Genomic DNA, 230686 nt, shown 5'->3' on the forward strand with positions numbered 1-230686 from the left:
TTGTTAGCGGCATTTTTTATATAGCACATATCAACATGATAGACCCAAATAGAAACAGTAGCGATATCGCTAGTTTGTCTGTTTTATCCATTATTCAGCCCCTCTTACTGTTATATCTGCCGTGCTATCAACACTGACTAAAGAAACGCTGTAGCCTTTGTTTTCAAGTAAGGTAAGTAAACTATCTTGTCCTGCAAGGTGGCCAACTCCAACAAGTACAAACTCATTTTTGTCGTTGTTAAACATGGCTTCTACTTTTGGTAACCAATCATTATTTCTATCTGTAATGAGTTGTTTATAGCTATTCGGATCATTTTTCTGCATACCTTCAAGTGCTACTTTATTCAGTGTGTCTGTATCACCTTTGCGCCAGGCAGCTAAAAGTCCTTTAAACATATCGCCATAGTTGTGAAGCCCGGCTAAGTTACGTTTAATGAAATCGTTTTCGTTGCCTTGACCCATTGTTTTATAAAGCTCTAACTGAAATTCCATTGTTTCTAAGTAATTTTTTGTTTTGTTATCTTCAGTCGCTTTTTTAGTAAAATAAGCATCAACCCCTTCACCCATTAAGTTTTGCTTTTGAAGCTCCATCGACATTAAAACAATACTCACCATAGCAGGACGAAAACCATCTAACTTAGCTAGGTTAGCGCCAAACTCGCTAAGCTTATTTTCAAGTAAAGCCTTAATCTCGGGTTCTAGCTTTTGACTCAACGTTTCGTTATTTGTATACGATAGCGCACCTAGCATTTGCATTTGTGCATTGGTGTCGGCTGGGTCAGGTAACGGTGCTTCTAAAATAATTGTATCTGCTTGTTCATAAGCATGGTTAAACTCAGCGGGCAGTGGCATTTCAGCTTTAGGTAGTATGTGAACTGTACCGCCAATAAATAGTGAGTCATTGCCATTACTTACTTTCCATACAGAACTTTGAGCCTGTGCTGTATTTGCTAGAAGACTGCAACTAAGTAATACGCTGGCAGATACTAATTTTTTTGTGAACTTTTTCATGATAATTCCTTAATATAATTTTTAATTTTATTGTTTTTATTTCGATAACACATTGCTGAAATATGCAGTGATTGACGATGTTACCTTTGAAAGATTTTTATCAATTTGCGAGTTGATTTTGCTCATTGAAGAGTCAAGCTCAGCTGATATTTTTTCATCCAGTGAAGAAAGTAACGTTTGTGTATCAACATTATTTTTTAAAGACTCAGAAGCGTCTATTTTGTTTGTTTTTTGTAGTTTTTGATTCGCAGGGTTAATTGCCTTTATGCTTTCACCAATCATGCATTTCTCAAAATTATTTTGAACGGTGTCTTGTTTAGTGTCAGCTGCAATAACTGAAGTAGTATTAAAAGCAGTTGCTAGTAGTAAAGCCGGTAGTACTTTTTTCATTGTGCTGTCCATAATTAAACCTTTTATATTTTTAACTGCAGCCAATTTAGAATCACAAATGATTTTTTACTAAGCTGCTTGTTGATGACGGTTTAAAGAATATCGCTGAATTTATTAAGAGTCGCTTATCTAGTTATGAGCAATTAATAGATAAGGTTTTAAAGATAAATAATTGTTTTAATTTAGTATGTTAGCTTTAAACCTTATAATGCTAATATAAGGTTTAAAATGCTTTTCTATAAAATAAAATGCAGATGTGATACGGTTTATAAAAATAAAAATACGTAAAGACTATGAATTATCAAATCGGACCTTGGCAATTTATTAGTAATCGCTGTGTGATTACTTCAAACCATTTAGAAAGGGAATTAGATCCACTTTTAGTAAAGTTATTACTTCACTTTGTAGATAAGCCTCATCAAATCGTTTCCCGCCAAGAGCTTATTGAGAGTGTGTGGCAACAGAGCTTTGTTGATGATAATGCGATTAACCGTGCAATCTCAGAGTTAAGAAAGCAGCTTGCCCACCCAATTGAAAAAGCACCGCTTTTAAAAACGCATTACCGTAAAGGGTATAGCCTAACAGTAATACCTGAGCGTTTAACGCAAGCAAACGTTTCTAAAGAGCCTACAAACATTTTGCCTAACTCAACGGGTATTACTGCCAAAAATGAAGAGCTAGCTACTGCAACTATTTCGCAACCGGTTCAAAGAAAGAATAGTAAAAAGTTTTTGATTTATTCTTTATTCGTCATTATTTGCCTCTGCTTTTTAATATGGTTTGGGTTGTTTTTTATTAATGCACCTTCTAGTGAAAAGATTAAACAGATCACGGTTAATAAGGTAGCAAGCACGTGGAATATAGGCAGTGAGGTTCACCCTGAGATGTCTTCAGATAAACAATATTTAGCTTATACAAATGTTGAACCCGAAAATGACGTAATGCATGCATTTGTAAAGCGATTATCTGATCAAAGGGAAGTTGAAATTACCTATCCTGGCTTTCAAGTATCTATTTTATCGTGGCAGTTAAATCAGCACTTTGTGTTGTTACAAGCGACCAACTTAAAGCAGCAAAAGTGTGAAATGGTACTCGTCGATTTAAGCCAGTTTCCTGTTATAGGAGAGGCTACCTTAATTAAAAAGTGTGACCTTAGATACACAGGTTATGCGCAAGTAGACGAAAGTGGTGAGCATATTTATTACACCGAATATAAAAATGAGCATGAGGGTTCAGGTTTATATAAATATGATTTAGAACTTAAAAAAGAATTCATAGTGATCCCACCACCAGGCGTCATGTATGGCGTAATCATGCCTCGTTTATCTCATTCTGGTAGTAAAATAGCATATGTACTTAGTCAAAAGGGTAAGCCTTTTTCTGTATTTAGCTACAACTTTGAGACCCATGAAACCAAGCGGTTATTTAAAGCAAAGAAAAGCATAATTAGCTTCGCGTTTGACTGGCTTGCAGACGATAAAGGCGTGATTGTTTTTGAAGGCTCTGAACTTTCAACCATTGTGTTTGATGAAAATAATATTATTAAACGCACACTAACGGTTACCCCAGCAATTTCACCTTATTATATTGCAGTTCAATCTGCTAATAGCCTTTTTTACTCAGCAAATAAAACACAAGCATTTTCGTTAATTAAAGCGACCAATCTTTTTAGCGATGTTCCTCAGTATGAAGCACTCTACAGAAGTGATGAAGACGACTACCACATTGTAGAAGTCATTAATGAGAAAGGGCCAGCGCATATTTTTGTATCCGAGCGCTCTGGCAGCAGTCAGTTGTGGTTATCTCAAAATGGACTTATAAAGCAACTTAGTAACTTTACTTATGAAGGGAAATCTACCTTTGCTATTGGCGGACTAAGAGTATCGAGTAAGCAAGATCGTGTTTTATTAAGAGTTAATAGCGATATTGCATTTTTTGACGTTATGTCGAACAAGCTCTATACCATAGCTGAGTTTAAAGGGCGAAAAATACTAAACTATGTATGGTCTAAAGATAATGAAAGTATAATTTATTTAGAGCGAAGTGGTTCAGAGAATCTATTTGCTCAGTTTAATTTATTAACGCGAGACACAACTATATTAGAGGATATTAAAGCCAACAAATTAATTTCAGGCGCTGACGGTACTAATTATGCGATTACTAACAATCAGTTAATTAAATTATCAAATAAACAGAGTTGGGAATTGCCTAAAGACGCGCGACAAGCACAAGTTTTTGCCATTAATGGTAATTACCTTTACTACTCTGATGCTATTTCAAGAGTTGCTAGGCTTAATTTAGAAGATAAAACAGTAAAAGATGTGCACGTGGATTTTAAACCCATCGCATTTTTTATTAGTAATAACAATCAGATTTTATTTACAGAATCAAAATATAAAGACATGCAAATAATACAGATAAGCTGGAACGACTAGAGAAAAGGAATTTACATGAGCTTTAAAGTTAAGCACTATGCTGCAAAAACGATTAAGACGAGCTATGCAATGGAGTGGGAAATGCTACTCACTGAATTAGTTATTGGCTTATTGTGCAGCGTATTTGCTTATCTGGGTTCTAAGGCGAGTGTGTTACTCATTTTTGTTGCTAATTTATTTATTGCAGTGTGTTGTTTTTCTTTAATAACATTTTCGATTATTATACCAATTCGCTTAATTAAGTGATCTATTTTGAGGATGGAAAAACGTGTTGATAGCTAGGCAAAAAATTCGCTATTTAGTTGTTCTCGGCAATTGCTCCTGCATTGCTCTACCTTCTGCATCCATGCAGTCGTAAATGAGAATTTTTTAACACAGGTAGCGACACGTTTAGCCCCGCAAAATGATTAAGTATTATTGCGGATTGGTATTATGTTGATAAAAGAAAAATTAGAGCCAAAAAATAGCGAGAAGTGAATCTTCTCGCCATTTTTAATTAAGTGTAATCTCTAGGGTTAAATAACTTTAGTGCCGATTGATTTGTAACAACCGAACCTCTATTTATTTAATAGAGGTTTTAAGTAATGCCCAGTATGTGAACGCTCACATTCGGCTACTTCTTCTGGTGTACCGGCAATGAGTATTTCACCACCGCCAGCACCGCCTTCAGGTCCTAAATCGATAACCCAATCTGCTGTTTTAATTACATCAAGGTTGTGCTCAATAACAACAATTGTATTGCCGTGATCGCGCAAGCGATGAAGCACAACAAGCAGCTGTTCAATATCAGCAAAGTGTAAGCCTGTTGTTGGCTCATCTAATATGTAGAGCGTTTTACCTGTATCACGCTTTGATAGCTCGCGCGCTAGTTTTACACGTTGCGCCTCACCACCTGAAAGAGTAGTAGCGGCTTGACCTAAACGAACATACGACAAACCAACGTCCATAAGCGTTTTAAGCTTACGAGCAATAGCCGGTATTTTATCAAAGTAATCATGAGCGTCTTCAACAGTCATCTCAAGCACTTGGTGTATGTTTTTACCTTTGTATTGTACTTCGAGGGTTTCGCGGTTATAGCGTTTACTCTTACATACATCACACGGTACATACACATCAGGTAAAAAGTGCATTTCAACTTTAATTAAGCCGTCACCTTGGCAAGCTTCACAGCGTCCGCCTTTAACGTTAAAGCTAAAGCGACCTACTTTGTAGCCACGTGAGCGCGCTTCTTGTGTACCTGCAAATAACTCACGAATGCCGGTAAATATACCTGTGTAGGTTGCTGGATTTGAACGCGGAGTACGACCAATCGGGCTTTGATCAATATCGATCACTTTATCAAAATGATCTAAACCACTAATTGATTTATATGGTGCCGCTTCGGCAGTTGTTGCGCCATTTAACTCTGTATGAGCAAGTTTAAACAAAGTGTCGTTTATTAGCGTTGATTTACCCGAGCCCGATACACCTGTCACACAAGTCATTAAACCAAATGGGATTTTTAGATCTACATTTTTAAGATTATTACCCGTTGCGCCAAATAGCTCTAGCCACTTGTCGTTCGTTGGATGACGTTCTTTTGGTATTTCTATTCTACGTACGCCTGATAAAAACTGGCCCGTAACAGACTCTTTGCTTGCTAAAATATCGTCGCGTGTTCCTTGAGCAATAATATGCCCACCATGAACACCCGCGCCTGGGCCAATATCAATAATATGGTCAGCGGCACGAATAGCATCTTCATCGTGCTCTACCACAATAACGGTGTTACCTAAGTCGCGTAAATGTACCAATGTTTGTAATAAACGGTCGTTATCGCGCTGATGTAATCCAATAGATGGCTCATCTAGTACGTACATTACACCTACAAGACCGGCACCAATTTGACTGGCTAAGCGGATACGCTGAGCCTCACCACCTGATAGTGTGTCGGCGCTACGTTCAAGTGATAAGTAATTTAGGCCAACGTTAATCAAAAATGATAAACGGTCGCGAATTTCTTTTAGTATTTTTTCAGCTATTTGGCCTTTTTGTCCGGTTAGCGTTAACCCTTCAAAAAACTCCATAGCTTCACCAATACTCATGCACGTGATTGCAGGTAAGTTGGTTTGCCCAATAAATACATTTCGAGATTCTTCGCGTAAACGCGAGCCATTACAGCTAGGACATGCTTGGCTTGTTTGGTATTTAGCAAGCTCTTCGCGTACTGAGTTTGACTCGGTCTCGCGGTAGCGGCGATTCATGTTGTTTAAAACGCCTTCAAACTCGTGATTACGCGTAATTAAATCGCCACGGTCGTTACGGTAATTAAACGCAATTTTAGTGCTACCAGAGCCATCTAAAATAATTTTTTTCGAGTCGCTGTCTAAATCTTGATAAGGCACATCTAAATCAAAACTATAATGCTCAGCAACGGCTTGTAGCATTTGATAGTAATAAAAGCTGCGTTTATCCCAGCCTTTAATTGCACCGCCAGCAAGACTTAACTCTGGGTTATGCACTACGCGATTAGGATCAAAATATTGACGTATACCTAAACCATCACAGGTTTGGCACGCACCAGCAGGGTTATTAAACGAAAACAAACGCGGTTCTAGCTCAGTCATTGCATAGCCACAAGTAGGGCAGGCAAAGTTTGCTGAGAATAGAATTTCTTCAGCGCTGCTATCATCCATGTATGCTACATGTGCAACGCCATTAGACATTTCAAGCGCAGTTTCAAACGATTCTGCTAAGCGTTGTTGTAAGCCATCTTTTACTTTAAATCTGTCTACAACAACTTCTATTGTATGTTTTTTATGAAGCTCAAGTGTTGGTGGATCAGACAAGTCACATACTTCACCGTCTATACGGGCGCGAATATAACCTTGGCTTGATAGCTGCTCTAATAACTTAACATGCTCACCTTTACGCTCTTTTACTATTGGCGCAAGCAGCATTAACTTACTCCCTTCAGGCAGTGCCAAAACAGTATCTACCATTTGACTAACGGTTTGCGCAGCAAGTGGTAAATCATGTGTAGGGCATCGTGGTTCGCCAACGCGGGCAAACATAAGTCGTAAATAATCGTAAATTTCGGTAATAGTACCCACAGTGGATCGTGGGTTATGAGACGTTGATTTTTGCTCAATAGAAATTGCAGGAGAGAGGCCTTCGATGTGATCTACATCAGGCTTTTCCATAAGCGATAAAAATTGTCTTGCATACGCAGAAAGTGATTCAACATACCGGCGTTGTCCTTCTGCATAAAGTGTATCAAATGCAAGTGATGACTTCCCCGAACCAGATAGACCAGTAATAACTATTAATTTATCACGTGGGATGGTTAGGCTGATGTCTTTTAAATTATGCGTACGGGCGCCTCGGACTTCAATGTTTTCCATGCTATCTCGTTTATTACCAAAATTATTTACTCAGTATCGCATAATACGAAGCAATATTAATCCTTGATCAATGAAAAATCCTTACTTATAGGCGATTAATTATTGCCAAGCTTATGGTAGAATCCCAACCTCAATTTTTCATAGAGTAAGATCACGCAGATAATGACCGCATCTTCACTTAATTCACGAGAAAAACGCGCCGCAGTATCGCTGGCGAGTGTGTTTGCATTTAGAATGCTCGGCTTGTTTATGCTGATGCCTGTATTGGCTATTTATGGACAATCGCTTGAAGGTTTTTCGCCTATTTGGATTGGTTTTGCCATTGGTGCGTATGGTTTAACGCAAGCCGTATTACAAATACCTATGGGTCGATTATCCGATAAGATTGGTCGTAAAAAGGTTATTGTTGGTGGCTTAGTCGTATTTGCTATTGGCTCTGTAGTTGCTGCATTAGCTGACTCTATTCAAATGGTTACCGTAGGCCGCGCTCTACAAGGTATGGGCGCAATAGCCAGTGCACTACTCGCGTTTGCTTCTGATTTAAGCCGTGATGAGCAACGACCAAAGGTAATGGCCGTTATTGGTATGAGCATAGGAATGAGCTTTGCCTTTGCTATGCTACTTGGGCCAATTGTCGCAGCTTCGTGGGGTATTGCGGGTGTATTTTGGTTGACTGCTATTTTAGCTGTTTTTGGTATATTTATAGTGACTATGCTAGTGCCAAATGCGGTAAATAAAGCGCCCAAAGGCGATACATTAGCAAGCTTTAGCGACATTAAAAAACTAATTAAGCACCCTCAGTTAGCACGATTAAATGCAGGTGTATTGCTATTACACTTAACGCTAACCACAATATTTGTCGTACTGCCGAGTCAATTAATTAAAGATGGCTTAGTTGCCGACCATCACTGGTATTTATATATTCCAGTGCTATTTTTAGCATTTTTATTAATGGTACCAATAATGATTGTGGCCATTAAAAAAGAGAAAGAAAAACAAGCATTTATTGGCTCAGTAGCCTTGTTAACTATTAGTATGCTAGCAATGTCGGTATGGGTTAATAGTGTAGTAGGCATTGCTGTGTGTATGCTGCTTTATTTTGTGGCGTTTAACTTTTTAGAAGCCACTATGCCTGCGCTTGTATCGCGAATAGCACCTGCAAGCCAAAAAGGTTCAGCAATGGGTGGCTACTCATCTAGTCAGTTTTTAGGCGCCTTTTTAGGCGGTATGTTAGGTGGTTATGTAGCACAAACTACAACGACGCAAGCTGTGTTTGCGGCAGCGGCACTTGTTGGGTTAATATGGCTTATTATTGCGTGGAAAATGCAAGTCCCACCCAAAAGTAAAGTTATTAGTTTAATGACCAAATTAGATTCTGAAGAGCATGCTCAAACACTTGCTTCTCAGTTAGTTGCTTTACCAGGCGTAATAGAAGCAACTGTGGTTCGCGATGAAAGTCGCAGCTATTTAAAGATTAATGATAAAGAATTTGACCTAGACCAAGCACGTAAAGTAGCTGGTTTAATCTAACATTTATAGGAGATGGTTCCATGGCACGCGGTGTGAACAAAGTAATTTTGGTTGGTAATTTAGGGCAAGATCCTGAAGTTCGTTATATGCCTAACGGCAATGGTGTAGCAAATATTACCTTAGCAACTTCGGATAGCTATAAAGATAAAAACACTGGCCAAATGGTTGATAAAACTGAGTGGCATCGTGTTGTGTTCTTTGGCAAATTAGCTGAAATTGTTGGTGAATATTGTCGTAAAGGTTCACAAATTTATGTTGAAGGTAAGCTTCAAACACGTAAGTGGACCGATCAACAAGGCCAAGAAAAATACACTACAGAAATAGTTGTAGATGGCTTTACTGGTCAAATGCAAATGTTAGGCGCACGTGGTGGCGATCAGCAAAGTGGTGGTTACCAAGGTAATCAGCCGCAAGGTGGTCAACAAGGTGGTGGTTACCAAGGTAATCAGCCGCAAGGTGGTCAACAAAGCGGTGGTTACGGTCAAAATAACCAAGGCCAAGCCGCACAGCAAAGTGGCTATAATCCGCAGCAACAAGCTGCACCAGCAGCACAACCAAAACCGGCTCCAGCACCACAGCAGCAAAGTAATCAATATCAGCCGCAAGGTGGTTATGCACCACAGCAAAAAAGTGCACCACAACAGCAAGGTGGTTTCGCTCCTAAACCACAAAGTGCTCCGCAAGGTGGCGCATCAAACCCAATGGAACCAACCATTGATTTTGACGACGATATCCCGTTCTAGTTTTCCAACTTTTACAGTGTAAAGATTTATTATAGAAAAGCCCCGTATGAACGGGGCTTTTTTATACGAGTTGTGTAGTGAGGGCAACCCAGAACTATCAATGAATATCGTCATTAAGCAATAAAATGAAATAGTATTAGTAAACATGTTAAATTATGGTGGTATTTACATTTTATTTAATTGATAAATATATCGTTAACACTTACCATTAAAGGACTTTCACCTTGATTACACAATGAGAAACATGAAAACTAATATCTTATTTTTATTTCTTGTTTTTCAATTTGTGAGTCCAATTTCAAACGCTCAACCTTCTTCAAATGTTACTCATGTTTTATTTATAAATTCAACAAACCAAGATATGCCTTGGCACAAAAGTGTTGATTCTGGACTGCGTAAAAAACTTATAGGACGTTCTTTTAGTTATGAACTCTTCGTTGAAAATATGGATGTAAACCGATTCGATGAAGCAAATCAAAAACAGTTAATGAAGGACTACCTCAAACAAAAATATAAAAATAAGCACATCGATATCATTGTTACTCAGTCTCCTTCTGCAGCAGTACTTTTATCGCAATTAGATGACTTTTTTATAAATGCTCCAAGAATATATTTGGAACCAGGCGCTCAATTCAGTTTGCCTAAAAATACTAACGGAGCAGTGATCCAAGCTAAATTAGATTACGCGCAAGCAACAGCAAGCGCTGTTAATATAATGAAGCCTAAAAAATTAATCGTTATATTAGATACAAAAAACGATATTGGGATGAGCTTTTATCGAGGGCTCTTTTCGGTTATTAACCGTGACTTTTCGTATTTAGACGTAGAGAAGTGGTTTGATCTTTCAATGCCAGAGCTACTCACTAGAGTAAAAAATGCGCCAGATGATTCAATTATATTGTTTACACCCATTTTCAGGTATTACGATAATAAATCCCTTAGCCCTTATCAGCTAGTAGAGCGATTAGCTAAAGCAAGTTCAGCGCCCATTTTTAGTTATTGGGAGGTACTATTAGGCTCAGGTGTTGTTGGTGGGTATGTGTTGTCGGGTGAAAAAATAGGTGAACGTATTGCCGATTCGATAATTTTATACAATGAAAATAAAAGCTTAAGTGCAATCAGTGGTGAAGGGCTAAGTGTTTACGCTTACGACTGGCGTCAATTAAACAAGTTCGATATAGCTCCACAAAGCTTGACGGAAAAGTCGATTATATCTTATTACGAGCCAACCTATTTTGAGCAAAATAAAACATTAATTTACAGCGCTACTGCGATTATTTTTATTCTTAGCAGCTTTTTAGTTTTCGTATTGTTTTTAAATCAACGCCGCATTCAACTTTTAAAAGAGCTTGATGAAGAAAAGCAAAGATTAGAGTCTCGCGTTGAACAGCGTACTGAAGAACTGTTGCAAGCCAAAGAAGAGGCCGAAAAGCTGACATCTGCTAAGTCTGAATTTTTAGCAAATATGAGTCATGAAATCAGAACTCCTATGAGTGGGATTATTGGCTTAACCAACATTTTGCTCGAAAAAGGTTTGCCTGGAGAATATGAGCATTATTTAAATAAAATTAAATATTCTTCAGATCAACTTCTTGTAGTTATTAACGATATTTTAGACTTTTCAAAAATTGAGTCTGGAAATATTAACCTTGAGGAATTTCCTTTTTCTGTAAATTCGGTTGTTGACTACATCAAAGCAACTTTTGATGAGCTAGCTCAACGCAAAGGGATCACATTTGATATTGTCATTGGTAAAGAGGTTAAACTCGATTTAATAGGTGATGTAGTTCGAATAAACCAAGTACTGCTAAATTTATGCTCTAACGCAATTAAATTTACTACACACGGCTTTGTATCGGTATTAATAGAATCAAAAAGATCGTTAGCTGATCCTAAGAGCGTTTGTTTGTATTTCATTGTTAAGGATTCCGGTATTGGGATTGCTGAGCAAAGCCTTGCCGATTTATTTGAATCTTTTACTCAAGCTGACAGCTCTACAACCAGGAAGTTTGGCGGTACAGGTTTAGGTTTAACTATAAGTAAGCGTTTATGCCAATCGATGGGTGGGGATATAACGGTAAAAAGTACTCAAGGTGTAGGTAGTGAATTTATAGCTTCGATTAAGGTGAAATTGAATAACCAAGCATTGATTGATAATACTCCCGACCTAACTTTTACTGATTCGTTCGAGGTATTAATTGTAGATGATAATGAAGATGATCTTAAGGTAATTGAAAATCAGCTAACGGCTATGGGGCTAGTATGTACGGCCTGTCAATCTGCTAAACAAGCTATTGATATTATTGAACACAATAAAGAGAAATTTAAAGTTGTTATTGTCGACTGGGCAATGCCATCAATGAGTAGCGAAACTTTTTTAATACGCATTTTCAATATTAACCCTCAACTTTATAACAACACGATTGTGCTTATAATGAGTGACGAAAGTTTACTTAATAATGCAGCCAAAAAAGTAAGTATAAAAACTATTTTGCAGAAACCTGTATACACGAGTGTTTTGTATGAGGCGATTGAAAGTAAAGTAGTAGCCCCTCTTAATGAGGTGCCTAAAGTAAATACTGTGAGTGAACAGTCGCTGGCAGGTATAAAAATATTGGTTGCGGAAGATAACTCGATCAACAGACTAATCGTTACAAACATACTAGAGAAGGCTGATGCTCAAATTTACTTGGTTGACAATGGATTAGAATGTATTCAAGCCGTGAAATCACAATCGTACGATATTATTTTGATGGATATTCATATGCCTATTATGGATGGGGTTGAGGCGAGTAAAATTATTCGTAGCGATAGTGACAAAGCAATCGCAAATATTCCAATAATTGCTTTAACAGCTAATGTTATGAAAGATGATATTACACGATACTTATCCATTGGCATGAACGCCCATGTTGCAAAGCCTATTAAAGCGCAAAATCTACGTGAAACTATAATCCACTGTTTAAATAAATAGCTGAGCCATTAAAGTGATTTAATAATTATATATATCAAATGCCTGTCGTAATATCTCCCGTTGCTTGAGCCTGTTTTGAATAACTTAAAATAGAATTTGACTCAAAGGTTTAATAGGTAGTTTAACTAGTTATAATCACGGCAATTAAGCGGATCTCAAAAATATAAAATCTAAGCAATGCAAAAATAACAAAGCCATGGAATCCTCCATGGCTTTGCAACGTTACTTTTATAGTGCAGCAACAACTTCGACTAACGTGTCTTTGGCATCTCCAAAGAGCATTTGTGTATTATCTTTAAAAAACAATGGATTTTGTACCCCAGCATAACCGGTTGCCATACTGCGCTTTAAGACAATTGACGCTTTACCATGCCAGCATTCAAGTACTGGCATGCCGGCGATAGGGCTATTTGGTTCATCAAGTGCTGACGGGTTTACAATATCGTTTGCACCAATCACAAGTGAAACATCAACTTGTGGAAAATCGTCGTTTACTTCATCCATTTCAAAAACAATGTCGTAAGGAACTTTAGCTTCAGCTAATAATACATTCATTTGTCCAGGCATTCGCCCTGCAACAGGGTGTATTGCAAAGCGCACGTTAATGTCTTTTTCACGTAATTTACTTGTGAGTTCAGAGACTATTTGCTGCGCTTTTGCAACGGCCATTCCGTATCCAGGAATAATCATTACTTCTTTTGCGCTCATGAGCAGCTCTGCTGTTTCGGTTGCACTGATTGTTAGTACTTCACCTTGTTCTTGATCCCCTGCAGGTAAAGCTTTTACATTGCTACTACCGAATCCACCGGCAATGACGGATAAAAAATTTCGGTTCATAGCTTTGCACATTATATAGCTCAAAATAGCTCCGCTTGAACCAACTAATGCACCAATTACAATGAGTAAATCGTTATTTAGCATAAAGCCTGTCGCGGCAGCGGCCCAGCCTGAATAACTATTAAGCATAGATATAACAACCGGCATATCGGCACCGCCAATTGCCATCACCATATGAATACCAAAAACTAAAGCAAGAGCTATCATAATAACCAGTGGCAACATGCCATTACCAACAGCAGACTGCACAACGAATTGCTGTCCAAGCCACGCTACAGCAACTAATAAAACAAGATTAAATATATGTCGCCCTGGTAGTGTTAAAGGCTTACTGCCTATTCGACCAGATAATTTACCAAAAGCGGTAATTGAACCTGAAAGTGTAATAGCACCAATTAAAACACCTACATAGGTTTCAATATCGTGAATGGTTAAGTCAATTCCTGTAAAATGACTAGAAGCATCCGCAAAGTTAGCATACCCAACCATTATAGCCGCGAGCCCGACTAGACTGTGTAAAATAGCAATCAGTTCTGGAATTGCAGTCATTTGCACTCGTTTTGCTACAAGTAAACCAATACTGCCACCCACTAATAATGCAATCATCAACTCAATATAGTTATTGGTAACAACACCTAAAACAGTCGCCAAAAGTGCTATCACCATGCCTGAAATACCATACCAATTACCTTTACGGGCAGTTTCTTGATTGGATAGGCCATTTAAAGCCAAAATAAAAAGAACCATCGCAGCAATGTACGCCACGGTTACAATACCAGTACTAATCATGACAACCTCACTTACGGAACATTTTGAGCATGCGATGTGTTACAGCAAAGCCGCCAACAATATTAATACTCGCAATTAACACGGTAAAAACAGCAAACCATTTAATAGTGTCGTCAGTTGAGCTTATTTGAATTAAAGCACCGATAACAATAATGCTTGAAATGGCATTGGTTACACTCATTAAAGGCGTATGTAGTGCAGGCGATACACTCCAAATAACCATATAACCTACAAAGCAGGCTAAGACAAAAACGGTAAAATGAGACATAAAATCAGCGGGTGCAACGCCACCAAGCCCAAGCAATGCTAATGCACCGATAGCGGCGCCAATTATATGCCCAAATACCGATTTCTTTTTCTCAACAATAGTGGGTTTAGGTTTAGGTTTAGGTGTAGCCGCAACCTTTTTAGCGGTTGCAGATAGTGTGGGCGCTGGTGGCGGCCAAGTTGTTTTTCCTTCAGTACATATAGTCGCACCTAAAACAACGTCGTTTGTCATATCAACAAAGAGTTTGCCGTCTTTTTCTGGGGTCATTTCGGCTAACAGGTTGTATAAGTTATTACTGTATAATTGGCTCGATTGTGCAGCAAGGCGACTTGGTAAATCGGTGTAACCAATAATCGATACACCATGGCATACGGCGACCTTACCCGGGACTGTTAATTCACAGTTTCCACCTTGTTCGGCTGCAAGATCGACTATTACGCTGCCGCTCTTCATTGATGCAACCATCTCGCTGGTGATCAATTTAGGCGCTGGTTTTCCGGGTATGAGTGCGGTAGTAACAATTATATCAACGTCTTTAGCTTGCGCTGCAAACAATGCCATTTCGGCTTCGATAAATTCATCGCTCATTACTTTAGCGTAACCACCTTCGCCTGAGCCGTCTTCATCTTTAAAGTCGAGCATTAAAAACTCAGCGTCCATGCTTTCAATTTGCTCTTTTACTTCAGCACGCGTATCAAATGAGCGAACAATTGCGCCCATACTTTTTGCAGCCCCAATAGCGGCTAAACCAGCAACACCGGCACCAATTACAAGTACCTTGGCGGGAGCAACTCTTCCTGCCGCTGTAATTTGTCCGGTAAAAAACCGGCCAAAATGTTGAGCTGCTTCTACAATTGCACGATAGCCTGATATGTTGGCCATTGAGCTGCGGGCATCCATTTTTTGTGCCCGAGAAATACGAGGAATGCTATCTATTGCAATGGCGGTGATACCACGCTGAGTTAAATCTTTTAGCATCTCTGGGTTTTGTGCCGGCCATAAAAAACAGATTAATGTTTGTCCGCTTTTTAGTAATGTATTTTCATCACCTTCAGGTGCTTGTACTTTTAGTACAATATCAGACTGTGCCCATACATCTTGTGCTGAGTTAACTATTTTACAACCAGCTTCACCATACGCATCATCGGCGTAATTAGCCGCCATTCCTGCACCAGTTTCAATGACAACATCAAAACCAAGCTTTGTTAATTTACTTACTACATCAGGGGTCGTCGCGACTCGTCGCTCGCCAGTGTGGATTTCTTTTGGAACACCAATTTTCATTGTCGAACCTCGATTTAAATGCCATGAAGAGGAATTAATATGTATCTAGGCGTTATGGAATTAGCGATACGATGAAATATGTTATTTACTAACATGAATCCACCGTATTTATTACTGTTTAAAGTGTAAAATCAATAACTACACGAGATGGTACTTTGCCATGTTCGAGTCTTTCAAATATTTCATTAATAGCGCTTAAAGGCTGTAATTCAATATCCGCCTTAACTTTGCCTTGTGCCGCAAAAGCGAGCGCTTCGGCCATATCTTTGCGGTTCCCAACAAATGATCCTTTAATAGTGATGCAATTTGCTACTACATCAAATAATGGCGTCGGAAACTCACCAGGCGGTAAGCCAACTAAAACACATGTACCGTGTTTACGGGTCATATTAACCCCTTGCTCAAATGCTGGTAGGGAAGGAGCCGTAATAAGTACGCCATGGGCGCCACCTTGCGTTATTTCTTTGACGGTGTCTGCTGCATTATCTGTTTTAGCATTTACGACTGCATCGGCGCCAAGTAAGGTTGCGTGTTCAAGCTTACCGTCATCAATATCTATCGCACACACTTTAAGACCCATCGTCTTGGCATATTGAATCGCTAAATGACCAAGTCCACCACAACCTGAAATTGCTACCCACTCACCTGGTTTAGCATCGGTTTCTTTAATACCTTTGTAAGTTGTAATACCAGCACAAATTATAGGGGCCGCTTGTACTGCTGATAAGCCATCAGGAATAAGTGCAACGTAATTAGGATCGGCAATAATATACTCGGCAAAACCACCATCTTTAGTGTAGCCACCAAACTCAGCATCAGGACATACTGGTTCATAAGCACTTAAGCAAAATTCACAGTGTCCACAAGCTGAATATAGCCACGGAACACCGACTCTATCGCCTACTTTTACGCTTGTAACACCTTCGCCAATTTTGGTAACTAGCCCAATGCCTTCATGGCCAGGAGTAAATGGTGGAGTTGGTTTTAATGGCCAATCACCGTTTGCTGCATGTAAATCTGTGTGGCATACACCGCAGGCTTCTGTTTTAACTAATATTTGCCCTGCATTAGGTGATGGAATATCTAAATCGCGTAGAACTAAAGGTTTGCCAAATTGCTCAACAACGGCTGCTTTCATTTTGTTATTCATAATCGTTCCTATTAATATTTAAGGGGTTTTTATTAAACTGCGCTATTTAAAATGGCGCATCAATGTCAACAACGTCGATTAGTTTGTGGTTAACAAACTCTTTAATACCCAAGCCAATTAGTTCACGACCATAACCAGAACGGCGAACACCACCAAATGGTAAGTCGGCTTTTACCATCGTTGGATGGTTTACAAACACCATGCCGGTAGATATTTTTTTAGCAACTTCTAAGCCATGATCAGGGTTTGACGTAAATACAGAGCCACCTAAGCCAAATGGAGAGTCGTTCGCAATTCTAATTGCGTCATCTTCATTTTTTGCACGAAATAACATAGACACAGGACCAAAGAATTCCCAGTTGCGAGCCGGATTATCTTCGCTAATATTCGTTAAAATAGTGGGTTGTACAAAGGCGCCTTGACTAGGTACTTTAGGACCCACTTCAGTGGCTGTTGCACCAAGCTTGATCGCTTCGTTAATTTTAACTTTTAGTTCATCAGCTGCACCTTGTGATGACAATGGCGCCAAAGTTGTAGTGGGATCAAGCGGATCACCTGCTTGCAACTTAGCAACACCAGCAGTATAAAGTTCAACAAACTCATCATAAACTTCATCTTCGATGATCATTCGTTTAGACGATACACATACTTGCCCACCGTTCCAGTGACGACCAAATACTGCCCAATTAACCGTTTTTTCCATTTCAGCGTCAGCAAGTACAACAAATGCATCTGCACCACCAAGCTCTAATGTAGACTTTTTAAGTGCTTTACCAGCGGTAGAAGCAACGATTGCACCAGCGCTTTCAGAACCGGTAAGTGCAACACCACGAACTAATGGATGAGAAATGATCATTTCTGTTTGGGAATGTGCGGCGTATAGGTTTTTAAAAGCGCCTTTTGGCAGACCAGCTTCGAGCATAAGTGCTTCAAATGCTGCTGCACATTGTGGAACAATACCCGCATGTTTTAGTAGCATAGTGTTACCCGCTGACAATTGCGGCGCAATAATACGAGCAACTTGATAATACGGAAAATTCCATGGCTCAATGGCAAGCAATACACCAAGTGGTTCATGGATAATAATTGCCTCGCCCTCAGCTGGATCTGCAACGGGTAATTTTTCTGATGCGAGAAGTCTCTCAGCATTATTCGCGTAGTACTCTAAAATAGCTGCGGATAATTCAACTTCAGCCTTTGCTTCTGATGTTATTTTACCCATTTCTAAAGTTAATAAGTTGGCGTAACTAACTACATCTTTACGTAATAAGTCAGCCGCTTTTTGCATTATTTTAGCGCGAGAAGAGAAAGGTGTTTTTTTCCATGATTGAAATGCAGAATCGGCATTTTCTATTGCTTGAGTAATTTCAGCATCAGTAGCATCAGGAAAAGTTTTTATAACCTCACCTGTATATGGATTTGTTGTTGCATAGCTCATGATAATATCCTCAGTTAAATTAAATAAGACTCTTATTTTAAAATTAATAACGCTTAGAAGCTGCGTGTATAATTATGGTAAAACAAGTACTAAAGTGAGGCTATTCGTGGTGTTACGTAAATACATGTGGGAATCCACATCTTGAAAGTATAACTGTTTGATTTATTTATTTTTAATCACTCAGTTAATCCTTGACGCGGATGGGAGTGATAACGGATTATAAAATAATGCAGTGCGTAGTGGGTAAACGCATTAGTTATTAATCAACGAGGCGATAGTTTAAATTCATCATGAATTACAGTGATAAAAAATCGAAAGTATTTTCCTCATCCCAATTAGCTATTTTATTGTACGCAATAATGGTAGGAATACTGGTTACGTGTTTAATGATTTTTATAGTATTTCATATAGATTCCCAAGAGCGAATCCATATTGAACGAGTAACGCAAAATACTGCCCAAGGTATTAAAACACTGCTTAAAGATGATTTGGAAGGGCGAATAACATCACTGTCAGAGTTATCTAAGTTGTCTTCTATATCAAGCGATATGCCACAAGGTGATTGGGAAGTAATCAGTAAAACATTGTACGATTCGCAACATGGCTATCAAGCCATAGGTTGGATTGATAGATCATTACATGTGCGAAGAATAATACCAAAGCAAGGTAATGAGATCGCCATCGATTTTAATTTGGCATTAAATCTGCCTGCATTGTTAGCCGCAATAAAAGCACAAAATACAGAACAAGCAGTCGTCACAACACCTTTGCAATCTATTTATGGTGGAGAGGGTATCGGAATATATATTCCTGTTTTTAACACCAATAAAAAACTAGAGGGTTTTATTGCAAGTGCGTTGATTTTTGAACCTTACATTAAGGCAGTTGTACCTGCATTTTTACTTAAGGAATATCATTTTACGCTGTTTATTGATGGGCAAAAAGTATATTCAGATCAAACAAATTCATTTCCTGTTACAAGCATTTGGGATAAAAAAGCATCCTATGATTTACAAGGTCATAAGTGGGAGATAAGCATATCGCCCAGTGATGAGTTTTTGTATATTGCTCACTATAAAATCATGAGAATTTTAATTTCACTTGGTATTTTTATTGCTTTTTTAATTGTGTTGGCTGCTTATACTTATTTATTTGCACGCAGTAAAATAAAAGACGGGCGTTATAAGATTGAATATTTATTAAAAAATCTTCCCGGCATGGCATATCAGTCTTTTAATACTATGAGCTGGCCTATGATACTGGTTAGTGATGGGTGCGAAAGTTTAACTGGTTATTCTCGAGCTGAGTTTAAAAAAAATAGAATGCTGTGGAGGGAAATAATACATTCAGATGATTATGAGCGGGTACAGGCGTCACTTACAGAGGCTGTCAAAGAAAAACGCTCCTTTGAACTTGAATATAGAATTAATACCAAAAATAGTGGGATCAAATTAGTGTGGGAAAAAGGAGGACCGGTTAGTTCTATTTTTAATGGTGAAGTTATTATTGAAGGATTTATTAATGATATTACCTCTATTAAGCAGGCTGAAGCTGACCTAATTAGTAGTTATGCTTTCTCTGATGCGGTAGTAAATTCAGTTGTTGAAGCCGTTATTACCATTGATCAATACGGGCTTATACAAAGTTTTAATTTTGCTGCGCAAGCTATGTTTGGTTATGCCTCAGATGAAGTAAAAGATAAAAACGTAACAATATTAATGCCTACATCATTTAGTAAACACCATGACCAGCATTTAGCTCAATATTTAAAAACGAAGCAGACGCATATTATTGGTGTGGGTCGTGAGCTTGTAGCTAAGCATAAAGATGGCACAACATTTCCAATTCACTTATCTGTAAGTGAAATACAGAATCATGAAAGTACAATGTTTGTAGGTTTGATTCGAGATATTACCAAGCAACGTGCGTCAGAAGACCAAGCCCGGCTTCATACTGAACAATTAGCGCATACCGAAAGGGTCAATGCATTGGGTGAAATGGCAGCAGGAATTGCACATGAAATAAATCAACCTCTGACGGCTATTTCTCTTTTCTCTCAGACGGCAAAAAACTTTTATGAGAAAGGGAGGTTTGACAAACTCCCCTTAATATTTGAAAAACTAAGTTTACACTCTCGTCGAGCGGGAGCCGTTATTGAGCGTATGCAGTTAATGACCAAAAAAGGGCAACGATCAAAAGAAGTCATTGATTGTATATTTTTAATAAAAGAAGTAACAAACCTAGCAGAATCAGAAGCGCGACTTCGCAATATTACTGTCAGAATAATTACATGTGATGAACAAATTGATGTGTTTGTTGATCGGGTGCAAATAGAGCAGGTTATTCTTAATTTATTACGCAATGGTATGGAAGCTATGCAGTTAAATGCTTATAAAAATGATTCAAAAATAGAGCTCGAAATAAAATTGAATGAAGATAAATATGTTGAGATATCAGTGGCTGATACCGGTGTAGGGTTACCTGAAGAAATTAGAGAGAAGTTATTTAAACCATTTTCATCAACCAAAGAAAATGGCACAGGCATCGGTCTATCTATATCTAAAAGCATTGTTGAAGAACATGGTGGGCATATTCACTTTTATGACAATAAGCCAACAGGAGCTATTTTTATGTTTACTTTGCCAACACATAATAGAGGAGTCGTTTATGAGCGATAAGCAAAGCGTTTTTATAATTGATGACGATGAAGGTATTCGTGAAGGGCTTGAAATACTACTAGACTCTATTGATATTGACGCTCAGAGCTTTAGTTCAGGCGCTGCGTTTTTGGATGTATATAATGAAACCATGGCTGGTTGCTTAGTATTGGATATACGTATGCCTAAAATGAGTGGTTTAGAGCTACAACAAAAACTTAAAGATTTAAATTGCTCATTACCAATAATATTTATTACCGGGCATGGTGATATCCCGATGGCTGTAGAAGCGATGCGTTTAGGAGCAATTGATTTTATTAGAAAACCATTTAATGAACAGCACTTGATTGACCGTATTAATGAGGCATTGGTACTTGATGAAAAACAACATGAAAAATCACTCGATAAGCATAAAAATAAGATTAATGTTGAATCGTTGTCGAGTCGAGAACGTGAAGTGTTTGAACGAGTGACTGATGGGGCAATGAATAAAGTAATCGCGTGCGATCTTAGTATTAGTGAACGCACCGTTGAAGTTCATCGCTCTCATGTAATGGAAAAATTAGGTGCTAAAACACTCGCTCAATTAGTGCGAAGTAAAATTATGTATGAGCAATTAAATTAATTATCAGTCCATCTATTTAATAATACTGAAATGACACAGACTTTTAAACAGCCCCCATGTGGGCCTTTATTTAATATCTAACTAATTTAAACTATTATGTCTCGTTTATCAGAGTGTTTTTTGTTTAGCGCTATTAATAAATGTTTAAACTTGCTTTACGACCTTGTACTTCTATAGATATTGAACAACACTTTAGTTAATAATTTAACGAGTGGCAGGCTATGCAAAAGAGTAAACTCTGGCTTTTAAAGTACTTCAAAGGTATCTCTTTTGTCTTATTTTTGATGATACTTATTAGTTTTAATTTTATTTTAAATGATGCATTACATCAAAAAGTTCATGCTTCTGGCCAGCAGTTCGTTAAACAAGTTTACGAGCTGAATTTATCTCCTTCTATAAACAATGAAGTGTTGGCCGCATTGGCTAAAAGTGAAGGTTTTGTGTTGGAAGTGCCAAAACCAGCAGAGCATTTTAGGCATTTAGTGAATATAGAGCGCGAAGTTTTTTCTTACAAAACATTAAGTTTGAGCCTCTATCACTATCCTGCTTGGGTAACACAAAGTTACTTATTTATATTACTAAACTTGATCATATTAGGCGCCGCTGGCTGGTCTTATCGTTGGTGGGGCTTATTGAATGTAAGCCGTAGAATTACGCCCAAAAATACAATGATACAACCTACTAAAATTATTAAACAAAAACAAAATAAAATACGATTAATTAAACAAGTAAAAAAATGCGAATTAAGTTCTTTATATGGGGTTAATAGAGCATCACATAGCTTATTTTTACTCATTGAATGTGACTTTGATAAGAAAACCGATAAAGAAGCTATTTTTAAAGTGTTAATCACTAGAAAATTGACTGAATTTAAAGATGTGTCGGTAAAAATATTAAATTCCAGTTACTTGGCCGTCACCTTGCCACATATTCCTACTCCCGAGTTAGACAGCTACGTTGAAAAGCTTCATCAAAGCGTGTTTTTACTATGCCAAAATTATCAAAAAAGTATGACTCATAAAAACATTAAAATAGGTGCGTGCGACTATCGATTAGGCGCAGATAAAATTGCGGTTTATCAGTTAGCAAAATCAGCACTTATGCTATCGCAAAACAGCTCAGTCCAGCACTCTCACCGCTTAGCGTTAAATTACTGTCAAGAAAAACCACTTTCTAGTAAGCAAGTTATCGAAAATATTAAAAAGAATAAATTTATATTATTCTTCCAGCCTTTATTTGAGCTCTCTAGCGGGGAAATTTTAGAACATGAAGCTCTTATCAGGGTTAGGCATAGCCAACTTGGTTTACTAGCTGCTCGTTATTTTATTAATCAGGTTTATAGTAATCAAGACGCTTTAATATTAGATAAAGCAGTAATAACACAAGTTAAAAAGCTAATGCTGAGTGAATCTTCGGCCTTAACAGTTAGTGTAAATCTACACCCTAAAAATTGGTTTAATAATGTATTTTGGGAATGGTTACCTAGTCAAATAGCAGAGCTTAAATTAAGTACTAAATTACAATTTGAAATAAGTGAGACCGAATTTTTTACTCATAGAGAATCGATAACTAATGCACTTAATGTAATTAAAAAAAGCAGTTCACAAGTTGTGATTGATAATGTAAAAAGTAGTGAGAAAGTAGCTGTATTAGCTAATTATAACCAAGTATGCGGGCTTAAATTATCATACGAACTAATTCATTTATTAAATGAAAAAACTCAAAATCAAAGGCAAATAAAAAAGATAGTCGAAGCCGCTAACCTCTTAAATTTACCTGTGTATGCCGTTGGTGTAGAAACTCAAAAAGAGTTGTTTACGCTTGCCAAATTGGGAGTGGTGGGAGCTCAAGGGTTTTACTTTTCAGAGCCACTTCAAGAGTTTACGCAAGCGGTATTTAATTAAATTAACCCTCTATATTTAAGTCCATTCAAGCCCTGAAGCCCGCCAGTATGAACCGCAATAATTTTACTCCCAGATGGGAAATAATCTTGCTCAATAAGTTGCCACAATGCATACATCATTTTTCCGCTGTAAATAGGTTCAAGTGGCAGATTATAGATGCGGCTCATATCTTGGCAAAACTGCCATAGCTCAGGTGAAAACTTACCATAGCCACCACCATGAAACTCTGTGAGTAACTGCCAGTTGTTTTGATTATTAGCTTTAGCGCTCAGCTTTTTTATTTCTTCATTTAAATAATTAGCTTGTTTTAATACTGCTACACCAATCACTTGTGTTGTCGAAGCACTGCCTTCTATTAATCCAGCAAGCGTGCCACCACTACCGGTAGGGCACACTAAGTAGTTATGCTCAGGTAAGCTTTGTACTAACTCTTTACATCCTAATAAGGCGTGCTCGTTTGTACCACCTTCAGGAATAATATAAGCATTTGGAAAGCGCTCTTGCAGAGCATTAAGGTAATCGGTGTCGTGGCGTTTTCGATACTCTATACGATTAACTACATGTAGGTTCATACCACAATGTTTTGCAAATTGGATTGTTGGGTTGTTGTTATCCAGTTCAGGTCCGCGAATAATCGCGCGAGTTTTTATATTAAATTCTTTTCCGGCAGCTGCGCAGGCGTGAATATGATTTGAGAACGCGCCACCAAAAGTCAGAAGTTCTGTTTTATTTATCTTTTGCATATGCGCTAAATTGTATTTTAATTTACGCCATTTGTTACCACTTATTAGCGGGTGGAGCAAATCGTCACGCTTTACACCTAAATAAATATTTCTCTTTTTTAGAAACGTTGTATCTATTTGTTGAATATGGTTATTTTCGTTTATTTTGAATGATTGATGCATTTTTATTAGTTTTCAACTTGGCAAAGTAATTAAAGTGTACGACACTTGGTTAATACACAATTAACAATAGTAGCTATATGAAAGAAAAGCTGTTTTCTTGGTTAAATCGTAGTTTAGATCCTAATACAGCTATTGGTGTTGCAACGTATGCAGATACTGTTAACGCAGTATGTTTAAAAAAACAACGCGACCAATGGATGGTTCACAGTTCTCACAGTGTAAATGTGTCTGAGCAAACCGATTATACCGCTGCAATTGTTGCTTGTACAAATGAGGTTTCTACTGATATTTGTGCAGTTAATTTAGTCATACCGCACTACTTTTATCAAATAGTGCAAATGGATAAACCAAACCTTAGTGATGAAGAAATCATTCAGTCACTCCCTTGGACTACAAAAGACTTAGTTGATATAGCTTCTGAAAATATTGTGGCTGATTTTATCGATTATCCAATAACATTACCGATGCAAAGCAGCAAAATGAATGTGTTTATTACGAATAAGCTGCAACTACTTCCGTTTATAGACAGTTTTGAACAAACTAAACCTGTTTTGCGTGCAATGACCTCTGAAGAAATGGTTTTAGTTACCTTGTTTGGCTCATACAAAGAGGCGCATATGCTGATTGTGCAACATGCTAATCATGAACCTCGAATCTTAATTATTCGTGATGGGCAATTAGTATTAGCTAGGCGATTAAATGGTTTTTTAGGTATTTCAGATAAGGATCAAAATCAAGAATTGGTAGAAGCGTTAGGATTAGAAATTCAGCGTTCTATGGACTTTTTTGAAAGCCAGCTCAAGCAACCACCAATTCGCAGCATTCAGTTACAGTGCGATGATTTATCTTCATTAACTCTTAGAGCCGGGCTTGCAGAGTTTTTACAAGTAAAAGTTGTAGATTTTGAGCCTAACTTAGAATTAGCGCAGCAATTAGAGCCAAATTTTTATTATGCGCTTGGGGCAGCCTATCAATTAACAGATCCTGAGTCTGTGCTATGAAAACCCGGATTAACTTTTATCAAAAAACCTTACGCGTACGGCGAGACCCAGTCCCTTTGTCTGGAATGATTACGTTGTGGTTAGGTGCGCTATTAATTATTGCAATCACGTGGGCTTTTTACAGTTATAAAACATATTCTAGTGAGCTTGATTTAGAACAAAATAGGCAATACCTCAAACAAGGAAAAGCTCAGTTAGAAGTTGTAAAACAGCAGTTAGCAGAGAAACAAAATAAAACACTCTTTATTAATGAGCTAAAAACACTTCAGCAAGAGGTTTTGCACAAGCAGCAAATATTTAGCTATTTAGAGCAAAGTTCAGATCAGTCTGCAACCGACTACGCACAGGTAATGCACGATTTAGCGAAGTATCATGAACCTAATATTTGGCTGACCCACATTAAGTTTGTAGGGCAGAGTGTGACGCTTCAAGGTCAAACATCGCAATCAAAATTCTTACCAATTTGGTTTGATAATTTAAAACAGTCGCCATTTTTTATTGATAAAGAGTTTTCAGTTTTAGAGTTATCTACGCAAGCAGGTGTGAGTGAATTTAATGTAGCGACAGACCTTAGTGATGAGGGCGATAAACCATGAGCCAAACAACAAGTAGCCCGAATAATAAAAATAAAGGTTGGCCATTATGGGTCAAATACCAAGCTCAGTTTGCATCGCTGCAAAAACGTGAGAAGTATTCCACCTTATTTGTTGGTTTGTTTATAGTGATTTACCTCGGTCTCTGGTTCGTTATTTTTCCACAGCAAGATGAAGTTGCCAACATACGTTCAAAGCACAATACAACGCTGCAAGAGTTACAGCAGATAAATGCGCAACTCTCCATGTTAAACCAAGCACTAAACTACGACTACACTAAGGTTTTACGCGGTCAAATTGCACAAACCAGAGATGAATTAGCCGAAATAAATAATCAACTTAATAGTTTTAGCCAAGGCTTTGTAGCTGCTAAAAATGTACCTGCCGTTTTAAAAGATTTGCTCGTAGATAGTAGCGACGTAAAAGTGAGTAGCTTTAATGTAAAACCAGCACGGGCTATCGATGTAGAAAAACTAGGTGAACATGATACGCAAACATTATTTTTTGAGCATCAGATGGTAGTTACTTTGCAAGGTAGCTACTTTAGCTTACAAAAATATTTAGCCGCATTAAAAAATAATCAAGATAAGTTATTAATACAAGAGTTTAGTTATCAGGTACTAGAGTACCCTCAGGCTGAATTAACTTTACAAATTGCTACAGTGAGCGCTAATGAAAAATTTATCGCGTTATAGTATTTGTACTTTGGCTTTTTACATTATTGCGCCGAGTGCGCTTGCGCAACTTCGCGATCCGACTCAGCCAAATATGTTTGTGAGTAACAATAGTCCAGTTAAGCAAAGTACAGAACTTAAATTGCAATCTATTATTAAAAACAGTACAGCATTTAAGGCCATTATTTCAGGCCATATTTATCGAGTTGGTGATGCTGTAGATGATTTTCGGGTGCTAAGCATTAACTCAAAACAGGTTGTGTTAGCAAATGATGATAAACAAATAAAATTAGAATTATATGACTATGAAATTAAAAAATAATTTATCTCATCCGTGGCTTGTTCTTCTATTGTTACCTACATTTTTAACTGCGTGCCATAGCTTTAAACCAGGTAAAGAGGTTAAAAATCATATAGAGCAAGAGTTATCTGAAAGACCTACAGAGCCTAAAGTAATTGTGCCTTTACAAATGCCAAGCGAACTTACACAAAGCTTATTGTCATCTATAAATAATGAGCAAACTATAAGTGATGATTTATCTATAAAGCGTTTTGATGTCGCAGCAAATGATGTCGAAATAGGCGCTTTTTTTGCAGGCTTAACAGACGATACCCCTTTTAGTGTTGCTGTGCATCCTGAGGTAAATGGCACAATTAATTTAAATCTTAAAAGCGTTACGTTTAATGAAGTCATTAATGTTATTAAGCGTATGTATCCTTTAGATATTGTTAATGAAGGACGAATTGTACAAGTACTACCAGCCAAAATGCGCACAGAAACAATACCTGTAAATTATTTAATGATGCAACGCCATGGTCAGTCTACAGTGAGTGTTGTTGCTGGTGGGGTTAGTCAATTTGCACAAAGTGGTAGTGGTTCGAGTGGTTCAAGTTCAGGTAATAGTAACCAGCAAAATAGTGAATTTGGCGGCGATAATCAAAGCTTAGATTTGAATGGTTCTCGAATCCAAACAATTAATAAAAACGATTTTTGGAAGGAATTAGAAGTTGCCCTTAAGTCTTTAATTGGCGCAAGCGATGGGCGCTATGTTGTTGCAAGCCCACAAGCTAGTTTGGTAACCGTAAATGCATTACCAAGCGAAATTAGTCAGCTAAAAGAGTTTTTACGTCAAAGCCAAGAAAACCTACAACGCCAAGTTATTCTAGAAGCAAAAATAATAGAAGTAACCTTAAAAGATGAGTACCAACAAGGGGTCAACTGGGAGCGCATAGCCAGTGGTTTAGAAGGCGGTATTTCGTTTGCTACAACAGCGGGTTCTACAATTAGTAATAGCATTTCGGCTGCCATTGGCGGAGCGTCATCGCTGACAATTCAAAAAGGTGACTTTAACGGGGTTATTAATTTGCTAGAAACCCAAGGTGATGTGCAAATGTTATCTAACCCTCGCGTTACGGCTACAAACAACCAAAAAGCAGTTATAAAAGTAGGGCAAGACGAATACTTTGTTACTAATGTATCAAGTACGACGGTAACTGGTACTGCTACAACTACCTCGCCTGAGATTGATTTAACACCGTTCTTTTCTGGTATTGCCCTTGATGTAACGCCGCAAATTGACAAGTACGGCTCAGTCATCTTGCATGTTCACCCTTCAGTAACTGAAACAGAAGAGCAGCTAAAAGTAATTACTTTAGACGATCAACGTTTTGAGTTACCTCTAGCGCAAAGCAACATTCGAGAGTCAGATACCGTTATTCGCGCTCAAAGTGGCGAAATAGTGGTTATTGGTGGTTTGATGCAAACGTCAACACAGGATGAAGAATCAAAAACACCCGTGCTGGGTGATATCCCCATATTTGGCAACTTATTCAAAAGTATTCGTAAACGCCAAGAGAAAAAAGAACTAATTATTTTAATCAAACCAACCGTTGTTATGCCCGATACTTGGAAAAAACAACAAGGTGAAAGCCGTCAGCTTTTAAAAACATGGTATGAAAACTAACTATGTATTTAAGCTTTTTTAATTTAAGTGAAATGCCTTTCACGCTAACCCCTAACACACAATTTTTTTGTGCACTTGAACCGCACCACGAAGCGATGCAAGTGCTAACAACAGCCATTGAGATGGGTGAAGGGTTTATTAAAGTCACCGGTGAAGTTGGGACAGGTAAAACGTTGCTTTGTAGAAAGTTATTAAACCAACTTGAGCCAGATTACATTGTGGCTTATTTACCTAACTCTTATTTAAGCCCAGAAGAGCTTAGATGGGCGATTGCAGTTGAGCTGGGCATGGATGTAGATAAAGCATTGGACCAACAAGCACTAGGGCAGCTTATAAATCATCACTTACTCGACTTACAAGAAGATAATGAGCGCGTAGTGCTTTTGATAGATGAGGCGCAATGCTTGAGTTGGGAGACTCTAGAGGCGCTGAGGTTATTTACAAACTTAGAAACAGAAAGCGAAAAGTTGATTCAAGTTGTGTTATTTGGGCAACCTGAACTTGATGAAAAACTGGCAAACAATAAAGTAAGGCAGTTACGCCAACGTATTAGTTTTTCGTATAAATTACGGGCGATGACTGGCGCTGAGGTTGTTTATTATATTAATCATCGCTTACAAGTTGCAGGATTTAATAGGCCTCCTTTATTTAATAATAGTATGGGGCTTAAGATTGCCAGAGCAAGCCGTGGAATTCCTAGGTTAGTTAATATTTTATGCCACAAAGCACTATTACAAGCTTATGGGGAAGGGTTAAATACAATAACAAATCGCCATATTCAGCTTGCCATAAAAGATACCGAAGACTGCGCAAAATATCGAACCGGTCAATATTGGAGCTACAGCGCGTTAATGTTTAGTGTTTTAGCTATTGCTGCCATATGGGTATGGAGGCAGTGGTTATGAGCGTTATAAATAATATGCTTAAAAATATTGAGCAACGTGAAGCTAAACAAGTGAATATTCAAGAAGGTATAAGCGTAAAGCCAATATATGATGTAAAAAACATTGTATTTAAAGCCGCAATTTTACTTATTATGCTAAGTGTCATTTTTTTAGCATACCTGTATTTACCGACCGCCGACAAAAAAGAAACTCAACGTGAGTCTGTGCTACCACAGCAAAAAATGGTCGCGGTTTTGAGCTCTAATTTATCTGATTCTCAAGATGAAAAAAGCACTGTAGAGCCTTTAGTTGAGCAAGAAGTTGTGAAGAAGGCTGTGCAAGTTGAGCAAATAAAACAGGAAGTGAATGATTTAGCTGAATCCAAGTTGAGTGAAGCAACATCACTGGTTTCTCAACCAACGGCTGAGCCGGTTGTAATTGCCGAGGTTAAACAAAGCCCTGCACTAGCTAAAGATAATATGTTAGTGGCTAGCAAAGTTATTGTCAGTAAGCCAAAAACTACTTCAGTGACTAAAACTAAGCCACAAAATACTATGATCAAAAGCGCAGCAGAAACTAAGTCACCACAGGCTTTATTGGTCGAGCAATTAGCAGCAGCTAAACAGGCAATACAGTTTGGCTTATACAACGAAGCTATTAGTGATTTAAACATTATTTTAGCGCAATCGCCTTTACATGTTGAGGCCCGAAACTTACTGGCTGCAACTTACTTTAAACAACAAGATATAAATTCTGCACAGCAGGTTTTGCAATCAGGTATTCGCCAAAACCCTAACGTACTTGAATGGCGTGTAATGCTAAGCAAAATACTCATTATGCAACAACAGTATGAAGGAGTATTACTGCTTTTAAGTGATGAATTTGAATCCCAGGCGAATCTTGATTTTTGGGTGCTGCAAGGTACTGCTGCGCAAAGTGCGAGTAAGCACCATAAAGCACTTGAAAGCTTTAAACATCTTACACAGCTCCAGCCTAGTCAAGCCAAGTGGTGGCTTGCACTTGCAACCTCAAAAGATGCACTAGGAGAGTACCTCGATGCTAAACAGCTTTATAAAGTAGCTCTAGATTTAGGTGGGTTAAATACCGCTATGACCCAGCATGCATTACAGCGTTTAGTTGCACTAAAGGAGGCCGTATGAGACCTAGTTTAAAAATGCGCTTAGGCGATTTACTTGTCCACGAACACATGATCACCGAAGCGCAACTAAGTGAAGCATTAAATGTTCAAGCTGCAACGGGCCGTAAATTAGGTTCGACACTTATTACACTTGAGTTTATTAGTGAGCCACAATTATTACGCTTTTTAGCGCAGCAATTACAGGTACCTTTTTTAGATATATCACAGCGAAAAATATCACACGATGTATCTAAGCTTTTATCTGAGGTATATGCGCGTCGTTACAGAGCACTAGTAATTGAAGACAATGGTGACTCTGTTTTGGTCGGGATGAGCGACCCTGCTGATTTAAGGGGGCTTGATCAACTTGCGACTATGCTTGCTCCTAAACGAATAGATTTAGCTGTTGTACAAGAAAGCCAAATAATGGCTGCGTTTGATAACGTATATCGTCGCACAGATGAAATTACCAACTTTGCAGCACAACTCCATGAAGAATACCAAGACGTAGAAGAGTTTGATTTAAACTCTTTAGGTGATGAGACATCCGATGCAACCGTTGTAAAGTTACTGCAATCAATATTTGAGGATGCTGTGCAAGTTCGCGCATCTGATATTCACATTGAGCCAGATGAAGGTTTGCTTCGCATTCGTCAACGTGTAGATGGAATATTACAAGAGCACACTCTTAACCAAGTAAAAATAGCATCGGCACTAGTGCTACGTTTAAAGCTTATGTCGGGATTAGATATATCTGAAAAACGCCTCCCTCAAGATGGCCGGTTTAATATAAAAGTGCGCAGCCATAGTATTGATGTGCGCCTATCTACCATGCCGGTTCAGCATGGTGAATCAGTTGTAATGCGTTTGCTTGATCAATCTGCAGGATTATTATCGTTAGATGAAACAGGTATGCCGGCACACATATTAAAACGTGTGCGCAGCATTATAAAGCGTCCACATGGCATGGTTTTAGTTACTGGGCCAACAGGCTCGGGTAAAACAACCACACTTTATGGTGCATTAAGTGAGTTAAACCAACAAGAAAGTAAAATTATTACAGTAGAGGATCCCGTTGAGTATCGTATTGGCCGTATTAACCAGGTACAAATAAATAATAAAATAGGGCTAAGTTTTGCCAGTATTTTACGGACCGCTCTAAGGCAAGATCCTGACATCATAATGGTTGGCGAAATGCGTGACCAAGAAACCGTAGATATTGGATTAAGGGCCGCTTTAACAGGCCACCTAGTACTATCAACGTTACATACCAATGATGCAATTACCAGCGCTATGCGCTTAATCGACATGGGTGCACCAGCTTACTTAGTGGCAAGCTCACTGCGAGCGATTATTGCTCAGCGATTAGTAAGGCGAGTATGTAATGACTGTAGAGTACCGTACTTGCCAGATCGCCAAGAAATAAGTTGGTTAAAATATTTAGGCGAAGAGATTACAGATGCTCAATTTTCTAAAGGGCAAGGTTGCACAGCATGTAATCACACTGGTTATAAAGGACGTGTAGGTATTTTTGAGTTGCTCGAAATGGATGATGCAATGATGGATGCATTGCGCGCTAACGACACACAAGGTTTTGCGAAAGCCGCTAAAAATAGCGCAAACTTTTCGCCACTCTCAGCAATGGCATTAAATTACGCTAAGAAAGGTATTACCTCTTTAGATGAAGTATTTAAAGTGGCTGAATATATCCCTGAAATAGTAGGGGATATTGATGCAACTATATAGCTATAAAGCGAAAGACAGCAAAGGTGTTTTGGTAAAAGGCCAATTAGAAGCGAGTAACCAAGCTGGCGTAGCTGATAGTTTAATGAAGCGTCAATTTATACCAATATCAATTTCTTTAGTTGAAACAAAAAATAATATTAAAATTTTTGATAATTTATTTGTCGAAAAAATAACGCTAGACGACATGATTATGTTTTCTAGACAAATGTATTCGCTACTAAAAGCGGGTATTCCAATTATACGAGCAATGATTGGATTGGCAGATACAACACAAAATAAAGAATTTAAAAATGTATTGATGGAAGTTACCAGGCAACTTGAGCAAGGCCGCGACTTATCCAGTGCAATGGCAATTCATAACGAGGTATTTAGCCGCTTAACCGTGTCAATGGTAATGGTTGGTGAAGGTTCTGGCCGGTTAGAAGATGCATTTTATCAACTCGCTATTTATTTTGAAAAAGAACAGGAAACTCGCAAACGAATAAAAGCAGCTATGCGCTACCCTACTTTTGTTATTTTGGCTCTTGTAGCAGCTATGGTTATTTTAAATATTTTTGTAATTCCTACCTTTGCGAGTATGTTTGCCAAATTCGATGCCGAATTGCCGTTAATGACTCAAATATTAATTGGTACTAGCAGCTTTTTTGTTAATTACTGGTGGTTATTGTTGGTAATGGGTATTGGAGCGGTATTTGCGTGGAAGCGTTATTTAAATACAGAACCAGGACGTTTTAAGTGGGATCAATATAAATTAAAAATTCCATTTATTGGAGATATTTTAAAACGCACATTGCTTGCGCGCTACAGCCAAAGTCTAGCTATGGTATTGCGCTCTGGCGTACCTATGACCACGGGGTTATCACTAACAGCGCATGCCGTAGATAATAGCTATATGGAAAAAGCGATTATTACTATGCGCCAAGATATAGAAAAAGGCGATAGCTTACTTAGAGCCTCAAAAAGTTCTGAGCTGTTTTCTCAGCTTGTATTACAGATGGTCGCCGTAGGTGAAGAAACAGGTCGGGTTGATGAGTTACTTCAAGAAGCAGCTGATTATTATGAGCGTGAAGTTGATTATGACTTACGAAGCTTAACTGCAAAAATAGAACCTATTTTAACTGTGTTTGTTGCCATTATGGTGCTGATTTTAGCATTGGGTATTTTTATGCCTATGTGGAACATGATGTCGGCAATTAAAGGGAATTAAGGTGAACACAACCACAGCTTACTCAAAAGGTTTCTCATTATTTGAGTTAGTTATTGTTGTTATTTTACTGGCAGTAATTTTGAGCTTTGCTATACCTCAATATATAGGTATTAAAAATCAAGCGCATAATGCAAGCGTAGATGCTATTGCGGGTAGTTTTTCATCGGCTGTTGGCATGGTTAGAGGTCAATGGGAGTTAGAAGGGAGACCAAATAGTAAGTCACATATAACATTTGTTAATTATGGAGGAGTGATAGTTGCTGTTGATGGATCGCTAGGTACACCAACGAGTGACGAAACAGAAAAAAAAGATACTCGTGCAGAGTCTATAAATGCTCATAAATGCCGCCAAGTATTAAATGTAATTTTACAAGATGCACCAAGCAGTACCTCAAGTAGTGAAATATCGATAATAAAAAGTGTAAGTTTTTTAGTTAGGTACAATGCAGAAAGTACGCAATGCGTCTACTATTTAACTCATACCATTGATATCAAAAGTATACCTACTAATACGGGTGAAATATCAGGTTTAACAGGTTTTTCATACTTTGCTAAAACAGGCAAAGTAAAAATATTTAAAAACTAAGTAATTAAAAAGAGGCTTATTTATGAAAACGCAATCGTTAAAAAGTTTACCAATGAATAAACAAGCAGGTTTTACACTTGTTGAATTGATCATCGTAATTGTTATTTTAGGCATTTTAGCCGTTACTGCAGCACCTCGTTTTTTAAACTTACAAGGTGATGCAAATGCTTCAACACTCGAAGGCTTACAAGGGTCTATTCGCAGTGGTATGAATATTGTAAATGGCAAATCTATTATTGCTAGTGATCACAAAAAGGCAACGGCTGAAGTTACTGTAGATACAGGGGATGCAGTCGATACAGTTTATGGTTACCCAGCAGCAACAGAAGAAGCCTTTGAAGCATTTTTAGATGTCAACTTTGCAGATGGAACACCAAATGCAATTGATTCAGCTGATTTCAATTTATTTGTAAACGATACAACAGTAACTATTTTTCCAAATAGTTACACTGTGGATGCAACTACTGTTGATGATTGTCGCATTGAATACACACAAGCTACTGCGACGACAGGCCCTGTAGTTGTAACTCCTCCAGTAATAACACTAGTTACTACGGGCTGTTAATTACATAAATGATAAGCAGTAGTAAGCAACGATTGCGTGGCTTCACACTCATTGAGTTAATTATTACTCTAGTGATATTGGGAATACTGTCGGTAACGGCAGTTCCCAAATTTCTGGGCAGCTCAACAGAAGATGCATACTCATATCGAGACCGTACTTTAAATGCACTTAGAACAGTGCAGTTACGTGCAATGCAAAATACAGCGACAACAAGTTGCCATACTCTTTATATAACCTCCACACTTATTGCTCCCCCCACACCTGATACATGTATCGGTGGCGCTGATACCAACAACACCGATCATTTAGTGGTACAAATAAACACGCAAAGAAGTGATATAACATTTAGCGCTTTAGATAGTAACGCGAATATATTTACCCAAATTAGTTTTGATCCTTTAGGTAAATCAAATCAAACCTGTACTTCGCAGTGTCGAATAGATGTTGGATTAGCTGGCGTATGCATAAGTGGTGAAGGGCTTATCTATGCGTGCCCTTAAAGTAAAAGGTTTTACTTTAATTGAGCTTATTATTGGCATAGTGATGTTTGCTATTGCATTAAGCATTATTACCGCGCTCATTGGCCCACAAGCCAAAAAAAGTGCAGAGCCAATTATTGCTTTAAGAGCCTCTGAATTTGGTCAATCATTAATGAACGAAATTCAAAGTAAATCGTTTGATGAGCACAGCGATAGAAGCGCACCTTTTAGACGTTGCGGCGAAACAACCTTAGGTGCAGAGCCTTGTACCGCAGAGGGTGATTTAGGCGTCGATAACTTAGGGGCTGGCCTAGAGACCCGAACCAGTTATAACGATGTAGATGACTACATTGCACTTTCTAACCAACCTATTACAAATAGCTTAGGTGAGGTGTTAAGCCAATACAGTGACTTTAACTTAGTTGTTACTGTTGAGTACGATAGCGACTTTAACGAATTGACCATCAACGATGGCACAACCTTTAAGCGTATTACTATTGAAGTAACATCACCCTTAGGCGAAGTTTACGGATTTAGTGCATATAAAGGGAATTACTAATGCAAAGAGCTAAATACCAAAATGCATTTACCCTTATAGAACTATTACTTGTCATGGTTATTATTGGTATTTTAGCCGTAAGTGCATTTTCATTTATTGGTGCTGGGGTCAGTATTTACTCACAAGGGGTTGAGCGCCAAGAAGCAGTAGCTCAGGCCCGCTTTTTAATAACGCGACTTAGTAAAGAGCTTCGCCACGCTACGCCAAATTCATTAAGGCTTTCTTGCGATAATAATACTAGCGGGGCCTGTAGTGCTCAGCAGTGTTTAGAATTTACGCCGTTTTTATCGGCCACTCACTATACAAATTACCTACCTACCGTAGCGCCTTTTAATGTTAGCGCTGTTGATTTTGAACTTAATAACTTAACGCAGCCGCAAGCTGGAGATTGGGCAACTATTTACCCATTAAGCAGTGCTGATATATACGATGAAAAAAATAATAAGCGCTTGCAAGTATCAGCATTTAATAGTTCAGCGAGTGAAATTGATGAGTGGCAATTTAGTAAAGCATTTGCCCAAGAGTCGCCGAGTAAACGCCTTTATTTACTCTCTCAACCTATAAGTTTTTGCGTTGAAGGGCAGTATTTATATAGATATACCAATTACGGTTTTACTATTAATCAATCAGATGCTGTGAGCTTACAAATAAGCAGTGGTGTTAAACGTGATTTATTAGGTATTTACATTGCTAACAATTTAGCGAGCGATTTATTTTTTACTCTTGATGCGCTCTCCCTACAAAGAAACGCTGTGCTTAATGTGAATGCGCAAATGCAATTTAACGATACTGAAGTAATGAACTTTAACCATGAGGTACATATTCCTAATGTACCTTAAAAAAAATCCTCACGGAAAAGCCTTACCCAGTAAACAAAAAGGGAACTTAATAATTGTTTCTTTGGTAATTATTGTTGCTTTATTAGCACTAGGATTAGCATTAGTTAAAGTGCTTTCTGGTGCATCTCAACAAAATACAATTGAGTATTATGGGGCTCGCGCTTTTATGGCAGCACAAAGCGGCCTAGAAAGTGGTTTAACGCAACTATTTCCAATAAATAGCTCAGTTCAAAGCTGTACATCAGTTACTACTGATTTAACCTTCCAAACTGCATATTTAGCTAACTGTAAAGTAGTGGTGAGTTGCGATGAATATATAGACTTACCTGATAGCAGTACAACAAACGGGCTTGTGAATATATATTACTTACAAAGCAGTGCAACGTGCGCCGCAATTGATTGCCCTGCAGGGAGTAGCTGCAGAAAAGATTATTGGCAAACACAAAGAACGCTCAGTGTGGAGGCTAAAACTTTACCATGATGAAAAACGCATTGGTCATTATATTTTTTAGCTGCGTGTTACTTTGTAATTACGCAAATGCAGTGCCTCCAAAAATCGAGGGCCGTTATATAGAACTGCAAGATACATATACATCGCCTGTTTGGACAAAAGTTAATTTTCAACAGCAATATATAACGCCTCCTGCTGTTTTTATGCTCTCAACAAACCAAGGCGGAAACCCTGCAATAATAAGAATACGTAATATAACCACAACTAGCTTTGAGGCCTTACCGCTTGAACCTTCAGGAGAGGATGGTGGACATATTAGTATGGGGGCGCACTATTTAGCTGTTGAGTATGGTGTGCATCAATTTCCAGACGGCACAATTATGGAAGTAAGTAATACTGATCTATTGCTCGAATTACAGTATGGCTCTAAGTCTGGCTTTGCTCCACTGACACCTAAAGGCTATAAGTCTTTAACATTTGCTGAACCGTTTACTCAAAGGCCAAACTTTTTCCATTCGTTACAAACACTCAATAGCATAGACAGCAATCCACCTTCTGAGGCATTAATTCCGTTTTTAACAGTTGCAGTAGAAAGTAATTCTCTATCTGCCAGCGGCGTTAATATTGCTTTAGAAGCATCTGAAACAGCACTTGGGCTTATAAAAACCGAAACTGTTGCTTATATGGCCGTAGAGCCAGGAAGTAACCGCACATTTTCTGACGATAATGGCGTTGAGGTATCGTGGGAAACTTTTTTCACAGGCTTTGAAATTGACGGCTGGAGCGATGGCTGTAATTACTTTAGTTTTACTAATAATTTTAGTGTGGCCCCTTTGGTGGTTGCAAGTAAAAACTCACGCCAAGAAGATGATGGCGGGTGGCTACGCAGCTGTAACCTGCGAACTGACAGGTTAGGACTTGTAGTTGACGAAGATCGTGATGGCGATAACGAGCGCCGTCACGTAAACGAGGAAGCATCAATACTCGCCATGACTAGTACCTTTGTATTTAATGGTGATATTTTAGATTGTGATACGTTATTCCCGGGCGCTATTTCTACTTATAACAATGGTGAAGTGCAGCTGGTGCAGGGAGTAGAAATAACCGATGGTAATGCGCAGTTTGTCACCACCACAAGTTTAATTTCTACAGCGCTGACGAGCCCTCCTTTGTGTAATGGTCAGGCGTGTGTTGCTGGTGGTTATAACTCTTTAGAACCGAATCAAGCGGCGCAGGTGCCAACGGTTACAAATGATGGTAGCTCAACAGGGCCCGTACCTACTTCTTTAGCTGGCGACTATTATTACGATGAGTTGCAGTTAAGTATGCTGGAAACAGAGTACAGAGTAACAGCGCCTACACGTATTTTTTTAAAAGACACAACCTCACTTCTATCAACTTCATTTTTGAATATAGGTAAAACAAATATAGTAGTAGAAACTGGCGCGTACTTGGCTATTTATGTGGATGGTGCGGTTGCTATTGCAGCTGATGCAAATATTGCGGGCTATATTGTTGCAACTGGTGAGGTAAGAATCGCTCAAAATGTAACGTATCAGGGATCAATTACATCGGCTACTCAAATTATTACCGAAGGGAGCTCAACGTTTGACGCTCTACCAGTACCCGAAAGTATCCCTGGTTTTTGTGGTATTTATACACCAGAAACACTGGATCATTATCGTTTAACAATAAGCGATAACAAAGGTCTAACGTGTGAAGCTAAAGAAATGACACTAACAGCCTGCGCTAATGATGCCTGCGATTTATTATTTGCTGAGCCGTCTAGTTTAAACCTTTCTCCAGATAATAGTGGTCAGCAAAGTTGGGTTACAGGGGAGAATATTAATTTTACAGGCTCAACAACTGTTGAGTTTGCTAAACGTACAACTGGTAGCGTTACATTTGGATATAACACTGCTGATCCTTCTGCACCTCTTCGTTGTTATATCGGTGGTAATAATGTTGGTTTGAGTGGCTGTAAAGTTACGTTTTCTGATGCTGGATTTATTTTTAATAATGATACAGATGGAAATACTACAATTCCTACTCAGTTATCAGCAAAGCCTTCAAATACTGGATTTAATGCAAAAGCGCTATCTATTCAAGCGGTAAAAACAAATACCACTACGGGCGTATGCGAAGCTGCATTTCCCGCTGGTGGCGATGTAAGCTTAGATTTATCGTATACATGCAGTACTGGTGCAAGTTGCTCCGATACGGTTTCACTTAGTAATAATAATAATACCTTTGCGGTAGAGCAAGCCTCTAAATCATTCATACTTAACTTTGATAGTGAGTCTAAAGCCCCGATTGTTATAAATTACCCCGATGCAGGAAAGTTGAGTTTAAATGTAAATACCAATTTAATTTTAGACCCACTAACTAATTTATCAGTAAATTTAACGGGTAGTTCAAATGAATATGTCGTAAAACCATTTGGATTAGCCATGGAGGTAGCAAGTGATGGTTATGCAGCAGATGCTAATGGGAGCTTATTTAGATTAACGGGCGAAGCATTCGATTTAAAAATGAATGCGGTGCAGTGGCAAACAGGGCAAGACACCAACAACGATGGTTTCCCAGACAACTACAGCAATATTACAAATAACAACATAGCTAAGCATTTCATTACAGAGCAACCGCTTGTAGAGGCATCGCTTAAAGCGCCTACGCCAGGTATTCAAGGTACGCTTGAAGCGATGAGTACTGTTGCGTTTAGTGATATAGGTAGTTTGAGTGAATCTATATCGCAATATAATTACGACCAAGTTGGCATAATTGATTTAACAGCAGGCCTTCAAGATGCCGATTATTTTGGTGCGGGAGATGTAAAAGGTGAGCTATATAACGTTGGTCGTTTTGCACCTTCGCAGTTTCAGGTAGTGGGGGTTCAAGCCGCCGCGCAATGCACGCAATACGGCAGTAATTTAACTTATCTTGATCAACCTTTTGAACTTGGCTTTACAGTACAAGCACAAAATCAAAATGGTGAGCTAATGGCTAATTATAAAGAGGGCTTTGATAAGTCCAGTGTAGACGTTAATGCCGAAAATAATGAAGTAGGTAACTATGTACCTGCAACTAATTTTACTAGCCGCTTAGTAAACCTAGGAAATAACAACTGGGGAGATATAAGCGACGGCCAATGGCAAATGAGCCAACTCAACACGACACTTAAAAGATTAGGTGTAGGGCAAGTAGACGGACCGTTCGCTATGGTGAGCTTAATGGCAACGCTTTCTGACATAGAAGGGGCAACACTTATTGATGCAAATGATAAACCTAATACACAAACAGCATGCTCGGGTGGTTGTAATAGCGTACGACTAAATGCATTACCAATAGAGTTTAGATTTGGACGCTTAGTCCTTGGCAATAACGCAGGCTCCGATCTCGACCCTTTACTTATTCCTATGCAGGCTCAGTATTACAACGGCAGTGGATTTGTAAATAACACTGAAGATAACTGTAGTGTATTTGATCATACCCAAATCACTCAAATATCACCTAGCAGCCCACAATTAACCTATAAATATGGGACTGGTGTATCTGGCCAGCTAGAGGCGGGAGTGTATCCGGCAGATAACGGTATTTATGCACAGCCAAATGGTTTGGGTGAATTTACCTTAGAATATAATACTTATGATTGGTTAAAGTGGGATTGGCAGGGCGATGGAACACAGCTTGATCCTCGTACTATTTTACAATTTGGACGCTTTAGAGGAAATGATCGGGTTATTTACTGGCGTGAAACACGCGAATAGTTGTAAACTAATATAATAATTGAACAAAGCTTGTGTTTTGTGCTGCAAGTACATAGCATAAGGCTTTAATTATAAAAAATAATAACGACCAAATAATTGCCGCTTTTTGGGACTGGAATATATGCGAATTACTCCTTTATCTCTGTTAATTTCAGCTAGTTTGTTAGCTAGTTTGTTAGCTAGTAGTGCATTTGCACAAGACACAGCTACAGTGACTGGAATTGACTCAGAGATTAGTGTTAAACAGACAGAATACGATAACTCGACAAGAATACTTGAAAAACATCTTAAAGAAGAAAGTCAGTTACAAAATCAATTAGAGCTACTTCGTTCTCGTTCTACAGAGCTAGATAAAGAAAAAAACCAAGCGCTCGATGCGATGAACGAAATGTACCGTCGTTTAATTGACGATCCCACTATTAATATTAGTGCGGCTCAATCACGCTATCAAAAAGCGGTGATTGATCATAAGCAAAATAAAGATGACATTTCTATGCAGTTGGCGGCAATTGCATCCCACCGTAAAGATATAGAACAAATTCGTGTTGCTAAGCATACGCTTTTAAATACATTAGAAAGTTTAAAAGAGCAGTTAACGACAGCCCGCGTAGAGCGTTTACGTAACGAGTTTACACGTGAAGGTACGCTTGAGGTTAACCACACTATTAACTGTAAGCGAACAGAAACGCTAGCAGCATGTGAGCAACGCGGTCAGCAAATGGGTCTACAAAAAGCAACTAAACGCTTTGTTGATCAAATTTTTGCAAATCTAACAGAAGAGCGAATTGTTGAGCCAAAACGTAATTTGGCGGGCGCTCAAGTACAAATATTAAGTAGCCATGTAGTTAACAGTGCATTTAGCGGCCAAGGTAATTACAACGTTAACTTAAGTGTAACTATGCGCGGCGAAGTTAATAGCAGCCGTTTATGTAGCTTATTAAGCATAGATAACCGCTATTGTTCTGAGTACGGCACGCCACTTACGGCTGCTTATCAACCAGCGTATAACAATACATTTACTGATAGTCAGTTGACATTCAGTAATAGCGCGGATAATAGCAACACAGTGTCGGTTTCTCGTTTAAATGAGCAGCCAGTGCGTGATTATTCAGTTAAACCTGCATCGGTGAAAAAAGATTACCCTTCTATCCTTAATAAGAAGAAGGATCAATCGGTAGAGCTAACATTACGATCAAACGTATACGACGATGAAGTGTTTATCGATGGTGTAAGCTTTGGCTCAACACGCTTGATTACACGTTTACCGCCGGGCATTCATAACATTGAAATACGTAAACTTGGTTATAAACCTTATCAAGCACGTGTTGATTTGAATAAAGCGCAAACAATTAATGCAAATTTAGTAAAAAAGCCTAAGTCGATTGCTGCACCGACCTATACTCGAGAGCAACCAGAAGTAACAACACGCCAGGTTAGTGAAAACGTTAATGTATTAAATGCAAACGTTGAAACGCCGGTTGTCGTTATTCCTGCAGGCAAATTTAAAATGGGCGATATTAACGGCAATGGTTTAGCTAATGAACGTCCAGTAATTGAAAAAGTAATAGCAAATTCTTTCGCTATGCAAAGTAAAGAAGTAACCGTGGGTGCCTACGAAAAGTTTGTAGCAAATACAGGTTATAAAACTCAAGCGGAAAAAAATAAAGGGTGTGCGTATTATTTAAATGGCGAACCAGTATGGGAAGCAAATTTAAATTGGCGTAATCCTGGTTTTGAGCAAGGCAGTGACTTTCCTGCTGTATGTTTAACTTATAACGATGCAAAAGCTTATGCTGAGTGGTTATCTGGTCAAACAGGACAGCAATTTCGTTTACCTAACGAAGTTGAGTGGGAATACGCAGCACGTGCAGGAACTGAAACAGAATACCCTTGGGGTAACGAAATTGGTAAAAACCTAGCTAACTGTGGTTGGTGTGGTAGTGAATGGTCAAACAGACGTGCATCACCAGTAGGTTCTTTTTCTCCAAATGCATTTGGATTATACGATACCGTAGGCAATGTATGGGAATGGACCGATAAAGAATCAGGTGAGTCTGATGTAGCAGTAAGAGGCGGAGCGTGGAACTTTGCACCAAGCCTTGCTCGTGCATCTACGCGTTTAATTTTAGCGCCTGATTTTAGATCTAACTACATTGGTTTTCGCTTAGTTCGCGAAAGATAAAACTCAATTAAGGAAGCTTTGCTTCCTTTTTTCACAAATTCACAAAGGCGCTGCGCTTTATATTGCTCATATAGTTGAGCATGTTAAAGTGAGGCAGCTAATATAAGAACGTATTTCAAAGGTCATCCAGCCTCATGTTTAAAAAACTCCGTGGTATTTTTTCTAACGATCTATCGATCGACTTGGGTACAGCCAATACCCTAATTTATGTAAAAGACGAAGGCATTGTATTAAATGAACCTTCTGTTGTTGCTATCCGCCAAGAGCGTGCTGGTGGACCTAAAAGTGTTGCATCTGTAGGTACAGAAGCAAAGCTTATGTTAGGTCGTACACCGGGTAATATAAAAGCGATTCGTCCAATGAAAGACGGTGTTATAGCTGACTTTTTTGTAACAGAAAAAATGTTACAACACTTCATTAAACAAGTGCATAACAATAACTTTATGCGTCCAAGTCCGCGTGTACTAATTTGTGTACCGTGTGGTGCTACTCAAGTAGAAAAACGTGCAATACGTGAATCTGCAATGGGTGCAGGTGCTCGTGAAGTTTACTTAATTGAAGAACCAATGGCAGCAGCTATTGGCGCAGGCTTACCAGTATCAGAAGCAACAGGTTCTATGGTTGTTGATATTGGTGGTGGTACAACTGAAGTTGCTATTATTTCACTTAACGGCGTTGTTTACTCATCATCTGTTCGTATTGGTGGTGATAAGTTTGACGAAGCTATCATTAATTATGTACGCCGTAACTTTGGTAGCTTAATTGGTGAAGCGACAGCTGAAAATATTAAGCATCAAATTGGCTCTGCGTTTAAAACTGATGAGCCAATCGAAATTGAAGTGCGCGGTCGTAACCTTGCAGAAGGTGTTCCGCGTTCATTCACACTTAACTCACACGAAATCCTAGAAGCTCTACAAGAGCCATTAATGGGTATTGTGAGTGCAGTAATGGTTGCGCTTGAGCAATCACCACCAGAGCTGGCATCAGATATTTCTGCGCACGGTATGGTACTTACTGGCGGTGGCGCATTGTTAAAAGATTTAGACCGTTTATTAATGGAAGAAACGGGTATTCCGGTTGTTGTTGCTGATGATCCACTTACATGTGTTGCACGTGGTGGTGGTAAAGCACTTGAAATGATCGATGTTCATGGTGGTGACGTTTTTAGTTACGACTAATGAAATTAATGTTTGGACGCACAGTCTCTTTGCAACTGCGACTTTTTGTCGCAGTGCTTTTGAGTATCGTACTCATTGTTGGAGACAGATATACGCAAGGTGGTACCGTTGTTCGTACCAGCCTCAATACCTTAGTTAGCCCACTAATTTATGTTGCCAATTTACCCTACGAATTATTTAGCTTAAGTGCTAAAAGCCTGCATACGCGGGAGCAACTTCTTACTGAAAACGAAGCGCTGAAAAAAAAGCAAATGCTACAAAGCGAGCAACTTCAGCAGTATCAATTTCTAGCCAGAGAAAACCAAAAACTACGCGCCTTATTAGGCTCATCTGCAAAGCAATCAAATCGTAAAATTATTGCTCAAGTACTTTCTGTGCATTCAAACCCGTATAGTCATCAAGTTGTTATAAATCGAGGTACCACCGATGGACTTAGTGAAAGCCAAGCCGTCATTGATGAGATGGGTGTAGTAGGGCAGCTCACAAAGGTTGGTTCAACAACTTCACGCGTATTACTCATGACCGACACTACACATGCCACACCTGTGCGTATACTGCGTAACGATGTACGAACGGTTGTTGAGGGCATAGGTAAAATTAACGTAGTTAAGCTCTCTCACGTTCCGCACAGCTTAGATGTGCGAATTGGCGATGTACTTGTTACATCAGGATTAGGTGGCACATTCCCAGAGGGATACCCGGTGGCTGTAGTAACCGAAATAAACCGTGATGAAGGCCGCCCGTTTGCACAAGTTTTTGCAGAACCTATTGCGCAATTAGATCGCATTCGTTTGCTGGTTATTTTATGGCGTAATCAACAGGAGCAAATCAGCGATGATTAACCGTTATTCATTGTTAATTGCGCTAAGCATCTTTTTTGCTTTAATAATGGCATTAATGCCGCTCCCTTTTTCGTTTGAACCATTTAGACCTGACTGGGTTTTACTTGTACTTATGTATTGGTCGTTGGCAGTACCGCATCGTTTAAATATTGGTACTGCTTGGGTTGTTGGTTTATTAATAGATTTAGCATCTGGTTCACCGCTAGGTGTGAACTCGCTTACATTTTCAATATGTATATTTGTAACCGCGAGCAACTTTCAAAAAATTCGTAACTTTTCGCTTTGGCAACAGAGCTTATTAATTGGTTTGTTTTTAACGCTGTATCATTTAATGCAGTTTTGGCTAAATCACTTTTTGTTAGGGGTTTACTTTAATCCACAGTATTTATGGCCAGTAGCAACCGGAATGGTTAGTTGGTTTTGGGTGTTTTTACTACTTCGTAAATATCGCAGACATTTTAGGATCAGGTAATGACTACCGCAGTATATTTGGCATCAGCCTCTCCCCGTCGTAAAGAGCTATTAAGCCAATTAGGTGTCGAATTTACACAATTTAGTGTTGATGCAGATGAAAGCCCACTTCCAAACGAGCAACCTAGAGCACTTGTTGAGCGTTTAGCTCGCTTGAAAGCCCAAAGCGGTGTAGAGCTTGGATATACCGATCGCCCTGTACTTGGTAGTGATACCGTGGTTGTTATCGATAATGAATCACTGGGTAAACCTCGTGATAAAAACGATTTTATACACACATTAAAACGTTTATCAGGTAACACACATCAAGTACTTACCGCAGTTGCATTTGCGACGCAAAATGATGTGCTTAGCTGTGTTGTAAGCACAGATGTCACCTTTAAAACTTTAACTGATGAAGAAATAAATACCTACTGGGATTCTAATGAGCCACAAGATAAAGCCGGTGGCTACGGTATCCAAGGTTTAGGTGGTCGCTTTGTAACTCACATTGCGGGTAGCTATTTTTCTGTTGTAGGCTTACCTTTATATGAAACCGAACAATTATTAAAAACATTCTTAAGAAGGTAACATGAGTACAGAATTACTGATCAATGTCACACCGAGCGAAAGCCGTGTTGCCCTAATAGAAAACGGTGTACTGCAAGAAATACAGCTAGAGCGAATTGGTAATCTAGGTATTGTAGGCAATATTTACCTAGGAAAAATAAGCCGTGTACTTCCGGGTATGCAGGCTGCTTTTGTTGATATCGGCCTTGAAAAAGCGGCATTTTTGCATGCATCCGATATTGTAAATAGTGCCTCTATTGTTGAAGGCGTAGACGACGTACCAATAAAAAAAGTACAAGATATTAGAGAGTTAGTTCGTCAAGGCCAATACATTATGGTGCAAGTGGTAAAAGATCCGCTAGGCACTAAAGGCGCAAGACTCACCACTGATATAACTATTCCTTCTCGCTATTTAGTGTTTATGCCAGATGCGACCCATGTAGGGGTTAGTCAGCGTATTGAAACTGAAGAAGAGCGCTCACGCCTTAAAAAAATAGTCGCAGAATATGGCGACGAAAATGGCAGCTTTATTGTACGTACAGCAGCCGAAGGCGCTAGCGAAGCAGAATTACGACACGATGCCGGTTTTTTAAGAAAACTGTGGGAAAAAATTACAGCTCGTCGCAAAAAAACCAGTAAAGCCAGCATCCTTCACGAAGATTTAACGCTTGCCTTTAGAACCCTACGTGATTACGTGGGCGAAGATATGGAACGCATTCGCGTTGACTCTAAACTTACTCATGAAGAGCTAAAGTTATTTACTGAAGAGTTTGTTCCACAACTGTCTCAAGTACTCGAATACTATCCAGGTGAGCGACCTATATTTGATTTGTTTGACGTTGAAAACGAAATTCAAAAAGCACTACATCGTAAAGTTACGCTAAAATCCGGTGGTTATATAATTATTGATCAAACAGAAGCGATGACGACTGTTGATGTTAATACTGGTGCATTTGTAGGACATCGTAATTTAGAAGAAACGATTTTTAATACCAACGTAGAAGCAACCTCTGCAATTGCTCGCCAGCTTAGGCTGCGTAATTTAGGCGGTATTATCATTATCGACTTTATCGATATGGTAAGTGAGGATCATAAGCGCCGAGTATTACATTCACTTGAATCAGCACTTGCAAAAGATCGCACTAAAACAAATATCAATGGGCTTTCAGCACTTGGGCTTGTTGAAATGACGCGTAAACGTACACGCGAAAGCTTAGAGCATATTTTATGTGATGTATGTCCTGCGTGTTCTGGTCGTGGTTCGCAAAAAACAGTTGAAACGGTTTGCTACGAAATACTACGTGAAATAGTGCGTGTTAACCGAGCATACGCTGCCGATAAGTTTATGGTGTACGCAGCGCCTGCTGTAAGTGAAGCCTTACTAAACGACGAGTACCATAACCTTGCCGAGCTTGAACTATTTATTGGTAAGCAAGTCAATATTCAAACAGAGAGCTTATACAGCCAAGAACAGTTTGATGTGGTAATGATGTAATGAAAGCTAAAGCGGTCTGTTTTTTTTGTTTTAGGAAGTTATGGCAGACTTGCGCCATAATTTTGGTATTACTGGCCGTTATTGTTTCAATTTTAAAATATACCCTCCCGTATGCAAACGAATACAAAGGTAATATAGAAAGCTATTTACACGAAAAGTTTGAAATAAGCTTATCTATTGGCGAAATATCAGCAAGTTGGCAGGGCAGTGGTCCTGCATTAGTACTAGAGAATTTATCGTTTAAAGATAACGAAACTGCACCAATATCACTCACCATTGCTAAAACCAGCTTAGAGCTAAACTTATGGGAAAGCTTAAAAGCACTGCAACTTAGATCTAATTATTTTGTTATTAATGGTTTTCATACCAGTGTAAATATCACCAACTTATTTAAAACCGGTGACAACGACGAAGTCTCTTTTGAGCAAAAAGAGCTAATTGAAGAACTGTTTTTGGGTAAAACGGGTCATTTTGCAATAGAAAATTCCAGTATTAACTTTGTTCTAGAAGACGGTAAAGAGCGTAAGTTACTCCTCAAAAATATTGTTTGGCAAAATGAAGATGAGCAGCATCTTGGTAGTGGGAGCTTAGCATTGCCGGGTATTTCGGTCGGTGATTTTGATGCGCGAATAGCACTTACTGGCGATACCCTAGAGCAAGTTGCGGGCGACATTTATGTGCAGGCTAATAAGGTCGATGTATCTAACTGGTTAGCGCAATATATAAATACGCAAAAGCAACAACTGCATAGCGATATTAATTTACAAGCGTGGCTAAAACTAGATAAAGGTTTTGTAAGCGATATAAAAATGCAGTGGCTACCAAGCTTTGTGCGTTGGCAGCGAGAAGAGCAAAGCCAACAAGTTAGCTTGAGTGAAGGTGGATTCCATCTATATCCCGAGCAAAATAGCTGGCACTTAAAAAGCACCGGTTTAACATTTAATAGTAACGATAAAGCATGGCCAAGTTTAGAGTTTGAAGCTCAACTAGGGGCGAAAAATGAAGTGTGGCTCCATCAAGTTGATTTTGAATTACTTAGTAACCTAGCAGGGCTAAGTAATTTTGATGCACTTGAACCATTTTTAGAGCGCCAACCTAGCGGGCAAATAGATCACGCTTATTTAAATTTTTCTAATGCGCAGCAATGGCAATTATGGTTTGAGGCTGACAATATTGGTTGGCAAGAATTAAGGTCGGTACCTGCAGCACAAGGACTTAGAGTAAATGGTTTACTTAATCAAAGTAGTGGTCGAATAAATTTATTTGGCGAAAATGGCACATTAGTTACAGGCGAAAGCTTTAGTAACGACATAAATTATAATCAGCTAAATGTAGAGCTAGATTTAGCTAAGCGAGATGATGGCTGGCATATAAGTAGTGACAATATATGGTTTGATAATAATGAAGTTACTCTTGCTGCAGAATTACAAATTAGTCTAACAGATGATCCTCGATTAGATCTTTACGCTGAAGCGTTCGCCCCAGATGCCAACATTGCAGGTCATTACTTCCCATTAAAAGCTATGAGCCCTGAGCTCGTTAGCTATTTAAATGGTGCAATTAAAGGCGGAGAAGTATCTAAAGCACAAGTCTTATTTGCAGGACCTTTATCTGGTTTTCCATTCACCGATGGCAGCGGTCAGTTTAATGTATTAGCGCAAATAGACAACGCAACCTATGAGTTTGATCCTGATTGGCCTTTGGTCACTAATGCCAATGTACAGCTTCGTTTTGAAAATGAGCGTATGGATATATATAGCCAGCAAGGTAAGTTGGTTAATTTAGATATTGGTAATAGTGTACAGGTAAGCATTGCAGATTTAATGCATGCTGATGAACTTATTGTGCAAATTGATAAAAAAGCACAAATGGAAAAGTTACATGACTTTTTTGCAGCGACACCTATTACCAAACCTCTTGCTGAAATTTTTAAAGTTGTGCAGGGCAAAGGCGAAGCCGATGCCAGTATTGAGCTTTTAGTAGGCTCAAAGTTTAAAGGCGGAGCCAGTGTTAGCGGCAAGGTTAATTTAAATGACTTGCCAGTATTTATAGCAACGCCAGGGATTGAGCTTAAAAACTTAACTGGCGAGCTTAATTTTAAAAACGACAATATCACACTTAAAAATGCGACTGCGAAGTGGCTGGGCATGCCGCTAACTATTGATTACAGCAGTAAAAGTGATGCAAAAAATTACCAAGCAAACATAGATATAAACGCCAAAATTGATGCCGATACACTAATAGATAGTGGACAAGGCATATTGAAAAATTATTTAAGCGGGCAAAGTGATGTTGATATTGGCTTAGTACTTAATTTTGAAGAACAAGGTTTTAATTACCGCGCCCAAGTTACTTCGGAGCTACTTGGTCTAACAAGTAATCTACCTGCACCTTATAATAAAAATAGTGAACAAGTGTGGGCGCTTGATGCAGTAGTACAAGGTGATGATATTTCTAATCTCATTACCGCAAACGCTAATCAACAGTTTTACTTTAATGCTATTTTAGAAAATGGAAAATCACAGTTTAGTAATGTCCATTTTGTGCTCGGAAAACAAGATTTAGGATTAAACCAAAAAGACTTAAGCGTAAATATAAATCTAGAACAGAGTGAATTAGTGCCTTGGTTTGATCTGATTGATCAAATAATTAAAGCTGGTAAAGCAAACCCAGATCAAGAATCAAAAGGGATTATGCCACCGCTTAATGAGGTGGTCGCAAATATAGGTATGCTTGATGCGAGTAACATCATTTTTAATGATTTTGAAATGCGTTTAGCACCATCAAAAGACGATTTATACCTAAAGCTAAATGCTAAAGAACTTAGAGCTGGGGTTTTTATCCCTACATCACAGCCTAGCCAGCCCATACGAATTAATGCCGATTACTTAAGGCTTAATTTTGCACCGCACAATGAGCAAGTACTTGAAATAACAGATGTACTTCCTGAGAAAGACTTGAGCTGGCTTACTAAAATACCTGCCATTGAGTTTGAATGTAGTGATTGCAAAATTGACCGCTACCAACTTGATAAAGTGAGTGCGTCATTATTAGGTGATGGAGAGCGTTTATCAATATCAGAACTTGTAGTCGATAAAGGCGATCATGTACTGCGCACTAAAGGGCAGTGGCAAAATGGATTAACAACGCTAAGTGGCGAGCTTAAAAGTGATGACATAGGCGCACTGTTTGGTGAGTTTGATATAACCTCCGCGATTAAAGACTCAAAAGCCGATCTAAATTATGATCTTACTTGGCAAGCAGCACCTTATGATTTTGATGTGAAAAGTTTAAGTGGCGAGATAGCTTGGGATTTAGGAGAAGGTCACTTAACTGAAGTTAGCGATGGCGGGGCACGCGTATTTTCGTTACTGAGCCTTGATTCATTAGTACGCAAGCTGAAACTTGATTTTAGAGATGTATTTTCAAAGGGCTTTTTTTATAACAGCATGCAAGGCACTATGCAGTTAGAAAATGGTATTGCTTACACTAAAGATACCAAAATGGACGGCGTACCCGCCGATTTAACCATTAAAGGTTATGCAAATTTAAACACGCTTGATATAGATTATGATCTTGCTGTAGCGCCGCAGGTAACCTCGAGTATTCCGGTTATAGTTGCATGGATGGTAAACCCAGTAACAGGGCTTGCTGCCTTAGCAATTGATAAAGTTATTCATTCTGCGCGCGTCATCTCAGAGATCAACTTTAAAGTAACGGGTAAAATGAACGATCCCATTGTTCAAGAACTCGACAGAAAAAGTCGTGAAGTTACGCTTCCTCAAGCTGCGCAAAATCAGCCACAAGCATCAGTCGATTTAAAACTTAAAGATGCACAAGCAATAGTAACGCAATGAATAAAACTGAAATACTAAGCACTCCCACAATAGTTGCCCTGCAAATGTGTTCAGGGCTAAACCCTGATGACAACATAGCAAGCTTAAAGCGTGCACTTAAAACACTTCCAGCAACAAGACCATTACTTGTTTGTTTGCCTGAGGCTTTTTTAGTGTTTAGTAAAAGTGGTAACGATACGTTACGTGTTGCTAAGCAAGTTGAGCGATACAAACTACAACTTAGTGAATTGTGCCAACACCATAATATTTGGTTAAATGCAGGGACAATGCCTGAGCCATTTAACGAACATAAATATTATGCAGCATCGCACTTATATAATAATCAAGGCGAGCTGGTTGCAACGTATAACAAAATACATTTATTTGATGTAAACGTAGATGATCAAACAGGTAGCTATCGAGAGTCAGATTTTACCCAAGCAGGTAGCGATGTGGTTGTTGTTGATTCTCCCTTTGGTAAAATAGGCTTAACAGTATGTTATGATCTGCGCTTTAGTGGCTTATTCAATGAACTAGTACGCCAAGGCGCCGATATTATTTTAGTACCAAGTGCATTTACAGTCGTCACAGGACAAGCGCATTGGCAGCCATTATTAGCAGCTCGCGCAATAGAAACGCAATGTTATGTAGTTGCAGCAGCTCAGTATGGTACACATGAAAATGGCCGACAAACATATGGCCACAGTATTATTATTTCACCTTGGGGAAGTATCCTGAGTGAATTGCCAACAGGCACCGGTTTTATAAGCTGCAACGCAGATTTAGACCAGTTACAAAAAATTAGACGAGATATGCCCGTGCAGTCTCATCAACGATTTAGAGAGCATTTATTATGAATTCGGTTGAACAGCATTTACTACAAGACAGCCAGTTAAATAGAGAAGAGCTCGAAAAAACGCTCGCTTACATACATCAGCATAAAGTGGATTACGCCGATTTATATTTTCAATCAAGCCACCACGAATCTTGGGTGCTTGAAGACGGCTTAGTTAAAGAAGGCTCTTATAACGTTGAACGTGGCGTTGGGGTACGTGCTGTAAGCGGCGAAAAAACAGGTTTTTCTTACTCTGATGCAATAAATCTTGAAGCACTTAATAAAGCGGCTACAGCGGCTCGTAGCATCGCAGATGCTGGCGAAGATAGAGCGATTAAAGTATTTAGTGATGTTAAAGCTAAAGAGCAGTTTGCACCGCATCAGCCAATTTCGAGTATGAGCGATACCGACAAGGTGAGTTTATTACGCGAACTTGAAAACTATATTCGTGAACTAGCACCCGATGCAGAGCAAGTAATTAGTTCAATGTCGGCGGTATACGAAGAAGTATTAATCGCAGCAAGTGACGGTACGTTTGCCACCGATATTCGCCCGCTTATTCGTTTAAACTGCTCAGTGCTGCTTGAAAAAAATGGTCGCCGTGAACGCGGTGGCGCAGGTGGTGGTGCACGTTTAGATTATGGTTACTTTAAAGAACTTGTTGATGGTAAACCACGTTGGATGGAATTTGCTGAAGAAGCTGTACGCCAAGCTAAAGTAAATCTTGAAGCTATTGATGCACCTGCAGGCACGATGGAAGTTGTACTTGGTAATGGTTGGCCTGGCGTGCTTTTACACGAAGCAGTAGGGCATGGACTTGAAGGCGACTTTAACCGCAAAGGCGCGTCTGCGTTTAGTGGTAAAGTGGGCCAAAAAGTAGCATCTGAGCTGTGTACTGTTGTTGATGATGGCACCATGGTCGATCGCCGTGGGTCACTTAATGTGGATGATGAAGGCACACCAGCCGCTTACAACGTACTCATCGAAAACGGTATTTTAAAAGGCTATATGCAAGATAAGCTAAACGCGCGTTTAATGGGTGTAAGCCCTACCGGTAACGCACGCCGTGAGTCGTATGCACATTTACCAATGCCTCGCATGACTAACACATACATGTTAGGCGGAGAGAGCAGCCAAGCCGATATTATCAGCTCAGTTAAAAAAGGGGTATTCGCGCCTAACTTTGGCGGCGGACAAGTTGATATAACCTCAGGTAAGTTTGTATTTAGCGCATCAGAAGCGTATTTAATCGAAAATGGTAAAATTACCCAACCAATTAAAGGCGCAACGCTTATTGGTAATGGCCCAGAAGTAATGCAGCAAATATCGATGGTTGGTAACGACTTAGCACTTGATAAAGGTGTTGGTGTTTGTGGTAAAGATGGTCAAAGCGTACCCGTAGGCGTAGGCCAACCAAGCTTAAAAATAGATCAGTTAACAGTGGGCGGTACAGCATAAACAATATGAGCGCGAAGTAAGTTCGCGCTTTTTGTTTTAATGAAGGCGGGGTTTATGCCCCTCCTTCATCCTCTTTATTTTTTTCAGCCTCTTTATACCATAATGCAAAAAAGCACTCTGTTAATTTATGCTCTATCTCAAGCGCTTTTTCTGTAGGACAAAACAAGGTAAAGCTTGCTTTAAATTCACCTAAATCAGTTGTACCAAAGTGAATTACTGGCTCCGGGCCAGATATTTTTGCATCAAGTTTGCGCTCAATCATCGAATTATAACGGCTTGCTACTTCTTGAAACTCTTCGCAATACAGCTTAGCTTGCTCAGTTAATGTGTCGTGAATAGGGTACGGATTAAAGCTCTCTCTTCGGACAATAATAAAATGATGTGTAACAAAGCGTTTTACAAAGTTTAAGTTTTTAATAGAGCTGGTAATCAGCTTATTATTAGGTATGTATATGGTTTTTCTAGAAAATTGATAAGTATGTATATCAATTTCATGCATGGTTGTTTTTATCCAATCCGTTTCAGCTACTTCACCAAAATAATCACCAACTTGTATCCAATCACCGACTCTAAACGGGCGGGTTGTTACGAGGTAAAAAAAGCCTATTACACACTGAATAAACTCACGCGTTGCAAGCACAATCGCCACAGCAAAAGCAGCAATAGAAAGTGCAAAGTTTTGAATTTCGGTAGACCACACAAACAGCAGCGATATCATCATTACAAAATTAATAAAATGCTTAATATTGTGTGCGATGTAACGAATATCTTTTTCTTTTTTTTCTGCGCGATTTTTAGCCAGCTTATCAACAAGTACTTTTAGTACAAATGCAATTGTGATCATTACAATTGAAAGAAGAAACGGATGCAGCAATATATCTTTAGTCATAATATCCAATTAAACGCGAGTTGATAAAAACAGGCTCAGTATATTGATTTATTAAACCAATTAGCAAATTTAGTGCAAAAAAAGTAACCAATAAAAATGGAGAAACGTTATTGAGTTACTTCATCAGTGCAATGTTTGTGATCTTTAGCCATTCTTTTTCGGCATATGAGTACAAGCTCAATGGCTGAAATAAAGATTAGAGTATAGCCAAGCGTTTCTATACCCTCTTCAACAATGTTTTTTACTGCACGTACGTAGTCATCGCCCATTACTGAATGCCAAAATGCGCCTTTGCCCATCATTCGCGAAAATGCGAGTAAAGTAACCATGCCTGATAAGCAAATTCCATAACTAGGAGTGAGGCTATAGGCTTTTAAAGAGTTAAAAATACTTCCTCTCTTTGTTATTAAATAAACAAACACACCAGCTAAAATTGAATAGACGATACTTTGCCAAGCGCCATCAAAAAAGTATAAGTCGAGGTAGGTATCAAACTCTCTTACAAACATCATTGCCGATAACGCAGCAAGTAATACTGCCGGTATTTTGAGTTGAAAGTTAATTCGTGAAGCATAGAAAAACAAAATACAGCTTAAAAAAGTTAAAACATCTTGCATATGTTCAGTAAGAGTTTCTTCACTGTAAAGTGCATACTGTTTTAATTCAAACCCTTCAAGTTGAATTAAATGAGCAACGCCCGCTAGACACAGTAAGTAAATAAATGACCGTAGTAAAAACATAAAAAACCATGAGAAACTATAAATGCGCGAGATTCTAATTGTAAAAATGCCTTAAAGCCAAAACAAAATTTAAACTTTTAATATTTTTATCGGTCTAATATTTTTACTGTTAAAATAATAGCTTAGATATTTATTTAATGTTGAATGGATGTTTTTAATGTGACGTTTTAAGTGGTTTGTTGTGCAAAATATAACAAGCATTAAAAAGCCCTTACTATTTACTTAGCAAGGGCTTTTTATAATTGAGAACTTAGAGTTTAGCGCCTAGCGCATCGTTACAAATTCTTCCGAGCCTGTAGGGTGAATCGCAACAACGGCATCAAAATCAGCTTTAGTAGCGCCCATTTTCATGGCAACGGCAAAACCTTGAATCATTTCATCAACCGCAAAACCAATACCATGTAGGCCAACTACTTTTTCGTCAGGGCCGGCACATACAAGTTTCATTTTACAAGGCTGGCGATGTTTAGTTACCGCTGTGTACATAGCCGTAAAACCAGATTGGTAAATTTTAACGTTTTCTTCGCCGTACTGAGAAATAGCTTCTTGCTCAGTTAAACCAATAGTACCAATAGGTGGATGACTAAATACAACAGTAGGAACTAAGCTGTAATCCATTTTTAAATCATCTGGTAGTTCTTTATTAAATAAACGCTCAGATAAAGTACGGCCTGCTTTTACTGCTACCGGTGTAAGTTCAATACCATTTTCGATGATATCGCCAACCGCGTATACATTTTTAGCTGTGGTATTTTGATACTCATCAACTTTTACAAAACCATCGCTGTTAACTTCTACGCCGGCAGCAGCTACATTAATTGCATCTGTTGTTGGCTGGCGGCCAATGGCCCAAATTACTTGGTCAACGTTATGAGTTTTGCCATTATCTAAATGTAGCGTTACAGAGCCATCATCTTCTTTAACTAATTTATGAGGTACAGATTCTGTATGAAGAGTAGGGCCTTCAGCAGCCATTACTTCAACAAGCGTATCTACAATATATGGGTCAAAACTACGAAGTGGGGCATGCTTACGTACAAATAAATGTGTCTCAGTACCTAAACCATGTAATACACCAGCAAGCTCAACGGCTATGTAGCCTGCGCCTATTACTGCAACGCGTTTAGGTTGCTCTTTTAGTTCAAAAAAGCCATTTGAATCGATACCGTGTTCAGCACCTTCAATATGCGGAATGCTTGGGCGGCCGCCTACTGCAATTAATATATGGTCGGCTGTGTAGTGCTCGCCGTTTACTTCAACTGTTTTATTATCTACAAATTTAGCAAAGCCTTTAATTACAGTAACGCCATTGCTAGCAAGGCCACTGTCATAACCTTTATGAATTCGGCCTATGTAGGCTTCACGGCTTTCTACTAGTTTGCTCCAATCAAAGCCTTTTACTTCAACATTAAAGCCGTAATCTGGGGCATATAAATTAATTGCTTCAGCAACCTGAGCACCGTGCCACATTACTTTTTTAGGTACGCAGCCTACGTTTACACACGTGCCGCCCATGTGTTTTGCTTCTATAAGTGCTACTTTAGCGCCACGCATTGCCGCTCTATTTGCAGAGGCAATACCACCACTGCCACCACCGATTGCAATATAATCAAAGTGTTGTGTCATTTTATGTCCTTAGGCGTTGAGTTTTATGCGCATTAGCATAACATTAAGTTTTAAAAATAAAGAGTGTTTAGGTGACCTATGTTTAGTAAAAAAACATTCGAATTTCTTGCTCAGCTTGATCAAAACAATAATAGAGACTGGTTTAACGACCATAAATCACAGTATGAGGAATACGTAAGAGAGCCTGCTTTAGATTTCATTAGGCAAATGCAAGCGCCACTTACTGAGGTTTCTAGCCATTTTGTCGCATCAGATAAAAAAGTGGGCGGTAGTTTAATGAGAATCCATAAGGATGCGCGTTTTAGTAAAGATAAAACCCCATATAAAATTAATGTAGGGATTCAGTTTCGCCATTTTATGGGAAAAAACGTACACGCCCCGGGTTTTTATTTTCACTTAGCAAATGACGAATGTTTTATAGGTGCTGGTATTTGGCGACCAGAATCAAAGGCGCTTAACGCAATTAGAACCTGCATAGATGAAAACCCAAATAGCTATAAAAAAGCAATTTATGATGAGCAATTTAAATCTATATTTGAAATGTCAGGAGAATCGCTAAAACGCCCGCCAAGAGGTTTTGAAAAAGAGCATCCCTTAATAGATGAGCTCAAGCGAAAAGACTTTATAGCCATTAGCTCGCTTACTCAAAAACAAGTATGTAGCAATAATTTAGTTGATACGGTGTTAGAACGTTATAAAGTGGCCGACTCATTAATGGGTTATTTGTGTTTTGCTCTGGAGCAACCATATTAAAATTAAACAACTTAAAAGCGGCTGAGTTGTTTTTTTACTTTTAGACCCAATTTAAAACGTAATGCATTAACGCAAAGAGAGTATTTATGAGCAACCCATTAATTGGCCTTGAAGGCTTACCACCATTTTCAAAAATAAAGCCTGAGTACGTAGTACCAGCACTAAAAGACGGTATCGAGCTTTGTCGTAAAGCCATTGATGACGTGTTAGCTAAAGGCTCGTATACGTGGGATGACTTAGTATTACCCCTTGAAGAAGCTGACGATAAATTATCGCGCATGTTCTCCCCTGTATCGCATTTAAATTCAGTAATGAATAACGACGAATTACGTGAAGCTTACGAGCAGTGCTTACCGTTAATATCTGAATATTCAACATTTGTAGGTCAGCACCAAGGTTTATACAACGCGTATAATACGCTTTATAACAGTGACGAATTTAAAACGCTGACTACAGCACAACAAAAAACAATTACTAATGCGCTACGCGATTTTAAATTATCGGGTATTGCTCTGGCGGCAGAGCAGCAAAAACGCTACGGCGAAATTAGCGCGCGTTTATCAGAACTTGCCTCAAAATTTGGCAACAACGTAATGGATGCCACACTTGCTTGGCACAAACATATTACTGATGAGAGCGACTTAGCTGGCTTGCCAGAATCTGCTTTAGCACTTGCAGCTGATACCGCAAAAAGTAAAGAATTAGATGGCTGGTTATTTACACTCGATTTCCCGTCGTATTTACCAATAATGGCTTACGCAGATAACCGCGAATTACGCAAAGAAACTTACACCGCGTTTTCTACGCGCGCATCAGATCAAGGCCCTAACGCCGGTGAGTTTGATAACTCTGATATTATGAGCGAGGAGCTTGCGCTTCGCCATGAACTTGCACAGTTACTAGGGTTTAACAGCTACGCTGAAAAGTCACTCGCGACTAAAATGGCCGAAACACCAGAACAAGTATTCTCATTTTTAGAAGACCTAGCAGCTAAATCAAAACCACAAGCAGAGCAAGAAGTGGCCGAGCTAAAAGCCTATGCTGAGCAAAAACACGGTATTTCTGAATTAGAAGCATGGGATTTTGGTTACTACAGCGAAAAGCTTAAGCAAGAAAAGTATGCAATTTCAGACGAAGTACTACGTCCTTACTTCCCAGCAAATAAAGTGCTTAGCGGCTTATTCGAAACCGTTAATCGCTTATTTGGCATTAGCGTAAAAGAAGTTACTGACTTTGATACTTATCACAAAGATGTACGCTTTTTTGAAATTGTAGATAGTAGCAATACTCTACGCGGACGTTTTTATCTCGATTTATATGCACGCGACCACAAACGTGGCGGCGCGTGGATGGATGACTGTATGGGTCGTAAAGTACGCGCTAACGGCGAACTACAAACTCCAGTGGCTTATTTAGTGTGTAACTTTAATAAGGCGGTTGGCGATAAACCTGCGCTGTTTACTCATGACGAAGTAACTACTTTATTTCATGAGTTTGGTCATGGTATTCACCACATGCTTACACAAGTTGATGCCGCGCCAGTGGCTGGCATTAATGGTGTAGCGTGGGATGCGGTAGAGCTTCCTAGTCAGTTTTTAGAAAATTGGTGTTATGACGAAGAGGCCCTGAGCTTTATTTCAGGTCATTATGAAACGGGTGAGCCGTTACCTAAAGAGCTACTTGATAAATTACTAGCGGCTAAAAACTATAACTCAGGCGTACAAATGCTACGTCAAATTGAGTTTTCGTTATTCGATTTTAAAATCCATAACGATTACAAAGTGGGTGAGCAATGCCAAATTCAAGCAGTACTAAACGATGTACGTAGCCGCACATCAATCGTTAAACCGCCTGAGTTTAACCGTTTTCAAAATGGTTTTAGCCATATTTTTGCCGGTGGTTATAGTGCAGGTTACTACTCGTATAAGTGGGCTGAAGTACTTTCTGCTGATGCATTTTCTAAATTTGAAGAAGAAGGTATTTTTAACGCTGAAACAGGGCAAGCCTTCATGCAAAATATTTTAGAAAAAGGCGGTAGCGAAGAGCCAATGGAATTATTTAAAAAGTTCCGTGGTCGTGAGCCAAATGTCGACGCGTTACTACGCCATAGCGGTATTGCTGTTTAAAAATTAATATTTAGCACAAACCAAATTAAAGCGCCTATATGGCGCTTTTTTATTATTTTAAAATTATTATCTAATAATTTTTAGTAATTTCATCCTACCGTACTATGCTTTTAGCACACCTAATAAAATGGACTAAGGCATGGCAAAGTTGGTATTGGCAATTGATGACGACAAGTATGTTCATCATATAATTGAAGAGTCTTTAGCAGGGTTTTGTAAAATAATTCATGCAAAAGATGGCGATGAAGGATTAAGGCTAACCAATAAATACAACCCAGATATTATTTTACTCGATATTGAAATGCCAGGTATGTCAGGTTATGACGTATGTAAAACTATAAAGCAGAGTCAAAATACTCAGGATATTCCCGTTATGTTTCTCTCATCTAAAATAGAGCTAAGCGATCGGGTAAAAGGTTATAGCGTCGGCGCATCTGATTACATTACAAAACCTTTTAATGCAGAAGAGTTAATAGCGCGAATAAAGGTACTTTACGAATATAGGCAAAAATGCGCAAAACTAAAATTGGATATAGTAAAAGCGAATAAAACAGCTGAAATGGCAATGACAGAGTCAGGTGATATGGGGCGTATAATGCGCTACGTTGGACAAAGTTATCACGCTAATAATTTTCAATCGTTGAGTGAATACTTTTTGACCTTTTTTGCTCCTTTAAATTTAGATGTTGTGGTTGTGTTTTGGTATCAAGGAAAAGGTATTTTTTACAGCCAGCAAAGTGGTGTTTGCCCGTTAGAGCAAGAGCTGCTTGAGCAACATCGAAATGCTCAACGATTTGTTGATATTAGTAGCAGCACTATCATTAATTATCCCAAAGTGTCCCTTTTGATAAAAAATATGCCAGTTGATAACGATGCTTTGTATGGGCGCTACAAAGATCTGTTCCCGCATATATTAGAAGTAACCAACGAGAAGGTTGTTACCATGGAAAGAAGCGAAAGCAGTTATGAGCAGGCAGCTCAAATAAGTACAGCCCTTCAAGATATTGTTAAGCAGTTAACTACTCAAAATGTAGAGCAAAACAAAAGTACTAAAGAGTTTATAGAGCAGCTACATGAACTTGACTGCGCTATTAAGCTACAACAAACACAAGCAAATCCTGCGGATCTCACTTTATATATATCTCAATTGGATCAAACAATGCAGTTATTTGTATCGGCTAATAGTGATTTAGCCTTTATCAAATATCAGCTTAAACAAGTTGCCGAAAGCCGCAATGAACTTATATCCAATTTACGTACTAAAGCGGAAGCCGCAAAGGTCAATACGAATCATCATAGTGATATAGAGCTATTTTAGTGCTTTAAAGTAAAGCGGTTGATATACTACAGACGTATTTTATCGTCGGAGTTTATTGTGGTTATTCAGTGTGCTTTTAAAGAGTTACGCCCTTATTTAAATGAATTAGAAACACGCTTTGGTTTAGCCCAATGGGCGCAAAATTGCAGTGGCTTTAGCTTACATTACGATGATAAAGGGTTAAGTCTATTTAAAACAGACGAGCCTAAACTAGGTGCAATTAACGTTGATTTTGTTACCGGTGCTGCCGCCCATAGGCGTAAGTTTGGCGGTGGTAAAGGGCAAGCAATTGCCAAAGCGGTGGGTTTAAATAAAGGCGCAACGCCTGTTGTACTTGATGCTACCGCTGGTTTAGGGCGAGATGGTTTTGTACTTGCCTCGCTAGGGTGCAAAGTTATATTACATGAACGTCACCCGGTTGTAGCTGCACTTTTATACGATGGTTTAAAGCGAGCCTATAGCGATATTGAAATTGGTTTGTGGATGAAAGAAAACATGAGCCTAATATTTGGCTCAAGCCATACTTTGCTCTCTCAATGCGAAAGCATGCCTGATGTTGTTTATTTAGATCCCATGTTCCCGCATCGCGAAAAATCAGCATTAGTTAAAAAAGAAATGCGCGTATTCCAAGAGCTTGTTGGTGCAGACAACGACGCTGACGACCTACTTAATTTTGCCTATCCACTTGCCAGTAAGCGTGTCGTTGTAAAGCGCCCCGATTACGCGCCATTCTTAAACGAAAAAACCCCAAGTATGCAGATCAAAACCAAAAAGAACCGTTTTGATGTCTATGTAAAGGCGGCAATGATTTAAGCATCAAAACAAATCGGCGTTATATCCCTAGAACTTATGTCGCTGAAACCATACTTTGACATAATACAAGCATACTTTGACATAATACAAGCATACTGTGACATAATTAAACCATACTTTGACATAAAACTTACTTAAGAAAATGCAGGGGAAATAAATTTATTTACTATCATGGACTTATATTTTTATTTAAGCATAGTGTGACATAACCATTTTTTATTTGTATATTATGTATACGATGATAATAAAAATACTGGTTTAGCGCATGTATATACGTAACTTAAGAAAACCTTCCCCTAATAAGAATGTATTCAAATTTGCTAGCACTAAAGTTGGCAATGTAATTATGTGTGAAAGTACATTAGAGTTTAATGCTTGTTTTCATAATGAATATAACGATTTAATCGAAAGCTATGGTAGTCAACCAGAGGGTTTTAAGTATGAGTTCATGGGTAAAAGCTTGCCTTATACCCCTGACACGGTAGTCGTATACAAAGATAAATGTGTAAAATATCATGAGTATAAGTATGAAACAGAAACAGCTGAGCCTTTATTTAGAGAAAGGTTCTCTGCAAAAAGAGCCGCTTGTCTAAAAATGGGCGTTCAGTTGATTTTAGTAACTGAAAACCAGATTACAAAAGGACTTGCTTTGAATAACTTTAAGCTATTGCATCGATACTCGGGTGTTTACGGTATTAAAAATATTCAGAGTGAAATGCTTAATTTTATTAATAAATCAGGAGCAATAAACTTAGTTGATGTAAAATCTCAATTTAATTTGTCAATTGGTGAAGCACGGTCTTTTTTATATGCATTGCTTCATAAAGGTTTGTTGAAAGCAGATTTAGAGGATGATGATCTAAGTAATAACCCAACATTATGGGTTACACCATGACAGATTTTTTCGATGAATTTAATGAATCGTTAGCGCCACTCAAACCGCAAACACCTACACGATATGTCAAATTAGATGACGCTAACTTAATCAAGCGTGATTTGGATACCTTTTCAAATACTTTAAAAAACGAAGCGCTACAAAGGTATAAACTAATTATCTCTATAGATAAAAAGCTGTCAGCTGGGTGGACCCAGCGAAATTTAGATCCTATTTTAGATGAGATTTTTAAAGAAGATGAGCAAGCTCGGCCAAATTGGCGGACTGTTGCTCGTTGGCGTAAAAAATACATCGAAAGTAATGGTGACCTAGCTTCTCTTGTGGTTAAGAACCATAAAATGGGTAACCGAAACAAACGCATAGAAGGCGATGAGAGTTTTTTTGATAAAGCATTAGAGCGTTTTTTAGATGCTAAAAGGCCTACCATAGCAACTGCCTACCAGTACTATAAAGACCTTATTGTTATTGAAAATGAGAGTATTGTTGAAGGTAAGATTCCAATTATATCTTACACAGCTTTTAATAAAAGAATCAAAGCAATACCCCCATATGCTGTCGCTGTGGCAAGACATGGTAAATTTAAAGCAGATCAATGGTTTGCTTACTGTGCTGCTCATGTACCCCCTACAAGAATATTAGAGCGTGTAGAGATTGATCATACCCCACTTGATTTAATTCTACTTGATGATGAGTTACTTATCCCTATAGGAAGGCCTTACCTAACATTACTTATTGATGTATTTAGTGGTTGCGTTCTTGGTTTTCATCTTAGTTATAAATCTCCTTCGTATGTATCTGCGGCTAAGGCTATTGCTCATGCGATTAAGCCAAAGTCACTTGATGCTCTGAATATACAACTACAAAATGATTGGCCTTGCTTTGGTAAATTTGAAAATTTAGTAGTAGATAATGGTGCTGAGTTTTGGTCAAAAAACTTAGAGCATGCTTGTCAGTCTGCAGGAATAAATATTCAATATAACCCCGTACGCAAGCCCTGGCTCAAACCATTTATAGAGCGTTTTTTTGGTGTGATGAACCAATATTTCTTGCCGGAAGTTCCAGGTAAAACATTTTCAAATATATTAGAAAAAGAAGAATACAAACCTGAGAAAGATGCAATTATGCGTTTCTCAACTTTTGTTGAAGAATTTCACCGCTGGATTGTAGACGTATACCACCAAGATAGTAACTCACGTGAAACTCGTATCCCAATTAAGCGATGGCAACAAGGATTTGATGTTTATCCTCCTTTAACTATGAATGAAGAGGATGAGGCGCGTTTTACTATGCTAATGCGCATCTCAGACTCAAGAACGTTAACTAGAAATGGTATAAAATATCAAGAGCTAATGTATGACTCGACTGCTTTAGCTGATTATCGAAAACATTATCCCCAAACAAAAGAAACTTTAAAAAAACTGATTAAAGTCGACCCTGATGATATTTCAAAAATTTATGTTTACTTAGAAGAACTGGAAAGCTACCTAGAAGTACCGTGTACAGACCCTACCGGTTATACGGATGGGTTAAGTATTTATGAGCATAAAACAATAAAAAAAGTTAACAGAGAAACCATTAGGGAATCTAAAAATAGTTTGGGTTTGGCTAAAGCTCGCATGGCTATACATGAGCGAGTAAAACAAGAGCAAGAGGTTTTTATTGCATCAAAAACTAAAGCTAAGATAACGGCCGTTAAAAAGCAGGCTCAAATAGCTGATGTAAGTAATACAGGAAAGGGTACCATTAAGGTCTCTGAAGAAAGTGCAGCTCCTGTGCACAAAAATATTAGTAACGATGCTTTCGATGATTGGGATGATGACTTAGAGGCATTTGAATGAATGCCTTAACAGAAATACAGATAGAACAGTTACGTAACTTTAGCGATTGCATCGTTATGCACCCACAAATTAAAGCAATTTTTAATGACTTTGATGAATTAAGATTAAACCGTAAATTCCAATCAGATCAGCAAGGTATGCTTTTAATTGGTGATACAGGAGTTGGAAAAAGCCACACTATTAATCACTACAAAAAAAGAGTTCTAGCTACTCAGAATTATAGTCGAAACACTATGCCAGTCCTAATAAGTCGTATATCTAGAGGTAAAGGCTTAGATGCAACTTTAATCCAAATGCTGGCAGATCTGGAGCTATTCGGAAGTAGCCAAATGAAAAAGCGAGGCTACAAAACAGAGCTTACTAAAAAGCTTGTAGAAAGCTTAATTAAAGCTCAGGTTGAATTACTCATCATTAACGAGTTTCAGGAGTTAATAGAGTTTAAAAGTGTACAAGAACGACAACAAATCGCAAATGGGTTAAAGTTTATTAGTGAAGAAGCCAAAGTGCCAATAGTACTGGTTGGTATGCCTTGGGCTGCAAAAATAGCTGAAGAACCACAATGGGCTTCTCGCTTAGTTAGAAAAAGAAAACTTGAATACTTTAGCTTAAAGAACGACAGCAAGTACTTTCGTCAATATTTAATGGGCCTAGTGAAGCAAATGCCATTTGATGAGCCACCTAAGCTTGAAAGTAAACATACTACAATGGCGCTATTTGCTGCATGCCGAGGGGAAAATAGAGCACTTAAACATCTACTGATGGAGGCTTTAAAATTAGCACTAAGTTGTAACGAATATCTTGAAAATAAACATTTTATTGCAGTTTATGAAAAATTTGATTTTTTTAATGACAAAGATTCACTAAAGCTAAAAAACCCATTTAAACAAGATATTAAAGATATTATTATTTATGAAGTAACGAAGAATTCATCTTATAACCCAAATGCATTGGACCCTGAGGATATGCTCACAGGTCGGAAGTTTGCAATAGTAAAATAAGTAGGCCTTAATTGTGAAGAGTAATAAAGATATTCCTAATCAAATCGTATGATCAAAACTTTTAGAGCTTATTCTTTCATTGAGTAAGCGTTTTTACTTTTAATAGTTCGAATAATTTATCAAATAAAAGTATCATCAAATAATCTAATGTTTAGCAAATAGATATCGTTATTTTGAATGTTAAAGTGTATATAAGCAGTGCAGGTGTTTATGAAGAAAGACCAGTTTTATTTGCTTGCTCTCGTCCATGTTAGACGTCAAAGCTGGTTTAATGAGCAAGTAAAGACTGGTATGAAGACCTCAAATACTGTTCAGTCAAAATCAGCTCGGACGAAAAATATTCGAGGTAGGAGTTGTATCAGCCATCAAAACGATACATATTGAAGCTTCAATAGATCAAGCTTAACTTATCATTCGAGTTAAACTCTAGTGTAGAGAATAAACATTTGACTATAAAATGGTATAGTTCGTCTGAATAACAAAATATATTTGTGATACATCATAGCTAAGTTGTTGTTAAACTAAAAAATAAGCAGGGAGCATTATGGCGGTTATAAACCCCACAGTTATAGACTCACTTAAAATAGAAAATTTTATTTATCATGTAATTCGGCATGATTTAGAAGAGCCTTCTTTTAATGACGAAGTTGCTTTAGAGCCTGAACAAAAAGAGTTTTTTGAAAAGCAAATTAAAAGAGCTTGTGAGGGAACGCAATTTTTATTCTCAAATCCAGAATATAATAATTGTTGTATCGACTGTGTTGATATTTTGAATGATATTACATCGTTAGTTCCAAAGTCACGAATGCTAGCTCAGCGATTTTTTACGTCTCACAATCTAACAATGAGTGACGGGATTTTCATTGTTGCAGTCGTTTCTGTTCTAATTGGGGATGAACGCTATAAGTTACTATCTTTCCTAAAGATAGATTTCACAACCGTTTACCAGCAAAAGCGAAATAATATCGATGGCAGGCAAGTCGTGTCTCTAACAAGAATTCTTGATTCTTTGGCTGATACGCCAAGAGCATTGCAAAAGTGGGCTATTATAGATCCAGGAACTGAGTTTGCTTGGAACGTTATCGCCCTACAGCGCGGTAAAACTGGTAAAGACAAAGACACGAATGAAGCAATATCAGACTATTTCAGAAGCTTTTTGCAAGTAATTGTAAGGGATAATCCTTCATCATTAACAAAAAAGACGGTTGCTAGCACAACGAACTGGTCGAAAGATGTTGCCGATATGCTGCCATCTCATGTTAAACATACAGATATTAAGGCTCGCTCTGTTTCATATTTTGACTCACATGAGCAGTTTGATACCGACAGCTATACTGATCACGTCCTAGGAACATTTATTCCCTCAGAGTTGATGGAAGATAACCTTTCTGAAGAACAACAAGAGGATAAAGAGCGATATCAACAGGTACAAACTGAGTGTGGTGCTTCACTGCTTAATATGCTTACTGAGAAGGAAATAGCCGGGCAAATTTTTGAGTCTCGTCCAAATTCAATTTCAGGCTCAAACCGTAAGAGTAAATTAGTTACAGGTGAAGATGTAACCATATTTTTTAAAGGCGAGTTGGGCGAAAATAACATCAACATATCTGAAGGAAATGGTGAGAAAATTATAACAATTCGTACAGCTCAATTTGAAATGACCTAAGTATGCTTGAAACGTTAAGTACCCTTATAGAACACACAACTATGACTGAACTCGATGATAGAGTTGAGTTTACATTCCAGCCATCACAAATTCGAACGTTAGAAAATATTGGGGTGAGTCAGCTTTCCTTTTTAAAATTGCGTTGGGAAGGTGAGTTACAGGATGATTGGAGTGAATTTGGAAGAATTCCAGATGATGGAAACTGTAAAGCGGTTATAAGAAAAAAAGACATCCTTGAAAGTGAAGCCTCTACGGATATTCCGGACCGGACCCATCAAATGCTGTTTCTTTCACAGGATTTTTATCTCAATTGGCTGCAAAAACTTACATCAGAAATGTTTAGTAAGGATAGTTGCCTCAATAAGTCTGATTCGACAGTAATCTGGCTTGGGTTTGGTGATCTCCAAATTCAAGGGCAGCGTTTATGTATTATATCTTTGGGTAGACAGTCTTCATCAATATTTAAAAATAACGACAGCATTGCGATTCCATCTAGCGCTGATATTAAGGCACAAACACATTTTGTTGGGCAAGCTGAAACAATTTGTGAGCCGCTTAATTACCGACTACCCAATGACATTGAAATATGTGCATTAACTCAGCCTTTTTTTAACGCCTACGAACAACTACTTGGTGTCGCTTTATCAAAAGAATTCTTAGGATCAAATGACATCATAATATCGGGCATAAAGCGCTTAAATATGAAACTGGTGGATGAAAACCACTCCTGTGATTTATCACAACTAACAATATTAGAATCTGTAGTTTCTTGGGTTTATGAAGAACGAATTCAAGTTCGATTGCTTTTGGTTATGGATAGATTGAGTTTAGATTTGGTTGATAACACATCTTTGATCCCAAGTGTTTATACTCATTTATCTAATGCCCTTGATCAAGCTAAAGATAAATATGAATTCGTCATAAAAGACAGAAAAGAAGCTCATGCAAAGGAGCTATCTGATTTTCAAAAAGATATTAAATTAGCTACCGACGGGTATTCGAAGTCAACCAATGACTTAGTATCAGGATTGTTTAAAGATGCTTTATCAGCAATTTTTTTCCTAGCAATTATGCTTTTCTCACGCTTAATAGGGAAAGAGGAGTTACTTGATTCTGAAAATATTCACTGGCTATTTAAGATATTATCAGGCTATTTACTCGTCGGCCCATTGATCCGTATATATTTTGAACGGCAATCACTGATATTAACGTTGAGTGACTTGCTTCATTGGAAGGACACCACGCGAAATCATATTTCTCACAAAGATGTTAGCGAGCTTATTGATACCAGAACTGCCCCATATAAATGTCTGTATCGAAAAGCTATGTCCTTGGTAATCTCGTTTTCAATCGGATTATCAATATTTGCTTGGAATATTCCTAGCATATTGAATCATGAGGCTGCCTCAGAAGTGCAAACACCATCGAAACCAAAAGCAGTGCTTTCCCCTACAATTTTGAAGCCACTGGTTGAGCTTACACAGGGAAAACAGCCTGCTCCTGAGAGCAAAGAAACTCCTGTGTCATCAAAAAATATTGAAGAAAAATTACACGAAGCTTCGATAAAAAAAGACTGAAAAAATAGTTAGCACTTAAATCTATTCCACCTAAGCAGCTTCAAGAATTTTGGGTTGATCTTACTGATTAGTGTTTTCGCATTAGCTATGCATAGGCCTGTATCAGTCTTTTTAAGGGCAGTAAAAACTTGATGGGTGTTCATTGTTCATGCAAAAATCCATTGACCAGAATTCGTTAACTACCTCAGGTATTTCCCTTGTTATTCCTGCTTAGCTGAACTTCACCTTTTGAAGTTATTGTGTACTCTATGGAATATAAGAATCACTAGAAAATACGGTGATAGTTTTAGCTCCACGTGAGAGTGCTACATATAAATGGTTTGCATTCATCCCCTGAGCTTGTGCATCTAGAATCATGCAATGATCTGCTTCCAAGCCCTTTAGTAAAAGAGTAGAGCCAATAGCTCTATTAGGTATTCGTTTATCTCCTTGCTGACGTAATCGTTCTCTTATTGAAGACGCTGCTTCAAATATACTGAGGTTTGGTGAAGTTATAGCAAGAGATAAAGAGTCCTTTAAAGCATTATATGCGCCTTTGCGGTAAACATTAGTACCAGTTTTTCGTTCTAGCTGCTGTAGAGCCTCTAAAATATTTACTCGAGTGCTATTGATAGCCACGTTACATAGAGCTTGTTCGCTATTGGTTACAGCTGTTCTGTTTCGGCCATTGAGAATACTTTCTATACGTTTGGATGTTTTTGCCAGCTCGACATTGGTCATCATAGCGCTAGAAACTTGCAAAATGGTGTTTGAAAGGGCTAGCCCTGTATTACCATCAAATTGGCTTGCGGCATTTGTTACGCTAGCAAGCTGTACAGGTTCAACGACTTCAATTCGTGAGCTTCCTTGGGCATAGCTATGCCTAGAGCGCTCGTTTATTGAACTTCCTATAATTAGCAAAGAGTCGGTTGGGTGGCGGTTCAAAATGGTATGTTGTGCATTATGCTGACTTAAAAGGTCAGTTTGAGCTATGCCGGTTAGTGGGTGAAGTGTTATATGTGCTGGACAACTCCGCAGATCAACTCTTGCTCCCTGACGAAGTAACTCTCTTGCCGCAAGTATCCACTCCCCAAGCTTTGGTGAACCAGCATTATTCCAACGCCATGGTGTATCTAATTCACCTATAAGGGGGAATTTCTGTAGCACTCCATTATCCCAGTTTGGCATTGGTCCTGCGAAGTTAAAAATACATTGCATTGGGTCGCCAAAAATAACTGTCGGGAGAACTTCTGAAAGTGAAGTAATTAAATTATGTTGGTTAACGTCACAGTCTTGATATTCGTCAACAAGTAGCCGTGAATATGATGCTTGTAATATGTCACTAATACAGCCCGAGTTTAGTAATTTTAAAATAGCCTGCCTGATCTCTGGATAGAAAGCTCGGGGGGTTTCTGGTGAAGAGTGTACAGGACAGATTGCAGGGAAGTTATTCGCTATACGAAGTGCCCACCCATCAATAGTAGTAACTACATAATGCGACGGGGGTACGGATAGCTTTCGTAGTCTTTTTTTTAGTGCCGAAACTCCTGCTGTAGTGTGTGTGAGCACCAATATAGGTTTAGTGTTTTTAACGGATAAAACTTCCGTGATTAAATGAGTTTTACCACAACCAGCAGGGGCAACAATTGCTCCACGTTGGGAATTAATAACGGCTTCGATCCTCATTAACAATTACCTTGAGTCTGAGCCCATTGGTAGAGACCACTCAGGGTATTAGTTAGTATTGGTGAAAAGCTTTGATAGTTGGGGGCAATTGTATTTCGGGCTATACTCTCAGCAGGTTCGATATCTTTAAACCAGCTTTTTTTATTTGCTGCTTTTGCCAATACAGCTCTATGATTTTCATTGAAACGCTCTCGACAATCATCTAAGGTAATTTGATTATTTGAGTAGTTTGAAATGTGCGCTCTAACCGAATCTTCTCCCTTGCGGCTAATTGCTAAGTTTAATAAATTATTAATTAAATTTATTGGACATGCCACAAAGAGCGCGTCTTCAGTTGCATTACCATTCATCCATTCAAAGGTAGATATGCCTAAATTTACCATTTCGGTTGTTAATTGTTGATGTTCTTGGGGCTTATCAGAGTCTTTAAAAAGTGATGTTGGATAACCAAGAGATTTGAAAACTTTTGCTCGAGTAAACATACTGTCGCCACCGCCATCGGCACAATAAACACCTTTTGCAAGAATTGTTTGCTGATCATGATCTTGCCTGTATAGGTCAATCCCCCTCACTAACCCGATTTCAGTTTTACCTTCACAAACGATTACAGCTTTACTCAAAAAAGCTTCTGCACATACTCTTAGTGTTGATTGTTGCTCTTCCCCATTACTTAAAGAGAAGATGGAATGTGAGTATACAGGATGTGTTGCAGTCAGATTTGGTATCGGTGGAAGAGCTGGAAGAGCTGGAAGTTTACGAACAACATGTAGCTGACAAGCCTGTAACTCTCGCAAGACGTAAGGTGAGTGTGTTGTAATAAAAACTTGTTGCGTTGGCTCTCTATCTTTTGAACCTAGTTCGTTAAGCAGCCTAGTGATACGATAAGGCTCAAGGCCATATTCAGCTTCGTCAACTATTAAAATACTAGAACAGCTAGTCGCCTTTTGGAGTCCGCTAATGAGAAGTCGAGAAGATCCTGTTCCCAATTGTCTTAGAGGTGTTCCATCGTTATTGTGAAGGCTTATAGCTCCATTGGACATGGATATTCCATTTACATCAAGGAGAGCACTAAGTTGTCCAACAGGTACGCCAAGCCCATTGGCAATTAGTTGAACTTGATTTAAAACCTCTGTTACCCCTTGTACTTGTTGTTCTGCAAAGGCTGCACGTGTTTGCCGCCCTAATAGAGCAAGAACAGCAGATACATCTAATGTTTCTTCAGAAAGCTTGTTCAGTACTGACCTATTTCCCCATGCAAGGTTTTGGTTCGAAGTCGTGCCAAGTCTAGCTGGTGACAATAGTTCTCTGTGCTTCCAAGGTAGTCTTCGTTCTAAACCATCAGCATCTGCTCGTTCAGAATATAATCGCCAGTCTGGGGCTAAATCAGCATCCACATGTAATTTTATTGTAAGAACTGTTTCAGTATCTGTTTGAGGCTCGTCGGATATTGCTTTAGTAGCAGAATTGAATCCTCTAAGAAAAGAACCATATCGTTCAACATTTTTTAATTCATCATGTAGGTCACCAATTGTTATTGTGATAACGAGTGGTGAGGTTGTGTCTAATTGATAAAAATCTGCATCATTGAATGAATATGCTCTGCGGGCGCCGAGAGCTAAATCTATAGCATCTAAAATTGTTGATTTACCCACGTCACCAGAGCCTATAAGGCAATTTAGGCCTGGTTTAGGATTCCAAGATAGATTTTTTATTGATCTAAAATTTTGTATTTGTAGGTGGCGTATAACTGACACATTAAATCCTTTTGTATGCTAAACAAGCAGAGTATCAGCAAAGGGCTAATGTGGATAGTCCGTAAAAAGTGAATGTAATCTAGATTAGTTATGTATGAAGTCTCTTAATAAACTCCATCAATTCTTTCTTTTGCTCATTTTGTAATTTTGATACTTCTATAGCTAATCTTGCTGACTCATCATCTTCACAGAAAAAATAATTTAATGGGACATTTAGTTCATCAGCAATCTTTTTTAGGGTTGCTAAGTCTGGGATGTGACGGCCTTTCTCATAGTGGTTCATGCGACCACTCGCTGAGTTTTCATCCATACCGATAAGTATCCCCAGCTGCTTTTGAGTAATACCTGACTTAGCGCGGGCCTGTTTGAGTCTAATTGGGATTGGATTTTGGAACACAGAAGTATCATTTTTCAGTCTCTAATGGCTTAGATTGTCTAAGTTTTACAATAGTTTGTACACTTAGGAATCCTAAGTTTGATTTGTGGGTATGTTCTTAAAGTCACTCTCAAGTATGAAACTTAGTATTTCTAAGTTTTGCATTGTTCTATATACTTAGCAACCCTAAGTTTTCTTAATTGATGTAGTATAAGAAATGCCCCAAGTTATTAAATTAAACCAACACATTTATTCCCTTTTGATCGAAAAAGAGTGCAATGGTTTTACAATTGTCGAGCTCAGGGATGAGTTATTAACCGTAACTGATACATATCAAGATATAGATGAGGCACGTAAATTCATTTATAGGCAAACGACAGCTCTTGAGCGGAAGGAACTCTTAAATTCAAAAGGAAGTGGTCGTCATAAAAAGTATTTTAAAACTGGGCTGTTCAATAACGCCACGTTTGTGGCGAAACAGGCCGTAATTGAGCAAGAGAAACTAAGTACCAGTAATATCGATAATCAAGTATCACCGCTTATTGAGACTTTATTGAATGAAAAGAAACAGTTTGAGGCTGAGCTTGCGATTTTGTTAGGGGAAGTTGATGAATATAAAGCCCTACAAAAGCGATTCCCTGAGCACCTTAGCTTGTTCTACTCTGCATTAGATGATGCTAAAAATAATTCAGCTAAGTTATTAGGAAAAGTTAACGCTTTAACCACTATATTGGCTTCTTTGAGCAATGATGCTCCGCAATGCTGAGAAGTTGGCAAAAAGAATGTGTTGAGTTAGCAGTAAAGAAATACACTGCCAGTGATAAGCACTTTTTATGTCAGGCCACTCCTGGTGCTGGTAAAACAATAATGGCAGCTTCATTGGCCAAAACGTTATTTGATAAAGGAATGATAGACAGAGTGATCTGTTTCTCACCATCGGTTGAAGTGGCTAATAATATCAAAAGAACATTTGGAAAAATAATTGGGTGTTCGTTTGATGGCTCATTTACGGCTGTAGGTGCTTCAATGACTTATCAAAGTTTATGCTCTATTCCTGAAAGTACTTGGGATAGGCTTAGAAAGTATCGTACATTTTTTATTTTTGATGAAATACATCACTGCTCATTCTCGCAAGATAAATCTAAAATCAATACGTGGGGTGAGAGAGTTGTTTTCCATTTACAGGATATTGCAACTTACACGCTTGCGCTGTCGGGCACTCCTTGGCGCTCAGACGCCCTTCCTATTGCTTTAGTGAACTATTCTGACCCGGAAGGTGAGTTGATATGCGATTATCAATACAGCTTGATTCAGGCTATTAGAGATAACGTGTGTAGAGAGCCAAAAATAGTCTTAGTTGATAGCAATAGTATTTCGGATGGTCACGATACATATGGGTCTATAGCTGAATTTGTTAAACAAGCTCAATCAACGTACCAAGAGGTACTTAATAATGACTCCGCACTTAGATATTTATTGAAGTTAGCTGTATTAAAATTGTCGGAGATAAGAGATTCAAACCCGACTGCTGGCGGTCTAGTTGTCGCGTCTTCAGTTAAGCACGCTGAAATGATAAACATTCTATTAATTGAAGAATTTAACCAAACGTCAACTATAGTTACTTACTTGCATGATAATTCGACACAGAAGATCAATTCATTTAAGTCATCAACTGAAGAGTGGATTGTTAGCGTTGGTATGATCAGTGAAGGAACTGATATACCTAGGCTACAAGTTTGTTGTCATTTAAGTTCTATAAAAACGGAGTTGTACTTTAGGCAAGTTCTAGGGCGCATTCTTAGGTCTGGCAAAGGTAAAATTGAATTCGCCTGGTTATTCACATTTGCAGAAACAAGCTTAATTGAGTTTGCCCAGCGGGTTAATATTGATATACCAGATAGTTGCTCTTATGTTGATATGGAATGTGACTCAATTTCAGTGGGAGAAGACATATTTAGACATTTTAAACCACCACTGAGAGACACATGTAGTAAGTTAAAAGTGAACATTGATAAACTCATTTTAGGCGATTTATCTTCTGGTCTCAATACAGCTTATGATGAGAGGCTTTTAGGTTGTTCATTGGGCAATATACAAATTAAATCACTTAGAACTAGAGTTATAGAGGCATTCTTGTAGTTCAACATATTGAGCCTCACCCTTATCATATTCAAATATTATTTTGAATTAGTATCCACTATCTGAAGTGGGGGTCTTGGTTATGCTTATTAATGATATCGACTTGTAATTTATACTAGAAGACTTTACCTTGTGACTTAGGATTTCTAAGTTTCAAGGTGTTGGATGACTTTTCTATTTTCTCCCAAGGCTCGGGCATTTTCTGACGAATCGTTGGAAAGTTACTTATTACGGGTCGTTTCAGAGAATTTTTTCGATTCGTATCAAGAGCTAAGCTTAGCTATTCGCGAAGAGCTACATGAGCTTGATTTTGAGGCGCATGGTGCATTCCCGATAGATTTAAAAAGACTCAACGTATACCACGCCAAGCATAATAGCCACTTTAGGATGCGGGCTTTAGGTTTACTCGAGACATTATTAGATTTACCTCGATACGAGCTACAAAAACTGGCTTTGTTAAAGTCAGATATTAAATTTAACTCCTCAGCTGCCTTATATAAAAATGGCGTAGATATTCCCCAGAAATCTATTCGTTATCACACCGAGGCAGCCGTTGATTCGATTCCGGTATGCCCACAATGTCTTGCAGAAGAAGCTTATATAAAACAAAGCTGGCACATAAAGTGGGTAGATGCATGTACTAAACATCAGTGTACTTTGGCTCATAACTGTCCTGAATGCTGCGCTCCAATTAACTACATAGAAAATGAGTCAATCACTCATTGTTCATGCGGTTTTGAGCTAACTTGGGCTAGTACCTCGCCTGTAAATGCATTAAGCATTGAGCATTTAAATAAATTGCTGGATAAAAGTGAGCGCAATGATAGCCACTCGCTATTTAACAACACTACTCTTACAGAACGCTTTGCTGCGCTTCTTTGGTATCAGGGGCGGTATTCTCAAACAGATAACTTTTGTTTAGATGACGCTGTGGATTATTTTAGTATGTGGCCAGCAGTTTTTTATAAAGAGCTTGATGAACTAAGTAAAAATGCAGAAATGAAGCTAATAGATCTGTTTAATAAAACAGAGTTTAAGTTTATTTTCGGTGATGCTATTTTGGCTTGCCCCAGTACTCAAATGCAGAGAGAACTTCACTTTATTTATAGGGCTCTATTAGATTATTTAGTTACTTTGGTTGAGGGTAATCCTAAAGCTAAAAAACCAAACACAGCCGACTTATTGGTAAGCGTATTAGAGGCTGCAACTTTGTTAGGCACTTCAGTAGAACAGGTTTATAGGTTGTACCAAGATGGTATTTTGCAAACGGCATTTCGTCATAAAATGAACCAGCGAATCAATCCCTATAAGGGCGTGTTTTTTTTAAGGCATGCTATAGAGTACAAAACTAGTTTTGGAAATGATAAAGCTAGAATGTATTTGTCGGCATGGTGAGTATATGCATTTAAAAGAACTGTTAGAGATTACAGACATCGCTGAGCGAGATAGGTTGATACGTCGTGCTTTTAACCCTTACACAACAACGATTGATATAACAGGCTGCGAAGGCAATACTTTAATTATTTTATTAAACCTGACTTACCGAAAAAACCAAGTTGATGACTTGCTGGATAAGCAGTTAGCAAAACAGGCTTTAAAAAGTGAAGAGCATATTAATAAATGTATTAAGGAAATAGCGTGGTTTCATACTCATAATTTAAAGTACCCTGATATTAGAGTCAGTAAGCAAAATTTAGCTGTAGCGCCTCCACTACTAGATTCTTATGTTTTGAGTAGTGCTAACTATCCGAAAGCCTATGGCTGGTCACATGACTCAGCTAAAGTTAATTTTGCTAAATTATTTGTTAGTTACTTTAAATGGCAAAATCAAGACAGTTGTTTGGCACAAGTATTAGCTACGAACTCAGATAACTGGAAAGCCGCATTTACCTCTCTTGGGTTATCCGTTAAGGCATTTAAAAGCTTATGTGTAACCGTTAAAAAATCATTGCCTGAAGAGGCCATTCCCGACTCTGTTGACCGCTACTCTCGCCAAATTAGAATGCCTTATCATGATGGTTACTTAGCTGTTACGCCTGTAATTAGCCATGTTGTTCAATCAAAAATTCAACAGGCGGCAATTGATAAACGAGCTCGATTTAGCAATGTAGAGTTTACGCGTCCTGCTGCTGTTAGTTTGTTAGCTGCTTCCTTAGGTGGGGTTGTTAATGTACTTAATTACCCTCCTAAGATACTAAATAAATATCATGGTTTAAGTAGTTCTCGACAATTTAAATTAAACAATGGCCAAACAGTATTTAACGTTGGAGCACTATTAAAACCAGAATTCATTAAAGCTTTAGAGGGTATTATATTTAGCAATAACGCCTTGGCTCTTAAACAACGCAGACAACAAAAAGTTAAAAATATTAGAGATGTAAGAAGTACGCTTTTAGAGTGGTTTTCACCTATATATGAGTGGCGCTTAGGCATTATTGAGACTGAAGTTGGCTTAGAGCAGCTTGAGGGGACTTCAGACCAACTAGAGTATAAAATACTATCGCTGTCCGACGATGAACTCCCTTCGCTAACTATTCCCTTATTTAGCTTACTAAATGAGATGCTGGGCAAAGTGCATATGACACAAAGGTATGCTTTTCATCCTAAATTAATGAGCCCTTTGAAAGCAGCTTTACATTGGCTACTTATCAACCTTACAGATCAAAAAAATGAACCGATAGAAGTAGATGAAGAACATTTTCGTTATTTACATTTAAGCGGCTTGCGTGTGTTTGATGCACAAGCGTTATCGAACCCTTACTGCTCAGGTATTCCATCTTTAACCGCTGTTTGGGGCATGCTTCATAGCTACCAAAGAAAACTTAATGAGGCGCTTAGGACAAATGTACGATTCACATCTTTTTCATGGTTTATTAAGGATTACGCTGCGGTTGCAGGGAAAAAGCTTCCTGAACTTAGCCTTCAAGGCGCTCAGCAAAGTAAGCTTAAGCGACCAGGAATTATTGACGGCAAATACTGTGATTTGATATTTGATTTAATAATACACATTGATGGTTATGAAGATGATTTACAGGCAGTAGATAGTGAGCCTGACATTTTGAAAGCGCATTTTCCATCTAACTTTGCAGGTGGTGTTATGCATCAGCCTGAGCTTACTTCAAATGTAAATTGGTGCTGTTTGTATAGTAATGAAAATCAGTTATTTGAAAAGTTAAGGCGACTCCCTTTATCAGGTTGCTGGGTAATGCCAACGGAGCACAAAATAGAGGATTTAGATGCGCTACTCTTGCTATTAAATAACGACTCTAAATTGAGCCCATCTATGACGGGGTATATGTTACTTACTGAAGCCAAAGCTAGAGTAGGAGCGCTTGAAAAGCTACATTGTTATGCTGAACCAGCAATAGGAGTGGTGAAATACGAAACGGCCATTAGTGTTAGGTTAAAAGGTATTGGTAACTATTTTAATAGCGCTTTTTGGGTGCTAGATGCACAAGAAAAGTTTATGCTAATGAAAAAAGTTTAACCGGAAAATACTTAATGGAACTATGTAATATATTAAAATATGACCGCTCGCTTTACCCTGGTAAAGCTGTGTTTTTTTATAAAACGGCTGACTCTGATTTTGTTCCTCTAGAGGCTGATATTAATAAAATTCGAGGCCCTAAATCTGGTTTTACTGAAGCATTCACCCCGCAGTTTTTACCAAAAAACATCTCACCTCAGGACTTAACACATAACAATATATTAACTCTAGAAGAGTGTTATGTGCCTCCAAATGTGGAACATATATTTTGCAGGTTTTCTTTGAGGGTAAAGGCTAACTCGTTGGCTCCTTCAGGCTGTAGTGACCCAGAGATTTTCTCTTTATTAAAAGAGTTGGCCACAACATTTAAAGAGTGCGGGGGTTATAAAGAGTTAGCTGTAAGATATTGTCGAAATATTTTGTTGGGTACATGGCTTTGGCGTAATCAAAACACGGGTAACACTCAAATTGAAATTAAAACCAGCAAAGGGAGTTGTTATTTAATCGGTAACACCCGTAAGTTAGCTTGGGAAAGTAAGTGGGCTTCTGATGATCAAAAAGTATTGGAAGAGCTTAGTAATGAAATTGAGAGCGCATTAACTGATCCCAATGTGTTTTGGAGTGCCGATATAACCGCGAAAATAGAAGCCTCATTTTGCCAAGAGGTTTACCCAAGCCAAATCCTTAACGACAAGGTTAAGCAAGGAGAGGCCTCAAAACAGTTTGTAAAATCTAAGTGTGCAGATGGCCGTTACGCTGTAAGTTTTAATTCAGTAAAAATAGGTGCAGCGCTTCAGTCAATTGATGATTGGTGGGATGAGGATGCAAGTAAAAGATTACGTGTGCATGAGTTTGGTGCAGATAAAGAAATAGGCATTGCCCGACGTCCTCCCGATTCTGAGCAGAACTTTTATTCTATTTTCAAAAATACTGAATGGTATTTATCAGCCCTTAAAAATTGTATTACTAATAAAAATGAAAATATAGACCCAGCTATTTATTATTTATTTTCTGTATTGATTAAGGGCGGAATGTTCCAGAAAAAAGCAGAGGCTAAAAAGGCGTAGTTATGCAAAGGTATTACTTCACAGTCCACTTTTTACCAAAACAAGCCAATCTAGCGCTGCTTACTGGCCGTTGTATTTCTATCATGCATGGGTTTATTTTAAAGCATAACATTGAAGGAATGGGAGTTACGTTTCCAGCTTGGTCAGACTCATCAATTGGCAATGTAATTGCTTTTGTTCATAAGGATATGGAGGTTTTAAACAGCCTTAAAGAGCAAGCATACTTTGTTGACATGCAAGATTGTGGCTTTTTTAAAATAAGCCAAATTTCAACCGTTCCTGACAGTTGCCAAGAAGTACGTTTTATACGTAATCAGTCGGTAGCAAAAATATTCACAGGTGAAAGTAGGAGAAGATTAAAGCGCCTGCAAAAAAGAGCATTAGCAAGAGGTGAAGATTTTAATCCTAAAAAGCTCGAAGCTCCCCGAGAGATTGATATATTTCATAGGGTAGCTATGACTAGTAAGAGTTCACAAGAAGATTATATTCTTCATATTCAAAAGCAAGATGCCGATTGCCAAGCAGAGCCAGTCTTGAGTAATTATGGTTTTTCCTCAAATGAAAAGTTTAAGGGCACGGTTCCTGATTTATCACCTTTAATAGAAAGTAATTAACCTTTATTAATGTCTTCATTATAAGCCGTTGATAACAGAACCCTCTGAGCAAGCATATAAAAATATGGGTAAAATTGAATTTGCTTTTTAATTATATGAATTATATAAATAAGCTTAGCTACTTTTATAGTGACCTGCCGAGTAGGCAGCTGAGAATGGATTTGGATTACATGCGCCATCGAAATAAAGGTGATCTGCCGTATAGGCAGCTGAAGATAAAAACAATCGATTCGATGTTTAAGTTAATGTAACTCTGCCGAAAAGGCAGTGAGTAGTAATAGAATGCCAGCCCTTTATTTGAGGACTAGTATTCTATTTTTGATTTAAAAGTAGATGTATAATATTTAAGGTTACTCACTCTGTTTTCAGAGTTTTCCAATTAATGATATTGGTGATATTGCTTTGTAAGTTTGAAGATTCTAATATCAAGCGACATCTGAGATATTTTAATTCAAGCATTATAACCATGGTTGAGGCTGTCTACAGTTTTTTTGATCAACTCCCGTCCGGCAATAGTGTTAACAAACGTCAAAGGCATTTCTGAACTAAATTGCAAAGAGCGTGTATTAAGCCATGTGGTCCACCGTTCAACACTCTCAAAGTAATCAATACAAGCTGATGCCAAATGAGCTAATTCAACGGTATTTTCACTTAAGGTTACATTTAAACGTTTATGTTCCTTTACATAGCGTTCGAAAGCTTTTGTATTTGTACCAATCGCCTTAGTAAACGATTGCTGATCCCAGCGTAACTCAAGTCTAAATTTCTCAACACATTTTATATCTAAGCCACGCTGGATCAATTCAATTTCATCCAAAGGATTTGAGTTTAAATTAATTTTTCCATCGCTGAGCATCTCTACAAATTTATGATTAGCACTAGGTTGAATATAGCTAGGCATACACATCTCTAAGTTTGCTAAAGTTATATTTAATATAGCATCTCAAGTAAGTGGCTGATAGTCGGTTTAGAGCGAATTACGGTCATAGGATTGAATCAATCGCGACTGGTAAGTTATGACGTATAGGAGCCGTTGAGTAATCTTAGTTAAAGACAAAAAATGCCTGATAGCTGACTTAAGCATTTGTTGATTTTTGCGATATTGATCGACAAGAAAGTGCCAAATATAGTCACTCAACCTTAATTATCTATACTTAGATTGTTTAGGTTATGTGCTCGTTGTATACGAATATTGTGCCAACATCATTTTAATGATTACCGGTTTTCTTCCGAGGCAATGAGTTACTTTACTCACAACGAATACTCAGGGCTTGCTTTCTAAACGCTGTCTATATTTCTTTCAAAGATAATATTAGTTACTCTTAGCTTATAAAACTTTTTTTATAAAAGCACAGTATCTTTTAACGATTAATAACTTAGCTCACCGGCAAGCGCGACATTAAGTTGCTGCTTAATCTCTGCGGTATTCAAGCCCCTTGCAAGTAAAAAATGTAACTTAGTGAATGCGGCTTCTAAGGTCATATCCTTACCCGCAATCACACCGAGCTTTTTCATATGACTGCCAGTGGAATAAGTTTCCTGGTTAACCCCACCCTGCATGCATTGAGTAACATTGAGAACTATCAATCCTTGCGAGACCGCTCGTGCCATTATTCGCATTAATGGGCTGTCTACATTGGGAGAGTTTCCCATACCGTATGTTTTAATAATGATCGCTTTGAAGCGATTCTGATTAAAAATCCCATCAAATGCCACTTCTGAAATACCGGGAAATATTTGTAACACCATCACCGCATCACAATCAAATTTGGGCACTAAAAACCGAAGCGCCTCAGGCAGCCTCTGTAAATTGCTATGTAGTTGAATTTCACCGTTAACAGCGCCAAGACTGGGGTAATTCGGCGAGTTAAACGCATCAAACTCGCTGCTTTTAACTTTAGTGCTGCGGTTGCCGCGAAGAATTTTACCATTGAAACAAATACACACCTCTTTTAAGTCTGAATAGGTGGCGAGTTGCAGTGACTGTATGACATTTTCGTAAGCATCATTGTGTTTTTCAGATAAGGGTATCTGTGAGCCGGTAATAATGATGGGTTTGTCGTTTCCTTGAAACATAAATGACAGGGCTGATGCAGTATATGCCATGGTATCGGTACCGTGTAGTACGACAAAACCATTGTAGTCTTGCCATAACGCCAATAACTTATTGCCAATTAAGGTCCAATTATTCGGCACCAAGTTCGCGCTATCGATAAGCATGTCTAAGCTGACAAAATCAAACATGGGCAAAACCGTATTGCATCTCATTTTTAGCGTATCTGTAAAATACTGCTCAAAATGTTCCATAGGAACAAAACCATCAGCCGATGCCTTCATGCCTATCGTTCCACCTGTATATAAAATGAGTATTTTCATGTTGGGTTTAACTCATGGCTAACATTGAGCGTGGGTCCAGAGCCGCCGTTAAGGCTTCTTCACTCATTAAACCGCGCTCAAGGACTATTTCATGAATTGTTTTGTTTTCCCTAAGTGCTTGGGCTGCGACAGATGATGCGTTGCCATAACCTATTAAAGGCACCAAGGCTGTGACGGTACCAATACTATTTAAAACATGCTCCTGACATCGACTTACATTTGCCTTAATGCCCTTGATGCAACGCTTGTTTAACATGTCGCAATTTGATGCCAACATTTTAATAGAGTTTAGAATGTTATAAATGATCAAGGGCTCCATGGCGTTTAGCTGCAATTGCCCCGCCTCTGCGGCTAACGTGACCGCTAAGTCACTGGCAATGACCTGATATGCTGTTTGATTGACCGCTTCTGGGATCACAGGATTGACTTTGCCCGGCATGATGCTCGAACCGGGCTGTACCGCAGGTAAGCTTATCTCACCGAAACCCGTTCGAGGGCCGCTCGAAAGCAAGCGTAAATCATTACATATTTTGCTTAGTTTCACCGCGAGTCGTTTTAAGATCCCTGAGTAATAAACAAAAGCGCCCATATCTGACGTTGCTTCAACTAAATTAGAAGCTTGCACCAGAGGCTTATTTGATATTTTGGCAAGGTAACTTATTGCAAGAGAGGAATATCCTCGATGACTATTTATCCCAGTTCCTATGGCTGTGCCACCGAGGTTTATTTCACACAGCAGTTTGCCCGCTTCTTGCAAACGCGAGGTTTCTTCACCTAAGGTTACTGCATAGGCACCAAACTCCTGGCCCAAACTCATAGGTACCGCATCTTGAAGTTGCGTACGCCCCATCTTAATCACATCTTTAAACTCTTCGGCTTTTTCTTCTAAGCCGATTTTAAGTGCTTCGACAGCAATAATAAGATTATCACCCGCCAATTGGATCGCTAAGCACGCGGCTGAAGGGTATACGTCATTGGTTGATTGACAGCGGTTCACATCATCGTTTGGATGTAACTCTTTATAATTCCCTTTCTCATAGCCCAATTTTGTCAGAGCAATATTTGCAATCACTTCATTGGCATTCATATTTGTGGATGTTCCTGCGCCACCTTGAATCGAGTCCACGACAAAGGCATGGTAATAATCGCCTTGGCGAATATCATCACACGCGGCAATAATTGCATTGGCTTTAAGCTCTGAGAGCAAGCCGAGTTTTTTATTTGCATGGGCTGCGGAAGCTTTTACCATGGCTAAACTGTCGACAAGTTCCGGGAAATGCCCAATTGGAATACCCGTTATTGAAAAATTATCACGGGCTCGTTGTGTTTGAATGCCATACCAAACCTCGTCAGGTAATTCCATTTCCCCTAATAAATCAGACTCAAGTCGTGTCAACATTTGCTCACCTAAAGTTAATAAACCAAACACTTGATGTGAAAAGTGGTTTGGTAATCATTGTTATAAATAGGCCATCATTTAAGCAAATGCCGTCTAGTTTTGCTATTTCGTAACTCTAACCAAAATGACGCTATTTGATGCACTTATAGCATCAAATAGCGAAGCAACAGCCGTTGTGTCTTGGTCCATTGAACAGTAGAATGACAATTAATTAATCTAGAAGGGCAAATACCTTGGTGATGAACACACATGTTGATTTTGCTAAAAACCTCAAACTACTTTGTAGCTACTTCAAATCAATAGCTGAAGTTTGTCGTCGCCTTTCCTTCAATCGCGCGCAGTTTAATCGCTATTTAAATGGCCAACACAAACCTAGCGCCAATACCATGCTGCGTATTTGCGAGTTTTTTGGTGTTGAAGAATTTGAAATAATGCTGCCACACAATCAATTTAAACTCCTGATCCAAGTACGCCCGAAGCTTCAGGAAGAAGCAGTAATTACAAATCCGGAAAATGAACATTTAAAGGCCTTGGAAAAAAGCGGCACCCATGATTTAGACAAATATCTGGGATACTACTTCGAATATTACATGTCGATGGCTCACCCGGGTAAGCTGCTTAGAACACTAGTATGTTTTGAAAAAAAAGGTCAAAAAGTCTATTACCAGCGTACTGAAAGAATTATCGAGCTTCCTCACAATAAAGCGTATCATTGCATTTATCTTGGTATGGCGAGCTTTTTGGTTGACCGTATTTTTATGGTTGATTATGAATCACTAACTAAACATGAAATTTCACAAACAATCCTATTTCCAACCTTTAAGAACAGGATCTCGCAGTTAAAAGGTTTGAAGATTGGTGTCAGCGGAAGTGGTGAACGAATGCCAATTTGTACGCGCGTTATTTATGAGTATTTGGGCGCCTCAATCAACGTGAAAAAAGCCCTCTCTTTATGTGGCCTTTACAATCTATCTACCAATGAAATTGATGACTCAATCAAACTCGCAGTAAAAAATGACATGGCAGACAATGAAGTACATTTCAGAGCACGCCACTAATCAATCTTAATCGACCTAAAGTTTGATGAACTTAATGTATGCTTTATATCAATTCGATGGGGTCAGTGTTCATAAAAAAAAGGCTACTTTTTAGCACATAGCACAAACCTATAGTTGTCCCTCAACGATTCGACTGTCCGCTTTTACAACATATTTGCAATAGAAGCCGTCGTTACTGAAAGGCGGCAGATCTGATCAAACCGAACATAAACATGACTTGGAATATCGACATCGCTAATGTCAGCAATGTCGCACCTGCTGTCTTAATGAGTATTGTCTCGACTGGCCGCTTTAGTCGTAGGCTGGTAAAAATTAAAATCTCGTGACTGTCGCCTTCGGTGACAAACAAGATCGTCAAATCCAGTTTTTTCAAGCCACAACTATGTCTCCTAATGGCACAAAGCGGAAATCACCTACCCATAAATTCCGTATTTATACATTAAGGTTTTTAAAGCCTTAATGTAATTAATTTTCAACCATTCGAATATTTACCTAAACCTAATCTTACTTAAATTTAAGGTGGACTCTGATTAATAAATCTCAATCTGTGCGCCACACCTTGCTTGAAATTCACACTATTCTCAAGCTACCGCGAAATCTCGACTTAAGTGGCGCTGACCACGGGAGATTACAATTTTTTAAAGTTATGTTTACAGGTACAATTCGGTATTATATTATAAATTTAGACCCCATATACAAGGAGTAAATCAAATGAATCTTACACTAGGTCTAACAATAATTTCTTTGGCTTTTACGGCTAATGCGAAAACTTTATCTGAAGATGACCAGAATTTGACGGGTTTCAAAAATGCCGGAAAGTCATCATTTACAATTAAATCAATAGCAAATGCTAATTTTAATCGGTCAGGTAAAAGCAAACAAAATCAAACATTCTTTTTGAAAAATGGCAGTGTAAGCGCTTACAGCACAAAGTCGGCTTTATTACAAAAAGATAAAGTAACCACTAACTCACTCAGTTTTGAGTATCAAACTAAAAGTATAGAAAAAGGGGTTTTAGGCCTCGAAGTTTACCATGAAGGGAATTGGAAAGAGATTTGGAAAATAGATGCAGCTAAACAAAGTTTAAATAACAGCGATTGGAACTCACAAGTAATAAACTTTGAATTCTACCCTGGTGAAACTGATATCCGTTTTTTTGCTTCTACTTCTGGTGAGGATGATACTGGCGGTGTTTCACTTAGCAGCATTAACTTTTCATCATTAGCCACTAGCACTGAGATTGAATATGAATACGATGAGTTAGGAAGGCTTGTATGTGCTAAAGATAGTATTAATGGTGAAAGAAACTTTGAATATGATAAAGCTGGAAATAGACAAAATGTAAGTATCGGAAGTTGCAACTAAAAAAGGAATAGCGTCATGTCAAATTATTTAAAGATTACAATTTTAATTTTCTTTCTATTATCAATAAAATTATCTATTGCATCGTCATATGATGGACCTAAACTAGGAGAACCAATATATACGGCCGTTGATAGAAAGCATGTAAACATGGTTAATGGGATGATTTCATATGCCATTAAAGATGTTAGTATCGGGCATGGTAATTTAAGTTTGACACACACAATATCAATCAATGCGAATGATGTTTTAAACTTAGATTCCTATAATCCCGGATACAAAGATAAGTTCTACGGAGGTATTCGACGCTCGCTGTATAGTAAATCAAGCAACGGTTTTAGCACATTCGAAGTCATATCTGTATTCGATCATGAGAGTTCATATAATTTTGAAATTATGGCTAATGGAGAATTGAAAGAACTAAGGGACATTCCTGTATCGTTAGAAAAAATTGACAGTCAAACATTCCAACTGACAAAAGAAGATGGAACTTTGGTGAAGTATAGGATGCAAAATACTATTCCATCCACTATTTCTCAATCATATGCTCCATTTGGATATATGAAAGAAATTATTCGGCCTGATGGGTTTACCATTACCATTCATAAAGAAGGCCATTACTTATCGAGTCCTATTAAAAGTGTCACTACAAATAATGGGTTACAGTTAAAGTACATATACAATGTACATAATAGACCATTAGAAGCCAGCAAACAAAGCGCTACCAATAATTCTAATATTAATGCGAATTCTTTGGAATGGTCTACGAAGCATCCAGTTAAAATAGTTGCATTAAATAATGCAGTAGAAATATGTCCGTTGTTAACTGATACCTGCGATATCTCAAATACTTGGCCTACAGCCTATTATAACTGGCCAGATGGAATGCCAAGAGCGTTTTATATTGGTAATAGTGTGTTTTCAGTAACGGACTATCTTGGAAGAACGACTGTTTTCTATCATAAAGCCCTTTCAAAAGGCTTTCAATATGGCGATTCGGGTACTAACATTCTGCCAAACCTAAATGACGAATATTTCCCTCGAATAGTTAAGATATCTAAACCGAATGGTTCTGAAGTAACTTATGGATATAAAAACTATGCTTCTGTAGAAGCTTCAGCGCCATTTACTTGGTTAGAGTATCGTGACCACGGGATATTAAATAGAGCAACTCTGAATAGTAAAACTACTACATATGCGTTTGGACCTGAACGAACTACTTATGGTTATTCACAAAGTAACATGTATACAAGCTTTGCTATTGGCGATACATATCAAGGGATAACGAGTGTTGTTTCGGGTTACAAAGTCCACTCAAATACTGCAAAAATTAGCACTGGGCCAACTCAAATAAAATCTTGGGATAAAAATGTTTTTTTTAGTAATGACTTAAACAACCAGGTTGAGAAAATCGAAAATAAGCTTAATGGTGTTAAAATAAGTTATTCATATGATAGTAAGGGTAGGTTAGAGCAGATAAGTAAAGATGGTGTTCTGACAGATTTAAGCTACCCTTCATCGTATTGTAGCCCTAAAAACTGTAATAAACCCTCTTCCATATCAAGTAACTATAATAATTTTCTAGGTGTTTTTCCTGAATATACTTATACGAGATATCAATACGCTTCGGGTCTACCTCAAACAACTACTTATCCAGCCAACAAACATAATAAGATAAAAAAAGTGCAATACACCTCTCAAAGTTATACGGCAAGATATAAAAATAGCGGTGGTAATATTGTTAATAGTCCTTCTACCATAAATTTAATTAGTTCTGAGTTTTTTTGTCGGGCTAGTAATATGTCTGGTTCAAATATTTGTGAAAACGGGGATAAGATTACTACTACATATCACTACGGCTTTGGTAATCAATCAAACAACCTTTTTTTAATTGGTGAATCTGTGTCTGCAGAAGATGACCCTGATGTTTATACAATATGCTATCGATATAACATATATGGAAATAGAATTGGTGTTAGTTTACCTGAATCAGGTATCACAGATTGTAACGTAGGGAGAGAATATTAAAATGGCTATTACAAAGCATATAAAAACATTTGGTTTAATTTTATTGATTATCTCTTTTAACACACTTTCTTCACAGGTTGCCCAACCACATACGACTGCATATCGTTATGATATTGGTGGAAATATTGTGGGGGAAATCCTTCCTGGGACGGATAGTAGTGGATCATTAAAATTTCTTGCGGTGCGATATACCTATGATAATTCGAGTGGCTTACTTATTAAGACTGAAAATGGAGAGCTTTCATCGTGGCAAAACGAACACATTACCCCTGCAAACTGGAGTGGTTTTTCAAGAACCTCACAAACTGTAAACTTTTATGATGGGAATGGCCGAAAAACGGGTATTTCTTTAAGAGGTTCTAATAGTAATACAACTGCTTTTACACATATAAGTTATGATGCATATGATAGAGTCGTGTGTGAAACAGTAAGGCTAAATTCTGGCACATTTGATAATACATCACTCGATGCCTGTACGCCAAGCAGCAGCGCTCAATATGGCAGTGATAGGGTTACAAAATATGAGTATGATGGCTATGGCAACATAACCAAAGTTCATAAAGCTTATGGCACCGTACTTGAGCAATTGTATAAAAAAGTTGAATATTATAGCGAGCAACCAGGCCTTGTTAAAAATATATCAGATGCAAAAAATAATACGACACAGTATGAATATGATTACTTAGGAAGGTTAGAAAAAGTTATATACCCTGATTATAGTTATGAATTTAATTCCTATGATATGAGTGATAACTTAATTGAAGAACGAAAAAGAAATGGGGCAATCATAAGTTATACTTATGACAAGGTTAACCTTCTTTCATTAAAAAAAATGCCTAATTCATCAGATAATATAGTTTATTCATATGATTTAAGAGGGCTGAGGACGAGTGCCGTTAAGGGCCAATATAATAATAGCTACGCTTTAAATTTTACTTATGATACTCAAGGTAATTTAGTAAAAACAACCAGTGGTGAAGGATACAATGGTACTACAAATAGTAGAACTGTTAATTATAGTTATGATAAAAATGGAAATCGTACTCAAATTTCATTTCCAGACAACAAGTCATTTAATTACCAATTTGATGGTCTGAATCGAGTAAAATCTCTTACTAATCAATCTGGTAATACATTAGTCACCTTACAGTATAAGTCAAATAATATGCGTGACTATCTTCAATACTATGGTGGATCAAAAACTTCATACTCATATGATGAGATAAATCGCTTAGATAATCTATCAATAGACTTCGCTCAAAACCAATATGATGTAAATCGAACCTTAACATATAATCCAGCACATCAAATTGTCACGGATCAAGTAAGTAATATCGGGTACCGGTATCAAGGAAATCATAATAAAGTTGGTTCATACAGCGTAAATAATTTGAACCAGTATACCGATATAGCTGGAACATTTGTAAACCATGATATTAATGGAAATTTCACAAGTGGCGATAATACTTACTTATACACTTATGATGATGAGAACCGATTGGTATCATTATACGGGTATGATTCTGCTTCATTTAAATATGACCCAATGGGACGCCTCTACCAAATGACAATAAATGGGGTTACTAAGCAATTTTTATACGATGGTTCGAGGGTAATTGCTGAATATGATGTTAACAATAGTATTGTAAATAGATTCGTTCCAGGGTCATATACTGATGAAAGTTGGGTTATGTTCAACGGAGCAGGCACAAGCTTATCGGACAGTATTTTTTTACATCAAAACTATAATATGAGTGTTATTGCTGCTAGTAATAGTCAATCAAATGTTCTATTTACAAATTCATATGATGTTTATGGCGTTAGTTCTGATACAAACCAAGGTCGATTTGGTTACACAGGGCAGCTATATTTATATGAAATAGGTTTATATTACTACAAAGCACGGATTTATCATCCAAAGCTAGGTCGATTCCTTCAGACTGATCCTGTGGGTTATGAAGATCAGATGAATCTTTATGCTTACGTGCATAACGATCCAATTAATATTGTCGACCCAACTGGCAAGACGTCAGATCCTCTAAACTCCTTTAGAACATGGGCTAAGCAACATAGCAGTGCTCAGCAAAAGTTGAAGCAAGACTTAACGGCAACTAAAGAACTTGTAGGCGATGTTGTTGCTTCTGAAGAAGTTCAAGGTGCAGGTGAAGTTTTGGGCTATGTACCGGTCCCTCAAGCTCAGGCAGCATCCAAAGCTATTAACGTAGCTAATGCAGTCTTGAATGGAGATGCTTCAGGTGTAGCTGGTGATGCTGCTGGAAGCGCGGCTAACGCTGCTACTGAAAGTAAAGGTAAGGTCGTTCAGACGGTGGTATCAGTTGCAGTAGGTAAGCTTGTATCAACAGTAGTTAAGGCCGTGCAGGGAGAGCCGTCAGGAAATTCTCCGCCTCAAGAGATGAAACCTTCCTGTTCCGGAAACGATTACGGTGGCGGGTGCAAGTAAGGTAGCAGTATGGTTAAGAATAAGAAACATTTCGAAAACGTATTACTCTTTGTCTGTTTTTTGTATTTCATATATTTGATAGGTATTGGTATTAAATCTGGTTGTGTTAATCCAAAGGGAGGTGAGGAATATTGTTTAGTATCATCACCCAATATGTATTATTTTATCTTGGCTGTGTATACAGCGCTAATAGTTGCCAGTGTTTATAAAATTTTCATAAACCTTAGGAGAAAGAAATAATGCTTCGATTATCCGTTTACATCTTACTAATAATGATGAGTCAAAAGGCTTTCTCCGAATCTTTGGTTGAAAAAACATGGTATTGCTCTAGTAAGTATAGTGTTGGGGAGCTAGAGAATATTATTGAAGATAAAATTAACTTTAAAAAAGATGGGAGATATAGCCTTTCCACAAATATAAAATTTGTTGAAATTGGCGGGAAAAAATCAGAGCTTAGTGCTTTTTTAGATGGCGACTACAGTTATGACGATGGAATACTCGAATATAAAGAAGTAAGAAATGTCAATATCCAAATTGAATCCGATGATTTAGGCATGCTAACTCCAGATTCTCTTGAAAATCTAAAAGATATACTTAATCAAAACTCAGAAGCCAAGTATAAGACACTAAAATTATCAAGCGAAACTTGGGTTTCACAGAACTCCGTTTCGGACGAAAAAATTGCTTGTTACACAAAAAAATAGTCATTGAATCCAAAGCCTCGCTAGTCGGGGCTAGGATTCAACCTAGCAGAATATTTGCTCTCAACCCAAAGCCAGCGAAAGCTGGTTTTGTTTTATGTCTGCTTGTCTCAAGTGGTAAATTTGTTCCGCAAAGATGGTAAAACTATTTCGCAGAGCAGGTAAAATTTTATCGGAAAGCTGGTAAAAAAGGTGCGGAATATACAAATGTATATTCCGTTAAAACCTACCATCACAACACCACTGAGTTACCACAACAGTCAAAATAAATTTACCACACTTGCGGTAGTTTTTTACGAGTGACTAAATTTCAGTGGTATTGATGTGTTCGCTTTTGGGTAGGTGTTTGTTCATATGTTTGATGTGTAGTGGTCAATAAAATTTGGCCACAGTTTTAGAATCTTTGTATCTAATCTCAGATTCATTTGGCGCTAAACCGGCATTATAATAATGCTGTCTAACGTTGTTGTAATATCCGGTGATATAATTACTAACGCTATATATTGACCATTACAGCTTGAGGGTTTCTCAGTAGCCTAGCCGCTTTGCGGTATCGTTAAAAATTCCTCTATATTTGTCGTATACGGTCGGAGACAGCTTAACAATTGAAAAACCTTCTTTTTTGGAAGCGTTAAGTTCCATTTCGACAAAGCTATGAGGGAGGTTTTCAGTCTTTATTTTGAAGCTGTTCCTCTTAAAAAAGTCTATGCTTTCAGGTAGCGTTTCTAAGGTAATACCCTGTTGTGGATATTTCTTTATAATATGATCCAATAGAAAGCTCCCGTAGCCTTTTTTGCGACAAGCTTTGAAAGTCGAAAGTAAATGGATATGATAAACACCGGACTCATCATATTTATCTAATAAAAACGCGAAGCTTAAATGCTTTTCAGCGGTGGAAAGGATATATAACTCACCTTTGCCCACTTTATAACTTTCGATCATCTCCGCAAAAAAATTTTGTTGCATAGGGCCATACACATCGTGAGGGCTCATAGCTGCGACTGCGTAAAAAGCCATACATTCTACTTCGCTTTGGCTTAACGCACTCCCTATACGATAAGACTTAACTGTTAAAGACATAGCAACTTCCTTACTTAATAAGCTTTTGATTTACGACTAAATAATATTATTTGTATTGTGCTACTCTAATATATTCAATAAGGTGGTCAATTGGAAGTGGCTTTGAGAAAAAGTATCCTTGAATCCTAATACCTTTATATCTAGATAAGTGTGTAATTAGCTTTTCATCTTCTACCCCCTCTACTACCACTTTTTTGCCTAAGTCATAACAAACTTTGATAATGGTATCTAAAAGCTTTCGTTCTTTCGTATCTTTATCCGCTCCAAGAGTAAACTCTCGATCAATTTTAATAATGTTCGCGGGCTGATTAGCAAGATATGACAAACTTGAAAAACCAGTCCCAAAATCGTCTATAGCAACATTCAAACCTGAATTAATTAATTCAAGTAATGTTTTCTCTATAGATGTCTTTTCTTGAAAGGAGGACTCAGTGACTTCAACAGTGAAATTTTTATATGTGATGTTATTTTGAGTAAGTAAATGGAGTAAGTCGATAGAAAAATTGTCTTTAATAATCTGCTTGGTTGAAAAATTAACTGCTACGGTTATATTTTGCAGTTGCGAATGTTTTTTTATATCGTGAAGGACTTGATTTAAAACTTGTTTACCTACTTGAACTATTTGACCCGTAGTTTCTGCTACAGGGATAAATTTTGCCGGAGAGATCCATTCACCGTTACAACACCACCTAACTAGCGCTTCAACACCTACAATTTGGTTCCCATTCAAGTTATGTATAGGTTGGTAGAACACTTCTAATTCGTTGTTTTTTAGAGCCGTGTGTAAATTATTTCGGATAATAATTTTTTCGCTGTGTTTATCATCCATTATTTGTTGATAAAAGTGTATTTGATTCCCTCCAAGCTCTGTAGATTTTTCAAGGGCTATATTTGCTTGCTGAAGGTTAAGCTTAAAATTAAATAATTCGGGGGTTTGATAAAATACCACTCCAGCACTTGCAGTAAGATTGAAGTCAAATGTGTCTATACAGTACGCTTTAGATAAATCGAGTATTAGAGCCTCAATTTTTTGCTCAAGGATAGCTGGTGTAGTATCTGTAAAATATAAAACAAAGCTATCGTTAATTCCCTTAGAAATTAATACTCGGTTGTCAACATTTATACTTATTCTTTCAGAAGCTTTTTTCAGAATTTTATCACTGATTTCATAACCTAGAGAGTTATGTATCTCTTCATAAAAATCTAGTTTAACTATTACAGTTGCAAAATTACTATATCCTCTAACCGAGCTAAGCTGCAGAAACTCTTCTTCCAAAGCTTTCAATCTCAGTAAACCAGTTAATTCATCATGCTTTGTACTAAACTCTAAGGCTCTTGATGAATCAGCTACCAGTACAAAAATAAATATAAATAGAAACGTAAACCATAATATTAATTGATCAATTATGGTATCAATGTGTATTGCTTCATAGTCATTGATAAAGGTATAGACATTATGTTCAACTAAACCCATCACATTTATTTTTTCAGTGATAAAATGGTTATAACGGCTAGTTAGCTTGTTTAAATCAGACTGAGTTTTATTTTTATAGTCTACTGAAAAGTATACATTTGGAGTTAATTCTAAATATGTATCATACCGACTAAGATATTTTAAATAACTTTTCTCTAATAATAAGTTCATATCTAGTAAATTTAATATATAAAAACGACTTTGATTCGCAAGTTTAACAGGGGCTAAAAACATTAAAATTGGTATATCGGAGTCTAGAGTTAATGAGTTAGCTGCAAATTGGACTTCCTCTTTATCTCTTTTAAGCCATAATTTTATTGTAGGTTTTTCTAGCATTCCATTTAAGTAAAAACTGCTAGAAAAATTATCGCCTGAAATATAATTTAATTCATTATCAAGAACTAAAACACCTTTGATTATATTATAATCACTAATGTAATTTTTTGAGTCTATATTAATTAGACGCATAAAATCTTCAAAACTAACTTTTTCTACTCTAGTCTTTATTCTAGCTAGAGCTTTTTTCTGTGAAGCCAAAGAGCGGTTTATCATTGTTTCTAATAAGTGTATTTTTTCTCTTGCATTAGCATCTTGGGTTCTGACTAGATTCAAAGATGACTGATGCCACACAGTTGAACCGATTAATACAACTATAAATACGACTAATTTTATTTTTTTCATTTCATTTATTTTTATATTTTTATGAAAAGCTTTGATAGTAATTGCTGAAAAACAAGTAAACATAAAAATGGCGTACAATGATAAAGTAAATGGGTTGTTATCAAGGCTTCCCAGATCGAAATTAACCTGCATATGAAATAAAAAAGAAAACTGAATAAATAGAAAACACAATGCAGCAACTGTAGCTATTGCGATGCAATACTTCTTTGTATATAGACTTACTTTTTTTATGGTTGCTAAAACGCCTGCAATTAACAGTGAAATTATTGCCGTCGTGGGGCTTATCACCTTCATTAATTCATACCCAGAAAAAGTAGATTCAACCATTCCTAGTGCAAAAATAATACAGTGAAAATACAAAATAGCGCTATATAAAATACTAGTCGCACTTCTTGTCACATTCAATCTCATATCATAACCCATTAAATTTATCAGCTGCCCCAATGCAGTTTAAAAGGATTACTTATATAATTCAATGCAAGCATAAAGTATTGCTTATTAATCATTTTTCTTGTGAAGTGGCCGAGAAATACACTTTTGATTGTAAGACCTCCAAGTTGACATCCATGTTTTCATTATATACGATACATGCATAAATCATATACGGTATATATAATGGGAATAGTGAAAATATCAGATGGGCTGCATGAAGAAATTAGAAAATCGAGTAATATCATGTCCAGATCTATCAATTCACAAGCAGAGTTTTGGATTAAAATAGGCATGCTTGCTGAGTTAAATCCGACACTTACCTACCATGAAATAATTAAAAAACAACTCATAAAAGAAAAGCTTACTATTCAGGATCTTTTGCATGAATAAAGCAATAGTAAAAACGGATGCAGAAATTGAGCTCATGAGAGAGTCAGGAAAGCTTTTAGCTCAAGTATTTAAAATGCTTGATGATTTTATTTGCGAAGGCATAACTACGTTAGATATAGACACTAAAGTAGAAAGCTATATTACCAATGTGTTACATGCTCGTCCTGCTAGTAAAGGGCAATATGGCTATCGGTATTCATTGAACTCATCAGTTAATGACGTAGTGTGTCATGGTGTACCCAATCATGTTTATAAGTTAAAAAGCAAAGATATTTTAAATATTGATATTACCTTAGAGAAAAATGGTTATATCAGTGATTCAAGTAAAATGTATACTTTTGCAGCGACAAGCTCAGAAGCCAAACGATTGGTTAAAACGACTTATGATGCTATGTGGGAAGGTATTAAGGTGGTAAAGCCAAAAGCAACGCTTGGTGATATTGGCTATGCTATTCAAAAGCACGCTGAATCTTCTGGTTATAGTGTAGTACGTGAATATTGCGGTCATGGTATTGGTAAAGAAATGCATGAAGAGCCGCAAGTTTTGCACTATGGTAAAGCGCATACAGGATTAGTACTTGAAGCGGGTATGACATTTACTATAGAGCCTATGATCAACCAAGGTTCCAAGAAGGTAAAAACTAAAAAAGATGGATGGACAGTCGTGACAAAAGATAAAAAACTTTCTGCCCAATGGGAGCATACCATTTTAGTGACAGAAACAGGATTTGAAGTATTAACACTTCGACACGATGAGAAAGTCTCTTAGCGAAATATTATCATAGTCCGCTCATAGCAATTTGCCGAAGCTCAGCTTTGAGCTGTGAGTTTAATCATTCGATTTAACACTCTGACTAAATCGGCCATTGAGGTTTTAGTAAATCATAGCAATTCACGTGTTACAGTTTATAGAATAGTTATCCGATGAAAGAATTATTCTATCGGATAACTATCAAAGGTTTTAGCCGTTTTAAAATTTATCTGATATTTCATGAGCTAACCTATGAATTCTAGGTGCTGAGACAAATGATATAACTCCAGCAGCTGGCCACGCTAGAAACCACGCGGACATCCAATAGTTGATAAAGCTATTTATCAAACCCATGTTGATATAAGTAACCCAAGCTGACATAAAAAAAGTAAGTACAAAAGACATTAATATTGCGAAAATAAAGCGATGCTTCATCTAAATTTCTCCTATATTCATTTTAAGTGATGGAATATAGTTTATGGGCTTACATATCTGTAGTATATACGTAGAATTAATAATCCCATTTACATATTTGTAAAGACAATGCTTGATAACCTTAAAATTTTTATAACTGTTGCCGAGTTGAAAAGTTTAACGCGTGGAGCAGAGAGCCTTGGGATGACTATTGCCACGGTTTCAAGGCGTTTACACGAGCTAGAGAAAAAACTAGGGTGCGAGTTATGTCATCGTTCTAATAAAGGACTAACTCTTACTAATGCGGGGCAAGTTTATTATGAGGAAACCGCCAGCTTTATACATGAGCTGGATATACGACTTTTAAATTTAGATAATGCCCTCAATAGTTTGAGTGGTGAACTTAAGGTAATGGTTCCTACAAATATCGGTAGCGGGCCCCTTAATGAGTTCTGGCGAAATTTCACAGTTAATAACCCTGATATTTTGCTCAATATTACATTAGGTGACCCAGATGACGATGTAATCTCTAACCAGATTGATATTGCTATTCGCTCAGGCCCTCAAGAAAATTCATCTCTAGTACAAAAAAAAATCGGCTCGATTAGTTCTGTATTAGTGATATCGCCAAGTTATAAAAAACTTCTACCTAAAACGGTATCTCAATTAAAATCCTGTCCGAGTATTGCTGCTAATTTATTCAAAGACTGGGCTTTAACAAATGACGAAGAAAAGTATATTTACCCCAAAAAGCATAATCATATAAGTAACGATATGAGCATTACTTTAAACTTGGTCAAGGCTGGATCAGGAATAGCTCTTCTGCCGATGAGTATGGTTTACAATGAAATTGAAAATGGTGAAGTAGAGCGGGTATTGCCCTTATGGAGTGGCGAACCACGCGAAATATCACTTCTGTGGCCAAAAAAAAGAGCGTTATCAAAACGAGCAATAAAATTTCGAGATGAGTTAATTGCATTTCTGGAAAAACAAAAATGGTTTAATGTGAATTTTTAGCATTGAGGTTGCACTTCCATTTTGTCCCTGTGCGCTATCTTCATCTATATCAGACTCTGAAATCGGGTCTGGCATAGGTGCAGATTTAAGCATCGTTCTGTTCTGATACTTCTAAGGTATTGTCAACTCTAACAGTGCTCTTTAGTTTTCTATGGTCAAGTAGAAGCTAACAGGCTCTTAAATTTTTAATCTTTTTCTATATTAGTGATGGCTTAGTTCTGCTTAGAGCGAAAAATCAGACATTAGAATAGGTAGAAATTTAGCCCTTAAATCGTAAATACTGAAATTCTACCGATTACTTTATTTGCGTACTGACAATGCCTATTTGTCAACGACAAACTAAAGAGTAACTTTAAATTAATATGTCATTGTATGGTTGTATTTTATGTCAGTGAATGGTGGCAGGTTATCTATAAGTGATTGATATATTTATCCAGTGCTTGTCATGCTTTGCATGCAGCGACACTTAGTTTGATTGATGGGTTATCTGAAACGATTAGTCATGAGTGTATGGGTCAATCGGTTTGTTATCCAGTATTTGAAGCGTTAGGTAAATATCTTGGGGATTTTTTCTGTGATTTATTTAACGATGATAAGCAATTAACAATTTAGTTATAAAAGCGCCTTAGGGCGCTTACTATATATTTAATATGTTATAATTTATCTGTTACCTGGTCTTTGACCTAAATAAAAAACAGGCGCTTGCGAGCTGCCTTCAACACGTAGATAGAGGTTGTTATGTCTTGTCATAAAATCTGTAATGTGGTTAATCATGGGCTTTGTTTAGGACTTTGTAATTTGGGGCTGTCACTTGATGGTTTTGAAGTTAAGTCTAGTAATAATACTGTTTTTATATTACATTCAACATTATCTTATCCAGTACTTGAGCTCAATGATTTAGAGCCATTGCAGGAATCAGAAATACTTAATTTTATTGATGATAGAAAAAAAACAGGCGCTTACGAGCTGCCTTCAACACGTAGATAGAGGTTATTATGAGTAAGAAAAAAAATTCACTAGTTGTTTTAGCATTGGTAACAAGTTTTGATTTTACTGAAAAAGCAAAATTAGAAGATAACTTGCTGTTAAAAGAAAGTTTACTTCGTAGTGCTGATATTGCGAACTCGCTAAGTATTAAGTTATCCAAACTAAACGACTTGGAACTAACTGAGCTAAATGTTTTTGAGCTATCTGAACACAAAAAACTTGTTCATGAGCGTTTCACCAGAAATGCGAATGCTTTAAAAACCATTACAAGTAGTTTGAATAATTCTAAATTAAGAAATGTATCCCAATAAATATGAGCCGCTTCTGCGGCCTTATTTTTCAAATAAAAATATTTTTAAAGATAAAATGTTTTTATTTGAAAAAACTTGTAAATTTCAATATTAAATGTAGTATCTAATGTAATTAATTATTTAAGGTCATTTCTATGCAAAGTTTAAAGGCTTTATCCCCTAGTGATTTGCAACCATTGATAAGCCAAGAGCGCATCGTTGCACTTATAAAAGACAGTGCCTTTGATATTTGTGCTGAGTTACTACCGCATCCTGATATGAAAAAGCTGGTTATGCGTATATTTTGTATTGAAACAAATCTTAATGCCTATCTTGCGATGGCAAGTAAAGCAGAAATTAGAACTTTTTCAAGCTCCGATGGGGCTTGGAAGTTAACTGTTAAGTTGGGTATTAGTGGGATGGATATTGATAACGATAAATTTTATAAATTTTTTGAGAGTGCAGCTTGAAGTTTTTAATGCTGTAGATAAAACAAAGCCCCGTTAGACGAGGCATTTTGTTCGATTAACAATAAACCGATTCGGTGAATTGTAGACTAGATTGAATTCGCACTTCTAATTCTAGACCTCAATTCCTTAACGGTCAAGCACCTTTTTGTCTGAAAAAGGTCTATTTTAAGGAGTTGAGATGATTTTATTTAATTTATTATCTTGTCCTATTGCTAATAGTTTTTTATTACTGTTGGGGATAGAGCATGCCTGCATTTAAAAGTAGGGCTAAGAACCCTAACCCCGAATTTAATCCCAGCGACGAACAACTTTCAAAAATGGTTTTTTTAAAAAATCTTTATTTAAAAAATAAAGATAAAAATATTATTGATTCTGATGTGGTTGTTTTTTTAAGGCACGGGACAGAGCGCAGTAAAGCCTTTTATCCTGATCGTGTCAGAGCTATGAGAGCTTTGTTAGATGTTTTTAGTCAACATATCAATCTAGTCACTCACCAAGTCAAAATTAGTATTAGAAATGCATCTGACGCTTGCGGTCTATCTACATATAGTGACGCTGAACTTGAAAAAGAAAAACTAGATCCTAGTTATACACCTCAACCTAACATTACAAGAGCATCTAGAGCTTTCAAAGATCTTGTTGACCTAGGTATTTGTGTTGCAGATAAAAGTTGGCAAGTTTGGGCCAAGGGTGAACACCAGTGGATTGACAAGTATTTCGAAGTTACACCTTTATTTTTTAAAGCATTTGGCGTTAACCCTGAGACAGTTGATAAGCATAGAACTAATAGGATTAATTATCTGATAAAAAGTGGTTCTTCCAAAGGTCTTGATGCTAATTTAAGCCCAGAACAACTGGGCGAGATGTCTATTACTGAAATTAAATTACACGAGCGCATGGCTTATGTGCGTAAGGTATTTGAAAGACTTAGAGAAAAGCGACACGCAAGCAAAACTAAAAGAGATATTCTAAAACTAGAGAACAAAAATTTAAGAAAGGTTGCACAAGAAAATGTAGTAAAAAAATTAGGTGACAGAATTCTTCAGTTTACTTCACCTGAACCGTTCATAGCTCTTGTTAACCAAGAGCTGGCTTTGCTTAGACGTTTGGTTGAAAAGGATAGAATAGACAAACAGGAAAGGTCTAAGATACCCTCCGTAACTACCTAGCTTTATAGTCAAAACTAGAATCTTTAACAGGCTTGCTCCTGGTCTTTTCATGCCTGAAATTCCTATTCTCCCTCATTTACCAACCACCACCACTTCAATCTCCTTATTAACTATTAAAAAGTAGCAATATATAGTGCCTTACACACCAAAATTAGGTTTCCTTTTATACTTATACATATAATGTGCAAGGCTAATTTAATCAAAGCGCAGTAGCTTACTTTTAATGTGCAAAATTAACATACTCTTAATAAACATATAATTTAATAACGTCTGAAGATATGTAGACAAATGATGATGCGCCCTGATTCGCAGCAAAAAGACGCTGCTGGGCTTAATGCCCCCGTCTTAGCAAAATAGGATAAACAACCTCTGTATTGAATTTAATAATATACATATTTTGATTATCAAAGGGGGGCGCAATTTCTATGCCTATTTCAACTTTATTAGCCCTTTTAAACTTGAGGACATAACTAGCATTGTTTGGGTTTATCATGGGCTCTGCCCATACCCGCCAAGCTGCGCTTGGATGCAGATTTATTACTTGCCTCTTCAGCTCAAATAATGTATCTTCTTTATTCAATACATAGACTATGGTCTATAAAAGGGTATAAAGCCCATGCTCAAGGAGTTATTATGAATACAGTATTACCTTACAAACCAAACCTTGTTTCAAAAAAGGTTTCAAAATCTTGCACACATCCGAATGAAAAAGGTGGTGTTGGCAAAACGACAATATTATTTCATCAAGCTTATAGACTAGCTGAAAAAGGGTTTAAAGTTTTAGTAGTTGATTTTGATGGTCAACGTAACATAAGCAAGCTTTTCCTTGGTTCTATGGCTGAAGTTGCTTGGGTTGAGAAAAACGGCTTTACAGCGGCAGATTTATTTCGCCCAGACCTTAAAAACGAAGACATTACACTTTATAAGTCTTCTGTTCACACAAACATTTCTATCATTCCTTCTCATAAAGAGAAAATAGCTAATATTTTGGCCGCAGGTGTTAACGCTAAAAATATGGTACTTAATCCAAAAAAATATTTAGATCTTATAGATGTTGATTTTATTTTGATTGATACACCGCCCTCATTAGGTGTCACACAAGTAGCTGCGATGTATGCCGTAGATAAAATATTTGTTCCTGTTACTGTGGACGATTATTCTAATGAAGGATTTATCTCATTACTTAACACCTTAAAGGTTGTTAAAACTAATCTAAGGTCTAAAACTGAATTGGCTGGTGTATATGTTAATAAATTTAAAAAACCATCTACAAGGAAAGGTGATAATCCTTATTTGGATATATTGAATCAAATCAAGCGTGATTATTCTAGTTTCTTATTTCCAATATTTATCCCTGATTCTTTACCAATCAATGAAGCTAGAATGTCAGCTAGACCATGTTGGATTAATCCACCTAACGGTAATGCTGCGACAGTTGGAAGAACAGTAAGAAAAGCAATCGATGCTTTGAATGAAAAACTAATATCTTAGGTGCTGAAATATGAATAATGTAAATTTAGATACAAACGATTTTATGTCAATTATCAGTTCAGTTAATTCTGACACTGAATATGGTGTCGATTTAAATATTAATGATGTTTACCCCGATCCAACCCAACCTAGAAAAATTGGTTTAGATGATGATGGTGTTCAAAGCATTATTAGTTCTTTCTCAGCTACAGATGGAAAGTTGATTCAACCAATCCTTGTTGAGGCTGACGAAGATGGAAAGTATAAAATCATTGCAGGTGAAAGGCGATGGCGAGCTTCTAAAGCCTACGGTAGTCTAACGATTACAGCGAACATTAAATCGATTGGTAACTCTGATTTTAATTCAAAACTTCTAGTTCAAATTTTAGAAAATGAAACTGGTGAAAGATTAGATCCAAGAGACTTAGGTCGTAGTATTAAGTCATTGCTAGAGTCAGATAACTTAACCCAAAGCAACATAGCTGAAACACTTAATAAGTCAAAAGCAGAAATATCTGAGTTAATTAGTATTTCTGCTTTAGGCGAAGATTATGATTTTAATTTTATTAACGACCTTTATGAAAACAAAATGTGTCGTGACATTTCTACTCTGGTTGCAATTTTACGTTGTGCTAAAAAGGATAAAGAAAAGACTGAGCGATTAGTAGCTTGGGCTGCCCTTAATGATCAAATCAATCGCAAGTGGGCGAAATCATTAGCTAAGAATTTGGATAAACCAATTGATGATCTAATCAGCGCTTTAGAGGAACGTGGTAGTCTTGAAACAAAAAGCACTGTTTCTAGCTCAGATAATTCTATCAAAGTTACTTCATCAAATAATAACGTTGATAGCGCAGATAACGCACATAGCGCAGATAACGTTGATGACGTTGATGACGTTGATAGCGCAGATAACGTTGATAGCGCAGATAACGTTGATAGCGCAGATAACGTTGATAGCGCAGATAACGTTGATAGCGCAGATAACGTTGATAGCGCAGATAACGTTGATAGCGCAGATAACGTTGATAGCGCAGATAACGTTGATAACGAAAACCTCGACATATCTTTAAATGATGATTTTGCTTTAACACAAGAATCAGATGGAAAAGAAAAGTCTCATCAAAAAAAGGTTTCTGAAATTAACGTTACCTATAATGGCAGTGTTGCCAAGCTCCTATTAGATAGGGTTGATGATAAAGAAGGTTTTGCATGGATAGAGTATCTTTTATCTGATTCTGAACCTTTACTTGTTGATTCAACTGCTCTAACAATTATTTCTGTTGGTTAAACATGAAAGTTAATGCGAATACTTGGGTATTAGCTATGTCTCTCAGGGGCTTTTTTGCCTCTGAGTTTCTTAAGTACCACGGGCCTACAGACTCACAAGCTGGAATTACTCTTGTTAATTATTCAAGGGACAATGGTTTTACCCAGAGACTAAAAGAAATTCCTGGTAAGACTATTAGAGATTGGATTGTAAAAGGTGACATACCTCAGTGGGCAGTAAAAGGTATGGTAAAATATATTACTGAAGCGGGCTTTATCGCTGAAAATTGTGAACAATTAGATTCTATTATTTCATATTTAATTATAGATATTGACAATAATCAGTTAGCCAGCTTTTTAAAAGCTCCTTTATTTAAAAATTATACATATAATGACTTAATTTCCTCTATTGATAGAGCAATATAATCAGTTTGGCATGCCAAACTGATTCCTCTTTTTTTAATCATTTTTTATTATTTCCTTTTAACTTGAATAAATTTAAAAAAGCTTCATAAAATTTCTACCTGCTTTTCGCTGAAATCTTACGTTTTTCATGTTGTAATCTTTCCTACAAATGCTGTATGGGGTCATTAATGACAAGTTGTATCAATTTAAGATCAGAATTAAATAATGAAATAGAGTTTCATTTAAACGATAAATTAGATCTGCGACCTTTTTTAAGTGCTTGGAAGCTAATAAACAATCAGTTTAATGGCGTCTTTGAGCTAGGTGAGCAATTCGATCCTATTTTTCAAATTCACTGCAACTTACTCAAGGAATTAAAGAAAACGGATTTAATAACTGAGGAATTATTTATTGCATGGCTTCTTCAATTAAAAATAATTCAAGTGAATGTGGTTTGCAAAGATACAGGTGATGTATGGCAACCAACGGTTGAGTCTTTTGAACATTTTAAAAGTAAGTGCTCTTCTTCAAATTTTTTTGTTAGTGACTGTTCTGATATTGACGAAAAAATAAAATCTTTTTTATCATGGATAATTACAATATGCGATTGGGAAACCTCAAATATTTATTTAACAAACGTAAAGTTACACTAGATGAAGCGCCTTTAAAAAAGATAATTGGCGTTTCAGATGATTACTGGCTAGAGCTCTATAAGCCAGCCATCAACGTTGTAGTAAGAACAATAGATCTTTTTGATAATGATAAAAATAAATTATATGAAGCCTTTTCAAATAATTTTATTAATTTAATTCGTAGAAATAAAGGGGGGGTTTTAGAAGACTCTCTTCTATTGCATATACAAAATTATAGTTTAGCACTATCTATCTGTTGTCTTTTCGTGGCTAGACTTTGCCAGCCGTTTGAATTTCATTCTATTTCCCTAAACAAGAAAACCAATAGAGAAAGAAATAGATTTTATCCTTGGCTTAATATTCCCGAAAATTGTGAATTAAAAATTAGAAAGTCTGATTATATTTACCCGATTCAGATTTACACAATGCCAATCATGGCCTCTTCAATTAATACGGTTGGCTTCAACTGGCTTCATAGCAGACCTAAGAATTTAAAGAACCTTATTGATGCACTCTACAGTAATGGGGAAAGAGGGGAGCTTTCAGCCCTTCTTTGCTTGATGGACGCAAACCCTTTAAACATTAAAGTTGACAGTAAAGATTTATTTTCTTCAGAGCCTAGTGATGATTCCACTTCAGAAAACTCTAAGGAACAACCTAAAGATACAAACGTTGACATTGATTCACTACTAAACTCTATGGGTGCTGGTGATTCAGTGCAAAAAAGTTTTGATGAAATTTTAAATTCCGGAATATCTAACAATAACACTAAAGCTGATGAATTAAATAAGTCGGTTATTCCTGGTACTAATGAAAATTCAGGGGCCTCACAGGACTTGGATTTCTCGATATTTGACAACACAGAGAACAATTCAGAGGATTTAGAATTAGCTCCTACAATTAGCGCTGCTGCTTCTAATCTACCAATTACTGAAGTTGTTGATAGTTCTTCAATTGATCCCCTGAGTGAGTTCACTAACTATTTGCAAGATAGTACTGATAATAACAATGAATATTCAGTTAGTGGCTGTATTTCTGATGATTTCATCCTATGGTGTATTTCTATTTCTAAGAGAGAGGATAGAGAGGTTCTAGGTATTTTTGTCATTAATATTGACGGCAATAAAGTTATCGCGTTTAACAAAGATCTGAGTTTAATGGCATTTGTTAAATCTGATTATGAGCTTGAGAAAGAGGTTGAGTATATAGCGGTAGCTGATGAGATATTTAAAGACATTAAAAAGAATGATTTTTTAGTTAAAGATTGTAAACAGAATCATGAACGCAAGCTTAATGTGCAAGGTTCTGATATTAATGTTTTTATTTTATCTAACACTTTAGATGTTAATTGTAAGTTAACTGAGAACGCAGTGCTTTTCTAGTAATAAAGTGCTTGTTTTCTGTCTTTAATTCTACTTTTCTAATTAAATAGTGCAGACAATGATTAGAATATTTGTTCTAATGTAAAAATATTCATCAAAAGCTGGTCAATTTTAGTACATTTGTTATATAATTGAGGTGGGTTTTTACAAATATAAATATAGGCGGAATGCAGTATGGACGCAAGATCCTCTGCGCGAAATTTTCACATGTCTCGCGCACCTCTATTATTGAGGGAATTATTATTAGCAATGGTTTCTGAAAACAAGCTTGGTAAAGATAGTTTATCTAAAAGCTTCGGTTTAAGTAAAAAACAGATTGAATTTATAAACGATTCAACAATGCCAACGCTTCTTTCTTTGGCTAATAATTATGTTAAAGCTAATGCAATTACCTTTGACATTGATTTTGAAAAGGTCGCTAACTTATTATCATTTTTTTTAAAAAATGAATTTAATGATAGTAGCTTAATCGATTTCTCTTTAGAGTCTATAAGTGATCAAGATAACCCCCTCTACCTTCACCAACAAGTTTTTCGTGTTATAAGAGAGTTAGCTCTTTTTGTTGCAGATTCTCTTATTATTGGTGATAACTTACCTCAAGAATTTATTAATAACAGTGGTAATGTTAGCCGTTCTTTAACTAGATTAAGCGCTTCTTGTATAGATCAGTTTATCTCAAAAATGGTTACTACTGGTTGTATAAAAATAATATTTAATAAAAAACTAATTGCAGACAGAACGTCTATTCAAATGCGTTTTGAGCACAGAGAAGCAATCAAAGATTTGCTTATATCTAAATATGCCCCTTCGCATTTAGTGATTTTTCTTTTCTCTGAAGAAGACCCTAAAAGTATTCGTTTAAGGCGATTTCAATTAGGTGTAGGACAACTTCAGGGCAGACCCCGCACCACAACAGTAGAGGGTGCTATTTTATTTATAGACCTTTGGAATCAGAGTCACGGAATTACTGATTTAAACAAGTTTCTTTTGGCTCATCGTGAACTCGCCTTTGATTTTGATATTTTATGGACTTTGTATCAAAAAGAAATACAGCCACTCAATGACTCTTTAAAGAGTGAGCTGAGTAAGAGCACTTCTTTTAAATCTTCACAAAACACTCAAAGTAACATGCGCTACATCAAGGCTAATTAATAGAACTCAGTACACTAAAACCCTAGTTTGGCATGCCAAACTAGGGTTTTTTATTTATAAAAAAGCATGGTGAAATTGACCACAGCTTTTCGACTGTAATATTAAAAGCCACAATGTATCCTATACATAGTATTTTTATTGGATCTAATTATGCAAGTTTATCTTTGTGAGAAGCCAAAACAAGGTGAAGAAATAGCCTTGTTTTTAGGTATGTCACTTTCTGACAAGAAGAAAGGTTATTATGAATCGGGCAAAGTTGTTGTAACTTGGGCTTTAGGCCACCTTTTTAAATTACAACCACCTGAGTTTTATTGTCCAGAAGTCAAAAAAAAATGGGATTATAAATGTCTACCAATTATCCCTGAAGAGTACGAGTATGTTTTAGGTTCAAAGTCTAAAGTTCAATTTCGAACAATTAAAAATCTTTTAAAAAAGGCAAAAGAAGTATTTATAACTACAGATCCCGACCCTGAAGGTGAATCTATAGCCCGCAATATTATTAAGTTTGCTGGGTACAAAGGTAGTGTAAAGAGAATACTCTTTGGTTCTACTGATGATGAGACTTTAAAGCAGGCTTTTTCAAACCCTCTTAGCATTAACGATACGCAGTGGATGTATGATACTGCGATTGCAAGAGCAAGAAGTGATTGGGTTGTAGGTATGAATTTAACGATGGCCTTTACTCTCTTGGTTCAAAAGCTAGAAGGTGGAAGTCGTATGAAAAAGGCTTTTGCGATAGGTCGTGTAAAAACCCCTGTTGCTATGCTTGTTTATCACCGAGAACAAGCTATCAAAAATTTCAAACCAACCTCATATTATGATGTAACAGCTAATTTATATGACAGCTTAGGCAACGAGTTTGTTTGTGCGTGGGATATTCCTGAAAAACATTTAGACTCAGAGGGGCGTCTATTGAGTGAGGAATTTGCAACGAAAGCTGCTGATTACATACGCGAAACAAAATTAGGTGTTATTGAATCTTTTAATGAAGTTGTAAAAGAAAAACAACCCCCATTACCTTATGAACTTAATTCACTTCAAGTTGAATGTGAAAAATTTGATATATCACCAGATGAAACATTAGAAATAGCACAGTCTTTGTATGATAAACCCTTTTCAGCAATTACTTATCCAAGAACTGATACGGGATATTTAACTACAGGTTTTTCAGAAAAAATTGATGGCATTTTGAGCTCTCTTTTTACTCTCGATTTAGATGAAAAGTTAAAAGAAAATATTAATCCAGCGCTTAGGAGTAAAGCTTGGAATGATAAGAAAGTAAAAGTACATCACGGTATTGTGCCGACTTCAAATAAGATTGATTTTTCCCACTTCTCTCCAAAGCAGAAAATAGTTTTTCTTTTGATAGCGAAGCGTTTTTTGCTGCAATTCACTCCTAATTATGTCTTTAAGCATACCGATTTAAAAATTAAAATTGGAAACCTTAAATTCAAGGCTTCATGCAACGTACCAGTGTCATTAGGTTGGAAGGCATTTGTTTCTGATGATGATGAAAGTATTGTTAATTTACCTTCTTTAAAAATTGGTCAAAAAGTTGGGGTTAAGAGTTCTAATACGTTAACAAAAAAAACTAGAAAGCCAAATCGATACACTCAAGCCTCTCTTTTAATGGCAATGATAAATATTTCTAATGAGGTTTCAGATCCCTCTTTAAAAAAATTACTCAGTGACCAAGATGGCATTGGCACAGTGGCTACTCGATCTACAATAATAAAAGACCTTTTAGGTAACGGTTTACTTAACCTTAAAGGTAAATACATTAGTCCTTCAGATTGGCTAGAAAAGCATATGTGTCATATTCCTGAGCAGATGAAACAACCAGCAAATTCAGCGCTTTGGGAACGCGGCTTTCAGGCTATTCAAGCTGGGGATATTACTTCAGATAAGTTTGTAGAGTTTCAAGAAAAGTTTGTTAAAGATGCTGTTATTAATTTAAATAAAATCTATTTGGAGGTTAAATGAAGTTAGTTAAACTAATTTTCATCCTATCTATCTTATTTTCCTGTTTCAGTGCTTCATCTGAAACAGTTAAAACCGATAGGTATACATCAATAGTTCCGACACCAAAGGAGAGAGAAGTAGACCCTTTATCAGTTAATATTAAATTAGCCTTCCCACCAACAGTTAAAACTGTAAAAGATGCAGTTAGCTTTGTTTTAATTAATTCTGGTTGGGTTTTAGCATTAGATAAATCCAATGACGATGCCCTAATGATTACTCTAGATAGACCACTTCCTCAAGTGCATAGGTCATTATCTTTAATGCCATTACGGTCTGTTTTGCAAGTTTTGGTTGGGCCTTATTACATTGCAGTAGAAGATCCATTAAGACGTATTTATACATTTGATTTAAAAGACGAGTATAGAGGTTTAATAACTCATGAGTGATGAAATAAAGAATGTTCCTGGTACTGAAGCAGAGCTTGAAATGAATGAGCAGATTAAATCAGCTAATAATTTTGAAACTTCTGAAGATGGACTTCCTGAAATAGATAAAAAAAATGAGAAGCCAAATAAACCACCGTTTAAAGTTTTAGTTTTCATATTTTCAATAGTATGTATTGTTGGTTTTTTAATCCAACTTTTAATTAACAGCAGCGGGCTTTTTGACGAGTCTGAGATAGAAATTGATGCACCACCTTTACCTGATTTATCCGAGTTTATTGATGAACCATTAGTTGACAAGGATTTTTTAGTTAACGACTCGGTTAATACCAGTGAACGCGATAATGAAGTTGTAGATATTTCATTAAATGAGGTAACTCCTTTACCCCAGCAAAGTGTTGATTTCAGTGAGATAAACAATGCTTTAGACTCAATAGTCACATCTTTATCTTTAGTCAATTCTAAACTTGATCAACAATCAGGTGAGATTTTAAATGTAAAGAAAACTCAGAACCAATTGGGTCAACTTATTGCTGAAAACTATGCAGTAATCAAAGTATCTAATATGAATATCTCAAAGGACATTACACACAGTAAATCAAAGCTAAACAGTATAACTAACCAATTAAATGATTTAGGTCTCAATGTACGACAGGCGTCTTTAGATTTTCCAATTGTTGTTTATGGTTTAAATACGTGGGGTGAAGATGTTTATTTAACGGTAGCTCAGAAAAATGCACCCGAGCAGACTAATTTTCTCCGAGTTGGAGGTATTGTTGGTAAGTGGCGACTAGTAAAAATTACTGACACTTCAGCTCTTTTTAAACATTTTGATGGTGATAGTAAAGAGGTTGCCTTATGAAATATTTAATATTCCTTATTTTATTTATTTTAGGCGGTTGTACTTCAAGCTATAAAACACAGCTTTCCACTCTGGCTGTTGATGATAGGGTTTCAGTTATAAATGCTAAGGTTTCCAACCCTTATCCATCATGCGATGAAAATTTAAATATGCGTAGAATTGCAAACTTAAGTGTAGAGCGTTCTGAAAGAGTTTATTTACAAGGACAGAAGTTATGTCAAAGAAATTTAAATTAATTTTTTTATTACCTTTATTTTTTTCTTTACCTTCACTTTCTTCGGCTCAAGATATGACTGAGAGCATACTTACTACTCAAGAGAAATCTCATGCTGACGTTTGGGGGTTGAATGCTAATGAATATAAGAGATATAAGGAAATATTAACTACACCACGCGCTTATTTTACACCCGATTTAGATAAAAATCCTTTGTTAGCTTTAGCGCTTGAAGCTGAGTCAGATTCTGAAAGGGCAGAGCTAGCTGATAGGTGGGTAAAAATTCAATATTCAAATAACATTAAAACTTTTGCTTGGCAAAAAGAAGTAGGAGAGGCTTGGGAAAGAAATTTCCCTTCAGTTCCAAAGTTTAGCTATAAAGACCCAGCAACTAGCCGTTTTTCTATATCTAATATTACCAAAGCGAAAGCTTCAAGTTCGAACTTTAATATTCAATCTTTAATTAATGATAAACCGAGGGCGCAGTTATTCATTTCTATTGATAATTGTGAAAAATGCGTTTCAGTTTTTGACTCTGTGTATAAATCCTTTAATAAAGGCGTATACGAGGGGATAGACCTGTTTTTTGTTGGTAATCCTTCTAAATTTGAAATACAAGGATGGGCTAGTTCTAACAATCTAAATGCTAAAGACGTTAATGAACTTAAACTCATAACATTAAATCTTTCACCTAAGGTTGTTGTTGACTTACCATTATTGGAATTTGATTAAGATATGAAGCATTTATTTTTCTACTTTATTTTTTTCTCTAGTTCTGCTTTTGCTAATTTCGATAGTTTAGTCAGTCAAGTTTCAATTGACACAAAAGTACCGATTCAGATTATTAAAGCTGTTTGTACACATGAGAGTCAATCTTTTTACAAAGGTAAAAGACAACCTTGGCCTTGGACTCTAAATGTTAGTGGTAAAGGCTATTGGTTTAAAGATTTTAATTCTGCACGTTCTTTTGCAGAGTTAGAACTTTTTACGGGCAATAAAAATATAGATATTGGTCTTTGCCAAGTAAGTTGGAAGTGGCATGGTCAAAATTTTAGTTCTATTGATGATTTATTAGATCCTTCGACAAATATTCGCTATGCCGCTGAGTTAGTCAGTAGTCTTAAAAAAAGAGGTGTTTCATGGGAAACAGCAATAGGTTTTTATCACTCACCTTCCAATTCGGAACGTGCAAAAGTTTATTCAGATTTGGTTTTATCACGTTAATATCTTTAACTTCTATTACTTCTTATTCTAATGATCTAATTGAGGTTGGACGAATTGGTAATACTATTTTGACTGATAAATATTATAAAAACATTGATATTCAGAAATCAATTAGCTCAAGTTCATCACCTGTACAAGCTAAAACCTTACTTGATAAATCAAAAGATAGTATTTCTAAAGATATTTTTTTCCCTTTAACCCCTAAAGTAATGCAGCCAGGTATTATGAAAAGCTTTAAGTTCAACGAAAGAAAAACAGTTACACCTTTCGCTGTTGTAGGCACTGATAATTTATCTTTAAAATGGCTAAATCTAAGAAGAAACAAACTTAATGAATTGAACGCTCCAATTTTTGTCGTACAAGCTCGTTCGTTTTCTGTTATTGCTGATTTAGCTAGTTCTTTCGATGATCTAAATTTTGTTCCCTCTTCTGGCGATGGTATAGGTGCTGATTTAAATGTAGGTTCTTACCCATTTTTAGTTACAGAAATAGGAGTTTTTCAATGAGTAATGATTACCCTATAGAAAGGCTTCTGCGACCTGTGGTTGAATATAATGCAGCTACTGCATCTGGTATGGCTGCTGGGCTAAGTTTTGTAGCGCCATCATATTGGATGATGACCGAGCCCGTCTCTTATGTATGCACCGGTGTACTTGGTTTTATTAGTTATAAATATTTAGATAATGCCCTTCGTTTAAGTAATTATCAAAAAAATGTAAAAACTTTAAAGCCTTACGTCATAGCTGCTTGTGATGTTCCTGTGTCAGAAGACAAGTCTTTTATAGGCTTAGGATACCGTTGGCAATCGATTCATACTCAGCGTTTATATGATACTTATAAACCTGAGAACGAACACTTTATTCGCCCTCCTAAATATTATGATTGGGCAAGACGAAAAGAGTCGCAGTGGGAAAATAAATTTTGTCTTTCAGTTTTAGCCAAAGGCTTGAAAAGCGATAATTTTTTAAATCCTTTTAAGGCTTACCCTGATATAGGTGGTAATGCTGCTATACATGGAGTTGGAGCTGACGAAGAAGAAAATGTATTTTGGAATTTGGGTGAAAGAAATGGTCATGCTTTAGTTCTGGGAACTACACGCGTTGGTAAGACTCGTTTTGAAGAGGTTCTTGTGGCGGGTGACATTAGGCGTAAAGGTAAAGGTGGCGATAACGTTGTTATTGTTATTGACCCCAAAGGTGATGCCGAGCTATTTAAAAGAATGTACACCGAGGCTAAAAGGGCTGGCCGCGAGGATGATTTTTATTTTTTTCACTTAGGTTATCCTGAGGCTTCTTGTCGTTATAATCCTGTAGGTGAGTTCCAACGTATTACTGAGGTTGCAGGAAAAACAACTTCACAATTAGGTGAAGCTGGTAATTCAGCGGCTTTTAAAGCTTTCAGTTGGCGATTTGTTAATGTTGTTGCAAGAGCGCTAGTAGATGTAAATAAGCGACCAACTTTAGAAAATATAAACCACTACGTTCAAGATCTTGAAGATTTACTTTACATGTATTGTGTCCATGCCCTAAAAGCTGTTGATGATGATCCTGCTGACTTAATTGCAGAGCGAGCTTCTAAGGTTAAAGATAGAGACCCTATGGTTGAGCGTAAAGGTAAAACTAAAAACACAGTTGCCATTGTAGCATTAATGAAAGAACTCCTGCCTAATGACAATCTAGGTCGTCAATTGATTATGGCATCCAACTATGAGCGCTCTTTCTATGAAAAGTTGGTTGCTAGTTTAATTCCTTTTTTAGATAAGCTGAATACAGATAAAACAGCAAAGCTTCTTAGCCCTGAATACTTTAATGATAACGACCCTCGCCCAATTTTAAGCTGGCGTGATGTTATCCAAAGGCGTGGTATTGTTTATATTGGTTTAGATGGAATGACTGATAGAGAAGTTGCTACGGCAGTAGGTAATGCAATGTTTAATGATTTAGTTAGTATTGCTGGTTTGATGTACAAGCACGGTAAGAATGTTGGTTTGCCTAGCTTGAACGGTAGTAAAGAGCTAAAAATGCCTGATATATATTTGCATGCTGATGAATTTAATAGTCTTGTTGGTGAAGAATTTGTCCCAATGGTCAATCAGGCGGGTGGTGCTGGTATTAGAGTTTGTGCTTATACACAAACGTTACAAGATATAGATGCTAAATTTGGTACTACTACAGGTAATCCAAAATCAATGCAGATTGTAGGTAACTTTAATACTCTATTCATGATGCGTGTACAAACTGAAGAGACTGCTAGTTTGCTTACTAGTAAGTTGCCCAAAGTACCCATTAAAGAGGCTACTTTGGTATCTGGTGCTAGTAAAAAATTGGGTAATGATATTGGTGGCTTTGATGACACTAATCAAGACCGTATATCTGAAGAGAAAGTGCCTCTTGTTGAGCCTACTCATATAACTAGCTTATCTAAGGGTCATGCTTTTTGTTTGCAGTCAGGTAATCAGTTATGGAAAGTTAGATTGCCACTCTTTTCTAAAAAAGAGTCTGTTGAATTGCCGCCTACGTTACAAGATATTTGTACTGATATGAATGAGCGTTATCAAACAGGTGATCTTTGGTGGACAGGGGCTTCTAATGGCTAAATCTGAACAGCATAATCAGCAGGATAAAGCACAACGTCAAGGTGCATTTACTAAGATTGTTGTCTTTATTATTTCATTACCTTTGACGGTACTTGTGACTATGATCATTTCTATTTTGGTTGAATGGTCATTACTTTATTATTGCGACGATGGGCCTGATTCTAATATTTGTCAATTTACTGATTTCAAGCCTGAAATGGGTGCTGATCATTCTAAAATTATGCTCAATCAAGAGGCTAAGTATATAAACACTCACTTCAAAGAAAGTATAGTTGGATCAACTCCAATTAAACTTGCTGGTTCAAGTATTCGTTGGTTTGAATCAAATATTTTTAAGCCTTTAGGAATTGATGGTTTAAAGTCTCAATCACCTTCAGCGCGTGGGGATGCCTGGGATTATTTAATCTCTGCTTATACAATTGTAAAAGTTGTTTTACTCAGGCTTTGTGTACTATTACTTTCACTGCCTGCTTACTTACTTTTTGCTGTTGTTGGTATTGTTACAGGTCTTGTAGAGCGTGATTTGCGTAAGTTTGGTGCTGGCAGAGAAAGTACAGATAAGTATGAGTTATCTATGAAATTAATTGCCCCGTCAATTATATTATGTTTTGTTTTGTATCTTTCTTGGCCTACATCTATTAATCCAGCTTTGATTGTTGTTCCATTCTCGGCTCTTTTCGGTTATTCACTTCATTTAACAGCTTCTAATTATAAGAAGTACTTCTAAGAAAAGTTTGTCATGCCAAACTTAAAAGCAGCTATTAGCTGCTTTTTTTTTTATAAAAAAAAAGCATTGAAAAATCCACCCCTGCTTTTCACGCTTGTTTATCGCTTTATATGGTTACAATCATGAAAAGTTTATATCAAGGTGTCTTAATAATGTTTCGTACTGTTTTTGTTTTTCTCATTTTCTCTATCTCAAGCTCTGCTTTTGCTAGCACTGAGACTGAGAAAAAAGAATTAATTCGAATTTCTCAAGAACTGAACTTTTTAAAGAGTGAGGTTATGTCAATTAGCAAACATCGCAGAGTAGATGATTTAGAACCTTTTTCTTATGAAGACCTAGTGAGGGATCTGGATGCAATGTCCAAAGCAATTGAACGTCACGTTAAAGAGCCTTCACGTCAACCTAAGAGCGTAAAACCACTACAAGTTGAGAATGGTTATGGCGATTTTTACTAATACTGCGGGCGTTAGTCCTGAGGAGGTTTTTTCAATAATAAAGTGGGTTCTTACATTTGTTGTAATTCTTTTTTCTGTTTCCGTCATAAAGGGATCTTATGCGCGTTGGATAAAAGGAGATATGGAGGTTTCAGATGTGCTCTTTGATGTATCACTATCGGTGTTTATTGTTGTGTATATATCGTTCTTGATTGATTAATTTTATAAGGTTTAAAAATGAAAATATTATCTTTTATCTCATCAAAAATATCTGTCTTTTTTTGGGGGGTTATGGCTTTCACTTATCAAGTAAAAGCGGATATACCAAAGACGGATGATTTTGCTGATGGAGCTGATGACCAAGGCGGCATCGATACTCTCTACTGGCTTTTAGAAAAGTTTATGCAATTTATTGTTCTTGGTGTTGCTGCGATATTTATTATTGTTATCGCAAAAGCTGCAATTGTTAAATATAACGAAATATCAGATGGTCGTGGCGGTTGGTTAGATCTAGCTGGTCATGTTGTTGGTGGTGTTGCTTTGCTTACTCTAGCAATAGTTATGTTTAACTGGATTCCTGATTGGATTAGCTAATGAAAAAAGATGAAAGTGATTATACAAACTCTTTTACTGGTGACTTTATAAATGAAGAGCCTGTTGTTTTCAAAGGTCTGACTGACGCTGAAATAAAGATTACGTTCTTAACTGCTCTCGGTTTTGGAGCACCTTTTGGCGTTATTTTAGCTTTATTGATAGGTCTCCCTGAGTTAATAATTGCTTTCGTTTTAATTTTTCCAATTGTTGTTGTTTTCCTTTTAGCTGGTTGGATGGAAAAGGCTAGAAGGGGAAAACCTCCTGGTTATATACAGCAGAAGGTCACAGTTTTTCTAATTAGAAATAGAATGAAAAGTAATGACATTACTTGTGAAAGTTACAAGTGGTCATTAGGTCGAACTCAGAAAAAGTAGTGGTGAATGATGTTAAGTAAAACAGTAAAAGCAAGTGACCGTAAAGATAGAATAATTCGTGGTCTTGTTATCTTTTGTATTTTTCTCTTGGGGCTTGTTTTTCATGCTCAATATTTACTAGCCACTGTACCCAAAGAGTTTGAGTGCCATTTCCCACCTGATTTATCTAAAGGTGGAATGGTCAAGGTTAACGAATTCCAAAGGCATGAAGTTTATGCATTTGCTTTTAAAATTTTTCAGCAAGTCTATCGTTGTGAAGATGATTGTTCTATCGAGTTTGGTGGTAATGTTAGGAAGTATGGGCACTATTTAACTGAATCATATAGGCATGAATTAAAGGCTATTGCTACCCGTAGCGAGTCTGAAAACAGAAGAACAAGCAGAACAATCTCAGAGTATGGCATCTTTAAAGAAAGCAAAGTAATACCGCTTGGGAATGATACTTGGGTAGTTTATTTAGATGTAAATGAAAAATATTATATCGGTGGTAAGTTGGTTAGAAATCCAATAATGCGTTACCCGCTTATTATTACGAAATATGATGTTGATCGTGAAAAAAACCCTTGGCGCTTAGGTATTGATGGTTTACACAGCAGAGCTACAAGGATTAAATAATGAAAGTTATATTTTTTATTTTATTGTCTTATGTTTCTTTCAACGCTATTGCACTCGAAAGAGTTGCTTGGTCTCAGGGGCAGGAGATTTTTGCTGAGCTAAAAATTAATACGGAGAGAAAAATACTATTTCCTGAGAAAGTTCGCTTCGCTGTAAAGCCAAAGTATAAGGATTTATTTACCCATTCGATAATTGACAATGTTTTCTATATAACTGCAAAAACTCAGTTTAACGAGAAAGTCACTTTTCAAGGTTTAACTTCATCAAGATTTTATATACTTCAAATGGCCGTTAGCGAAACAAGCTCAAAGTCTGGAAGACCACTTTCTATTCAATTAAATAGTGAGAATAGTTCTTTAAAGGAAATCGTGACAAAAGAAGCAATTTCGAAAAAGGCTCTAACCCCAATTGATTTGGTTCAATTTGCTTCTCAAAGTCTTTATTCAAAAGATGAGGCGCTGATTGAAAGTAAATCTGGTATCAAAGCAGTAAACATAAAAAAACGAGAAATACCTAATTTTTATAGAGGTGCTTCTTTAAATGCTTTTACTTTAGCTGGTTGGTCAGGTGGTGGGTTATATGTAACTGCCGTAAAGCTAGTTAATTTAACCCCGCTAAATGTAGTTTTCAATCCATGTAATGTGCGTGGTGAATTTTATTCTTCAACCCCGCAGTTCAATGTTTTATACCCTGCAAACAGCCGAAAAAATTTCACAGTTGTTTATATGGTGAGTAAAAAGCCATTTGATATATCAATAAAGAACAGGAGGGTTTTATGCGTTTGAATCAGAATCCTTTAGTTAAAGGTATTATTGGTCTTATGATCTTTATACCAGTAGCTATTTATTTTACTAACTCAGACGATGCTACTGTGCCTGAGTCTACAACTAAAAAAAATGCTAATGAACTTCCATCGGTTACTGAAAATGAAGCCATTGCATCTCTCTCAGGTTATTTAACTACTGTTGAAGATAAGCAAAAGGGTATTACGCAAAAAATTGATCAATTAGTTACTAAAGATGATTTAACTAAAATAATTTCTGATGCAGCACAAAAAAACCCTACAGGCCAAACTGATGTAGTATCACTTGAAAAAACTGTTAACTCTATAGTTGCAAAACATGTTGCTAAGATGCAGAAAAAGTTGATATCAGAAAATACTATACAACCCTCAAATGCAGGTAATATTGATGATGAATTACCATTTGGTGAAGAGTTTGATGTTAATATTTCCAGTGATTATGGTCAAAAAAAGGTAGGTGCTAACCCTAATCAAATAACTTGGGATTATCCATTAGGTCACAAGGTTGAGGGTGAAAATGGTGTTGTTGGGGGGATTTTAAGTTCTGGTGATGTTTGGGGGTCTAAAGCTTCTAATTTCGGTGAAAGTGTTTCTAATGATGTAACTGAACTTAAGCAAGACCTAGAAAGAGATTTAAAGCCAATTCCATATGCCACGATACATTCTGATAGTTCATACCATAATGCTACTGCTTTAACTGCTCTTATAGGACGTATTGAGCGGGATGGTAAGTCACATAGCCCTTTCCGTTTTCAGGTTGCTCTATCTGGTGATAGCCTCCTAGCTAATAACCACCATTTACCTGAAGTAGCTAATGCTATCATTTCAGGTCAAGCCATTGGAGATAAAGCTTTTAGCTGTGTCAGGGGCTACGTTACGAGTATTACTTTTAATTTTTCTGATGGTCGTATCTATAACCAAACAGGTACTTTTTCTGAGCCTTTAGCTGAGCTTGCTGATAAATGGGGTAATCCGTGTATTAAAGGTGTTGCAGTTGATGATATAGGTAAATATTTAGCTATTCAGGGAGCTGCTGCTGGAATATCTAGTTTTGCTGATACTGTTGCAAAACAACAGCAGGAAATAGTTTCAACTGGTAATAATGCAGCTTTAGACCTTACAGGTTCTGCTGGTAAGTTAGCAGCGGGTTCTTTTATTTCGGGTGGTTTGAATAAGACTTCGGAAACTTTAAGTGAGAGGTTTGAGAGTTACTATGAAGCTATTTATGTTCAGCCTGGCATGAATGTAAGCGTTCTTTTTCTGCAAGACATTAATATTGATTATAAACCAACAAATAGGAAAGTTAGCTATGAAGAAAATAGTGTTGCTATTACTTCTCTTTATTAATGGCTGTGCGAGTCAAAATCCTTTTGAGCTTTCTCAGGAAGGGCCAACGATGAAAGAGAATTATGATAACCATACATCGGGCATTTTGGGAAATCCATCTTCAGAAGACTTTGCACCAAATTCAAATATTGGCAGAGAACTTGAAAATGATATTAATTACTCGATGGTAAACGAATTTGCTTATAAGCGCATTAGTAACCCAGAGCTTAAAATGTTTATTTATCCTCATAGATCGGAACTTAATAGCGTAGTTATACCTGCTTACTCAGTAAGCTTCCCCATGTATTTAAAAGTTCAATACAGCTTAGTTGGAGATATTGTTAATGGTTACTAATCAAAAATCAAAATTAAACGCTTTTAAAAAATATGGTAAAGAAATACTTAATAGCTTTAAAATTTATGACCGTGAACCTAATGAAATGGTCACAGATAGCGATATAAACGACTTATATTCAGTACGAAAAAGCTTCACGGATAAACTTCCTTGGGTCGAATACCTTACTGATTCTGAATGCTTTTTATTAGATGATGAGAGAAGTGTTGCAGCGGTTTATGATATTTTCCCTTCAAATGCAGAAGGTGTAATGTTGAGTGAATTAGCTCGCATCAGAGATAATTTCAAATCTTTTTTGAATGAAGTTTTTCCTCAACATGATAAAAACCCTTGGGTTGTTGAGTTTTATCAAAGTGATACTTTGTCACTGTCTTTTTTCAATAAAACTATTCGCGACTACGCAAAGAAAGTAGGTGGCGATAGTCCTATAGCTAATACATATTTACCGATTATGGAAAAACATTTAAAAGACGTTTGTAAAGAAGGCGGTCTTTTTCATGATGATACTGTTACTGGTGTTAATTGGCGTGGGGCTATTAGAACTTATAGGATGGTTTTTTATCGTAAACTGGGTAATAACGGGCTTTCTGCTAAAGGTCGCACACCGATTGAAGAGTTAAACGATGTTCGACAAAAAGTAGAAAGTTCATTAACTCAGTCTGGTATGAAGTGCTTTCGTGTGGATGGCTTGAATTTTTATGAATGGCTTTTCCGCTGGTTCAACCCGCGCCCAAAAATTACCGATGGTGATACTGATACCTTATTGGAGCGCTTAGGCTATGTTGAAAATGAAGATCTCCCTTATGGTCATGATTTTTCAGAAAACTTGTTACATAAGCCTCCTGTAAGTGATGCTGAAAAAGGAAGTTGGTACTTCGATGACTTACCTCATAAGATAGTTACTGTTCAAAATCTTAGAAAGATGCCAAAAATTGGCGCTCTATCTGCCCCTAAGGAAAGTGGTAAGTTTGTTTGTTCTATGTTTGATAAAATGCCTGAAGGGACTGTTATGTCAATGAAGGTTACTATTACTCCATCAGATGTTATTGAGAAAAGAATAGATCACATTGAAGAAAAAGCGGTTGGTGAATCAGCTAAGATAACAAGGGTTATTAAGGAGGCTAAAAAGGCTAAAGAACGGATTGCTAATGATAATCCTATGTTTCCTGTTGAGCTCTGTTTTTATATTAGGGGCGAAGATGATGATTCATTAAGAAAGAACCAAACAGATGTTATCTCTTTACTTCAAATGGAAGGTCTTAATGCTATTGATGATGAAGATGATCCTATTATTTTAGATTCATACATCAGAAATTTACCTATGAATTACGATCCTTCCAAAGAAACGAAAAGACGTCGATCTCGTTTATTTTTTACTGAACATATCGCTAATTTAGCGCCTATTTTAGGTCGAGGGAAAGGTTCAGGTAATCCTGGTCTTCTTTTCTTTAACCGAGGTGGTGAACCTATGTGTTTCGACCCTCTTAATCCAATGGATCGTTCTAAGAACGCACACCTTTGTTTATTTGGCCCTACTGGTGCGGGTAAGTCAGCTCAAATAACTAATATGCTTCTTTTCATTCAAGCAATATATAACGCCCGTATTTTTCTTGTTGAAGCTGGCAACTCGTTCGGTATGTTACGGGAGTATATGAAAGAATGTGGTGTATCTACTCATAAAGTTCGGATGAAGTCGGGTGAAAATACTACTATTCCACCGTTTGCTAATGCACTTAAAGCTTTAGAAAGAGAAGAGCGAGAGCAAGAGCTTTATGGCCGTAGTACTACGATTGTAGAAAAAGACATTTTTGAAGCTGTTGAAGATGAAATAGCTGAGGATGATGATGATACCGAATTTGAAAAAGACTATTTAGGTGAAATGGAAATTATTACACGTATTATGGTTAGTGGTGGTATTAAAGAAGAATCAAAAAAAATAAAATTAGGTGATCAGCAATTAATAAGAGAAGCTATTTTAGACGCAGCGCGTGCTTGTAAAAATTCAGGACGAAAACAAGTAATTACAGAAGATGTTGCAAATGAGATTTTAAAAATATCTGATGATGAAAAAGTTCCTTCAGAAATTAGAACTCGTTTTTTTGAATATGCAGCGGCTATGAGAAAATTCACTCAAGGTTTGGCAGGGCAAATATTTAACCGAGAAGGGGATTTATGGCCTGAATGTGATTTTACACATATAGATCTAGCCGAGTTTGTTAAAGATAATAGCGAAGCTGAGTTAGCTGTTAGCTACATGTCTATTTTGAATAATGTTAACGATATTGCTGAGCGTGACCAGCAATCAGGCCGACCTATTATATTCCTTACGGATGAAGCTCACTTAATTACAAAAAATCCTTTGTTAGCACCAGGCGTAGTAAAAATAGTTAAGATGTGGCGTAAATTAGGAGCTTGGCTTTGGTTGGCGACTCAAAATATGGCAGATTTCCCGAATGAGTCACACGTTATGCTTTCATTATTTGAGTGGTGGTTATGCCTTGCGCTTGAACCCGCAGAGGTTGAAGAGGTCGCTCGGTTTAAAAAGTTAACGGATGAGCAAAAGTTTCTTCTATCCAGCGCGAAGAAACAGCATAAATGTTATACAGAAGGCGTTGTTTTAAGTGGACGATATTCAGAAGTATTTAGAATAGTTCCTCCTAGTTTGGCATTAGCTCTTGCTATGAGTGAATCCGATGAGAAGACTCAAAGGAAAATGCTAATGGATGAATTTAATATTACTGAAGTTGAGGCAGCTAAAATGGTTGCAAAAAAACTAGACCTTGCAAGAGGTATTTTAACTTAATAATATTATGTTTGGCATGCCAAACTCTTTTTTAATTATAAATCAAAGCAGCTTATTTTAGCTGTTTTTTTTGTTTGTAAAAAAGCATGTAAAATTTCACCCCCCCCTTTTTACTATCAGTATTGCCCCTAGCTCAATAAAATAGTCTCATTATTATAGAGAGGCTTTTTTAATGAGAGTTATTAATTCCACTGGTTTTATTTTTATAGTTTCTTCGTTGTTGCTTACTGGTTGCTCGCAGTTGCCAGCAAAGGTTCAAAACATCTTAGAACCACTTGTTTATCCGTTGGCTAATATTGAACAAGAAGAGAGAGTTGCACCGAACCCTAACTTTTTTATTAATTTTTCTAATGGAGTTAGTGATTTTAACAATTCGTTTCTTTTTCAAGAGCTTCTTAGTAATTCGAGTGATTTAGTTCTAAATGGTAGACCTGTTGTTGTTTTTGTAGCAAATGGCAATAACCATAAGGATTATGAGCTCGCAATCTCGCGGCTTTACTCTGTTGTGAATACAGAAGCCTTTGATGCTGAATATAGGATTATTGTTAAGCCTTTAGAGCGTGAGGAACAGCGTAATAGACTTGCTGTTTACTTAACTGACGATTGGAATTATTTGAAAAAGCAATTTATGTATAATTCAGATTATTCTCTTGTTGCAGGTGATAACGGTGTTTATCGTTCTTCAGATGAGCGCCTTTTATTAGCCCGCCCTTCAAAATTCACTTTCCATCCTAAAAGTGGTGATGGCGTAAATCAGCTTAAAGAACTTCTTGTTTATCTTGGTTGGGATATTAATACGGATAATGTGGTAGCTCCTATCTCAATTGCAAAAATCAATAAGGTTGATTTAGTTACGCTTAATAGTATTGCTTCTCGCAGTGAAGTTAATCTAATACTTAGTGAATTATTTCCTAAAGTCCTTCCAAATTTTACATTTCTAATTAGTGATTCCGAGCGTGTTGTTCGAGTTATTAAAAAAGATATTTTACAGGAAAATTAAAAATGAAAATTATTTCTAAAAGTATACCTTGCACAGTTTCTTTATCGCTTGCTTGCTTTATCTCTTTTAGCTCATTTGCTGGGAATAGTGTTTTGCTTGGTGTTGATTATGACGCTGAAAAACCTCTTGTCCAAAAGCCAATTTTAGGGGAGGCAACTGAGACTTATTCAGAAGGTAAACTTGACGATAATACCTTTGACGAAGCTACTACCGAAGGGTTGGTTGCAAAAATTGGTGTCGAGCTTAAAAGCAGCGCTCCAGAGGTTGTTTTAACTAACGGTGGCTATCGCTTTTATAGTAACTCAAAAAATGTTGAGTTTGATTTAAGTAAAGGTTTGCTTAAATCTCAGGTTTCCAACTTACTTTTAAATCATGAACTCATTGGTACTTTAGATGATATTCAATGGAGCGCTTCAGACAATTTTGTTTGGCCTAATAACTTTACAGTTAAGGGGCAATCTTTTGACCATGTTTTAAATCAAATTTTAAAGCCATATAAATTAATTGCTCAATTTAAGGGTAACGGCAGCGTTATCGTAACGGGTTTATAAATTATTTAGAGGTGAGTATGTTTAAAGTTTTATTAAGTGTTTTCTCTGTCGCAGTAATTGTTTCAGGTTGTACTTCTTCTATTTCATCATTCGATACGGTTAAGCGCGAAGGTGAAATTAAGGTAGAAGAAGCTTATGAATTTGCAATCAAGGATAAAAAGTATCCACATGTTTCTTATTCAGATGATTATTTTGTTCCAAAGTTAAAAGCGCGTGAACAAGATATGCCGAATTGGTTTTTTGATAAATCTGAGGGCAGTTATTTAGATTATACGTTAGAAGAAGTTATGCGCGATGAGCTTGCTCGTCGTGGTGTGAACATTCGTTATCTAGATAATTTAGATAAAGCTAGACGTTTTTCTATTGTTCATCGTGGCGGTTCAATTGGTGGTTTATTAGATAAAATATCTTTTGCTACAAAGTATTCTTATGAGATTGAAGGTGATTTGCTAACTTGGAGTAAATTCAAAACAGAAGAATTTGATGTTTCGTTTATAGCAGGCCAAACGAATTACATGTTTGGTAACAAAAACGGTGGTTCATCTTCCGATTCTAATACAAATTCTTCAGGTGCTGTAACAACGGATGCTGGATTTGATAATAGTGATGAATTTATTAATTTTTCAACTGAAGGTTTATCAATTTGGAATGATATAGAAAAGTCTATTACTTTGTTGAAGAGTGATGAGGGTAAGTTTGTAATCAATGAATCAACATCTACGATTATGATTAAGGATTTCCCTGATAACGTTTCTGCTATTTCATCTTATTTAGAGCGCGAAAATAAGAAAATAACGAAAATGGTAGCCGTTGATCTTCAAATTATAGAGTTCACTTCTAACGAAGGTGATCAAAAAGGTATTAATTGGAACGTTGTTAAACAAGATTTAGCCACTGGTGGTGTTTTTGGTCTAACAACTGCCTTTACATCATTAGTTCAAGATGATTTAGCCCCTACACTGCTTGGTTACAATCAAAGCACTGGCAAGTACGCAGGTTCTAATGTGCTTGTTAATGTTCTTGAGCAATATGGAGCCGTTTCTGTTGCAACGAAAAAGCGAATTGTTAGCTTGAATAATCAGGTTGCTAAAGTAATTGGCGGTGGTGAGCTTGGATATTTAGCACAAAGCGGTGGCACTGCGACTGCTAATGTTGGCACTCAAGACAACTTAATGCCTGGTATTCTGAAAACAGGTGAAACCATCTACATGTTACCCAATGCAGTTAAAGATAAAATAGTTATTCAACTTTCTACTAAAATATCCAACTTGGAAGAATTAAGAACAGTTACTAGTGGTGGGAAATCAATAGAAACACCTGAGACATCAAAAACAGATCTTTTTTTAAAGTTTGCAGTTCAGGATGGAGAAACACTTTTAATTAGCGGTTCAAGTGAAAATCGTAGCGAATATAAAGAAAATTCGACAGGGGGCCTTATTTTGCTTGGTGGTGAACTTGGCGGCAATAAAGGCCAAAAAGAAACTATTATTCTTATTACTCCTCGAATTGTTAACTAACAGGGGTCTTGAATGAGAATTTATCTTAGTCCTAAAAAAGAACATAGGTGGTTGTTTCAGCCTTTTCGTGAGTCATTTAGTGGGGCTGGTCGTGAGTCTAAGATTCGCAATAGCGCCAAAAAGAATGATTTTAGATATTTAAATATTTTCCCTTCAGGGGATACTTTACATGCGGCATTCACTTCTGAAAATAATGCTTTTGATTTTGCTGCGAGATTTCTTACCTACTGTGAAAGTTCGTCTTTAGAGAATGTTATCTATACGGAACGTTCAACAGATGAAGCTTGTGCTTTAGTTGTGATCAAAAACGGAAAAATTTACCAAGATAAAGTTGGTGATATTACTCAAGTTGAAAAATGGCTAACCAACCTCCTTGTGATATTGGACGTAAGCGAGTTTAAATTAATTAACTTTCAATTTATTAACGGTGAAGTGCTTTTAAATCTTAAAAATAAATTAGATGTAAAGTTAGTTGATAATTTATCGGGAGCGCTTACTGATTCATTAGAACCTAATGATGACGTTTTTTTTCTATCAGAACGTGATGCAATGAATAAAATAAATACCAGAAAGCCTTGGTTACTTTATTTTGTTTTAGCTGCTGTACTCGTTCTTTTGTTTAATAGTTTTTTAGGAGAATCTGAGCCTTCTGATACTGTCGATTTAAGCCTAGACCCAAATGAAGTTTTTTATGAATCAATGTCAACCGACGTTATTCAAGTACTTAACCGTATGGGCCAGGATTACAATATTCACATTGGCCTAATGAGTCTTACAGGCTGGACTGCTGATAAAGTTATTCATACTAAAGGGCAGGTTAGTTATAGGATGAGAGCTACAGAAAACGGTGATATATCTACTCTTAAAGCCTTTGGAAAGCAAAATAACCTGCACCTTATGGTTAGCTCCAATGAAACTGTTCTTTTGGGCGTTGGTGCTAATAAATCGGTGTATCAGCTTGGTGAAGCCCCTATATATGATGTTGAGGACGTTCATCACTTCATCAGTGACGCCGTTAATTCATATATTCCTAATGCAGAAATTACTTTTATACGTGATATTCCTCAAGGTAAAAAAAATAGCAGAAAGTGGGTTGTACGAGAGCTAATGTTCCAGTTCAGGGGTTTATATAAAGAAGATCTTATGACTCTTGGGGCGATTACATCTAATTTACCTATTAGCTTAGGTGGTGACAGTAAAGACCCTAAAGCAGGTCAGTACATAGTTGATTCAGAAAGGTTTACTGGCGGCTTAGTCATTTCAATTTTCGGAGATAAAAAATGAATAAAAAAACTTTAACTTACTTAATTGGGGGTTCTTTAATTCTTAGTGCCGCTGTTATTTATCGCATTTCTGATGATAATAGCTCTTCTACTTCAAGGCTGAAAATTGAAAAGAATAACGAAAAGGTTAAGCAAGTCGATTCCAGAAAATTTGCGCCACCTGTTCGCGGTGAAGTAGCTGATACTATTGATGCACTTGCCAGACAAATCATAGCGCAATCACCAAATCAAGAAGAATCAGTCGTTTTTTTAGCTGAGGCTAAATCTTATCGCATTGAGGAAATGCGTTCTCGTCGCGCTAAAGAACGTGCAGATTCAGCTAAAGCAAATTATGACGCTGACTTTTGGCAGAGAAAACGTGGTCGTATCGATGCTGATTTGGCTAAAGAGCAGGAAAGTGAATCAATTGACACACAAGCTGGAACTCAAAACCGTTATCAAGGTAATGGAAATACTTATTCTCGACAAAAGTCAGATTTACCAATAGTTAGAAGTGAAGGTGTTCTCTTAGAGCTATTTACTTTACGTGCCATATTAAAAGAAGGTAATACTTATGTAGCTCGCCTTTCATATGGAGATAAACGTGTTCCAGCTAAAGAGGGTTATACTTTATTTGGTAAGGTCAAAGTAGATAGCGTTTCTAGAAGTGAAATAGTACTCAGTAAAGGTGATGAATCAGTCACTCTTTATGCTTATTAGGGGGCTCTATGTCTATTACTATGAATAGTATAGCTTCAGGTAAAGCTAATTTAACCTTCGATTTATACAAGGACTTAGGTTTTAATTTTTTCACACCCTTATTAGATATTTGTGTTGGTTATGAAGGTAGTGGTGATGTTGACGATTTGGACACAGCATTTGTTGTTGTTCTTACTTCGCCACTAAAAGAGCAATGTGCTTTTATTGTGACAACACGTAATACAGCTATAAATAATCCAATAAGGCTTCAAAATTTAGACTCTCTTTTATCTTCGAAACATTCGATGGTTGAAGTTGAGCTTGTTTATGCAGAACCCAGTGCTGTCCATGCTATTTTAGCTGATGCTAAATTAAACAAAGATAAACTCCCTGTCGATGACATTTTAGTGAACAAAAGCTCTGCAATTAATGACTTAGAAAATATAGTAACTGATGCAGTTATTAGTGGTGCTTCAGATATTCATTTTTATGTTTATGAGGATAGAGCTGAAGCCGTTTTCCGTATTGATGGGCTTTTTAATCGTACGGTATCTTACAGTCGTGAACAAGCAAGGTTAATAATTGCAGCAGGACTTAATACAAAGTCTGCTGATTATAAAAATGTGGGTGATGATAATGAAATGGCTGATGTATCAATGCATATTACAGTTGATTTACCTGATGAAAATGGCAATACAAATAGAAGAGAAAAAATAAATCTACGTACATCTAAAAGCGGGGCGTTAGAAGGGCCTCATACAGTAATGCGCGTAATAAGAACATCTCAAGAAGCAAAAAAGACTATTACAGACTTAGGCATGGACATTGATATAAAAGACATGCTCACTGACTCTACTGATGCACCGATGGGTATTATTTTAATCACAGGGCCTACAGGTTCGGGCAAGTCAACTACCTTAGCTGCACTTTATGAAACTATAGATGAGAGTAGGAAAGTAATGCTCTTAGAAGACCCTGTTGAATATAAAGTTAAAAGACGCAATACGGTACAGAAACCTGTTGACCCCAACCAGCCAGGGCAAGGTTTTATTGATCACTTAAGAACCGCATTAAGACAAGATCCCGATATTATTGGTATTAGTGAAATGCGCTCAAAGGAAGTTGTCGAAATTGTTATTAAATCAGCTTTAACAGGTCACTTGATGGTCTCTACCTTACACACTAATGATGCGATTGGTACTATTAGTCGGCTTATTGATGAGGGGGTTAGCCCTAAAATTTTAGCAGAGCGAAACTTATTTAGCTGTATTGCAGCGCAACGTTTAATACCCACACTCTGCCCTCATTGTAAAGTTAAGGATGATAGTTTGATCAACTACCCTGGTGCTTATGTTAAAAGCAAAGATGGTTGTGATTTGTGCAAATTCACTGGTTTTAAAGGTCGAGTGCTAATTGCCGAGTTAATCAAGTTTGATGATAATTGTCGTGACTTTATTGGAAACCATGATTTATCAGGGCTTGAAAATTATTTGATTAGTTCTGGTTGGAAAAATATGACTCATAGAGCAAAAATGAGAATTGAAGAAGGGCTTATCGATCCTTTTGAAGCCAAAAGACACATTACAGGTTTGTTTAACGATGAAAGTTCTATTGTGTATGGAGATGTTAAATTTGCTTTTTAATTCCCTTATTCTATAAGTTTGTCATGCCAAATATTTATATGTTCCCAGCCCATCAAGCAGCTTTTTTATAGCTGCTTTTTCATGCGTAATAAAAAAGCATGTCAAATTTCACCCCCCCCTTTTTTGTAAAATATTATTTTTTATTTAGTAGAATGTTTCCATTGGTTTTGCATATGGATTAATTCAATTGAATCTAAAACTTATCTCAGAATACTTGGGTCGTACAAGCCAATTTTTTCTTGAGTACTCAGGGTTAAATTATAAAACTTGGGAAAAACTTAAACGTTTTTTCAGAACTTGGGGATTTAATAAAAAGAAGCAATTTGAATTTATTCAAGATTTTTCTTCTTGGTTAAATGATGGAAGTAGCCCGAAAATAGCTTGTGAATCAATTATAAGATCAGGACAAAATGATTCTAGGTTAGTTCATGAAGTTAATGCTGCTAAGGGGATTTTGGATGCTTTATCGCGGGGGCTTCCTATTTCAGTTGGTATGGCTGATTGGTTCGAGCCTGAGGTGGTATCTATATTTTCAGCGGGCCAAGAAGCAGGCGCTGGAGCTTTAAACAAAGTTGTTAAAGAATATTTAGTACAGCAAGAGGAGATAGCCAATGCAACGTCTGTTTTTTGGTCTCCTATAAAAGCTCCCTTGATCTACTTAGGTATGGTGTATGGCTTTTTATTAATGATGGGATTGGGGATATTGCCTCAATTTGCTGATTTCTTACCTGCTGAGAAGTTAGATGGAACTGTCGTTTTAGTTATGGATATAGCTGCTTGGTGTCTAAAGTACATGTATTTTATTTTAATAATTATTTTTTTTGCTTACTTGGGTTTTTTGAACTTTTGTCATAACAACGTTAGTAAATTTAGAATGGCAATTGATGATTATTTCCCTCTTAACATTTACAAAAATTTTGCAGCTATGAGAACCCTTAAAACGTTTGGTATTTTGGTGGAAACTAAATACAACGTTCATAAGGCCGCTGTTGAATTGAAACAATATTCTCAAGGCTACATGACTTATCACCTTAATCACGTTATACGTGAAACACAATTTGGTGAAAGCAATGTTGCTGAGGCGCTAAACTCTGGTTTGTTGGGAAAAAGGCTTATGTTCAGATTACGTAATGCTGCTAGTTCATCAGACCAAAGTAAGAAAAAAGCTGCAATATCTATTGTAGCAGACCGCAGTGGTCAAGAAGCCATACGTGCTCTAAAGGGTACTAGAATTAAGGTTGCAATATTCGTCTGGTTGTTGGTTGTGGCGATTTTACTCTTAACGGTAGCATCTTTTATGGGCATTTTAAGTTCTTTGCTTAATTTGGCTAGTTAATTAATTTTTTGGAGTTTTAAATGAATATTTCAAGTATGAATCAACTTAAAAAACAACGTGGCTTTACATTGGTCGAGTTGGTTATAGTTTTAGTCGTAATAGCGGGTTTAACCATAGTTTTACTACCTAAAATACAACAGGTAATGGGTTTAGGGGATGCTGCAAAACTTAAGGCTCAAGTCTCAGAAATTCAAAGCGGTGCTTTGTTATACAAGCAGCGTGAAATGGTGTTTACGGGTATTGATATGGAAACTTTAGATGATCAAGGTTTCATTTCTGACCGCATGGGTGATGGTGTTGCAATCAACCCTTGGGGTGGCGATTATTCTGTTGAATCAAATTCAAGTAATGCCACACAGTATATAATTACTGTAGATGGTATTTTAAGTGAAGATATCGGTTCACAAGCTGAAGCTGACTATGCAACTTCTGCTGTCACAACAGATTTTGATGGTTCTACTCTAACACTAACTTTTCAAGGTTAATTAGGATGAAATTGGTTCGTGGTTTTACATTTATTGAATTGTTGATTGTATTGATAGTAGGTTCTGGTTTACTACTGGCATCTAGTTCTTTTACTTCTCCATTCTCTAAATTCAATTCGGCTAAAAGAATTAATTCAGAGGCTAAAATTGTTCTTAATTCTATGAATCATTTTTATCTTAAACACTGTGGTGATATTGTTTTCCCGACTGTAACTTTAGATGGTCTAAAAAACGAAGGGTTTTTAAGTTCTTATGAATTTAAAAACCCTTGGGGGGGAGGGTTTCAATTAGACATAGATAGAAGCACCCCCCACTCTCCACTTATGATACTAAAATTAGAATTTAATAGTGTTGAATATGCATCGCTGGTTTCAACTTATTCTCAAAACGCAACTTTTAATAATAAAGTCGTTACTTGGCATTTAAGCGGGTCGCTTAGTCAAAGCTTAGATGGTGTAATGTTGCAATTAGATAAACAAGCTTTTGATACTGATTTGTGTTGATTTAAGCTAAAAGGAGTAATCATGATTTTAAAATATAACAGTGCTAAAGGTTTTTCATTACTAGAATTAATTGTTGGTCTTGTGATTGTTTCAGGTCTATTGGCTGTTACTGCACCTCAGTATTTAGAACAAGAGATTCCTTTAGATCAAATCAATACTTCTAAGGAGCAAATAAGTAGCATTAAAGGTGCTGCTAATTCTTATTTTCTTGAAAATAGAGAATGGCCTTCTTCTATTCAAAGTCTAGTTGATGGTGGATATTTACCGAGTAATCAGCTTTCACCGTTTGGAACAGACTATTCAATTGGGATTAACGGAAAAAATCTAGTTGTATCTGTTGACACAAATAGAGAAAAAATGGCGAATATGCTCGCAGGTAATATTGCGTTTGGTAATATAGATTCTTCAGGTGAAATAGTTAGTACTGAAATGGGCACTCCTTCAAGAGAAGCTATCCAATCATTTTTCTTAGCTAGAAAAGCTGTTGCTGGTTGTCCTGAATGTAATCAACTTAGTCCTGGTACTAACCTCGATATAAACAACAATGACCTTATTAATATCAATAACATTGATGCTAAGAAAGCAACTATAGAAAACGCAACTATAGAAAACGCGAGTATTGATGAATTAGATGTAGAAAAAATTCTACTTGGTAACAATAGTATTTCTTATGATGGCGATTCAATTAATTTAAACGCGGGTAATGTTGTTTTTAACGGCTTGCTTACTGTTAATGGCGATATTGATGGAAATGGCAATAATATAACTGGTTTTGACCTAATTGAAGCCGATGATGCTAAATTTACTTCGTTAGTTGCGGATGACGCTGTTTTTTCAAATATTGAGGGTGAGACCCTTACTTATGAAAATGGTGTTATTGATGAATTACGAGGAGATAATTTAGATTTTGACTACGCGAAAATTAAAGACTTAAGAGGTAATGTTTTAAATTTCGCTACGGGTACTATTGATAATATTTCAGGGGATCTAATAACTTACAGCTCAGGTTCTTTTGTTGATCTTACTGGCGATGACCTCGATTTTTCTAATGGTAATATAGACCGATTAAGAGGTGATAATTTTACTTTCACTAATGTTAACTCTACCAACGGGTATTTTGAATACCTTGAAGCCCAAAGTGGTATTTTTAATGGGGTAGCAGTTAGTGGAACTGCTGACATAGACAATTTAAATTCTAACAGTGCTGTTATTGATGACATTGACGCTAGAACTGCTGATATTGATAATCTTACCTTTTCAAGATTAGACTCTGAAAGATTAGATGCGACAAATGCTAATTTAGCTGAAGTTGATGCAACTAACATTAATGCTAATTTCCTTACTACTGGTAGTTTCAGTGCTTCGAGTTTAGAAATAACAAATGATTTTTCTATAGGCGGTAAATTAACAGCTACTTACGTTGATGTTTTGAACCAGACCACAACTAACATTTTAAATGCTAACACTTCGTCTTTAGGTAACGCATCAGCTACTAATATGAATGTTGCTGACAACGTTACTGCGAATAAATTTATTGTTAATACGCTCACAGCCAATTCTGGTGACTTAGGCAACGCAACAGGCTCTAAAGCTACCTTTACTAATGTTGAAGGCAGTCGTTTCAATGGTGGTCGCTTTACTGGCGATAACTTCACTACCAGCAAAAGCAGTGTTAACAACAACAAGTCATTAATTGACAGTTATATTTTGAGATGGAATGAATGTAAATCTTCAGGTGGTTGTCAATAATAGGTGATATGTATGTTGTATAAAAAACAAAGCGGTTACGGTTCTATCCTTTTGTTAACTATATTAGGTTTAATGGCTGTAAGTGGTACTTATTATTATAAGACGCGCGAGTCAGCATCTAATGCTATCGAGCAGAAATACCTATCAACGGCACTGGAAATAAATGAAATTTCTAATGCTGTTACTAGTTATTATAAAGACAATCATTCTTGGCCTACCTCAATGAATGAAGTTATCACTCAAGGTTACTTCAACGGCTCAAGCTCTCGCTGTGGTGGTGGGGCTTTCGTTTCAACTGTATGTACTAATATATTCGGTGTTGAACTTGGCGATGATTACACTTTAAGCGTAAATCTACTTTCTGAGTCTCTAGCTTCGATGGTTGCCAATCAGATCAAAGGCGGTTCATCTAGTGGCACTACTTTAACAGCTATTGTGAAGAGACCTTTCCAATCAACGTTATATCAAGATTACCTCCAACGTGTTGAAGACCCAGATAATCCTTCAAGAACAACACTTGAGCAAGCAATCGATTTTAATGATAATGACCTGTTAAATGCGAATGAGTTTAATGCTAAAAAAGTAGTCTTTGATGATCTAGAATCGTCTAATTTAATAGTTAATAAACTAGATGTTGATACGTTAAAAATTGGTGGTAATGAAATTGAAAGTAAAGATTCCACCTTAGAATTTGATACAGATTCAATCACTGTTAATGGCGATATCTTATTGAATGATGACTTACTTGGTAATGGTGATTTAACCAATTTTACTAAAGTCGTAGCTCAAAAAGGTGAGTTCGATGATATTTCCGCAGTATCTGCAAATATCAAAGAATTAAGTGGTAGAGACTTAGATTTTTTAAGCGGCAATGTTATTAATTTATCAGGTTCAGAGCTTTATTATGATTCTGGTACAACTGATACACTTAACGGCCAGGATATTGACTTTGGCGATGGCGTTATTGGTAATATCTCAGGTGTTACCGCCAACTATTCGAGAGGATTAATTTCAAGAGTTTTAGGGACTAACCTAGTTTTTTCAAAGGGTAGTTTTATCTCACTTTCTGGTGATGAATCAACTTCTAATAAGTTAAGTAGTGATGATTTTTTTTCTAATTATGTTAATAGTAACGCAGCTGAATTTGATGATTTATTAGTTAAGGGCAGTTTTACTGCACCTGATTTAATTATTGATGATTTTGTTACAAATTCACTTCAATCAGATTCTGCAAACATTTCTAGCGGCAAAGTTATTAATGCTACGGGAGATGTCATTAATATCTCAGGTGACTCGGATTTTGATATGTTGGTATCCGAAAATATAGAGACTGATAAGTTTAAAACGAATAAAGGCATAGCTAGTTCAGGCTCTGTTTCTGGTGAAGCGAAAATTAGAAAAGTTAATGTTAAAAATTTAATTATTTCTAATGAGCTCAATACTGAAAAGCTAAAGTCTACTACATCCTCTTTAGGCTCTGCTTCTTCAACTAAATTGGGTATATCTGATTCTTTAACATCTTCAAAAGCGCTAGGGAGTGTTCTTGATATTTCAACAAGCCAATTTATAAATCTTAAAGCCGTAAACGCTTCTTTTTCTACTGTTAATGGTGATGTTTTTACAGGACGTGATTTTCAAACTACGGATGACTTTTACACTTCTGTTTCATCTGTAAATAAAAACTTTGATTTAATAACTGATCAACAACAGATACTTGATAATTGTATGTACGTTACTGAATTTTGTTTACCTCAGACACCAAAGATAGATATTTCCTGCGTGAATTGTATATCATCTAAATCAAGTGAGTCATTTTCGGCTACTATTACCGCAGTTATTTCACAGTGTCGTCAGGGGTGCAGCTATAGCTGGTCTAAAACTGCTTTTAATGGTTATTGCCCCTCTGGTTCTATATCAGCTGGGTCGAGCAAGACGGTCTCTTGCACAGTGACTGGTAGCGCATCAGCGGAATCTTTAAAAACTGGTTCTGTTAGTATAACAGCCTCCAACTCTTTAAAATCTTCATTATCGACTACTAAATCAGTAAGTATCAGGTGGAGTAATACGCAACCGGCTGAACCTGTTGGGTGTTTTTATGATGCAAATAATCAAGTATACACAGAGCAAGACGAATCCTCTGATTTTGGTGATAATGAAAGATATGATGAAGTAACTATTTATACTTGGGATGGTGTTGAAGTCTATAGGCATGCTGAAGGTTATAATGATCGAGATGGCACAGATGGAGATTATTCAAATACATCGGGTTCGTTAAATGATGGAAGGTATTCTTTTGAAACGGGTGCTGTAATTAGCTCAAAAAGTGATGCGCGTGGTTCTGGTGGTTATCTTTATGAAGCTACTTTTGAAATTTGTCGTATTGAAAGGTGATTATATGATTACTAAATTATCAGATGAAAAGTTTTATGTGCTTTTGGCTTTTACCAAAATATCTAGTGATAGTACGTTAGGAGCTGCTTTGTTTGATTATTTCGTAACTGGTTTAACACAGGCCGAGTGTGCAGATAAAAATAATTATGATCGTTCAAACTTTAATAAGCGGTTAGATAAATTTCTCGTTGTTTATGAAAATGCTGAAAAGTATGCAAAATTAAATTGACAATGGTATCTAAAGATACCATTATATGTATAGTTTAATAATTGAATTGGAACTAAAAATGAAATTAACATTGAAATTTGCTATCGCTTTAAGCCTTGCTTCAACATCTACTTTAGCTGTTGATATGGATACATTACAGCTGAATAACCATTCTGTTTCGCTTTCAGATATTAATTCTGAGAATTTAACGTTAAACAATGGTGTTTCTGTAATCGATTTGGTTGCCTTTTACCAACCATCATTTTCTAGTTTAAATGGCGCTCAGTGGGCTCACACTCGAATTAAAACATTAGTGGATAATGCAAATGAAGTTCTTTCTAATAGTGGGTCTAATTCAATTATCCGATTAGTTAATGCTCAGCAAATGACTGGTATTTCAGATAATGCCCATTATGATGATATAAACCCTGCTGATAGAATTTTAAGTCCATACGGTGCAAATGGTGGTTATCCTGAAAATAATGCTTATCTAGCTTTTGGTGCTGATATTGCTTTGTATATAAGACCGTATAACGAATCACTTAACCCTGAAGTTTATGGCTATGGAGAAGTTGGTGGTGAGTTGTCAGTGGTCTTTGATGTTGCTGCTATAAATCAAACTGATGGTGATTATGTCTTTGCCCATGAGGTTGGTCATAATCTAAGTGCAGGTCATGTTAATGATGATAACTACACTTATTTGCCATCGGCTCATGCTACTTATTGTGCAAGTCATTATACTATAATGGGGTTGACTGAAGAAAATAACCATAAATTTTTTAGTGATCCTAACGTTGTTGTTAAAGGCGATAGTTGCGGTGTTGAAGGTGAGGCTGATAATTCATCAATAGTTAAAGAAAATGCCCCAATTGCTGCGGCTAGACGTACAGCTCCTTTGTCTGTCGGCAGTGTTGGATTTTCTTCTCTTGATTATAAATTGGATTCCGCTTCAGAGTTCGTAGTTATTAATTTAAAACGTACAGGTGATTTATCTCAAGAAACGTCAGTAGAGGTAGCCTTCTTCGATGATACAGCAAAAGAAGGTGTGGACTTCAACAAGAGCTTTGAGCGAGTTAGTTTCGTCTCTGGTTCTGATACTGCTGAATTAACCTTACCTGTAAGCGCAGATGCTTCAGGTAAATCTAAGGCTGTTTTGCGTTACCCGTACAAACTGGATCTTAATGAAGAAAACTCAGAGGCTTCAATTGTTTTTACTGAAACGCCAACACATGAAGGTGTCTTTGGTTTTTCTGCTGATAGTTACACCGTATCAGAGGGGGATGGCACTGTTGCGCTAAGTATTCTTCGTGAAGGCGGGGTGTATGGTGAAAAGGTGCTCAGGGTTTACACTGAAGATGGTACTAGAAAGTCGGGTGTGGATTTTGTTGGTTTTGATAGTGAGTTTACTTTTTTAGATGGTCAAGATAAATTAGATGTTGTAATTAATTTAATTGATAATAACATTTTCGATTCGATAGGTTCTTTCAGTGTTCATTTGGATGGTATTTCATCAGAGATTTCTATAAACACTGTTGAAATTAACTTAACAAATAATGATAAGTCTTCAGTTGACTCAAATACTGAGACTGATGTTAAGTCTAGTGGTGGTGGCTCTTTTGATTTGTTTTTTGTGCTATTATTAGTATCAAGTTTAGCGCTAAGAAGTAAAACAGTTCGAAATGGTAATAAAAAACATCTTCCAAAGTGCCTATAATCGCAGGCTGATACTTGCCTATTTAATTTGTGAAAGAGGGCCTATTGGGGCGATTGATTTAAAAAATACGCTAGGTTGGCCTAAGAATACAGTCAAAAGTAATATTGTTGGTTTGTCAGATTTGGGCGTTTTAATAGAATTCACAGGCTCAAAAAAGACTGGTGGTTATCGGTTGCTTGATTGGGGGCCAATCAAGAAATCATGGGTTAAGTCAAACTACCAAGAGATAATAGATTCTTTAGATTGTTTTATTAAAAAAAATTAAGGTGATTAATATGTTTTCAAAATTTGCTAAGGCCGCTCTTAAATCTACTGCTTCATGGGCTTTTGAATGCATAGTTGATGTTGATGAAAGTAGTGATTCCCAACTAGATGGTTTAAATGATGGCATGGGCAATTTTATTGCCGATGGCGATTCATACACTTCACAAGAAGTAACAGATGTAAAATCTAGAGGGGAGTTATACGACACTTACTACTAGTTTGTCATGCCAAACTTTATATATCTAATCATCTTAAAGGCAGCTATTTTTTAGCTGCTTTTTTTATTTTTCATAAAAGCATGTCAAATTTCACCCCCCCCTTTTTGCTACCGCTTTATCAACATAATCCATAAAATATGTCCATTGAAACGTTTTTGGGTAAATGATGAAAAACTTATTTTATTTAGTTCTGCTATTTTCACCTTTTTTTTCTTTTGCTGATTATAAAATTTCTAAGGTTGAGGTTTTTTCAGATACCTCAATGGTGATCCCTGTTAAAAAATCGATACCAAATGTAGAAGTTCTTTATTACATCTTGGGTGAAGGCGCTAATTTCAAAGCTGCTGTTAATAAAAACGTACCGAATAATTTAGCCGATGCTCAGGTTTATATGAATAAATATATAAATAGTGAAGAGGGCGCTAACATATTAAATAAAATTGTTGATAGTTACCAAAAAACAGGTAGAGCATTTTCCCTCGGTGTTAAAGAACTCCCAGCAATCGTAATTGATGAAAGATATGTTATTTACGGTTCTTCCAATATTGTCATGGCTGTAAACACGTTAAATACTTATCTAAATAATAAGGACTTTAAAAAATGAAGTTTTCCGTATTAATATTTTCTCTTCTTGTTTTTACTCATTCTAGTTATGTAAAAGCTGGCGGTGGGATTAATTCAGCAGAGATAATAGGTGAGAGCCTTTCTTTAAGTTGTGTTGCTTGGCAGCCTACAGGTGTTTGCTTTTGGCTGAAATGCAGACCATTCCCACCAAGCTGTTCTGTTGAAGAAAGTATCAAGGTTAGGCATTACAATCCTGATGCTATTGTTCAAGTTTATCAGACGCCAGGCGAAGTGCCTTGGTCTGAAATGTCTTTTGTTTCTGATTTGGTAGATTTTGATCAAACGGGTGCAACACCTGCTAATGCAAATCAAATTAGTGGAGGAAGCCGAAACAATAACTCTAAAAAGAAAAAAAATCGTAAGCAAAACTCTAAGATTATTAGCCGTCATGTTGATGTGATAGGAAGTCCTGGTCTTCTTGTAATGTCAGAAATGTTTGGCAGTACAGATTACGGATGCGAGAGCGGTGTTACCCCTTATGTTCCTTACTATGTGACTATGCTTGATTACTATTCTTGGAAGTTTCCATATAGCGAGTTTTTAAATCCTGCAACTTACATTCCTGGTATGAGAGAAGTTGGAGAAAGAGAGGATGGACAAAATGAGAACTTCCTTTTTACAGGTCGCTTCGGTAATTTATTTCCTCGAATTGGAAGTCTAATGCAAAACGATAGCTATAAGGCTTCTGCTGTTTTTGCCCAAAGAGCCGCTGATATTGTTACTGATGAATCTGCTCTTCACATTTATAACTACCTTGGCGATAGAAACGGTAAAGATGGTTATTGGCCGCCTAAGCAAGTCGAAGAGTGGCGAAGTAAAGAAAGTAAATGGCAAATGCTTTACCCAAAAAAAGATAGTAGTTGTCATATATTTGGCGAGAGTTCAACGCGTAAAAGTGCAGGTGATGCTAGATCTTTAGCTTTTGACGGTTATGAGCATAGACGTTCTGATGATGGTAATTATGCATGGCAACTTTGGAGACCTTACGAATGTTGTGAGAAAAAAGGTCAAGTTTTCTTATATAGCGTAGGTATTTGATTATGAAAAAAACAATTATTTTTACTGCTTTATTATTGGCTTTTACTTCTAATAATACACTAGGCGCTGAGAAGAAATTAGATCCTAGATTAGTGTTTGAAATTGGTGGAAAAGCTAAAATTAAACAACGGAGGAATAGATTGATTCCTGTCGGTGCAGGGGTTCGTTGGGAAACCCCTATGTGTGGGAATTTCGATATGTCACTATCTGTTTCAAATGTTTTGAATGGTGTTTCAGGTCAACTAGAAAAACTTGCCGATGACTTACTTGCCAGTGTAACTGGTGCTATTTCTAACTGGCCGATGATGGAAATTGCAAGAGCTGATCCTCAATTGTATGAATTTATTCAGCAGGGAAAAGTTGAAGCAAGTGAGATATTTAACGGTTCAGTTGCTTCTTGTGAGGAAATGACGGATAAAATAATCAGTGAAGGATATGGTACTGCTGGTTCTGTTGGTAGTTGGGTTGATATGTCAGGGTTTGAGGATTGGGGAAATACAGATTCTGATAATGATGATGTAGTTCAAAAAGATGACGATATAAAAGAGAATAAAGGTGATTCAGGCGTTACTTGGATCGATGGTAGAAAGGCTGGGGGTAAAGACCAAGACCCGATTGAAACCGTTGCTGATACGGTGAAGGCTGGTACAAATTTACTATCAAATCGCAATGTTAGAAGTAACTCTAATTTCCCTGATTCTGAAGGTGTTAACTCCCCTTGGTTTGCAAAATATTGGTCAGACCCTGAAGATGCGGCTAAATGGGTTATATCTATTGTGGGTGAAACTACACTCAGAACTTGCCTAGAATGCGAAAGGCTTAACACTACGCCAGGAAAAGGCGTTTACTCAATTCTTGAAGAAAAGCAAAACCAACTTGAATTAAGATTAATCGCTTTACTTGATGCTCCAATAGTTAGTTATGATGCCGAAATATTGGAAGCAGTATCAGCACCAGGTTACGCAATCTCACAGCAGGTAATGGAAGCTCTTAAATCAGAATCAATTTACCAAACCTCTTTAGTTGAACGCTTGGCTGAAGAAGTTGCAATAGTTGATACTGTTGAACGGCTTATAGCTGCTAGGCGCATTTTGCTGACAGGGAAAAAAGAAGCAAATATAGCTCAAAATCCTGATGCAGTTCTTATTATTGATAATCGAATAACTGAGTTAGGTCAAGAAATGGAACTCCTTAGGCAAGATGCAGAGTTAAGAGCCACTACTAAACAATCGGTAGCTGTGACTCTTATAGAGCGAAAAATGCAAAGGGATAATCAACGGTTTAGTAACCCATCGAATGATACTACTGATGCGATCAGAAATATTTCAGGGAGAAGCCGATGATGATTAGTAATCACATTATTAAAAGCCTTTTTAAATGGTCTATTTATACCTTTTTATTTATTCTTTCTGGTGTGCTTATTTTGCAATTAAGTTTCGTTCTACTTGAAAAAAGAGACGCTATTTTTTCGTTGGCTAATTTTTTCGATGGCGCTGGTTCTTATTTTCATTTATTTCGCTTATCTGTCGCTTTCCTAATCGTTTATTACTGGGAGCATTTAGTTTTATTTGTTTGTAGTAAAAATAACTACGGTGATCAAGAATTGAAGACACTATTAGGTTGTCGGTTGCATTTTATTTGTGCATTATTTTTATTAGAAACATTAGGTTTCTTATTTTAGGGTGATTTATGGTAGTTGATAGTGTCATTGACGCGTACGGTATTTCACTTGGATTTTATATCTATAATGTCTTTTGGGATATTTTTGCACAAACGGGTCTCATTTACCTTCCTATTATAGGTTTGATATTTGGTGCTGTTAAATCGGCGCATGAGAGCGGTATGGATGACCACAATACTAAATCATCATTAAGAACTGTTGGTATGGGTCTATTTTTTATTCTTTTAGCATTTGAGTTCGCTCTATATCCAATGGTTAAACTTGAGTTTGATGATATTCGATATTATGCAAGAGAATGTAGCATCGATGATAGGGCAGGTGGCACTGTTACTACAGATATAATGGGTGAAGAGGCTGAGTTCGTCGCTGATAGTATGGTAGTTCAGCTAGGGCATAGGACAGTAAGAATCCCCGTATTATTTGAAATTATAATAAAATTATCTCAAGGTATTAAAAATTGGGCCGTTGATGAATTACCCTGTTCAACAGATATCCGTCTTATTTCTGATGCTATGGTTAAGCAAAGAATTACAGATCAAGCTTTAATTCAGGAGACTAAAGAATTTGTTGCCACATGTTTCACTCCTGCTAGATCTAAATATTTTACTGACCATGGTAGGTGGACTGCAATTAGTGACTCTGAGGACTGGCCTGGGGGAAGAAAGTTTGTGCAAAGCAATGGTCTTTACGACAATGCTGATGGTGATGGATTTTATTCTAAAACTGCAAGGCTAGGTTTTGAAAATAGCATTAACGAAATTGAAGAGGCTGAACAATTACCTTCAGGTTACGGTTTTCCCACTTGTAAAGAATGGTGGTTAGGTGTTGGTATTATCAATAGCCCATATGTTGCTGAAGAAGCTTTATCTACACGTTTGTATTTTAGTGTAGAAGAATGGCTTAGAGATAAAGAAACGGAAATTTACGATACCTTAACCGATAGATTAAATCAGGTAAAAATGAAAAGTTATGTTTACCTCGATGTTAAAGATGTTGTAGTTCAACAGTCTTTGTTTACTCCTTTCAAAATGTCCCAATTAAATGCTATTTCTACTACCGATTATGGTCTACAAGGAGATGATGGAATAACTGATTGGGCATTTAGGGCATTAGGTACTGCGGGCGTTGCTGTATCTTCTATAGATCAATTTAGTGGTGGTTCTATGCTACAACTAGCTATGCCTATGGTTAAACCTTTTGTTCTAATGTTTATTATTATCGCTTTTTTGCCAGCCATGATAATGAGCGGTTTAAAATGGAAATATATTGGTTTGTTCCTAGGGATAATCAGTTCTATTATGTTTTGGCCTTTTTTCTGGGAACTTTCTAGGCTAATAGATGATACTTTGCTAACGGCTTTAGGCGTTGATTTCAATGAGATAAATACACAAGTTCTTACTCAATGGATTTCATCGGGAATGTATCTTTATGGGCCAATATTATTCTCTACGGCTTTAGGTTGGGTTGGTTTTGCTGGTGCTGAAGGTGCTTTCCAAAAAATGGCAGGTGGAGCAGGTTCTGCGGGTCAGAAAGGTTCTGGTGCTGTTAGGAAAGGTGTTAGTAAAATGAAAAGTAAAGCTAAACCACAGGAGCAAGATTAATGAGTTCTAATATTTTTCGTTTTCGAAAAGACTCTACATTTGAAGAGTCTTTTGAACTTTCTCGTGAGCTTACTGATTGTTTTAATTATTACTATCAACCTCAATATTCACTTAAAACTGGTATTATTACTTCGTATGAGTGTTTGATTAGGTACACTCATCCTAAAATGGGGTTACAAACACCCGATGTTTTTTTAAGTGATTTATTTACCTATAATCTTTGGGAATATCTTTGGCCTATCATGTTGCGGAAAGCGTCAACTGCTTTAAAAGCATTACCTCACAATGTGAAACTTGCTATTAATGTTTCGCCAAAAGAGCTAGAAGACGGTAATTACAGCTCTTTTTTGAACACATTCTTTATAATGGCTAAAAAGGGTTATCTTAATCCGAAGCGCTTTGACATAGAAATTACTGAAGACTTTAAAATAAAGGATTTCTCTAAAGTTAATAACTCTATTTCTTTTCTTAATGAGCTTGGTGTGAATGTTATAGTTGATGATTTTGGTGCAGGTTTTAGTAATTTGACTTCTTTGGATATTTTAAATATCCAAGGGGTTAAAATTGATCGAGGTCTTGTTAACGGGATTGAAAATAGTAAAATAAAGCAAACAATAGTTAAATCGCTTGTTGATATTGGCAATGTAAAAAGCGCGACTATTTTAGCCGAAGGAATTGAAACTTTTGAGCAAGAAAAAATTGTAAAAGATTTAGGTTGTACCTTAGGTCAAGGTTTCTTTTTTGGTAAACCTAAATCTGATTTTGTACCGTGTTTTACTAAGGCCACGCGCCGAGATTCGTTATCTATAGTAACGTCCTAATCACCTAGGAAGGCTTTGCTGATGGTGTAACTAGGTAAGACCTAGAAGGTTTAACACAGCTATATTTCTAATTTTAGATATGAGCGGCCTTTGAGTGTAGTCGTATGTTTAACATACGCACAATCTCTTATTGAGATTGGAATTCTTCGGAATTCTCTTAAGAAATTGGTGCGTGGGTCTTTTCTTTTCTTTTCTTTAAGCTTGCGAGTGTGAGCTTTAATTTAAAAAAAACAGGCGCTTACGAGCTGCCTTCAACACGTAACAAAGAGGTTTTTATGAGTTTAAATAGAGAAGTTATAAAGTCATTCGCTAACACCATCGTAGAAGTTGATATTGCAATTGTCACTAATAGTAAAATTAACTTTGATTCATTTATTAATAAGATAGATGAAGTGTGTTGGTTGGCATTATCAAAAGGGGATGTAGTTCCAGAGCTTTATGTGAATATGATAGATGATGCTTTTTTAAAGCTTTCTTCTGATCACAAGGGTAAGTATCGAATTGCTTACGATTCTGCTGTGCTTCTTCACAACGCTCAACAATATTAAAAAAACAGAAAACAGGCGCTTACGAGCTGCCTTTAACACGTAGAAGAGAGGTTATTATGTTATTGGATTTCAATAAATTTAAACGAGTTGTTGGGTATATTGTAGACCTTAATTTACCTTTAAGACATTATGCTATTACAGAGTCTTATGTTTATTTAGACGAAAATGACTTAGAGAGAGTTATTTTTAGTAGTAGTTTATATAATAATGATAAAGGTGATTTGTTACTTTCTGAGTATTTAAACTTAAATGTTTTTGAGACTTCAGGGAAAAAACTTGCGAAGATAAGTCATGCTGAATATGACCTTAGAGTTAGTCAATACCAGGCTAACTTAACTGCTGATATAAAAAAAATATCGTCCGATGATTTTCATTGGAAACGTTGTGTACTTCCGCCTGAGAAGTGGTGCAAAGTTAATGGTGTTGAAGTTTTTTATATTCCTGAATATATACAAGATAATTATGTTACTTGGCTTGCCCTATATAATGATTTGTATTTTGAATTAGTTGAGAGAGCCACTTGTTCACCTGATTTCATTGCGAATAAGATAATAGGTCATTCTCCAGAATAAATACCATAAAAAGCCCTACATATTTTATATGTAGGGTTTTTTTATCAAAGTTGTAATGTATGAATATTTATCTTTCCCCCGTAATTATCCCGCAACTTTAGCTACCATAAATTAACATTGTTGTTTACAAGCACATGTGTTAATTTAAGAGTACGAAATAATAAATTAATATTGATATGACATTAATAGAATATATAAAAACAAGATACGGCACTTACAGAGGTGCTACAGCGGATTTCCTAAAAGATAATACTCATATATTGCCACAAGAACTATCTAGGTGGAAAAAAACAATGAGTGTCCACTTAGAAACAGGTGAGCTGTATAAACCGGCCTCCAAAAAAGTAATGCTAAAACAAAAAATAATCACTTGTGTTAATAAGCAGTAGTGTTTATTTTGGGCGTTTATGGGCTGGATATTTACGTATTTCGACAGCGCCAAGGCTATCATTTCAATTAATAAAGGAGTTTAAATGGAAATCAGTAATAAAATGCCTGCACTGCTTGGTCTAAATAAAAAACAAGAAACAGGAAGAAGTAGAATTAAATTATTTTCTTTATTCGTTGTTTCTTTTTTTATTAGTGTTGAAGCTAATGCAAAAGATGCTTGTAGTGATCAGGTGATTGGTTATATTTCAGGTCTTGAAACTGTTGTTTCATTACCAGTAATTGAAAAAAACCAACGTGATAAGGTTCTTAAACAGATGGAGTATATTAAAAAATTACAAGAGTCCCTACCCGATTGTGAAGTTGTTGGTTTCATTCCAGAATTGAAAGCAACAAAAAATGCTTTGAAATTCGCGACAGAACAAATTAACAAATAAGAGATAATTTATGGAATACACAGGCTTAAATCGTGATCACAAGTTGCTCTTTATTGTTAGGCGTATACCAGTGAAAGGGCGTAGATTTGGTAAAAACTATACTAGATGTTTTGATGCTGAAATTACTAGTATCTTGTTAAGAGATACATTTAAGATGCTGTATGGTAGTTCCTTTTTTTATAGAGTTGGAATTTTTAATGTTGGGAAAGTGCAATGAAATTAAGCGTGGATTTATCAGAGTTGAATTTAGCAGCTTCAAAAATGCAAGGTTTAATACCATACCTTTCAGAGTTATGTAAATGTAAAAAAAACTATGAAGCAGGGCTTTTTTTAGCGAGAGATTATGTTTTAACTAATGGTGGAAAGTGTGAAAATTTAATTAATGAAGAGACTAAATTAATACTTGGGCTTGATGTAGCGACATGTTTTCAACTTTATCCTGATATTGACTTATTTTATTTTGAAGTTTGAAGTCATTAAATATTGGAGAAAAAAATTATGTCATATGTTAGTGCATATCCTGTTTTTTTAATTAACCCTTGCATTTTACCCCTCAAAGAGATTGAGACTTCAAAAATTATTGGTTTTGGTAAATACAATAAGGTTACATTAAAAAGCCCAAATTATTTGCCGCATGCTCATTATTCGAGACTTATTATTGCTAACCTAACGACGCACATTCATGAAAGACCTGAGCGCTCCTATTATTTAATAGCTAGCTCAATAAGTGATTTTTTCAAAAAAGTTACTGGCCAGAATGTAATATCAGGTGGTACATATAAAAACTTTATAAGAGCGCTTGATGAAGTTTTTGATACTACATTTAAAATTGAGCCTAACGGTCAATGCGTTATTTCTCAGTCAGGTAGTTTAATTTTTGATGATTTCAATATAGGTGACTACCACGTAAAAGATAGAGAAGTGATTTACACACCATCAATTAATTTTAAAGAGCTTGCGGCCTGTGTGAATAGCGTTGTTCCAATTGATATTAGTTTTCTTCAATTCGTCAGGAGTAAAGATGTTGTTCTTGCCCATGACTTATATATTTATTTAGTTCTGCTAGGTTTAAAAAAAGATGAATTGTTTTTTATCCCTTGGAAAGACCTTCATAAATATATATTTATACATCTTAGAGAACTCAATTTGAGTAGGTTTAAAAGGCGTTTTTTTCGAGCATTAGATCTTATAGTGACTTACCACCAAACCGCTAATATTTCAGTAAACTGTTCAGAATTAGGAGTTCACATAATTTATATAGATATTCAGACTAATTAGATGCTTGGCATCTTAATTAGTCTGAATATGCATAAGCACATATTTTATTAAAAAATTATTTTAGGATTTTTATGAACAGAGATAGCAATGAAATGCTTTTAAAAGATGATGAATCTAGTTTAAGCCATTTGGAATTTTTGGAACCTGATATAGATTCTGATTTTTTCAAAATAGATTATGAGGTTGAGGGCGCTCTATATATTGGTAAGGAGGTTATAGATGTAGAGGATTTCTCAATCTCTATTTATTTAGGGGTTGTTCAAGATATTAATCAAAAAGTAGTTGCAAGGCTTAAGTTTTACAAAATAGATAATGAATATATTTCTAGCAATAATATTTCCGTTACAGATGTTCTTGATGCTTATTCTGAGACCGCTAGGTTTATACAGTTCTTTGATGAATACGATGATATTAATATAGGTGATATTGATCTATTTGAGCTCCAAAATTTATTAATACTATCTAGGCTTGAAGTAGTCGCTAAATATAGAGGGTTAGGGTTGGGTAAAACGATATTAGATGATGTTAAAAAACGCTTTTTTTGCTCAGAAACGGATATCATGTTTTTGCAGGCTTTTCCATTGCAATTTGAAAACTCTAAACCTCATAATGATGCAACTTGGAGTAAAAGAATGTCGCTAGATATTTTTCCAACTATTGAAAAATCAGCAAAAACAAATTTGGGTAAGTATTATGAATCATTGGGGTTTGAACAAATAAAAGGTGAATATTACTACTTGAAAGAGAGTTAATTATTTTATGAAACAATTTTACTCTCAAGTTTATTAATAAGTTTTAATTGGAATTAATATGCAATGAAAGACCTTATCAAAAAAAATATAGTTAAGTTAGTAATGCCGAATATAAACTTAAGGAGTGATTTTTTTTCTACGGATTTGCCAATTTTTGCATTAGATGGAAAGTCTAAAGAGGCTGTTGAATTTACCTATAAAGGTACATCTGTAAAAGTTATGCCAAGCATTATCGGCCGCGCAACTATTAAGGACAAAGAAATAATCATTTATTGTTTGAGTCATTTAGTTGCCTTAAAAAACGCCCAGCTACCATTCGACAATACAGTTTACCTAAATCCTTACGATTTCCTTAAATTTACTGGCAGAGGAACATCGGGGAAAGAGTACAATCATCTGAATAAAGCTTTATGTCGGTTGGCAGGAACTTCTTTCACAACGGATTATGATTATAAAGGTAAAGGTCGAATATTTCTCCAAAGTTCGCGGTTCATTGAGAAGTTTCAAAAATATGATGATGCAAAGTCAATATACTGGCAAATAATACTGCCCGAATGGCTCTTGGTTGCTATCAATGATGGCGATATTTTGACATTGCACCAAGACTACTTTCAGCTATCTAGTCCATTTGAACGTAGAATTTATGAAGTGTGCCGCAGGCAATGTGGGGACGCTCCTGTTAAGGTTATTGAGTCAGATTGTTTGCGAAAACTAATTGGCGTTAAGTTATCCCAATCAGCTTTTAATAGGCGTATTAAAAACTTGAAAATATTATTCAATTATAAGCTTGTCCTTAATGGCAATACTGTATTTATTTATAACGATATTTTTGGTTAAGCAATAGGCTATGTTTGGCATGCCAAATTTTTATATTTTAATTTTGATTTTTACTTTTTTTAAATTAGAATAATCTCTTACTTTTAGTTTTACTTAAAAAACAAAACAGGCGCTTACGAGCTGCCTTCAACACGTAGGAAAGAGGTTATTATGAGTTTATTTATTATCTGTGGTTATTTATATGGTCAAGAGGCTGTTTCTAAAATGGTTGAAACTGAACATTTAGTTGATGCTATTACTATATTTGAAAGTCATCTAGTTAAGGGCAATGAAGATATTGATTGTCATATAGCTAGTGCCATGTGTTTAGTTGATGTGTTTAGCCAGCGATTGGGTAATAAAGCTAATCACTATATTGACTGCCTTCATGACAAGGCGATGATTGAAAGCAGCTCCTTTATTCTTGATAAACCTTTACCTAATGATTTTTCAAGTCAACCTGCTGAGCTTATGGATAAATATGTAACTGACAATTCAAACATTGTTTTTGATGGTTGGGAGGCTAACGAGCTTTGGGATCAAATGGATACTTTATCTATTTCTTTGAAAAAATTCGCTGCTATACCTTTGAATTCAGTTTTGAAATAAACAAAACAGGCGCTTACGAGCTGCCTTCAACACGTAACAAAGAGGTTTTTATGAATGTACTAAAGAAAGATAGTGATAAATTGTTAAAGTTAGTTAATTTGCCATTAGCAGATTACCACGCTCGAATTGCTATATATAATTTATCAGAAAACTTGTTGAATTTTTATTCTTCAAATGCATCATCCATCAATGCAAAAAAAGTGGTTGTTGTTAGGAATAGCGATGATTTTTCTTACGCAGCTCATGTTAGAAATACTTGCGACAAAGTGTTATTTCTATTTGGTGAAAATTACCATGTTGATTCATACTTATCTGATGTGTGTTTTAGGGTTGAACTACCGAAGGCACTTATAAAAAGAGTATCAAGCATTTAAATCTTAGACCCTTTTCAGGGTCTTTTTTTTAATTCCAATTTTAGTAATAATTTCATCTCAAATATACCTCTGTTATATCTCCTCTAAAATGACCAAGCTCCTGAGCAAGAATGTCTCTTGCGATATCATGATTAACTTTTAGAGCATCCTTTATTTCATCAAGCCTTTCTTGAGCGTATCTGTGCCTTACTCCATGCAGGCCATGTGAGAATGTAAGTGAACGTTGTGATGCTCTTGTGAACGATGCTGAAAGCGCATTACCTCCTCCTATGTCATATCTTTGGAGGTAATTAACCCCTCTGTCCATAGTCGTTTTTGGGCTACTTAATCTCCTATCCTCTAGTTCATTCGATAATGATTTTGAGAGCATTACTTCGCGTGTTAGTCCGCCCTTCCCTGTGACTAAATATGTCACACCTTCTCTTCCGACAAACCTTTTTTGATCCCATGTTCTTGTTTTCGTTTTTTCACCTTCATTAATTTTTTTCAACGTTATAAGTTCGTGAGCTCTTAGACCAGCATTGTGGGCAATACGGACGGCTAATGAATTTCTATCGTTCATGCTGTTTGTTATTTCTTTTATTTGGTTACTAGCATAAGCCCTAGTCGATAATTTTTGTTCGCTTATAGCGATCACTCTCTTTAGATCATGACCCAATGCAATTGAAAGAGCCCTTCTATTTCTATCTATAGATTTCTGTGATGCGTAACCATCTTTGCTGTTTTTTAAATACTCTTCCGCTTTTTCTTTTGTTATATGCTTGAGTCTTTCGACTCCTAAATCTTTTGCTATTTTTGTAATAGCTAGTATAACTTCGTTTTTGGATCTTATAGATTTTAGCTGTTTAAAATTCCCAACAGTCTCTTTACTTTGAGTATCGTTCTTATTCATTTTTGATCTAATTAATGATTGAGCTTGTTGTTTTAAGCTTTTTTTCTTTGCCATATTTTCAACCTTCCCCGCTTATTTCATCTTCCTTTTCTATCCTTCTGTAAGCAGATCTTACGCCATCGGGTTTCATTTTTATCTTCTTAAATGTTTTCAACCACAGGCTTATATCTGCGAAAGAAAACTTATAATCTTCTTTCAATTTCTTTGCTTCGATAAAGTATGGTCTCAATTTTGAACCTGAGTAATTCCTTTTTTTTCTTTTCGATTTTATTTCAGCTTTTATAGATTTTAACTTTTGAACTTCATTTTCAAGCTGAATTATTTTTTCTTCTATCATGCCCACCCCTTTCTTTTTGACTCTATAAATATACATTATAATCGTTCGTTTATAGCGTTCATAATGTTACGTCATAGTATTATAATTTACTCCGTTCGTAAATGTTGTATTTGTGTTATAATTGCATGGTAAAATAGAGTTCAACTTGTTGAATACCTATTTTCCGTGTGCCTTTTGCGCCAGAGCTTACGAACCCTGCCGCTCTAGGTTAACACGTAGTGTAACCTAGAGCGGCAGGGCCGCCAAAAAGGAGGGGCCATTTGCTCATGATGCCCCTCCCAACTGGCGGGTAAGCGACGGTCATGCTTGCATGACCGCGAACTCACTAAAACCTCGAAGGTTTTATGAGTTCGGCACGACGAAGGAGTGCTGGCGCAAAAGGCGATTGAAACTTGTTGCATTCGGCTTGTGGTAAAAGCAGATAAGCCATGAGGATTATATAATGATGCTAGGAAACACGAGCTTGCGAGTAGGTGACAAAGCGAATTATTTAATCTGATTGGCTTGTCTTCATTATTTTCGCGCCAATTTTTTTGCTGTTTCTTTAGCAAAAAACATTGATAAAAAGCGCGGTTTTTGTATTTCTTTTTTTTAAAAAAAGTTGATATAAAAATGGTTGTATGGCATTTTTAATCTGTTGATAAAAAACCAGGCGGAAAAATTTCCTGCCTTTTACACGTAGAATAGAGGTCTTTATGTTTCAATCACAAAATCAATTTAATTATTTCAATGTGCTTTCTTTTTCAGATTTTTATAAGAAGATTCATGAGCGCTTTGTAAGTTATATTTCTAGGAATGAGAAAATGCATGAAAAAGCTTTACTACCTTATTCAAGTGGGTGGGTTTCTCCTACACATACTGAACTAGCAGAATTTAAGAAACTTGTCGGCCATTCAACTATTGAGTTGGCTGAAATGGTTGGAATGAATCCGAAAAATTTGCGTAATTTCTTTAAAGAGAAAAGTTACATTAATGGTAAGCGTATTCAATATACAGTTTGGAGATATTGGTTAGAGTCTTTCGGTCTAGCTGAAGTTAATCACCTTAAAACAAAACGACCATTTTTACGTTCTTCTATATTTAGTGCAAAATCTTCGGTTTTTGAAAAACCCAAGATATCCGAGTTAAGAGTTCTGGTTTCACGCTCTGGAAGTTCTGTATCTAAAACATCTCGCTCATTAGATTTTTCAGAATCAATGTTATCCCATTATCTTTATAGTAATAATGTTGACGCTAATTTAGTTTTTCCCATTGAGCACAAAAACTGGTTGAACTTTCTACTTCATATAGGGATTAGTTCTTTAACTGAGTACTCAGAGACCCCGAAGCTACCTAACGTAACCCTTTTGCCTTTAGATTCAGGCTTTGAACCACCAAACCCTAAAGTTTTGAGGCAGTTTATTTCTTGGACAGGTTATACCCCAAATGAATTAGCACAAGAATTTGGTGTTGAAAGCTCAAAGATTTCTTTTTACTGTTCTAATCGTTCAGCTAGAACAGCAGAGGTGTCTCTTGATCCTAAAATTTATAGTGCTATTGATTGGCGCTGCCCAACTTACAGTGAATTAAGAACGTTCATTAATATACTTAGTATCGATAAGTACGAAGCCGCAAAAATTTTAAAAATGGGAAAGCAAGAGATAGATGAGATTTTAAGTACCAGGGATAATGATTATTCTAAACTTGAACCTTTAGATCTATATCAGAGTGATTGGTTCAACTTGCTAGACGCTCAAAAAGTTATTGATGGTGCTGAGTTAAAATCACTTGTGGACAGGGAAAATAGGGCTCATCACATAAATTACTCGCTGTGGCGAGTCATGCTGCAATCTTTTGGTGTTCTTGCTCCTCTTAAGTATGAAGTAAAAGAGGTCGTAGTGAGAGCTCCTAGAGCTTCCTAGACCCTTTAAATATATAAAATAGGAGTATTAAAATGGTTATAAGTGATGTTATTGCCTCATTTCATAATTCTAAGAATCATGAAGATTTAACAGAAGCTAAAAATTGCGTTCGGTTGCTAAAAAGTAAATTTTCATTCAGTAGGGATGAGATTTTGACAGCTTTAGTAAAGAATAAAGTTGATAGTACATCTAGTTTTTCTTTAGCTGAGTGTGATAAATGGCTTAAACGTAATTTTGACTAATAATAGAGTAAAATTGCGATGCTGTTATAAACAGCACCGCTTCTTCCATGAAATATGGGTTTTTACTTTTTTCCTTAGTGTTGTGACCAATTGCGGGCAGCTCGTAAGCGCCCTTCTTTTTCTGCTGGTAAATGACCAGTGACATAATCTTAGTATTGTACTTTATAGATTTGTTTATCGCGATCATTATAGGAGTAAATTTGGCATGCCAAACTCTAATCAATTATTACCACCGCCCTTTTATACATTTATTCTAACTTATTACTCAAATAATGCTTACGTTATGCTTGATAAGTTTAGGTATGAAATATCGGACATTGCAAATCAAGTTTCAATCGATTGGGATTCTAGTCGAAGTAATTTGGCTTTGGATGGATTGTTAGTTAAAGGAAGTAAAGTATTTGGATTAGAGAAAGCAGATAAAGGGCGAGTTTCAATTTTAGCAAAGGAGGCTTCCTTTGATATCACTGATGAGAATGGGAATTCTTTTACCATTAAGTTTCCTTTAATAAGATTCAATAATTTTAGAAAGCACTTTTCTGAACCCCTTTGGTTTAATGGTTTAGATTCTATAAAAAGAGAATATCAAACTTACAAATCTGGAAATCGTATTACTAGGTATAAACCTGATCCAAATGCAGCAAAGGATAGAGAGGCAGCTATCAAAAAAAGTCTTGAAATTGAAAGTGAATTAGTTAAAAACGCCATCAAAAAAGATAAATCGTGGTTGTATTTCTTAAAGCCTTTAAAAACTGCTTGCCCGTATTTTTACAGTAAAGGTGTTGCTGAGATCTACCTTTGGTGTGATCTATACTATAACGATACGAAAGACGATAATTATTTTACAGCATTAAAGTTGGTGAGTGTAAAAACTTGGGAGTTCTCAGGTTTGCAAAGAATTTATCCGATTCAAAATAAAAAACTATTTAGAAAGGGTTTAAACCCTTCATTTTCTGCTTTCTTCGTTCCATCTAGATTACCAATCGATGGGGAAGATATTTATGTTTTAGAAGCCCCCGCAGACGCTGGTATGTCTTTTAAATTGACTGGCGTGTTAAGTGTAGCCGCTTTGATGGCTGATAATATAGCCAATGTTGTTTTATATTTAAGATTATCATTTCCTAATTCTCGTATAATTTTGGTTGCAGATAATGACCAATATGGTGATTCTTTAAATAAAGGGGTCGATGTTTGTGAAAATGTACTTAGAAATACCGAGGGGCCAATGGAAATGATAATTCCAAGTTTTGAGGATGCAGAGAAAAAGCTTGAATATAAAGATTTGACTGATTTTGTTAAAGCTTATGGTGAAGCCAAAGGTCAAGAGCTCCTTAGGCTTAGTGATTAGTTATTCACAGGTTAAAATATTTTTTATTTTTGCTGGTTTTTTACCTTTTCTAGAAGAAAGTGAACATCAATATAAGGATGGTTTTTAAATGTCATTTAAAGATAGCTTAGAATATTTTATTTATATTTCAATTTTCGTATTGTTCATTACTGCATCTTTTGAAGTTCTTTCTTATTATTTTCGTTGTACTCGTTTCAATAAGAAGAATAAGAAGAAGAAGAAGAAGCTTAGATTAAAATAATGCCAGAATGGACTCAATTAATAACTTTAGAAATTTGTCATGCCAAATTTTACTTGTTAGTAAAAATCAAGACCTTTTATTTGTTGTCAGTTTTGTTTATTATGTAAATTAACACTCGATCTTATGATCAAGAAAAAAACAGGCGCTTACGAGCTGCCTTCAACACGTAGAAAAGAGGTTATTATGTTACCAATTATTGAATTATGCCAATCCCTTACAATTCCAGCCGTTTTAATTTCTGTACTGCTTTATGTTTGGTCTAAGCATAGACAAATGAATTAATTACAATATTATGATGTAAACAAAGCCCAAAATGTAAATTTTGGGCTTTTTTTTGCATGAACTTCACTACAGTAATTGGGATATAGTGTTCTTAATGTACTATTATTATTTTTTTCTAAAGATTTAACCTTTATTTTGGAGTAAAATTTGTCGATTCGTTTTTTAAGTGAGAATAACCACTAATGGCTGAAATTAAAGTACAATTTGAGGCTGGTAATTTTGACAGTACTGTCAATTATATTAGAAATCATAATTTAGGTGGTTTTCAAGGAAGTTCAACAGTTACTGTTGAAGATTATTTAAGGAGTGAAATTAAAAAATTATTTGAATCTGAATTGGAACGCTGGGGGGCAAAAGATTACTCTTTTTTTGAGAATGTGTGCCACCATCCAATTCAAGGGGTTACATGTTTGTATATAATTGGAGATGACCCCCTTGAGCCAAAACATGTTTTTGAAGTAAACGCTTATAATAAAAAATTTATGGGTGATGTAGTCGCCTGTTTGTATGTGTTTCTATAATTAAAATAAAACTATCCCTTAATGTTTATAATGAAATCTTAAGGGATGGTTTTTAAAACTTAAACAAACAGGCGCTTACGAGCTGCCTTCAACACGCAGAAAAGAGGTTATTATGAATGTAATTATTATAAAGCAATCTGAAGCAGGTGGTTTTTCAATTTCATGTTCAAGCACTGAAACAGTTAAAGTTATTATTATTGAGGACGATAAATGTGATAATTCGAATGTTAAAGTTGATGGTTTAGATTGTATTGCCTGGTCTACTGTTACTGAAGTTTCTCAAGATAGAGTTGAAAAAATACTATCGACGTATAATCCTTGAAATTGAAATTTATATAAAAAAAAGCCCAAATTAATGGGCTTTTTTTATTTTTCGTGAATATTTTAAATCGTTTAATTTTGCTTTAGATTTTCTAATTGAGTTTAGTGTATTTAGTTTTTCATCAAAGCTTTTAGCTTTAACATCTTCAATTTCCATATTTGTTTTGCCTTTTACCTTTCTTTCTTTTTTGGCCTGTTTACATATTTTTTCATAAGATAAGAAAAGCTCCTTTAAATTAATGCATTCCTTTAGGCTTTCTTTATAACTTATTAGCAATTTTTCATTATGATGCTTAGCGTAATAATTCACCGCTAATTCATACCTTTCAATTGAAACATCAATGTAGCTTTTTTCAGGCTCATCATTATTAGCTAATTTGTTAGTTTTTTCTCTCAATTTTAAAAGTAAAGCCGAAACAATTTGATGCTCACTTCCTTTGCTAATTATATTTACCGTATTCATAAAAACCTCTTTGTTACGTGTTGAAGGCAGCTCGTAAGCGCCTATTTTATTTTGTTCATGATTAGGAAAATCATTTTATCTTGTTCAGTAGCTTCCCGTACAAGTTCCCTTTCAGGTCTAAAGCGTCCCCCTAAGTCAACCCAGCGCATAAGATGACCTTCTTCAATGAAATGTTCGCTTGTTAAATCAAAAGCATTGAGGATTGTTTGGGTTGCAATTTTTGAACATTGGTCTCTATCTAGCTTTACAGTACGCTGAACTTTTTCTGTATATTCAATTTCCATATTAACCTCTTTGTTACGTGTTGAAGGCAGCTCGTAAGCGCCTATTTTATTACATTGTGTAAGGTTAAATAATAAACAAAAAAGTTTGTTTTTTCAACTTTAAAAAAATTAAAATAAATCTATGAATAATTAATATCACTCCAATAAACTAAACAGTTGCGTTTATAAGCGCTAGTGTTTATATTTGTAGTGTACTGTTGAAAAATTAATTTTTTAAAAATCATATATCAGGAGATGAAATGAAAAGCGGAGTTACAATAGAGGATCAGTTATTAAATAACTCGGACTACGATGAATTGCAAAGAATTCAAATTATTTCGAATCGCTCTGATTTGTTTAAATCTATATTAATTGGGTTGCTGCAAGATACTGATAACGATTTCAAATCGAATCAAGCTTGGCTTGGTACGTTAAATCTGAGCGGTAATACTGCACAAGTTAAATTGGTCGTTACACAAGAACCTAATGCTTTCATTGATGAAAATTGATTTTAGGGTTGATTCTTAAGTTTTTGTGCTATTATTTTTTTTGATTATTAGTTTAATGAAAACTAAAGAAAAAAAACAGGCGCTTACGAGCTGCCTTCAACACGCAGAAAAGAGGTTGTTATGAATTGTGCTACTTTAATTACTGAAAACCAAAATTTTTTTTATGCTAAATCTAAGGGTAAGGTTTATAGAATTGATAAGCTTTCCTTCAATGATGACTGTCACGATGAATTACTTAAAGGTGATGGTTTAGTTGCAGTTGGAAGTTTACCGAATTTTGAAAATATAGATTTAATGACTCATCGACACAAAGGTGAAAGAGATTTTTCTTTTGAAAAAGAACCAGGAACAATTGGTTTTTTTATCCGAGTTTACACTGGTGATTTTTTTCAAATAGCTGGTGTTTTTGACTCAGTTATAGATGCCAATAACTTTATGAAAGATGATGATGATGTTGCTTTAATTGACTCAACTAATATTAGAGGTTTATCAAAACAGTTTCATTTTATTGCTTATTTAACTAAGTCTAATATAAAAAAAATTTGATATTTAGTTTTACGATTAATAAAAAACCGCTATTAAGCGGTTTTTTTTTGGATAATTATATATGTTTGTCATGCCAAACATTTAACATACGGTTTGTATATTCGGATATTTGGGGTTAACATTAAATCTAATTGAATTATTGCTTTTAGCAGTAAAACAAAAAACAGGCGCTTACGAGCTGCCTTCAACACGTAGAAAAGAGGTTAATATGATATACGAAGATAACTTTAAATTACTAAAAAAACTTGGCGTAATTTCTAGTGATGGAATTCCTAGAGAATATAGTAAATCGAAATCACCTTCATTTATGGATCTTGTCATAGAAAGGAACACGATTTTAGATAAAATCAATCGTAAAGATTGCATTGGTTTTTCTATGGCTCATTATTTCTTACAGAATGGGGATTTGTGCTCTGATCCACTGATGGAAGTATTGGTCTATCCAGATTTGAAAATGGTTGAAGTGTTTTCTTTTGATATGAGCATTCCACCTTTATACCAAGTTGTCTACGATGGTGAGTCTTGTGATTTTAGACTGAAAGAGTCTCTCAATGACTTTCTTAATCAGTGGCTTAAAAATCTAGGTATGCAGGGATTCGGAGAAGTTTGGTCTGAAGAAAACTAGATAATTGAGGTTCTATTATGTTTCAATCATCTATTGATTTTGATTTTGGCTCGGAGTTATCTGAGCCGCCCCAAAAAAGAGCGCTTGAAAACTCTCTTTTTTACTCTAGCCCAACCTTTAATAGTCAAGTTGGAAAAGTAGAACGAAGTTGCGTACAAATGTTAAGAGTTAGGGTTTATCGGAATTTAAATAAACCTGAGTTTTTTTCGATCTTAGCGATGGAGGGTGTTAATAAAGGAAAGGTTTGTGGTTATGCTAGGTCTGTGCTTCTTGAAAATGCTAAATTTAAGGTTAGCATAAAATCCAGAGAGCGAGTTTTACGTGATAACCGAAGAAACGTACACGCTTTCATTGAGGCTATTTTAGTTGATGCTTCTAATGATATTCAACCTTTAAATGGCTCTGAGAAGTGCGTTACTTATAACCCTTTTGTTTGTGACACCTTTTTCGTTCGAAATACTTCTGAAGCTTTCATGGACGATGTTAATGAAGCTTTGCTTCAAGGTAGTGACGTTTTTGTACTATGAATAACTAGGCCCTGTACTTTTCAGGGCATTAAACAAAACAGGCGCTTACGAGCCGCCTTCAACACGTAGAAAAGAGGTTGATATGAGTTTACAAAATTATTTAAATACCCCGATGGGAATTCTCTATAGTGAAATGGGGGCCTTTTTTTCATTTTCATCTGAACAATTTAATAAGAAAAAAGTAGAAAATACTATTTACGTTTCTCTTGGTGCTGGCTTGTTAGTGCCAAAGTGTAACGTTAAATCTTTTATTGAAGAGTTCGATAAAATCAAAGATGCAGCCATAAAACAAGATATAGAAGATAACGGTATTGACGCAATTATTTTGCGAGAGCTATCTAACTATGAATGTTTTTATACAGGTGAGATTGAAGATTGTGTTGAGGCATTAAAGTGCTACTCAATCACAGAAACTCAAATTTACACTGTTTTTAATTTTCATAGAGAGTAGGCATTACCTATGTTTAATATAGTATTTGTAACTAAAACTTGGCGTTTATATCTTGTCATCGGAAACAGAACTTTGTTTGTTGACGACTCTAGAGATAAAGGGCAAATGATAAAATTAAGAGATAGTTTTATAAGATAATTTATTTTAAATCGTTTTATTTTTCATTAATCCAATTGGCAAATCATTTTGCCCGTTGGGTTGGTGGTTTGTCCTCTACATAAGACAAGAGATAAGCCACTAATGAATATTCATTCACTTAATTTTAAAAAAATATTTAAAAATACAGCACCACATACTAATCGTTATGACGTTTTTCGAGATTTTATTTTCATGGCTTCGATTGCAATAGAAAATGTATTTCTAAAGTCCGAGGAAAAAGAATCTGATTATATGAGAATAGTAAATAAGTATAAACCTGATGATATTGAGCGTTTTACACAAATGTATGCTGAATTAATTCTAGCTTTAGATTCAGAACCAAGTGATATTTTGGGGTCATTGTTTATGGAGTTAGAAATAGGTTCCGCATCTCTGGGGCAATTTTTTACACCCTATCCAGTTTGTAAAATGCTTTCAGAGTTAAGCATCGGGGCTGACTTTGATGAAAAACTATCAAAAACAGGGTATATAAGTGTTAGTGAGCCTGCTTCTGGCAGCGGCAGTATGTTAATTGCATTCTCACAGTCAATGTTAGATAAAGGTTATAATCCACAACGTCAGATGACTTTTCAAGCAATTGACTTAGACCCTATCGCAGCAAGAATGGCTTACATTCAGCTTAGTCTGTTGGGTTTAGTAGGTGAGGTTGTAATTGGTAACACTTTAACTTTAGATTTTCATGAAATACTCAAAACGCCAGCTTTTTATTTGTGGGGCCACACACTAAAAAGGAGTTCAGTATTTAATTCTCTTGAAGAAATTTCATCAAAGGTTGATTTTTTGAGGAGTGATATTAATGCTGAAAATGAACCATTTTGTTTAAATTTGGATCTTTTTTCAAATTGTCAAATTTCGAAATCTCTATCCAATAAGTTCGCGGTATTTTAACGGTATTACTTTATTTATTCGCAGCTCTAACCAACAAGGTAATTATTACCTTATTGGGGTAATCACCTTTTAAAATTAAAAAAGGAAATACAAAATGCAAGTTCATAAAAGTAATATTCGAAGATGTGCTAGGCGCTATTTGCGGTGGCTTGAAGATCAGCAATGGTTTCAGCTTGAAGTTAATGATAAAGATGAATGGTTAGAACCAATTAAGTCTATTATTTCTAAGAAGTACGATTGCCCTGCTAGCCTCTGGGAGGCTGTTATAGACCATTGGCAAGCTACTAGATGGGGAGCAGATACTCGCCCTCTAATCTTTAAAGAATTATATGATTTGGTTGACGAATACCGAAACTTGAAACATATAACATCAACAGCTAATTTCGACAGTTAACTTTAGTTTGTTATTTTAAATATACACTTAAAGCCCCTTGTATGGGGCTTTTTACTGCCATTTCAATACGATTTCATTTACTTTTAGTCATTAAAAATCAAAATAAATTATTGGCGCGGAGCGAATGTTACATACAGCACGAAGCGCTAAAAGCGCGATTGTTGTTAACTGTGGGTAACGTCTTTTCGTTATCCATTGTTATCAATATGATGCGTAAACTCTTAAAACAAACTATTCCAATATCGTCCCAGATAGTAAGGGTTTCTCATTTTTAACTACGAAAATTCAACCATGTTGGAATTTGGTGTAACCCTCAGCCCTTTACAACGCCAACTAATTAAGTATATTTAACTTTTATGTTAAGTTTTTTCGAGAGCATTTAAATTGAACAGAACTGAGTTTAAGGCAGAGTATGAAAAACGGGGCTGGACACCTATATTGCTAGCTAAACGCTGGGGTTGTAGTAAAACACGTATTCATCAGATAGCAGCAGAGGTAGAGCAAGGCCATAAAAAGACGCAAGCCTATATCGACATGCTGAATGGTTTACCCTGCGAAATAAAAAGTTAAATATGTTTAACTATATAATTGACAGTTAAATATATTTAATCGATACTTGGTTGCAAGTTAAGCATTTAATTAATTGGTTTTGGCGCTAAAATTTGTCTTCGCAGGCTGCGCCAAGACCGCCCTAATACAAAAGAACAGTCAATTTTTTAACGATTGAAAATCGGGAGCTAATCATGGCTTTAACACAACAACAAGCAATTGAAATAATCAAAGAGGGTGAAAAAGACGCTTTAGATTTATTAATTGAAGCTGATCCGAAATTAGCACATAAATTTAATCGAGTTGATAAGTCATTAGTAAATCTGCTTGTAGACGTAAGAAAGCATTTTCCTGACGCTCAGTTTTATACGGCGAGTGGTGGTTTTAACTTGTTGCTAGGTGCGCCGCATAATGACGCTGGCATGCCACAAGCTGAATTACACGCTTGTAGTGGTCGCGCTTCAATTGCCGATGGTGATTTTTAAAATTGGAATGAGATATTATGAAATTTAATGAAATTCAAGAAACTGGTCTAATTATAATGTTCATTGGCAGCGGCTTACTTACTGTCATTAGTGGTTTAGGTTTTTTTCTAAGCCTGGGCAGTCAAGAAGCGGAAGAGCCAAATTATTTGATTTTTATGATTTTTGGATTTATTGGTTCAGCTCTTTCATTGTTTATTTCATCAAAAGTTGAAGATAATCATGGTGGATAACTTAACTGATGAAGAAATGAAATGGTTTAAATCGCTGGAACGTTGTTTGAAAAAAATGCCTAGTTCTGTAGAAATTTTGGTGCAAGAGCAATTTAATTCATCTACTGATGTTTGTTCTTCTATACATTTAATGCGTAAAGGTGTTATCCATCAAACCCAAGAAGATATTGGTGATTTAATGGCTTATGAACCATCTAATCATTCATTAATAGATGCAACATTCAGAAAAGTCGCAGCTAATAATCACGGTTATTAACCATTGGAATAATAAGCGAGAGTCAGTAATGGCAAAAGATATACTACCTTACGATGAGTTGGAAAACAGGAGTATAAGATGGAAATTATATTTGGGATTATGACTGTAATAATAGCTGCTTTGGCATTTGCATTATATAAAACTAAGGAGCTTGGAAAAGCAGATACAGAAATATTGCTTGCATTGAATTATGTTGAGTTTGAATGTTTACAAATTTTAATTGCTAATAATGGTGTGGCTAGCAAAGATAAATTCAAACCTTATCATTACAAAACACTTAATGATCTCGCAGAAGAATATGATGTTTTAATTAGTTCTGACGGTGATGTTACAGGTACGTATTCAAATATTTTTTTAACAGATAGGAATAAGAAAGCTGCTTCATACGCACTTGGCAATAAACCTAAAGTTAGTCTAGATTCCGAACTTCACTTATTAAGCATCAGGCGAGAACCAACTATTTAACATCTCTAAGAACATTACGAGTTGAAATACGAGCAAATGAATAATAACAAGAAGTACTAATTAGCGTGATATGCGGTGCAGTTATTGGTGTTGCTGTAGCGGTTCCTGCGTACATTTTTATGATTAGTTAAATTGGAATTTTAATTTATGGATATTTTTAATAAGAAGAAAATGGCAAAACTTGAACGACAGTTATCACTTAAAGAAGCGGAATGCAGCTCTTTAAAATCTGACTTGGCATTTCTAGAGCGTGAAAATGACGAATTAAAAACCAAGTTGGGTACAAACGTCAAAGTAGTGGCCTTCGTGAAGAGTTCTGAACCTTCTTTAATTAAAGATGCTAAGAGCATAAGAAGTTCTTCTATTAACTCCGTTGATCGGCAAACAAGTAATAAAATTGTAGAGACAAAAGCCAGTGACTTGATATTAACTGGTGCTATGGGCGGATTAGTGAGTAGCGCTCTTATTAATAGTATTGATTCGGAAAGCTCAGCAGAATAACTGAAGTTGGAATAAAAACAGTGCGTCTAGTTTCTTTATGTTCAGGACGCGTAAACGCAATTAAATACAAATAGGAAATACCATGAATATAGATCTATTAATTACCATTGCTGCGGCAATTGTACTAGCTAATCTGATCAATAAAACTGTTGTAAATCCACTGCTAAATAAAATATTTGGTGGTAACTCAAAAGTTGAAAGTGGCAGTAGTAAAGGCTTTAAAAGTTCGGCTTGTAGTAGAAATTTACAAGAAAAAAAGTAATTTAATTGGTTTTGGCGCTAAAATTTGTCTTCGCAGGCTGCGCCAAGACCGCCCTAATTTTTAATTTTGGAATGCAAGAGTTATGGCAATTGAAGTATTTGCGTTATTAAACAATATAGGCGAAAGCTGCGCAGAAGACCATATTTTTACTGGTCGAAAGCAAGACTTTAATAATTTGTCTAAATGGCTCGCTGAACAGTACGAAATAAACAAGCGAAAGAAAAAAGTTCTAAAGCTTAGTGAGTTGTTTTTAGATAAATCAAAAACAGAAGAACCCTACATTAGGCTCAATCAAAAAGATTCAAAAGAGTTTCATCAAGCACTGAAAAGCCTTTCTGAAAATAAACGTAGTGCGCCACTAAAAAAAGTGGTTGGCATACTCAATGAATCTCTTTGGCTTTATTAAAAGTTTAATCATTGGAAAAAACATGATTGAAAAACACTTATATTTTGAGCCTACAATTTATCTTCCTTACGACCTTGATTTACGCAATAAAAGCGCTATCAAGTTAACAAGAATGTGGGTAGAGAATGGACAGGAAATTGATGTTCCAAGTTTATTTAATAAGTTTGTTAGACTACCAAATAAAAATTATTTAAAGGCTCAATTTAAAAAATCATTACACATGGAAATTTCAAAACTTGTAGATACTGAAGGTGTTATAACTTTGCATATGCAATATGAAATTAACTTTCAAGGAGAAGCGCCTTTAAAAGTTTTCCATAAACAAAGTTTAAACTTTCAATCAAGCAATCAGCGCCATAAAATCATTAATCAGTACTCATCTTCAATGGCATTGCCAGCAATGTTTGGCAAAGAAGGGTTGTCTTTAGCTAAGGCTGAAGAGACTCATGATACTAGTAAAACAATTTTACAAATAGGTTTACTAGACGAAGATAAATCACGTAGAACATGGTGTGTTGAAACGCTTAATAGATTACACCCAAACACTGATTTAAAACATGGTGTTTTACATTAATAGTTAACGTTGGAAGGCGGCCTATGAGCGAAATACAGCTAAAACTTGAAGAAAAATATGCCATTTTGAACGGTGTAAGATTACCAAGACCTGTATTTAATCTATTGATGAAAAATGAGCGACTGTTGGCAATTAATAAATACCGATTAATGACAAGTGTTTCTCTTAGCGAAGCGGTTGAAACTATCACACCGCTCTATGAATCAATAACAGAATAACCATTGGAATAAGAAATGGCAGCATTAAAACGTAAGCAAAATTGGCCTCTAGGTGTTGAGAAAGGCAAAAGAGTGCTGATGCAAACTTCAAGTGGTCAACTTCAAATGTTGGGGTATTGTGTTGGTGGCTATTTTTACACGCCCGACATCGGCGTAGATAAGTGGGAGATATGGAAGCTATCTGATCTTACCTCCGTACCACCACTTGAATCAGTCTAATATTGGAAAGTAAATTATGCGTGATTGGGTATTGGATTTTGAGGGCGAAATAACAGAAGGGATACAAGAGATATTGGATAATCCTGAGTTCGATCATAGTCGAATCAGCTTGTATGTCGATGACAATAAGCATCACTATTCTATCTTTTTACCACTTTCTGAACTGATTTTTTCACCTGAAGAGCAACCAGATTTAACGAAAGATGGCTCTAGTAGAGATTCACACCAAACGTGGTCTAGTGACGATAATCTGGATGCAAGTTATGTGTTTGGAAGCTTATATAATGAGCTGTTTTAATTGAGTTGGAATAATAGCTTTTGCCAGTGGCGTTATCGATAGCGCTACTCACAAAAGCAAACAATTGTAGTTCTTGTATTCTATGAAATGTATTGTACGTTTCATACCATATCGCATGAAGAATGCAAAATTTAATAAATGAAAGGGCTAGAAACATGGCGATTTATATAAAAATAGAAGATGCAGAAAAAGTTATTATTGATCCAAGAGGTGATGATGATTTTATGATTGAGCTTTTTTCACAAATGCCTGGTGTTTTAGAAATACGAAAATTATCAGAACAAGAACTTAAAAAAATTTGTAACCTGAAAATGAAGAACTGTAAATGTAGAAATTAACTAAATTTGAATGAAGGAGTAAAAATGGATGTTGCACTAGATTGCAATGAAAATGAACACATTAAAGCTTTTAAAAAGAAATGGCCGAAGCCTTTTCTACTAAAAAAAGCAATTAAAATAATCAAATAAGGTGAAAAGGACGCTTGTTATGTTTCAAATGATTAGTAGTATTGCAATAAAATATATTCGTAGATTTAAGAAGTTTTGGAATTATCAAAAGGTTGAACACCTTTTCTGTGCAGGATTTCCATTAGCTGATCCTGTTAAAAAGAAATCGATAGCACGATCTCTAGGCACTATAACACAATTTTTTGCAGTGATATCAGTGCTGCTGGCCTTTTCGTATGCAGTTATATTTAGTGATGTATCTAATGTCGCAATATATGAATGGATTGATTTTTTTAAAGTTTTATTTTTAATGTATACAATTATTATTTTAACTCCAAGAGTTATATTTCTAATCCCTGCGATTATAAATATGTATCTTAATAAGGAAAAATACTTCTACACTGTAATGATTGGTGTTTCATTAGTTGCTCTTTCAGTGTTTAAGTTATCATACTCTCTGTAAAGACACTTCAAGTGTCTTTTTTTATTTGACTCTCTTCTTTTATAATTTTATATACTGTTGATATAGCTATTCCTAATTCTATAGCTATATTTTTAGCGCCCATACTTTTACTTAATTCCATTAATTTAACTCGGTCAATAGATCGCTTTCTACCAAATACAACGCCATTTTTCATAGCTTCCATACGCCCTTCATTAGTACGTTCTAATATACGTTCACGTTCAGCATTAGCAACAGCACTTAGAATAGTAACAACCATTCTCCCCATTGTACCTTCTGTACTTAGACCTTCTTTAATAAAACGAATTGCAACACCTCCTTTATCAAATTCTTTTATTAGTTTAATCATATCGGCAGTATCACTACCCAAACGATCTAATCGAGTAACTAGAACAAGGTCTCCTTCTTCTACTTTTATTCGTAAAAGATTCAAGCCATCTCTATCCATATTAGACCTACTGCCAATATCTGAAAATATTCGTGATGGTTTAGCACCTTCAGCCTCAAGCGCTTTTTTTTGTAGCGTTAGCGACTGCTGACTTGTTGATACTCTTGCGTATCCAAATTTTCTCATATGTGTCTATTAAATCGAAAAGTAGAATTATTGTCTATTTAGTTAATGTAAACGATTTAGTAGACGATTTATATAGTGTGTATTAAGCTGTCTATTATATTATAAGTTTGTAGACAAATTTGAGGCATTAAATTTGGCATGCCAAACTTTATTTCCGAGGTTTCAATATCAAGTAGATATATGGAAAAAGCTATAAAAATATAAATTGATAAATTTATTGAGGTAAGCATTATGAAATTAAATGATAAAGACATTTCTATCTTGTTGAGCGCCCTCAAACTGCTCTCTTTAGACGGGTCTTACACAAGTGATCAAAGGCGCAAGGCCAAAGAGTTAGAAGACACTATTGGTTTTAAATATCCGAGTGGGTGTGAATTAAATAAACCTATAAATATCAAACTGGCTATTAATAAGTCACTATAATTTCTTTAATAAAATAAAATAATTATTGGCGCGGAGCGAATTCTTAATATAAAAACCAGGTTAATAAAGAGATTGTTGATAACTATTGGTAACGTGTCTTTGTTATTAATAGTTATCAATATGAACGCATAACTAACAACACAAAACAACTTTAGGAGCTCTATTGAAATTAATAAAAGAAATTATTTATAAGCTTTGCGGCAGTTGTTTTATTTTTTGTGAAAATAGAATCATCTGCACTACTAGTATTAACAATTGTTTTTTACTTAATACTGATTTTTTAAAGTTAAAACCTATTGAAAAAGAGATATTAGTTAATATTTCCCCTTTTTTAAATTCTGGAGAAATGAGGATTGTTAGGATTTTTACAGCTAACGAAGTCAGAAATAATACTTTAGATATTTTCATTGCATACTGGAGTAAAAAAGAACGTAGTTATGTAATGCAAAATATAAATTATCTAACGGACACAAAAAAGACGTTTAGTTTATCGTTAGGTGGATATCCTAAAAACTCAGATGATTTGGAAAAATCATGGTCAATAATTACTGAATCCTATAAAAAATCTACTGGTCTTTTCTTAATAGACGTTTTATATTTAATTTCTAAACCAAATATATTATATAAAACAAGGTATAAATTAGCGGTAAAGCTAGCTGATAAATTTAATAAATTTAATAAATTAAAAGAAGTAAAAGGGTTTTAGTTGGACTCTTTATCAATCTACTTTAGCTGTTAAAAGAAGCAGATATAAGGTATCTAAGCCTTTTAATTTCTATAATATATTGCTATCCTATCAGGGTTAATTGGTCTTTGACCCAAACTAAAACAGGCGCTTACGAGCTGCCTTCAACACGTAGAAAAGAGGTTATTATGTATTATCGTATCGTTGTAGATGGTTTTAATTTCAAATTAGAAAATTGTACTGCTTTCTTTGGAAAAATAGAAGGGCGACATAAAGATGCTTGGACTGCTGAATCTGCATGCTCTAAAGCAAATAAATCCCCTAAAAGTATTTTTAAACAAGAAGTTGTTTTTATTGAAGGTGAAGACAAATTATCAGTTGGCGATGTTTATTCTGATTTGTGTTTTCAAGCTATTGTCGATAAAACCAGAAAGATTCAAATTGAACATTGTGCAAGTGTAATTGAAAAACTTAGAACAGGTGTCGATTCTGAATCTGCTTGTAAAACTATTTATCCGCAAAATCAGTATCGTCAAGATATACCTTTTGAAGAGTGGATGGATAAATTTTCAAGCGAAGCTGAACTTATTCTAGAAAATAAAACTATTGAAATTCAAAAAAGAGCTGAGGAACAAGCGAAGCGACAAAGTGTTATTGATGATTATAACTCTATGGCCGCTGAGATTTGTTACACGTTCCCAGCAGTTAAAGGAATACAGGCTGGCAAAGAGTATTATGTGGCTCAAGTACCCTTTAAAATGTTGGTCAAATTTTTTAATCTTGCTGAAGAAGGTGTTTCGGCTGAATTGAGAGCTCAACGTAAGGTTAATAAAAAACATGCAGAAGAAATAAGTGATTATGTTCTAAATAATAGGACTGATTACGTTTTGCCTAGTATTATAGTTAGCGTGAATAAATCGATGGGTTTTGATCCAATATCGATGAAAGGTTTAGCTGATAGGTTAGGTGTTTTAAACATCCAAATTGACTCTAAGTTGTTGATAAATGACGGACAACATCGAAGGCTTGCATCAGAATACTTCATTGAAAAAGATAAAAGTTTAGGTGATGAAACCATCTCTGTAATATTTTATTATGATGAAGGACTAGAGCATTCTAAACAGCTTTTTAGCGACCTTAACGCGAATTCTTCGCGACCTAACGCAGCAATAAGTTCTTTGTATGATTTAAGAAGTTCATTTAATAGCTTTGTTTTGGACGCAATTAAACGACAACCTTTTAGTTGGCTTTATGATTTAGTTGATTTGGAAAATGTAACAATTGCTAAAAAATCCGAAAAGGTTTGGTCTTTGGTACATTGGAAAAAATTTACAACAACTTTATTTGGCATTAAAGAGGGAAATTTTGAAAATCTAACAAGTGATGAATTAGCTAAATACAATGCTTTTTTTGATCTAGTTGTAGGAGGTCTATTTGAAAATACCCGCTCTTGGCAGTTGGTACATGAGGGTAGTCTTGCAACAACAAATTTGCGTGAAAGTCAAATATCTGGTCATGCTGTTTACTTAGAGTCTTTAGCTTTAGCAATTAGTTACTTTTCAGTTGATTATGAAGATGAACAGTTGATATTAAGTTCTATTAAGGACATAACATCAATAAATCCTGATAAAGATAACGAATGCTGGAAGAACCTTTGTATTGTAGCAGACCGCATGGTTAAGAATGCAGATAGCGTAAAGTTAACTGCTGCCCATATGCGCTCTCGCGCAGGTATAGAGCTTTCAAAGTCTATGATTGAAGTTAAACAACGACACAATCTTTAAATAGAATTAAAGCGCCCTAGGGCGCTTTTTTAATTTTAAATATTTTTAAGGTTAGGCGCTTACGAGCTGCCTTCAACACGTAGAAAAGAGGTTATTATGAGTAGTTTTTATATTGTTTCGGGTAGTTACGAAAGTGGCAGTGATTTGTTTTTCGATTTTAAGATTGTTGAATCGAACTCTTTGGTTGAAGCTAATGAGCTTTTCAGTGCGTATATAACTGAGAAATACTGCAATTTCTACCCAAATGTAGGGGCTGTAAGTATATTAACTATTAGCTCTATTTCTAAAGAAATTTCTGAAAGGATTAATATAAATTCATCAGTTCCGTTTGATTTAATTAAAACGCTCAATAGTTTACAAATATTACAGCGAAAAGAGACCAACCAGGATGAACTTACTAAGTCACTTTTTTGCGACCTTTCTAATTTTCTTTCGGCCTTAATTACTAAGTGATATAAATATGGAAAATAAAATTTCTTCTACGGTTACTGCACCCGCTGAATTAAAGCTAAAAGCAAGTAGAGTTTTCTTAGCACTTAAAGAGTGTAAATTTGACGATGAAGTTATTAGTGATAATAAGCTAGCTTTGTCGGCATTTGAACTATTTAAAAGTTTATTGTATTTATCCAATAATTATGATGTTAAGTATAAGCTGATTGGTAATAACGATTCAGCGACCCTTGTTGGTCACAGTGTTGATATATTTTCACTCTTAGATGAAAATATTAGTAAAGCTAAAAAATTATCATTAAAGGAATTCGCTTTTACTGAGCTCGCTTTTCATAATTTAAATTATTGCATTCAGTTTCAGAAATTTGAGAGAAATTCAGATATAGAATCAATTTTTATTTCTGTTAATATTTTATTAGATAATGTATTTGAATTTATAAAAATAAAGAGTTAGAAGTTAGTTCATGTAGGTGGAATAACATTCCACCCTACTAATTTTTATTAGTAGGGTGGAATCAATTGAGATTTAGGGTGTATAAAATGATTGAATTTGATAAAACAAGAATTTCTTTAAAGCCATCTCAAAATTGGAATGAATGGATTAAGAATGCTTTTCAATTTGGGCGATGTGAATGCATAAGATGTAGAGAAAGTGATTATGACGAAAGTGCTTATCGATATAAGCATACGTTTGAAATAGATGGTGAAATTTTATCTAGAAGATTTGCAACTACTCCAAAAGAAGATTTCGAATCGAACCTAAAAAAGGCTTGGATTTCTTTCTATAGATTAGATAATTCAAAAGAAGAAATTTTTATAAAGCATTTCTATGACACTTCACACTCACTGTTAGAAATTTATGAGTTCACCTTACCAGAACTTAAAAATAAATTAGTTGCACTAATCCCTGAAATTAGGAGCGTTGAATTGTCAGGTAATTTAGTAGAAATTAGTAGAAATTATTAACCAACCCTAAAGTGCGAGTGAAAGGTGCTTATATTTGAGGTTATTTTTTTTTAGTTTTTTTTCTATTCCCTTTATTTCTTCGTTAGTATCGATAGCAGTAGAGCTCGCAACAGATTTTAAAATCATATTTTCTGTGATTTTATTTTCTGTGATTTTATTTTCTGTGATTTTATTTCTATTTTTCATTATTTAAATGGTTTGCCATTTTTCATATTATATTGAAAAATAATACGTAAAAAAAACGCCTCAGACAAGTCTGAAGCGTTTTTTTTATTGTATAGCTATATTGTTAGATTGTATAAGATCAAAGCTGGGGAAGCGGTTTTCAATGCTTGGTATTACAGAATTACCATCATTACTATGTTGACCAAATGAAAACCCATTATTGTACTTGAAAACATGGAAGCATTGGCTTCTATCTTCAATTAACTCTTTCAATAATTTAAAGGGGTTTTCAAATACCTTTTGACCAAAATTAGATGCTGAATCATAGCTGTAATCATCGGTATAACGGTAGTTTCTTTGTAAATTACAGTACTGCCCATTCGCAATGATTTTTATTAAATGATTTGCGCTAACCTTAGCTTTAACTTCAGTTAGCGGTTTGATTTTATTTAGTTTGAATGGTGAAAAAACTTTGACTGCTTTTAACTCCGACCTAGTTACTTTAAGTCCCTTAGCCAGTTCTGCACTGCAAGTGTATTCATTTATATCTTTGTAATCTGCTGTATATATATTGGCAAGTACGCTAGTTAAGCATGAATCATTGTTTATATTTCTGACCCACTCATAAAAACGCTGCATTCCTATTTCATCATTATCTAACCCCCAATTTATACGATACTCTGTACATTTTCGACCTGTTTCTAGGGCGTCTTTAATGTTTGTTATGATAATTACTGAGCTATATATATGAACACTTACTTGATATTTTTCAAAATAAATTGTTTCAAACTTATTGTTATTCCAATCATTCCATTTGCTATCTTTTACAATAGTAAACGCTTCATTTAACAATGTTTCTCTACTAAAAAAAGCGGGTAATCCTGAATCCGTTAGATCATGATCTTTAATCGGTGATGTTTGATTTTCAAAACTTTGCTTCGTACCTTTGCTTGCTATAAGTCTATCAACTTCCGCAGCTTTACTCGATACGAACTCCCAGGCTTTATTTATTTCGACCATCGAGAACTCTGATAATTCGCCCTGCTTTCTATCTGGGTGATTTTTTAGAGCTGCTAATTTGTATATATCCTTTAAAGATTTGAAATTTACGGCTTTAGAGTTCGCTGCTTTTTCAAGAACATTAATTGCTATATTTATTTTCATAATAACCTCTATCTACGTGTTGAAGGCAGCTCGTAAGCGCCTGTTTTTTTGCTTGCTACGAATGTAGCTTCTCCAAACTTGATAGTAGAGGTTTGTTATGTATTTTTCAACCTTGCCTTCAGTCTCCAATCGATAGAATTTGGATGTACAGTTAGGTTTTTTTATTTTGAAAACTACTGTTCAGATAAACTAAAAGAATGTTTTATGCTATTGTTAATTTGATGAGGTCTAAGACCAAAACTAAAACAGGCGCTTACGAGCTGCCTACAACACGCAGGAAAGAGGTTTTTATGAACGGATTGATAAACACTAAAATTGGAATTAATCGCGGAGTATCAAGAATTTGGTTTGAGGGCCATAGGTTAAAACCATTATTTAATATTGGTGACAAACTTGATTTGATATTTGACGAAACTAAAAAAAGAGCTATGTTAGTTGTCTCTGAAAATGGAATTTTTACAGTTTCAAAGCGAACAAGAAACGGTTCTGTATATCCTTTAATCGAGATCAAGACAGATGAATTGATTGATTTTTTTGGAGCTGTTGGAACAAAAATCAGAATCGTTTTAAAAATGGGTGTTGCTTCTTTAGAATTGCATTCTCATGATATAAATTCTAAAAATATGTACCAGCGCTTTGAAGAAAGTATTAGGAATAAAAAAATCACAGTAGGGTCTTTGTTTTCAGGAGTTGGTATATTGGACTCGGCTTTACATGATGGTTTTAAACGTTCAAATATTAGTACATTAACTCGTTACGCTGTTGAGCAAGAGAAAAAGTATTTAGATGCAATGATTAAAAATCAAAGTTATCTATTTGACGACGAATCTTTTTTTATTGAAAGTCAGATTGAGTTGGTTGATTTAAAAAAACCTCCGCTTGTAGACGCGATTATAATGGGCATACCATGCACCGGTGTTAGCACATCAGGTATTACCAAGAATAAGCTTGATTTTGCTGAGCAACATGAAAGTTCTGGTGCTTGTTTTTTCTATGCTCTTAATTTCATCTTAAAATGCAAGCCTTGGCTGATAGTTTTAGAAAATGTTAAAAATTACATTTCTACTGCGAGCTACGCTGTGATCAAGTCAGTACTGATTACGCAAGGGTATACACTTTCAGATGCTATTTTTACAGGGACAGATTTTGGCTCCCTAGAAAATAGAGAGAGACTTTGCCTCGTTGCTACTGCGACGGGTATTCCAAATGTAAAGTTGTCTGATGTTAAGAGCCTAAAAGAAAAGCCCGCTTTCTTATCTGATATCCTTGAGGATATCCCCGTTGGTGATGCTCGCTGGAAGTCTTATGATTATCTAGAGCTGAAGCAACAACGTGATATAGAGCAGGGGAAGGGTTTTCGTCGATGTTTGCTCGATGGAAGTGAAACTAAAGTTCCTGTCATTCGTAGGCTGTATAACAAAGGTGGTTCAACAGACCCATTCGTGAAAAGCAAAGACGGTTTACTTAGTCGCAAATTCACTAAAACAGAGCACGCAGCTATTAAAGATATTCCACTTAGTGTCGCTGAAACCATACTTTGACATAATACAAGCATACTTTGACATAATACAAGCATACTGTGACATAATTAAACCATACTTTGACATAAAACTTACTTAAGAAAATGCAGGGGAAATAAATTTATTTACTATCATGGACTTATATTTTTATTTAAGCATAGTGTGACATAACCATTTTTTATTTGTATATTATGTATACGATGATAATAAAAATACTGGTTTAGCGCATGTATATACGTAACTTAAGAAAACCTTCCCCTAATAAGAATGTATTCAAATTTGCTAGCACTAAAGTTGGCAATGTAATTATGTGTGAAAGTACATTAGAGTTTAATGCTTGTTTTCATAATGAATATAACGATTTAATCGAAAGCTATGGTAGTCAACCAGAGGGTTTTAAGTATGAGTTCATGGGTAAAAGCTTGCCTTATACCCCTGACACGGTAGTCGTATACAAAGATAAATGTGTAAAATATCATGAGTATAAGTATGAAACAGAAACAGCTGAGCCTTTATTTAGAGAAAGGTTCTCTGCAAAAAGAGCCGCTTGTCTAAAAATGGGCGTTCAGTTGATTTTAGTAACTGAAAACCAGATTACAAAAGGACTTGCTTTGAATAACTTTAAGCTATTGCATCGATACTCGGGTGTTTACGGTATTAAAAATATTCAGAGTGAAATGCTTAATTTTATTAATAAATCAGGAGCAATAAACTTAGTTGATGTAAAATCTCAATTTAATTTGTCAATTGGTGAAGCACGGTCTTTTTTATATGCATTGCTTCATAAAGGTTTGTTGAAAGCAGATTTAGAGGATGATGATCTAAGTAATAACCCAACATTATGGGTTACACCATGACAGATTTTTTCGATGAATTTAATGAATCGTTAGCGCCACTCAAACCGCAAACACCTACACGATATGTCAAATTAGATGACGCTAACTTAATCAAGCGTGATTTGGATACCTTTTCAAATACTTTAAAAAACGAAGCGCTACAAAGGTATAAACTAATTATCTCTATAGATAAAAAGCTGTCAGCTGGGTGGACCCAGCGAAATTTAGATCCTATTTTAGATGAGATTTTTAAAGAAGATGAGCAAGCTCGGCCAAATTGGCGGACTGTTGCTCGTTGGCGTAAAAAATACATCGAAAGTAATGGTGACCTAGCTTCTCTTGTGGTTAAGAACCATAAAATGGGTAACCGAAACAAACGCATAGAAGGCGATGAGAGTTTTTTTGATAAAGCATTAGAGCGTTTTTTAGATGCTAAAAGGCCTACCATAGCAACTGCCTACCAGTACTATAAAGACCTTATTGTTATTGAAAATGAGAGTATTGTTGAAGGTAAGATTCCAATTATATCTTACACAGCTTTTAATAAAAGAATCAAAGCAATACCCCCATATGCTGTCGCTGTGGCAAGACATGGTAAATTTAAAGCAGATCAATGGTTTGCTTACTGTGCTGCTCATGTACCCCCTACAAGAATATTAGAGCGTGTAGAGATTGATCATACCCCACTTGATTTAATTCTACTTGATGATGAGTTACTTATCCCTATAGGAAGGCCTTACCTAACATTACTTATTGATGTATTTAGTGGTTGCGTTCTTGGTTTTCATCTTAGTTATAAATCTCCTTCGTATGTATCTGCGGCTAAGGCTATTGCTCATGCGATTAAGCCAAAGTCACTTGATGCTCTGAATATACAACTACAAAATGATTGGCCTTGCTTTGGTAAATTTGAAAATTTAGTAGTAGATAATGGTGCTGAGTTTTGGTCAAAAAACTTAGAGCATGCTTGTCAGTCTGCAGGAATAAATATTCAATATAACCCCGTACGCAAGCCCTGGCTCAAACCATTTATAGAGCGTTTTTTTGGTGTGATGAACCAATATTTCTTGCCGGAAGTTCCAGGTAAAACATTTTCAAATATATTAGAAAAAGAAGAATACAAACCTGAGAAAGATGCAATTATGCGTTTCTCAACTTTTGTTGAAGAATTTCACCGCTGGATTGTAGACGTATACCACCAAGATAGTAACTCACGTGAAACTCGTATCCCAATTAAGCGATGGCAACAAGGATTTGATGTTTATCCTCCTTTAACTATGAATGAAGAGGATGAGGCGCGTTTTACTATGCTAATGCGCATCTCAGACTCAAGAACGTTAACTAGAAATGGTATAAAATATCAAGAGCTAATGTATGACTCGACTGCTTTAGCTGATTATCGAAAACATTATCCCCAAACAAAAGAAACTTTAAAAAAACTGATTAAAGTCGACCCTGATGATATTTCAAAAATTTATGTTTACTTAGAAGAACTGGAAAGCTACCTAGAAGTACCGTGTACAGACCCTACCGGTTATACGGATGGGTTAAGTATTTATGAGCATAAAACAATAAAAAAAGTTAACAGAGAAACCATTAGGGAATCTAAAAATAGTTTGGGTTTGGCTAAAGCTCGCATGGCTATACATGAGCGAGTAAAACAAGAGCAAGAGGTTTTTATTGCATCAAAAACTAAAGCTAAGATAACGGCCGTTAAAAAGCAGGCTCAAATAGCTGATGTAAGTAATACAGGAAAGGGTACCATTAAGGTCTCTGAAGAAAGTGCAGCTCCTGTGCACAAAAATATTAGTAACGATGCTTTCGATGATTGGGATGATGACTTAGAGGCATTTGAATGAATGCCTTAACAGAAATACAGATAGAACAGTTACGTAACTTTAGCGATTGCATCGTTATGCACCCACAAATTAAAGCAATTTTTAATGACTTTGATGAATTAAGATTAAACCGTAAATTCCAATCAGATCAGCAAGGTATGCTTTTAATTGGTGATACAGGAGTTGGAAAAAGCCACACTATTAATCACTACAAAAAAAGAGTTCTAGCTACTCAGAATTATAGTCGAAACACTATGCCAGTCCTAATAAGTCGTATATCTAGAGGTAAAGGCTTAGATGCAACTTTAATCCAAATGCTGGCAGATCTGGAGCTATTCGGAAGTAGCCAAATGAAAAAGCGAGGCTACAAAACAGAGCTTACTAAAAAGCTTGTAGAAAGCTTAATTAAAGCTCAGGTTGAATTACTCATCATTAACGAGTTTCAGGAGTTAATAGAGTTTAAAAGTGTACAAGAACGACAACAAATCGCAAATGGGTTAAAGTTTATTAGTGAAGAAGCCAAAGTGCCAATAGTACTGGTTGGTATGCCTTGGGCTGCAAAAATAGCTGAAGAACCACAATGGGCTTCTCGCTTAGTTAGAAAAAGAAAACTTGAATACTTTAGCTTAAAGAACGACAGCAAGTACTTTCGTCAATATTTAATGGGCCTAGTGAAGCAAATGCCATTTGATGAGCCACCTAAGCTTGAAAGTAAACATACTACAATGGCGCTATTTGCTGCATGCCGAGGGGAAAATAGAGCACTTAAACATCTACTGATGGAGGCTTTAAAATTAGCACTAAGTTGTAACGAATATCTTGAAAATAAACATTTTATTGCAGTTTATGAAAAATTTGATTTTTTTAATGACAAAGATTCACTAAAGCTAAAAAACCCATTTAAACAAGATATTAAAGATATTATTATTTATGAAGTAACGAAGAATTCATCTTATAACCCAAATGCATTGGACCCTGAGGATATGCTCACAGGTCGGAAGTTTGCAATAGTAAAATAAGTAGGCCTTAATTGTGAAGAGTAATAAAGATATTCCTAATCAAATCGTATGATCAAAACTTTTAGAGCTTATTCTTTCATTGAGTAAGCGTTTTTACTTTTAATAGTTCGAATAATTTATCAAATAAAAGTATCATCAAATAATCTAATGTTTAGCAAATAGATATCGTTATTTTGAATGTTAAAGTGTATATAAGCAGTGCAGGTGTTTATGAAGAAAGACCAGTTTTATTTGCTTGCTCTCGTCCATGTTAGACGTCAAAGCTGGTTTAATGAGCAAGTAAAGACTGGTATGAAGACCTCAAATACTGTTCAGTCAAAATCAGCTCGGACGAAAAATATTCGAGGTAGGAGTTGTATCAGCCATCAAAACGATACATATTGAAGCTTCAATAGATCAAGCTTAACTTATCATTCGAGTTAAACTCTAGTGTAGAGAATAAACATTTGACTATAAAATGGTATAGTTCGTCTGAATAACAAAATATATTTGTGATACATCATAGCTAAGTTGTTGTTAAACTAAAAAATAAGCAGGGAGCATTATGGCGGTTATAAACCCCACAGTTATAGACTCACTTAAAATAGAAAATTTTATTTATCATGTAATTCGGCATGATTTAGAAGAGCCTTCTTTTAATGACGAAGTTGCTTTAGAGCCTGAACAAAAAGAGTTTTTTGAAAAGCAAATTAAAAGAGCTTGTGAGGGAACGCAATTTTTATTCTCAAATCCAGAATATAATAATTGTTGTATCGACTGTGTTGATATTTTGAATGATATTACATCGTTAGTTCCAAAGTCACGAATGCTAGCTCAGCGATTTTTTACGTCTCACAATCTAACAATGAGTGACGGGATTTTCATTGTTGCAGTCGTTTCTGTTCTAATTGGGGATGAACGCTATAAGTTACTATCTTTCCTAAAGATAGATTTCACAACCGTTTACCAGCAAAAGCGAAATAATATCGATGGCAGGCAAGTCGTGTCTCTAACAAGAATTCTTGATTCTTTGGCTGATACGCCAAGAGCATTGCAAAAGTGGGCTATTATAGATCCAGGAACTGAGTTTGCTTGGAACGTTATCGCCCTACAGCGCGGTAAAACTGGTAAAGACAAAGACACGAATGAAGCAATATCAGACTATTTCAGAAGCTTTTTGCAAGTAATTGTAAGGGATAATCCTTCATCATTAACAAAAAAGACGGTTGCTAGCACAACGAACTGGTCGAAAGATGTTGCCGATATGCTGCCATCTCATGTTAAACATACAGATATTAAGGCTCGCTCTGTTTCATATTTTGACTCACATGAGCAGTTTGATACCGACAGCTATACTGATCACGTCCTAGGAACATTTATTCCCTCAGAGTTGATGGAAGATAACCTTTCTGAAGAACAACAAGAGGATAAAGAGCGATATCAACAGGTACAAACTGAGTGTGGTGCTTCACTGCTTAATATGCTTACTGAGAAGGAAATAGCCGGGCAAATTTTTGAGTCTCGTCCAAATTCAATTTCAGGCTCAAACCGTAAGAGTAAATTAGTTACAGGTGAAGATGTAACCATATTTTTTAAAGGCGAGTTGGGCGAAAATAACATCAACATATCTGAAGGAAATGGTGAGAAAATTATAACAATTCGTACAGCTCAATTTGAAATGACCTAAGTATGCTTGAAACGTTAAGTACCCTTATAGAACACACAACTATGACTGAACTCGATGATAGAGTTGAGTTTACATTCCAGCCATCACAAATTCGAACGTTAGAAAATATTGGGGTGAGTCAGCTTTCCTTTTTAAAATTGCGTTGGGAAGGTGAGTTACAGGATGATTGGAGTGAATTTGGAAGAATTCCAGATGATGGAAACTGTAAAGCGGTTATAAGAAAAAAAGACATCCTTGAAAGTGAAGCCTCTACGGATATTCCGGACCGGACCCATCAAATGCTGTTTCTTTCACAGGATTTTTATCTCAATTGGCTGCAAAAACTTACATCAGAAATGTTTAGTAAGGATAGTTGCCTCAATAAGTCTGATTCGACAGTAATCTGGCTTGGGTTTGGTGATCTCCAAATTCAAGGGCAGCGTTTATGTATTATATCTTTGGGTAGACAGTCTTCATCAATATTTAAAAATAACGACAGCATTGCGATTCCATCTAGCGCTGATATTAAGGCACAAACACATTTTGTTGGGCAAGCTGAAACAATTTGTGAGCCGCTTAATTACCGACTACCCAATGACATTGAAATATGTGCATTAACTCAGCCTTTTTTTAACGCCTACGAACAACTACTTGGTGTCGCTTTATCAAAAGAATTCTTAGGATCAAATGACATCATAATATCGGGCATAAAGCGCTTAAATATGAAACTGGTGGATGAAAACCACTCCTGTGATTTATCACAACTAACAATATTAGAATCTGTAGTTTCTTGGGTTTATGAAGAACGAATTCAAGTTCGATTGCTTTTGGTTATGGATAGATTGAGTTTAGATTTGGTTGATAACACATCTTTGATCCCAAGTGTTTATACTCATTTATCTAATGCCCTTGATCAAGCTAAAGATAAATATGAATTCGTCATAAAAGACAGAAAAGAAGCTCATGCAAAGGAGCTATCTGATTTTCAAAAAGATATTAAATTAGCTACCGACGGGTATTCGAAGTCAACCAATGACTTAGTATCAGGATTGTTTAAAGATGCTTTATCAGCAATTTTTTTCCTAGCAATTATGCTTTTCTCACGCTTAATAGGGAAAGAGGAGTTACTTGATTCTGAAAATATTCACTGGCTATTTAAGATATTATCAGGCTATTTACTCGTCGGCCCATTGATCCGTATATATTTTGAACGGCAATCACTGATATTAACGTTGAGTGACTTGCTTCATTGGAAGGACACCACGCGAAATCATATTTCTCACAAAGATGTTAGCGAGCTTATTGATACCAGAACTGCCCCATATAAATGTCTGTATCGAAAAGCTATGTCCTTGGTAATCTCGTTTTCAATCGGATTATCAATATTTGCTTGGAATATTCCTAGCATATTGAATCATGAGGCTGCCTCAGAAGTGCAAACACCATCGAAACCAAAAGCAGTGCTTTCCCCTACAATTTTGAAGCCACTGGTTGAGCTTACACAGGGAAAACAGCCTGCTCCTGAGAGCAAAGAAACTCCTGTGTCATCAAAAAATATTGAAGAAAAATTACACGAAGCTTCGATAAAAAAAGACTGAAAAAATAGTTAGCACTTAAATCTATTCCACCTAAGCAGCTTCAAGAATTTTGGGTTGATCTTACTGATTAGTGTTTTCGCATTAGCTATGCATAGGCCTGTATCAGTCTTTTTAAGGGCAGTAAAAACTTGATGGGTGTTCATTGTTCATGCAAAAATCCATTGACCAGAATTCGTTAACTACCTCAGGTATTTCCCTTGTTATTCCTGCTTAGCTGAACTTCACCTTTTGAAGTTATTGTGTACTCTATGGAATATAAGAATCACTAGAAAATACGGTGATAGTTTTAGCTCCACGTGAGAGTGCTACATATAAATGGTTTGCATTCATCCCCTGAGCTTGTGCATCTAGAATCATGCAATGATCTGCTTCCAAGCCCTTTAGTAAAAGAGTAGAGCCAATAGCTCTATTAGGTATTCGTTTATCTCCTTGCTGACGTAATCGTTCTCTTATTGAAGACGCTGCTTCAAATATACTGAGGTTTGGTGAAGTTATAGCAAGAGATAAAGAGTCCTTTAAAGCATTATATGCGCCTTTGCGGTAAACATTAGTACCAGTTTTTCGTTCTAGCTGCTGTAGAGCCTCTAAAATATTTACTCGAGTGCTATTGATAGCCACGTTACATAGAGCTTGTTCGCTATTGGTTACAGCTGTTCTGTTTCGGCCATTGAGAATACTTTCTATACGTTTGGATGTTTTTGCCAGCTCGACATTGGTCATCATAGCGCTAGAAACTTGCAAAATGGTGTTTGAAAGGGCTAGCCCTGTATTACCATCAAATTGGCTTGCGGCATTTGTTACGCTAGCAAGCTGTACAGGTTCAACGACTTCAATTCGTGAGCTTCCTTGGGCATAGCTATGCCTAGAGCGCTCGTTTATTGAACTTCCTATAATTAGCAAAGAGTCGGTTGGGTGGCGGTTCAAAATGGTATGTTGTGCATTATGCTGACTTAAAAGGTCAGTTTGAGCTATGCCGGTTAGTGGGTGAAGTGTTATATGTGCTGGACAACTCCGCAGATCAACTCTTGCTCCCTGACGAAGTAACTCTCTTGCCGCAAGTATCCACTCCCCAAGCTTTGGTGAACCAGCATTATTCCAACGCCATGGTGTATCTAATTCACCTATAAGGGGGAATTTCTGTAGCACTCCATTATCCCAGTTTGGCATTGGTCCTGCGAAGTTAAAAATACATTGCATTGGGTCGCCAAAAATAACTGTCGGGAGAACTTCTGAAAGTGAAGTAATTAAATTATGTTGGTTAACGTCACAGTCTTGATATTCGTCAACAAGTAGCCGTGAATATGATGCTTGTAATATGTCACTAATACAGCCCGAGTTTAGTAATTTTAAAATAGCCTGCCTGATCTCTGGATAGAAAGCTCGGGGGGTTTCTGGTGAAGAGTGTACAGGACAGATTGCAGGGAAGTTATTCGCTATACGAAGTGCCCACCCATCAATAGTAGTAACTACATAATGCGACGGGGGTACGGATAGCTTTCGTAGTCTTTTTTTTAGTGCCGAAACTCCTGCTGTAGTGTGTGTGAGCACCAATATAGGTTTAGTGTTTTTAACGGATAAAACTTCCGTGATTAAATGAGTTTTACCACAACCAGCAGGGGCAACAATTGCTCCACGTTGGGAATTAATAACGGCTTCGATCCTCATTAACAATTACCTTGAGTCTGAGCCCATTGGTAGAGACCACTCAGGGTATTAGTTAGTATTGGTGAAAAGCTTTGATAGTTGGGGGCAATTGTATTTCGGGCTATACTCTCAGCAGGTTCGATATCTTTAAACCAGCTTTTTTTATTTGCTGCTTTTGCCAATACAGCTCTATGATTTTCATTGAAACGCTCTCGACAATCATCTAAGGTAATTTGATTATTTGAGTAGTTTGAAATGTGCGCTCTAACCGAATCTTCTCCCTTGCGGCTAATTGCTAAGTTTAATAAATTATTAATTAAATTTATTGGACATGCCACAAAGAGCGCGTCTTCAGTTGCATTACCATTCATCCATTCAAAGGTAGATATGCCTAAATTTACCATTTCGGTTGTTAATTGTTGATGTTCTTGGGGCTTATCAGAGTCTTTAAAAAGTGATGTTGGATAACCAAGAGATTTGAAAACTTTTGCTCGAGTAAACATACTGTCGCCACCGCCATCGGCACAATAAACACCTTTTGCAAGAATTGTTTGCTGATCATGATCTTGCCTGTATAGGTCAATCCCCCTCACTAACCCGATTTCAGTTTTACCTTCACAAACGATTACAGCTTTACTCAAAAAAGCTTCTGCACATACTCTTAGTGTTGATTGTTGCTCTTCCCCATTACTTAAAGAGAAGATGGAATGTGAGTATACAGGATGTGTTGCAGTCAGATTTGGTATCGGTGGAAGAGCTGGAAGAGCTGGAAGTTTACGAACAACATGTAGCTGACAAGCCTGTAACTCTCGCAAGACGTAAGGTGAGTGTGTTGTAATAAAAACTTGTTGCGTTGGCTCTCTATCTTTTGAACCTAGTTCGTTAAGCAGCCTAGTGATACGATAAGGCTCAAGGCCATATTCAGCTTCGTCAACTATTAAAATACTAGAACAGCTAGTCGCCTTTTGGAGTCCGCTAATGAGAAGTCGAGAAGATCCTGTTCCCAATTGTCTTAGAGGTGTTCCATCGTTATTGTGAAGGCTTATAGCTCCATTGGACATGGATATTCCATTTACATCAAGGAGAGCACTAAGTTGTCCAACAGGTACGCCAAGCCCATTGGCAATTAGTTGAACTTGATTTAAAACCTCTGTTACCCCTTGTACTTGTTGTTCTGCAAAGGCTGCACGTGTTTGCCGCCCTAATAGAGCAAGAACAGCAGATACATCTAATGTTTCTTCAGAAAGCTTGTTCAGTACTGACCTATTTCCCCATGCAAGGTTTTGGTTCGAAGTCGTGCCAAGTCTAGCTGGTGACAATAGTTCTCTGTGCTTCCAAGGTAGTCTTCGTTCTAAACCATCAGCATCTGCTCGTTCAGAATATAATCGCCAGTCTGGGGCTAAATCAGCATCCACATGTAATTTTATTGTAAGAACTGTTTCAGTATCTGTTTGAGGCTCGTCGGATATTGCTTTAGTAGCAGAATTGAATCCTCTAAGAAAAGAACCATATCGTTCAACATTTTTTAATTCATCATGTAGGTCACCAATTGTTATTGTGATAACGAGTGGTGAGGTTGTGTCTAATTGATAAAAATCTGCATCATTGAATGAATATGCTCTGCGGGCGCCGAGAGCTAAATCTATAGCATCTAAAATTGTTGATTTACCCACGTCACCAGAGCCTATAAGGCAATTTAGGCCTGGTTTAGGATTCCAAGATAGATTTTTTATTGATCTAAAATTTTGTATTTGTAGGTGGCGTATAACTGACACATTAAATCCTTTTGTATGCTAAACAAGCAGAGTATCAGCAAAGGGCTAATGTGGATAGTCCGTAAAAAGTGAATGTAATCTAGATTAGTTATGTATGAAGTCTCTTAATAAACTCCATCAATTCTTTCTTTTGCTCATTTTGTAATTTTGATACTTCTATAGCTAATCTTGCTGACTCATCATCTTCACAGAAAAAATAATTTAATGGGACATTTAGTTCATCAGCAATCTTTTTTAGGGTTGCTAAGTCTGGGATGTGACGGCCTTTCTCATAGTGGTTCATGCGACCACTCGCTGAGTTTTCATCCATACCGATAAGTATCCCCAGCTGCTTTTGAGTAATACCTGACTTAGCGCGGGCCTGTTTGAGTCTAATTGGGATTGGATTTTGGAACACAGAAGTATCATTTTTCAGTCTCTAATGGCTTAGATTGTCTAAGTTTTACAATAGTTTGTACACTTAGGAATCCTAAGTTTGATTTGTGGGTATGTTCTTAAAGTCACTCTCAAGTATGAAACTTAGTATTTCTAAGTTTTGCATTGTTCTATATACTTAGCAACCCTAAGTTTTCTTAATTGATGTAGTATAAGAAATGCCCCAAGTTATTAAATTAAACCAACACATTTATTCCCTTTTGATCGAAAAAGAGTGCAATGGTTTTACAATTGTCGAGCTCAGGGATGAGTTATTAACCGTAACTGATACATATCAAGATATAGATGAGGCACGTAAATTCATTTATAGGCAAACGACAGCTCTTGAGCGGAAGGAACTCTTAAATTCAAAAGGAAGTGGTCGTCATAAAAAGTATTTTAAAACTGGGCTGTTCAATAACGCCACGTTTGTGGCGAAACAGGCCGTAATTGAGCAAGAGAAACTAAGTACCAGTAATATCGATAATCAAGTATCACCGCTTATTGAGACTTTATTGAATGAAAAGAAACAGTTTGAGGCTGAGCTTGCGATTTTGTTAGGGGAAGTTGATGAATATAAAGCCCTACAAAAGCGATTCCCTGAGCACCTTAGCTTGTTCTACTCTGCATTAGATGATGCTAAAAATAATTCAGCTAAGTTATTAGGAAAAGTTAACGCTTTAACCACTATATTGGCTTCTTTGAGCAATGATGCTCCGCAATGCTGAGAAGTTGGCAAAAAGAATGTGTTGAGTTAGCAGTAAAGAAATACACTGCCAGTGATAAGCACTTTTTATGTCAGGCCACTCCTGGTGCTGGTAAAACAATAATGGCAGCTTCATTGGCCAAAACGTTATTTGATAAAGGAATGATAGACAGAGTGATCTGTTTCTCACCATCGGTTGAAGTGGCTAATAATATCAAAAGAACATTTGGAAAAATAATTGGGTGTTCGTTTGATGGCTCATTTACGGCTGTAGGTGCTTCAATGACTTATCAAAGTTTATGCTCTATTCCTGAAAGTACTTGGGATAGGCTTAGAAAGTATCGTACATTTTTTATTTTTGATGAAATACATCACTGCTCATTCTCGCAAGATAAATCTAAAATCAATACGTGGGGTGAGAGAGTTGTTTTCCATTTACAGGATATTGCAACTTACACGCTTGCGCTGTCGGGCACTCCTTGGCGCTCAGACGCCCTTCCTATTGCTTTAGTGAACTATTCTGACCCGGAAGGTGAGTTGATATGCGATTATCAATACAGCTTGATTCAGGCTATTAGAGATAACGTGTGTAGAGAGCCAAAAATAGTCTTAGTTGATAGCAATAGTATTTCGGATGGTCACGATACATATGGGTCTATAGCTGAATTTGTTAAACAAGCTCAATCAACGTACCAAGAGGTACTTAATAATGACTCCGCACTTAGATATTTATTGAAGTTAGCTGTATTAAAATTGTCGGAGATAAGAGATTCAAACCCGACTGCTGGCGGTCTAGTTGTCGCGTCTTCAGTTAAGCACGCTGAAATGATAAACATTCTATTAATTGAAGAATTTAACCAAACGTCAACTATAGTTACTTACTTGCATGATAATTCGACACAGAAGATCAATTCATTTAAGTCATCAACTGAAGAGTGGATTGTTAGCGTTGGTATGATCAGTGAAGGAACTGATATACCTAGGCTACAAGTTTGTTGTCATTTAAGTTCTATAAAAACGGAGTTGTACTTTAGGCAAGTTCTAGGGCGCATTCTTAGGTCTGGCAAAGGTAAAATTGAATTCGCCTGGTTATTCACATTTGCAGAAACAAGCTTAATTGAGTTTGCCCAGCGGGTTAATATTGATATACCAGATAGTTGCTCTTATGTTGATATGGAATGTGACTCAATTTCAGTGGGAGAAGACATATTTAGACATTTTAAACCACCACTGAGAGACACATGTAGTAAGTTAAAAGTGAACATTGATAAACTCATTTTAGGCGATTTATCTTCTGGTCTCAATACAGCTTATGATGAGAGGCTTTTAGGTTGTTCATTGGGCAATATACAAATTAAATCACTTAGAACTAGAGTTATAGAGGCATTCTTGTAGTTCAACATATTGAGCCTCACCCTTATCATATTCAAATATTATTTTGAATTAGTATCCACTATCTGAAGTGGGGGTCTTGGTTATGCTTATTAATGATATCGACTTGTAATTTATACTAGAAGACTTTACCTTGTGACTTAGGATTTCTAAGTTTCAAGGTGTTGGATGACTTTTCTATTTTCTCCCAAGGCTCGGGCATTTTCTGACGAATCGTTGGAAAGTTACTTATTACGGGTCGTTTCAGAGAATTTTTTCGATTCGTATCAAGAGCTAAGCTTAGCTATTCGCGAAGAGCTACATGAGCTTGATTTTGAGGCGCATGGTGCATTCCCGATAGATTTAAAAAGACTCAACGTATACCACGCCAAGCATAATAGCCACTTTAGGATGCGGGCTTTAGGTTTACTCGAGACATTATTAGATTTACCTCGATACGAGCTACAAAAACTGGCTTTGTTAAAGTCAGATATTAAATTTAACTCCTCAGCTGCCTTATATAAAAATGGCGTAGATATTCCCCAGAAATCTATTCGTTATCACACCGAGGCAGCCGTTGATTCGATTCCGGTATGCCCACAATGTCTTGCAGAAGAAGCTTATATAAAACAAAGCTGGCACATAAAGTGGGTAGATGCATGTACTAAACATCAGTGTACTTTGGCTCATAACTGTCCTGAATGCTGCGCTCCAATTAACTACATAGAAAATGAGTCAATCACTCATTGTTCATGCGGTTTTGAGCTAACTTGGGCTAGTACCTCGCCTGTAAATGCATTAAGCATTGAGCATTTAAATAAATTGCTGGATAAAAGTGAGCGCAATGATAGCCACTCGCTATTTAACAACACTACTCTTACAGAACGCTTTGCTGCGCTTCTTTGGTATCAGGGGCGGTATTCTCAAACAGATAACTTTTGTTTAGATGACGCTGTGGATTATTTTAGTATGTGGCCAGCAGTTTTTTATAAAGAGCTTGATGAACTAAGTAAAAATGCAGAAATGAAGCTAATAGATCTGTTTAATAAAACAGAGTTTAAGTTTATTTTCGGTGATGCTATTTTGGCTTGCCCCAGTACTCAAATGCAGAGAGAACTTCACTTTATTTATAGGGCTCTATTAGATTATTTAGTTACTTTGGTTGAGGGTAATCCTAAAGCTAAAAAACCAAACACAGCCGACTTATTGGTAAGCGTATTAGAGGCTGCAACTTTGTTAGGCACTTCAGTAGAACAGGTTTATAGGTTGTACCAAGATGGTATTTTGCAAACGGCATTTCGTCATAAAATGAACCAGCGAATCAATCCCTATAAGGGCGTGTTTTTTTTAAGGCATGCTATAGAGTACAAAACTAGTTTTGGAAATGATAAAGCTAGAATGTATTTGTCGGCATGGTGAGTATATGCATTTAAAAGAACTGTTAGAGATTACAGACATCGCTGAGCGAGATAGGTTGATACGTCGTGCTTTTAACCCTTACACAACAACGATTGATATAACAGGCTGCGAAGGCAATACTTTAATTATTTTATTAAACCTGACTTACCGAAAAAACCAAGTTGATGACTTGCTGGATAAGCAGTTAGCAAAACAGGCTTTAAAAAGTGAAGAGCATATTAATAAATGTATTAAGGAAATAGCGTGGTTTCATACTCATAATTTAAAGTACCCTGATATTAGAGTCAGTAAGCAAAATTTAGCTGTAGCGCCTCCACTACTAGATTCTTATGTTTTGAGTAGTGCTAACTATCCGAAAGCCTATGGCTGGTCACATGACTCAGCTAAAGTTAATTTTGCTAAATTATTTGTTAGTTACTTTAAATGGCAAAATCAAGACAGTTGTTTGGCACAAGTATTAGCTACGAACTCAGATAACTGGAAAGCCGCATTTACCTCTCTTGGGTTATCCGTTAAGGCATTTAAAAGCTTATGTGTAACCGTTAAAAAATCATTGCCTGAAGAGGCCATTCCCGACTCTGTTGACCGCTACTCTCGCCAAATTAGAATGCCTTATCATGATGGTTACTTAGCTGTTACGCCTGTAATTAGCCATGTTGTTCAATCAAAAATTCAACAGGCGGCAATTGATAAACGAGCTCGATTTAGCAATGTAGAGTTTACGCGTCCTGCTGCTGTTAGTTTGTTAGCTGCTTCCTTAGGTGGGGTTGTTAATGTACTTAATTACCCTCCTAAGATACTAAATAAATATCATGGTTTAAGTAGTTCTCGACAATTTAAATTAAACAATGGCCAAACAGTATTTAACGTTGGAGCACTATTAAAACCAGAATTCATTAAAGCTTTAGAGGGTATTATATTTAGCAATAACGCCTTGGCTCTTAAACAACGCAGACAACAAAAAGTTAAAAATATTAGAGATGTAAGAAGTACGCTTTTAGAGTGGTTTTCACCTATATATGAGTGGCGCTTAGGCATTATTGAGACTGAAGTTGGCTTAGAGCAGCTTGAGGGGACTTCAGACCAACTAGAGTATAAAATACTATCGCTGTCCGACGATGAACTCCCTTCGCTAACTATTCCCTTATTTAGCTTACTAAATGAGATGCTGGGCAAAGTGCATATGACACAAAGGTATGCTTTTCATCCTAAATTAATGAGCCCTTTGAAAGCAGCTTTACATTGGCTACTTATCAACCTTACAGATCAAAAAAATGAACCGATAGAAGTAGATGAAGAACATTTTCGTTATTTACATTTAAGCGGCTTGCGTGTGTTTGATGCACAAGCGTTATCGAACCCTTACTGCTCAGGTATTCCATCTTTAACCGCTGTTTGGGGCATGCTTCATAGCTACCAAAGAAAACTTAATGAGGCGCTTAGGACAAATGTACGATTCACATCTTTTTCATGGTTTATTAAGGATTACGCTGCGGTTGCAGGGAAAAAGCTTCCTGAACTTAGCCTTCAAGGCGCTCAGCAAAGTAAGCTTAAGCGACCAGGAATTATTGACGGCAAATACTGTGATTTGATATTTGATTTAATAATACACATTGATGGTTATGAAGATGATTTACAGGCAGTAGATAGTGAGCCTGACATTTTGAAAGCGCATTTTCCATCTAACTTTGCAGGTGGTGTTATGCATCAGCCTGAGCTTACTTCAAATGTAAATTGGTGCTGTTTGTATAGTAATGAAAATCAGTTATTTGAAAAGTTAAGGCGACTCCCTTTATCAGGTTGCTGGGTAATGCCAACGGAGCACAAAATAGAGGATTTAGATGCGCTACTCTTGCTATTAAATAACGACTCTAAATTGAGCCCATCTATGACGGGGTATATGTTACTTACTGAAGCCAAAGCTAGAGTAGGAGCGCTTGAAAAGCTACATTGTTATGCTGAACCAGCAATAGGAGTGGTGAAATACGAAACGGCCATTAGTGTTAGGTTAAAAGGTATTGGTAACTATTTTAATAGCGCTTTTTGGGTGCTAGATGCACAAGAAAAGTTTATGCTAATGAAAAAAGTTTAACCGGAAAATACTTAATGGAACTATGTAATATATTAAAATATGACCGCTCGCTTTACCCTGGTAAAGCTGTGTTTTTTTATAAAACGGCTGACTCTGATTTTGTTCCTCTAGAGGCTGATATTAATAAAATTCGAGGCCCTAAATCTGGTTTTACTGAAGCATTCACCCCGCAGTTTTTACCAAAAAACATCTCACCTCAGGACTTAACACATAACAATATATTAACTCTAGAAGAGTGTTATGTGCCTCCAAATGTGGAACATATATTTTGCAGGTTTTCTTTGAGGGTAAAGGCTAACTCGTTGGCTCCTTCAGGCTGTAGTGACCCAGAGATTTTCTCTTTATTAAAAGAGTTGGCCACAACATTTAAAGAGTGCGGGGGTTATAAAGAGTTAGCTGTAAGATATTGTCGAAATATTTTGTTGGGTACATGGCTTTGGCGTAATCAAAACACGGGTAACACTCAAATTGAAATTAAAACCAGCAAAGGGAGTTGTTATTTAATCGGTAACACCCGTAAGTTAGCTTGGGAAAGTAAGTGGGCTTCTGATGATCAAAAAGTATTGGAAGAGCTTAGTAATGAAATTGAGAGCGCATTAACTGATCCCAATGTGTTTTGGAGTGCCGATATAACCGCGAAAATAGAAGCCTCATTTTGCCAAGAGGTTTACCCAAGCCAAATCCTTAACGACAAGGTTAAGCAAGGAGAGGCCTCAAAACAGTTTGTAAAATCTAAGTGTGCAGATGGCCGTTACGCTGTAAGTTTTAATTCAGTAAAAATAGGTGCAGCGCTTCAGTCAATTGATGATTGGTGGGATGAGGATGCAAGTAAAAGATTACGTGTGCATGAGTTTGGTGCAGATAAAGAAATAGGCATTGCCCGACGTCCTCCCGATTCTGAGCAGAACTTTTATTCTATTTTCAAAAATACTGAATGGTATTTATCAGCCCTTAAAAATTGTATTACTAATAAAAATGAAAATATAGACCCAGCTATTTATTATTTATTTTCTGTATTGATTAAGGGCGGAATGTTCCAGAAAAAAGCAGAGGCTAAAAAGGCGTAGTTATGCAAAGGTATTACTTCACAGTCCACTTTTTACCAAAACAAGCCAATCTAGCGCTGCTTACTGGCCGTTGTATTTCTATCATGCATGGGTTTATTTTAAAGCATAACATTGAAGGAATGGGAGTTACGTTTCCAGCTTGGTCAGACTCATCAATTGGCAATGTAATTGCTTTTGTTCATAAGGATATGGAGGTTTTAAACAGCCTTAAAGAGCAAGCATACTTTGTTGACATGCAAGATTGTGGCTTTTTTAAAATAAGCCAAATTTCAACCGTTCCTGACAGTTGCCAAGAAGTACGTTTTATACGTAATCAGTCGGTAGCAAAAATATTCACAGGTGAAAGTAGGAGAAGATTAAAGCGCCTGCAAAAAAGAGCATTAGCAAGAGGTGAAGATTTTAATCCTAAAAAGCTCGAAGCTCCCCGAGAGATTGATATATTTCATAGGGTAGCTATGACTAGTAAGAGTTCACAAGAAGATTATATTCTTCATATTCAAAAGCAAGATGCCGATTGCCAAGCAGAGCCAGTCTTGAGTAATTATGGTTTTTCCTCAAATGAAAAGTTTAAGGGCACGGTTCCTGATTTATCACCTTTAATAGAAAGTAATTAACCTTTATTAATGTCTTCATTATAAGCCGTTGATAACAGAACCCTCTGAGCAAGCATATAAAAATATGGGTAAAATTGAATTTGCTTTTTAATTATATGAATTATATAAATAAGCTTAGCTACTTTTATAGTGACCTGCCGAGTAGGCAGCTGAGAATGGATTTGGATTACATGCGCCATCGAAATAAAGGTGATCTGCCGTATAGGCAGCTGAAGATAAAAACAATCGATTCGATGTTTAAGTTAATGTAACTCTGCCGAAAAGGCAGTGAGTAGTAATAGAATGCCAGCCCTTTATTTGAGGACTAGTATTCTATTTTTGATTTAAAAGTAGATGTATAATATTTAAGGTTACTCACTCTGTTTTCAGAGTTTTCCAATTAATGATATTGGTGATATTGCTTTGTAAGTTTGAAGATTCTAATATCAAGCGACATCTGAGATATTTTAATTCAAGCATTATAACCATGGTTGAGGCTGTCTACAGTTTTTTTGATCAACTCCCGTCCGGCAATAGTGTTAACAAACGTCAAAGGCATTTCTGAACTAAATTGCAAAGAGCGTGTATTAAGCCATGTGGTCCACCGTTCAACACTCTCAAAGTAATCAATACAAGCTGATGCCAAATGAGCTAATTCAACGGTATTTTCACTTAAGGTTACATTTAAACGTTTATGTTCCTTTACATAGCGTTCGAAAGCTTTTGTATTTGTACCAATCGCCTTAGTAAACGATTGCTGATCCCAGCGTAACTCAAGTCTAAATTTCTCAACACATTTTATATCTAAGCCACGCTGGATCAATTCAATTTCATCCAAAGGATTTGAGTTTAAATTAATTTTTCCATCGCTGAGCATCTCTACAAATTTATGATTAGCACTAGGTTGAATATAGCTAGGCATACACATCTCTAAGTTTGCTAAAGTTATATTTAATATAGCATCTCAAGTAAGTGGCTGATAGTCGGTTTAGAGCGAATTACGGTCATAGGATTGAATCAATCGCGACTGGTAAGTTATGACGTATAGGAGCCGTTGAGTAATCTTAGTTAAAGACAAAAAATGCCTGATAGCTGACTTAAGCATTTGTTGATTTTTGCGATATTGATCGACAAGAAAGTGCCAAATATAGTCACTCAACCTTAATTATCTATACTTAGATTGTTTAGGTTATGTGCTCGTTGTATACGAATATTGTGCCAACATCATTTTAATGATTACCGGTTTTCTTCCGAGGCAATGAGTTACTTTACTCACAACGAATACTCAGGGCTTGCTTTCTAAACGCTGTCTATATTTCTTTCAAAGATAATATTAGTTACTCTTAGCTTATAAAACTTTTTTTATAAAAGCACAGTATCTTTTAACGATTAATAACTTAGCTCACCGGCAAGCGCGACATTAAGTTGCTGCTTAATCTCTGCGGTATTCAAGCCCCTTGCAAGTAAAAAATGTAACTTAGTGAATGCGGCTTCTAAGGTCATATCCTTACCCGCAATCACACCGAGCTTTTTCATATGACTGCCAGTGGAATAAGTTTCCTGGTTAACCCCACCCTGCATGCATTGAGTAACATTGAGAACTATCAATCCTTGCGAGACCGCTCGTGCCATTATTCGCATTAATGGGCTGTCTACATTGGGAGAGTTTCCCATACCGTATGTTTTAATAATGATCGCTTTGAAGCGATTCTGATTAAAAATCCCATCAAATGCCACTTCTGAAATACCGGGAAATATTTGTAACACCATCACCGCATCACAATCAAATTTGGGCACTAAAAACCGAAGCGCCTCAGGCAGCCTCTGTAAATTGCTATGTAGTTGAATTTCACCGTTAACAGCGCCAAGACTGGGGTAATTCGGCGAGTTAAACGCATCAAACTCGCTGCTTTTAACTTTAGTGCTGCGGTTGCCGCGAAGAATTTTACCATTGAAACAAATACACACCTCTTTTAAGTCTGAATAGGTGGCGAGTTGCAGTGACTGTATGACATTTTCGTAAGCATCATTGTGTTTTTCAGATAAGGGTATCTGTGAGCCGGTAATAATGATGGGTTTGTCGTTTCCTTGAAACATAAATGACAGGGCTGATGCAGTATATGCCATGGTATCGGTACCGTGTAGTACGACAAAACCATTGTAGTCTTGCCATAACGCCAATAACTTATTGCCAATTAAGGTCCAATTATTCGGCACCAAGTTCGCGCTATCGATAAGCATGTCTAAGCTGACAAAATCAAACATGGGCAAAACCGTATTGCATCTCATTTTTAGCGTATCTGTAAAATACTGCTCAAAATGTTCCATAGGAACAAAACCATCAGCCGATGCCTTCATGCCTATCGTTCCACCTGTATATAAAATGAGTATTTTCATGTTGGGTTTAACTCATGGCTAACATTGAGCGTGGGTCCAGAGCCGCCGTTAAGGCTTCTTCACTCATTAAACCGCGCTCAAGGACTATTTCATGAATTGTTTTGTTTTCCCTAAGTGCTTGGGCTGCGACAGATGATGCGTTGCCATAACCTATTAAAGGCACCAAGGCTGTGACGGTACCAATACTATTTAAAACATGCTCCTGACATCGACTTACATTTGCCTTAATGCCCTTGATGCAACGCTTGTTTAACATGTCGCAATTTGATGCCAACATTTTAATAGAGTTTAGAATGTTATAAATGATCAAGGGCTCCATGGCGTTTAGCTGCAATTGCCCCGCCTCTGCGGCTAACGTGACCGCTAAGTCACTGGCAATGACCTGATATGCTGTTTGATTGACCGCTTCTGGGATCACAGGATTGACTTTGCCCGGCATGATGCTCGAACCGGGCTGTACCGCAGGTAAGCTTATCTCACCGAAACCCGTTCGAGGGCCGCTCGAAAGCAAGCGTAAATCATTACATATTTTGCTTAGTTTCACCGCGAGTCGTTTTAAGATCCCTGAGTAATAAACAAAAGCGCCCATATCTGACGTTGCTTCAACTAAATTAGAAGCTTGCACCAGAGGCTTATTTGATATTTTGGCAAGGTAACTTATTGCAAGAGAGGAATATCCTCGATGACTATTTATCCCAGTTCCTATGGCTGTGCCACCGAGGTTTATTTCACACAGCAGTTTGCCCGCTTCTTGCAAACGCGAGGTTTCTTCACCTAAGGTTACTGCATAGGCACCAAACTCCTGGCCCAAACTCATAGGTACCGCATCTTGAAGTTGCGTACGCCCCATCTTAATCACATCTTTAAACTCTTCGGCTTTTTCTTCTAAGCCGATTTTAAGTGCTTCGACAGCAATAATAAGATTATCACCCGCCAATTGGATCGCTAAGCACGCGGCTGAAGGGTATACGTCATTGGTTGATTGACAGCGGTTCACATCATCGTTTGGATGTAACTCTTTATAATTCCCTTTCTCATAGCCCAATTTTGTCAGAGCAATATTTGCAATCACTTCATTGGCATTCATATTTGTGGATGTTCCTGCGCCACCTTGAATCGAGTCCACGACAAAGGCATGGTAATAATCGCCTTGGCGAATATCATCACACGCGGCAATAATTGCATTGGCTTTAAGCTCTGAGAGCAAGCCGAGTTTTTTATTTGCATGGGCTGCGGAAGCTTTTACCATGGCTAAACTGTCGACAAGTTCCGGGAAATGCCCAATTGGAATACCCGTTATTGAAAAATTATCACGGGCTCGTTGTGTTTGAATGCCATACCAAACCTCGTCAGGTAATTCCATTTCCCCTAATAAATCAGACTCAAGTCGTGTCAACATTTGCTCACCTAAAGTTAATAAACCAAACACTTGATGTGAAAAGTGGTTTGGTAATCATTGTTATAAATAGGCCATCATTTAAGCAAATGCCGTCTAGTTTTGCTATTTCGTAACTCTAACCAAAATGACGCTATTTGATGCACTTATAGCATCAAATAGCGAAGCAACAGCCGTTGTGTCTTGGTCCATTGAACAGTAGAATGACAATTAATTAATCTAGAAGGGCAAATACCTTGGTGATGAACACACATGTTGATTTTGCTAAAAACCTCAAACTACTTTGTAGCTACTTCAAATCAATAGCTGAAGTTTGTCGTCGCCTTTCCTTCAATCGCGCGCAGTTTAATCGCTATTTAAATGGCCAACACAAACCTAGCGCCAATACCATGCTGCGTATTTGCGAGTTTTTTGGTGTTGAAGAATTTGAAATAATGCTGCCACACAATCAATTTAAACTCCTGATCCAAGTACGCCCGAAGCTTCAGGAAGAAGCAGTAATTACAAATCCGGAAAATGAACATTTAAAGGCCTTGGAAAAAAGCGGCACCCATGATTTAGACAAATATCTGGGATACTACTTCGAATATTACATGTCGATGGCTCACCCGGGTAAGCTGCTTAGAACACTAGTATGTTTTGAAAAAAAAGGTCAAAAAGTCTATTACCAGCGTACTGAAAGAATTATCGAGCTTCCTCACAATAAAGCGTATCATTGCATTTATCTTGGTATGGCGAGCTTTTTGGTTGACCGTATTTTTATGGTTGATTATGAATCACTAACTAAACATGAAATTTCACAAACAATCCTATTTCCAACCTTTAAGAACAGGATCTCGCAGTTAAAAGGTTTGAAGATTGGTGTCAGCGGAAGTGGTGAACGAATGCCAATTTGTACGCGCGTTATTTATGAGTATTTGGGCGCCTCAATCAACGTGAAAAAAGCCCTCTCTTTATGTGGCCTTTACAATCTATCTACCAATGAAATTGATGACTCAATCAAACTCGCAGTAAAAAATGACATGGCAGACAATGAAGTACATTTCAGAGCACGCCACTAATCAATCTTAATCGACCTAAAGTTTGATGAACTTAATGTATGCTTTATATCAATTCGATGGGGTCAGTGTTCATAAAAAAAAGGCTACTTTTTAGCACATAGCACAAACCTATAGTTGTCCCTCAACGATTCGACTGTCCGCTTTTACAACATATTTGCAATAGAAGCCGTCGTTACTGAAAGGCGGCAGATCTGATCAAACCGAACATAAACATGACTTGGAATATCGACATCGCTAATGTCAGCAATGTCGCACCTGCTGTCTTAATGAGTATTGTCTCGACTGGCCGCTTTAGTCGTAGGCTGGTAAAAATTAAAATCTCGTGACTGTCGCCTTCGGTGACAAACAAGATCGTCAAATCCAGTTTTTTCAAGCCACAACTATGTCTCCTAATGGCACAAAGCGGAAATCACCTACCCATAAATTCCGTATTTATACATTAAGGTTTTTAAAGCCTTAATGTAATTAATTTTCAACCATTCGAATATTTACCTAAACCTAATCTTACTTAAATTTAAGGTGGACTCTGATTAATAAATCTCAATCTGTGCGCCACACCTTGCTTGAAATTCACACTATTCTCAAGCTACCGCGAAATCTCGACTTAAGTGGCGCTGACCACGGGAGATTACAATTTTTTAAAGTTATGTTTACAGGTACAATTCGGTATTATATTATAAATTTAGACCCCATATACAAGGAGTAAATCAAATGAATCTTACACTAGGTCTAACAATAATTTCTTTGGCTTTTACGGCTAATGCGAAAACTTTATCTGAAGATGACCAGAATTTGACGGGTTTCAAAAATGCCGGAAAGTCATCATTTACAATTAAATCAATAGCAAATGCTAATTTTAATCGGTCAGGTAAAAGCAAACAAAATCAAACATTCTTTTTGAAAAATGGCAGTGTAAGCGCTTACAGCACAAAGTCGGCTTTATTACAAAAAGATAAAGTAACCACTAACTCACTCAGTTTTGAGTATCAAACTAAAAGTATAGAAAAAGGGGTTTTAGGCCTCGAAGTTTACCATGAAGGGAATTGGAAAGAGATTTGGAAAATAGATGCAGCTAAACAAAGTTTAAATAACAGCGATTGGAACTCACAAGTAATAAACTTTGAATTCTACCCTGGTGAAACTGATATCCGTTTTTTTGCTTCTACTTCTGGTGAGGATGATACTGGCGGTGTTTCACTTAGCAGCATTAACTTTTCATCATTAGCCACTAGCACTGAGATTGAATATGAATACGATGAGTTAGGAAGGCTTGTATGTGCTAAAGATAGTATTAATGGTGAAAGAAACTTTGAATATGATAAAGCTGGAAATAGACAAAATGTAAGTATCGGAAGTTGCAACTAAAAAAGGAATAGCGTCATGTCAAATTATTTAAAGATTACAATTTTAATTTTCTTTCTATTATCAATAAAATTATCTATTGCATCGTCATATGATGGACCTAAACTAGGAGAACCAATATATACGGCCGTTGATAGAAAGCATGTAAACATGGTTAATGGGATGATTTCATATGCCATTAAAGATGTTAGTATCGGGCATGGTAATTTAAGTTTGACACACACAATATCAATCAATGCGAATGATGTTTTAAACTTAGATTCCTATAATCCCGGATACAAAGATAAGTTCTACGGAGGTATTCGACGCTCGCTGTATAGTAAATCAAGCAACGGTTTTAGCACATTCGAAGTCATATCTGTATTCGATCATGAGAGTTCATATAATTTTGAAATTATGGCTAATGGAGAATTGAAAGAACTAAGGGACATTCCTGTATCGTTAGAAAAAATTGACAGTCAAACATTCCAACTGACAAAAGAAGATGGAACTTTGGTGAAGTATAGGATGCAAAATACTATTCCATCCACTATTTCTCAATCATATGCTCCATTTGGATATATGAAAGAAATTATTCGGCCTGATGGGTTTACCATTACCATTCATAAAGAAGGCCATTACTTATCGAGTCCTATTAAAAGTGTCACTACAAATAATGGGTTACAGTTAAAGTACATATACAATGTACATAATAGACCATTAGAAGCCAGCAAACAAAGCGCTACCAATAATTCTAATATTAATGCGAATTCTTTGGAATGGTCTACGAAGCATCCAGTTAAAATAGTTGCATTAAATAATGCAGTAGAAATATGTCCGTTGTTAACTGATACCTGCGATATCTCAAATACTTGGCCTACAGCCTATTATAACTGGCCAGATGGAATGCCAAGAGCGTTTTATATTGGTAATAGTGTGTTTTCAGTAACGGACTATCTTGGAAGAACGACTGTTTTCTATCATAAAGCCCTTTCAAAAGGCTTTCAATATGGCGATTCGGGTACTAACATTCTGCCAAACCTAAATGACGAATATTTCCCTCGAATAGTTAAGATATCTAAACCGAATGGTTCTGAAGTAACTTATGGATATAAAAACTATGCTTCTGTAGAAGCTTCAGCGCCATTTACTTGGTTAGAGTATCGTGACCACGGGATATTAAATAGAGCAACTCTGAATAGTAAAACTACTACATATGCGTTTGGACCTGAACGAACTACTTATGGTTATTCACAAAGTAACATGTATACAAGCTTTGCTATTGGCGATACATATCAAGGGATAACGAGTGTTGTTTCGGGTTACAAAGTCCACTCAAATACTGCAAAAATTAGCACTGGGCCAACTCAAATAAAATCTTGGGATAAAAATGTTTTTTTTAGTAATGACTTAAACAACCAGGTTGAGAAAATCGAAAATAAGCTTAATGGTGTTAAAATAAGTTATTCATATGATAGTAAGGGTAGGTTAGAGCAGATAAGTAAAGATGGTGTTCTGACAGATTTAAGCTACCCTTCATCGTATTGTAGCCCTAAAAACTGTAATAAACCCTCTTCCATATCAAGTAACTATAATAATTTTCTAGGTGTTTTTCCTGAATATACTTATACGAGATATCAATACGCTTCGGGTCTACCTCAAACAACTACTTATCCAGCCAACAAACATAATAAGATAAAAAAAGTGCAATACACCTCTCAAAGTTATACGGCAAGATATAAAAATAGCGGTGGTAATATTGTTAATAGTCCTTCTACCATAAATTTAATTAGTTCTGAGTTTTTTTGTCGGGCTAGTAATATGTCTGGTTCAAATATTTGTGAAAACGGGGATAAGATTACTACTACATATCACTACGGCTTTGGTAATCAATCAAACAACCTTTTTTTAATTGGTGAATCTGTGTCTGCAGAAGATGACCCTGATGTTTATACAATATGCTATCGATATAACATATATGGAAATAGAATTGGTGTTAGTTTACCTGAATCAGGTATCACAGATTGTAACGTAGGGAGAGAATATTAAAATGGCTATTACAAAGCATATAAAAACATTTGGTTTAATTTTATTGATTATCTCTTTTAACACACTTTCTTCACAGGTTGCCCAACCACATACGACTGCATATCGTTATGATATTGGTGGAAATATTGTGGGGGAAATCCTTCCTGGGACGGATAGTAGTGGATCATTAAAATTTCTTGCGGTGCGATATACCTATGATAATTCGAGTGGCTTACTTATTAAGACTGAAAATGGAGAGCTTTCATCGTGGCAAAACGAACACATTACCCCTGCAAACTGGAGTGGTTTTTCAAGAACCTCACAAACTGTAAACTTTTATGATGGGAATGGCCGAAAAACGGGTATTTCTTTAAGAGGTTCTAATAGTAATACAACTGCTTTTACACATATAAGTTATGATGCATATGATAGAGTCGTGTGTGAAACAGTAAGGCTAAATTCTGGCACATTTGATAATACATCACTCGATGCCTGTACGCCAAGCAGCAGCGCTCAATATGGCAGTGATAGGGTTACAAAATATGAGTATGATGGCTATGGCAACATAACCAAAGTTCATAAAGCTTATGGCACCGTACTTGAGCAATTGTATAAAAAAGTTGAATATTATAGCGAGCAACCAGGCCTTGTTAAAAATATATCAGATGCAAAAAATAATACGACACAGTATGAATATGATTACTTAGGAAGGTTAGAAAAAGTTATATACCCTGATTATAGTTATGAATTTAATTCCTATGATATGAGTGATAACTTAATTGAAGAACGAAAAAGAAATGGGGCAATCATAAGTTATACTTATGACAAGGTTAACCTTCTTTCATTAAAAAAAATGCCTAATTCATCAGATAATATAGTTTATTCATATGATTTAAGAGGGCTGAGGACGAGTGCCGTTAAGGGCCAATATAATAATAGCTACGCTTTAAATTTTACTTATGATACTCAAGGTAATTTAGTAAAAACAACCAGTGGTGAAGGATACAATGGTACTACAAATAGTAGAACTGTTAATTATAGTTATGATAAAAATGGAAATCGTACTCAAATTTCATTTCCAGACAACAAGTCATTTAATTACCAATTTGATGGTCTGAATCGAGTAAAATCTCTTACTAATCAATCTGGTAATACATTAGTCACCTTACAGTATAAGTCAAATAATATGCGTGACTATCTTCAATACTATGGTGGATCAAAAACTTCATACTCATATGATGAGATAAATCGCTTAGATAATCTATCAATAGACTTCGCTCAAAACCAATATGATGTAAATCGAACCTTAACATATAATCCAGCACATCAAATTGTCACGGATCAAGTAAGTAATATCGGGTACCGGTATCAAGGAAATCATAATAAAGTTGGTTCATACAGCGTAAATAATTTGAACCAGTATACCGATATAGCTGGAACATTTGTAAACCATGATATTAATGGAAATTTCACAAGTGGCGATAATACTTACTTATACACTTATGATGATGAGAACCGATTGGTATCATTATACGGGTATGATTCTGCTTCATTTAAATATGACCCAATGGGACGCCTCTACCAAATGACAATAAATGGGGTTACTAAGCAATTTTTATACGATGGTTCGAGGGTAATTGCTGAATATGATGTTAACAATAGTATTGTAAATAGATTCGTTCCAGGGTCATATACTGATGAAAGTTGGGTTATGTTCAACGGAGCAGGCACAAGCTTATCGGACAGTATTTTTTTACATCAAAACTATAATATGAGTGTTATTGCTGCTAGTAATAGTCAATCAAATGTTCTATTTACAAATTCATATGATGTTTATGGCGTTAGTTCTGATACAAACCAAGGTCGATTTGGTTACACAGGGCAGCTATATTTATATGAAATAGGTTTATATTACTACAAAGCACGGATTTATCATCCAAAGCTAGGTCGATTCCTTCAGACTGATCCTGTGGGTTATGAAGATCAGATGAATCTTTATGCTTACGTGCATAACGATCCAATTAATATTGTCGACCCAACTGGCAAGACGTCAGATCCTCTAAACTCCTTTAGAACATGGGCTAAGCAACATAGCAGTGCTCAGCAAAAGTTGAAGCAAGACTTAACGGCAACTAAAGAACTTGTAGGCGATGTTGTTGCTTCTGAAGAAGTTCAAGGTGCAGGTGAAGTTTTGGGCTATGTACCGGTCCCTCAAGCTCAGGCAGCATCCAAAGCTATTAACGTAGCTAATGCAGTCTTGAATGGAGATGCTTCAGGTGTAGCTGGTGATGCTGCTGGAAGCGCGGCTAACGCTGCTACTGAAAGTAAAGGTAAGGTCGTTCAGACGGTGGTATCAGTTGCAGTAGGTAAGCTTGTATCAACAGTAGTTAAGGCCGTGCAGGGAGAGCCGTCAGGAAATTCTCCGCCTCAAGAGATGAAACCTTCCTGTTCCGGAAACGATTACGGTGGCGGGTGCAAGTAAGGTAGCAGTATGGTTAAGAATAAGAAACATTTCGAAAACGTATTACTCTTTGTCTGTTTTTTGTATTTCATATATTTGATAGGTATTGGTATTAAATCTGGTTGTGTTAATCCAAAGGGAGGTGAGGAATATTGTTTAGTATCATCACCCAATATGTATTATTTTATCTTGGCTGTGTATACAGCGCTAATAGTTGCCAGTGTTTATAAAATTTTCATAAACCTTAGGAGAAAGAAATAATGCTTCGATTATCCGTTTACATCTTACTAATAATGATGAGTCAAAAGGCTTTCTCCGAATCTTTGGTTGAAAAAACATGGTATTGCTCTAGTAAGTATAGTGTTGGGGAGCTAGAGAATATTATTGAAGATAAAATTAACTTTAAAAAAGATGGGAGATATAGCCTTTCCACAAATATAAAATTTGTTGAAATTGGCGGGAAAAAATCAGAGCTTAGTGCTTTTTTAGATGGCGACTACAGTTATGACGATGGAATACTCGAATATAAAGAAGTAAGAAATGTCAATATCCAAATTGAATCCGATGATTTAGGCATGCTAACTCCAGATTCTCTTGAAAATCTAAAAGATATACTTAATCAAAACTCAGAAGCCAAGTATAAGACACTAAAATTATCAAGCGAAACTTGGGTTTCACAGAACTCCGTTTCGGACGAAAAAATTGCTTGTTACACAAAAAAATAGTCATTGAATCCAAAGCCTCGCTAGTCGGGGCTAGGATTCAACCTAGCAGAATATTTGCTCTCAACCCAAAGCCAGCGAAAGCTGGTTTTGTTTTATGTCTGCTTGTCTCAAGTGGTAAATTTGTTCCGCAAAGATGGTAAAACTATTTCGCAGAGCAGGTAAAATTTTATCGGAAAGCTGGTAAAAAAGGTGCGGAATATACAAATGTATATTCCGTTAAAACCTACCATCACAACACCACTGAGTTACCACAACAGTCAAAATAAATTTACCACACTTGCGGTAGTTTTTTACGAGTGACTAAATTTCAGTGGTATTGATGTGTTCGCTTTTGGGTAGGTGTTTGTTCATATGTTTGATGTGTAGTGGTCAATAAAATTTGGCCACAGTTTTAGAATCTTTGTATCTAATCTCAGATTCATTTGGCGCTAAACCGGCATTATAATAATGCTGTCTAACGTTGTTGTAATATCCGGTGATATAATTACTAACGCTATATATTGACCATTACAGCTTGAGGGTTTCTCAGTAGCCTAGCCGCTTTGCGGTATCGTTAAAAATTCCTCTATATTTGTCGTATACGGTCGGAGACAGCTTAACAATTGAAAAACCTTCTTTTTTGGAAGCGTTAAGTTCCATTTCGACAAAGCTATGAGGGAGGTTTTCAGTCTTTATTTTGAAGCTGTTCCTCTTAAAAAAGTCTATGCTTTCAGGTAGCGTTTCTAAGGTAATACCCTGTTGTGGATATTTCTTTATAATATGATCCAATAGAAAGCTCCCGTAGCCTTTTTTGCGACAAGCTTTGAAAGTCGAAAGTAAATGGATATGATAAACACCGGACTCATCATATTTATCTAATAAAAACGCGAAGCTTAAATGCTTTTCAGCGGTGGAAAGGATATATAACTCACCTTTGCCCACTTTATAACTTTCGATCATCTCCGCAAAAAAATTTTGTTGCATAGGGCCATACACATCGTGAGGGCTCATAGCTGCGACTGCGTAAAAAGCCATACATTCTACTTCGCTTTGGCTTAACGCACTCCCTATACGATAAGACTTAACTGTTAAAGACATAGCAACTTCCTTACTTAATAAGCTTTTGATTTACGACTAAATAATATTATTTGTATTGTGCTACTCTAATATATTCAATAAGGTGGTCAATTGGAAGTGGCTTTGAGAAAAAGTATCCTTGAATCCTAATACCTTTATATCTAGATAAGTGTGTAATTAGCTTTTCATCTTCTACCCCCTCTACTACCACTTTTTTGCCTAAGTCATAACAAACTTTGATAATGGTATCTAAAAGCTTTCGTTCTTTCGTATCTTTATCCGCTCCAAGAGTAAACTCTCGATCAATTTTAATAATGTTCGCGGGCTGATTAGCAAGATATGACAAACTTGAAAAACCAGTCCCAAAATCGTCTATAGCAACATTCAAACCTGAATTAATTAATTCAAGTAATGTTTTCTCTATAGATGTCTTTTCTTGAAAGGAGGACTCAGTGACTTCAACAGTGAAATTTTTATATGTGATGTTATTTTGAGTAAGTAAATGGAGTAAGTCGATAGAAAAATTGTCTTTAATAATCTGCTTGGTTGAAAAATTAACTGCTACGGTTATATTTTGCAGTTGCGAATGTTTTTTTATATCGTGAAGGACTTGATTTAAAACTTGTTTACCTACTTGAACTATTTGACCCGTAGTTTCTGCTACAGGGATAAATTTTGCCGGAGAGATCCATTCACCGTTACAACACCACCTAACTAGCGCTTCAACACCTACAATTTGGTTCCCATTCAAGTTATGTATAGGTTGGTAGAACACTTCTAATTCGTTGTTTTTTAGAGCCGTGTGTAAATTATTTCGGATAATAATTTTTTCGCTGTGTTTATCATCCATTATTTGTTGATAAAAGTGTATTTGATTCCCTCCAAGCTCTGTAGATTTTTCAAGGGCTATATTTGCTTGCTGAAGGTTAAGCTTAAAATTAAATAATTCGGGGGTTTGATAAAATACCACTCCAGCACTTGCAGTAAGATTGAAGTCAAATGTGTCTATACAGTACGCTTTAGATAAATCGAGTATTAGAGCCTCAATTTTTTGCTCAAGGATAGCTGGTGTAGTATCTGTAAAATATAAAACAAAGCTATCGTTAATTCCCTTAGAAATTAATACTCGGTTGTCAACATTTATACTTATTCTTTCAGAAGCTTTTTTCAGAATTTTATCACTGATTTCATAACCTAGAGAGTTATGTATCTCTTCATAAAAATCTAGTTTAACTATTACAGTTGCAAAATTACTATATCCTCTAACCGAGCTAAGCTGCAGAAACTCTTCTTCCAAAGCTTTCAATCTCAGTAAACCAGTTAATTCATCATGCTTTGTACTAAACTCTAAGGCTCTTGATGAATCAGCTACCAGTACAAAAATAAATATAAATAGAAACGTAAACCATAATATTAATTGATCAATTATGGTATCAATGTGTATTGCTTCATAGTCATTGATAAAGGTATAGACATTATGTTCAACTAAACCCATCACATTTATTTTTTCAGTGATAAAATGGTTATAACGGCTAGTTAGCTTGTTTAAATCAGACTGAGTTTTATTTTTATAGTCTACTGAAAAGTATACATTTGGAGTTAATTCTAAATATGTATCATACCGACTAAGATATTTTAAATAACTTTTCTCTAATAATAAGTTCATATCTAGTAAATTTAATATATAAAAACGACTTTGATTCGCAAGTTTAACAGGGGCTAAAAACATTAAAATTGGTATATCGGAGTCTAGAGTTAATGAGTTAGCTGCAAATTGGACTTCCTCTTTATCTCTTTTAAGCCATAATTTTATTGTAGGTTTTTCTAGCATTCCATTTAAGTAAAAACTGCTAGAAAAATTATCGCCTGAAATATAATTTAATTCATTATCAAGAACTAAAACACCTTTGATTATATTATAATCACTAATGTAATTTTTTGAGTCTATATTAATTAGACGCATAAAATCTTCAAAACTAACTTTTTCTACTCTAGTCTTTATTCTAGCTAGAGCTTTTTTCTGTGAAGCCAAAGAGCGGTTTATCATTGTTTCTAATAAGTGTATTTTTTCTCTTGCATTAGCATCTTGGGTTCTGACTAGATTCAAAGATGACTGATGCCACACAGTTGAACCGATTAATACAACTATAAATACGACTAATTTTATTTTTTTCATTTCATTTATTTTTATATTTTTATGAAAAGCTTTGATAGTAATTGCTGAAAAACAAGTAAACATAAAAATGGCGTACAATGATAAAGTAAATGGGTTGTTATCAAGGCTTCCCAGATCGAAATTAACCTGCATATGAAATAAAAAAGAAAACTGAATAAATAGAAAACACAATGCAGCAACTGTAGCTATTGCGATGCAATACTTCTTTGTATATAGACTTACTTTTTTTATGGTTGCTAAAACGCCTGCAATTAACAGTGAAATTATTGCCGTCGTGGGGCTTATCACCTTCATTAATTCATACCCAGAAAAAGTAGATTCAACCATTCCTAGTGCAAAAATAATACAGTGAAAATACAAAATAGCGCTATATAAAATACTAGTCGCACTTCTTGTCACATTCAATCTCATATCATAACCCATTAAATTTATCAGCTGCCCCAATGCAGTTTAAAAGGATTACTTATATAATTCAATGCAAGCATAAAGTATTGCTTATTAATCATTTTTCTTGTGAAGTGGCCGAGAAATACACTTTTGATTGTAAGACCTCCAAGTTGACATCCATGTTTTCATTATATACGATACATGCATAAATCATATACGGTATATATAATGGGAATAGTGAAAATATCAGATGGGCTGCATGAAGAAATTAGAAAATCGAGTAATATCATGTCCAGATCTATCAATTCACAAGCAGAGTTTTGGATTAAAATAGGCATGCTTGCTGAGTTAAATCCGACACTTACCTACCATGAAATAATTAAAAAACAACTCATAAAAGAAAAGCTTACTATTCAGGATCTTTTGCATGAATAAAGCAATAGTAAAAACGGATGCAGAAATTGAGCTCATGAGAGAGTCAGGAAAGCTTTTAGCTCAAGTATTTAAAATGCTTGATGATTTTATTTGCGAAGGCATAACTACGTTAGATATAGACACTAAAGTAGAAAGCTATATTACCAATGTGTTACATGCTCGTCCTGCTAGTAAAGGGCAATATGGCTATCGGTATTCATTGAACTCATCAGTTAATGACGTAGTGTGTCATGGTGTACCCAATCATGTTTATAAGTTAAAAAGCAAAGATATTTTAAATATTGATATTACCTTAGAGAAAAATGGTTATATCAGTGATTCAAGTAAAATGTATACTTTTGCAGCGACAAGCTCAGAAGCCAAACGATTGGTTAAAACGACTTATGATGCTATGTGGGAAGGTATTAAGGTGGTAAAGCCAAAAGCAACGCTTGGTGATATTGGCTATGCTATTCAAAAGCACGCTGAATCTTCTGGTTATAGTGTAGTACGTGAATATTGCGGTCATGGTATTGGTAAAGAAATGCATGAAGAGCCGCAAGTTTTGCACTATGGTAAAGCGCATACAGGATTAGTACTTGAAGCGGGTATGACATTTACTATAGAGCCTATGATCAACCAAGGTTCCAAGAAGGTAAAAACTAAAAAAGATGGATGGACAGTCGTGACAAAAGATAAAAAACTTTCTGCCCAATGGGAGCATACCATTTTAGTGACAGAAACAGGATTTGAAGTATTAACACTTCGACACGATGAGAAAGTCTCTTAGCGAAATATTATCATAGTCCGCTCATAGCAATTTGCCGAAGCTCAGCTTTGAGCTGTGAGTTTAATCATTCGATTTAACACTCTGACTAAATCGGCCATTGAGGTTTTAGTAAATCATAGCAATTCACGTGTTACAGTTTATAGAATAGTTATCCGATGAAAGAATTATTCTATCGGATAACTATCAAAGGTTTTAGCCGTTTTAAAATTTATCTGATATTTCATGAGCTAACCTATGAATTCTAGGTGCTGAGACAAATGATATAACTCCAGCAGCTGGCCACGCTAGAAACCACGCGGACATCCAATAGTTGATAAAGCTATTTATCAAACCCATGTTGATATAAGTAACCCAAGCTGACATAAAAAAAGTAAGTACAAAAGACATTAATATTGCGAAAATAAAGCGATGCTTCATCTAAATTTCTCCTATATTCATTTTAAGTGATGGAATATAGTTTATGGGCTTACATATCTGTAGTATATACGTAGAATTAATAATCCCATTTACATATTTGTAAAGACAATGCTTGATAACCTTAAAATTTTTATAACTGTTGCCGAGTTGAAAAGTTTAACGCGTGGAGCAGAGAGCCTTGGGATGACTATTGCCACGGTTTCAAGGCGTTTACACGAGCTAGAGAAAAAACTAGGGTGCGAGTTATGTCATCGTTCTAATAAAGGACTAACTCTTACTAATGCGGGGCAAGTTTATTATGAGGAAACCGCCAGCTTTATACATGAGCTGGATATACGACTTTTAAATTTAGATAATGCCCTCAATAGTTTGAGTGGTGAACTTAAGGTAATGGTTCCTACAAATATCGGTAGCGGGCCCCTTAATGAGTTCTGGCGAAATTTCACAGTTAATAACCCTGATATTTTGCTCAATATTACATTAGGTGACCCAGATGACGATGTAATCTCTAACCAGATTGATATTGCTATTCGCTCAGGCCCTCAAGAAAATTCATCTCTAGTACAAAAAAAAATCGGCTCGATTAGTTCTGTATTAGTGATATCGCCAAGTTATAAAAAACTTCTACCTAAAACGGTATCTCAATTAAAATCCTGTCCGAGTATTGCTGCTAATTTATTCAAAGACTGGGCTTTAACAAATGACGAAGAAAAGTATATTTACCCCAAAAAGCATAATCATATAAGTAACGATATGAGCATTACTTTAAACTTGGTCAAGGCTGGATCAGGAATAGCTCTTCTGCCGATGAGTATGGTTTACAATGAAATTGAAAATGGTGAAGTAGAGCGGGTATTGCCCTTATGGAGTGGCGAACCACGCGAAATATCACTTCTGTGGCCAAAAAAAAGAGCGTTATCAAAACGAGCAATAAAATTTCGAGATGAGTTAATTGCATTTCTGGAAAAACAAAAATGGTTTAATGTGAATTTTTAGCATTGAGGTTGCACTTCCATTTTGTCCCTGTGCGCTATCTTCATCTATATCAGACTCTGAAATCGGGTCTGGCATAGGTGCAGATTTAAGCATCGTTCTGTTCTGATACTTCTAAGGTATTGTCAACTCTAACAGTGCTCTTTAGTTTTCTATGGTCAAGTAGAAGCTAACAGGCTCTTAAATTTTTAATCTTTTTCTATATTAGTGATGGCTTAGTTCTGCTTAGAGCGAAAAATCAGACATTAGAATAGGTAGAAATTTAGCCCTTAAATCGTAAATACTGAAATTCTACCGATTACTTTATTTGCGTACTGACAATGCCTATTTGTCAACGACAAACTAAAGAGTAACTTTAAATTAATATGTCATTGTATGGTTGTATTTTATGTCAGTGAATGGTGGCAGGTTATCTATAAGTGATTGATATATTTATCCAGTGCTTGTCATGCTTTGCATGCAGCGACAACTTATCCATGTAAGAATCGTTATATTGGGTTTGATCATAGGATCTAGCCTTTTGAATCTAGGATCTTATTACATTTTCATGTTAGAATTTGCGCAATTTTTTGGCATAGCAAAGTAGCACAGTAATGATCTTAGATGATATTCGCATTGTTTTAGTTAACACGTCACATTCCGGCAATATTGGTTCGGCGGCTCGCGCCATGAAAACCATGGGTTTATCAAAACTTTATTTAGTTGATCCTGCTTGCGAAATAGACAGCCAAGCAAGTGCATTAGCTGCAGGCGCAACTGATGTTTTAGGCAATGCAGTTATTGTAGGTACCGTTGAAGAAGCTATCGCTGACTGTACATTAACGATTGGCACAAGTGCGCGTTCTCGTACGCTTTCGTGGCCAATGGTTGAACCACGTGAATGTGGTGAAAAGCTCGTTGCTGAAGCCGTAAATGGTCCTGTAGCGCTAGTATTTGGTCGTGAAAACAGTGGTTTAACTAATGAAGAATTACAGCTTTGTAATTACCATGTATGTATTCCTGCTAATCCAGAGTACAGCTCGCTTAATTTAGCTATGGCCGTACAAACACTTAGCTACGAAACTCGCATGGCATTTTTAAATCAACAACCTAAAAAGGTTGAAGAAGACGATGCAGTTTACCCAAGCTCAAAGCAAACTGAGCTGTTTTATGATCACCTTGAAGACACGTTGTTTAAAACAGGCTTTATCATCAAGCAACACCCTGGTTTAGTTATGACTAAATTGCGCCGTTTGTTTAACCGAGCTCACCCTGAAGATGCTGAAATGAATATTTTACGCGGTATTCTCACCTCAATTAATAAGGCTATCCCTAAGTAACTTAGGTATAGCTATTAGTTATAAAAGACCTAGACTAATTAACGCGCTAATACTTGACTAAATTACTCAGGTAATTACAATGGCTGTAATACTTGACCAAAGAGGTCAAGTATTGAAAATTTGTTAACTCTACAATTTAAAAGTAAGAGTTTCTAAATCAAATTTTTATCAAGTGATGATACTTGACTAATTTACTCTGGTAATTAAAATTTGCACTCTTTTGTGCAGGGGGCGTTATGAAGTTAACATCAAAAGGCAGATATGCCGTTACAGCTATGCTGGATGTTGCACTACACACAGGTGTAGGTCCTGTAGCCCTTGCTGATATTTCACAAAGACAAGAAATTTCTTTGTCTTACCTTGAACAATTATTTGCTCGTTTACGTAAAAATGGCCTAGTAAGTTCTGTTCGTGGACCTGGTGGTGGTTATTTACTAGGGCGTGAAGCGAGCGTTATCTCTGTTGGCGATATTATTAGCGCCGTAGACGAATCGGTCGATGCAACACGTTGCCAAGGTGCCGATACCGGCTGTCAGAGTGGTATGCGTTGTTTAACACATAATTTGTGGTCAGACCTAAGCGCACGCATAGAAGAATTTTTGAATAATATTACCCTTGCTGAATTGGTGGAAAAATCAGATGTGAAAGAAATAGCATCGCGCCAAGATAACAGTATTAATAATGCAATTAAGCAGTTGGAAAACATTCAAGTAAGCTGTCAACTTTAAGGTTGACCTGCAGCGGAGAGAGAAATGAAGTTACCGATTTATTTAGATTACGCAGCGACCACGCCTGTTGACGAACGTGTTGCTAAAGAAATGATGCAATGCCTGACAATGGACGGTAAGTTTGGTAATCCTGCGTCACGCTCACACCGTTTTGGTTGGCAAGCAGAAGAAGCTGTTGACCAAGCACGTACAGATATTGCTGATTTAATTAATGCAGACCCACGTGAAATTGTTTTCACATCGGGTGCAACAGAATCAAATAACCTTGCTATTAAAGGTGCAGCACAGTTTTACAAGAAAAAAGGTAAGCACGTTATTACCGCTAAAACTGAGCATAAAGCTGTAATCGACACATGTCGTGAGCTTGAGCGCCAAGGTTTTGAAGTAACTTACATGGACGTTGAAGAAAACGGCCTACTTGATTTACAAAAACTTGCCGACACAATGCGTGACGACACAGTACTTGTAAGCATCATGCACGTTAATAACGAGCTAGGTGTAATTCAAGATATCGCGACTATTGGCGAAATGTGTCGCGAACGTAAAATTATGTTCCACGTAGATGCAGCGCAAAGCGCGGGTAAAGTATTAATTGACGTGCAACAGCTTAAAGTTGATTTTATGTCGTTCTCTGCACATAAAGTGTATGGCCCTAAAGGTGTTGGTGCACTTTACGTTCGTCGTAAACCACGTGCTCGCCTTGAAGCGCAAATGCACGGTGGCGGACATGAACGCGGTATGCGCTCTGGTACACTAGCAACTCACCAATTAGTGGGTATGGGCACAGCGTTTAAAATTGCTAAGCAAGATTTCGAAAAAGATCACGCACACATCAGCGCCTTACGTAATCGTTTAATCGACGGCATTATGGCTGATATGGACGAAGTATACTTTAACGGCACGCAAGACCAATCAGTACCTGGCATTGTAAACATCAGCTTTAACTTTGTTGAAGGTGAGTCGTTACTTATGGCAGTAAAAGACATTGCAGTATCGTCAGGTTCAGCCTGTACATCTGCAAGCTTAGAGCCTTCTTATGTATTACGTGCACTTGGCCGTAACGACGAATTAGCACATAGCTCAATTCGTTTTAGTATTGGTCGCTTTACTACCGAAGAAGAGATTGATTACACCGTCGAATTAATGAAAAACTCTATCGGTCGCCTACGTGAGATGTCTCCACTTTGGGAGATGCATCAAGAAGGTATTGATTTAGATTCAGTTGAATGGGCTCACCACTAATAGTGTGAGCACATACCCTAGCAGGTAATGAGGATAGAATAATGGCTTATAGTGATAAAGTAATCGACCACGTAGAAAACCCACGTAACGTAGGTACTCTAGATAAGAATGATCCGTCAGTGGCAACGGGTATGGTAGGCGCACCAGCATGTGGTGACGTAATGAAATTGCAAATCAAAGTATCTGCCACTGGCGTTATTGAAGATGCAAAATTCAAAACCTACGGTTGTGGTAGCGCAATTGCTTCATCTTCACTTGTAACAGAGTGGGTTAAAGGCAAAACGCTAGACGAAGCAGCGACAATTAAAAACACTGATATCAGTGCAGAGCTTGAATTACCACCAGTGAAAATTCACTGTTCAATTTTAGCCGAAGACGCAATTCAAGCAGCAATTGCAGACTACAAAAGCAAACAAGCGAAGTAAGAAGAGAAACTCATGGCAGTGACATTGACAGATGCGGCAGCAAACCGCGTACAATCATTTTTAGCAAACCGCGGTAAAGGTTTAGGCCTGCGCGTTGGCATTAAAACGACGGGCTGTTCAGGTCTTGCTTATGTACTTGAGTTTGTTGACGATTTAAACGAAGACGATGAAACTTTTGCGGCTAAAGGTGTAACATTAATTGTTGACGCTAAAAGCTTAGTTTACATCGATGGCACAGAGCTCGACTACACTAAAGAAGGCTTAAATGAAGGGTTTAAATTTAGAAACCCTAATCAAGCAGATGAGTGTGGTTGTGGCGAAAGCTTTACCGTTTAAGCTTAAAATATCTTTGTAGTATAAATAAGCCCTGCCAGTTAATGTAGGGCTTTGTTATTTCTGAATATTATTGGTTGAAGTTATGCGTTACTTTGAATTATTTGCAGTCCCCGTTGATTACAATATTGATTTAGCAACGGTTAACAAGCACTACTTGGAATTACAGCGTACTGTACATCCAGATCGCCACGCGAATGCGAGTAGCCGCGATAAGTTAATGGCAGTGCAAAGCGCCGCCGAAATTAACGATGCGCTACAAACATTAAAGCACCCAGTAAAGCGTGCTGAATATATGCTGAGCGAGCTAGGCGTTGATATTCGTGCAGAGCAGCAAACCTTGCAAGATCCAATGTTTTTAATGCAGCAAATGGAACTTCGCGAAGAGCTTGAAGAGCTAACATCGTCGCGCGATCCTGATACTGCGATTGCAAATTTTGAAAAACAAATTAAGCAATTAAACACGCAGTACAGTGCACAACTTGCCGAGCAACTCGCAAGTAACGATGAGCAGCAATATCAACTTGCCGCAGATAATATTCGTAAACTGAAGTTTGTTTATAAGTTACGTGACGAACTAGAGCGTATTGAAGACAGTTTATTTGACGATTAATTACTTGCTGCAAAGCGAGCAACACGAGTTTAAAGAGCATTATGGCATTATTGCAAATTGCTGAGCCGGGGCAGAGCGCGGCACCACACGAACATAAACTAGCTATTGGTATTGATCTTGGTACAACTAACTCATTAGTTGCAACAGTACAAAGTGGCGAAGCCCGCACGTTAACTGATGATCTTGGCGCGGCTATGTTACCGTCGGTTGTTCGTTATCAAGCAGGCGGTATTACTGTTGGCGCAGAGGCTGCACAAGCAGCAACGCAAGACCCTGCTAATACACTTATTTCGGTTAAGCGTTTTTTAGGTAAAACTCAGGCTGAAATAGAGAAAAGTTATGGGCAACTACCGTATGAGTTCTGTGAGCACAATGGTGCGCTAGCAATAGAAACTGCGGCAGGTAAAATCAGTCCAATTAAAGCATCAAGCCATATTTTAGCTGCATTAAAAGCACGAGCTGAGCAAAGTTTTGGCAACCAAGAAATTTTAGGGGCTGTAATCACAGTACCAGCGTACTTTGATGACGCACAACGCCAAAGTACTAAAGATGCGGCAGAACTGGCTGGTATTAACGTACTACGTTTATTAAATGAGCCAACAGCAGCCGCCGTTGCTTATGGTTTAGATTCTGGCCAAGAAGGTATTATTGCTGTTTACGACTTAGGCGGTGGTACATTTGATATATCAGTACTTAGATTACACCAAGGTGTGTTTGAAGTAATGGCAACCGGTGGCGACTCAAGCCTCGGCGGCGATGACTTTGACTCACTACTTGTTGATTACTTTAAGCAGCAAACTGGTGTGTCAGCGTTGTCACCTTCAGTTTTACGTTTATTCATCAATAAAGCAAAAGCGTGTAAAGAAGCATTAAGCCAATACGCTAAAGTAAACGTGGGTCTTGAGTTTGACGATCAAAAATACACAGTAGAAGTAACACGCGAAACGTTTGATGAAATGGCTATGCCTCTCGTTAAAAAAACACTGCGTTCGTGTCGTCGTGCTGTAAAAGATGCTGGCATAGAAAACGACGAAGTACTGCAAGTTATTATGGTAGGCGGTTCAACCCGTATGCCACTGGTACGTAGCCAAGTACAAAGCTTTTTTGATAAAGAGCCGCTAACTTCAATCGACCCTGATCGTGTTGTCGCTTTAGGTGCTGCGCTTCAAGCTGACGTGTTAATTGGCAATAAGCCCGATTCTGACATGTTATTGCTTGATGTATTACCGTTATCGTTAGGTCTTGAAACTATGGGTGGTTTGGTTGAAAAAATCATTCCGCGCAATACGACGATTCCGGTAGCACGCGCGCAAGAATTTACAACGTTTAAAGACGGCCAAACAGCTATGTCATTACATGTGCTGCAAGGCGAGCGTGAGCTTGTTGATGATTGTCGTTCGCTTGCTAAGTTTAGCTTAAAAGGTATTCCACCAATGGCGGCAGGCGCTGCGCATATTCGTGTAACCTTTAAAGTTGATGCTGATGGCCTATTAAGTGTTTCAGCTATGGAAAAATCAACAGGTGTACAAGCTGAAATTCAAGTTAAGCCTTCGTTTGGTTTATCTGACGACCAAGTAGCTAACATGCTAAAAGAGTCAATGAGCAACGCTAAAGGCGACATGCAAGCACGTATGCTTAAAGAGCAACAAGTAGAAGCGTTACGCGTAATAGAAGCGCTTAATGCATCACTTGCAGCCGATGCTGCATTACTTGACGATATGCAACTTGCTAACTTACGCGCTGAAATTGCAGAACTGGTAAAAGTGCGCGAAAATGCACAAGAGCCTGGCGAAATAAAAGCAGCTATCGAAAAAGTCGATAATGCGAGTAGCGACTTTGCATCGCGTAGAATGGATGCATCAATTAAAAAGGCCCTTACAGGGCAGTCAGTAGACAACATTTAAGAGAGATTAGAATGCCACAAATTGTTTTTCTTCCACATCCTGAATTATGTCCTGACGGCGCTGCAATTGAAGCTCCTACAGGCCAAACGGTACTCGACGCTGCACTTAAAAATGGTATTAGCATTGCGCATGCTTGTGAAAAGTCGTGTGCATGTACTACGTGTCATTTAGTGATTCGTGAAGGATTTGATTCACTACAAGAGAGTGATGAGCTAGAAGATGACATGCTAGATAAAGCATGGGGCTTAGAGCCAGAGTCACGCCTTGGTTGCCAAGCAATTATAAGAGATGAGGACTTAGTGGTTGAAATACCTAAGTACAATCTCAATATCGTTAATGAAGAGCACTAGTTTTTAACGATGTATATATTAAAAGCCGCTGTTTGATACAGCGGCTTTTTTGTTTCAAGAAAGCATTTATAAACACGTAGCAGCGACTTTATGTCGCGTTTTAAATCTCAAACGTTTTAAGTTAAATTTTTCTAATCTCAAACTTGAACATCAAAATGATCACGTATTTTTCAGATTATATAAACGCGGGGTAAACCCGCTGCTACGAGTTCAACCCAATCCCTAAAATCTATTTCGGAGGTGTATTTTGAGTAATCTTATTTTTTCTGACTCATTTATTAACGGCGAGTTTTATAAAACTGATACGCGCTTTAGCGTTAACGATCCCGCGACCGAAAAAAGTATTGTTGATGTAAGCGATATTGACGAGCAGGGTGTAAATAGCGCAATAACTGCAGCTCAAGGGGCTTTTGTTAAGTTAAAAACTACGAATGCGACCGAGCGAAGCGAAACGTTAATGCGCTGGTATGAGCTAGTTATAAAACACAAACAAACACTTGCAGAGTTAATGACCAAAGAGCAAGGCAAGCCGCTCAAAGAATCCCTTGGCGAAATTAACTACGGTGCAGGTTTTATCAAATGGTTTGCAGAAGAAGCCAAACGTAGTTACGGAGATGTAATTCCGCCAACAGATAACTCGCATCGTTTAACTAGCTTTAAGCAGCCTGTAGGTGTTGTTGCTGGTATTACGCCATGGAACTTCCCTGTTGCTATGGTTACTCGTAAAGTAGCTCCAGCTTACGCTGCGGGCTGTAGCTTTATACTTAAACCTTCTGAACATACGCCACTATGTGCTATCGCACTTGCTTATTTGGCCGATCAAGCTGGTTTTGTTAAAGGTGCATTTAATGTACTGGTTTCACAAGATGCCAAAACAGTAGGTAAAATGCTGACTGACTCAGAAATCGTGCGTAAGTTTACATTTACCGGCTCTACCGGTGTAGGTAAGCAGTTGCTATCTCAATGTGCAGACACAATTAAACGCACCTCGATGGAGCTTGGCGGCAATGCGCCTTTTATCATTTTTGATAATGCAGATTTAGATGAAGCTGTAGAAGGGCTAATGGCGGCTAAATTTAGAAATAGTGGGCAGGCATGTGTTGCTGCAAACCGTATCTTTATACAGCGTAATATTCTCGACAAAGTACTGTCAAAAATCACGCCTAAGGTTGCAGCATTAAAAGTGGCAAATGGTTTTGAAGACGATGTTGATATTGGTCCGCTTATTTACCCTAAAGCCAAAGAGAAAGTACAACAGTTAGTACAAGACGCACTCGATAAAGGTGCTACGTTGATTGGCGATAATAGTGACTTAGGTGGCAGCTTTCAAAACCCATTAATAGTAAACAACGTAACTACTGACATGGATATTTACCACGAAGAAGTATTTGGTCCAGTATTAACGGTTATTCCTTTTGATGAAGAAAGTGAAGTGCTTGCACTTGCTAACGATGTACCATTTGGTCTAGCAGCCTATTTTTATAGCCAAAATATTAAGCAAATTTACCGAATTAGTGAAGGGCTTGAATTTGGTATGGTAGGTGTAAATGAAGGTGTTATATCAAACCCAGTAGCGCCTTTCGGTGGCGTTAAACAATCTGGTTTGGGCCGAGAAGGTGGGCATCAAGGGCTGGATGAGTACCTAGAAGAAAAATACGTGTGTATTAAAATATAACGGCAGTTAAGTATACGAGCGCGAATTTACTTCGCGCTTTTTTATGACGTTAATATGGCAGATATATGAACTTTACCTTTTACTGTTGCTACCCAAAGCGCTAAATGCTACCTTTGGGAACATATTTTTTGTTAATAAAACAACATAAAAAAACAAATAAAAAGTAAAAGGATTTCTATAAGTAGAAATAACCCCGTGTGTAAATGCCACCGTAAGGTGGCATTTTTTTGTTTGGATAGGTATAGGCTGTAATAAGCGTATTTTGAATAAAGGCATGGCTTTATAGGTGCTAACTTATAGGTGTGTAACCGGGTAAGTTATCAAAATCTACCTCATCTAGCTGCTCTGGGTTAGCATATTCATTGATATAATTTTTATAGACTTGCGACTCAATAAAAATAGCAAAAATGTCAGCATCAAGATGGTTTTTAGCAACCATTGACCCTAAAATAAATAAACACTCACTGACCGGTTTTGCTTTTTTGTAGGGCCTGTCTACTGCAGATAGCGCTTCAAAAATATCCGTAATAGCCATTAACCTTGCAGGCACCGACATTTGCTCTTTGGTTAAACCTCTTGGGTAACCAGTACCGTCAAGTTTTTCATGATGACCTAAAGCATATTCAGTCACATTGCTTAAGTGTTTAGGGAACGGCAGGGCATCTAAAATATTTTTAGTTACATCCATATGACGTTTCATTACTTCACGTTCGGCTTCGGTTAACGTGCCTCTTCGTATTGTTAAGTTTTCAACTTCATCAGCTGAGAGCAATGGTGTATTAATATCATTTATAACGAGTTGGTATTTGTTTGCAATGCGTTCAATGTGCTCAAATTCTGCATCACCTAAAAACTCGCCCCCTACATTCACACGCTGTAATAATGCACGGTCTAATGCCAACTGTTTAAGCTCGGTATCAAGTAGGCGTTCAAATTGTTGAACCTCGATAGGTTTTTGCAGCTTCATCGCACAGATGATTTTTTGCTGATACGCTATTTTTAAATCTCGGCTAATTATTTCAAATTTAGCATCTACATATTTTATTCGATCAAAAATAGTTTCTAGTTTTGTCGACTTTTCCATAATGTGATCGGGAGTCGCGATTTTCCCACAGTCATGTAACCAGCCTGCTATATCAAGTTCATGCCGGTCGGCCTCACTCATCGAAAATGAAGCCAAAGGGCCTTTATTTATATCATGTACGGCATCAGCTAGCATTAACGTGAGTGCTGGCACTCGTTTACAATGGCCACCGGTATGAGGAGATTTTTCATCTATTGCCATCGCAATTGTTTCAGCAAAGGTCGAAAAAAGATCTTCCATTCCCTTAATTAGTGTCGAGTTAGTTAGTGAAATAGCGCCTAAAGAGGCAAAAGATCGAATTAGAGTGACAAGCTCTTCACTAAAAGGAATGTTTTTATTTTGCGCATCTTTTACATTTATAAGCTGGATTACACCAATAATGTCATCTTCATGATCTTTTAAAGGAATTGTTAGCATGGACTCAGAACGATAACCCGTGCGTGCGTCCATTTTGCGAGCTGCGCTCATATCAAAGGGCAGGGCATCATACACGTCAGGAATGTTAATCACTTCGCCAGAATTTGCAGAGTGGGCAACAATAGCGGTTTCGTTTGGTTTGCCATCAATAAAAAGATCTATATTAGGAAAATCTACAGGGCTCCCTAAAGTGCCACCTAAATAAAGATTTAATGACTTATTTATTACCGTTTCAAACTTGAGTTGTTTGTTTGGGGTAATAGAGTAAATGCTGCCAGCATCAGAATTTGCTATCGACATCACAACTTGCAGTATTTCATCAAGTAACTTAGACGAGTTTTTTTCTGTTGTTAGCCTAATACTAATATCGATAAAATGCTGAAGATTTGTTTTATCTATAATGTGCTGTCGCATATGTTTACTACTTTTTAGTATGTTTGAAGGCACCATTCCAATCCTTAGCGAGTGTTTGCAAATCAGTGCCCTTAATACGTTCGATAAAAATGGTATAAACGTCAGAGCTAAATACGGTCGTGCTGTGTAGTTCTTTAAATAAGCTAAGCGCTTGTGGCCAGTTTTTATTATAAAAAAGCGTCATGGCCTGCTGTGATTTTTTAACTTCATTTAACTGTTCTTCATCGAGCTTATCTGTAAAGTTTATAGGCTCAAACAACAGTACAGCCGTTATTTTTCCGACAACTTGCACTTTATCTATTAAACGAAATGAAATATGAGGGCATTCCTTCATCGTTTCTTCTGTAACAAGAATAGCTACGCCATAAAATTTGGTCAAGCTTTCTACTCTAGCACCTAAATTAACAGTATCACCAAGAACTGTATAGGCTTTACGGTAAACCGATCCCATATCACCTACATTCATGTCGCCAGTACTTAAGCCGATACCAATTTTTATTGCAGGCTGGCTGCTTTCTGCAAATAACTGATTTATTTGCGTTAACCCGTTTATCATAGCCATTGCGGCTTCAACACCATGGCGAGCGTGGTTTTCGTCTTTTAGTGGGGCGTTCCAAAATGCCATCACCATATCGCCTACGTACTTATCAATAGTTCCGTTATGATCAAATATGATTTTGGTAATAGCCGTAAGATATTCGTTTAAGTATTCACTTAACTGATGGGGCGACATACTTTCGGATAAAGAAGTGAAGCTACGGATGTCGGCAAATAGCACCGTCATATTTTTTCGCTCACTTTTTTGAGATAAACTTTTACCCTGTAGTATCATCTGATTTATACGCTCAGGAGGCATATATTGGTCAAACATAGATTTTATTTTTCGGCTATGTTTCATTTCAGCGATAGAACCAACAATGATGTAATAACCCGCTAATATAATGATGAGTAAAAGGGGCATTAATAAAGGTAAACTAATTTTTTGTACTGACCATAAATAAACGTTTAAAAATATAACGACACTTGTGACTATAAGAGACAAAATAATAATAAAACGTGCGCTCTTACCGTGGCTAAAAAACGACAATACGCTACCCGTTAATGCAATGATGAGTAAACTTGCTCCCAGTGACCAATTAGGTTTAGATGGAAGTAGTTCTGGGTGCATTAACCCTTCAAATATGTTGGCATGTACCTCAACACCGGGATACTGTAAACCAACAGGTGTTGATCTTAAATCAGCGAGTCCAATTGCCGATGTACCAATAAACGCTACAGTGCCTTCTAATTCCTCTAAACCAATTTTTTTGGTCAAAATATCGGTAGCCGAATAATAAGGGAAGCTATGTGCACGCCCTTTGTAAGGAATTAATATTTGCCCATATTCATCAGTTTGAATCCACTTATCTTGAAACTTTATACCTTCGAATAACGTTATACCATCTAATATATTGGAACGAGTTTCTATGTTTTCAGCAAGGGTATAAAGTCGAGCAACTTCAAGTGCTAAAGAAGGGTAGAGCTTATTGCCAACTCGATTTATAAGAGCTGCTTTACGTATAAAGCCATCTTCATCGCTATGTGCATTGATAAAACCGGTGCCCGTTGTAGCATTTTGTAACTGAGGAATATTTACAATAGCACCAGGAAACTGGTTTATTTGTGAATTAGTATGATCCGCATTTGCCCATACAACACTGCTTTTAGCTGGCAAGTTTTGATTAGTGAGTTGTTCATCAATTAATAAAAAACCAAGAACAGTATCATTTTTAGATAATGCGCTTGCTAGTTTTGTGTCTGCATCGACTTGTTTAGTAATTTCAGCAAAGGGGATGGTGTACTTTTTTGATAAATCAGGAATTTCAGACATAATTTTTGTAACAGGGTTTTCTTCCTGTTCAGAAAAAAATATATCGAATGCAATAACAATAACACCTGCATCAGTAAGCTTTGTAACAAGGTCAGCTACTTTTGAGCGACTCCAAGGAAAGCGTCCTTGTTCTTGCATGCTCTTTTCATCGATATCAATTATTACAACGGTTTCATCAATACGCCTAGGCGTCTCTGAAAGTGTTAGTAACAACCGAGAGTCGTATATTATACCTTCTACGCGGTTCACTAACTTTGCAAGCGACCCAGTTGAAAATAGCTCTATTGATGCAATTAATAATGTAATAACAGCGCCAATGAAAAAGTGCTTTGAAGTAATTGGTTTTAAGGAGCTAATGAGTAACGCTCCTTGATAGACTAAAAATCAAAAACTCGTCCTTCTCGGCCGCACTCTATTTTTACCTGTTGAGCGTACTGCGTGTGTAAATATTTTTCTATAGCTAATAACTGTTCATCGGTTCTTGATGGATCGTGGCTAATAATAACCACATTTTTAATACTCGCTTTTATAGCAAGCTCAGCCACCTGATCTATGGTGCTATGCCCCCAACCATGTTTAAGAGGCAAGTCTGCATCTATAAATTGAGCATCATGAATTAGTAAATCAGCGCCTTCAATAAAGTTGACCCATTCGCTAATACTTGTGTTTGCTTTTTCTGGCGGATTTAGCTCATTGTCGGTAACGTAAGCCACCTTTTTTTCATCTGCTTTAATACAATAAGCAGTACCACCACCAGGGTGATTTAGTGGAGCAGTCGAAACCAAAAAACCATTAAGTGTAAATTGCTTTTGAGACGATAAATCAGTATTAAGCGTAATGCTGGCAGGTAAATCTTGATAACACACCGGAAAGTACGAACCACTCATTTGCTTTAATATGGCATCTTCACTTTTTTTATCATCAACGTTACCCACAGTAATAGTTATATCGCGGTTAGGTTGGTAAATAGGTTTAAAAAAAGGAAACCCTTGAATATGGTCCCAATGGTTATGCGTTAGCAAAATATTGATAGGACTTTGTGTTTCTAGTAAACGTGTACCGAGTTCTACAATACCGGTACCAGAGTCTAAAATGAGATCTTTGCCATTATTTTGTTCGATGTACACACATGAGGTATTTCCTCCAAAAATGTGCGTATTACTTCCTGCTGAAGCCATTGAGCCTCTAACACCAAAAAATTCAACTTTCATAATTTAAGGCTAAGCTCCATCTTCTACAAAATTGAATTTAGAAATACTAACATTGTTAGAGTTAGTGTCATTACAGGTGCTGCTTACAACAACTTGGGTATCATTTTGTAAGATGATTGAAGTAAATACATGTGTACTGGTACATTGGCTTGCTTCATAAAATCCGGCACCACTGGGTCCAAACGTATTGTCTAAAGTACCGTCAGTTAAGATACGCGCTAACATTCCTTTATTGTTAGCCTTGCCGGCTAAAATAAGTCGGTTGCTACTATCGATCGCTGCACCGCTTAGCTCAGTGTTACCGGTTGAGGCCAAAGTATATTCACCGACACCATTTACGGCAAAGCTAGTATCGAGCGTACCCGTAACAAGCAGTCTAATAACATTGGCTTTATTTGGCGAATCAATAAGGTTTGCTATTAAATATAACTTACCCGTTGTGTCAGTCAAAATCTGCGCTATTTTATTGTGGGTATCTGTGGTTTCTTCACCTACATATTTAAAGACTTCAGTACCGTTTGAGCTTAACTTCAATGCGATTAGCTTTGAAGTGCCACTTAATACTGCCTTACCACCAATGAAAATATCTGCATTGTCGGTATGTACACGGTTATAGTACTCAAAAGCTGAGCCTATGATACTTCCGCCAGTGCCAAAGTTTGGCTCAAGGGTACCTTCTGGTGTCAGCATTATAACGATTGGGCTAGGAGTGCCGCTTATTACGATTGACCCAACAGTAATAATGTTACCGCTATTATCAAGTGCAATACCTGTCAGGTTTACCAATTCTGCGCCACTGACAGAGGTTGTGTATACACCATCTGTTGAAAATGAAGTGTCTAAATTACCAGACTGATCAACTTTAGCTACAAAGCCCGCTTCACCATTTTCACTATTTTTAGAGCCTGTAATAACTAAATTGCCGTCGCTTTGCTCGGTTAAAGCGACGCGCGACTTACTCAAATCTATGGCAATTTCTTTATGGCCACTTTCGCTAAAGCTAGTATCGATATCACCCGCACTCGTAAAGCGTGTTAATACTAACTTAGTAATTGAGTCCGATTTAGCCGTTGATGCAAGAATATACTTACCGGCATGAGGGTCATTGCTAAGTTGTAAAACGTGCATTGATTCGTCGTTTGTCGCATCTACTAAATTATTAAGGGTAAAGTAACCATTCGTTTCAAAGTTACCAAATAATGTGGCTTGACTGTCTATTGCTGCAATAAACGGTTTTGTATTTGAATCATCATTAACACCAGCTACCCAAATAGTGTCATTAGAGTCGATAGCTAAAGTGTTGGCAAATTGCTTACCACTTATACCATCAATTATATTAATGCCGGAGGTGCCATAGGCACTATCTAAAGTACCTTGATTATTAATCCGTGCTGAAAATAATTTTTCTGAGGCTGATACGCCAGTCGTCCCCGACAAGCTAATACCATTGTTGATGGGCTCGTGTTTAATGCCCGCAATGTTAGCGCCGCCATCACCATTTCCACTATCATTATCAATATCATAAATTGCAATACCAGCATTGCCAAAGGTGGTGATTAGCTCCCCATCTTTATTAATAGCTAATACTACCGCTTCTTTTTCACCGCTGGTTCTTGTTACATATCCACCTGCAAAGGCAGTAAATTCAGAATCAACAACTCCGCCTACAGCAAAAAGTTCGTCGTCTTTATCATTATCAGATATATCAATTGTTAGTGCTGCGCCACCATTAAAGTTATTGTCATTATCGCCATCAGATTTTAAATAACGAAGTAGAGAGTCTTTTGTTCCCTCTGCATTGGTAACACTCCCTACCACTAAGTAATCAGACTTATCAAAGTTCTTAACGGCAAAGCCTTCATCATCTCGATTAGCGCCGCTAACATCGACAATAGCTGGAGTAGAGTTCTCAAAATCTAGATCTGATTTTTTGTAGTGTATCCATAAACTATCGTTTTGAGTGCCGTCAAAGCGTTTACCTACAGCCAGTATCTTATCGTCATCAATTTCAAGGTCATTAATAACAAGAGTACTCGCTTGTGAAGTACAGCGAACTCCTGAATCATTCTCACCAGAGTCAGTACTTACAACGCCAGCAGTATTCATTTCCAATAAGCAGGCTTCAGTATTTGTGCCGTCAAAACTAGAATAAGCAATAAAGAGATCTGTACCGTCAGAAATAATAGCTGTGGCTTCTTCATCATCATCTAAATCTAATATTTTTATTCCATTACTATTAAAAGCATTATTTGTTATGCCAGCGTTGGTGTAAGACACAACAATAATATCTTTATCGTCGCCATCAACAAAACCAACAAAATATAGGTTGCCATTAAGCTCAATACTGTCTTTAAACTCACCACCAGAAAAAATGTTCGAAAGATCAAGCTCTCCTGTAATTGGGCGGCCAAATGTCACATCTTCAGTTGGAATAAGAAGCTCAATTTCATCAGTAATATTAACGGTTATGTTAACGTTTGAACTTTCATTAGGTGTGCCATCATCAGTTATAGTGACATTTAAGATATATTGATTAGTTGTTTCAAAATCAAATGGGCTTTCACCTACGGTTGATAAAACACCAGAGCTACTATTAATTTCAAGTGAAGCAGTGTCACCGCCAGTTAAACTATAAGTTAAGGTCTGGTTCTCAATATCTGACGCGCTAACAGTCCCAATGATGTCGCCATCTGTAGCATTTTCACTAATACTAAAACTTTGAACCAATGCTACAGGTGCATCGTTAACACCAGTTACGGTAATGACCACTGTGGCTGTATTGGTTCCGCCTTTATTATCACTAATCGTATAAGTTACCGTGGCAAGTCCATTGGTATTGGCTTCAGGCGTATATTGAATTTGATTGCCAACTACTGAGACCGAGCCAATATCAGCTGAGGCTGAAGAGATCACCAAGCTATCGCCATCAGAGTCAGTATCATTTGCTAATACGTTTATCAGTATTGGTGCTGCATCTTCAGCCATGGTTGCGGTATCATTATTGGCAACAGGTGCATCATTTACGGCAGTTATCGTAATAGCGAGCGTGGCAGTATTCGTTCCACCATTATTATCACTAACAGTATAAGTAACTGTTGCTAAGCCGTTGCTATCGGCTGCCGGTGTGTATTGAATTTGATTACCAACTACTGAGACTGAGCCAATATCGGCTGATGCTGCACTGATCGCCAGGCTGTCGCCATCTACATCTGAGTCATTTTCTAATACGTTTATCAGTATTGGCGCTGCATTTTCAGCCATTGTAGCTGTATCGTTATTGGCAACAGGTACATCATTCACGGCAGTTATCGTAATAGCGACCGTGGCAGTATTTGTTCCACCATTATTATCACTAACGGTATAAGTAACTGTTGCTAAGCCATTGCTATCAGCTGCCGGTGTGTATTGAATTTGATTGCCAACTACTGAGGCTGAGCCAATATCAGCTGATGGTGCACTTATCACCAGGCTGTCGCCGTCTTCATCTGAGTCATTGGCTAATACGTTTATCAGTATTGGTGCTGCATCTTCAGCCATAGTAGCAGTATCGTTATTGGCAACAGGTGTATCGTTCACTGCAGTTATAGTAATAGTGACCGTGGTATTATCTGTTCCGCCATTATTATCACTAACGGTATAAGTAACTATTGCTAAGCCATTGCTGTCGGCCGCCGGTGTATATTGAATTTGATTGCCAACCACTGAGACCGAGCCAATATCGGCTGATGCTGCACTGATAGTGAGGCTATCGCCATCCACGTCTGAGTCATTTGCCAATACGTTTATTAGTATTGGCGCTGCATCTTCAGCCATGGTAGCCGAATCGGCGTTTGCTATTGGAGCATCGTTTACGGAGGTAATAGTGATAGTTAACGTTGTTGTACTAGCACCACCGCTGCTATCGCTTACAGTATAAGTAACTGTTGCTACGCCGTTGTCGTCGGCTGCCGGTGTATATTGAATTTGATTGCCAACCACTGCGACTGAACCAGTATTTGCCGAGGCAGCACTGATAGTGAGGCTATCACCATCCACGTCAGAGTCATTTGCCAATACGTTTATTAGTATTGGCGCTGCATCTTCATCTACTGTCGCTGAGTCTGCGTTTGCAATAGGAGTATCGTTTACAGGAGTAATAATTATTGATAAGTTTGTAGTTGCAGTACCGCTGTTCCCATCACTTATTGTGTAGCTAATAATTGCTGTTCCATTTGTATTAGCAGCAGGCATGTATTGGATTTTATTATCAACAACAGATGCAGAACCTATATCTGCAGTAGCAGCTGTTATTGTAAGAGTATCGCCATCAATGTCGGAGTCGTTAGCTAGTACGTTAACTAATAACGCAGGAGCATCTTCGTTCATCGTTGCTGAATCAGTATTTGCAGTAGGGGCATCATTAACGGGTGTCACGGTAATCGTCACACTTGCTGTTCTGTCGTTTATGCCTTCATTACCAGTGCTATAACCATCCGTAATGGTGTAAGTTAGTACTATCTCACCTGAAAAGTTTGCTGGTGGAGTAAACTGTATTTTTCCGGCGACAATAGTCGCTTCTCCAGCAATATTTTCTATGTTCGAAATACTAATCGTATCGCCATCTGCATCAGTGTCGTTAGCTAGCACGTCTAATAAAGATGCAGAGCTGTCTTCGTCTAACGTAAATTGATCGTTATTGGCTTCTGGAAAAGTATTAACGCCGCTTTCACTTAATGTTACTTGAGCTGTTGCAGTTAAGCCTTGCTCATTTGAAATTGAATAAGTAAAGCTATCTACACCAATAAAACCTAAGTCTGGTTGGTAGGTAAATGAGCCATCAACTTTTAATGTAAGCTCGCCATTTTGAGTTGCATTGATTGCCGTGGTGTTAACTGATAAATCGCCAGCCTCAATATTAAAATCGTTAATTAATAAGCCATTTTGTACTGTTACTTCAAATAATTTATTTTTGCTAAATTGATAGGCATCATTTTGTGCGACAGGGTTATCGGGTTCGCTGTTTATTACTAAAGTTACTGTGGCTGTAGAGGTTGCACCTAATGAGTCTATAGCTTGATATCGAAATTGATCAACACCATTAAAATTGGCATCGGGCACATAACTAAAGCTGCCATCAATTGCTAATAATAGTTGGCCATGTGTTGGTGCCACAATAAATGTTTCATCAACTGAAAAACTGTCATTATTTGGGTCAGTATCGTTACTAAGCACACCATTGGCTGCTGTAACCACAAGTGTTTCATCTTCGCTTAAACTATAGCTATCATTTTTTGTTACAGGGGCTACGTTAGTGTTTGAGCTTACAATAGTTACATTTGCAATAGCCTGAGCACCTTGTGCATCAACAACTCTATACTGAAAGCTGTTTTGGCCTTGCATGTTCTGCTCGCCTTGGTATTCAAAGCTACCATTATCAAAAAGGGTTAATTGTCCTCTTGTCGGTTCGCTAACAGGCGTTGTATCAACAGTTAAGTTATCTAAATCAATATCGCTATCGTTAATAAGTAAGCCAGGCGATAGGACAACTAAGGTTCCATTGTTTGTAATGTTATAAGTATTATCAAGCGCAATAGGGGCGTCGTTAACAGCTAAAATGGTTATCTCTACAACTACGGTATCTGTCATACCTAACTCGTTAGCTACTTGATAGCTAAAGGCATCTTCACCATTAAAGTTTGCAATAGGGATATAAGTAAAATCCCCATTTTCACTTATATTAATGGTGCCATGCTGCGGTAGAATTAATGCATCTGCATTTACACGTAAATCGCCACTGTATTGATTCGTATCATTTGTTAGAACGTTGCCTTGCAGAGTTTGATCTTCATTTATCTGAAACTGATCGGCATTAGCTTCTGGTGCAAATGCAAGCTCTCCACCCACTGGTGCTATGTTTATTATATTAGCAAAGCCACTTTCACCACTGCCATCAATACCGGTAATAAGTACTTGATAACTTTTATCTGTAAGTGACTCGGTAATGCTTAATGCAGTATCTTGAATACTTAAAAATTGTTGTCCGTTTTCTAATTCATTAATATTAGTAGATGAAACTCCAGCTTGAGTTGCAATATAAACGTTATAACGATTAAGTTCGGGGTTAGCTTGCCACGAAAGATTAATATTATCTTCGTCTCGCTGAGCTGTAACACCTTCAATTTGATATGGTTGCCAGTTAAAAGTAATTGCATCAGCAAGGACTTGATTATTTAAAGTGTCAGTTATCCATATTTCTAGGCGTATCTCTCCTGGAGTTACACCATAAAGTGCAGGGCTGAGGCCTATAATTGATTTTTCGTAGTCAAAACCACAATCAGAAGAACACAGTGATATGCTTTTATTGACACTAGGGAGCACTAAATTAACTTCAGCAATGCCATCAGTATCCGAAGCTTCAAGTAAAAAAGAAACGTTGCCTTGCACAGTTTCGTTTGTTTGTGAAAAAACAATATTAGCGCGTGTATTAGCTATGCTTGATCCAACTACTCCTCTACTTGAAGTGACAGCACCTAAAACTTTTGTATTCTTGGTTTGATTACTCGCTATAACACCAGCTAAATTTATATAGCTAGTCACCGTTGGCGTTACTACTTCAGCCGTAGGTGATTGTATTGTCTCTTGAGCAGGGCTTTCTTCTGAGCCTCCACAGGCACTTAACAAAAACACCATAGAACCAAGCAAAAATATATTTTTTGCTGTCATTTTAAATACTCCATAATAAAAGCTTTGTATCCAATGTGTTTATGGTTCTAATTTAAAAGAACCGCTAGCATTTACATCAGGATTATTTATTTCGTTAAGATTAAAGTTGCCAGTAATGTTGTCTAAGTCATTCAAAAATATTGCATCAACATCGCCCTCGGCTTTATTGTTGCCATGGGATGCAAATGTAACGGCTAAGTCAAGTTCGCTTAAATTTATTAAACCGCTGTAAGCCGCATACCAATTTCCGCCCGCGTCATTAAAACTAATTTCGCCATCAGGCACTGTGCCATTATCAAAATCAACGGCCATAGTCATAGCAAAGTCAGTAACAGCACCCACACTCGAATTTACATTAAAGCTTGATGCTTCATAGTTAAATACACCTTGGCGCTGAGCTATTTGATCGACTAAAGATGCGCTGCTAACTGTTTGAAATTGTTGTTCAGAATATATATCCATAGTATCTGTATCTGCTTCAAAAGCATTTACTTCAACTTCAGTTACAGATGCTTGTTCAGTCTCTTCTTCGTTGTCATCTTTAGGGTCGATCGTTACTATATTTTGATCAAACACACGTGCTGCACGCGTCGTTTTTAATACTTCACCAGAGGCTGTAATTTGTGCAAACGAAAATGCCTCGTTATCACCCAAAGAAACCACGCTATTATTTTCGAGTGTTAGATCTATTGCGCCATCCCATACAGCTAAAAACACATTGCCTTCAACGAGCTGAACTTCAAAATGTGTTCCACGTATACCAATAGAGCCAACGGGGGTTTTTACATTATAAGAGCCGCCATTTTTTTTAATCACACCCGAAATAGAGCGTAAACCACCTTTAAGTAACTCAATAGAAGCAGAACCTTGTTGGGTATTATCATCAAATTCGTAGTTAGCAATATTTAGTTCTGAATTTTCTTTTAAAGCGATTAAACCACCATCCGACATTGAAAATTGCGCTTTGCTTTTCTCTCCGGTCGTAATGCGATCTACACCAAAAACGGTATCTTTGCGCTGCAACTGCCGTTGTTGTTCAGAGCTTCCATCAACCGCTAGTACAGAGCCTCGCGCTAAAATAGTTTTACCAGCAGGGGAGTTTGCTTGTGTATAAAAACTTACACAAAGTAAAGTGGTAATTACAGGGAGTAAATGTTTCATAAATACCTTAAATTAAAATGAGTAAGAAGCGCTTAAATTGATATCTAAACGGTCATATTCGAATAAAGAAATATTACTGGATTTATCTTGATAGTTGGCAGCCAACTGTATTGCTAAATCACGATTAACTAAATAGCGAACAGTGGTTGAGAGCATAAAGAGGTTATCGGCACGTTCTTGTAAAAATAAAGGGTGATCATCTTTATAATTAATCCATTGGTATCCAGCAAGAGATAACAACTGCCAATGTTGAGCTAGTTGAGTGTTCACTTGGTAGTACAAACTCGTAATATTACGGCTATTAAATTCACCTTCAGTAATATCGGCTTCTTCATTTTTAGCGT

At 36.6% G+C, this 230686-nt stretch carries 217 protein-coding genes and 2 pseudogenes (1 of these 219 cut by a window edge); 174 read left to right on the plus strand and 45 right to left on the minus strand.

Going from position 1 to position 230686, the window contains the following annotated elements; translation table 11 throughout:
* Positions 1–90: 90 nt before the first annotated feature.
* Complete coding sequence (locus CXF64_RS19500) at positions 91–1011, minus strand: TraB/GumN family protein (RefSeq protein WP_101217841.1); 921 nt, start codon at positions 1009–1011, stop codon at positions 91–93.
* A 36-nt stretch (positions 1012–1047) separates the two neighbouring features.
* Positions 1048–1401 carry a hypothetical protein gene (locus CXF64_RS19505; protein ID WP_232783814.1) on the minus strand — a complete coding sequence of 118 codons (354 nt, stop codon included), beginning with the start codon at positions 1399–1401 and terminating at the stop codon, positions 1048–1050.
* A 293-nt stretch (positions 1402–1694) separates the two neighbouring features.
* Between CXF64_RS19505 and CXF64_RS19515 the strand changes: the two genes are divergently transcribed.
* Together CXF64_RS19515 and CXF64_RS19520 are read left to right on the plus strand one after the other, a co-directional pair.
* Complete coding sequence (locus CXF64_RS19515; RefSeq protein WP_101217843.1) at positions 1695–3836, plus strand: winged helix family transcriptional regulator; 2142 nt, start codon at positions 1695–1697, stop codon at positions 3834–3836.
* A gap of 15 nt (positions 3837–3851) precedes the next feature.
* Complete coding sequence (locus tag CXF64_RS19520) at positions 3852–4082, plus strand: hypothetical protein (protein WP_101217844.1); 231 nt, start codon at positions 3852–3854, stop codon at positions 4080–4082.
* A 311-nt stretch (positions 4083–4393) separates the two neighbouring features.
* On the opposite strand, the gene uvrA is transcribed toward CXF64_RS19520, so the two are convergent.
* Positions 4394–7219: an excinuclease ABC subunit UvrA gene (gene uvrA / locus CXF64_RS19525; RefSeq protein ID WP_101163338.1), complete on the minus strand. Its 2826-nt coding sequence runs from the start codon at positions 7217–7219 to the stop codon at positions 4394–4396.
* Between the two features lie 162 nt (positions 7220–7381).
* Here uvrA and CXF64_RS19530 point away from each other — a divergent pair, with 162 nt between their 5' ends.
* The 3 genes from CXF64_RS19530 to CXF64_RS19540 all read left to right on the plus strand — a co-directional run bounded on the left by CXF64_RS19530 (position 7382) and on the right by CXF64_RS19540 (position 12466).
* Entirely contained in the window at positions 7382–8749 is a 1368-nt protein-coding gene (locus CXF64_RS19530) for an MFS transporter (protein WP_010553785.1), read from the plus strand.
* Positions 8750–8769: 20 nt separating this feature from the next.
* Complete coding sequence (gene ssb / locus CXF64_RS19535) at positions 8770–9492, plus strand: single-stranded DNA-binding protein (protein ID WP_007586300.1); 723 nt, start codon at positions 8770–8772, stop codon at positions 9490–9492.
* Between the two features lie 244 nt (positions 9493–9736).
* Complete coding sequence (locus CXF64_RS19540; RefSeq protein WP_101217845.1) at positions 9737–12466, plus strand: response regulator; 2730 nt, start codon at positions 9737–9739, stop codon at positions 12464–12466.
* A 228-nt stretch (positions 12467–12694) separates the two neighbouring features.
* Here CXF64_RS19540 and pntB read toward each other — a convergent pair whose 3' ends face one another.
* From pntB to CXF64_RS19560, 4 genes are all read right to left on the minus strand, one after another.
* Positions 12695–14089 carry a Re/Si-specific NAD(P)(+) transhydrogenase subunit beta gene (gene pntB, locus CXF64_RS19545; protein WP_101218016.1) on the minus strand — a complete coding sequence of 465 codons (1395 nt, stop codon included), beginning with the start codon at positions 14087–14089 and terminating at the stop codon, positions 12695–12697.
* Between the two features lie 10 nt (positions 14090–14099).
* Entirely contained in the window at positions 14100–15644 is a 1545-nt protein-coding gene (locus tag CXF64_RS19550; RefSeq protein WP_101217846.1) for a Re/Si-specific NAD(P)(+) transhydrogenase subunit alpha, read from the minus strand.
* A gap of 118 nt (positions 15645–15762) precedes the next feature.
* Positions 15763–16782, minus strand: coding sequence for an alcohol dehydrogenase AdhP (gene adhP / locus CXF64_RS19555; RefSeq protein WP_198551157.1), 1020 nt, complete (start codon positions 16780–16782; stop codon positions 15763–15765).
* 58 nt (positions 16783–16840) lie between these two features.
* The gene (locus CXF64_RS19560) at positions 16841–18232 is read right to left on the minus strand and encodes an NAD-dependent succinate-semialdehyde dehydrogenase (RefSeq protein WP_101163341.1); all 1392 of its coding nucleotides are present in this window, start codon (positions 18230–18232) and stop codon (positions 16841–16843) included.
* Between the two features lie 386 nt (positions 18233–18618).
* Between CXF64_RS19560 and CXF64_RS19565 the strand changes: the two genes are divergently transcribed.
* From CXF64_RS19565 to CXF64_RS19575, 3 genes are all read left to right on the plus strand, one after another.
* Positions 18619–20910, plus strand: a complete 2292-nt coding sequence (locus CXF64_RS19565; RefSeq protein ID WP_232783815.1) for a PAS domain S-box protein — start codon at positions 18619–18621, stop codon at positions 20908–20910.
* Complete coding sequence (locus CXF64_RS19570) at positions 20900–21514, plus strand: response regulator transcription factor (protein ID WP_024589873.1); 615 nt, start codon at positions 20900–20902, stop codon at positions 21512–21514. The genes CXF64_RS19565 and CXF64_RS19570 overlap by 11 nt, the downstream gene beginning before the upstream one ends.
* A 221-nt stretch (positions 21515–21735) precedes the next feature.
* Positions 21736–23418, plus strand: a complete 1683-nt coding sequence (locus CXF64_RS19575; protein WP_232783816.1) for an EAL domain-containing protein — start codon at positions 21736–21738, stop codon at positions 23416–23418.
* Here CXF64_RS19575 and CXF64_RS19580 read toward each other — a convergent pair.
* The gene (locus CXF64_RS19580; RefSeq protein ID WP_101217850.1) at positions 23415–24323 is read right to left on the minus strand and encodes a 1-aminocyclopropane-1-carboxylate deaminase/D-cysteine desulfhydrase; all 909 of its coding nucleotides are present in this window, start codon (positions 24321–24323) and stop codon (positions 23415–23417) included. The genes CXF64_RS19575 and CXF64_RS19580 overlap by 4 nt on opposite strands.
* Positions 24324–24400: 77 nt before the next feature.
* Between CXF64_RS19580 and CXF64_RS19585 the strand changes: the two genes are divergently transcribed.
* The 25 genes from CXF64_RS19585 to tldD all read left to right on the plus strand — a co-directional run bounded on the left by CXF64_RS19585 (position 24401) and on the right by tldD (position 53622).
* A complete protein-coding gene (locus CXF64_RS19585; RefSeq protein WP_007586312.1) occupies positions 24401–25324 on the plus strand; it encodes a hypothetical protein in 924 nt (307 codons plus the stop codon).
* Positions 25321–25920, plus strand: a complete 600-nt coding sequence (locus tag CXF64_RS19590) for a PilN domain-containing protein (RefSeq protein WP_225305713.1) — start codon at positions 25321–25323, stop codon at positions 25918–25920. The genes CXF64_RS19585 and CXF64_RS19590 overlap by 4 nt, the downstream gene beginning before the upstream one ends.
* Positions 25917–26612: an agglutinin biogenesis protein MshJ gene (locus tag CXF64_RS19595; RefSeq protein ID WP_101217851.1), complete on the plus strand. Its 696-nt coding sequence runs from the start codon at positions 25917–25919 to the stop codon at positions 26610–26612. The genes CXF64_RS19590 and CXF64_RS19595 overlap by 4 nt, the downstream gene beginning before the upstream one ends.
* The gene (locus CXF64_RS19600; RefSeq protein WP_007586318.1) at positions 26590–26913 is read left to right on the plus strand and encodes a hypothetical protein; all 324 of its coding nucleotides are present in this window, start codon (positions 26590–26592) and stop codon (positions 26911–26913) included. Before CXF64_RS19595 ends, CXF64_RS19600 begins: the two co-directional genes overlap by 23 nt.
* A complete protein-coding gene (gene mshL, locus CXF64_RS19605; RefSeq protein ID WP_010553777.1) occupies positions 26897–28555 on the plus strand; it encodes a pilus (MSHA type) biogenesis protein MshL in 1659 nt (552 codons plus the stop codon). The genes CXF64_RS19600 and mshL overlap by 17 nt, the downstream gene beginning before the upstream one ends.
* 2 nt (positions 28556–28557) lie before the next feature.
* Positions 28558–29460 (plus strand): ExeA family protein, encoded by a 903-nt coding sequence (locus CXF64_RS19610; RefSeq protein WP_101217853.1) that lies wholly within the window; start codon positions 28558–28560, stop codon positions 29458–29460.
* Complete coding sequence (locus tag CXF64_RS19615; protein ID WP_101217854.1) at positions 29457–30599, plus strand: tetratricopeptide repeat protein; 1143 nt, start codon at positions 29457–29459, stop codon at positions 30597–30599. Before CXF64_RS19610 ends, CXF64_RS19615 begins: the two co-directional genes overlap by 4 nt.
* Positions 30596–32323, plus strand: coding sequence for a GspE/PulE family protein (locus CXF64_RS19620; protein WP_024594461.1), 1728 nt, complete (start codon positions 30596–30598; stop codon positions 32321–32323). Before CXF64_RS19615 ends, CXF64_RS19620 begins: the two co-directional genes overlap by 4 nt.
* Positions 32310–33530: a type II secretion system F family protein gene (locus CXF64_RS19625; RefSeq protein ID WP_101217855.1), complete on the plus strand. Its 1221-nt coding sequence runs from the start codon at positions 32310–32312 to the stop codon at positions 33528–33530. The genes CXF64_RS19620 and CXF64_RS19625 overlap by 14 nt, the downstream gene beginning before the upstream one ends.
* Before the next feature lies 1 nt (position 33531).
* Positions 33532–34116, plus strand: coding sequence for a pilus assembly FimT family protein (locus CXF64_RS19630; RefSeq protein WP_101217856.1), 585 nt, complete (start codon positions 33532–33534; stop codon positions 34114–34116).
* Between the two features lie 22 nt (positions 34117–34138).
* On the plus strand, positions 34139–34681 hold the full coding sequence (locus CXF64_RS19635; protein WP_024598050.1) for a prepilin-type N-terminal cleavage/methylation domain-containing protein: 543 nt from the start codon (positions 34139–34141) through the stop codon (positions 34679–34681).
* A gap of 8 nt (positions 34682–34689) precedes the next feature.
* Positions 34690–35181 carry a type II secretion system protein gene (locus tag CXF64_RS19640; protein ID WP_010553771.1) on the plus strand — a complete coding sequence of 164 codons (492 nt, stop codon included), beginning with the start codon at positions 34690–34692 and terminating at the stop codon, positions 35179–35181.
* Entirely contained in the window at positions 35168–35719 is a 552-nt protein-coding gene (locus tag CXF64_RS19645) for a type II secretion system protein (RefSeq protein WP_101217857.1), read from the plus strand. The genes CXF64_RS19640 and CXF64_RS19645 overlap by 14 nt, the downstream gene beginning before the upstream one ends.
* Positions 35719–36558 (plus strand): PulJ/GspJ family protein, encoded by an 840-nt coding sequence (locus tag CXF64_RS19650; RefSeq protein WP_101217858.1) that lies wholly within the window; start codon positions 35719–35721, stop codon positions 36556–36558. The genes CXF64_RS19645 and CXF64_RS19650 overlap by 1 nt, the downstream gene beginning before the upstream one ends.
* On the plus strand, positions 36548–37039 hold the full coding sequence (locus CXF64_RS19655; protein WP_101217859.1) for an agglutinin biogenesis protein MshP: 492 nt from the start codon (positions 36548–36550) through the stop codon (positions 37037–37039). Before CXF64_RS19650 ends, CXF64_RS19655 begins: the two co-directional genes overlap by 11 nt.
* The gene (locus CXF64_RS19660; protein ID WP_101217860.1) at positions 37036–40776 is read left to right on the plus strand and encodes an H-type lectin domain-containing protein; all 3741 of its coding nucleotides are present in this window, start codon (positions 37036–37038) and stop codon (positions 40774–40776) included. The genes CXF64_RS19655 and CXF64_RS19660 overlap by 4 nt, the downstream gene beginning before the upstream one ends.
* A 121-nt stretch (positions 40777–40897) precedes the next feature.
* Positions 40898–42958, plus strand: coding sequence for an SUMF1/EgtB/PvdO family nonheme iron enzyme (locus tag CXF64_RS19665; RefSeq protein WP_101217861.1), 2061 nt, complete (start codon positions 40898–40900; stop codon positions 42956–42958).
* A 134-nt stretch (positions 42959–43092) separates the two neighbouring features.
* Positions 43093–44136, plus strand: coding sequence for a rod shape-determining protein (locus CXF64_RS19670; protein ID WP_007586338.1), 1044 nt, complete (start codon positions 43093–43095; stop codon positions 44134–44136).
* Complete coding sequence (mreC, locus tag CXF64_RS19675; protein ID WP_010553767.1) at positions 44136–44978, plus strand: rod shape-determining protein MreC; 843 nt, start codon at positions 44136–44138, stop codon at positions 44976–44978. The genes CXF64_RS19670 and mreC overlap by 1 nt, the downstream gene beginning before the upstream one ends.
* Positions 44971–45450, plus strand: coding sequence for a rod shape-determining protein MreD (gene mreD, locus CXF64_RS19680; protein WP_007586341.1), 480 nt, complete (start codon positions 44971–44973; stop codon positions 45448–45450). The genes mreC and mreD overlap by 8 nt, the downstream gene beginning before the upstream one ends.
* Positions 45450–46019, plus strand: coding sequence for a Maf family protein (locus tag CXF64_RS19685; protein WP_007586343.1), 570 nt, complete (start codon positions 45450–45452; stop codon positions 46017–46019). Before mreD ends, CXF64_RS19685 begins: the two co-directional genes overlap by 1 nt.
* Position 46020: 1 nt before the next feature.
* On the plus strand, positions 46021–47493 hold the full coding sequence (rng, locus tag CXF64_RS19690) for a ribonuclease G (protein WP_007586345.1): 1473 nt from the start codon (positions 46021–46023) through the stop codon (positions 47491–47493).
* Complete coding sequence (locus CXF64_RS19695; RefSeq protein WP_101217862.1) at positions 47493–51350, plus strand: YhdP family protein; 3858 nt, start codon at positions 47493–47495, stop codon at positions 51348–51350. The genes rng and CXF64_RS19695 overlap by 1 nt, the downstream gene beginning before the upstream one ends.
* Entirely contained in the window at positions 51347–52186 is an 840-nt protein-coding gene (locus tag CXF64_RS19700) for a carbon-nitrogen hydrolase family protein (protein WP_010553764.1), read from the plus strand. The genes CXF64_RS19695 and CXF64_RS19700 overlap by 4 nt, the downstream gene beginning before the upstream one ends.
* Positions 52183–53622 (plus strand): metalloprotease TldD, encoded by a 1440-nt coding sequence (gene tldD, locus CXF64_RS19705; RefSeq protein WP_101217863.1) that lies wholly within the window; start codon positions 52183–52185, stop codon positions 53620–53622. The genes CXF64_RS19700 and tldD overlap by 4 nt, the downstream gene beginning before the upstream one ends.
* A gap of 52 nt (positions 53623–53674) precedes the next feature.
* On the opposite strand, the gene CXF64_RS19710 is transcribed toward tldD, so the two are convergent.
* From CXF64_RS19710 to gorA, 3 genes are all read right to left on the minus strand, one after another.
* Positions 53675–54511 carry a mechanosensitive ion channel family protein gene (locus CXF64_RS19710; RefSeq protein ID WP_007586353.1) on the minus strand — a complete coding sequence of 279 codons (837 nt, stop codon included), beginning with the start codon at positions 54509–54511 and terminating at the stop codon, positions 53675–53677.
* A 107-nt stretch (positions 54512–54618) separates the two neighbouring features.
* The gene (locus CXF64_RS19715; protein WP_101217864.1) at positions 54619–55251 is read right to left on the minus strand and encodes a hypothetical protein; all 633 of its coding nucleotides are present in this window, start codon (positions 55249–55251) and stop codon (positions 54619–54621) included.
* A 264-nt stretch (positions 55252–55515) separates the two neighbouring features.
* Positions 55516–56877: a glutathione-disulfide reductase gene (gorA, locus tag CXF64_RS19720; RefSeq protein ID WP_101217865.1), complete on the minus strand. Its 1362-nt coding sequence runs from the start codon at positions 56875–56877 to the stop codon at positions 55516–55518.
* A gap of 78 nt (positions 56878–56955) precedes the next feature.
* Here gorA and CXF64_RS19725 point away from each other — a divergent pair, with 78 nt between their 5' ends.
* From CXF64_RS19725 to CXF64_RS19765, 9 genes are all read left to right on the plus strand, one after another.
* Positions 56956–57630, plus strand: a complete 675-nt coding sequence (locus tag CXF64_RS19725; protein ID WP_101217866.1) for a DUF2461 domain-containing protein — start codon at positions 56956–56958, stop codon at positions 57628–57630.
* 86 nt (positions 57631–57716) lie between these two features.
* Complete coding sequence (prlC, locus tag CXF64_RS19730; RefSeq protein WP_024589849.1) at positions 57717–59756, plus strand: oligopeptidase A; 2040 nt, start codon at positions 57717–57719, stop codon at positions 59754–59756.
* A gap of 139 nt (positions 59757–59895) precedes the next feature.
* Positions 59896–61074, plus strand: coding sequence for a response regulator transcription factor (locus CXF64_RS19735; RefSeq protein ID WP_101217867.1), 1179 nt, complete (start codon positions 59896–59898; stop codon positions 61072–61074).
* A gap of 57 nt (positions 61075–61131) precedes the next feature.
* On the plus strand, positions 61132–61887 hold the full coding sequence (locus CXF64_RS19740) for a class I SAM-dependent methyltransferase (protein ID WP_101217868.1): 756 nt from the start codon (positions 61132–61134) through the stop codon (positions 61885–61887).
* Positions 61888–62152: 265 nt separating this feature from the next.
* Entirely contained in the window at positions 62153–62782 is a 630-nt protein-coding gene (locus tag CXF64_RS19745; RefSeq protein WP_024607401.1) for a TnsA endonuclease N-terminal domain-containing protein, read from the plus strand.
* Positions 62779–64620, plus strand: coding sequence for a Mu transposase C-terminal domain-containing protein (locus CXF64_RS19750; protein ID WP_101217869.1), 1842 nt, complete (start codon positions 62779–62781; stop codon positions 64618–64620). Before CXF64_RS19745 ends, CXF64_RS19750 begins: the two co-directional genes overlap by 4 nt.
* Positions 64617–65618, plus strand: coding sequence for a TniB family NTP-binding protein (locus CXF64_RS19755; RefSeq protein ID WP_010554087.1), 1002 nt, complete (start codon positions 64617–64619; stop codon positions 65616–65618). The genes CXF64_RS19750 and CXF64_RS19755 overlap by 4 nt, the downstream gene beginning before the upstream one ends.
* A gap of 544 nt (positions 65619–66162) precedes the next feature.
* Positions 66163–67284, plus strand: coding sequence for a nucleoid-associated protein (locus CXF64_RS19760; protein ID WP_101217870.1), 1122 nt, complete (start codon positions 66163–66165; stop codon positions 67282–67284).
* 41 nt (positions 67285–67325) lie between these two features.
* Entirely contained in the window at positions 67326–68861 is a 1536-nt protein-coding gene (locus tag CXF64_RS19765; RefSeq protein ID WP_133120266.1) for a hypothetical protein, read from the plus strand.
* 246 nt (positions 68862–69107) lie between these two features.
* Here the strand turns inward: CXF64_RS19765 and CXF64_RS19770 are convergent, their stop codons facing one another.
* The 3 genes from CXF64_RS19770 to CXF64_RS19780 all read right to left on the minus strand — a co-directional run bounded on the left by CXF64_RS19770 (position 69108) and on the right by CXF64_RS19780 (position 72677).
* Positions 69108–70526, minus strand: a complete 1419-nt coding sequence (locus tag CXF64_RS19770; protein ID WP_101217872.1) for a UvrD-helicase domain-containing protein — start codon at positions 70524–70526, stop codon at positions 69108–69110.
* Positions 70526–72280 (minus strand): ATP-dependent nuclease, encoded by a 1755-nt coding sequence (locus CXF64_RS19775; RefSeq protein ID WP_101217873.1) that lies wholly within the window; start codon positions 72278–72280, stop codon positions 70526–70528. The genes CXF64_RS19770 and CXF64_RS19775 overlap by 1 nt, the downstream gene beginning before the upstream one ends.
* Before the next feature lie 88 nt (positions 72281–72368).
* Complete coding sequence (locus CXF64_RS19780) at positions 72369–72677, minus strand: helix-turn-helix domain-containing protein (RefSeq protein ID WP_101217874.1); 309 nt, start codon at positions 72675–72677, stop codon at positions 72369–72371.
* Between the two features lie 196 nt (positions 72678–72873).
* Here CXF64_RS19780 and CXF64_RS19785 point away from each other — a divergent pair, with 196 nt between their 5' ends.
* From CXF64_RS19785 to cas6f (CXF64_RS19810), 6 genes are all read left to right on the plus strand, one after another.
* Positions 72874–73422, plus strand: a complete 549-nt coding sequence (locus tag CXF64_RS19785; RefSeq protein WP_101217875.1) for a hypothetical protein — start codon at positions 72874–72876, stop codon at positions 73420–73422.
* The gene (locus CXF64_RS19790) at positions 73416–74795 is read left to right on the plus strand and encodes a DEAD/DEAH box helicase (RefSeq protein WP_101217876.1); all 1380 of its coding nucleotides are present in this window, start codon (positions 73416–73418) and stop codon (positions 74793–74795) included. Before CXF64_RS19785 ends, CXF64_RS19790 begins: the two co-directional genes overlap by 7 nt.
* Positions 74796–74960: 165 nt before the next feature.
* Complete coding sequence (locus CXF64_RS19795; protein ID WP_101217877.1) at positions 74961–76190, plus strand: TniQ family protein; 1230 nt, start codon at positions 74961–74963, stop codon at positions 76188–76190.
* A gap of 4 nt (positions 76191–76194) precedes the next feature.
* Positions 76195–78282 (plus strand): type I-F CRISPR-associated protein Csy2, encoded by a 2088-nt coding sequence (locus CXF64_RS19800; RefSeq protein WP_101217878.1) that lies wholly within the window; start codon positions 76195–76197, stop codon positions 78280–78282.
* 14 nt (positions 78283–78296) lie between these two features.
* Positions 78297–79349 carry a type I-F CRISPR-associated protein Csy3 gene (gene csy3 / locus CXF64_RS19805; protein WP_101217879.1) on the plus strand — a complete coding sequence of 351 codons (1053 nt, stop codon included), beginning with the start codon at positions 78297–78299 and terminating at the stop codon, positions 79347–79349.
* 2 nt (positions 79350–79351) lie between these two features.
* A complete protein-coding gene (cas6f, locus tag CXF64_RS19810) occupies positions 79352–79963 on the plus strand; it encodes a type I-F CRISPR-associated endoribonuclease Cas6/Csy4 (RefSeq protein ID WP_010554110.1) in 612 nt (203 codons plus the stop codon).
* A 451-nt stretch (positions 79964–80414) separates the two neighbouring features.
* On the opposite strand, the gene CXF64_RS19820 is transcribed toward cas6f (CXF64_RS19810), so the two are convergent.
* The 3 genes from CXF64_RS19820 to CXF64_RS19830 form a co-directional block, all read right to left on the minus strand.
* Positions 80415–80864 (minus strand): antitoxin Xre/MbcA/ParS toxin-binding domain-containing protein, encoded by a 450-nt coding sequence (locus CXF64_RS19820; RefSeq protein ID WP_101218017.1) that lies wholly within the window; start codon positions 80862–80864, stop codon positions 80415–80417.
* Between the two features lie 467 nt (positions 80865–81331).
* Positions 81332–82339, minus strand: coding sequence for an asparaginase (locus tag CXF64_RS19825; RefSeq protein WP_101217880.1), 1008 nt, complete (start codon positions 82337–82339; stop codon positions 81332–81334).
* A 7-nt stretch (positions 82340–82346) separates the two neighbouring features.
* The gene (locus tag CXF64_RS19830; RefSeq protein ID WP_101217881.1) at positions 82347–83738 is read right to left on the minus strand and encodes an aspartate ammonia-lyase; all 1392 of its coding nucleotides are present in this window, start codon (positions 83736–83738) and stop codon (positions 82347–82349) included.
* A gap of 239 nt (positions 83739–83977) precedes the next feature.
* Here CXF64_RS19830 and CXF64_RS19835 point away from each other — a divergent pair, with 239 nt between their 5' ends.
* From CXF64_RS19835 to CXF64_RS19860, 5 genes are all read left to right on the plus strand, one after another.
* Complete coding sequence (locus tag CXF64_RS19835; RefSeq protein ID WP_101217882.1) at positions 83978–84796, plus strand: helix-turn-helix domain-containing protein; 819 nt, start codon at positions 83978–83980, stop codon at positions 84794–84796.
* A gap of 711 nt (positions 84797–85507) precedes the next feature.
* On the plus strand, positions 85508–86161 hold the full coding sequence (locus tag CXF64_RS19840) for a hypothetical protein (RefSeq protein ID WP_101217883.1): 654 nt from the start codon (positions 85508–85510) through the stop codon (positions 86159–86161).
* Positions 86162–86176: 15 nt separating this feature from the next.
* Positions 86177–88186 (plus strand): hypothetical protein, encoded by a 2010-nt coding sequence (locus tag CXF64_RS19845; protein ID WP_101217884.1) that lies wholly within the window; start codon positions 86177–86179, stop codon positions 88184–88186.
* 1 nt (position 88187) lies between these two features.
* Positions 88188–90647 carry an RHS repeat domain-containing protein gene (locus CXF64_RS19850; RefSeq protein ID WP_101217885.1) on the plus strand — a complete coding sequence of 820 codons (2460 nt, stop codon included), beginning with the start codon at positions 88188–88190 and terminating at the stop codon, positions 90645–90647.
* A gap of 239 nt (positions 90648–90886) precedes the next feature.
* A complete protein-coding gene (locus CXF64_RS19860; RefSeq protein ID WP_101217887.1) occupies positions 90887–91351 on the plus strand; it encodes a hypothetical protein in 465 nt (154 codons plus the stop codon).
* 369 nt (positions 91352–91720) lie between these two features.
* On the opposite strand, the pseudogene CXF64_RS21020 reads toward CXF64_RS19860, so the two are convergent.
* The 3 genes and pseudogenes from CXF64_RS21020 to CXF64_RS19870 form a co-directional block, all read right to left on the minus strand.
* Positions 91721–91843 (minus strand): annotated as a pseudogene (locus CXF64_RS21020) (IS3 family transposase); the annotation flags it as partial.
* Between the two features lie 33 nt (positions 91844–91876).
* Positions 91877–92428: a GNAT family N-acetyltransferase gene (locus tag CXF64_RS19865; protein WP_101217888.1), complete on the minus strand. Its 552-nt coding sequence runs from the start codon at positions 92426–92428 to the stop codon at positions 91877–91879.
* A 46-nt stretch (positions 92429–92474) separates the two neighbouring features.
* Positions 92475–94994, minus strand: coding sequence for a putative bifunctional diguanylate cyclase/phosphodiesterase (locus CXF64_RS19870; RefSeq protein ID WP_232783817.1), 2520 nt, complete (start codon positions 94992–94994; stop codon positions 92475–92477).
* A gap of 204 nt (positions 94995–95198) precedes the next feature.
* On the opposite strand from CXF64_RS19870, the gene CXF64_RS19875 reads away from it, so the two are divergent.
* The gene (locus tag CXF64_RS19875) at positions 95199–95405 is read left to right on the plus strand and encodes a ParD-like family protein (protein WP_024596935.1); all 207 of its coding nucleotides are present in this window, start codon (positions 95199–95201) and stop codon (positions 95403–95405) included.
* Positions 95398–96174 carry a type I methionyl aminopeptidase gene (gene map / locus CXF64_RS19880; RefSeq protein ID WP_101217889.1) on the plus strand — a complete coding sequence of 259 codons (777 nt, stop codon included), beginning with the start codon at positions 95398–95400 and terminating at the stop codon, positions 96172–96174. Before CXF64_RS19875 ends, map (CXF64_RS19880) begins: the two co-directional genes overlap by 8 nt.
* A gap of 201 nt (positions 96175–96375) precedes the next feature.
* Here the strand turns inward: map (CXF64_RS19880) and CXF64_RS21025 are convergent, their stop codons facing one another.
* Complete coding sequence (locus tag CXF64_RS21025) at positions 96376–96591, minus strand: DUF2798 domain-containing protein (RefSeq protein WP_010554120.1); 216 nt, start codon at positions 96589–96591, stop codon at positions 96376–96378.
* A gap of 108 nt (positions 96592–96699) precedes the next feature.
* Here CXF64_RS21025 and CXF64_RS19890 point away from each other — a divergent pair, with 108 nt between their 5' ends.
* The 5 genes from CXF64_RS19890 to repA all read left to right on the plus strand — a co-directional run bounded on the left by CXF64_RS19890 (position 96700) and on the right by repA (position 100503).
* Positions 96700–97587: a LysR family transcriptional regulator gene (locus CXF64_RS19890; protein WP_010554121.1), complete on the plus strand. Its 888-nt coding sequence runs from the start codon at positions 96700–96702 to the stop codon at positions 97585–97587.
* A gap of 738 nt (positions 97588–98325) precedes the next feature.
* Positions 98326–98574 (plus strand): hypothetical protein, encoded by a 249-nt coding sequence (locus CXF64_RS19895; protein ID WP_154904009.1) that lies wholly within the window; start codon positions 98326–98328, stop codon positions 98572–98574.
* Positions 98575–98582: 8 nt separating this feature from the next.
* A complete protein-coding gene (locus tag CXF64_RS19900) occupies positions 98583–98885 on the plus strand; it encodes a hypothetical protein (protein ID WP_101217891.1) in 303 nt (100 codons plus the stop codon).
* 134 nt (positions 98886–99019) lie between these two features.
* A complete protein-coding gene (locus CXF64_RS19905; protein ID WP_101217892.1) occupies positions 99020–99334 on the plus strand; it encodes a hypothetical protein in 315 nt (104 codons plus the stop codon).
* Positions 99335–99579: 245 nt separating this feature from the next.
* Positions 99580–100503, plus strand: a complete 924-nt coding sequence (gene repA / locus CXF64_RS19910) for a plasmid replication initiator RepA (RefSeq protein ID WP_101217893.1) — start codon at positions 99580–99582, stop codon at positions 100501–100503.
* A 331-nt stretch (positions 100504–100834) separates the two neighbouring features.
* Here the strand turns inward: repA and CXF64_RS20780 are convergent, their stop codons facing one another.
* Positions 100835–101083, minus strand: coding sequence for a hypothetical protein (locus CXF64_RS20780; RefSeq protein ID WP_157823677.1), 249 nt, complete (start codon positions 101081–101083; stop codon positions 100835–100837).
* Positions 101084–101136: 53 nt separating this feature from the next.
* On the opposite strand from CXF64_RS20780, the gene CXF64_RS19915 reads away from it, so the two are divergent.
* From CXF64_RS19915 to CXF64_RS20190, 53 genes are all read left to right on the plus strand, one after another.
* Complete coding sequence (locus CXF64_RS19915) at positions 101137–101994, plus strand: ParA family protein (RefSeq protein ID WP_157823678.1); 858 nt, start codon at positions 101137–101139, stop codon at positions 101992–101994.
* Positions 101995–102004: 10 nt separating this feature from the next.
* Positions 102005–103264 carry a ParB/RepB/Spo0J family partition protein gene (locus CXF64_RS19920; RefSeq protein ID WP_101217895.1) on the plus strand — a complete coding sequence of 420 codons (1260 nt, stop codon included), beginning with the start codon at positions 102005–102007 and terminating at the stop codon, positions 103262–103264.
* 2 nt (positions 103265–103266) lie between these two features.
* The gene (locus CXF64_RS19925; RefSeq protein WP_101217896.1) at positions 103267–103668 is read left to right on the plus strand and encodes a hypothetical protein; all 402 of its coding nucleotides are present in this window, start codon (positions 103267–103269) and stop codon (positions 103666–103668) included.
* A 167-nt stretch (positions 103669–103835) separates the two neighbouring features.
* On the plus strand, positions 103836–104300 hold the full coding sequence (locus CXF64_RS19930; protein WP_101217897.1) for a hypothetical protein: 465 nt from the start codon (positions 103836–103838) through the stop codon (positions 104298–104300).
* A complete protein-coding gene (locus tag CXF64_RS19935) occupies positions 104249–105661 on the plus strand; it encodes a hypothetical protein (RefSeq protein WP_101217898.1) in 1413 nt (470 codons plus the stop codon). The genes CXF64_RS19930 and CXF64_RS19935 overlap by 52 nt, the downstream gene beginning before the upstream one ends.
* 174 nt (positions 105662–105835) lie before the next feature.
* Positions 105836–106813 (plus strand): hypothetical protein, encoded by a 978-nt coding sequence (locus CXF64_RS19940; RefSeq protein WP_157823679.1) that lies wholly within the window; start codon positions 105836–105838, stop codon positions 106811–106813.
* 150 nt (positions 106814–106963) lie between these two features.
* Positions 106964–108796: a DNA topoisomerase gene (locus CXF64_RS19945; protein WP_101217900.1), complete on the plus strand. Its 1833-nt coding sequence runs from the start codon at positions 106964–106966 to the stop codon at positions 108794–108796.
* Entirely contained in the window at positions 108793–109221 is a 429-nt protein-coding gene (gene pilL2, locus CXF64_RS19950; protein ID WP_101217901.1) for a PFGI-1 class ICE element type IV pilus protein PilL2, read from the plus strand. Before CXF64_RS19945 ends, pilL2 begins: the two co-directional genes overlap by 4 nt.
* A complete protein-coding gene (locus tag CXF64_RS19955) occupies positions 109214–110080 on the plus strand; it encodes a hypothetical protein (RefSeq protein ID WP_101217902.1) in 867 nt (288 codons plus the stop codon). Before pilL2 ends, CXF64_RS19955 begins: the two co-directional genes overlap by 8 nt.
* Positions 110077–110316: a hypothetical protein gene (locus CXF64_RS19960; RefSeq protein ID WP_101217903.1), complete on the plus strand. Its 240-nt coding sequence runs from the start codon at positions 110077–110079 to the stop codon at positions 110314–110316. Before CXF64_RS19955 ends, CXF64_RS19960 begins: the two co-directional genes overlap by 4 nt.
* Positions 110295–111026 carry a hypothetical protein gene (locus tag CXF64_RS19965; protein WP_101217904.1) on the plus strand — a complete coding sequence of 244 codons (732 nt, stop codon included), beginning with the start codon at positions 110295–110297 and terminating at the stop codon, positions 111024–111026. Before CXF64_RS19960 ends, CXF64_RS19965 begins: the two co-directional genes overlap by 22 nt.
* A gap of 3 nt (positions 111027–111029) precedes the next feature.
* Entirely contained in the window at positions 111030–111518 is a 489-nt protein-coding gene (locus CXF64_RS19970) for a transglycosylase SLT domain-containing protein (RefSeq protein WP_101217905.1), read from the plus strand.
* Between the two features lie 68 nt (positions 111519–111586).
* Positions 111587–112024 (plus strand): PFL_4695 family integrating conjugative element protein, encoded by a 438-nt coding sequence (locus tag CXF64_RS19975; RefSeq protein WP_157823680.1) that lies wholly within the window; start codon positions 111587–111589, stop codon positions 112022–112024.
* Positions 112021–114114 (plus strand): type IV conjugative transfer system coupling protein TraD, encoded by a 2094-nt coding sequence (traD, locus tag CXF64_RS19980; RefSeq protein WP_101217907.1) that lies wholly within the window; start codon positions 112021–112023, stop codon positions 114112–114114. The genes CXF64_RS19975 and traD overlap by 4 nt, the downstream gene beginning before the upstream one ends.
* Entirely contained in the window at positions 114107–114841 is a 735-nt protein-coding gene (locus tag CXF64_RS19985; RefSeq protein WP_157823681.1) for a DUF4400 domain-containing protein, read from the plus strand. Before traD ends, CXF64_RS19985 begins: the two co-directional genes overlap by 8 nt.
* Before the next feature lie 122 nt (positions 114842–114963).
* The gene (locus CXF64_RS19990) at positions 114964–115296 is read left to right on the plus strand and encodes an RAQPRD family integrative conjugative element protein (RefSeq protein ID WP_157823682.1); all 333 of its coding nucleotides are present in this window, start codon (positions 114964–114966) and stop codon (positions 115294–115296) included.
* 216 nt (positions 115297–115512) lie between these two features.
* Positions 115513–115869, plus strand: a complete 357-nt coding sequence (locus CXF64_RS20000) for a DUF2976 domain-containing protein (protein ID WP_101217911.1) — start codon at positions 115513–115515, stop codon at positions 115867–115869.
* The gene (locus CXF64_RS20005; protein WP_101217912.1) at positions 115869–116243 is read left to right on the plus strand and encodes a TIGR03750 family conjugal transfer protein; all 375 of its coding nucleotides are present in this window, start codon (positions 115869–115871) and stop codon (positions 116241–116243) included. The genes CXF64_RS20000 and CXF64_RS20005 overlap by 1 nt, the downstream gene beginning before the upstream one ends.
* A 6-nt stretch (positions 116244–116249) precedes the next feature.
* The gene (locus tag CXF64_RS20010) at positions 116250–116858 is read left to right on the plus strand and encodes a PFL_4703 family integrating conjugative element protein (protein ID WP_101217913.1); all 609 of its coding nucleotides are present in this window, start codon (positions 116250–116252) and stop codon (positions 116856–116858) included.
* Positions 116858–117643, plus strand: coding sequence for a DUF3438 family protein (locus tag CXF64_RS20015; protein WP_101217914.1), 786 nt, complete (start codon positions 116858–116860; stop codon positions 117641–117643). Before CXF64_RS20010 ends, CXF64_RS20015 begins: the two co-directional genes overlap by 1 nt.
* Complete coding sequence (locus tag CXF64_RS20020; protein ID WP_101217915.1) at positions 117634–119007, plus strand: hypothetical protein; 1374 nt, start codon at positions 117634–117636, stop codon at positions 119005–119007. The genes CXF64_RS20015 and CXF64_RS20020 overlap by 10 nt, the downstream gene beginning before the upstream one ends.
* A 49-nt stretch (positions 119008–119056) precedes the next feature.
* Entirely contained in the window at positions 119057–119341 is a 285-nt protein-coding gene (locus CXF64_RS20025) for a hypothetical protein (protein ID WP_101217916.1), read from the plus strand.
* Complete coding sequence (locus CXF64_RS20030; protein ID WP_101217917.1) at positions 119331–122144, plus strand: conjugative transfer ATPase; 2814 nt, start codon at positions 119331–119333, stop codon at positions 122142–122144. Before CXF64_RS20025 ends, CXF64_RS20030 begins: the two co-directional genes overlap by 11 nt.
* Before the next feature lie 172 nt (positions 122145–122316).
* Complete coding sequence (locus CXF64_RS20035) at positions 122317–123144, plus strand: hypothetical protein (protein ID WP_101217918.1); 828 nt, start codon at positions 122317–122319, stop codon at positions 123142–123144.
* Between the two features lie 2 nt (positions 123145–123146).
* A complete protein-coding gene (locus tag CXF64_RS20040; RefSeq protein ID WP_101217919.1) occupies positions 123147–123695 on the plus strand; it encodes a hypothetical protein in 549 nt (182 codons plus the stop codon).
* Positions 123696–123712: 17 nt separating this feature from the next.
* Positions 123713–125212, plus strand: coding sequence for a hypothetical protein (locus CXF64_RS20045; RefSeq protein ID WP_101217920.1), 1500 nt, complete (start codon positions 123713–123715; stop codon positions 125210–125212).
* A 12-nt stretch (positions 125213–125224) separates the two neighbouring features.
* On the plus strand, positions 125225–126496 hold the full coding sequence (locus CXF64_RS20050) for a hypothetical protein (protein ID WP_101217921.1): 1272 nt from the start codon (positions 125225–125227) through the stop codon (positions 126494–126496).
* Positions 126493–127194 carry a hypothetical protein gene (locus tag CXF64_RS20055; protein ID WP_101217922.1) on the plus strand — a complete coding sequence of 234 codons (702 nt, stop codon included), beginning with the start codon at positions 126493–126495 and terminating at the stop codon, positions 127192–127194. Before CXF64_RS20050 ends, CXF64_RS20055 begins: the two co-directional genes overlap by 4 nt.
* An 8-nt stretch (positions 127195–127202) precedes the next feature.
* Complete coding sequence (locus CXF64_RS20060; protein WP_101217923.1) at positions 127203–128816, plus strand: GspE/PulE family protein; 1614 nt, start codon at positions 127203–127205, stop codon at positions 128814–128816.
* Between the two features lie 187 nt (positions 128817–129003).
* On the plus strand, positions 129004–130152 hold the full coding sequence (locus tag CXF64_RS20065; protein WP_101217924.1) for a hypothetical protein: 1149 nt from the start codon (positions 129004–129006) through the stop codon (positions 130150–130152).
* Positions 130153–130172: 20 nt separating this feature from the next.
* The gene (locus tag CXF64_RS20070; RefSeq protein WP_101217925.1) at positions 130173–130637 is read left to right on the plus strand and encodes a prepilin-type N-terminal cleavage/methylation domain-containing protein; all 465 of its coding nucleotides are present in this window, start codon (positions 130173–130175) and stop codon (positions 130635–130637) included.
* Between the two features lie 5 nt (positions 130638–130642).
* Positions 130643–131140, plus strand: coding sequence for a type II secretion system protein (locus tag CXF64_RS20075; RefSeq protein ID WP_101217926.1), 498 nt, complete (start codon positions 130643–130645; stop codon positions 131138–131140).
* Positions 131141–131161: 21 nt separating this feature from the next.
* Positions 131162–132889: a prepilin-type N-terminal cleavage/methylation domain-containing protein gene (locus tag CXF64_RS20080; RefSeq protein ID WP_101217927.1), complete on the plus strand. Its 1728-nt coding sequence runs from the start codon at positions 131162–131164 to the stop codon at positions 132887–132889.
* A 12-nt stretch (positions 132890–132901) separates the two neighbouring features.
* Positions 132902–135280, plus strand: a complete 2379-nt coding sequence (locus tag CXF64_RS20085; protein WP_101217928.1) for a hypothetical protein — start codon at positions 132902–132904, stop codon at positions 135278–135280.
* A gap of 4 nt (positions 135281–135284) precedes the next feature.
* Positions 135285–135509: a hypothetical protein gene (locus tag CXF64_RS20090; protein WP_101217929.1), complete on the plus strand. Its 225-nt coding sequence runs from the start codon at positions 135285–135287 to the stop codon at positions 135507–135509.
* Between the two features lie 58 nt (positions 135510–135567).
* The gene (locus tag CXF64_RS20095) at positions 135568–137202 is read left to right on the plus strand and encodes a Calx-beta domain-containing protein (protein ID WP_198551155.1); all 1635 of its coding nucleotides are present in this window, start codon (positions 135568–135570) and stop codon (positions 137200–137202) included.
* Positions 137168–137467: a helix-turn-helix domain-containing protein gene (locus CXF64_RS20100; RefSeq protein WP_101217931.1), complete on the plus strand. Its 300-nt coding sequence runs from the start codon at positions 137168–137170 to the stop codon at positions 137465–137467. The genes CXF64_RS20095 and CXF64_RS20100 overlap by 35 nt, the downstream gene beginning before the upstream one ends.
* 10 nt (positions 137468–137477) lie before the next feature.
* Positions 137478–137684: a hypothetical protein gene (locus CXF64_RS20105; RefSeq protein ID WP_101217932.1), complete on the plus strand. Its 207-nt coding sequence runs from the start codon at positions 137478–137480 to the stop codon at positions 137682–137684.
* A 166-nt stretch (positions 137685–137850) separates the two neighbouring features.
* A complete protein-coding gene (locus CXF64_RS20110; RefSeq protein WP_157823683.1) occupies positions 137851–138288 on the plus strand; it encodes a DUF1525 domain-containing protein in 438 nt (145 codons plus the stop codon).
* The gene (locus tag CXF64_RS20115) at positions 138285–139346 is read left to right on the plus strand and encodes a TIGR03756 family integrating conjugative element protein (protein WP_101217934.1); all 1062 of its coding nucleotides are present in this window, start codon (positions 138285–138287) and stop codon (positions 139344–139346) included. Before CXF64_RS20110 ends, CXF64_RS20115 begins: the two co-directional genes overlap by 4 nt.
* A 2-nt stretch (positions 139347–139348) precedes the next feature.
* Positions 139349–140689, plus strand: coding sequence for an integrating conjugative element protein (locus CXF64_RS20120; protein ID WP_101217935.1), 1341 nt, complete (start codon positions 139349–139351; stop codon positions 140687–140689).
* Positions 140686–141027, plus strand: coding sequence for a hypothetical protein (locus tag CXF64_RS20125; RefSeq protein WP_101217936.1), 342 nt, complete (start codon positions 140686–140688; stop codon positions 141025–141027). Before CXF64_RS20120 ends, CXF64_RS20125 begins: the two co-directional genes overlap by 4 nt.
* Positions 141028–141035: 8 nt before the next feature.
* Positions 141036–142628: a conjugal transfer protein TraG N-terminal domain-containing protein gene (locus tag CXF64_RS20130; RefSeq protein ID WP_101217937.1), complete on the plus strand. Its 1593-nt coding sequence runs from the start codon at positions 141036–141038 to the stop codon at positions 142626–142628.
* Entirely contained in the window at positions 142628–143449 is an 822-nt protein-coding gene (locus CXF64_RS20135) for an EAL domain-containing protein (RefSeq protein ID WP_101217938.1), read from the plus strand. The genes CXF64_RS20130 and CXF64_RS20135 overlap by 1 nt, the downstream gene beginning before the upstream one ends.
* Before the next feature lie 209 nt (positions 143450–143658).
* On the plus strand, positions 143659–143997 hold the full coding sequence (locus CXF64_RS20140; RefSeq protein ID WP_101217939.1) for a hypothetical protein: 339 nt from the start codon (positions 143659–143661) through the stop codon (positions 143995–143997).
* A gap of 56 nt (positions 143998–144053) precedes the next feature.
* Positions 144054–144569, plus strand: a complete 516-nt coding sequence (locus tag CXF64_RS20145; RefSeq protein ID WP_101217940.1) for a hypothetical protein — start codon at positions 144054–144056, stop codon at positions 144567–144569.
* A 473-nt stretch (positions 144570–145042) separates the two neighbouring features.
* Positions 145043–145393 carry a hypothetical protein gene (locus tag CXF64_RS20155; RefSeq protein ID WP_101217942.1) on the plus strand — a complete coding sequence of 117 codons (351 nt, stop codon included), beginning with the start codon at positions 145043–145045 and terminating at the stop codon, positions 145391–145393.
* 213 nt (positions 145394–145606) lie between these two features.
* A complete protein-coding gene (locus CXF64_RS20165; RefSeq protein ID WP_101217944.1) occupies positions 145607–145864 on the plus strand; it encodes a hypothetical protein in 258 nt (85 codons plus the stop codon).
* A 27-nt stretch (positions 145865–145891) separates the two neighbouring features.
* On the plus strand, positions 145892–146671 hold the full coding sequence (locus tag CXF64_RS20170) for a hypothetical protein (RefSeq protein WP_101217945.1): 780 nt from the start codon (positions 145892–145894) through the stop codon (positions 146669–146671).
* A 71-nt stretch (positions 146672–146742) separates the two neighbouring features.
* The gene (locus CXF64_RS20175) at positions 146743–147423 is read left to right on the plus strand and encodes a hypothetical protein (RefSeq protein WP_101217946.1); all 681 of its coding nucleotides are present in this window, start codon (positions 146743–146745) and stop codon (positions 147421–147423) included.
* 63 nt (positions 147424–147486) lie between these two features.
* Positions 147487–148260: a replication initiator protein A gene (locus tag CXF64_RS20180; RefSeq protein WP_232783818.1), complete on the plus strand. Its 774-nt coding sequence runs from the start codon at positions 147487–147489 to the stop codon at positions 148258–148260.
* 150 nt (positions 148261–148410) lie between these two features.
* On the plus strand, positions 148411–148848 hold the full coding sequence (locus CXF64_RS20185) for a hypothetical protein (RefSeq protein ID WP_101217947.1): 438 nt from the start codon (positions 148411–148413) through the stop codon (positions 148846–148848).
* 50 nt (positions 148849–148898) lie between these two features.
* Entirely contained in the window at positions 148899–149222 is a 324-nt protein-coding gene (locus CXF64_RS20190; RefSeq protein ID WP_101217948.1) for a hypothetical protein, read from the plus strand.
* 52 nt (positions 149223–149274) lie between these two features.
* Here the strand turns inward: CXF64_RS20190 and CXF64_RS20195 are convergent, their stop codons facing one another.
* Together CXF64_RS20195 and CXF64_RS20200 are read right to left on the minus strand one after the other, a co-directional pair.
* Complete coding sequence (locus tag CXF64_RS20195; protein ID WP_101217949.1) at positions 149275–150168, minus strand: integrase; 894 nt, start codon at positions 150166–150168, stop codon at positions 149275–149277.
* A 4-nt stretch (positions 150169–150172) separates the two neighbouring features.
* Positions 150173–150451 carry a hypothetical protein gene (locus CXF64_RS20200; RefSeq protein ID WP_101217950.1) on the minus strand — a complete coding sequence of 93 codons (279 nt, stop codon included), beginning with the start codon at positions 150449–150451 and terminating at the stop codon, positions 150173–150175.
* Positions 150452–151146: 695 nt separating this feature from the next.
* Here CXF64_RS20200 and CXF64_RS20205 point away from each other — a divergent pair.
* The 5 genes from CXF64_RS20205 to CXF64_RS20230 all read left to right on the plus strand — a co-directional run bounded on the left by CXF64_RS20205 (position 151147) and on the right by CXF64_RS20230 (position 155308).
* Complete coding sequence (locus CXF64_RS20205; RefSeq protein ID WP_157823684.1) at positions 151147–152352, plus strand: hypothetical protein; 1206 nt, start codon at positions 151147–151149, stop codon at positions 152350–152352.
* 32 nt (positions 152353–152384) lie between these two features.
* The gene (locus tag CXF64_RS20210) at positions 152385–152594 is read left to right on the plus strand and encodes a hypothetical protein (protein WP_101217952.1); all 210 of its coding nucleotides are present in this window, start codon (positions 152385–152387) and stop codon (positions 152592–152594) included.
* 205 nt (positions 152595–152799) lie between these two features.
* Positions 152800–153942 (plus strand): hypothetical protein, encoded by a 1143-nt coding sequence (locus CXF64_RS20220; RefSeq protein ID WP_101217954.1) that lies wholly within the window; start codon positions 152800–152802, stop codon positions 153940–153942.
* A 705-nt stretch (positions 153943–154647) separates the two neighbouring features.
* Positions 154648–154986: a hypothetical protein gene (locus tag CXF64_RS20225; protein WP_101217955.1), complete on the plus strand. Its 339-nt coding sequence runs from the start codon at positions 154648–154650 to the stop codon at positions 154984–154986.
* A 112-nt stretch (positions 154987–155098) separates the two neighbouring features.
* On the plus strand, positions 155099–155308 hold the full coding sequence (locus CXF64_RS20230; protein WP_101217956.1) for a hypothetical protein: 210 nt from the start codon (positions 155099–155101) through the stop codon (positions 155306–155308).
* Positions 155309–155338: 30 nt separating this feature from the next.
* Here the strand turns inward: CXF64_RS20230 and CXF64_RS20235 are convergent, their stop codons facing one another.
* Both CXF64_RS20235 and CXF64_RS20240 read right to left on the minus strand, forming a co-directional pair.
* On the minus strand, positions 155339–155770 hold the full coding sequence (locus CXF64_RS20235) for a hypothetical protein (RefSeq protein ID WP_101217957.1): 432 nt from the start codon (positions 155768–155770) through the stop codon (positions 155339–155341).
* A 41-nt stretch (positions 155771–155811) separates the two neighbouring features.
* Positions 155812–156054, minus strand: coding sequence for a hypothetical protein (locus tag CXF64_RS20240; RefSeq protein WP_101217958.1), 243 nt, complete (start codon positions 156052–156054; stop codon positions 155812–155814).
* A 239-nt stretch (positions 156055–156293) separates the two neighbouring features.
* On the opposite strand from CXF64_RS20240, the gene CXF64_RS20245 reads away from it, so the two are divergent.
* The 21 genes from CXF64_RS20245 (at position 156294) to CXF64_RS20345 (ending at position 165504) form a co-directional block, all read left to right on the plus strand.
* Positions 156294–156542: a hypothetical protein gene (locus CXF64_RS20245; RefSeq protein WP_101217959.1), complete on the plus strand. Its 249-nt coding sequence runs from the start codon at positions 156294–156296 to the stop codon at positions 156540–156542.
* 120 nt (positions 156543–156662) lie between these two features.
* Entirely contained in the window at positions 156663–157088 is a 426-nt protein-coding gene (locus CXF64_RS20250) for a hypothetical protein (protein WP_101217960.1), read from the plus strand.
* Between the two features lie 208 nt (positions 157089–157296).
* On the plus strand, positions 157297–157713 hold the full coding sequence (locus tag CXF64_RS20255; protein WP_101217961.1) for a DUF6908 domain-containing protein: 417 nt from the start codon (positions 157297–157299) through the stop codon (positions 157711–157713).
* A gap of 17 nt (positions 157714–157730) precedes the next feature.
* A complete protein-coding gene (locus CXF64_RS20260; protein WP_101217962.1) occupies positions 157731–158240 on the plus strand; it encodes a hypothetical protein in 510 nt (169 codons plus the stop codon).
* A gap of 82 nt (positions 158241–158322) precedes the next feature.
* A complete protein-coding gene (locus CXF64_RS20265) occupies positions 158323–158691 on the plus strand; it encodes a DUF7659 family protein (RefSeq protein ID WP_101217963.1) in 369 nt (122 codons plus the stop codon).
* A 240-nt stretch (positions 158692–158931) separates the two neighbouring features.
* Positions 158932–159738: an N-6 DNA methylase gene (locus tag CXF64_RS20270; protein WP_101217964.1), complete on the plus strand. Its 807-nt coding sequence runs from the start codon at positions 158932–158934 to the stop codon at positions 159736–159738.
* Between the two features lie 139 nt (positions 159739–159877).
* A complete protein-coding gene (locus CXF64_RS20275) occupies positions 159878–160132 on the plus strand; it encodes a hypothetical protein (RefSeq protein WP_157823686.1) in 255 nt (84 codons plus the stop codon).
* Positions 160133–160516: 384 nt separating this feature from the next.
* Positions 160517–160702 (plus strand): hypothetical protein, encoded by a 186-nt coding sequence (locus CXF64_RS20280; RefSeq protein WP_101217966.1) that lies wholly within the window; start codon positions 160517–160519, stop codon positions 160700–160702.
* A 173-nt stretch (positions 160703–160875) separates the two neighbouring features.
* Positions 160876–161166 (plus strand): hypothetical protein, encoded by a 291-nt coding sequence (locus tag CXF64_RS20285; RefSeq protein WP_186807021.1) that lies wholly within the window; start codon positions 160876–160878, stop codon positions 161164–161166.
* 17 nt (positions 161167–161183) lie between these two features.
* Positions 161184–161396 carry a hypothetical protein gene (locus CXF64_RS20290; protein ID WP_101217967.1) on the plus strand — a complete coding sequence of 71 codons (213 nt, stop codon included), beginning with the start codon at positions 161184–161186 and terminating at the stop codon, positions 161394–161396.
* Positions 161386–161652 (plus strand): hypothetical protein, encoded by a 267-nt coding sequence (locus tag CXF64_RS20295; RefSeq protein ID WP_101217968.1) that lies wholly within the window; start codon positions 161386–161388, stop codon positions 161650–161652. Before CXF64_RS20290 ends, CXF64_RS20295 begins: the two co-directional genes overlap by 11 nt.
* A 78-nt stretch (positions 161653–161730) precedes the next feature.
* Positions 161731–162117, plus strand: coding sequence for a hypothetical protein (locus tag CXF64_RS20300; RefSeq protein WP_101217969.1), 387 nt, complete (start codon positions 161731–161733; stop codon positions 162115–162117).
* Positions 162118–162264: 147 nt separating this feature from the next.
* Positions 162265–162618: a hypothetical protein gene (locus tag CXF64_RS20305; RefSeq protein ID WP_101217970.1), complete on the plus strand. Its 354-nt coding sequence runs from the start codon at positions 162265–162267 to the stop codon at positions 162616–162618.
* An 82-nt stretch (positions 162619–162700) separates the two neighbouring features.
* On the plus strand, positions 162701–162880 hold the full coding sequence (locus CXF64_RS20310) for a hypothetical protein (protein ID WP_101217971.1): 180 nt from the start codon (positions 162701–162703) through the stop codon (positions 162878–162880).
* Positions 162881–162962: 82 nt separating this feature from the next.
* Positions 162963–163286, plus strand: coding sequence for a hypothetical protein (locus tag CXF64_RS20315; protein WP_101217972.1), 324 nt, complete (start codon positions 162963–162965; stop codon positions 163284–163286).
* Between the two features lie 22 nt (positions 163287–163308).
* Positions 163309–163860, plus strand: a complete 552-nt coding sequence (locus tag CXF64_RS20320) for a hypothetical protein (RefSeq protein ID WP_157823687.1) — start codon at positions 163309–163311, stop codon at positions 163858–163860.
* Between the two features lie 23 nt (positions 163861–163883).
* Positions 163884–164078 (plus strand): hypothetical protein, encoded by a 195-nt coding sequence (locus tag CXF64_RS20325; RefSeq protein WP_101217974.1) that lies wholly within the window; start codon positions 163884–163886, stop codon positions 164076–164078.
* Between the two features lie 15 nt (positions 164079–164093).
* Positions 164094–164297: a hypothetical protein gene (locus CXF64_RS20330; RefSeq protein ID WP_101217975.1), complete on the plus strand. Its 204-nt coding sequence runs from the start codon at positions 164094–164096 to the stop codon at positions 164295–164297.
* A 16-nt stretch (positions 164298–164313) separates the two neighbouring features.
* Entirely contained in the window at positions 164314–164595 is a 282-nt protein-coding gene (locus tag CXF64_RS20335; protein ID WP_101217976.1) for a hypothetical protein, read from the plus strand.
* Positions 164596–164750: 155 nt separating this feature from the next.
* On the plus strand, positions 164751–164933 hold the full coding sequence (locus tag CXF64_RS20340; RefSeq protein WP_101217977.1) for a hypothetical protein: 183 nt from the start codon (positions 164751–164753) through the stop codon (positions 164931–164933).
* 148 nt (positions 164934–165081) lie between these two features.
* On the plus strand, positions 165082–165504 hold the full coding sequence (locus CXF64_RS20345) for a hypothetical protein (RefSeq protein ID WP_101217978.1): 423 nt from the start codon (positions 165082–165084) through the stop codon (positions 165502–165504).
* 7 nt (positions 165505–165511) lie between these two features.
* Here CXF64_RS20345 and CXF64_RS20350 read toward each other — a convergent pair whose 3' ends face one another.
* The gene (locus tag CXF64_RS20350) at positions 165512–166078 is read right to left on the minus strand and encodes a recombinase family protein (protein WP_101217979.1); all 567 of its coding nucleotides are present in this window, start codon (positions 166076–166078) and stop codon (positions 165512–165514) included.
* Between the two features lie 231 nt (positions 166079–166309).
* On the opposite strand from CXF64_RS20350, the gene CXF64_RS20355 reads away from it, so the two are divergent.
* The 6 genes from CXF64_RS20355 to CXF64_RS20380 all read left to right on the plus strand — a co-directional run bounded on the left by CXF64_RS20355 (position 166310) and on the right by CXF64_RS20380 (position 170386).
* Complete coding sequence (locus CXF64_RS20355; RefSeq protein WP_101217980.1) at positions 166310–166501, plus strand: hypothetical protein; 192 nt, start codon at positions 166310–166312, stop codon at positions 166499–166501.
* A 163-nt stretch (positions 166502–166664) separates the two neighbouring features.
* Positions 166665–167207, plus strand: coding sequence for a hypothetical protein (locus tag CXF64_RS20360; RefSeq protein ID WP_101217981.1), 543 nt, complete (start codon positions 166665–166667; stop codon positions 167205–167207).
* A gap of 107 nt (positions 167208–167314) precedes the next feature.
* Positions 167315–168970: a DNA sulfur modification protein DndB gene (locus CXF64_RS20365; RefSeq protein ID WP_101217982.1), complete on the plus strand. Its 1656-nt coding sequence runs from the start codon at positions 167315–167317 to the stop codon at positions 168968–168970.
* A 96-nt stretch (positions 168971–169066) separates the two neighbouring features.
* Positions 169067–169423, plus strand: coding sequence for a hypothetical protein (locus CXF64_RS20370; RefSeq protein WP_101217983.1), 357 nt, complete (start codon positions 169067–169069; stop codon positions 169421–169423).
* Positions 169424–169430: 7 nt separating this feature from the next.
* The gene (locus tag CXF64_RS20375; RefSeq protein WP_101217984.1) at positions 169431–169874 is read left to right on the plus strand and encodes a hypothetical protein; all 444 of its coding nucleotides are present in this window, start codon (positions 169431–169433) and stop codon (positions 169872–169874) included.
* Positions 169875–169960: 86 nt separating this feature from the next.
* Positions 169961–170386: a hypothetical protein gene (locus CXF64_RS20380; RefSeq protein ID WP_101217985.1), complete on the plus strand. Its 426-nt coding sequence runs from the start codon at positions 169961–169963 to the stop codon at positions 170384–170386.
* A gap of 6 nt (positions 170387–170392) precedes the next feature.
* On the opposite strand, the gene CXF64_RS20385 is transcribed toward CXF64_RS20380, so the two are convergent.
* Together CXF64_RS20385 and CXF64_RS20390 are read right to left on the minus strand one after the other, a co-directional pair.
* Positions 170393–170572 carry a hypothetical protein gene (locus CXF64_RS20385; RefSeq protein ID WP_101217986.1) on the minus strand — a complete coding sequence of 60 codons (180 nt, stop codon included), beginning with the start codon at positions 170570–170572 and terminating at the stop codon, positions 170393–170395.
* 84 nt (positions 170573–170656) lie between these two features.
* Complete coding sequence (locus tag CXF64_RS20390) at positions 170657–171715, minus strand: J domain-containing protein (protein WP_101217987.1); 1059 nt, start codon at positions 171713–171715, stop codon at positions 170657–170659.
* Between the two features lie 290 nt (positions 171716–172005).
* Between CXF64_RS20390 and CXF64_RS20395 the strand changes: the two genes are divergently transcribed.
* The 6 genes from CXF64_RS20395 to CXF64_RS20420 all read left to right on the plus strand — a co-directional run bounded on the left by CXF64_RS20395 (position 172006) and on the right by CXF64_RS20420 (position 180171).
* Entirely contained in the window at positions 172006–173256 is a 1251-nt protein-coding gene (locus CXF64_RS20395) for a DNA cytosine methyltransferase (RefSeq protein WP_157823688.1), read from the plus strand.
* Positions 173257–173462: 206 nt separating this feature from the next.
* A complete protein-coding gene (locus CXF64_RS20400; RefSeq protein WP_024607401.1) occupies positions 173463–174092 on the plus strand; it encodes a TnsA endonuclease N-terminal domain-containing protein in 630 nt (209 codons plus the stop codon).
* Positions 174089–175930 carry a Mu transposase C-terminal domain-containing protein gene (locus tag CXF64_RS20405; RefSeq protein ID WP_101217869.1) on the plus strand — a complete coding sequence of 614 codons (1842 nt, stop codon included), beginning with the start codon at positions 174089–174091 and terminating at the stop codon, positions 175928–175930. Before CXF64_RS20400 ends, CXF64_RS20405 begins: the two co-directional genes overlap by 4 nt.
* Entirely contained in the window at positions 175927–176928 is a 1002-nt protein-coding gene (locus CXF64_RS20410; protein ID WP_010554087.1) for a TniB family NTP-binding protein, read from the plus strand. The genes CXF64_RS20405 and CXF64_RS20410 overlap by 4 nt, the downstream gene beginning before the upstream one ends.
* A gap of 544 nt (positions 176929–177472) precedes the next feature.
* Entirely contained in the window at positions 177473–178594 is a 1122-nt protein-coding gene (locus CXF64_RS20415; protein WP_101217870.1) for a nucleoid-associated protein, read from the plus strand.
* A gap of 41 nt (positions 178595–178635) precedes the next feature.
* Entirely contained in the window at positions 178636–180171 is a 1536-nt protein-coding gene (locus CXF64_RS20420) for a hypothetical protein (protein ID WP_133120266.1), read from the plus strand.
* A 246-nt stretch (positions 180172–180417) separates the two neighbouring features.
* Here the strand turns inward: CXF64_RS20420 and CXF64_RS20425 are convergent, their stop codons facing one another.
* From CXF64_RS20425 to CXF64_RS20435, 3 genes are all read right to left on the minus strand, one after another.
* Complete coding sequence (locus CXF64_RS20425) at positions 180418–181836, minus strand: UvrD-helicase domain-containing protein (RefSeq protein ID WP_101217872.1); 1419 nt, start codon at positions 181834–181836, stop codon at positions 180418–180420.
* A complete protein-coding gene (locus CXF64_RS20430; protein ID WP_101217873.1) occupies positions 181836–183590 on the minus strand; it encodes an ATP-dependent nuclease in 1755 nt (584 codons plus the stop codon). Before CXF64_RS20430 ends, CXF64_RS20425 begins: the two co-directional genes overlap by 1 nt.
* 88 nt (positions 183591–183678) lie before the next feature.
* A complete protein-coding gene (locus CXF64_RS20435) occupies positions 183679–183987 on the minus strand; it encodes a helix-turn-helix domain-containing protein (RefSeq protein WP_101217874.1) in 309 nt (102 codons plus the stop codon).
* 196 nt (positions 183988–184183) lie between these two features.
* Here CXF64_RS20435 and CXF64_RS20440 point away from each other — a divergent pair, with 196 nt between their 5' ends.
* The 6 genes from CXF64_RS20440 (at position 184184) to cas6f (CXF64_RS20465) (ending at position 191273) form a co-directional block, all read left to right on the plus strand.
* Complete coding sequence (locus CXF64_RS20440) at positions 184184–184732, plus strand: hypothetical protein (RefSeq protein WP_101217875.1); 549 nt, start codon at positions 184184–184186, stop codon at positions 184730–184732.
* Positions 184726–186105, plus strand: coding sequence for a DEAD/DEAH box helicase (locus CXF64_RS20445; RefSeq protein WP_101217876.1), 1380 nt, complete (start codon positions 184726–184728; stop codon positions 186103–186105). The genes CXF64_RS20440 and CXF64_RS20445 overlap by 7 nt, the downstream gene beginning before the upstream one ends.
* 165 nt (positions 186106–186270) lie before the next feature.
* Complete coding sequence (locus CXF64_RS20450) at positions 186271–187500, plus strand: TniQ family protein (RefSeq protein WP_101217877.1); 1230 nt, start codon at positions 186271–186273, stop codon at positions 187498–187500.
* Between the two features lie 4 nt (positions 187501–187504).
* Positions 187505–189592 carry a type I-F CRISPR-associated protein Csy2 gene (locus CXF64_RS20455; protein ID WP_101217878.1) on the plus strand — a complete coding sequence of 696 codons (2088 nt, stop codon included), beginning with the start codon at positions 187505–187507 and terminating at the stop codon, positions 189590–189592.
* 14 nt (positions 189593–189606) lie between these two features.
* Positions 189607–190659 (plus strand): type I-F CRISPR-associated protein Csy3, encoded by a 1053-nt coding sequence (gene csy3 / locus CXF64_RS20460; protein ID WP_101217879.1) that lies wholly within the window; start codon positions 189607–189609, stop codon positions 190657–190659.
* A gap of 2 nt (positions 190660–190661) precedes the next feature.
* Complete coding sequence (gene cas6f / locus CXF64_RS20465; protein ID WP_010554110.1) at positions 190662–191273, plus strand: type I-F CRISPR-associated endoribonuclease Cas6/Csy4; 612 nt, start codon at positions 190662–190664, stop codon at positions 191271–191273.
* A 451-nt stretch (positions 191274–191724) separates the two neighbouring features.
* On the opposite strand, the gene CXF64_RS20475 is transcribed toward cas6f (CXF64_RS20465), so the two are convergent.
* The 3 genes from CXF64_RS20475 to CXF64_RS20485 all read right to left on the minus strand — a co-directional run bounded on the left by CXF64_RS20475 (position 191725) and on the right by CXF64_RS20485 (position 195048).
* The gene (locus tag CXF64_RS20475; RefSeq protein WP_101218017.1) at positions 191725–192174 is read right to left on the minus strand and encodes an antitoxin Xre/MbcA/ParS toxin-binding domain-containing protein; all 450 of its coding nucleotides are present in this window, start codon (positions 192172–192174) and stop codon (positions 191725–191727) included.
* A 467-nt stretch (positions 192175–192641) separates the two neighbouring features.
* The gene (locus CXF64_RS20480) at positions 192642–193649 is read right to left on the minus strand and encodes an asparaginase (protein WP_101217880.1); all 1008 of its coding nucleotides are present in this window, start codon (positions 193647–193649) and stop codon (positions 192642–192644) included.
* Positions 193650–193656: 7 nt separating this feature from the next.
* Positions 193657–195048: an aspartate ammonia-lyase gene (locus tag CXF64_RS20485; RefSeq protein ID WP_101217881.1), complete on the minus strand. Its 1392-nt coding sequence runs from the start codon at positions 195046–195048 to the stop codon at positions 193657–193659.
* A gap of 239 nt (positions 195049–195287) precedes the next feature.
* Between CXF64_RS20485 and CXF64_RS20490 the strand changes: the two genes are divergently transcribed.
* The 5 genes from CXF64_RS20490 to CXF64_RS20515 all read left to right on the plus strand — a co-directional run bounded on the left by CXF64_RS20490 (position 195288) and on the right by CXF64_RS20515 (position 202661).
* Entirely contained in the window at positions 195288–196106 is an 819-nt protein-coding gene (locus tag CXF64_RS20490; RefSeq protein ID WP_101217882.1) for a helix-turn-helix domain-containing protein, read from the plus strand.
* Between the two features lie 711 nt (positions 196107–196817).
* Positions 196818–197471 carry a hypothetical protein gene (locus CXF64_RS20495; RefSeq protein ID WP_101217883.1) on the plus strand — a complete coding sequence of 218 codons (654 nt, stop codon included), beginning with the start codon at positions 196818–196820 and terminating at the stop codon, positions 197469–197471.
* Positions 197472–197486: 15 nt separating this feature from the next.
* Positions 197487–199496 carry a hypothetical protein gene (locus CXF64_RS20500; RefSeq protein ID WP_101217884.1) on the plus strand — a complete coding sequence of 670 codons (2010 nt, stop codon included), beginning with the start codon at positions 197487–197489 and terminating at the stop codon, positions 199494–199496.
* Between the two features lies 1 nt (position 199497).
* Positions 199498–201957, plus strand: coding sequence for an RHS repeat domain-containing protein (locus CXF64_RS20505; protein WP_101217885.1), 2460 nt, complete (start codon positions 199498–199500; stop codon positions 201955–201957).
* A 239-nt stretch (positions 201958–202196) separates the two neighbouring features.
* Positions 202197–202661: a hypothetical protein gene (locus tag CXF64_RS20515; RefSeq protein ID WP_101217887.1), complete on the plus strand. Its 465-nt coding sequence runs from the start codon at positions 202197–202199 to the stop codon at positions 202659–202661.
* A gap of 369 nt (positions 202662–203030) precedes the next feature.
* Here CXF64_RS20515 and CXF64_RS21030 read toward each other — a convergent pair.
* From CXF64_RS21030 to CXF64_RS20525, 3 genes and pseudogenes are all read right to left on the minus strand, one after another.
* A pseudogene (locus tag CXF64_RS21030) lies at positions 203031–203153 on the minus strand (IS3 family transposase); the annotation flags it as partial.
* A 33-nt stretch (positions 203154–203186) separates the two neighbouring features.
* Positions 203187–203738, minus strand: a complete 552-nt coding sequence (locus CXF64_RS20520; protein WP_101217888.1) for a GNAT family N-acetyltransferase — start codon at positions 203736–203738, stop codon at positions 203187–203189.
* Between the two features lie 46 nt (positions 203739–203784).
* The gene (locus CXF64_RS20525) at positions 203785–206304 is read right to left on the minus strand and encodes a putative bifunctional diguanylate cyclase/phosphodiesterase (protein ID WP_232783817.1); all 2520 of its coding nucleotides are present in this window, start codon (positions 206302–206304) and stop codon (positions 203785–203787) included.
* Between the two features lie 204 nt (positions 206305–206508).
* Here CXF64_RS20525 and CXF64_RS20530 point away from each other — a divergent pair, with 204 nt between their 5' ends.
* On the plus strand, positions 206509–206715 hold the full coding sequence (locus CXF64_RS20530) for a ParD-like family protein (RefSeq protein ID WP_024596935.1): 207 nt from the start codon (positions 206509–206511) through the stop codon (positions 206713–206715).
* Positions 206708–207484, plus strand: coding sequence for a type I methionyl aminopeptidase (map, locus tag CXF64_RS20535; RefSeq protein ID WP_101217889.1), 777 nt, complete (start codon positions 206708–206710; stop codon positions 207482–207484). The genes CXF64_RS20530 and map (CXF64_RS20535) overlap by 8 nt, the downstream gene beginning before the upstream one ends.
* Positions 207485–207685: 201 nt before the next feature.
* On the opposite strand, the gene CXF64_RS21035 is transcribed toward map (CXF64_RS20535), so the two are convergent.
* Complete coding sequence (locus tag CXF64_RS21035) at positions 207686–207901, minus strand: DUF2798 domain-containing protein (protein WP_010554120.1); 216 nt, start codon at positions 207899–207901, stop codon at positions 207686–207688.
* A gap of 108 nt (positions 207902–208009) precedes the next feature.
* Between CXF64_RS21035 and CXF64_RS20545 the strand changes: the two genes are divergently transcribed.
* From CXF64_RS20545 to CXF64_RS20590, 10 genes are all read left to right on the plus strand, one after another.
* Positions 208010–208897: a LysR family transcriptional regulator gene (locus CXF64_RS20545; RefSeq protein WP_010554121.1), complete on the plus strand. Its 888-nt coding sequence runs from the start codon at positions 208010–208012 to the stop codon at positions 208895–208897.
* A 590-nt stretch (positions 208898–209487) separates the two neighbouring features.
* Positions 209488–210213 (plus strand): tRNA (cytosine(32)/uridine(32)-2'-O)-methyltransferase TrmJ, encoded by a 726-nt coding sequence (trmJ, locus tag CXF64_RS20550; protein ID WP_024589846.1) that lies wholly within the window; start codon positions 209488–209490, stop codon positions 210211–210213.
* Positions 210214–210449: 236 nt separating this feature from the next.
* A complete protein-coding gene (gene iscR, locus CXF64_RS20555; RefSeq protein WP_007586371.1) occupies positions 210450–210941 on the plus strand; it encodes a Fe-S cluster assembly transcriptional regulator IscR in 492 nt (163 codons plus the stop codon).
* 24 nt (positions 210942–210965) lie between these two features.
* Positions 210966–212183, plus strand: coding sequence for an IscS subfamily cysteine desulfurase (locus CXF64_RS20560; RefSeq protein ID WP_002958425.1), 1218 nt, complete (start codon positions 210966–210968; stop codon positions 212181–212183).
* Positions 212184–212224: 41 nt separating this feature from the next.
* On the plus strand, positions 212225–212608 hold the full coding sequence (gene iscU, locus CXF64_RS20565; protein ID WP_002958426.1) for a Fe-S cluster assembly scaffold IscU: 384 nt from the start codon (positions 212225–212227) through the stop codon (positions 212606–212608).
* Between the two features lie 12 nt (positions 212609–212620).
* A complete protein-coding gene (gene iscA / locus CXF64_RS20570) occupies positions 212621–212944 on the plus strand; it encodes an iron-sulfur cluster assembly protein IscA (RefSeq protein WP_007377674.1) in 324 nt (107 codons plus the stop codon).
* A gap of 82 nt (positions 212945–213026) precedes the next feature.
* Positions 213027–213554: a co-chaperone HscB gene (gene hscB, locus CXF64_RS20575; protein WP_007586374.1), complete on the plus strand. Its 528-nt coding sequence runs from the start codon at positions 213027–213029 to the stop codon at positions 213552–213554.
* A gap of 41 nt (positions 213555–213595) precedes the next feature.
* Positions 213596–215458, plus strand: a complete 1863-nt coding sequence (gene hscA, locus CXF64_RS20580) for a Fe-S protein assembly chaperone HscA (RefSeq protein ID WP_007586377.1) — start codon at positions 213596–213598, stop codon at positions 215456–215458.
* An 11-nt stretch (positions 215459–215469) separates the two neighbouring features.
* Positions 215470–215808, plus strand: a complete 339-nt coding sequence (gene fdx, locus CXF64_RS20585) for an ISC system 2Fe-2S type ferredoxin (protein WP_007586379.1) — start codon at positions 215470–215472, stop codon at positions 215806–215808.
* A gap of 247 nt (positions 215809–216055) precedes the next feature.
* Complete coding sequence (locus CXF64_RS20590; RefSeq protein WP_101217989.1) at positions 216056–217483, plus strand: NAD-dependent succinate-semialdehyde dehydrogenase; 1428 nt, start codon at positions 216056–216058, stop codon at positions 217481–217483.
* Between the two features lie 289 nt (positions 217484–217772).
* Here CXF64_RS20590 and CXF64_RS20595 read toward each other — a convergent pair whose 3' ends face one another.
* From CXF64_RS20595 to CXF64_RS20620, 6 genes are all read right to left on the minus strand, one after another.
* Positions 217773–219434: an HD domain-containing phosphohydrolase gene (locus CXF64_RS20595; protein ID WP_101217990.1), complete on the minus strand. Its 1662-nt coding sequence runs from the start codon at positions 219432–219434 to the stop codon at positions 217773–217775.
* Positions 219406–221517 carry a CHASE2 domain-containing protein gene (locus CXF64_RS20600; protein WP_232783819.1) on the minus strand — a complete coding sequence of 704 codons (2112 nt, stop codon included), beginning with the start codon at positions 221515–221517 and terminating at the stop codon, positions 219406–219408. The genes CXF64_RS20595 and CXF64_RS20600 overlap by 29 nt, the downstream gene beginning before the upstream one ends.
* Before the next feature lie 128 nt (positions 221518–221645).
* Positions 221646–222479: an MBL fold metallo-hydrolase gene (locus CXF64_RS20605; protein WP_101217992.1), complete on the minus strand. Its 834-nt coding sequence runs from the start codon at positions 222477–222479 to the stop codon at positions 221646–221648.
* A 9-nt stretch (positions 222480–222488) separates the two neighbouring features.
* Complete coding sequence (locus CXF64_RS20610) at positions 222489–229181, minus strand: beta strand repeat-containing protein (protein WP_101217993.1); 6693 nt, start codon at positions 229179–229181, stop codon at positions 222489–222491.
* Between the two features lie 39 nt (positions 229182–229220).
* Complete coding sequence (locus CXF64_RS20615; protein ID WP_101217994.1) at positions 229221–230342, minus strand: FecR family protein; 1122 nt, start codon at positions 230340–230342, stop codon at positions 229221–229223.
* A gap of 12 nt (positions 230343–230354) precedes the next feature.
* Positions 230355–230686, minus strand: the 3' portion of a protein-coding gene (locus CXF64_RS20620; protein ID WP_101217995.1) for a surface lipoprotein assembly modifier. It continues 994 nt past the right edge of the window; 332 of the gene's 1326 nt are visible here — the last part of the coding sequence; the start codon falls outside the window, past its right edge — the gene reads right to left on this strand; it ends in the stop codon at positions 230355–230357.

The sequence above is a fragment of the Pseudoalteromonas sp. GutCa3 genome, from assembly GCF_002836155.1.
Lineage (GTDB): Bacteria > Pseudomonadota > Gammaproteobacteria > Enterobacterales > Alteromonadaceae > Pseudoalteromonas > Pseudoalteromonas arctica.

Coding starts and splice junctions, on each gene's coding strand:
- CXF64_RS19500 (WP_101217841.1), bottom strand. CDS start 1,011: ATGAAAAAGTTCACAAAAAAATTAGTATCTGCCAGCGTATTACTTAGT.
- CXF64_RS19505 (WP_232783814.1), bottom strand. CDS start 1,401: ATGAAAAAAGTACTACCGGCTTTACTACTAGCAACTGCTTTTAATACT.
- CXF64_RS19515 (WP_101217843.1), top strand. CDS start 1,695: ATGAATTATCAAATCGGACCTTGGCAATTTATTAGTAATCGCTGTGTG.
- CXF64_RS19520 (WP_101217844.1), top strand. CDS start 3,852: ATGAGCTTTAAAGTTAAGCACTATGCTGCAAAAACGATTAAGACGAGC.
- uvrA (WP_101163338.1), bottom strand. CDS start 7,219: ATGGAAAACATTGAAGTCCGAGGCGCCCGTACGCATAATTTAAAAGAC.
- CXF64_RS19530 (WP_010553785.1), top strand. CDS start 7,382: ATGACCGCATCTTCACTTAATTCACGAGAAAAACGCGCCGCAGTATCG.
- ssb (WP_007586300.1), top strand. CDS start 8,770: ATGGCACGCGGTGTGAACAAAGTAATTTTGGTTGGTAATTTAGGGCAA.
- CXF64_RS19540 (WP_101217845.1), top strand. CDS start 9,737: ATGAAAACTAATATCTTATTTTTATTTCTTGTTTTTCAATTTGTGAGT.
- CXF64_RS19550 (WP_101217846.1), bottom strand. CDS start 15,644: ATGAAAATTGGTGTTCCAAAAGAAATCCACACTGGCGAGCGACGAGTC.
- adhP (WP_198551157.1), bottom strand. CDS start 16,782: ATGAAAGCAGCCGTTGTTGAGCAATTTGGCAAACCTTTAGTTCTACGC.
- CXF64_RS19560 (WP_101163341.1), bottom strand. CDS start 18,232: ATGAGCTATGCAACAACAAATCCATATACAGGTGAGGTTATAAAAACT.
- CXF64_RS19565 (WP_232783815.1), top strand. CDS start 18,619: ATGATTTTTATAGTATTTCATATAGATTCCCAAGAGCGAATCCATATT.
- CXF64_RS19570 (WP_024589873.1), top strand. CDS start 20,900: ATGAGCGATAAGCAAAGCGTTTTTATAATTGATGACGATGAAGGTATT.
- CXF64_RS19575 (WP_232783816.1), top strand. CDS start 21,736: ATGCAAAAGAGTAAACTCTGGCTTTTAAAGTACTTCAAAGGTATCTCT.
- CXF64_RS19580 (WP_101217850.1), bottom strand. CDS start 24,323: ATGCATCAATCATTCAAAATAAACGAAAATAACCATATTCAACAAATA.
- CXF64_RS19585 (WP_007586312.1), top strand. CDS start 24,401: ATGAAAGAAAAGCTGTTTTCTTGGTTAAATCGTAGTTTAGATCCTAAT.
- CXF64_RS19590 (WP_225305713.1), top strand. CDS start 25,321: ATGAAAACCCGGATTAACTTTTATCAAAAAACCTTACGCGTACGGCGA.
- CXF64_RS19595 (WP_101217851.1), top strand. CDS start 25,917: ATGAGCCAAACAACAAGTAGCCCGAATAATAAAAATAAAGGTTGGCCA.
- CXF64_RS19600 (WP_007586318.1), top strand. CDS start 26,590: ATGAAAAATTTATCGCGTTATAGTATTTGTACTTTGGCTTTTTACATT.
- mshL (WP_010553777.1), top strand. CDS start 26,897: ATGAAATTAAAAAATAATTTATCTCATCCGTGGCTTGTTCTTCTATTG.
- CXF64_RS19610 (WP_101217853.1), top strand. CDS start 28,558: ATGTATTTAAGCTTTTTTAATTTAAGTGAAATGCCTTTCACGCTAACC.
- CXF64_RS19615 (WP_101217854.1), top strand. CDS start 29,457: ATGAGCGTTATAAATAATATGCTTAAAAATATTGAGCAACGTGAAGCT.
- CXF64_RS19620 (WP_024594461.1), top strand. CDS start 30,596: ATGAGACCTAGTTTAAAAATGCGCTTAGGCGATTTACTTGTCCACGAA.
- CXF64_RS19625 (WP_101217855.1), top strand. CDS start 32,310: ATGCAACTATATAGCTATAAAGCGAAAGACAGCAAAGGTGTTTTGGTA.
- CXF64_RS19635 (WP_024598050.1), top strand. CDS start 34,139: ATGAAAACGCAATCGTTAAAAAGTTTACCAATGAATAAACAAGCAGGT.
- CXF64_RS19640 (WP_010553771.1), top strand. CDS start 34,690: ATGATAAGCAGTAGTAAGCAACGATTGCGTGGCTTCACACTCATTGAG.
- CXF64_RS19645 (WP_101217857.1), top strand. CDS start 35,168: ATGCGTGCCCTTAAAGTAAAAGGTTTTACTTTAATTGAGCTTATTATT.
- CXF64_RS19650 (WP_101217858.1), top strand. CDS start 35,719: ATGCAAAGAGCTAAATACCAAAATGCATTTACCCTTATAGAACTATTA.
- CXF64_RS19655 (WP_101217859.1), top strand. CDS start 36,548: ATGTACCTTAAAAAAAATCCTCACGGAAAAGCCTTACCCAGTAAACAA.
- CXF64_RS19660 (WP_101217860.1), top strand. CDS start 37,036: ATGATGAAAAACGCATTGGTCATTATATTTTTTAGCTGCGTGTTACTT.
- CXF64_RS19665 (WP_101217861.1), top strand. CDS start 40,898: ATGCGAATTACTCCTTTATCTCTGTTAATTTCAGCTAGTTTGTTAGCT.
- CXF64_RS19670 (WP_007586338.1), top strand. CDS start 43,093: ATGTTTAAAAAACTCCGTGGTATTTTTTCTAACGATCTATCGATCGAC.
- mreC (WP_010553767.1), top strand. CDS start 44,136: ATGAAATTAATGTTTGGACGCACAGTCTCTTTGCAACTGCGACTTTTT.
- mreD (WP_007586341.1), top strand. CDS start 44,971: ATGATTAACCGTTATTCATTGTTAATTGCGCTAAGCATCTTTTTTGCT.
- CXF64_RS19685 (WP_007586343.1), top strand. CDS start 45,450: ATGACTACCGCAGTATATTTGGCATCAGCCTCTCCCCGTCGTAAAGAG.
- rng (WP_007586345.1), top strand. CDS start 46,021: ATGAGTACAGAATTACTGATCAATGTCACACCGAGCGAAAGCCGTGTT.
- CXF64_RS19695 (WP_101217862.1), top strand. CDS start 47,493: ATGAAAGCTAAAGCGGTCTGTTTTTTTTGTTTTAGGAAGTTATGGCAG.
- CXF64_RS19700 (WP_010553764.1), top strand. CDS start 51,347: ATGAATAAAACTGAAATACTAAGCACTCCCACAATAGTTGCCCTGCAA.
- tldD (WP_101217863.1), top strand. CDS start 52,183: ATGAATTCGGTTGAACAGCATTTACTACAAGACAGCCAGTTAAATAGA.
- CXF64_RS19710 (WP_007586353.1), bottom strand. CDS start 54,511: ATGACTAAAGATATATTGCTGCATCCGTTTCTTCTTTCAATTGTAATG.
- CXF64_RS19715 (WP_101217864.1), bottom strand. CDS start 55,251: ATGTTTTTACTACGGTCATTTATTTACTTACTGTGTCTAGCGGGCGTT.
- gorA (WP_101217865.1), bottom strand. CDS start 56,877: ATGACACAACACTTTGATTATATTGCAATCGGTGGTGGCAGTGGTGGT.
- CXF64_RS19725 (WP_101217866.1), top strand. CDS start 56,956: ATGTTTAGTAAAAAAACATTCGAATTTCTTGCTCAGCTTGATCAAAAC.
- prlC (WP_024589849.1), top strand. CDS start 57,717: ATGAGCAACCCATTAATTGGCCTTGAAGGCTTACCACCATTTTCAAAA.
- CXF64_RS19735 (WP_101217867.1), top strand. CDS start 59,896: ATGGCAAAGTTGGTATTGGCAATTGATGACGACAAGTATGTTCATCAT.
- CXF64_RS19745 (WP_024607401.1), top strand. CDS start 62,153: ATGTATATACGTAACTTAAGAAAACCTTCCCCTAATAAGAATGTATTC.
- CXF64_RS19750 (WP_101217869.1), top strand. CDS start 62,779: ATGACAGATTTTTTCGATGAATTTAATGAATCGTTAGCGCCACTCAAA.
- CXF64_RS19755 (WP_010554087.1), top strand. CDS start 64,617: ATGAATGCCTTAACAGAAATACAGATAGAACAGTTACGTAACTTTAGC.
- CXF64_RS19760 (WP_101217870.1), top strand. CDS start 66,163: ATGGCGGTTATAAACCCCACAGTTATAGACTCACTTAAAATAGAAAAT.
- CXF64_RS19765 (WP_133120266.1), top strand. CDS start 67,326: ATGACTGAACTCGATGATAGAGTTGAGTTTACATTCCAGCCATCACAA.
- CXF64_RS19770 (WP_101217872.1), bottom strand. CDS start 70,526: ATGAGGATCGAAGCCGTTATTAATTCCCAACGTGGAGCAATTGTTGCC.
- CXF64_RS19785 (WP_101217875.1), top strand. CDS start 72,874: ATGCCCCAAGTTATTAAATTAAACCAACACATTTATTCCCTTTTGATC.
- CXF64_RS19790 (WP_101217876.1), top strand. CDS start 73,416: ATGCTGAGAAGTTGGCAAAAAGAATGTGTTGAGTTAGCAGTAAAGAAA.
- CXF64_RS19795 (WP_101217877.1), top strand. CDS start 74,961: ATGACTTTTCTATTTTCTCCCAAGGCTCGGGCATTTTCTGACGAATCG.
- CXF64_RS19800 (WP_101217878.1), top strand. CDS start 76,195: ATGCATTTAAAAGAACTGTTAGAGATTACAGACATCGCTGAGCGAGAT.
- csy3 (WP_101217879.1), top strand. CDS start 78,297: ATGGAACTATGTAATATATTAAAATATGACCGCTCGCTTTACCCTGGT.
- cas6f (WP_010554110.1), top strand. CDS start 79,352: ATGCAAAGGTATTACTTCACAGTCCACTTTTTACCAAAACAAGCCAAT.
- CXF64_RS19820 (WP_101218017.1), bottom strand. CDS start 80,864: ATGCCTAGCTATATTCAACCTAGTGCTAATCATAAATTTGTAGAGATG.
- CXF64_RS19825 (WP_101217880.1), bottom strand. CDS start 82,339: ATGAAAATACTCATTTTATATACAGGTGGAACGATAGGCATGAAGGCA.
- CXF64_RS19830 (WP_101217881.1), bottom strand. CDS start 83,738: ATGTTGACACGACTTGAGTCTGATTTATTAGGGGAAATGGAATTACCT.
- CXF64_RS19835 (WP_101217882.1), top strand. CDS start 83,978: ATGAACACACATGTTGATTTTGCTAAAAACCTCAAACTACTTTGTAGC.
- CXF64_RS19840 (WP_101217883.1), top strand. CDS start 85,508: ATGAATCTTACACTAGGTCTAACAATAATTTCTTTGGCTTTTACGGCT.
- CXF64_RS19845 (WP_101217884.1), top strand. CDS start 86,177: ATGTCAAATTATTTAAAGATTACAATTTTAATTTTCTTTCTATTATCA.
- CXF64_RS19850 (WP_101217885.1), top strand. CDS start 88,188: ATGGCTATTACAAAGCATATAAAAACATTTGGTTTAATTTTATTGATT.
- CXF64_RS19860 (WP_101217887.1), top strand. CDS start 90,887: ATGCTTCGATTATCCGTTTACATCTTACTAATAATGATGAGTCAAAAG.
- CXF64_RS19865 (WP_101217888.1), bottom strand. CDS start 92,428: ATGTCTTTAACAGTTAAGTCTTATCGTATAGGGAGTGCGTTAAGCCAA.
- CXF64_RS19870 (WP_232783817.1), bottom strand. CDS start 94,994: ATGAGATTGAATGTGACAAGAAGTGCGACTAGTATTTTATATAGCGCT.
- CXF64_RS19875 (WP_024596935.1), top strand. CDS start 95,199: ATGGGAATAGTGAAAATATCAGATGGGCTGCATGAAGAAATTAGAAAA.
- map (WP_101217889.1), top strand. CDS start 95,398: ATGAATAAAGCAATAGTAAAAACGGATGCAGAAATTGAGCTCATGAGA.
- CXF64_RS21025 (WP_010554120.1), bottom strand. CDS start 96,591: ATGAAGCATCGCTTTATTTTCGCAATATTAATGTCTTTTGTACTTACT.
- CXF64_RS19890 (WP_010554121.1), top strand. CDS start 96,700: ATGCTTGATAACCTTAAAATTTTTATAACTGTTGCCGAGTTGAAAAGT.
- CXF64_RS19895 (WP_154904009.1), top strand. CDS start 98,326: ATGTCTTGTCATAAAATCTGTAATGTGGTTAATCATGGGCTTTGTTTA.
- CXF64_RS19900 (WP_101217891.1), top strand. CDS start 98,583: ATGAGTAAGAAAAAAAATTCACTAGTTGTTTTAGCATTGGTAACAAGT.
- CXF64_RS19905 (WP_101217892.1), top strand. CDS start 99,020: ATGCAAAGTTTAAAGGCTTTATCCCCTAGTGATTTGCAACCATTGATA.
- repA (WP_101217893.1), top strand. CDS start 99,580: ATGCCTGCATTTAAAAGTAGGGCTAAGAACCCTAACCCCGAATTTAAT.
- CXF64_RS19915 (WP_157823678.1), top strand. CDS start 101,137: ATGAATACAGTATTACCTTACAAACCAAACCTTGTTTCAAAAAAGGTT.
- CXF64_RS19920 (WP_101217895.1), top strand. CDS start 102,005: ATGAATAATGTAAATTTAGATACAAACGATTTTATGTCAATTATCAGT.
- CXF64_RS19925 (WP_101217896.1), top strand. CDS start 103,267: ATGAAAGTTAATGCGAATACTTGGGTATTAGCTATGTCTCTCAGGGGC.
- CXF64_RS19930 (WP_101217897.1), top strand. CDS start 103,836: ATGACAAGTTGTATCAATTTAAGATCAGAATTAAATAATGAAATAGAG.
- CXF64_RS19935 (WP_101217898.1), top strand. CDS start 104,249: ATGCGATTGGGAAACCTCAAATATTTATTTAACAAACGTAAAGTTACA.
- CXF64_RS19940 (WP_157823679.1), top strand. CDS start 105,836: ATGGACGCAAGATCCTCTGCGCGAAATTTTCACATGTCTCGCGCACCT.
- CXF64_RS19945 (WP_101217900.1), top strand. CDS start 106,964: ATGCAAGTTTATCTTTGTGAGAAGCCAAAACAAGGTGAAGAAATAGCC.
- pilL2 (WP_101217901.1), top strand. CDS start 108,793: ATGAAGTTAGTTAAACTAATTTTCATCCTATCTATCTTATTTTCCTGT.
- CXF64_RS19955 (WP_101217902.1), top strand. CDS start 109,214: ATGAGTGATGAAATAAAGAATGTTCCTGGTACTGAAGCAGAGCTTGAA.
- CXF64_RS19960 (WP_101217903.1), top strand. CDS start 110,077: ATGAAATATTTAATATTCCTTATTTTATTTATTTTAGGCGGTTGTACT.
- CXF64_RS19965 (WP_101217904.1), top strand. CDS start 110,295: ATGTCAAAGAAATTTAAATTAATTTTTTTATTACCTTTATTTTTTTCT.
- CXF64_RS19970 (WP_101217905.1), top strand. CDS start 111,030: ATGAAGCATTTATTTTTCTACTTTATTTTTTTCTCTAGTTCTGCTTTT.
- traD (WP_101217907.1), top strand. CDS start 112,021: ATGAGTAATGATTACCCTATAGAAAGGCTTCTGCGACCTGTGGTTGAA.
- CXF64_RS19985 (WP_157823681.1), top strand. CDS start 114,107: ATGGCTAAATCTGAACAGCATAATCAGCAGGATAAAGCACAACGTCAA.
- CXF64_RS19990 (WP_157823682.1), top strand. CDS start 114,964: ATGAAAAGTTTATATCAAGGTGTCTTAATAATGTTTCGTACTGTTTTT.
- CXF64_RS20000 (WP_101217911.1), top strand. CDS start 115,513: ATGAAAATATTATCTTTTATCTCATCAAAAATATCTGTCTTTTTTTGG.
- CXF64_RS20005 (WP_101217912.1), top strand. CDS start 115,869: ATGAAAAAAGATGAAAGTGATTATACAAACTCTTTTACTGGTGACTTT.
- CXF64_RS20010 (WP_101217913.1), top strand. CDS start 116,250: ATGATGTTAAGTAAAACAGTAAAAGCAAGTGACCGTAAAGATAGAATA.
- CXF64_RS20015 (WP_101217914.1), top strand. CDS start 116,858: ATGAAAGTTATATTTTTTATTTTATTGTCTTATGTTTCTTTCAACGCT.
- CXF64_RS20020 (WP_101217915.1), top strand. CDS start 117,634: ATGCGTTTGAATCAGAATCCTTTAGTTAAAGGTATTATTGGTCTTATG.
- CXF64_RS20025 (WP_101217916.1), top strand. CDS start 119,057: ATGAAAGAGAATTATGATAACCATACATCGGGCATTTTGGGAAATCCA.
- CXF64_RS20030 (WP_101217917.1), top strand. CDS start 119,331: ATGGTTACTAATCAAAAATCAAAATTAAACGCTTTTAAAAAATATGGT.
- CXF64_RS20035 (WP_101217918.1), top strand. CDS start 122,317: ATGAGAGTTATTAATTCCACTGGTTTTATTTTTATAGTTTCTTCGTTG.
- CXF64_RS20040 (WP_101217919.1), top strand. CDS start 123,147: ATGAAAATTATTTCTAAAAGTATACCTTGCACAGTTTCTTTATCGCTT.
- CXF64_RS20045 (WP_101217920.1), top strand. CDS start 123,713: ATGTTTAAAGTTTTATTAAGTGTTTTCTCTGTCGCAGTAATTGTTTCA.
- CXF64_RS20050 (WP_101217921.1), top strand. CDS start 125,225: ATGAGAATTTATCTTAGTCCTAAAAAAGAACATAGGTGGTTGTTTCAG.
- CXF64_RS20055 (WP_101217922.1), top strand. CDS start 126,493: ATGAATAAAAAAACTTTAACTTACTTAATTGGGGGTTCTTTAATTCTT.
- CXF64_RS20060 (WP_101217923.1), top strand. CDS start 127,203: ATGTCTATTACTATGAATAGTATAGCTTCAGGTAAAGCTAATTTAACC.
- CXF64_RS20070 (WP_101217925.1), top strand. CDS start 130,173: ATGAATATTTCAAGTATGAATCAACTTAAAAAACAACGTGGCTTTACA.
- CXF64_RS20075 (WP_101217926.1), top strand. CDS start 130,643: ATGAAATTGGTTCGTGGTTTTACATTTATTGAATTGTTGATTGTATTG.
- CXF64_RS20080 (WP_101217927.1), top strand. CDS start 131,162: ATGATTTTAAAATATAACAGTGCTAAAGGTTTTTCATTACTAGAATTA.
- CXF64_RS20085 (WP_101217928.1), top strand. CDS start 132,902: ATGTTGTATAAAAAACAAAGCGGTTACGGTTCTATCCTTTTGTTAACT.
- CXF64_RS20090 (WP_101217929.1), top strand. CDS start 135,285: ATGATTACTAAATTATCAGATGAAAAGTTTTATGTGCTTTTGGCTTTT.
- CXF64_RS20095 (WP_198551155.1), top strand. CDS start 135,568: ATGAAATTAACATTGAAATTTGCTATCGCTTTAAGCCTTGCTTCAACA.
- CXF64_RS20100 (WP_101217931.1), top strand. CDS start 137,168: ATGGTAATAAAAAACATCTTCCAAAGTGCCTATAATCGCAGGCTGATA.
- CXF64_RS20105 (WP_101217932.1), top strand. CDS start 137,478: ATGTTTTCAAAATTTGCTAAGGCCGCTCTTAAATCTACTGCTTCATGG.
- CXF64_RS20110 (WP_157823683.1), top strand. CDS start 137,851: ATGAAAAACTTATTTTATTTAGTTCTGCTATTTTCACCTTTTTTTTCT.
- CXF64_RS20115 (WP_101217934.1), top strand. CDS start 138,285: ATGAAGTTTTCCGTATTAATATTTTCTCTTCTTGTTTTTACTCATTCT.
- CXF64_RS20120 (WP_101217935.1), top strand. CDS start 139,349: ATGAAAAAAACAATTATTTTTACTGCTTTATTATTGGCTTTTACTTCT.
- CXF64_RS20125 (WP_101217936.1), top strand. CDS start 140,686: ATGATGATTAGTAATCACATTATTAAAAGCCTTTTTAAATGGTCTATT.
- CXF64_RS20130 (WP_101217937.1), top strand. CDS start 141,036: ATGGTAGTTGATAGTGTCATTGACGCGTACGGTATTTCACTTGGATTT.
- CXF64_RS20135 (WP_101217938.1), top strand. CDS start 142,628: ATGAGTTCTAATATTTTTCGTTTTCGAAAAGACTCTACATTTGAAGAG.
- CXF64_RS20145 (WP_101217940.1), top strand. CDS start 144,054: ATGTTATTGGATTTCAATAAATTTAAACGAGTTGTTGGGTATATTGTA.
- CXF64_RS20155 (WP_101217942.1), top strand. CDS start 145,043: ATGGAAATCAGTAATAAAATGCCTGCACTGCTTGGTCTAAATAAAAAA.
- CXF64_RS20165 (WP_101217944.1), top strand. CDS start 145,607: ATGAAATTAAGCGTGGATTTATCAGAGTTGAATTTAGCAGCTTCAAAA.
- CXF64_RS20170 (WP_101217945.1), top strand. CDS start 145,892: ATGTCATATGTTAGTGCATATCCTGTTTTTTTAATTAACCCTTGCATT.
- CXF64_RS20175 (WP_101217946.1), top strand. CDS start 146,743: ATGAACAGAGATAGCAATGAAATGCTTTTAAAAGATGATGAATCTAGT.
- CXF64_RS20180 (WP_232783818.1), top strand. CDS start 147,487: ATGAAAGACCTTATCAAAAAAAATATAGTTAAGTTAGTAATGCCGAAT.
- CXF64_RS20185 (WP_101217947.1), top strand. CDS start 148,411: ATGAGTTTATTTATTATCTGTGGTTATTTATATGGTCAAGAGGCTGTT.
- CXF64_RS20190 (WP_101217948.1), top strand. CDS start 148,899: ATGAATGTACTAAAGAAAGATAGTGATAAATTGTTAAAGTTAGTTAAT.
- CXF64_RS20195 (WP_101217949.1), bottom strand. CDS start 150,168: ATGGCAAAGAAAAAAAGCTTAAAACAACAAGCTCAATCATTAATTAGA.
- CXF64_RS20200 (WP_101217950.1), bottom strand. CDS start 150,451: ATGATAGAAGAAAAAATAATTCAGCTTGAAAATGAAGTTCAAAAGTTA.
- CXF64_RS20205 (WP_157823684.1), top strand. CDS start 151,147: ATGTTTCAATCACAAAATCAATTTAATTATTTCAATGTGCTTTCTTTT.
- CXF64_RS20210 (WP_101217952.1), top strand. CDS start 152,385: ATGGTTATAAGTGATGTTATTGCCTCATTTCATAATTCTAAGAATCAT.
- CXF64_RS20220 (WP_101217954.1), top strand. CDS start 152,800: ATGCCAAACTCTAATCAATTATTACCACCGCCCTTTTATACATTTATT.
- CXF64_RS20225 (WP_101217955.1), top strand. CDS start 154,648: ATGGCTGAAATTAAAGTACAATTTGAGGCTGGTAATTTTGACAGTACT.
- CXF64_RS20230 (WP_101217956.1), top strand. CDS start 155,099: ATGAATGTAATTATTATAAAGCAATCTGAAGCAGGTGGTTTTTCAATT.
- CXF64_RS20235 (WP_101217957.1), bottom strand. CDS start 155,770: ATGAATACGGTAAATATAATTAGCAAAGGAAGTGAGCATCAAATTGTT.
- CXF64_RS20240 (WP_101217958.1), bottom strand. CDS start 156,054: ATGGAAATTGAATATACAGAAAAAGTTCAGCGTACTGTAAAGCTAGAT.
- CXF64_RS20245 (WP_101217959.1), top strand. CDS start 156,294: ATGAAAAGCGGAGTTACAATAGAGGATCAGTTATTAAATAACTCGGAC.
- CXF64_RS20250 (WP_101217960.1), top strand. CDS start 156,663: ATGAATTGTGCTACTTTAATTACTGAAAACCAAAATTTTTTTTATGCT.
- CXF64_RS20255 (WP_101217961.1), top strand. CDS start 157,297: ATGATATACGAAGATAACTTTAAATTACTAAAAAAACTTGGCGTAATT.
- CXF64_RS20260 (WP_101217962.1), top strand. CDS start 157,731: ATGTTTCAATCATCTATTGATTTTGATTTTGGCTCGGAGTTATCTGAG.
- CXF64_RS20265 (WP_101217963.1), top strand. CDS start 158,323: ATGAGTTTACAAAATTATTTAAATACCCCGATGGGAATTCTCTATAGT.
- CXF64_RS20270 (WP_101217964.1), top strand. CDS start 158,932: ATGAATATTCATTCACTTAATTTTAAAAAAATATTTAAAAATACAGCA.
- CXF64_RS20285 (WP_186807021.1), top strand. CDS start 160,876: ATGGCTTTAACACAACAACAAGCAATTGAAATAATCAAAGAGGGTGAA.
- CXF64_RS20290 (WP_101217967.1), top strand. CDS start 161,184: ATGAAATTTAATGAAATTCAAGAAACTGGTCTAATTATAATGTTCATT.
- CXF64_RS20295 (WP_101217968.1), top strand. CDS start 161,386: ATGGTGGATAACTTAACTGATGAAGAAATGAAATGGTTTAAATCGCTG.
- CXF64_RS20300 (WP_101217969.1), top strand. CDS start 161,731: ATGGAAATTATATTTGGGATTATGACTGTAATAATAGCTGCTTTGGCA.
- CXF64_RS20305 (WP_101217970.1), top strand. CDS start 162,265: ATGGATATTTTTAATAAGAAGAAAATGGCAAAACTTGAACGACAGTTA.
- CXF64_RS20310 (WP_101217971.1), top strand. CDS start 162,701: ATGAATATAGATCTATTAATTACCATTGCTGCGGCAATTGTACTAGCT.
- CXF64_RS20315 (WP_101217972.1), top strand. CDS start 162,963: ATGGCAATTGAAGTATTTGCGTTATTAAACAATATAGGCGAAAGCTGC.
- CXF64_RS20320 (WP_157823687.1), top strand. CDS start 163,309: ATGATTGAAAAACACTTATATTTTGAGCCTACAATTTATCTTCCTTAC.
- CXF64_RS20325 (WP_101217974.1), top strand. CDS start 163,884: ATGAGCGAAATACAGCTAAAACTTGAAGAAAAATATGCCATTTTGAAC.
- CXF64_RS20330 (WP_101217975.1), top strand. CDS start 164,094: ATGGCAGCATTAAAACGTAAGCAAAATTGGCCTCTAGGTGTTGAGAAA.
- CXF64_RS20335 (WP_101217976.1), top strand. CDS start 164,314: ATGCGTGATTGGGTATTGGATTTTGAGGGCGAAATAACAGAAGGGATA.
- CXF64_RS20340 (WP_101217977.1), top strand. CDS start 164,751: ATGGCGATTTATATAAAAATAGAAGATGCAGAAAAAGTTATTATTGAT.
- CXF64_RS20345 (WP_101217978.1), top strand. CDS start 165,082: ATGTTTCAAATGATTAGTAGTATTGCAATAAAATATATTCGTAGATTT.
- CXF64_RS20350 (WP_101217979.1), bottom strand. CDS start 166,078: ATGAGAAAATTTGGATACGCAAGAGTATCAACAAGTCAGCAGTCGCTA.
- CXF64_RS20355 (WP_101217980.1), top strand. CDS start 166,310: ATGAAATTAAATGATAAAGACATTTCTATCTTGTTGAGCGCCCTCAAA.
- CXF64_RS20370 (WP_101217983.1), top strand. CDS start 169,067: ATGAGTAGTTTTTATATTGTTTCGGGTAGTTACGAAAGTGGCAGTGAT.
- CXF64_RS20375 (WP_101217984.1), top strand. CDS start 169,431: ATGGAAAATAAAATTTCTTCTACGGTTACTGCACCCGCTGAATTAAAG.
- CXF64_RS20380 (WP_101217985.1), top strand. CDS start 169,961: ATGATTGAATTTGATAAAACAAGAATTTCTTTAAAGCCATCTCAAAAT.
- CXF64_RS20385 (WP_101217986.1), bottom strand. CDS start 170,572: ATGAAAAATAGAAATAAAATCACAGAAAATAAAATCACAGAAAATAAA.
- CXF64_RS20390 (WP_101217987.1), bottom strand. CDS start 171,715: ATGAAAATAAATATAGCAATTAATGTTCTTGAAAAAGCAGCGAACTCT.
- CXF64_RS20395 (WP_157823688.1), top strand. CDS start 172,006: ATGAACGGATTGATAAACACTAAAATTGGAATTAATCGCGGAGTATCA.
- CXF64_RS20400 (WP_024607401.1), top strand. CDS start 173,463: ATGTATATACGTAACTTAAGAAAACCTTCCCCTAATAAGAATGTATTC.
- CXF64_RS20405 (WP_101217869.1), top strand. CDS start 174,089: ATGACAGATTTTTTCGATGAATTTAATGAATCGTTAGCGCCACTCAAA.
- CXF64_RS20410 (WP_010554087.1), top strand. CDS start 175,927: ATGAATGCCTTAACAGAAATACAGATAGAACAGTTACGTAACTTTAGC.
- CXF64_RS20415 (WP_101217870.1), top strand. CDS start 177,473: ATGGCGGTTATAAACCCCACAGTTATAGACTCACTTAAAATAGAAAAT.
- CXF64_RS20420 (WP_133120266.1), top strand. CDS start 178,636: ATGACTGAACTCGATGATAGAGTTGAGTTTACATTCCAGCCATCACAA.
- CXF64_RS20425 (WP_101217872.1), bottom strand. CDS start 181,836: ATGAGGATCGAAGCCGTTATTAATTCCCAACGTGGAGCAATTGTTGCC.
- CXF64_RS20440 (WP_101217875.1), top strand. CDS start 184,184: ATGCCCCAAGTTATTAAATTAAACCAACACATTTATTCCCTTTTGATC.
- CXF64_RS20445 (WP_101217876.1), top strand. CDS start 184,726: ATGCTGAGAAGTTGGCAAAAAGAATGTGTTGAGTTAGCAGTAAAGAAA.
- CXF64_RS20450 (WP_101217877.1), top strand. CDS start 186,271: ATGACTTTTCTATTTTCTCCCAAGGCTCGGGCATTTTCTGACGAATCG.
- CXF64_RS20455 (WP_101217878.1), top strand. CDS start 187,505: ATGCATTTAAAAGAACTGTTAGAGATTACAGACATCGCTGAGCGAGAT.
- csy3 (WP_101217879.1), top strand. CDS start 189,607: ATGGAACTATGTAATATATTAAAATATGACCGCTCGCTTTACCCTGGT.
- cas6f (WP_010554110.1), top strand. CDS start 190,662: ATGCAAAGGTATTACTTCACAGTCCACTTTTTACCAAAACAAGCCAAT.
- CXF64_RS20475 (WP_101218017.1), bottom strand. CDS start 192,174: ATGCCTAGCTATATTCAACCTAGTGCTAATCATAAATTTGTAGAGATG.
- CXF64_RS20480 (WP_101217880.1), bottom strand. CDS start 193,649: ATGAAAATACTCATTTTATATACAGGTGGAACGATAGGCATGAAGGCA.
- CXF64_RS20485 (WP_101217881.1), bottom strand. CDS start 195,048: ATGTTGACACGACTTGAGTCTGATTTATTAGGGGAAATGGAATTACCT.
- CXF64_RS20490 (WP_101217882.1), top strand. CDS start 195,288: ATGAACACACATGTTGATTTTGCTAAAAACCTCAAACTACTTTGTAGC.
- CXF64_RS20495 (WP_101217883.1), top strand. CDS start 196,818: ATGAATCTTACACTAGGTCTAACAATAATTTCTTTGGCTTTTACGGCT.
- CXF64_RS20500 (WP_101217884.1), top strand. CDS start 197,487: ATGTCAAATTATTTAAAGATTACAATTTTAATTTTCTTTCTATTATCA.
- CXF64_RS20505 (WP_101217885.1), top strand. CDS start 199,498: ATGGCTATTACAAAGCATATAAAAACATTTGGTTTAATTTTATTGATT.
- CXF64_RS20515 (WP_101217887.1), top strand. CDS start 202,197: ATGCTTCGATTATCCGTTTACATCTTACTAATAATGATGAGTCAAAAG.
- CXF64_RS20520 (WP_101217888.1), bottom strand. CDS start 203,738: ATGTCTTTAACAGTTAAGTCTTATCGTATAGGGAGTGCGTTAAGCCAA.
- CXF64_RS20525 (WP_232783817.1), bottom strand. CDS start 206,304: ATGAGATTGAATGTGACAAGAAGTGCGACTAGTATTTTATATAGCGCT.
- CXF64_RS20530 (WP_024596935.1), top strand. CDS start 206,509: ATGGGAATAGTGAAAATATCAGATGGGCTGCATGAAGAAATTAGAAAA.
- map (WP_101217889.1), top strand. CDS start 206,708: ATGAATAAAGCAATAGTAAAAACGGATGCAGAAATTGAGCTCATGAGA.
- CXF64_RS21035 (WP_010554120.1), bottom strand. CDS start 207,901: ATGAAGCATCGCTTTATTTTCGCAATATTAATGTCTTTTGTACTTACT.
- CXF64_RS20545 (WP_010554121.1), top strand. CDS start 208,010: ATGCTTGATAACCTTAAAATTTTTATAACTGTTGCCGAGTTGAAAAGT.
- trmJ (WP_024589846.1), top strand. CDS start 209,488: ATGATCTTAGATGATATTCGCATTGTTTTAGTTAACACGTCACATTCC.
- iscR (WP_007586371.1), top strand. CDS start 210,450: ATGAAGTTAACATCAAAAGGCAGATATGCCGTTACAGCTATGCTGGAT.
- CXF64_RS20560 (WP_002958425.1), top strand. CDS start 210,966: ATGAAGTTACCGATTTATTTAGATTACGCAGCGACCACGCCTGTTGAC.
- iscU (WP_002958426.1), top strand. CDS start 212,225: ATGGCTTATAGTGATAAAGTAATCGACCACGTAGAAAACCCACGTAAC.
- iscA (WP_007377674.1), top strand. CDS start 212,621: ATGGCAGTGACATTGACAGATGCGGCAGCAAACCGCGTACAATCATTT.
- hscB (WP_007586374.1), top strand. CDS start 213,027: ATGCGTTACTTTGAATTATTTGCAGTCCCCGTTGATTACAATATTGAT.
- hscA (WP_007586377.1), top strand. CDS start 213,596: ATGGCATTATTGCAAATTGCTGAGCCGGGGCAGAGCGCGGCACCACAC.
- fdx (WP_007586379.1), top strand. CDS start 215,470: ATGCCACAAATTGTTTTTCTTCCACATCCTGAATTATGTCCTGACGGC.
- CXF64_RS20595 (WP_101217990.1), bottom strand. CDS start 219,434: ATGGTGCCTTCAAACATACTAAAAAGTAGTAAACATATGCGACAGCAC.
- CXF64_RS20605 (WP_101217992.1), bottom strand. CDS start 222,479: ATGAAAGTTGAATTTTTTGGTGTTAGAGGCTCAATGGCTTCAGCAGGA.
- CXF64_RS20610 (WP_101217993.1), bottom strand. CDS start 229,181: ATGACAGCAAAAAATATATTTTTGCTTGGTTCTATGGTGTTTTTGTTA.
- CXF64_RS20615 (WP_101217994.1), bottom strand. CDS start 230,342: ATGAAACATTTACTCCCTGTAATTACCACTTTACTTTGTGTAAGTTTT.